Origin of the sequence: Pantoea sp. YU22 (assembly GCF_003970755.1) — a bacterium.
Classification (GTDB): Bacteria; Pseudomonadota; Gammaproteobacteria; order Enterobacterales; family Enterobacteriaceae; genus Pantoea; species Pantoea piersonii.
Genome location: NZ_RYDU01000004.1, coordinates 115,343 through 282,589 on the forward strand (window position 1 = coordinate 115,343; position 167,247 = coordinate 282,589).

138 protein-coding genes and 1 pseudogene (1 of these 139 running past the window's edge) are annotated in these 167,247 nt (G+C 54.3%); 74 read left to right on the forward strand and 65 right to left on the reverse strand.

Going from position 1 to position 167,247, the window contains the following annotated elements; translation table 11 throughout:
• The 4 genes from EKL29_RS08635 to EKL29_RS08650 all read left to right on the forward strand — a co-directional run.
• A protein-coding gene (locus tag EKL29_RS08635) for an FAD-binding oxidoreductase (RefSeq protein ID WP_120456946.1) crosses the window boundary here: on the forward strand, nt 1–1,263 show its 3' portion. The gene continues 39 nt to the left of window position 1, outside the view; 1,263 of the gene's 1,302 nt are visible here — the last part of the coding sequence; its start codon lies off the left edge, out of view; the stop codon is at nt 1,261–1,263.
• Nucleotides 1,264–1,279: 16 nt separating this feature from the next.
• Nucleotides 1,280–1,648, forward strand: a complete 369-nt coding sequence (locus EKL29_RS08640; protein ID WP_126689388.1) for a cupin domain-containing protein — start codon at nt 1,280–1,282, stop codon at nt 1,646–1,648.
• 250 nt (nt 1,649–1,898) lie between these two features.
• Nucleotides 1,899–3,392, forward strand: coding sequence for an APC family permease (locus tag EKL29_RS08645; protein ID WP_120456942.1), 1,494 nt, complete (start codon nt 1,899–1,901; stop codon nt 3,390–3,392).
• 5 nt (nt 3,393–3,397) lie between these two features.
• On the forward strand, nt 3,398–3,910 hold the full coding sequence (locus tag EKL29_RS08650; RefSeq protein ID WP_120456940.1) for a DUF3156 family protein: 513 nt from the start codon (nt 3,398–3,400) through the stop codon (nt 3,908–3,910).
• Between the two features lie 127 nt (nt 3,911–4,037).
• On the opposite strand, the gene EKL29_RS08655 is transcribed toward EKL29_RS08650, so the two are convergent.
• Together EKL29_RS08655 and EKL29_RS08660 are read right to left on the reverse strand one after the other, a co-directional pair.
• A complete protein-coding gene (locus EKL29_RS08655) occupies nt 4,038–4,208 on the reverse strand; it encodes a DUF2256 domain-containing protein (protein WP_120456938.1) in 171 nt (56 codons plus the stop codon).
• Nucleotides 4,205–5,416 carry an MFS transporter gene (locus EKL29_RS08660; protein WP_120456936.1) on the reverse strand — a complete coding sequence of 404 codons (1,212 nt, stop codon included), beginning with the start codon at nt 5,414–5,416 and terminating at the stop codon, nt 4,205–4,207. Before EKL29_RS08660 ends, EKL29_RS08655 begins: the two co-directional genes overlap by 4 nt.
• A 67-nt stretch (nt 5,417–5,483) precedes the next feature.
• Here EKL29_RS08660 and EKL29_RS23000 point away from each other — a divergent pair, with 67 nt between their 5' ends.
• Together EKL29_RS23000 and EKL29_RS08665 are read left to right on the forward strand one after the other, a co-directional pair.
• Nucleotides 5,484–5,726 (forward strand): hypothetical protein, encoded by a 243-nt coding sequence (locus EKL29_RS23000; protein ID WP_148104574.1) that lies wholly within the window; start codon nt 5,484–5,486, stop codon nt 5,724–5,726.
• 982 nt (nt 5,727–6,708) lie between these two features.
• Nucleotides 6,709–7,740 (forward strand): tyrosine-type recombinase/integrase, encoded by a 1,032-nt coding sequence (locus tag EKL29_RS08665; protein WP_126689389.1) that lies wholly within the window; start codon nt 6,709–6,711, stop codon nt 7,738–7,740.
• Between the two features lie 270 nt (nt 7,741–8,010).
• Here the strand turns inward: EKL29_RS08665 and EKL29_RS08670 are convergent, their stop codons facing one another.
• A complete protein-coding gene (locus EKL29_RS08670) occupies nt 8,011–8,907 on the reverse strand; it encodes a LysR family transcriptional regulator (protein ID WP_126689390.1) in 897 nt (298 codons plus the stop codon).
• A 216-nt stretch (nt 8,908–9,123) separates the two neighbouring features.
• Here EKL29_RS08670 and EKL29_RS08675 point away from each other — a divergent pair, with 216 nt between their 5' ends.
• Both EKL29_RS08675 and EKL29_RS08680 read left to right on the forward strand, forming a co-directional pair.
• Nucleotides 9,124–9,522, forward strand: coding sequence for a cupin domain-containing protein (locus EKL29_RS08675; RefSeq protein ID WP_240629497.1), 399 nt, complete (start codon nt 9,124–9,126; stop codon nt 9,520–9,522).
• A 115-nt stretch (nt 9,523–9,637) separates the two neighbouring features.
• Nucleotides 9,638–10,282: a carboxymuconolactone decarboxylase family protein gene (locus EKL29_RS08680; RefSeq protein WP_269950731.1), complete on the forward strand. Its 645-nt coding sequence runs from the start codon at nt 9,638–9,640 to the stop codon at nt 10,280–10,282.
• A 42-nt stretch (nt 10,283–10,324) separates the two neighbouring features.
• On the opposite strand, the gene EKL29_RS08685 is transcribed toward EKL29_RS08680, so the two are convergent.
• The 4 genes from EKL29_RS08685 to EKL29_RS08700 form a co-directional block, all read right to left on the reverse strand.
• On the reverse strand, nt 10,325–11,035 hold the full coding sequence (locus EKL29_RS08685) for a helix-turn-helix transcriptional regulator (protein ID WP_120456928.1): 711 nt from the start codon (nt 11,033–11,035) through the stop codon (nt 10,325–10,327).
• Nucleotides 11,016–11,423, reverse strand: a complete 408-nt coding sequence (locus EKL29_RS08690) for an amino acid-binding protein (protein ID WP_120456926.1) — start codon at nt 11,421–11,423, stop codon at nt 11,016–11,018. The genes EKL29_RS08685 and EKL29_RS08690 overlap by 20 nt, the downstream gene beginning before the upstream one ends.
• Nucleotides 11,416–11,739, reverse strand: coding sequence for an antibiotic biosynthesis monooxygenase (locus tag EKL29_RS08695; protein ID WP_120456924.1), 324 nt, complete (start codon nt 11,737–11,739; stop codon nt 11,416–11,418). Before EKL29_RS08695 ends, EKL29_RS08690 begins: the two co-directional genes overlap by 8 nt.
• Before the next feature lie 140 nt (nt 11,740–11,879).
• A complete protein-coding gene (locus EKL29_RS08700) occupies nt 11,880–12,803 on the reverse strand; it encodes a LysR family transcriptional regulator (RefSeq protein WP_126689392.1) in 924 nt (307 codons plus the stop codon).
• 104 nt (nt 12,804–12,907) lie between these two features.
• Here EKL29_RS08700 and budA point away from each other — a divergent pair, with 104 nt between their 5' ends.
• Genes budA through EKL29_RS08715 form a run of 3 tightly spaced genes read left to right on the forward strand, consistent with a single transcriptional unit; the run spans nt 12,908 to nt 16,182 of the window.
• The gene (gene budA, locus EKL29_RS08705; protein WP_126689393.1) at nt 12,908–13,690 is read left to right on the forward strand and encodes an acetolactate decarboxylase; all 783 of its coding nucleotides are present in this window, start codon (nt 12,908–12,910) and stop codon (nt 13,688–13,690) included.
• A 14-nt stretch (nt 13,691–13,704) separates the two neighbouring features.
• Entirely contained in the window at nt 13,705–15,384 is a 1,680-nt protein-coding gene (gene alsS, locus EKL29_RS08710) for an acetolactate synthase AlsS (RefSeq protein ID WP_126689394.1), read from the forward strand.
• A 24-nt stretch (nt 15,385–15,408) separates the two neighbouring features.
• Nucleotides 15,409–16,182 carry a (S)-acetoin forming diacetyl reductase gene (locus EKL29_RS08715; RefSeq protein ID WP_126689395.1) on the forward strand — a complete coding sequence of 258 codons (774 nt, stop codon included), beginning with the start codon at nt 15,409–15,411 and terminating at the stop codon, nt 16,180–16,182.
• Between the two features lie 77 nt (nt 16,183–16,259).
• Here the strand turns inward: EKL29_RS08715 and EKL29_RS08720 are convergent, their stop codons facing one another.
• Entirely contained in the window at nt 16,260–17,261 is a 1,002-nt protein-coding gene (locus EKL29_RS08720) for a Kdo(2)-lipid IV(A) acyltransferase (RefSeq protein ID WP_126689396.1), read from the reverse strand.
• Between the two features lie 861 nt (nt 17,262–18,122).
• A complete protein-coding gene (locus tag EKL29_RS08725) occupies nt 18,123–18,998 on the reverse strand; it encodes a LysR family transcriptional regulator (protein ID WP_126689397.1) in 876 nt (291 codons plus the stop codon).
• Between the two features lie 109 nt (nt 18,999–19,107).
• On the opposite strand from EKL29_RS08725, the gene EKL29_RS08730 reads away from it, so the two are divergent.
• Nucleotides 19,108–19,971 carry an SDR family oxidoreductase gene (locus tag EKL29_RS08730; RefSeq protein WP_126689398.1) on the forward strand — a complete coding sequence of 288 codons (864 nt, stop codon included), beginning with the start codon at nt 19,108–19,110 and terminating at the stop codon, nt 19,969–19,971.
• 158 nt (nt 19,972–20,129) lie between these two features.
• Here the strand turns inward: EKL29_RS08730 and EKL29_RS08735 are convergent, their stop codons facing one another.
• Nucleotides 20,130–21,089, reverse strand: coding sequence for a sensor domain-containing diguanylate cyclase (locus tag EKL29_RS08735; RefSeq protein ID WP_120456909.1), 960 nt, complete (start codon nt 21,087–21,089; stop codon nt 20,130–20,132).
• 307 nt (nt 21,090–21,396) lie between these two features.
• Nucleotides 21,397–22,284 (reverse strand): LysR family transcriptional regulator, encoded by an 888-nt coding sequence (locus EKL29_RS08740; protein ID WP_120456907.1) that lies wholly within the window; start codon nt 22,282–22,284, stop codon nt 21,397–21,399.
• Nucleotides 22,285–22,381: 97 nt separating this feature from the next.
• Here EKL29_RS08740 and EKL29_RS08745 point away from each other — a divergent pair, with 97 nt between their 5' ends.
• The 3 genes from EKL29_RS08745 (at nt 22,382) to EKL29_RS08755 (ending at nt 26,481) form a co-directional block, all read left to right on the forward strand.
• On the forward strand, nt 22,382–23,440 hold the full coding sequence (locus tag EKL29_RS08745; RefSeq protein WP_126689399.1) for an SDR family oxidoreductase: 1,059 nt from the start codon (nt 22,382–22,384) through the stop codon (nt 23,438–23,440).
• 852 nt (nt 23,441–24,292) lie between these two features.
• Nucleotides 24,293–25,504, forward strand: a complete 1,212-nt coding sequence (locus EKL29_RS08750; protein WP_120456903.1) for an AAA family ATPase — start codon at nt 24,293–24,295, stop codon at nt 25,502–25,504.
• Nucleotides 25,501–26,481 (forward strand): ParB/RepB/Spo0J family partition protein, encoded by a 981-nt coding sequence (locus tag EKL29_RS08755; RefSeq protein ID WP_120456902.1) that lies wholly within the window; start codon nt 25,501–25,503, stop codon nt 26,479–26,481. Before EKL29_RS08750 ends, EKL29_RS08755 begins: the two co-directional genes overlap by 4 nt.
• 1,207 nt (nt 26,482–27,688) lie before the next feature.
• On the opposite strand, the gene EKL29_RS08760 is transcribed toward EKL29_RS08755, so the two are convergent.
• A complete protein-coding gene (locus tag EKL29_RS08760; protein WP_126689470.1) occupies nt 27,689–28,669 on the reverse strand; it encodes a RepB family plasmid replication initiator protein in 981 nt (326 codons plus the stop codon).
• A 973-nt stretch (nt 28,670–29,642) separates the two neighbouring features.
• Nucleotides 29,643–30,299: a response regulator transcription factor gene (locus EKL29_RS08765; RefSeq protein WP_126689400.1), complete on the reverse strand. Its 657-nt coding sequence runs from the start codon at nt 30,297–30,299 to the stop codon at nt 29,643–29,645.
• A gap of 1,845 nt (nt 30,300–32,144) precedes the next feature.
• Between EKL29_RS08765 and EKL29_RS08770 the strand changes: the two genes are divergently transcribed.
• The 4 genes from EKL29_RS08770 (at nt 32,145) to EKL29_RS08785 (ending at nt 35,460) form a co-directional block, all read left to right on the forward strand.
• The gene (locus tag EKL29_RS08770; protein WP_126689401.1) at nt 32,145–32,735 is read left to right on the forward strand and encodes a transcriptional regulator; all 591 of its coding nucleotides are present in this window, start codon (nt 32,145–32,147) and stop codon (nt 32,733–32,735) included.
• A 54-nt stretch (nt 32,736–32,789) separates the two neighbouring features.
• Entirely contained in the window at nt 32,790–33,479 is a 690-nt protein-coding gene (locus tag EKL29_RS08775) for a helix-turn-helix transcriptional regulator (RefSeq protein WP_126689402.1), read from the forward strand.
• Nucleotides 33,480–33,954: 475 nt separating this feature from the next.
• Nucleotides 33,955–34,209 (forward strand): DUF333 domain-containing protein, encoded by a 255-nt coding sequence (locus EKL29_RS08780; protein WP_311778991.1) that lies wholly within the window; start codon nt 33,955–33,957, stop codon nt 34,207–34,209.
• A gap of 234 nt (nt 34,210–34,443) precedes the next feature.
• Nucleotides 34,444–35,460: an NAD(P)-dependent alcohol dehydrogenase gene (locus EKL29_RS08785; RefSeq protein ID WP_126689403.1), complete on the forward strand. Its 1,017-nt coding sequence runs from the start codon at nt 34,444–34,446 to the stop codon at nt 35,458–35,460.
• Between the two features lie 157 nt (nt 35,461–35,617).
• Here the strand turns inward: EKL29_RS08785 and EKL29_RS08790 are convergent, their stop codons facing one another.
• Nucleotides 35,618–35,821: an Hha/YmoA family nucleoid-associated regulatory protein gene (locus EKL29_RS08790; RefSeq protein ID WP_120456893.1), complete on the reverse strand. Its 204-nt coding sequence runs from the start codon at nt 35,819–35,821 to the stop codon at nt 35,618–35,620.
• 967 nt (nt 35,822–36,788) lie between these two features.
• Complete coding sequence (locus tag EKL29_RS08795) at nt 36,789–38,063, reverse strand: Glu/Leu/Phe/Val dehydrogenase (protein WP_126689404.1); 1,275 nt, start codon at nt 38,061–38,063, stop codon at nt 36,789–36,791.
• A gap of 521 nt (nt 38,064–38,584) precedes the next feature.
• Between EKL29_RS08795 and EKL29_RS08800 the strand changes: the two genes are divergently transcribed.
• The 4 genes from EKL29_RS08800 to EKL29_RS08815 all read left to right on the forward strand — a co-directional run bounded on the left by EKL29_RS08800 (nt 38,585) and on the right by EKL29_RS08815 (nt 43,840).
• Nucleotides 38,585–39,790: a bifunctional succinylornithine transaminase/acetylornithine transaminase gene (locus tag EKL29_RS08800; protein ID WP_126689405.1), complete on the forward strand. Its 1,206-nt coding sequence runs from the start codon at nt 38,585–38,587 to the stop codon at nt 39,788–39,790.
• Nucleotides 39,791–39,805: 15 nt separating this feature from the next.
• The gene (gene astA / locus EKL29_RS08805; protein ID WP_120456888.1) at nt 39,806–40,840 is read left to right on the forward strand and encodes an arginine N-succinyltransferase; all 1,035 of its coding nucleotides are present in this window, start codon (nt 39,806–39,808) and stop codon (nt 40,838–40,840) included.
• A gap of 141 nt (nt 40,841–40,981) precedes the next feature.
• Nucleotides 40,982–42,325 (forward strand): N-succinylarginine dihydrolase, encoded by a 1,344-nt coding sequence (astB, locus tag EKL29_RS08810; RefSeq protein WP_126689406.1) that lies wholly within the window; start codon nt 40,982–40,984, stop codon nt 42,323–42,325.
• Between the two features lie 90 nt (nt 42,326–42,415).
• A complete protein-coding gene (locus tag EKL29_RS08815) occupies nt 42,416–43,840 on the forward strand; it encodes an amino acid permease (RefSeq protein ID WP_120456884.1) in 1,425 nt (474 codons plus the stop codon).
• 1,021 nt (nt 43,841–44,861) lie between these two features.
• Here EKL29_RS08815 and yddG read toward each other — a convergent pair.
• From yddG to EKL29_RS08840, 5 genes are all read right to left on the reverse strand, one after another.
• Nucleotides 44,862–45,773 (reverse strand): aromatic amino acid DMT transporter YddG, encoded by a 912-nt coding sequence (gene yddG / locus EKL29_RS08820; protein WP_126689472.1) that lies wholly within the window; start codon nt 45,771–45,773, stop codon nt 44,862–44,864.
• Between the two features lie 214 nt (nt 45,774–45,987).
• A complete protein-coding gene (locus EKL29_RS08825) occupies nt 45,988–47,073 on the reverse strand; it encodes a fimbrial protein (RefSeq protein ID WP_126689407.1) in 1,086 nt (361 codons plus the stop codon).
• Nucleotides 47,058–49,493 carry a fimbria/pilus outer membrane usher protein gene (locus tag EKL29_RS08830; protein ID WP_126689408.1) on the reverse strand — a complete coding sequence of 812 codons (2,436 nt, stop codon included), beginning with the start codon at nt 49,491–49,493 and terminating at the stop codon, nt 47,058–47,060. Before EKL29_RS08830 ends, EKL29_RS08825 begins: the two co-directional genes overlap by 16 nt.
• On the reverse strand, nt 49,490–50,200 hold the full coding sequence (locus tag EKL29_RS08835; protein WP_120456878.1) for a molecular chaperone: 711 nt from the start codon (nt 50,198–50,200) through the stop codon (nt 49,490–49,492). The genes EKL29_RS08830 and EKL29_RS08835 overlap by 4 nt, the downstream gene beginning before the upstream one ends.
• Before the next feature lie 57 nt (nt 50,201–50,257).
• Nucleotides 50,258–50,860 (reverse strand): fimbrial protein, encoded by a 603-nt coding sequence (locus EKL29_RS08840; RefSeq protein WP_311778992.1) that lies wholly within the window; start codon nt 50,858–50,860, stop codon nt 50,258–50,260.
• Between the two features lie 653 nt (nt 50,861–51,513).
• Between EKL29_RS08840 and EKL29_RS08845 the strand changes: the two genes are divergently transcribed.
• The 7 genes from EKL29_RS08845 to EKL29_RS08875 all read left to right on the forward strand — a co-directional run bounded on the left by EKL29_RS08845 (nt 51,514) and on the right by EKL29_RS08875 (nt 58,121).
• The gene (locus tag EKL29_RS08845) at nt 51,514–51,810 is read left to right on the forward strand and encodes a hypothetical protein (protein WP_120456876.1); all 297 of its coding nucleotides are present in this window, start codon (nt 51,514–51,516) and stop codon (nt 51,808–51,810) included.
• Between the two features lie 138 nt (nt 51,811–51,948).
• Nucleotides 51,949–52,482, forward strand: coding sequence for an SRPBCC family protein (locus tag EKL29_RS08850; protein WP_240629485.1), 534 nt, complete (start codon nt 51,949–51,951; stop codon nt 52,480–52,482).
• Nucleotides 52,483–53,649 (forward strand): zinc-dependent alcohol dehydrogenase, encoded by a 1,167-nt coding sequence (locus EKL29_RS08855; RefSeq protein WP_120456874.1) that lies wholly within the window; start codon nt 52,483–52,485, stop codon nt 53,647–53,649. It begins immediately after the preceding gene.
• 91 nt (nt 53,650–53,740) lie between these two features.
• Complete coding sequence (locus EKL29_RS08860) at nt 53,741–54,016, forward strand: antibiotic biosynthesis monooxygenase (RefSeq protein WP_311778993.1); 276 nt, start codon at nt 53,741–53,743, stop codon at nt 54,014–54,016.
• Nucleotides 54,017–54,351: 335 nt separating this feature from the next.
• The gene (locus EKL29_RS08865) at nt 54,352–54,840 is read left to right on the forward strand and encodes a (2Fe-2S)-binding protein (RefSeq protein ID WP_120456871.1); all 489 of its coding nucleotides are present in this window, start codon (nt 54,352–54,354) and stop codon (nt 54,838–54,840) included.
• Nucleotides 54,837–55,829: a xanthine dehydrogenase family protein subunit M gene (locus EKL29_RS08870; RefSeq protein WP_126689410.1), complete on the forward strand. Its 993-nt coding sequence runs from the start codon at nt 54,837–54,839 to the stop codon at nt 55,827–55,829. The genes EKL29_RS08865 and EKL29_RS08870 overlap by 4 nt, the downstream gene beginning before the upstream one ends.
• A gap of 24 nt (nt 55,830–55,853) precedes the next feature.
• The gene (locus EKL29_RS08875; protein WP_126689411.1) at nt 55,854–58,121 is read left to right on the forward strand and encodes a xanthine dehydrogenase family protein molybdopterin-binding subunit; all 2,268 of its coding nucleotides are present in this window, start codon (nt 55,854–55,856) and stop codon (nt 58,119–58,121) included.
• Nucleotides 58,122–58,164: 43 nt separating this feature from the next.
• Here the strand turns inward: EKL29_RS08875 and EKL29_RS08880 are convergent, their stop codons facing one another.
• From EKL29_RS08880 to EKL29_RS08920, 9 genes are all read right to left on the reverse strand, one after another.
• The gene (locus EKL29_RS08880) at nt 58,165–59,211 is read right to left on the reverse strand and encodes an SDR family oxidoreductase (RefSeq protein ID WP_126689412.1); all 1,047 of its coding nucleotides are present in this window, start codon (nt 59,209–59,211) and stop codon (nt 58,165–58,167) included.
• A gap of 113 nt (nt 59,212–59,324) precedes the next feature.
• Nucleotides 59,325–60,536: an MFS transporter gene (locus EKL29_RS08885; protein ID WP_126689413.1), complete on the reverse strand. Its 1,212-nt coding sequence runs from the start codon at nt 60,534–60,536 to the stop codon at nt 59,325–59,327.
• 44 nt (nt 60,537–60,580) lie between these two features.
• On the reverse strand, nt 60,581–61,342 hold the full coding sequence (locus tag EKL29_RS08890) for an SDR family oxidoreductase (protein ID WP_126689414.1): 762 nt from the start codon (nt 61,340–61,342) through the stop codon (nt 60,581–60,583).
• Nucleotides 61,343–61,394: 52 nt separating this feature from the next.
• On the reverse strand, nt 61,395–62,210 hold the full coding sequence (locus EKL29_RS08895) for an SDR family oxidoreductase (protein ID WP_126689415.1): 816 nt from the start codon (nt 62,208–62,210) through the stop codon (nt 61,395–61,397).
• A 159-nt stretch (nt 62,211–62,369) separates the two neighbouring features.
• Entirely contained in the window at nt 62,370–63,308 is a 939-nt protein-coding gene (locus EKL29_RS08900) for a GlxA family transcriptional regulator (protein WP_120456857.1), read from the reverse strand.
• 11 nt (nt 63,309–63,319) lie between these two features.
• Nucleotides 63,320–64,285 (reverse strand): LysR family transcriptional regulator, encoded by a 966-nt coding sequence (locus EKL29_RS08905; RefSeq protein ID WP_126689416.1) that lies wholly within the window; start codon nt 64,283–64,285, stop codon nt 63,320–63,322.
• Between the two features lie 258 nt (nt 64,286–64,543).
• On the reverse strand, nt 64,544–64,978 hold the full coding sequence (locus EKL29_RS08910) for a cupin domain-containing protein (protein WP_120456854.1): 435 nt from the start codon (nt 64,976–64,978) through the stop codon (nt 64,544–64,546).
• Between the two features lie 68 nt (nt 64,979–65,046).
• On the reverse strand, nt 65,047–65,583 hold the full coding sequence (locus EKL29_RS08915) for a carboxymuconolactone decarboxylase family protein (protein ID WP_126689417.1): 537 nt from the start codon (nt 65,581–65,583) through the stop codon (nt 65,047–65,049).
• 193 nt (nt 65,584–65,776) lie between these two features.
• Nucleotides 65,777–66,694, reverse strand: coding sequence for a LysR family transcriptional regulator (locus tag EKL29_RS08920; protein WP_126689418.1), 918 nt, complete (start codon nt 66,692–66,694; stop codon nt 65,777–65,779).
• 94 nt (nt 66,695–66,788) lie between these two features.
• Here EKL29_RS08920 and EKL29_RS08925 point away from each other — a divergent pair, with 94 nt between their 5' ends.
• The 3 genes from EKL29_RS08925 to EKL29_RS08935 all read left to right on the forward strand — a co-directional run bounded on the left by EKL29_RS08925 (nt 66,789) and on the right by EKL29_RS08935 (nt 68,336).
• The gene (locus EKL29_RS08925) at nt 66,789–67,277 is read left to right on the forward strand and encodes a GNAT family N-acetyltransferase (RefSeq protein ID WP_126689419.1); all 489 of its coding nucleotides are present in this window, start codon (nt 66,789–66,791) and stop codon (nt 67,275–67,277) included.
• Between the two features lie 185 nt (nt 67,278–67,462).
• Nucleotides 67,463–67,957 carry an Hsp20 family protein gene (locus EKL29_RS08930; RefSeq protein ID WP_126689420.1) on the forward strand — a complete coding sequence of 165 codons (495 nt, stop codon included), beginning with the start codon at nt 67,463–67,465 and terminating at the stop codon, nt 67,955–67,957.
• Nucleotides 67,958–68,039: 82 nt separating this feature from the next.
• Nucleotides 68,040–68,336: a hypothetical protein gene (locus EKL29_RS08935; RefSeq protein WP_120456845.1), complete on the forward strand. Its 297-nt coding sequence runs from the start codon at nt 68,040–68,042 to the stop codon at nt 68,334–68,336.
• A 224-nt stretch (nt 68,337–68,560) separates the two neighbouring features.
• Here the strand turns inward: EKL29_RS08935 and EKL29_RS08940 are convergent, their stop codons facing one another.
• From EKL29_RS08940 to EKL29_RS08955, 4 genes are read right to left on the reverse strand one after another with little or no spacing between them, the layout of a single operon-like run.
• Nucleotides 68,561–69,385 (reverse strand): alpha/beta fold hydrolase, encoded by an 825-nt coding sequence (locus EKL29_RS08940; RefSeq protein WP_120456843.1) that lies wholly within the window; start codon nt 69,383–69,385, stop codon nt 68,561–68,563.
• A gap of 36 nt (nt 69,386–69,421) precedes the next feature.
• Complete coding sequence (locus EKL29_RS08945; protein ID WP_120456841.1) at nt 69,422–71,050, reverse strand: MFS transporter; 1,629 nt, start codon at nt 71,048–71,050, stop codon at nt 69,422–69,424.
• Nucleotides 71,037–71,459, reverse strand: coding sequence for a DoxX family protein (locus tag EKL29_RS08950; protein ID WP_120456840.1), 423 nt, complete (start codon nt 71,457–71,459; stop codon nt 71,037–71,039). Before EKL29_RS08950 ends, EKL29_RS08945 begins: the two co-directional genes overlap by 14 nt.
• A 5-nt stretch (nt 71,460–71,464) precedes the next feature.
• Nucleotides 71,465–73,342, reverse strand: coding sequence for an amidohydrolase (locus tag EKL29_RS08955; RefSeq protein WP_120456838.1), 1,878 nt, complete (start codon nt 73,340–73,342; stop codon nt 71,465–71,467).
• A 322-nt stretch (nt 73,343–73,664) separates the two neighbouring features.
• On the opposite strand from EKL29_RS08955, the gene EKL29_RS08960 reads away from it, so the two are divergent.
• The 5 genes from EKL29_RS08960 to EKL29_RS08980 are packed head-to-tail and all read left to right on the forward strand — an operon-like array spanning nt 73,665 to nt 80,922.
• Entirely contained in the window at nt 73,665–74,357 is a 693-nt protein-coding gene (locus tag EKL29_RS08960; protein WP_120456998.1) for a hydrolase, read from the forward strand.
• 58 nt (nt 74,358–74,415) lie between these two features.
• Nucleotides 74,416–74,667 carry a DUF1427 family protein gene (locus tag EKL29_RS08965; RefSeq protein ID WP_120456837.1) on the forward strand — a complete coding sequence of 84 codons (252 nt, stop codon included), beginning with the start codon at nt 74,416–74,418 and terminating at the stop codon, nt 74,665–74,667.
• Between the two features lie 2 nt (nt 74,668–74,669).
• Nucleotides 74,670–74,924: a DUF1427 family protein gene (locus tag EKL29_RS08970; protein ID WP_120456996.1), complete on the forward strand. Its 255-nt coding sequence runs from the start codon at nt 74,670–74,672 to the stop codon at nt 74,922–74,924.
• Nucleotides 74,925–74,968: 44 nt separating this feature from the next.
• Complete coding sequence (locus EKL29_RS08975) at nt 74,969–75,358, forward strand: response regulator transcription factor (protein WP_120456835.1); 390 nt, start codon at nt 74,969–74,971, stop codon at nt 75,356–75,358.
• The gene (locus EKL29_RS08980) at nt 75,355–80,922 is read left to right on the forward strand and encodes an ATP-binding protein (protein ID WP_126689421.1); all 5,568 of its coding nucleotides are present in this window, start codon (nt 75,355–75,357) and stop codon (nt 80,920–80,922) included. The genes EKL29_RS08975 and EKL29_RS08980 overlap by 4 nt, the downstream gene beginning before the upstream one ends.
• Nucleotides 80,923–80,954: 32 nt before the next feature.
• On the opposite strand, the gene EKL29_RS08985 is transcribed toward EKL29_RS08980, so the two are convergent.
• The 4 genes from EKL29_RS08985 to EKL29_RS09000 form a co-directional block, all read right to left on the reverse strand.
• Complete coding sequence (locus EKL29_RS08985) at nt 80,955–81,569, reverse strand: response regulator transcription factor (RefSeq protein WP_120456832.1); 615 nt, start codon at nt 81,567–81,569, stop codon at nt 80,955–80,957.
• Nucleotides 81,570–82,098: 529 nt separating this feature from the next.
• Nucleotides 82,099–82,908, reverse strand: a complete 810-nt coding sequence (locus tag EKL29_RS08990; protein ID WP_126689422.1) for a cytochrome c oxidase assembly protein — start codon at nt 82,906–82,908, stop codon at nt 82,099–82,101.
• Nucleotides 82,908–83,468 carry a DUF2243 domain-containing protein gene (locus EKL29_RS08995; protein ID WP_311778994.1) on the reverse strand — a complete coding sequence of 187 codons (561 nt, stop codon included), beginning with the start codon at nt 83,466–83,468 and terminating at the stop codon, nt 82,908–82,910. The genes EKL29_RS08990 and EKL29_RS08995 overlap by 1 nt, the downstream gene beginning before the upstream one ends.
• Before the next feature lie 21 nt (nt 83,469–83,489).
• A complete protein-coding gene (locus tag EKL29_RS09000; RefSeq protein WP_311778995.1) occupies nt 83,490–84,392 on the reverse strand; it encodes a LysR substrate-binding domain-containing protein in 903 nt (300 codons plus the stop codon).
• Between the two features lie 101 nt (nt 84,393–84,493).
• Here EKL29_RS09000 and EKL29_RS09005 point away from each other — a divergent pair, with 101 nt between their 5' ends.
• Nucleotides 84,494–85,090 (forward strand): short chain dehydrogenase, encoded by a 597-nt coding sequence (locus EKL29_RS09005; RefSeq protein ID WP_120456825.1) that lies wholly within the window; start codon nt 84,494–84,496, stop codon nt 85,088–85,090.
• A gap of 21 nt (nt 85,091–85,111) precedes the next feature.
• On the opposite strand, the gene EKL29_RS09010 is transcribed toward EKL29_RS09005, so the two are convergent.
• From EKL29_RS09010 to EKL29_RS09030, 5 genes are read right to left on the reverse strand one after another with little or no spacing between them, the layout of a single operon-like run.
• Entirely contained in the window at nt 85,112–85,390 is a 279-nt protein-coding gene (locus tag EKL29_RS09010) for a hypothetical protein (protein ID WP_126689423.1), read from the reverse strand.
• A 12-nt stretch (nt 85,391–85,402) separates the two neighbouring features.
• A complete protein-coding gene (gene dadX, locus EKL29_RS09015; protein WP_126689424.1) occupies nt 85,403–86,473 on the reverse strand; it encodes a catabolic alanine racemase DadX in 1,071 nt (356 codons plus the stop codon).
• A gap of 21 nt (nt 86,474–86,494) precedes the next feature.
• Nucleotides 86,495–87,826 (reverse strand): D-amino acid dehydrogenase, encoded by a 1,332-nt coding sequence (locus EKL29_RS09020; protein ID WP_311778998.1) that lies wholly within the window; start codon nt 87,824–87,826, stop codon nt 86,495–86,497.
• A gap of 11 nt (nt 87,827–87,837) precedes the next feature.
• Nucleotides 87,838–89,334: a CoA-acylating methylmalonate-semialdehyde dehydrogenase gene (locus EKL29_RS09025; protein WP_126689426.1), complete on the reverse strand. Its 1,497-nt coding sequence runs from the start codon at nt 89,332–89,334 to the stop codon at nt 87,838–87,840.
• 14 nt (nt 89,335–89,348) lie between these two features.
• Nucleotides 89,349–90,680, reverse strand: a complete 1,332-nt coding sequence (locus EKL29_RS09030; RefSeq protein WP_120456817.1) for an aspartate aminotransferase family protein — start codon at nt 90,678–90,680, stop codon at nt 89,349–89,351.
• A gap of 98 nt (nt 90,681–90,778) precedes the next feature.
• On the opposite strand from EKL29_RS09030, the gene EKL29_RS09035 reads away from it, so the two are divergent.
• The 13 genes from EKL29_RS09035 to EKL29_RS09095 all read left to right on the forward strand — a co-directional run bounded on the left by EKL29_RS09035 (nt 90,779) and on the right by EKL29_RS09095 (nt 105,017).
• Nucleotides 90,779–91,681 carry a LysR family transcriptional regulator gene (locus tag EKL29_RS09035; protein ID WP_126689427.1) on the forward strand — a complete coding sequence of 301 codons (903 nt, stop codon included), beginning with the start codon at nt 90,779–90,781 and terminating at the stop codon, nt 91,679–91,681.
• A 210-nt stretch (nt 91,682–91,891) separates the two neighbouring features.
• The gene (locus EKL29_RS09040; protein WP_126689428.1) at nt 91,892–92,725 is read left to right on the forward strand and encodes a transporter substrate-binding domain-containing protein; all 834 of its coding nucleotides are present in this window, start codon (nt 91,892–91,894) and stop codon (nt 92,723–92,725) included.
• A 191-nt stretch (nt 92,726–92,916) separates the two neighbouring features.
• Nucleotides 92,917–93,618, forward strand: coding sequence for an amino acid ABC transporter ATP-binding protein (locus EKL29_RS09045; protein ID WP_240629495.1), 702 nt, complete (start codon nt 92,917–92,919; stop codon nt 93,616–93,618).
• A gap of 9 nt (nt 93,619–93,627) precedes the next feature.
• A complete protein-coding gene (locus tag EKL29_RS09050) occupies nt 93,628–94,299 on the forward strand; it encodes an amino acid ABC transporter permease (RefSeq protein WP_120456810.1) in 672 nt (223 codons plus the stop codon).
• A 10-nt stretch (nt 94,300–94,309) separates the two neighbouring features.
• Nucleotides 94,310–94,975: an amino acid ABC transporter permease gene (locus EKL29_RS09055; protein ID WP_120456808.1), complete on the forward strand. Its 666-nt coding sequence runs from the start codon at nt 94,310–94,312 to the stop codon at nt 94,973–94,975.
• Between the two features lie 25 nt (nt 94,976–95,000).
• The gene (locus tag EKL29_RS09060; RefSeq protein WP_120456807.1) at nt 95,001–95,879 is read left to right on the forward strand and encodes a dihydrodipicolinate synthase family protein; all 879 of its coding nucleotides are present in this window, start codon (nt 95,001–95,003) and stop codon (nt 95,877–95,879) included.
• Between the two features lie 62 nt (nt 95,880–95,941).
• Nucleotides 95,942–97,207 (forward strand): FAD-binding oxidoreductase, encoded by a 1,266-nt coding sequence (locus EKL29_RS09065; RefSeq protein ID WP_126689429.1) that lies wholly within the window; start codon nt 95,942–95,944, stop codon nt 97,205–97,207.
• Entirely contained in the window at nt 97,204–98,685 is a 1,482-nt protein-coding gene (locus EKL29_RS09070) for an aldehyde dehydrogenase family protein (protein ID WP_126689430.1), read from the forward strand. Before EKL29_RS09065 ends, EKL29_RS09070 begins: the two co-directional genes overlap by 4 nt.
• A gap of 11 nt (nt 98,686–98,696) precedes the next feature.
• A complete protein-coding gene (locus tag EKL29_RS09075) occupies nt 98,697–99,722 on the forward strand; it encodes a proline racemase family protein (protein WP_120456802.1) in 1,026 nt (341 codons plus the stop codon).
• A 52-nt stretch (nt 99,723–99,774) separates the two neighbouring features.
• Nucleotides 99,775–100,485, forward strand: coding sequence for a GntR family transcriptional regulator (locus EKL29_RS09080; protein ID WP_126689431.1), 711 nt, complete (start codon nt 99,775–99,777; stop codon nt 100,483–100,485).
• A gap of 113 nt (nt 100,486–100,598) precedes the next feature.
• A complete protein-coding gene (locus EKL29_RS09085; protein WP_126689432.1) occupies nt 100,599–101,354 on the forward strand; it encodes an SDR family NAD(P)-dependent oxidoreductase in 756 nt (251 codons plus the stop codon).
• A 14-nt stretch (nt 101,355–101,368) separates the two neighbouring features.
• Complete coding sequence (locus tag EKL29_RS09090) at nt 101,369–102,121, forward strand: SDR family NAD(P)-dependent oxidoreductase (protein ID WP_126689433.1); 753 nt, start codon at nt 101,369–101,371, stop codon at nt 102,119–102,121.
• A 517-nt stretch (nt 102,122–102,638) separates the two neighbouring features.
• Nucleotides 102,639–105,017 (forward strand): membrane-bound PQQ-dependent dehydrogenase, glucose/quinate/shikimate family, encoded by a 2,379-nt coding sequence (locus tag EKL29_RS09095; RefSeq protein ID WP_126689434.1) that lies wholly within the window; start codon nt 102,639–102,641, stop codon nt 105,015–105,017.
• Between the two features lie 73 nt (nt 105,018–105,090).
• Here the strand turns inward: EKL29_RS09095 and EKL29_RS09100 are convergent, their stop codons facing one another.
• From EKL29_RS09100 to EKL29_RS09155, 12 genes are all read right to left on the reverse strand, one after another.
• Nucleotides 105,091–106,002 (reverse strand): ABC transporter substrate-binding protein, encoded by a 912-nt coding sequence (locus tag EKL29_RS09100; protein ID WP_126689435.1) that lies wholly within the window; start codon nt 106,000–106,002, stop codon nt 105,091–105,093.
• Between the two features lie 201 nt (nt 106,003–106,203).
• Nucleotides 106,204–106,992 (reverse strand): amino acid ABC transporter ATP-binding protein, encoded by a 789-nt coding sequence (locus tag EKL29_RS09105; protein WP_120456791.1) that lies wholly within the window; start codon nt 106,990–106,992, stop codon nt 106,204–106,206.
• Nucleotides 106,993–107,898: an amino acid ABC transporter permease gene (locus EKL29_RS09110; RefSeq protein WP_126689436.1), complete on the reverse strand. Its 906-nt coding sequence runs from the start codon at nt 107,896–107,898 to the stop codon at nt 106,993–106,995.
• The gene (locus EKL29_RS09115) at nt 107,898–108,413 is read right to left on the reverse strand and encodes a GNAT family N-acetyltransferase (RefSeq protein ID WP_120456789.1); all 516 of its coding nucleotides are present in this window, start codon (nt 108,411–108,413) and stop codon (nt 107,898–107,900) included. The genes EKL29_RS09110 and EKL29_RS09115 overlap by 1 nt, the downstream gene beginning before the upstream one ends.
• 1 nt (nt 108,414) lies before the next feature.
• Nucleotides 108,415–109,350, reverse strand: a complete 936-nt coding sequence (locus EKL29_RS09120) for an ABC transporter substrate-binding protein (protein WP_311778999.1) — start codon at nt 109,348–109,350, stop codon at nt 108,415–108,417.
• Nucleotides 109,351–109,352: 2 nt separating this feature from the next.
• Complete coding sequence (locus EKL29_RS09125) at nt 109,353–110,669, reverse strand: LLM class flavin-dependent oxidoreductase (protein WP_126689438.1); 1,317 nt, start codon at nt 110,667–110,669, stop codon at nt 109,353–109,355.
• Nucleotides 110,670–110,754: 85 nt separating this feature from the next.
• Nucleotides 110,755–111,744, reverse strand: coding sequence for an MsnO8 family LLM class oxidoreductase (locus EKL29_RS09130; protein WP_126689439.1), 990 nt, complete (start codon nt 111,742–111,744; stop codon nt 110,755–110,757).
• Nucleotides 111,745–112,945: 1,201 nt separating this feature from the next.
• Entirely contained in the window at nt 112,946–115,135 is a 2,190-nt protein-coding gene (locus EKL29_RS09135) for a TonB-dependent siderophore receptor (protein ID WP_126689440.1), read from the reverse strand.
• A 22-nt stretch (nt 115,136–115,157) separates the two neighbouring features.
• Nucleotides 115,158–116,483, reverse strand: coding sequence for a lysine N(6)-hydroxylase/L-ornithine N(5)-oxygenase family protein (locus EKL29_RS09140; RefSeq protein ID WP_120456780.1), 1,326 nt, complete (start codon nt 116,481–116,483; stop codon nt 115,158–115,160).
• Nucleotides 116,480–118,207 carry an IucA/IucC family siderophore biosynthesis protein gene (gene iucC, locus EKL29_RS09145; protein WP_120456778.1) on the reverse strand — a complete coding sequence of 576 codons (1,728 nt, stop codon included), beginning with the start codon at nt 118,205–118,207 and terminating at the stop codon, nt 116,480–116,482. The genes EKL29_RS09140 and iucC overlap by 4 nt, the downstream gene beginning before the upstream one ends.
• Nucleotides 118,204–119,151: a GNAT family N-acetyltransferase gene (locus EKL29_RS09150; protein WP_126689441.1), complete on the reverse strand. Its 948-nt coding sequence runs from the start codon at nt 119,149–119,151 to the stop codon at nt 118,204–118,206. Before EKL29_RS09150 ends, iucC begins: the two co-directional genes overlap by 4 nt.
• On the reverse strand, nt 119,151–120,893 hold the full coding sequence (locus EKL29_RS09155; RefSeq protein WP_126689442.1) for an IucA/IucC family siderophore biosynthesis protein: 1,743 nt from the start codon (nt 120,891–120,893) through the stop codon (nt 119,151–119,153). Before EKL29_RS09155 ends, EKL29_RS09150 begins: the two co-directional genes overlap by 1 nt.
• Nucleotides 120,894–121,057: 164 nt before the next feature.
• Here EKL29_RS09155 and EKL29_RS09160 point away from each other — a divergent pair, with 164 nt between their 5' ends.
• The 5 genes from EKL29_RS09160 to EKL29_RS09175 all read left to right on the forward strand — a co-directional run bounded on the left by EKL29_RS09160 (nt 121,058) and on the right by EKL29_RS09175 (nt 126,446).
• Nucleotides 121,058–122,236 carry an MFS transporter gene (locus EKL29_RS09160; RefSeq protein ID WP_126689443.1) on the forward strand — a complete coding sequence of 393 codons (1,179 nt, stop codon included), beginning with the start codon at nt 121,058–121,060 and terminating at the stop codon, nt 122,234–122,236.
• A gap of 15 nt (nt 122,237–122,251) precedes the next feature.
• Nucleotides 122,252–123,139, forward strand: a complete 888-nt coding sequence (locus tag EKL29_RS09165; protein ID WP_126689444.1) for a siderophore-interacting protein — start codon at nt 122,252–122,254, stop codon at nt 123,137–123,139.
• 100 nt (nt 123,140–123,239) lie between these two features.
• Nucleotides 123,240–123,368 (forward strand): Rpn family recombination-promoting nuclease/putative transposase, encoded by a 129-nt coding sequence (locus EKL29_RS23260; RefSeq protein ID WP_148104575.1) that lies wholly within the window; start codon nt 123,240–123,242, stop codon nt 123,366–123,368.
• 490 nt (nt 123,369–123,858) lie between these two features.
• On the forward strand, nt 123,859–125,358 hold the full coding sequence (locus EKL29_RS09170) for a PTS transporter subunit EIIC (RefSeq protein ID WP_126689445.1): 1,500 nt from the start codon (nt 123,859–123,861) through the stop codon (nt 125,356–125,358).
• A 71-nt stretch (nt 125,359–125,429) separates the two neighbouring features.
• Nucleotides 125,430–126,446, forward strand: coding sequence for a LacI family DNA-binding transcriptional regulator (locus EKL29_RS09175; protein ID WP_126689446.1), 1,017 nt, complete (start codon nt 125,430–125,432; stop codon nt 126,444–126,446).
• Nucleotides 126,447–126,579: 133 nt separating this feature from the next.
• On the opposite strand, the gene EKL29_RS09180 is transcribed toward EKL29_RS09175, so the two are convergent.
• Together EKL29_RS09180 and EKL29_RS09185 are read right to left on the reverse strand one after the other, a co-directional pair.
• A complete protein-coding gene (locus tag EKL29_RS09180; protein WP_126689476.1) occupies nt 126,580–127,782 on the reverse strand; it encodes an amino acid permease in 1,203 nt (400 codons plus the stop codon).
• A gap of 750 nt (nt 127,783–128,532) precedes the next feature.
• Nucleotides 128,533–129,888 (reverse strand): hypothetical protein, encoded by a 1,356-nt coding sequence (locus EKL29_RS09185; protein ID WP_311778996.1) that lies wholly within the window; start codon nt 129,886–129,888, stop codon nt 128,533–128,535.
• 842 nt (nt 129,889–130,730) lie between these two features.
• On the opposite strand from EKL29_RS09185, the gene EKL29_RS09190 reads away from it, so the two are divergent.
• Nucleotides 130,731–131,813 carry a glycosyltransferase family 9 protein gene (locus EKL29_RS09190; protein ID WP_126689447.1) on the forward strand — a complete coding sequence of 361 codons (1,083 nt, stop codon included), beginning with the start codon at nt 130,731–130,733 and terminating at the stop codon, nt 131,811–131,813.
• Nucleotides 131,814–132,078: 265 nt separating this feature from the next.
• Here the strand turns inward: EKL29_RS09190 and EKL29_RS09195 are convergent, their stop codons facing one another.
• Both EKL29_RS09195 and EKL29_RS09200 read right to left on the reverse strand, forming a co-directional pair.
• The gene (locus EKL29_RS09195) at nt 132,079–133,440 is read right to left on the reverse strand and encodes an MFS transporter (RefSeq protein ID WP_158618929.1); all 1,362 of its coding nucleotides are present in this window, start codon (nt 133,438–133,440) and stop codon (nt 132,079–132,081) included.
• Between the two features lie 260 nt (nt 133,441–133,700).
• Nucleotides 133,701–134,450, reverse strand: a complete 750-nt coding sequence (locus EKL29_RS09200) for an IclR family transcriptional regulator (protein WP_120456757.1) — start codon at nt 134,448–134,450, stop codon at nt 133,701–133,703.
• Nucleotides 134,451–134,682: 232 nt separating this feature from the next.
• Between EKL29_RS09200 and EKL29_RS09205 the strand changes: the two genes are divergently transcribed.
• From EKL29_RS09205 to EKL29_RS09245, 10 genes and pseudogenes are all read left to right on the forward strand, one after another.
• The gene (locus EKL29_RS09205; protein ID WP_126689449.1) at nt 134,683–136,026 is read left to right on the forward strand and encodes an FAD-binding oxidoreductase; all 1,344 of its coding nucleotides are present in this window, start codon (nt 134,683–134,685) and stop codon (nt 136,024–136,026) included.
• A 9-nt stretch (nt 136,027–136,035) separates the two neighbouring features.
• Nucleotides 136,036–138,090, forward strand: coding sequence for a hydantoinase/oxoprolinase family protein (locus EKL29_RS09210; protein WP_126689450.1), 2,055 nt, complete (start codon nt 136,036–136,038; stop codon nt 138,088–138,090).
• 12 nt (nt 138,091–138,102) lie between these two features.
• Complete coding sequence (locus EKL29_RS09215; protein ID WP_126689451.1) at nt 138,103–140,094, forward strand: hydantoinase B/oxoprolinase family protein; 1,992 nt, start codon at nt 138,103–138,105, stop codon at nt 140,092–140,094.
• 136 nt (nt 140,095–140,230) lie between these two features.
• Nucleotides 140,231–140,383 (forward strand): annotated as a pseudogene (locus tag EKL29_RS23265) (IS3 family transposase); the annotation flags it as partial.
• A gap of 751 nt (nt 140,384–141,134) precedes the next feature.
• Nucleotides 141,135–142,178: a LacI family DNA-binding transcriptional regulator gene (locus EKL29_RS09220; RefSeq protein ID WP_126689452.1), complete on the forward strand. Its 1,044-nt coding sequence runs from the start codon at nt 141,135–141,137 to the stop codon at nt 142,176–142,178.
• Between the two features lie 351 nt (nt 142,179–142,529).
• The gene (locus EKL29_RS09225) at nt 142,530–143,258 is read left to right on the forward strand and encodes a gluconate 2-dehydrogenase subunit 3 family protein (protein ID WP_120456750.1); all 729 of its coding nucleotides are present in this window, start codon (nt 142,530–142,532) and stop codon (nt 143,256–143,258) included.
• 18 nt (nt 143,259–143,276) lie between these two features.
• On the forward strand, nt 143,277–145,046 hold the full coding sequence (locus EKL29_RS09230; protein WP_120456748.1) for a GMC family oxidoreductase: 1,770 nt from the start codon (nt 143,277–143,279) through the stop codon (nt 145,044–145,046).
• Between the two features lie 2 nt (nt 145,047–145,048).
• Nucleotides 145,049–146,362, forward strand: coding sequence for a cytochrome c (locus EKL29_RS09235; protein WP_126689453.1), 1,314 nt, complete (start codon nt 145,049–145,051; stop codon nt 146,360–146,362).
• Between the two features lie 733 nt (nt 146,363–147,095).
• Nucleotides 147,096–148,562, forward strand: coding sequence for a sugar porter family MFS transporter (locus EKL29_RS09240; RefSeq protein WP_126689477.1), 1,467 nt, complete (start codon nt 147,096–147,098; stop codon nt 148,560–148,562).
• Nucleotides 148,559–149,383 (forward strand): sugar phosphate isomerase/epimerase, encoded by an 825-nt coding sequence (locus EKL29_RS09245; protein ID WP_126689454.1) that lies wholly within the window; start codon nt 148,559–148,561, stop codon nt 149,381–149,383. Before EKL29_RS09240 ends, EKL29_RS09245 begins: the two co-directional genes overlap by 4 nt.
• A gap of 128 nt (nt 149,384–149,511) precedes the next feature.
• On the opposite strand, the gene EKL29_RS09250 is transcribed toward EKL29_RS09245, so the two are convergent.
• Nucleotides 149,512–150,606, reverse strand: a complete 1,095-nt coding sequence (locus EKL29_RS09250) for an SMP-30/gluconolactonase/LRE family protein (protein WP_126689455.1) — start codon at nt 150,604–150,606, stop codon at nt 149,512–149,514.
• 264 nt (nt 150,607–150,870) lie between these two features.
• Here EKL29_RS09250 and EKL29_RS09255 point away from each other — a divergent pair, with 264 nt between their 5' ends.
• Nucleotides 150,871–151,635, forward strand: a complete 765-nt coding sequence (locus EKL29_RS09255) for a ZIP family metal transporter (protein WP_126689456.1) — start codon at nt 150,871–150,873, stop codon at nt 151,633–151,635.
• 438 nt (nt 151,636–152,073) lie between these two features.
• Here EKL29_RS09255 and EKL29_RS09260 read toward each other — a convergent pair whose 3' ends face one another.
• The 3 genes from EKL29_RS09260 to EKL29_RS09270 are packed head-to-tail and all read right to left on the reverse strand — an operon-like array spanning nt 152,074 to nt 155,921.
• A complete protein-coding gene (locus EKL29_RS09260) occupies nt 152,074–153,390 on the reverse strand; it encodes a cytochrome c (protein ID WP_371315513.1) in 1,317 nt (438 codons plus the stop codon).
• A gap of 21 nt (nt 153,391–153,411) precedes the next feature.
• Nucleotides 153,412–155,187 (reverse strand): GMC family oxidoreductase, encoded by a 1,776-nt coding sequence (locus EKL29_RS09265; RefSeq protein WP_126689457.1) that lies wholly within the window; start codon nt 155,185–155,187, stop codon nt 153,412–153,414.
• 2 nt (nt 155,188–155,189) lie between these two features.
• Entirely contained in the window at nt 155,190–155,921 is a 732-nt protein-coding gene (locus EKL29_RS09270) for a gluconate 2-dehydrogenase subunit 3 family protein (RefSeq protein ID WP_126689458.1), read from the reverse strand.
• A 768-nt stretch (nt 155,922–156,689) separates the two neighbouring features.
• Between EKL29_RS09270 and EKL29_RS09275 the strand changes: the two genes are divergently transcribed.
• From EKL29_RS09275 to EKL29_RS09295, 5 genes are all read left to right on the forward strand, one after another.
• Nucleotides 156,690–158,309 (forward strand): inorganic phosphate transporter, encoded by a 1,620-nt coding sequence (locus tag EKL29_RS09275; protein ID WP_126689459.1) that lies wholly within the window; start codon nt 156,690–156,692, stop codon nt 158,307–158,309.
• A gap of 26 nt (nt 158,310–158,335) precedes the next feature.
• Nucleotides 158,336–159,244 carry a polyphosphate kinase 2 gene (ppk2, locus tag EKL29_RS09280; protein ID WP_126689460.1) on the forward strand — a complete coding sequence of 303 codons (909 nt, stop codon included), beginning with the start codon at nt 158,336–158,338 and terminating at the stop codon, nt 159,242–159,244.
• 1,482 nt (nt 159,245–160,726) lie between these two features.
• Nucleotides 160,727–161,089 (forward strand): hypothetical protein, encoded by a 363-nt coding sequence (locus EKL29_RS09285; RefSeq protein ID WP_126689461.1) that lies wholly within the window; start codon nt 160,727–160,729, stop codon nt 161,087–161,089.
• Nucleotides 161,086–162,297, forward strand: coding sequence for a PcfJ domain-containing protein (locus tag EKL29_RS09290; protein ID WP_126689462.1), 1,212 nt, complete (start codon nt 161,086–161,088; stop codon nt 162,295–162,297). The genes EKL29_RS09285 and EKL29_RS09290 overlap by 4 nt, the downstream gene beginning before the upstream one ends.
• Nucleotides 162,298–162,425: 128 nt before the next feature.
• Nucleotides 162,426–163,430 (forward strand): hypothetical protein, encoded by a 1,005-nt coding sequence (locus EKL29_RS09295; protein WP_126689463.1) that lies wholly within the window; start codon nt 162,426–162,428, stop codon nt 163,428–163,430.
• Nucleotides 163,431–163,606: 176 nt separating this feature from the next.
• Here the strand turns inward: EKL29_RS09295 and EKL29_RS09300 are convergent, their stop codons facing one another.
• From EKL29_RS09300 to EKL29_RS09310, 3 genes are all read right to left on the reverse strand, one after another.
• The gene (locus EKL29_RS09300; protein WP_269950756.1) at nt 163,607–164,308 is read right to left on the reverse strand and encodes a nucleotidyl transferase AbiEii/AbiGii toxin family protein; all 702 of its coding nucleotides are present in this window, start codon (nt 164,306–164,308) and stop codon (nt 163,607–163,609) included.
• Nucleotides 164,309–164,472: 164 nt separating this feature from the next.
• Nucleotides 164,473–165,558 carry a type IV toxin-antitoxin system AbiEi family antitoxin gene (locus tag EKL29_RS09305; RefSeq protein WP_126689464.1) on the reverse strand — a complete coding sequence of 362 codons (1,086 nt, stop codon included), beginning with the start codon at nt 165,556–165,558 and terminating at the stop codon, nt 164,473–164,475.
• A gap of 350 nt (nt 165,559–165,908) precedes the next feature.
• Complete coding sequence (locus EKL29_RS09310) at nt 165,909–166,868, reverse strand: hypothetical protein (RefSeq protein ID WP_126689465.1); 960 nt, start codon at nt 166,866–166,868, stop codon at nt 165,909–165,911.
• Between the last annotated feature and the right edge of the window lie 379 nt (nt 166,869–167,247).

Sequence of the window (167,247 nt, forward strand, 5' to 3'; positions counted from 1 at the left end):
ACGAAAAAATATCATCTGCATTTTCCGGCATTGACTGAAGATATCGACGCGGATGTGGTGATCATTGGCGGCGGCTTCTCTGGCGTTAATACCGCGCTGGAACTGGCGGAACAGGGCATTACCCGCGTGGTCATCCTGGAAGCGCGCCACCTCGGCTACGGCGGCACAGGCCGCAATGGCGGCCAGGTGATGGCGGGTATCGGCCACGATATCGAGGCGGTGAAAAAGCACGTCGGCAAAGAGGGGATGGCATCGCTGTTTGCCATGGCGAATATGGGCGCGGGCATCATTCGCGAGCGTATTAAAAAGTACCAGATCGATGCGGATTTTGTACCCGGCTACGGCTATCTCGCCTATAACAAGCGACAGGAAAAGACCCTGCGCCAGTGGGAAAAGGAGTTTAAATCCGCCGAGCCCGATCAGGATATTGCGCTTTACACCGGCAGCGACGTCCACAAGGTAATTGGTTCGGACGTCTACTGCGCGGCGCTTAAGCATATGGGAGGAGGACAGATCCACTCCCTCAATATGCTGCTCGGTTCGGCGCAGGCCGCAACCTCGCTGGGGGTGAAGATTTATGAGTCCTCGCCCGTCGTCGAGGTGGAATATGGCAAACAGGTACGCGTCCGCACCGCGATGGGCAGCGTACGCGCCGCTAAGCTGCTGTGGGCGTGCGATAGCTTCCTCAACAACCTTGAGCCGGAGATCCATAACAAAACTCTGGTGACCTACTCCTATCAGATCGCCACCGAGCCGCTGTCCGACGCGCTGGTGGAGCGCATTAGCCCCATTCGCGGCGCCTTCAGCGATATCCGGCCCGTGATCAACTATTACCGCCTCACCCGTGAAAACCGTCTGCTGTTTGGCAGCGCCACGCGCTTTGTTGAATATACGCCGCGCGATTTCGCTGCCTGGAACCGCACGCTGATGTTGCAGGTTTTCCCTTATCTGCACGATGTGAAGATCGACTTCGCCTGGGGCGGTCCGATGGCGTGCAGCGCCAACCTGTTCCCGCAAATTGGCACCTTAAGCCAGCATAACAATGTGTTTTACGTACAGGGCTATTCCGGCTTTGGCGTCACGCCGTCGCACATTATTTGTAAAGTCCTTGCGGAAGGGATTAACGGCGGCTCTGCGCGCTATGACCTGCTAAGCAAAATTCCCCACGCCCGTATTCATGGCCGCGACAGCATGCGTCTGATGCTGGTCACGGCGGGCAAGTTATTACATCAAACCGCTGGCTACTGGAATGGCCGTAGCTAAGTGACTGGAGAAAAAGATGAAAGTGATAAAGTTAAACGATCCTATTCCCGAACTGCATCCGATTGGTAGCGTCAGCCTGCTCGGCGCCACGCCAATTGAGGGCGATCCACAGGTGGCAGGCCTAATGATTTATGGCGAGCCGCAGGACGCTTTTTCCTGCGGGCTGTTTTCATCAACGCAAGGCAGTTTCAGCATGACCTATCCCTTTACTGAACAGGCTACGGTGCTGGAAGGCGAAGTCGAGCTGACGGTCGAAACCACCGGTGAAACCACGCGCTATCAGAAAGGTGACACCTGGTTTGCCGAACAGGGCACGACGGTGCTGTGGAAAGTATTAACGCCTCGCTTTGTGAAGTGTTACCTCGCTAATGTCGAATCCCGCTAATCCTCCAGGCGGCCTGCTGGCCGCCGTTTCCCCGCCCTTTTGCCGCTGCGCGCCGCGTTAAAACGCGCGAACGATCACGTTCATATGAAAAAGAGATGACAGCGAAGAAATTAAGCAACAGGCTGATAATAAATAAATAACTGTAAGTTGAACGCCTGGCTCTCATCCCTTCGGACGATTTCCCACCGTCCCCAGGCTTGTTTTTAATGAGCATGAGCGTATCACCGTTAATTACATTGCCGGGGTAAATATGAACAATAACAAACTTGGGTCGCTGCTTGAGCGCGGCGTAGTGGGTTTTCCAACGACCTTAGCCAGTTCAGTCGGGTTGATTATGGCAAGTCCTGTCATCCTGACCGTCACCAGCGGCTTCGGCATGGGCGGCGATACCTTCGCGCTAGCGGTGCTGATCGCATTTATCATGATGCAGGCGCAAATCACCACTTTTTCTGAAGCGGCTACGCTGATGCCCACCACCGGATCGGTTTACGACTATATTTCATGCGGCATGGGGCGTTTCTTCGCTATCGTCGGCGCGCTGTGCGCCTATCTTATCGTGCATATCTTTGCCGGCACGGCGGAAACCATCCTTTCAGGAATTATGGCGCTGGTGAACTTTGAGACGCTTAACGCTCATCTTGATGCGCATCACAGCACCTGGCTGGTCGGCGTCGGCCTGGTCATTATTTTTGGCTTTCTTAATGCGCTCGGCGTCGAAATATTTGGCAAGGTTGAAGTGGTGCTGACATTCATTATGTGGTCAACACTCGCTATTTTCGGCCTGTGCGGAATACTTATGGCGCCAGCAACGCACCTGCCTGGCTGGTTCGGCAGCACGCTGGATTTGCACGATCTTTCAGGGCTGTTCGGTTATATCGGTATGGCGATGTTTATGTTCGTTGGCTGCGAGCTGGTGACGCCGATGGCGCCGGAAATTAAGCAGGCGCATCGCACCATTCCCCGCGCGATGGCGCTTGGTCTGTGCGGCGTCGCATCCTGCATGTTTCTCTACGGCGCGGCGATTAATCGTCAGGTGGAAAATGTGGTGGTCGATGCGGCTAACGGCGTGCATCTGCTTGATACGCCGATGGCTATCCCCGCCTTCGCCCATCGCGTTATGGGCGATTTTGGACAGTACTGGCTCGGTTTCGGACTGCTGCTGGCAGGCGCAGCCACCATTAATACGCTGATGGCCGCCGTGCCGCGTATTCTTTATGGCATGGCGCTGGACGGGGCGTTGCCGCGTTTCCTCACCTGGCTACATCCGCGTTTCAAAACGCCGCTGGCGGCCATAGCGGTTGCGGTCGCTATTCCCTGTCTGCATGCATGGTATTTACAGGGCAGCCTCGACCGTATTGTGCCGCTGATCCTCGCGGCCGTATGTGCCTGGGGTGTAGCCTACCTTCTGGTGACCTTATCGGTGGTGCTGCTGCGCCTGCGTCGTCCGGATCTGCCGCGCGCTTACCGCTCGCCGCTTTTCCCGCTGCCGCAAATCATTTCCAGCGTGGGTATCATTATCGCTATTCTGAATATCACCCCGCCGGGCATGCACAAAAGCGATATTCTGATACCTTTCGGTATTATGCTGGCGGTGACAGCAGCCTATGCGCTGGTGTGGACGGTGCTGGTGCAGCGGGTGAATCCTTTCCGGCCGGTCGCCGTTGAAGAGGTGCTGGACCGCGCATTTGCACGCCACGGCGAACCCGCCGCTGGCGTCCCCGATGTGCTGCGCTCGCTGGTGTAGCCATCATGCTGACCGCCCTCGCGCGCGATCTTGCCGGCTGGCCGCTGAGCCAGGACAGCGATGGATTCCAGTTGCAGCTGGACAAACAACAGCAGGTCGCGATCAGGTTGCATACCCGGCGGCTGTTTATGGCCTCAATTATCAGTAGCCGGTTTAGCTGCCGCGGCGCGGCGGCGCAGACCGCATCCTTTCGTATCGATGTGCATCAGCCCGGCAGGCTGCGGCGGCGTCCTGTTCAGTTCCGCTCGCGTCAGCCTGCCGGGCAGGCGACAGCAGCCTGGCTGAACGGGTTTCCTCGTCTGTGTGAAACGCTGGGCGAGCTGGATTATCGCAGCATAAAACTGGAGGTGGATCCGCATGGCTGGTACTGCGTTATTGAACCCTGGGGAGCCAGCGAAGTGGTTTGCCGTATGCCTCCGCTGCGGCGTTATTTACGTCTGGAGCAGGCGCAGCGCGTGCTGTTGCTGAGCAGCCTGAAGATGATCGGCGACGCCTTCGCTATGCTGATGACCGCCTGAAGCCCTTGCCTGGCGCTTATCGGCCCAGCAGCCCGGCGGCAAAACACCGCTGCAGAGGTTTGTGTCGCCTGAAGAACAGATCGCGATGCCCGCGATCTGTTCTCAGCCGCTAAATGACGGTGCTGTATCACGTCTTTATATCACTCGCGCACCGTTTAGCCTCACGCCGACAGCGTTCGGAGCAATACTGCACTTCATCCCAGCATTTTTCCCATTTCTTTCGCCAGGTCATCGGCTTTCTGCAGTGCTTACAGTATCGTACCGGCAACGATTGTTTATTCCCTTTAAAGGTATTCATGATCGATGGGACTCAGGCTGCTCCCGGTGGAAGCGGCTGGCAGCCCACCAGATCATTAGCGCCGTCAGGGCAATAATGCCCAGCACTGCGAAAGCCGTGCTATAGGAATAACGGGCTGCAACGCTGCCCGCCAGCGCCGGACTCATCGCGGCCCCGACCCCCTGCATAAGCATAATGATGCCCTGGCCTGCATTGGTATGTCCGCTTCCCTCCAGCACCTTAACGATATACCCTGGTACCGCCACGCCCAGCAGTCCGGCCGCCAGGCCATCAAGCACCTGAACCGGGATCATCGCGTAAGGACCAGTGTATGCAGAGGCGAGCGCGGCACGCACCGGCAACACCAGTAGCGCTGCCGTAATCAGTAATGAATATCCTGATTTTTGCGCGTGGCTGGCGGCAAACAGCGCGACCGGGATCATCACGCACTGCGAAATTACCACCGTCGCGGCAGTGTAAACGCCAACAGGCATCGCGCCGTGATGTGAAACTGCCGCATGCATACTCAGCATGGGCAACAGAGCGGCATTGCTGAGGTGAAACAGCAGCAGCGTTAACCCGATAAAGATAACGGCTGGATTGCGAATAAGGACCGAGAGCTCAGGCACGACAAGCCTGGTTTCATCACCGCTTAAGCCACGGGCGAGTCGATTGTCGATATCCTGATGCCTGATAGCTAAGACAGAAAGCGCCGCGCACAATGCCATAGCGGTCATTAACGCAAAGACGGCGCCTGTGCCCCACCAGGCGACGGAAATCCCGGCGGCGATCGCCGCTGACATATTGCCGCCGTGGTTAAAGGCTTCGTTTCTGCCCATCTGATGGCTGAATTTATCCGGCCCGGTTAAGCCAAGCGTGATGCCGGTGAGTACAGGCGCGATAAAGGCTGCCGAGAGGCCGGTCAGGATTTGCGAGAGAAGCGTGACCCACGGCTCGGGAAAATACCAGAGCAGCAGCGTTGAAAAGGTGATGACAAGCGAACCGATAATAAGCAGCAGTCGTTTATACTGGGTCGCATCCGTTATCAGCCCCGCAGGGATAGTGGCGACCAGCCCAGCCAGACCGCCTGCCGTCATCACCCAACCAATATCGTCCGCTCTCCAGTGGTGTTCAGTCAGAAAGATGCCTAAAAAAGGGCCTAACCCATCCCTTACGTCCGCCATAAAAAAATTCACAAGGCAAAGTGCCTGAAGCGATCGCAGCGTCATAAAATCCTCGTTAATAAGTGAAGGCCCATCTGCGTGTATCCCGCTGCGTTTAATCCTGGCACGTTAAATGCCGCTGTGTGAAAAACTGCTTTCTTCCTGGCGGCTGAGCGGCCCGCTGGTTGCTTCAGTGACGTTAGCTCTCCCGCGTGGAGCCGCTTATAAAAGGTTTTTTATCTTTTATTTGCTGGTATTCGGTATGGCTTATTTATATTTGGCTTTATTAGCGCTCTTTTATGGCATTGGAAACAGGCCTTTTGATTATTCGGTTTTTTTGGGAAAGCAGAGTGTTAGCGCATCTGGGCTAAGTTAATTTCTCAGAAAAGACGCTTGCGATACTAATGATTAATAAGGGGCGGCATCCGCTGACTTTACTGATGGTTAAAAATAAATGAGGCGTTCAACTTCGAGGGAAACCTGATGGTGGCATATTTACCACGAATTAGAGTTATTAACTCTGGCCCGGCTTGTCTTTAAGCTTCAGGAATGGAAGGGGTAAATATTTATTTTAATTTTCAATGTATTATGTTAATAATTATTTGGCGATATTTATGGTTTCCTGCTTAATTTTATATAGCAGTGTATTGAAAATACTGCTTCTTGACTGGACCTTTCCCTTAATTCTTTATAAACAATGACGGATTTGTTTTCTAATTAATCTAGAAGTATTCCGACTTATAATGGCAATGTTTTTTAAATATTGGTAGCTACAGGTGCTCTTATGGTTTTTTACGTAGTTATATAGAGGGGGTGTAATCAGGTTATTTTAGTGGATCGTCTCTGGGTTTGATTTTTATATTTCTATCGCCTTCCATCCCTTTTTGTCGTAATCAACGATCTGAAGCCAGTGATTAATAAAACCTTACCATCTGAGCATGCTGGTATCGTCGCCCGTTCCTGCTCTTTCCCTTAGCCGCAGCAGGATACCTGCTTTTTTACCGCCACGCTGGCCCTCCTCCTCCGTCCAGAGCCAGGGACTCAACAAGGGCAGCACAAATGCGCTAACGGCGGATCTTTCCTTCCTTACATCCTGACTTTATATAATTAGACTTATACAAATCCAGCGACACGCCTTGTTAAACCCGGTATCATGCGGATCCGGGCCAGATCCTGCGCTGATGGCGCTGTTTACTCTTATGCTTTGGCCTGGAAATCGATGACCGGGCATCCTGAACGGCGCGTGCGCCCCTTTAAAATGACAACGCTACGTAAAATCTGCAGGAGTCTACCCCTGCTTTTTTCTCAGAATTCACGTAGCGCGATCAAAGATTAAATTGCGGATAAATTAAACAAATATGGATGGAATCATCGCCACAAATGCCCTGCTGCCCCTTTCTCCGTCGGATGACGACCTTACGCAGCGCCTGCGTGAGTTTGTTCAGGATAAAGACGCCTTTGCGCCCAACACCTGGCGGCAGCTGATGAGTGTCATGCGCGTTTGTCATCGCTGGGCAACGGCCAATAATCGTACTCTGCTGCCCATGTCGCCAGAAGATCTGCGTGACTATCTCAGCTACTTGCAATCGATCGGGCGTGCCTCTTCGACCATTGGCACGCATCAGTCGCTGATAGCGATGTTACACCGTAACGCGGGGCTGGTTCCTCCTTCCACTTCACCGCTGGTATCGCGAGCGGTAAAAAAGATCAATCGCGTTGCGGTAGTCTCCGGCGAGCGCACCGGTCAGGCACTGCCGTTCCGGCTGAGTGATTTGCAGAAGGTGGAAGCCGCGTGGGCGGATAACCAGAGTTTGCAGAATATGCGCGATCTCGCTTTCCTTCATGTGGCTTACAGTACGCTGATGCGTATCAGCGAAGTGGCACGTTTTCGGGTTGGGGATGTCATGCGCGCTGAAGATGGTCGCATCATTCTCGAAGGGTCGTGGACCAAAACTATCCTGGATACCGGCAGCCTGGTAAAAGCGCTGGGTTCGAAGTCATCCGCGGTGCTGACGAAATGGATTGTCGCATCGGGCTTAATCCATGAACCCGATGCGTTTCTCTTTGCCCCGGTTCACCGGTCAGGCAAAGTGATGGTCGTGACCGACGAACCGATGAGCACGCCTGCGCTTAAAAGCATTTTCACCCGCGCCTGGGAGGCAGCCGGCCATACCACCACTGCGAAGCCAAACAAAAACCGCTATCGACGCTGGAGCGGTCACAGCGCACGCGTCGGCGCGGCACAGGATCTGGCACGTAAAGGTTATTCGGTACCGCAGATTATGCAGGAAGGAACCTGGAAAAAACCTGAAACGCTGATGCGCTACATTCGCTATGTGGAAGCTCACAAGGGAGCAATGGTCGATCTGATGGAAAATAATGAAGAATAAGCCGCTTAGTTATCCACAGAAAAAGTGGACAGCCTGTGTGAAACTCCGGGAAAAGATGCGACGAACTGCGCATTGATACAGGAAATCAGTCTATTTTGGGAATGAATTAATACGCAAATACATCGGTTTACCCGCTCCGGATTGAGCTATGCGTTTAAGTCATATCTCCAGGCGCACGAACTCACAAATTTGACCCCATTTTTTCATAATGGTTCAGATGAATTCGCCTGAAGATGCATGTTTACCTTCTGTCCTGTCGAAAGACTATGCTTACGCTTCCCGGAAGCGCAGCGCGTTGATGACCTCTACAAGCGCAGGCATCATCTGGCGGCGGTTTGCATAGTAAAGATGGTATCCCGGAAAATGCGGCCACCACTCTTTTAGAACGGGGAGTAACTGCCCGGCTTCAATGTGCTTCTGCGCAAGATCCAGCGGAACATAAGCAAGCCCCGTTCCATCCAGCGCCGCCTGTAGCATAAGGAAGGTGTTGTTAAAAACGGTCTGGCCCTGCACCCGCACCGATAATGTCTTGCCCTCTTTTTCAAAGTCCCATGCATAGAGCCCGCCACGTGTAGGAAGCCGCAGATTGATACACTGATGCTCGGTCAAATCAGCGGGTGTTTCAGGCGTCTTTTTATCCTGCAGATAGTCTGGCGAACCAACCACCGCCATATGAAAGTCAGGTCCGATCCTGACGGCTATCATATCCTTATCAACCACATTGCCGACCCGGACGCCAGCGTCGAACTGCTGCGCCACAATATCCGTCAGGGCATAGTCCACGCTTAACTCGATATGAATGTCCGGGTATCGCTTCAGTAAGGGCTGCAGTCGTGGCCAGAGCACAGAGGCGATCGCGTGATCGTGTGCGGTAATGCGAACGGCGCCCGCCGGTTTCTCGCCCATCGCGCGCAGAGACGCCAGTTCGCTGTCCAGCTCGCTTAGCATTGGCATTAACCGGTTATACAGACGCATTCCGGCTTCCGTAAGTGAAACGCTGCGCGTTGTGCGCGTCAGTAATCTGACGCCGAGCCGCGCCTCCAGCGCCGTAATCGCATGGCTTAATCCCGAACGCGATATGCCAAGCTGAGCTGCTGCGCGGGTAAAGTTTTTCTCGCGCGCCACAATTTGAAAGGCGCGCAGGTCATTAAGATTTTCATGCGCCATTGGTGAATTTCCTGCACATAGGTGTTCATATTTGCCCATCTTATCAAACAATACGCCTGAGCCTAAACTGAACTCACTATTCATCGGCAGGCCAGCGCCTGAACCATTTAACTTACTGGTAAAGGGGATCGTATGAAGAGACTTGCTGCTGCGCTGTCCCTCGCGCTTGCCTGTTCCGCCTTTCACTCAAAGGAGTACACACCTGTGATCACCGTAATGCAAAGTGGAGAAAAACCTTCAGTAAAAGGTTCGCCTGACTATTTCACCGGAACGGTACGAATTGACTCTCCGTTTCAGGGAAGTGAGCCAGCCCGTATAGGCGGCGCGACCGTGACGTTTGAACCTTCTGCCCGCACAGCCTGGCATACGCATCCCCTTGGCCAGACGCTGATTGTCACCGCAGGCCTTGGGCTCGTTCAGGAATGGGGAGAGCCGGTACGCGAAATCCGGCCTGGAGATATTGTATGGATACCGGCTGGCGTGAAGCACTGGCATGGCGCCGCGCCAGAAGTGAGCATGTCGCATATCGCTATTGCTGAAGCGCAGGAAGGCAAAGTAGTTGACTGGATGGAGCAGGTCAGCGACGAGCAGTATGCCGGCGTTGAAAAATCGTAAGGGCATAATGATGAAGCGGAGCATAGCTGCCGGTCTGGTGTTATGCGCCGCTCTGGTTTATTCCGGCAGCGCTGCCGGAGAGCGCGACACCCACGCTTCGATAAAGAGTAACGCCATGCTAATTCAACAGAAACATCCTCTTACCGCGCAGCAAAAGCAGACGGCGGTTATCGCCGCGTATGCCGCGACGGGTGATATCCCTGCGCTACATGATGCTCTGCAGCAGGCGCTGGACGCCGGTCTGACCATCAGCGACTGCCGTGAGATCCTGGTTCAGCTTTATGCCTATGCTGGTTTTCCCCGTAGCCTGAATGCGCTGGCTGAGTTGATGAAAGTCATTGATGCGCGTCGGGAACAGGGCATAAAAGATGCAGAAGGCAGAGCGCCTGGCCCGCTGCCGAAACCCGAAGAGATGCTGGCGGCCGGAACGCAGAACCAGACAACCCTCGCAGGCAGCCCGGTCAAAGGCGCCCTGTTCGATTTCGCGCCTGCGATAGATCACTATCTGAAGGTCCATCTGTTCGGCGATATTTTCAGCCGCGACAACCTCGACTGGAAAAGCCGCGAGCTTGCTACCGTTGCTGCGCTGGCGGCCATGACCGGCGTGGAATCGCAGCTGAAAGCGCACCTGGGCATAAGCAAAAACGTCGGGCTGACGGATGCGCAGCTCGCAGAGCTTATTCCTCTGTTTGAAAGCAGAGGCGAGAACAGCACTGCGCAACGGCTCCAGGGTGCGCTGGACGCGGTGCGCGATCGCTAACAGGAGCATGCTGCGCCGCTGTCTGCGGCGCAGCAGCTTTACTCAGGGCTGACTGATTCCGAACAGGCGATGCATCGCCTTTGCACCTTCTTTCGTTACCGTGACTTCACGATATCCGGGCACGCGAAGCAGCCACGCATGCTGAAGAAAGCATGTCAGCAGCGCATGACCTGCGTCTCCTCCCAGATGAAAGCGCCTTTCACTCCAGTCAAGACATGAACAACAGGCTTTGCGCCTTGCTTCAGGATGCAGTACCGCCCCCAAATCATGAAACTGCGTTTTACCAACAGACGTAAGAGATGATCCGTCAGGCTCCAGCCACTTTTCCTGCAGCATAAATGCGTAAATATTCACAGCAAGTTCGCCGGCAAGGTGGTCGTAGCAGGTGCGCGCGTAGCGTAAATGCTCAGGAGTGCGCGGCGGTGGCAAAGCGCGGCTGTGGGTGGATACGCCCATCAGGTTTTCCAGCAGTCCGGCAATGTGATGCCCGGCCAGGCTGTAATAGCGGTGACGTCCCTGAGAGAGGCAGATGATCAGCCCGCTGCTGAGCAGCCGCGCAAGATGGCCGCTGGTGGTCGAAGCGGCAACAGAGGCTGCCGCGCTGAGCTCGGTGGCGGTCCAGGCCCGTCCATCCATAAGCGCGCAGAGAATAGTGACCCGGGACGGATCAGACAGGGCGGCAGCCACGAGCGACATCGATTTTTCCAGACCGCTCTCTGGGAGCGAGTCATGTTCACTCTGCAACAGGCTCATTCGACACTGTCTCCCATTTTCTGGTGACTTCAGCAGCCCGAACATCATCATCCGTAAGAAGAATGAGCCGGTTGCTGTGATCGCTATACTGTACTCGAATATTAATGCCGCTCCGGCCCAGAGCATCAGCGAGTTCGCCCAGCTCTCCGGGACGTTCCTGAGCTAGTTTTCGGATCAGCGGGCGACACAGCGCTTTAACGTCAAATCCCGCTTCCGTCAGCACCAGCCGGGCCTTTTCTCCATCCTCAACAAGGTAATGGGCGTGTCCACCGTCGGAGGTGGTAAAAACGCCGCCGCCTTCAAGTCCGATGCCGTTTTTCCCCAGCGTACCGCCCAGTAAGGCAAGCGCGCCTGGCCTGTTGCTCAGAACGATGTGGATATCATACATGCTGATGCGCTTCCTTATCTGAAGAGTAATCGCGGAACACGCGGGCGACCCGTATTCTGTAGCTGGCGAAAATAGATTCCCTGCCCTCTTTTTGCGCGGCCTGATGCATAACGTTTTGCTTCCAGTGCGCCACGGCATCTTCGTCTTCCCACCAGGAAAGAGACAATATTTTTCCTGCTGTACTCAGGCTTTGAAAGCGCTCAACTGAAATAAATCCTGGCGCATCAGCTAATAAAGGCTTCAGCTCCGCGGCAAGCTGCAGGTAGCGCTCCTGCGCGTCAGGAAGGGCATTCGCTTCAAATATTACGGCAATCATTTGCTGTCTCCGGTATGAAATACGCCGTTCAGCTTATGGTGTGCCACAGCCCGATGCTTCGGTGTGCGCCGAAGTATGCGTTTGTCTGACTGAGGAAGGTTAGCGCTGCATAAAGCTGCTTTTCTTAAGCCGTTAACAAACTAAACAGGCGGCTGTTTTTGTGCCTCGCCCGATGGCACTGGCTCCGTTTCATGGATCAGTTTGAGTAAGTGCGTTACCGTTCTGGCCGTATTGCTGCGTCGCCAGGCAAAGGCGATATCTGTAAAGAGCGTATTGTTCTCTATCTCGCGAAAGACAATGTGCGGGTTGTTCACACAGCACATGGATGCAGGCACCAGCGCGATTCCGCAGTTAGCCCCCACCATGCCGAGGGAAGAGGTAATCTGGGGCGCCTGCTGAAATCGCGCCGTATTGAATCCCGCGCGCAGACAGGTACTCACGATCAGTTCATAGAGGCTGGGGGAAACATCACGCGGAAAGATGATCAGCGCTTCCTCCGACAGCTCTGACAGCGCAATGGTGTGCTGATGGCTGAGGGCATGATCCGCTGGCAAGGCGATTAACATTCTCTCGGTGGCGATCACCTTCAGGTTAAATGCTCTGCTGCTTTCGCAGGGCAGCCGGATAAAGGCCGCATCGAGCATTCCCTCTCGCAAGTCCTGCATCAGCAACGCCATATTCTCTTCCCGCGTGATGAGCTCCATCGCAGGATAACGCGCCTTAAAACGGCGAATAAGATCGAATACCGGCTCGCTAAACGCCACCGAACTGGCAAAACCCAGCGACATCTGTCCACTTATGCCCCGCGCCACGCCGCGGGCTTTTTCCAGCGCGAGATCGGCCTGCTGCACAATCTGTATCGCATCAGGCAGAAAAGCGCTACCCGCCTCGGTGAGCTCCACGCCACGCGTCAGTCGCTTCAGCAAAGGCGTGCCGATCTCATGCTCCAGACGCTGAATTTGCTGACTCAGGGGAGGTTGAGAAATGCCAAGCATCTCCGCTGCGCGGGTGAAGTGCAGCGTCTCGGCCACAGCAACGAAATAACGTAGATGGCGAAGTTCCATATCAAAAACGTCTCAAAGTTAACTGGTTTAGCTATTGGATTCTGTGAGCTATCTGGCCCACCATGATATTAACACGGCTTAACTATTGGTTTGTGAGGCAGCATATGTGTAATTTTGTATCTGACTGTTCATGTGAGGATCAGCTAAAGGAGACCCTCAGTAAACTTGCAGATGAATCACCAGAAAAAGTTATCTATCAGACATCGCTGATGAGCGCGCTTCTTAATGGCGTTTACGACGGCTCTACCACGGTTTCTGACCTGTTGCGGAAAGGCGATTTTGGCCTGGGTACGTTCAACCAGCTTGATGGCGAGCTGATCGCTTTTGACAGCAACGTTTATCAGTTACGTTCCGATGGCAGCGCGCGCCCTGCCCGTCCTGAACAAAAGACGCCGTTTGCCGTCATGACCTTCTTTAAACCTGAGTATCAGCATCAGTTTGTCGAAACCGCAACGCGTGACGATGTGCACCGCGTTATTGACAGCAAAATCACCTCAGATAACCAGTTCTGCGCGCTGCGCATCAGCGGCCGCTTCCGCACTGTCGAGACGCGAACCGTGCCTTGTCAGTGCCGTCCTTATCGCACCATGCCTGAAGTGCTGGGCAATCAGCCTACGTTTAGTTTTAGTGAGAGTGAGGGTGAGCTGATTGGTTTTCGCACACCGCAGTATATGCAGGGAATCAACGTAGCAGGCTACCACGAACATTTTATTACCGAGGACCGCCAGGGCGGCGGACACATTCTCGATTACGTACTGGAGCAAGGCACGCTGACTTTCGGCGCCATCAGCCAGCTGGTGATTGATCTGCCACAGGACAAGGATTTTTTGCAGGCCGATCTCAATCCCCACGATCTTGATGAAGCCATTCGGGCTGTCGAAAGCTAACAAGAGAGGTAAAGATGAACACGCGAAAAAACAACGCGCAATGGAACAGCGGTGCCGATCTCGTGGTGGCGCAGCTTGAGGCGCAGGGCGTCAATCATGTATTTGGCATTCCTGGCGCCAAAATCGACAAGGTGTTTGATTCTCTTCTGGACTCTCCCATTCAGCTTATCCCCGTCAGGCATGAAGCCAATGCGGCCTTTATGGCTGCGGCCGTCGGCCGACTGACTGGCAACGCCGGCGTGGCGCTGGTCACTTCCGGGCCGGGCTGTTCGAATCTGGTTACCGGCATGGCTACGGCCACCAGCGAAGGCGATCCCGTCGTGGCAATTGGCGGCGCGGTAAAACGGTCGGACAGCGCCAAACAGGTGCATCAGAGCATGGATACCGTGTCGATGTTTCGTCCGGTCACTAAATTTGCTGTCGAGGTCACTGAGTCCTCTGCGCTGGCCGAATGTATCTCGAATGCGTTTCGACATGCTGAAAACGGACGTGGGGGCGGCTCTTTTATCAGCCTGCCGCAGGATATTGTCGATCAGCCGGTAACCGGCACGCCGCTGCAAAACAAAGGGCGCGTAACGCTGGGTGCTGCGCCCGACGCTCTGATTGAGTCTGTGAGCCGTGAAATCGCGCGGGCAAAAAATCCGGTGATCCTGCTGGGCCTGATGGCGAGCCAGCCGGAGAACAGCGCGGCGATACATGAGCTGCTGACGAAAAGCCGCATACCCGTGACCAGCACCTATCAGGCCGCTGGCGCAGTCAGGCAGGAACACTTCTCGCGTTTCGCCGGACGTATCGGCCTGTTTAATAACCAGGCAGGAGACCGGCTGCTCCAGCAGGCTGACCTGATTATCACGATTGGCTACAGCCCGGTTGAGTATGAACCGGCAATGTGGAACAGCGGAAAAGCGCGCCTGGTGCATATTGATGTTCTGCCGGCAGACACAGATAACCGCTACCAGCCAGACGCTGAGCTGGTCGGCGATATTGCGCAGACCGTACGTAAAATCGCTGCGCGCATCACTTCGCCGCTGCAGCTCAGCGACGCTGCCGCCTCAATTCTGGAGGATCGTCAACAGCAACGGCAGCTACTGGCGATGCAGGGCGCCAGCCTGAATCAGTTTGCGCTGCATCCGCTGCGCATCGTTCGTGCGATGCAGGACATTATCAATAATGACGTCAGCCTGACGGTGGATATGGGCAGCTTTCATATCTGGATTGCCCGTTATCTTTACAGCTTCCGGGCGCGGCAAATCATGATTTCTAACGGGCAACAGACGATGGGTGTGGCGTTGCCATGGGCGATCGGTGCCTGGCTGGTCGACTCTTCGCGCAAAGTCGTTTCTGTTTCTGGCGACGGGGGATTCCTGCAGTCCAGTATGGAGCTGGAAACTGCCGTCAGGTTGAAAGCCAATATTCTGCACATTATCTGGGTCGATAATGCTTACAACATGGTCGCTATTCAGGAAGAGAAAAAATATCAGCGCCTTTCTGGCGTCAAGTTTGGCCCGGTTGACTTTAAAACCTATGCCGAGGCGTTTGGCGCGGCCGGTTTTGCAGTAAACAGCGCGGCAGAGCTCGAGCCGACGTTACGTCAGGCGATGGAAGTGAACGGGCCGGCAGTGGTCGCAGTTCCGGTCGATTACAGCGACAACCCGTTGCTGATGGGACAGTTGCATCTCAGTCAACTGCTTTGATTTAACATCAAAAAGGATATCGTTATGAAAAACAAAGTGGCATTTGTTACCGGCGCTGGACAAGGCATTGGCGCCGCGATCGCTTTACGCCTGGCTAAAGATGGCTTTGCCGTTGCAGTCGCTGATTATAACGCTGAGACCGCTCAGCAGATAACCGACAAAATTATTAGCGCCGGGGGAAAGGCCGTTGCGTTGCAGGTTGATGTCGCCCAGCGCGATCGGGTTTTCCAGGCGGTGGAAGAAGCCAGGCAAAGGCTGGGCGGCTTCGATGTTATTGTTAATAACGCAGGCGTTGCCCCTTCTACGCCGATTACCGAGATTACCGAAGAGGTGGTGGATAAGGTCTATAACGTAAACGTTAAGGGCGTTATCTGGGGTATGCAGGCTGCCATCAAGGCCTTCGCCGCGGAAAACCATGGCGGGAAGATCATTAACGCCTGCTCGCAGGCTGGTCATGTTGGCAATCCAGAGCTGGCGGTTTACAGCTCCAGTAAGTTCGCTGTACGCGGGCTTACGCAAACTGCGGCTAAGGATCTGGCTGCGGCTGGTATTACCGTAAATGCCTTTTGCCCCGGCATTGTGAAAACGCCAATGTGGGAAGCCATCGATAAGCAAATTTCCGACGCGGCAGGGAAACCCGCCGGGTATGGCACGCAGGAGTTTGCAAAACGCATTACGCTGGGACGGCTTTCTGAACCAGAAGATGTGGCGGCCTGCGTCTCTTTCCTGGCGGGACCTGACTCCGATTATATGACCGGGCAGTCATTATTAATCGACGGTGGCATGGTGTTTAATTAACGCCAGCGGCGTTACGTTAAGTTAATCTCCTTCTGAGCCGGTCTGCCTGTTTCAAGGCAGACCGTTATCTTAAGTCACTAAAGCTGTGTGCCTGAGTGCCTGGAGAAGGTCTGCTCGGGAAGGGGGTCACCCAGCGATACGCGTGGTTTTTTCCGCGAATAGAGCTCTGGTTGCCCCTCTGGACGCGTTTTAAAGCGTCGATGCAGCCACATATATTGCTCTGGTGCCAGCAGCACCGCCTCTTCAATCGCCTGGTTCATCAGTCGCGCAACCGTCTCTTTGTCCGCGCCTTTCAGCGTGTCGCCGATATCTGGCAGAATAATCAGCTCATAACCTGTGCCATCAGCTTTACGTCGCGGGACAAAAGGGATTACGGCCGGACTGGCGCTTTTCACCAGCATGTAACTGCCCGCCGTGGTTGCGGCATCCGGTACGGCAAAAAAGGGGACAAACACGCTGTTGTTTTTGCCGTAGTCGTGATCGGGCGCGTACCACAAGATTTCGTTCTGTTTTAACGCGCGGATCATGCCCTTCAAATCATAACGGTCCAGCATCGTCTTGTTCGAGCGTAACCTGCCTCGCGTCTGCAACCAGTCGAGCAGCGGGTTGTTATTGGGGCGATAGACGCCCACGCCGGGGTTAAGCATACCGAAGATGCGGGCACCCAGTTCCAGCGTGAGAAAATGCATACCGATCAGCACCACGCCCTGGCCGCGTGCACGCGCCCTTTCCATATGCTCATACCCGCTGACGGTAAAACATTTACGCACACGCCATTCAGGCCAGAACCATGCCATACCGGTTTCGATAACGCCCATTCCTACGGATTCAAAATTACGCAGCAGCAACGATTCGCGTTCTTGCTCACTCATCTGCGGAAAGCAAAGCGCAAGGTTACGACGAGCTATCTCTGCCCGACGCGGCAGCATACGCAAAGCCAAACGTCCAAGAAGGTGGCCTGTTTTAAACAGCAGAGGATATGGCAGCTGTACCAGGCTCCAGAGGGCGGCAATTCCCAGCCAGCTAAGCCAGTAACGCGGATGCAAGAAAGCGGCTGAAAACTGAGGCAATTTGGTCATGACTCGCTTGTTCCTTAACTATTCTGCTTTCAATCATGGTTAAACCATGCTGTTGCCGTTGATTTATAAGATTTAGTTCAGAAGCGCGAAGTGTAAAGGCATAAGCACCTCTTACTTTTATCCTTTATTGCGAATTCGCATGTTCTTTGTCAGCCGTTTCGGCTGCTAACGTAAAACGCCAACATAATTTATAAGGCGGTTGGGTAATGCACCGCAGATGAAAGACAACGCCAGGGATCATGCATCCTGTCAGGCCTCTTTAAATAGCGGGCTTTCAGGCGCACTGAACCCACATGGTCGAAGACAGGAATACTTTCAGCGGCACGACTTATAGCAGCTCCTCAGGTTAGTTACAGCATTCAATAGTCAGTAATAACAACACCGGCCCTCCGGGCCGGGCGGCGACGGCTGTTCAGTGGGGGCAACCGGCCTTCAGGTACAGCTCCGGTTTTTAGGTTTTTGTCAGAAAGGGGCATAATGTCTAAATAAGTGCTCGGAGAGGAAGCAAAAGAGTTAAAAGGATGATGTAACTAAGAACAGCAACGGATGGCCTGCACGGTTCGAGTGCCGGAGGAAAACATGCCCTCTGAGAGGTGATATTCCTTATCGCCCTGGGTTGAATTTAAGCCTGCCCTCTTCCTCGCTGACCACAGCCGCTTTAACTTTCCCTCATCGGATTCAAGCGCAGATGCCGTTTTTACTTTTTCGCCAGTTGCTTTGCCGTACCGCGATTAATACCGCTTGATAACGCTACCGCAATGACGCATAAGCGACTCCCCTGCCCCGGATCGCCATCGCCATCTCCTCTCCGGGTTCAATTTAAAAAGGTCTGCTGAACCTGTGGTACATCCAGGTGTGATATCAGGTAATAAACCATCCTCCAGGAAATTGTTTGCAGATGAAATCGACAAAGGCCTTTACCTTAGGGCTCTGCAGACGGCGAGAGGTATGCAGAATCCAGAGTTCCGTGGGGTTGCCGACTTCTCCCCATGACACAAGCTCCCCGCTCTCCAGCTGACTACTGATAATGGATTGCGGCAATATCGCCGCGCCAGCGCCCGCTGTAACGGCGTCGCGAACGGTCAGCAGCGAAGAAAGCTGCATTACCGGCTGCGGCGAAAAGCAAATCTGGCCATTATGCAGAGTCCAGGTCTCTCCATCCTGATAAGACGGCATAACGACCGCCGGAACAGGAACGGGCGCCCCGCTGTCGGCCTTCGGCATATCGAACGTGGGCGAAGCCGCCAGAATCAATCTGTCTCTGGCGAAACACCTGCCAACCAGCGTGCTCTCCTTGTTCGGGTTAACGCGCACGGCAATGTCAAAATGCTCATCAACCAGATCGCTGAGTCTGTCTTCGGAGACCACTTCGATCCGCACTTCTGGATAGATCGCACAAAATCTGGCCGCAAGCCGCCCCAGGGCAACCTGTGAAAACAGTACGGGGGCCGCAATACGAAGATGTCCCCTGGGCCTAGCGGAACCTTCCTGTACCAGCGTAACCGCTTCGTCAATTTCACTGACCGGACCGATGGTGCGGGACAGTAGCAGCTGCCCCGCTTCGGTGATTTCAAGCCTGCGACTGCCTCGTTCAATCAGGCGTACACCTAATGCCTCTTCCAGCTCAGCCAGCCGACGCGACAGCGTCGCCTTCGGCCTTCCACTGGCGCGGCTGGCTGCGCCAATTCCCCCCGATGTCGCAATCAAGTGAAAATCTTTTAAAGCGTTGAGGTCCATAGCCTGTCTCATTTGTGGAACGATCTGTCACGATAATAGCGGCTATTCGAACAAAATGGGACGGAGTAAGGTTTGTTTACACCAACCCACTCACCATGGAGTAAACATCATGACCATCCTTGTTACCGGAGCCACCGGCCGCGTCGGCCGCCATGTCGTCGATCAGCTTACCAGCCGCGATGCCGATTTCCGCGTTCTGACCCGCGATCCTGCCCATGCTGGCTTTCCAGCGGGCGTAAACGTTATTCAGGGAGATTTGCTCGATATCGGTTCGCTGCGCGCCGCGTTCTCTGGCATCAGCACCCTCTTTCTGCTGAACGCCGTGTCAGCCGATGAATTCACGCAGGCGATCATCACCCTGAACGTCGCCCGGGAGTGCGGCATTGAACGGGTCGTCTACCTCTCGGTTTTTGACGCTGAAAGTGCTGTGAATGTCCCTCACTTCGCTGTTAAATCCGGGGCGGAACGGATGCTTAAGGCGATGGACTTTAGCGCCACCATTTTGCGCCCTACCTATTTTATCGATAATGAAATCATGATCAGGGAGGTCATAGTGGATCATGGCATTTACCCTATGCCCATCGGTAATGTGGGGCTCGCTATGGTAGACGGGCGCGATATCGCTGAAGTCGCCGCTATCGAGCTGATACGGCGTGAGCAGGCCGCTGGAAAATTACCGCTTGAGACGATTAACCTTGTCGGACCCGACACGCTGACCGGCACCCAGGCTGCCGCAGTATGGGCTAACGTGCTGGGTCGGTCAGTCGTCTACGGCGGCGACAATCCTGACGCGTTTGAAGCGAATATGGCGGGCTTCATGCCGACATGGATGGCGTATGAGATGCGATTGATGGCCGAGCGTTTTGTCAGCGAAGGCATGATTCCCCAGGAGGGTGACCGCGAGCGTCTGGTTACTTTACTCGGACGTCCGCTGCGCTCATACCGGGAGTTCGCCGTCATGCTTGCTGGCTGATAGGGTACGGCAATCGATAGCGGGATAGCCACATCCCCTTTTTCTGGTGACAGGACAGGGATCGCTTATCTGGAGCAGAGCGATTCCTGTCTGTTAGTTAAGACGGCAGACAAGGATGTCGCTGGCCTCTTTGTCTGCAAACCGGCAACCTTAAAAAGCTAGCCCAGTTTTTTTCTGCGCTTTTCGGAATACATTACGCTGTCGCTCTCTTTGATCATCTCATTCAGCGAGGCATATTTGCCGGGGCTGGCGCTGATAACCCCGTAGGAGTAGTTAATATTGTAAGGCTTGCTGGTATGCTGATTAAAAGCATTAAGGCTTTCGCGCAGCCTGTTCAGGAACGTCGCAGGCTCGTTGCCGCTGGCAAGTAATACGGCAAATTCATCGCCCCCAAGCCGTCCAACAATATCTTTTGGCCCCAGCAGTTTTCGCAGCTGAGCAGAAAAAACTTTCAGCACCTCATCGCCCTCAGCATGTCCCCACATATCGTTGATAGGTTTGAACTTATCAAGGTCAAAATAGAGAATGCTTAGTGCCTTGTCGCTTTGCTGAAACTCGCTGAATCGCTTTTCACCGCTGTGGTAGAAACCGCGTCGGTTAGGAATATCAGTCAGGCTGTCGGTCATGGCCATATTAATGATCTGAAACTCATCTTCCACGATGAAGGCTAAATCTTTCAGCGAAGCGATATCCTGTTCGGTGAAAACGCGAGGCTCGCTGTTAACCAGGCACAATGTCCCTGCTACCGAACCGTCTGGCAAGTGAACCGGATAACCGGCATAGAACCGAATAAACGGCTCGCCCGTTACCAGCGGGTTGTCGTGGAAGCGTTCATCAAGGCGCGCATCGCTTATGATAAGCGGTTCTTTTTGCAAAATCGCATGGCCACAAAAAGAGATGTCACGTTTCATTTCACGCCCGCTGAGTCCCTGGCAGGCCAGCGTCCACTGACGATCGCGGTCAAGAAGGTTAATCGCCGCTATCGGTACCTGAAACAGTTTTTGTCCGATGCGCGTTAGCCTTTCAAAGCGTTCATCATCCCTGGTATCGAGCAGGTCGATCATATAGACCGACTTCAGTCGCTCTTCTTCATTTTCCGGAATACCAGGGAATTTCATGTTTACCTCAACATCATCAGTGATACGCACATTGTTTTGTCGAACAGCGCTATTTTGACAAACAAAACTTCTTTTCAAACCCAGGAGTACAGAAAGCAAAAGCGCCCTTTTCGTTTTTGCACGCCAGTCCAGCTCGCCCTGAACCTCTCATGCTTTATAAGCGCTAAACCTCTTCTCCCGGCGTTGATCAAATCATCTGCCAGAAAGATTATTACATCCTTAACAGGTAAAACGTGGACGACCGGAAGCATAAAAGCGTGAGGCGCGACAAAGCTTAAAGAGGTTTTACAACGCAACGCTGCAGCGCTTAGCTCATCCCAGGCAGCGTTTTCAAAAGAGACTCAATCATTTCTACGATGCGCCTTACTCTCAGGGGAATAAAACGCGCGTCAGGAAATACCGCATACAAAAAACGATCGGGCAGACGCCAGGCTGGAAGCACCTGAACCAGCGTACCGGTGTGCAGTGCCTGAGTGACAAGCGGCAATTGCATACCGCCGATGCCGATACCAGCCTGTATCGCCTGTAGTAGCCCTTCGCTACTGTTCGCCCGGAAAACGGTATTGGCCGTCAGCTCAACCGTTTCATTTTCTGATATCAGCCGAAGCGGTGCAGCGTGCGCGATGCCGCTGAACCGGATGTACGGCAGCACGGCCAGATCTTCTGGCGAATTAACCGGCGCAAAACCGGGTGCAGCAAAGAGGGGAGTTTTAATGCGCGCCAGCATACGCGCCGCTAGCAAATCCGGCGGCTCGCCGCTGAGCCGTAGCGCAACATCAATACCTTCGCTTACCAGGTCTGACACACGGTCATCAAGCGACAGCGTCATATGCAGCCCGGCATTGTCCTTTTGTAGCGCCAGCAGATGCGGCAGGAAAATCTGTCCCAGCCCGCTCGGCAGCTGTATATGCACGCGGCCCTGCCATTGCTGTTGAGTGGGGCGCAGCTGGCTTTCCATCTCCTGCATCGCATCCAGCAGCGGCTGTATCTGGCGGCGGTAGCGTTCGCCCTGTTCAGTAAGTGCCATAGCGCGCGTGGTACGGTGCAATAACACCACGCCGAGTTCCTCCTCAAGCGCTGCAATCTGCTGGCTGACGGCAGACTGCTTCATGCCGGTCTGACGCGCCGCTTCGGAAAACGAACCCGCTTCTGCAACCCGCAGAAAGGTAGAAATCGCGTTGAGCTTGTTTTTCATTTCGTGGTTTTTCTTATAAGTGACATCAGCCCAGGGGGATATATGGCGAAAATTATATATATCACACTGAGCCTGTTCCTTTCTCTGGAGAATAAGCATGAAACAGACAGGTAAACTCAACGTAGCGCTGGTGGCAGGCGCCAGCGGCATTGTCGGAAGTCAATTGATTAACACTCTATTGCATCACGAATGGCAGGTTGTCGGGCTGTCACGCCAGGGTTCAGCCTCTACAGATAATGTCACGACAGTGAATGTCGATCTGCTCAATGCAAAGCAGAGCGCACAGGCGCTGAAACCACTCAGTCAGGTGACACATATCTTCTACAGCGCCTGGCTTAACGCAGCGAACTGGACAGAAATGGTTGAGCCGAATCTCACCATGCTGCGCAATCTGGTAAGCAATATGGAACGTATCGCGCCATTAAAGACCGTTAGTCTGATGCAGGGCTATAAAGTGTATGGCGCGCATCTCGGGCCGTTTAAAACGCCAGCGCGGGAGAACGACCCCGGCGTACCGGGAGCGGAATTTAACGCCGCGCAGCTTCGCTGGCTAAACGACGCACAGCAGGGTAAAGCCTGGCACTGGAATGCGCTGCGGCCTGGCGTCGTGGGCAGTGCAGTCCCAGGCAATGTAATGAACCTGGCGCTGAGCCTTGCGCTGTATGCCTCGCTATGCAAGACCGAGGGATTACCCTTTCGTTTTCCTGGGTCGCAACAAAACTGGCACAGCATCGTTGATCATACGGATGCGGCTTTACTGGCTGAAGCGACGCTATGGGCGGCAACGGCACCCGAAGCAAGAAATCAGGCCTACAACGTCAATAACGGTGATATCTGGCGCTGGAGTGAACTCTGGCCAGTTATTGCCCACTGGTTTGGACTGGAGTGCGCGCCGCCGGTCAGGCTTTCATTCCAGCAGTTATTCATAGACTACCGTACAACGTGGCGCGATCTGGCAGAACGCCATCAGTTACAGGAAAGGGATATTTTGCAGCTTAACAATGGTCAGTTTGCAGATTTCGTTTTTGGCTGGGATTACGACATGTTTGGCGATGGAAGCAAATTACGCCGGGCAGGCTTTACGCACTATCGCGCGACGGACGAGATGTTTCTCAGTTTATTTGCCCGGTTCAGGGAAGCCCGCATTATCCCCTGACAGTCTCGCCGTGATCGTTTCTTTATACCAGCGTTGTCAGAGGCTGGCTGATGCTGGTGCCGACGCTCCTCAGACGGTGCGCTTGTTGGCCCGCCAGGCGCGCAACAAAGCAGGGCCTTTACTGTATACCGGTTTGCAACTGCCGGTATGCAGCCGCTGCCCGGTCCGCTGCCTAATGAGGTGATATTTAGCCAGCGCGCACGAAGGTGATATAGAACGGCACGATCCTATTGATGGCTATGCGGGCAGGGTAGTCCGCACTTTGTTTCTGATAAAACGCAAATCAACCATCAGCATCAGCAACAGGTGCACCACAGCGTAATTCTGCATTCTGGCTTTTCAGGCGAGCCGGCCTTCGCTTTAAAGAGCGATACCCAACAGGGAAAGCCTGCCGCTGTTAGCAATATGCGCATCCCGGTTAAGCCCATCTACTTCTTCTCTTTTCACTACAGCAGAACGCTAACTGCTGATATCGATTACAGCCATTCACATGTACGAGGGATAAAACCATATCTCTTTCAGCTGCCTGTTAAAGATAGTCAGGCCCATGAAGCCCGTGGGAATTTCAATCTGAAATAAAATTAAAATTACCATATATATCAAAAAGTTAAATATGAAAAAGGTGTGGGTACTCTGTACCTTTTCAACAGCAAAATAGCGGGGAGGAAGAGGGCTTAAAGTGATAAATAGCTAAAAGGAAGACGCCTTCGCCAGAGTATAAAAGAGTGCGCGCAACGTGCTGAATGAACAAAATATTTTGCTTTGTACAATTTTTTGCTGAAATCACAAAAATGTTGCACATAGCAGGATGATCTGTACACTGTCCTGAAATATTGCCAACGGAGCGGAGTGATGAAAAGTAATTACGGTGGGGTAGACGAAACGGCGCGCAGGGCAAACGCCATGTTACGCAGCATGAGTGATGACATTATCGACAAGCGTCACGAATTTGGCCTCGATCAGTATTACCAGACCTTCACCCGCAATTCAGTTGCCAATCTGCCCAGACTAAGCCGCCGAGCGGTAGAACAGGCGATTGAAGAAATGGAATCAAAAGGGCACGTGTTCGGCAAAAAGGATGCGGGCAATACCAAACATTACGCGCTGACCGTTCAGGATGTCGTCGATATCTATGCCCATCGTAAAGTACCCAAGTATCGCGATATACATAAAGGTGAGGGGCCATTTGTTATTTTTGTGGTCAATCTCAAGGGCGGCGTATCCAAAACGGTCAGCACCGTTACTCTGGCGCACGGCCTGCGCGTCCATCCCGATCTGCTGCAGTACGATCTGCGCAACCTGGTTATCGACCTTGATCCCCAGGCCTCAAGCACCATGTTTCTGAACCATGCAAACAGCATCGGCTCGATTATGGAAACCGCCGCGCAGGCGATGCTTAACGATCTGGATGCAGAACAACTTCATAAAGATATTATTCAGCCCACGATTATCCCAGGCGTGGATATCATTCCGGCATCCATTGACGACGGCTTTGTTGCCAGCCAGTGGAACGATTTGGTTCGCGAACATCTGCCAGGCGTACTGCCTTCGGAAGTGTTACGTCGTAACATCATTGACCGCGTCGGTGATGACTATGATTTCATCTTTATTGATACAGGGCCGCATCTTGATGCGTTCATGCTCAACGCCATCGCCGCAAGCGATCTGCTGCTCACGCCGACGCCGCCCGCTCAGGTTGATTTTCATTCCACGCTCAAATATCTGACCCGCCTGCCAGAAATGCTCGAACAGCTGGAAGAAGAGGGCATCAATCCGCGTATCAAAGGCAATATCGGGTTTATGTCGAAAATGACGTCCAAACGCGATCACGAGATGACGCACGGCTTAGCACGTGACGTATTTACCTCTTACATTCTTGATGCTGCCTTACCACGGCTCGATGGCTTCGAGCGCTGCGGGGAGACATTCGACACTATCGTCAGCGCTGATCCTCAGTCTTATCCAGGCAGCGCAGAAGCGCTCAAAAATGCCAAGCGCGAGGCGGAGCGTTTTACCCAGGCGGTTTTTAAACGGATTGAATTTGTCAGGAGTTCACAGTCATGAAAGAAATGAAAAAAATGGGCCGTACGCTGGGTAACTCGAGTTTTTCCCGCATGCTGAGCGAAACGGAAAGCACGCGCGTTTTCATCCTTAAGTCCGGTGCTGAAGCGCGCTTTGCCCTTACTAAAATTCTGCATGATGATATTGAAGCGCAGACCTATGTCGATGCCGCGGTGAATGGCCGCGACCAGGCTTTCCTTACGCCAGAGTCGGTCAGCGATATTTCCCGGACGATTAAACTGCAGCAGTTCTTTCCAGCTATTGGTCGCGAAGTGGATGGACGTATCGAAGTGCTGGATGGCTCTCGCCGACGCGCTGCCTGTCTTTACAACGGCACGCCGTTCGAAGTGCTTGTCACTAAAGATGACCTCTCGCTGGCTGATGCGCGCCAGCTGGCTATCGACATTCAGACCGCAAAAGAGCACACCCTACGCGAACTTGGCAAACGTCTTATGCTGATGTACCCGGAGAACATGAATCAGTCTGAGATCGCCAGGGCAGAAGGGCTTTCCGCGGCGAAAATCAGTCGTGCATTTCAGGCGGCCTCTGTACCTGACGAGATGATTGCACTCTTCCCATCCGTGGGCGATCTCTCTATTAATGATTACCAGACGCTGCTTGATATCGCGGAAAAAGTTGAAGCCCGACATGGCAGTCTGAGCGACCTGGTTGAAGCGGTACGTGAGCGCATCGAAGGGGATGCAACGCTGGATCCGCATGACCCGTCATCTAAAAACAAAATTATTGGCTTTATCCGCTCGGTAAACAGTAGTGCAAAAAGCACTAAGGCTGATAAAAGAGTCGTGACGGAGAAGATGGCTGAGTTCGCGGATAAAAAACAGTTTGCCCGCAAGAAAACAGATGCGGACAAGCGTCTGGTCACCTATGAGTTTTCGCGCATTCCTGCGCACTATCAGGCTGAGCTGGATGCGGCAGTAAAAGCTATCCTGGAAAAAATGCAGGCCGACAGTAAAAATTAAATCATAAAAGATAAAGGCCTGAAGCCGTGAGCACTGCTCCGCACAGGCCTTGATTTTATGCTTCCTGAGCCGCAAAAACCCTGCCAAATACCCACCAAAATAGCCTTATAACTTACTGTTTAATAAAAATATAGGCTAAAAATTTCAACCTGAAATTCCCGTCGTTTAAGGTGCAAAAAGATGCAGTAATGCGCCTGGGGCTCTGCGACGACATTAAGACACCAACGTGACGTTGTATCTTATTGCTCTTTCCTGCTTTCTGCTTCTTCTTGAAACTGTTTGCGTAAAAGAGGGAAATGCAATTAATGCTGTTATCTCAGTCAGTTAACATAGAATGCATTTCCGGCACACGGGAACAGTTAACCGTTCACAATGCGTATCTTCACTATATCTCGTTTGTATTGTCCTGAATGTCTTTAACGTCAGGCGTGCATATGCAGGGCAACAGGTCCTGTGCGCCGCGCATCGACTGAACCTGCACTGTAGTAAGTAAATTGTCTCGGCTAGCTTCTCAGGATGTGTTTAACGACACATGCCTGCGCGACTCCGAAGCTGTTCTTTGAGAGGTGAAGACGATTGTTAACCTGTGCGCTCAGGCAAAAGCTGCAGTCTGTTTTTTACGAGAGAGAAAGCAGGGGAGCAATATAAGCTGTAATGAGTAACTCACTCACTACAGCTTATATTACTCACTACAGCTTATGATATAAGCTGTAGTGAGTTCGAACTGCTTTTCTGGATCTGTATAAGCTGTAGTGAGTAAAAGGAGCAGGTAACTCGCAGTGTAGACAGGGTGCAAGCTCGCGAGGCGATGATTCAGGTTCGTCCGGAGATAATGGCAGGCCATGAAAGAGGTGTTGTAGCAGGCGCTGGCAGTCGACAACAGAGTAAACAGGCTGTCTACCCTGATGCTGGCAGAGGATGCGTGTAAGAAAGGATATAAGCTGTAGTGAGTAACTTACTCACTACAGCTTATATACAGAAGATTCGTGCCAGAAGAACGCTCTTGTTGAGACGAATCATCTTTTTGATTTAGCGGTATATTTCGCATTTTAAGGTAACACAGAAAGAAACGGCAGGCTCTGAAGGGCGCCAGTAGTAGAGCGGTCGAGGACGCTTTTACTCACCAGAAGCTATATAAGCTGTAGTGAGTAAAATGCCTTGTAAAATGGGCATGACGGCGCCTGCCTGCTTTTACCAGGCGATGCAACTATTTGGTTTTAAATAGTTTTTCCAGATCGTCCATCGTAATGCCCAGTTTCTCCAGAACCTCGAGCTTTTTGGCCAGTTCAGGATCGGGCGTTGCCGGGGCAGGGGATATTGTCGGGATAGTTTCTTCACTCTCGTTTTTAGGCGCTTTAAGCTTAGGACGCCGGTAATGCACATTAAAGAAGACCGCACGGCCTCTCTGGACTTCGGTGTAGTCCAGATAGCCAATCTCCTTTAACTGCTCCATAGCGCGCCGTACGGTCTGATTTTGAGAGAATACAGGGGATTTCAGGTTGAGCCGTGCGCGCAACCGCGCCAGCGATATGGGAGCAGGGTTTTTGGGCAGGCTTTCGATAAAGGTATAAATTGCCTGCGCTGACTCGCGCCGTTTCAGTACGTTAATGGCTTTGAGCTGTAAAAGGACTTTACGATCAAACTGATACAACTCAAACAGACGAGGATCGGCCTGCAAAATCACGATATCTTTCGCAGTGTCGTAGTAAGCAGACTGCACAAGGTGGGTTACGTACTCTTTAGAGTGCTCTTTAGTGTTTGCCGTGAACGAGATGACCGTACCCGCAATACGCTTCAGAGAAGGGCTTATACGCTCTCTGAGCTTCTTAGAGGAGCGATTTGAAGGTATCCCACAGAGCTTGGCAAACTCAACAAACGGAAGCTGTACCTTATCGCCGATAACTTTATGCTTCGCGAACGAATGGATAATGCCTACCCAGGTTTTGAAATCGTTATCCATGTCCAGCCGGGGGCCGACAATTTCGACTTTATCAAAGCCTTCCGCTTTGGCCAGCGAAAGCCGGGACAGCTCTTCAGTCGCATCCGTCACTGACATGGTATTTTTTTTGCTATTTTTTAGCGACTTAAGGGTAGGAACAAAAACACCGAGCCTCATAAGCGCAACCGGCTGCACCGTATTATTGGCATTGGGCGTCAGCGTAACCAGCTCGCCAGTGGATTTGTCCAGCTCCTGAAAAAGAGCGTCAAGATCTATGCTTTCGTTATCCAAAACAGGCTCCGGATCCTAATCGTTAACGATATAACTCGATAATTTTTATACTAAAAAGTAGTAAAATCACAAAAAGCGAGCAGCTCTGTATAGCTTCTTCAGATCCGCTGAGCCTGTGGATCAAAAATGGATGATCCGAACATAACAAACAGGGCTGCGTTTAGCATCATGAAATCAAAGGTAAAAATTATCCACAGTTGAACAGAGAAAACCGTGACTGAACTCACTATAGCTTATCTTGTTTGCAGATTACAGCTTATGCTTTACGCCTTATAGCTTATGCTTTGCTTGTTACAGCTTATATTCTGCTTATTACAGCTTATGCGATCACCCTTTCAGGCCAGAGCTGACAAGGCCTGCGACGATCGGGGATCTCTTTAGGATCTAATAGGGATCATATAAGGATCGTATTGTTGGGATCTATTCAGTGGATAAGTTGATTCATCAGAGCGCGCTCCGGAGGCGCGATGACGACCACGATCCTTTTGACGCCCTCCTGAAGAGCGTTTTTTACAACACGCCTGACAACCTGGAGGATCGCTCGCTCTGCTGCCCGTCTGGGCACTGAACAGATACGCCACGGTATCCACACAACGCTAAAACAATCAGCAGGCTTCGATCTCTCTTTACGCAATGATGCCACAACCCAGGGGAGTTCTGAGTCGTACACTAGCCGCCCTGGCGTTTTCCATTTGTTGTCTGGAAGTATGAGTCTGACCGTCTGCTAAGCGTGAACAGCTAAGCAAGCCTGAGCAGCAGAAATCAGCTAATTAAGGTTCAGGTTGTAACTGCGCGGTAGCAGAGACAGGTAGCTCTTACGCCAGCCCACCTGTTCACGGATATCGAAGGGATAGCCTGACGCAGGAGTTATGCCAGGAAGCAACTGTCAGGCCTGATGGCTTTTTCGGTTTACACAGCTAAAAAGCGCCGATTATATTAATTCCTGAGCAAAGACATACTTTATTAACTCGGTATTGGAATGCAGCTGAAGTTTACGCATCGCATTATATTTCTGTGTTGCCACAGTGCTTACGCTACGCTGACGGACCTTAGCAATGTCCATCAGGCTATAACCGATGGCAAAAAGTCGAATAACTTCCAGCTCTGATGGTGACAGCAGAGTTTTAACAGAACCAGTAAGATGATCGCTCATCAGATGCTTCATCTGCTCAGAATAATAGGTGCCGTCTTTTCTGGACAAGATCCAGTGAAGGGCCTGAACCAGCTCATGACAATCATCTCGTTTGCTGACAATAGCATTTACTGGCACTTGTAATGCTTTTTGTAAAATAGCCGGGTTTGTCTGGGCAGTGAACACAATAATCTTCAGTTCGGGTAACTGATTATGGATCTTTTCAATTTTCCTTATGCCATTAAAATCATTGCGCTCAAAACTGATGCGGAAATCGATAATTAATATATCTGGCGTGTGCTCCTTAAGGCGCATCAGCAAAGTCTCTGCATCCACCGGATAAGTGCACATTTCCTGACACAAAAATTCGACTGCCAGTATCGACTGGATTGAAGAGATAATAAACGGGCTTTCATCAGATACACCAATCTGAACTGCTCTTTTTTTCTGAGGCATACCGTCTTAAAAATCCTTTAGTCAGTGAATAGATGGGCTCCTTAAGGCCCTGCTAATGCTGTCAGCTGACTACCGCATTGGTTGTTCCTGAACAGATCGCGGGAGCAGTCTGAACCTGCAGCGCCTTTAGCAACGCATAAAGCTGAAGCATTCTCATAACCCTGTATAATGCTTTTGTCTGAGAAAGCCGCCAGGACCATTCTCTGCTGAAGTGACTCCAGCTCAACATTCAGGCGAAGCACCTTTTAGATCTATTGCCAGTTCGTTTATCCAGCAAAGGGTAATATGTTGAATAAAAATAGCTGTTCACTGCTATTACATTCGATAAGGCTGCAATAACATGCCATTTGTATTTTATGCGTTAACTATAGGTTCATGAACACTGGTCAGGGTAAAAATAAGGGCTCATAACAGTAACAACAGTGCTGTCTGCTGTAAAATAAAAATGGTTACCTTTGCCAGGGCGTTCTGTCAACGTAACGTAAGGAAACCGGTGTTTTCTGATAAACGAGAAAATTTCGAATTTGACCTTATTAAAGGCGCGTTAAACGGAAGCTAAGTAAAACAGGTAATGGCGTACTGCTCGCTGTTAACGCATGACAAATTTTTACTTTTTCTCGTAATTGCGCTCAAGCATAGCTATTCCACCTGTCTGAAGAAAGGACAAAGGAATAACGGTTGCTTAATGGACCCACCCCTTTAGTATAATAATCAGTTTGCGCGGAATGTATAGAATAGTTGCCTGTGAGTATATTTTCGGGCTTGGTAAAATTGTGGCCCCTCTGGGTAGCAACTTACTCTTTTTAAAGAAAACCAGACGGATAAACATTCCCAAATGAGACTAAAAATTTTTAATGTCAGCCCCGGCAGAGCTTTGTCAGCGTGGTATTTGCTTTTCCAGCTCTTTTTTTACCATTATCAGGTAAAGTAAATTCAGCCTTCACTTTTTGTAAGCACCTGGCCATTTACAATCCATTAACTTGCATTGTAATACAGGGTGACTTGTTAAATTATTCCAGGTGCGATTGCTGGTTATTATTCGAACATTTAACATGACAGTTCTGCTAAAAAGCAAAATGCTTTTTAGCAAAGGCTATTTTGGCGTCAGGAATAAGAACAGATTCTAAGTGCTATCACTAAAAGGGGGGATAGCAGCCTGTTTAAAGAGTTGGTAATATTTTGTTGACTTACGGTGTCAAACTGGTTTTAGATTTATCACCTGAATCTTTTCGTTTGGTGTCTGGCTAACGCGTGAATAATCGCAGGGATAAAAAGTGTGTCTGCTTTTTTTTAGTTTTTGCTTGGTTATTTTTAATGAGGCGTTTTCCTCTCCCGGACATGTATCTCATTCAGAACGCCTGTTTCGCTGTCAGTAATTAACATTCGTTCCATAATGATTAGAGACATTGCAAGTGTGCTTGTTTCTTTGCCGAAATGTTTAGTTGGTTATTGGATAGTGCATATACATAACATCGACTCATCAAATGATAACGGATAGTCAATTTTTTCAGAAAAAAGTTATAGCACAAGCAGCTGTCTCTTTTTACAGGCACTATGGCCTATAAAAAATCCATACATCTGGTTTAATGTATGGCTGTTTTGTCTTAGTAAGGTTTTTAATGCTTTCTTTCGGCTGGTTTTGGGGATTGAATTTTATGACCGGGCTCTTATTATACCAAAACAGCTAAATGAATACATTTGAGACGAAAAAACAGGAGATGACGCAAAACAGGCACAATACTTCGGGGAAAATGCACAAGTTATAACAAAGTTTTTTTCTATTTTATGTTAATCACTGCGCACGAAGCATGGCTACGTGGCGTCAGATAGATTGAGTTAATCGATATGCACAGAGTGACTGAAAATCATGAGCGAATCATCGACGCGTTAGCAGGCTATACGCAAACCGCAGAACCAGATGAGATTTCGCGAGGCAAACGCCGTTATCATTTAACTAAGGATAATGTACGTCGGGTTCTGTTCATTCTTGACGGCGATTTTTTGTTAAAACTGAAAAGTGAAAACAAAGTACTTAATATTCTTTCTGCGCCTTTTGTGGTCGGCGTCACGCCTGCACTGGATGAACCACCCGTTTATCTGGAGAGGATTGATTATGGAAAAGTAAGCTTCGTCGACTACGAAACCTTCTGGCGACTGGTCTTTGAAAAGAACCTTTTCAACGACGCCATGTCAATTTTATCAGGTCAATACTCTGACTTAATGGACTATCTACAGTTACCAAAAAGTAATTCCCACGATGAGGTGGTTTCTCTGATTGAACGCTGGGGGAAACTGCCACCGCATTTGAAAAAACGATTTTCTGCGCTCTATCTGCTTGAAAACAGCTCGCATCTTTCCAAAAGTTCGATTTGCCGGGTGTTAAAGGATCTGAAAGACAAGGGAGAGCTGGTGCTGGTTAACGGTAAGTTTGTCTAGTTTTGCATTTGTGTCCGAAAATTTTGGGATGCCTGATGCTAAAAGGAACAGAGTATGGATATTAAGGTCATTTGCACGGACGAAAATTATTATTTCAGACTCGGCATCTCCAAAATTATTGAAGAAGCGCTCTTATTAGGTGGAAGTGTAGCGTTCTTACCAGGATTCGATAGCGAAAATTTGCGCAAGGCTGACATTATATTAGTCAGTGTCTCACAGTGGCGTCTGTTTATGTGCCAGCCAGCTTATCGTTTTCGCAAGCCTGGCAGCATACTTCTGGTGTTCGTTAATCATATTGAAAACATTATTTCAGATCAGCTCCCGGTATGTTATCAATCCTTAACCCTCATATCCAGAAGCGATGCGGTCAGGAGTATCAGAGATAAGATAACTAAAGCCTGGCTGATCGCCAGAGATCAGAAAACGAACGCATTTGCACCAACGGACTGCATGAGATGTAATTATGCCCGAATATCACTGATACAGCTGCAGGTAATGAGCTTTTTGAAAAGTGGATGCTCGGTTAATCAGACCGCTAAATCTCTGGGGCTGTCTGTTAAGACAATCTATGCGCACAAGTACAATGTAATGCGTAAGTTTGATCTTAAAGGTGACTGTGATTTTTATTCTTTTCTTAGTGATTTGTCTCTGCTTGACTTATATAAAGGCGTGATTGGCGAGAAAGAAAACTTCAGGAGGGAGAAGTATATTATCCCTTGTCATCAACAGTCATGCCAGGAATAAACGGTCATTAATTAAATTGAACGCAAAGGTCTGTTTTATTCTTTTTGTTTAAGAGGCGCTTATGAAAAATGAAATGCAACGTAATAACACCCTTCTTACTATCCCACTTAAAGTTGTCACAGGAATGATTATTGGCCTTTTAATTGTCCTGTTTTTGTATATATATAGCAATTACACTATCGGCGTGTTTTTATAAACTTCTCTTAAAATTTCCTGCGCTGTGTATGATGTATAGTGCCTTATGCCAGTTAAAGAGGCTGTATTGCTGTTGCGATTTTTCTCTGCTGACGCGGAAAATATGGCTATATCTTAATTTGCTGTTTGTTGATAAATCGTTTTGTTCTCTATGGTAATCTGTTTAAGAGTTAACCTTGTAACACATAACTTTGGCAGGGTGCCTGCCTGACTTAATGTCACGCGCGAGAAAATTAAATGGCTGTGGTAAACAGGCTGTTTTCGTTAAGAAGGACTGAAAATGAAAAATCGTACTCTTATAATGCTGGCTACTTTGGTTTTGTCAGGCGTACAGCTCACCGCATGTGCTTCCCATTCTCCTGAAAAAACACAGTTAACTATGCGCAATCCCGCTGCCAGCTGGTGTGTCCATTCAGGCGGAAGGCTGTCACAGATTCGGACAGATGCCGGAACTACTGAATATTGCACCCTTCCTTCAGGTGAGCGCATAGAAGAATGGGCGCTCTTTCACCGCGATCATCCAGAACAAAAATGAGTGACCTGCCTCCTGTTGAGACGCGAGCGCCCATAAACCTATATAGCTATCGCTGTCTGTGACAGGTAATGCCCCTCCTATCCTGATACACGAGTTCCCCCGTCACTATGCGCCAGTGAAGCTCCTTTTAGGTTATACGCCGGTAAACCCCGTTCTAATCCACTATGCTGCTTAATAAGGTGCAGCAAAAACTATGCTGTGAATCTTCCAGACAGCGTTTTCAAGAGGTGAATTATGCAGGCTATGACCTTAACCGCTCCAGGCGGACTGGCTAATCTTAAGCTGATGACGCTGGCCGACCCTGGCAAACCCGGTTATGGCGAAATCCGCGTGGCGATACATGCAACATCGCTCAACTATCACGACCTGCTGGTCGCGGAAGGTGCAATACCGACCGCGCCGCAGCGCATTATGATGGCGGACGGCGCAGGCGTCGTGGAGGAAGTGGGTGAGGGTGTAACCGGCTTCAAAGTGGGCGATGCTGTCGTTTCATGTTTTTTTCCTCAGTGGGCGGATGGGCTTCCTTTTAATCAGGTCGCGGATTTCATGCAAACGCCAGGCGATGGCGCTGACGGATTTGCGGCCGAATATGTTGTGCGCCCCGCCAGCAGTTTCACCCTGGCCCCGGCTGGCTGGAGCCATGCAGAAGCGGCGACCATCACCACCTCTGGACTGACGGCCTGGCGCGCGCTGGCAGGCGATGCCCGCCTCAAGGCAGGCGATACGGTGCTGGCGCTCGGTACTGGCGGCGTGTCGATCACCGCGTTGCAGATTGCTAAAGCTATGGGTGCGCGCGTCATTATCACCTCTTCTTCCGATGAGAAGTTGGCGCAGGCGCGCGCGCTGGGCGCAGATGAGACCATCAACTACCGCACCCATCCCGACTGGGGTAAAGCAGTGCAGGAGCTCACCGGTGGAGAGGGGGCTGATGTGGTTATTGAGGTTGGCGGGCCCGGGACGCTGGCGCAGTCCATTCACGCCGTCAGGGTTGGCGGGCATATCGCTCTGATCGGCGTGCTGACCGGGCGAGAAGGGAACATCCCGACATCGCTGTTAATGGCCAAACAGGCAAAGATCCAGGGGCTGATCGTTGGCAACCATCGACAGCAAGAGGATTTTATCCGCGCTTTAAACCAGACAGGGCTACGCCCGGTCATTAGCAACAAGTTCACTGGACTCACTTCTCTCGCCGATGCGTTTACTCTGCCGCGCGATGGCGGGCACTTCGGCAAAATTACCGTTGAATGGTAGTAGTTTTGGCGGCGTGTTCAAAACAGACGACAGCGGTGTAGCTGGCGGGTCTTAACCCTTCTGGCAGCAAAGAGCATCACGCAGGGCGAAGTGATGCTCTTTTATCATTGAGGTAAACGCTGAAATGGACGCTAATGTTCCTGGCCAGCTTTCCTGACTAATTCACCAGCCTCCATATTTCGCTCGGAACATCATTAAAAATCTCATTCATTATAAGCTCTGCCTTACGGTGATCGTAGGCACCTTCAAAAGAGCTGATATCCTGAGCAGGAACATTTTTACGCATATAGCTGGTAACGATATCAAGTATATCTTTTGAGGGGCAGCGTCTTAACTCACTCAGGTAATAATTTTTATTCATTATTCGTCTCTAAATTTATCCGTAAAATGCTCTGTTAGTAGAGTTAATTCAGAAAATCTCATGGGGTTCGATATTTTCTGTTTATGTTCCGCTGCTCTGGAGCGCATCGCAAAATCCGATATTAAGCCTCAACTGAAGCGAAGGTGACGAAAAAACTTAGCGTGCAAAGCATCTTGTTGATCGTTGTATAAATATTTTTGCTGAGACTGTAGCTTCACGCCAGATATTTTACCAATGACCTTGAATACTATTCCTTTTCCGGGAAGGATACGCGCAAAGCCTTTGTTTGTCAGGCCTTTATAATTATCATTCTTCCTGACATGGTTGCTGAAAAAGCAGAGCATTAACGCGTTTTCAAACAGTAATGTTCTGTGAAATTAACATTTTTGCAAATTTGTTTTTTCAAATAAAGCCTTTAGGCTTGAGATTTAACAGGTTATTAAGGCTGAGTAAAAATAAAACCAGATCGTCTTAATCGTGAAATGTGAACAATACATTAGCAACTGCTTAACCTGCATCGCCAGGGTTATAGAATAATTTAAGGCTGGTTTATTTATAGTTGATATAAACAGTGACGGGAACGGCAATAAATGTATAGCCGGTCGCAGGCAGAACGACTGAGTGGGCCATCCTGTTTCATAAATATTTTATTAAAAGACGATATCGAGCGATAAAAAGCGCTTCACAGGCAGCATTAACATTGACAGACAGAAAACTGAGGGACAGCTCTGACGCGCCGGCATAATTAAATATTTTGATACGTGCGACCTGACGTTCCGCCAGTAAAAACCGGTAAGGTATTCCGGCAGAGCGGTCCAGGCGGCTGCCCTTACTCTCAACCTGCGTTGGCTGTCAGGTATTCTGAAGCTACGCGAGCGGACCAGGCAGGCAGAGGACCGCCTGCCGGAAGCAGATGCGCTTTGGCGCCATAGCGCAAAAGGGCTATCACCTCAGCAGGCGACAGGTTCTAACCCGGATAAATGCCGCGATCCTGGCGCGCCATCAGAATGCGCTCGCAGGCGACAATATAAGCCGCGGTGCGTAAAGAGCAGCTTTTCTCTTTAGCTTTATCCCAGACGCTGACCATCGCCTCAGTCATAATCTTGTCCATGCGCTGGTTGATCTCCTCTTCGCTCCAGAAGAAGCTGGCCCTATCCTGCACCCATTCAAAATAACTCACCGTCACGCCGCCGGCGTTACACACCACGTCGGGCACAACGAGAATGCCTCTCTCTGCTAGCATATCGTCCGCTTCAGGAAAGGTCGGGCCGTTAGCGCCTTCGAGCACCAGCCGGCAGTTAAGCGACTTCGCGCGCTGTAGGGTAATCTGCCCTTCGAGCGCGGCAGGGATCAGAATATCCATCTGCACCTCCCAGAACGCCTCGCTGTCGATCTCCTGTGCGCCGGTAAAGCCCGCAATTTTGCGGTGCTGCGCCTGCCAGTCGCTGAGCGCCGTCAGGTCGATGCCGCGCTCGTTATAGAGCGTCGCGCTGTGATCCTGAATAGCCACGACGCGCGCGCCCGCTTCAGCAAAGAGTCGAGCGGCTTCGCTGCCGACGTTGCCGAAGCCCTGAACGGCGACGCGGCTGCCTTCAATCGTAATACCTGCGCGCTGTGCCACCTCTCTGCCGGTGATAAAGACGCCGCGGCCTGTCGCTTTTTCGCGGCCAAGCGAGCCGCCAAGATGGACCGGCTTACCCGTAACGACGCCAGTGACCGTGGTGCCCTGGTTCATGGAGTAGGTATCCATAATCCAGGCCATAACCTTGCCGTTAGTGCCGACATCCGGCGCGGGAATATCTTTTTGCGGTCCGATAACGATGCCGATTTCGCTGGTATAACGACGCGTCAAACGCTCCAGCTCGCCTTCTGAAAGCGAGAAAGGATCTACGCGGATGCCGCCTTTAGCGCCGCCATAGGGCAGGTTGACCGCAGCGCACTTGATAGTCATCCACGCAGAAAGCGCCATAACTTCATTGAGGTCCACGTCGGGATGGTAACGAATGCCGCCTTTGCCGGGGCCACGCGAAAGGTTGTGCTGAACGCGATAACCTTCGAAATGACGAATCGTCCCGTCATCCATTTGCAACGGAATATCGACAATCAGCGCGCGTTTAGGGTGACGCAATGTATCCGTCCAGCGCGCCAGTTCGCCTAAATAGGGCGCCACGCGATCTATTTGGCGTAAATAGGTGGTCCAGGCAGAGGTGCTACTTTCTGACGCGTAAGATAACTTTTCCATAAAAAACCTTATCGACGTAGGGTCGCTAAATGTGCAGGGAAATAAAACAGGATCAGATGTTCTTAACGGCAGTAAACCTAACATTTATTTGCAGCATGTCTATCGGCGAGAGAGCCAAAGCTAAAAAGACGGACCGTTTCCCGGTCACGATATATGAATAATTAATCATCTTTTTTGACCTGCATGTAGTGAATGTTTATGCATTTTATATGCACCTGATCTGCATAATGACAGTTTTTATCAATTTTTTCAGATTTTTGAGAGGGTTCAAAAAGTGAATAGAATGAATCCAGGATGTGTTGACTTTGTTACAGGCCACGACCAGTATGAAACTCACTTAAACAGAAGGAATGGATATATTTAATCATTATCGACCCGAAGCGCTAGCCTGATTTATATTTCACGCGATAAACATAACGCGATAATTTATTTAATTCGCGGCTTGCCCGCGCCGTTAAATTACAGGCGAAAGCGCGGCTGGATCGTCACGCTATTCTTCTTTTCATTTCAGGAGAAATGACATGTCAGCACGTCTTAATCGTGAAGATTTCGATAAATATATGGTGCCTTGTTTTTCGCCCGCGCCTTTTATTCCGGTAAAAGCGAGTGGTTCCCGCGTCTGGGATCAGCAGGACAAGGAATATATCGATCTGGCCGGTGGTATTGCGGTCAACGCGCTGGGACATGCCAATCCTCACCTTGCCGAGGCGCTCAAAGCGCAGATCGACAGGCTCTGGCACATCGGCAATGGCTACACCAACGAACCGGTACTGCAGCTGGCGAAAACGCTGGTTGAGTCCACCTTCGCCGATAAAGTCTTTTTCTGTAACTCCGGTGCGGAAGCCAACGAGGCGGCGCTTAAGCTGGCGCGTAAATATGCTCTCGAACGCCACGGAAAGGAAAAAAGCGAGATTATCGCCTTCAAAAATGCCTTTCATGGCCGCACCCTGTTTACCGTCACGGTTGGCGGACAGCCAAAATATTCGGCGGACTATGCGCCGCTGCCCGGCGACATTACCCATCTGCCTTATAACGATCTCCAGGCCGTCAGCGATCATATTTCTGAACGCACCTGCGCCATTATCGTCGAGCCGATTATCGGCGAGGGCGGCGTGCGCCCGGCGGATGCGGCCTTTTTGCAGGGGTTGCGTCAGCTCTGCGATCGCTACCACGCCACGCTGATCTTTGATGAGGTGCAGACCGGCGCCGGACGAACCGGTTCGCTTTACGCCTGTCAGCAGTATGGCGTTGAACCCGATATCTTAACCAGCGCGAAAGGGCTGGGTGGCGGCTTCCCTGTCGGCGCGATGCTGACGCGCGATGCCTGGGCGCAGGTATTTCAGCCCGGCACGCACGGCACGACCTTCGGCGGCAACCCGCTGGCCGCGACGGTCGCCAACAGCGTGCTGGCGCAGCTGGACAGCGCGCTGTTGCAGGGCGTAAAAGCGCGCCACGGCTGGATCGTGGAGCGACTCGCGGCGCTGAACACGCAGTATGGCGTCTTTAGCGATATTCGCGGCGCAGGCTTGCTGATCGGTGCTGAACTGGCGACGCCTTACAGCGGTAAAGCCAAAACGCTGACCAACCTGGCGGCGGAAGAGGGCGTCATCGCCCTGATCGCCGGACCGGATGTGTTGCGCCTCACCCCGGCCTTAAATATTCCCTTCAGCGACCTGGAAACGGCGTTTGTGCGGCTTGAACGCGCTATTGCCCGTTTCGTCGGTTAACAGAGGAGAACGCCTGTGCTGTTTCGACCGGTAAAAGAATCTGATTTGCCTGATATCCTGCGGCTCGCGGCGCGCGCCGGGGTCGGCATGACATCCTTGCCGCACGACGAGCCGCGACTCAGAGCGCGTATCCATAACAGTATCGAAACCTTTGCGGGACGCCTGCCGCGCGCTCAACAGGGGTTTCTGTTTGTACTGGAGGATCCGCTGGCGGGCCGCGTGGTCGGCGTTAGTGCGATTGAAGTCGCCGTAGGGCTGAATGAGCCTTTTTATAACTTTCGCATTCAGCGTAGCGTACGCGCCTCACGCGAAATTGGCGTCTATAAAAACCAGGAGTTGCTGCACCTCAGCTATGACCATACCGGCCACAGTGAGCTCTGTACGCTGTTTCTCGATCCTGATTATCAGGTTAACCGTAACGGTCTGCTGCTCTCTAAAGCGCGTTTGCTGTTTATCGCCGCGCACCGCCACCTCTTCTCATCCCACCTTTTTGCGGAGATGCGCGGCGTAGTGGATGAGGAGGGGAGATCGCCCTTCTGGGACGCGCTGGGTCATCACTTTTTTGAAATTCCTTTTGCGGAAGCGGATCGCCTGACCGGCACCGGCATGAAAACCTTTATCGCCGAGCTGATGCCCTCCTGGCCGGTTTACATTTCGCTGCTGCCCGCCGCCGCACAGCGGGTTATCGGTGAGGTGCATCCGCGCACCGCGCCCGCCAGAGCGATCCTGGAAAAAGAGGGATTCAGCTGGCGCGGCTCGGTCGACATTTTTGACGCCGGCCCGGTAATGGAGGCCGAAACCGATGCTATTCGCGCCATCCGCGACAGCCGCGTCGTGACTGCCGGCCGTGCTGGCGAAACGCTGGCTGAAGGCAATGCGCCCTGTATTGTCGCCCGAGATGATTTAGCGCACTTCTGTGCGGTACTGGTGCAGCCCGCCGCCGACGGCCGCTCTCTTTGCCTGAACGAGGCCCAGCGCCGCGCGATGCAGATCGACGACGCTGACAGGCTGCGCCTGGTTTCCCTTAATCCCGAAGAGAATGCGTTATGAGCCATGCAGCACACTTTATTGCCAGAGAGTGGCGCCAGGACAACGGCCTGCGACTGAGCACCTGTTCGCCTGAAGATAGCGAATCCCTGACCTTGCCCGCCACGTCTTCTCCGGGCCTTCCTTTCTGATACAGAGGTTTCTATGTCTGGTTTTGAAGCAAATTTTGACGGGCTGGTTGGCCCGACGCACCACTATGCAGGCCTGTCGGTCGGGAACGAGGCGTCGCTGCACAACCGCGACGGCCTGTCGAATCCGCGTAAGGCCGCGCTGCAGGGGCTGGCGAAAATGAAAGCGCTGGCGGATCGCGGCTTCGTGCAGGGCATTCTGCCGCCGCAGCCGCGTCCTGACGTCGGCGCGCTGCGCGCGCTGGGGTTTACCGGCAGCGATACGCAGCTGCTGGCGCGTGTGGCGGCGGCCTCACCGCATCTTCTCTCTGCGCTGAGCTCCGCGTCGTCAATGTGGACCGCCAATGCGGCCACGGTGTCCCCTTCAGCGGACAGCGCCGATGGTCGGGTGCATTTCACCGTGGCGAATCTCAACAATAAGCTGCATCGCTCTCTCGAGGCGCCGGTGACCTCGGCGATCCTGCGCGCCACCTTTAATAATGAGGCTCACTTCTGTCATCACGACGCGCTGCCGCAGCAGAGCGATTTCGGCGACGAAGGCGCGGCCAATCATAATCGCTTCTGCGGCGATTACGGTAGTCAGGGTATTCAGCTGTTTGTTTACGGACGTCGCGCATTCGGCGGCGGTGTGGCGCCGCAGCGTTACCCGGCGCGTCAGACGCTGGAAGCGAGCGAAGCGGTCGCGCGCCTGCATCAGCTTAATCCTGACTATACCCTTTTCGCTCAGCAGAACCCTGCGGCGATAGACAGCGGCGTGTTTCACAACGACGTCATCGCGGTAAGCAACCGGCATGTACTGTTTCACCATCAGCGCGCTTTTCTCGATCAGGATCGTCTCCTCAGCCAGCTACGGGAGAAGAGCGCCGCGCTGGGTTTACCTTTTGAGAGTGTCGAAGTGCCGGAGGAACAGGTTTCGCTGGAGGATGCGGTCGCCTCTTACCTGTTTAACAGTCAGCTGCTGAGCAAGCCTGACGGGAAAATGTTGATTGTCGTGCCAGAAGAGTGCCGCCAGCGCGAGAATGTCTGGCGCTATCTTAACCTTCTGACGGAGCGTCCCGGCTCGCCGATTGACGAGGTGCAGCTGTTCGACCTGCGTGAAAGTATGCGCAACGGCGGCGGGCCCGCCTGCCTTCGCCTGCGCGTGGTGTTGAACGAGGCTGAACGCGCCGCCGTCAACAGCGGCAGCCTGATGAATGACGCACGCTATCAACAGCTGACTCGCTGGGTAGAAAAACATTATCGCGATCGGCTGCACAGCAGCGATCTGGCCGATCCGCAGCTGCTGCGCGAAGTCCGCCAGGCGCTGGATGAGCTGACGCAGATCCTGTCGCTGGGGAGCATCTATGACTTTCAGCGCTGAGAAAAGAGGGGCGACAGCCGCGGATTCGCTGAGCCGTTGCCTCGCAAAAGGTTGCCGCCGTGACCTCTCCTTAACACAGAAGGAATTGCTATGACCGTAAAAGAACCGCACGCGCCGTCAGCAAAATCTTCCTCTTCGTCGCAGCTGGAGCGCGGGCTGAGCGAGCGCCATATTCAGATGATCGCGCTGGGCGGCGCTATCGGCACCGGGCTGTTTATGGGTGCCGGAAAAAATATCGCCGTCGCGGGCACCTCGATCCTCATCATCTATGCGCTGGTGGGGTTTTTTATGTATATGGTGATGCGCGCGATGGGGGAGGTACTGTTATCCAGACTCGACTATCGCTCCTTCGCCGATTTCGTCGCGGATTACCTGGGGCCCAAAGCCAGTTTTTATCTGGGGTGGTCTTACTGGCTGAGCTGGGTCGTAACCTGTATCGCCGACGTAGTGGTTTGCGGCGGTTATATGCAGTACTGGTTTCCTGAAATGTCCGCCTGGATACCGGCGCTTGTCACCCTGGGTATTCTCTGCATGTTCAACCTGCTGTCGGTAAAGATGTTCGGCGAGGCGGAGTTCTGGTTTGCGCTAATTAAGGTGATCACTATTGTCGCGCTGATCTTTACCGGCATCTGGATGGTCGCTACCGGCTGGACCTCGCCGGACGGCGTTCAGGCTTCGCTGCAGCATTTGACGGACTCAGCGGTGTTTTTGCCCCACGGCGTGACAGGCTTCCTGGCTGGCTTTCAGATAGCTATCTTTTCCTATACCGGTATTGAGCTGCTCGGCACCATGACCGCCGAAACGCGCGACCCGGAGAAAATTCTGCCGAAAGCGATTAACGCCATTCCGCTGCGTATTATCATTTTTTATATGCTGTCGATGGTCGTTATTATCGCCGTCACCTCCTGGGCAGCGATTTCTCCAGACGTTAGCCCTTTTGTCACCCTGTTCGATAAAGCCGGCTTGCCAGCTGCCGCCGCGATTATCAACTTTGTGGCGCTCACCTCCGCGATGTCGTCCGCTAACAGCGGCGTCTACTCCAGTACCCGTATGCTCTACGGTCTGTCGGTAGAAAAACATGCGCACTGGCAATTTCGCATACTCTCCAGAAGCACGCGTATTCCCGTGCGCAGCCTGCTTTTTTCCTGCTTCTGCATGCTGAGCGGAACGCTGCTGCTGTTCCTGGTGCCCAATGTCATGACGCTGTTTACCATTGTATCCACGCTTGCAGCGATTCTGGTGATATACAGCTGGGGCATGATTCTGGTGGCTTACCTGGCGTATCGTAAGCACCGCCCGGAACTGCATGAACAGTCACAGTTTAAAATGCCGGCAGGCGTGGTGATGAGCTGGATTAGCCTGTTGTTTTTCGCCTTCTCGGTGGTGATTATGGTATTCGACCCGGACACGCTGGCCGCGCTTTGCGCCATGCCGTTATGGTTTGGGTTGTTATGGATCGTCTGGAGAATGAAGGCGCGTAAAGCGCAGGCGCTTAAGATGGTCAGCAGTTCCTGATATCTACCACGCGATAAAGAGTACTGAAATAAAAAAGCGCCCAGGCAATGGGCGCAAGCAAGGAAGGTTACATATAATCGTATGTTTCATGCTTTATGATGTGCATACATCACAGACTCCAGTTTATTCCCCGGAGAGTAAACCTGGATTAAACAGTAGGGCGGTGTGAGAAAGAATAACAGAGCGTAAGCGAGAACAGGATAGAATTGACATGGATCATAATAAAACGTGCGGACAGTAATAAAAGGCTGAATCACATAGCGTGTTGAAGCGGTATTTATGCTTCCTGCCTGATAATAAAAATTACTCACAGCATGTTATGTCAAATGAGGCACCGGCTAATCTGCCATTTTGTGAAAGTCTTATGATGAAGTTAGAAAGGATGCTAATGCGATTCTCTAATAAACGTACAGGCATTATTCTGTTTGTGGTTCTCTATTCTTCTGCCGGGTTCCTGGTATGGTTATTTTTGATTAAATGGCATTCATTGTTTCGCTTTATTTTTCATTAAATCCTTTCTGTATCAGTGGCGTTGCGCGGAACTATGCTCACATTTCTCGAATAGTATCCTGTAAACGAGTTTGGGCAAATGCGTTAACCATTCGAGATAGTGCCCAGAGGTTTTGTGACAGAAACAGGCAGCCGTCTGCAGGATAATTTTGGCGTGAATTTTACAGGTGAGAAAAACGATAAAAAACAACCCTGCCAGACCCCAGGCAAAGATAATTGCGATTGATTTTTTGGATGAAAAATACATGCTGGCAACACTTCATTATTAACCGTGAGTAACATAAAAAAGAGTATCATTTCATCCTGAAACTAACCAAGCTTATTGGGACCATCCTCTACACAACCAATCCATTATGGGAACGGGTGTAAATTAATACGCGTATTTCTTATTTAAATATTCGGACCTGTTTTCTTATTGTTGTAACTTTGTGCGCCAGAGATATGGCGGGTTGACTCCGCCACACCGCTTTACACGTTATTCGCTGCTGCATGGCTTTATTAACACGAAGCGTTATGACATCTCTCGCGCGGCTTTTTTACTGCCAGCGGTTCGGGTTGACCACCAGCAGATCAGTGAACCCAGGCTGACCATTGCCGTACCCTGCCAGAACGATAACGTCAGGTGCGAGTTAAGGATAACCGCGGCCAGCAAAGAGGAAATAACCGGAATAAAGTAGGAAGCAGCGGCCAGCAGATTGACGTTTCCGTGCAGAATGCCGGTGTTCCAGGCGGCGTAGCCGAAGCTCATCGCAATGGCGGCCAGCGCAAGTGCGCTCAACGACAGCGGCGAGAAAATAAAAGCGGGCTGTGGCGACAGCAGAAATTTCACCCACAGCGCCAGCGCGGTTAATATAAAAAACAGCGTGATGCCGTTACTGCCGTTGGCGATTTTTTTCGTCGCCACGCAGTAGATCGCCCAGATCACCGCGCCGCTAAATGCCAGCCCGTAGCTGAGCGGATTCTCCATAACATTATTGCCAATCTCGCTCAGCGAAAAGGCGTTCTCGCCGCCGAGGACGCGACCTATGCCAGCGACAGCAAGAAGAACGCCGGGAACGATAAACAGGCTGGTTTTTTGCCGGTTGACGATAACCGTCAGCACGATAGTCATGCTCGGCCAGAGATAATTCACCATGCCGACTTCAATCGCCTGACGACCGCTGTGGGTAAAGCCGAGCGACAGCGACAGGCAAAGTTCGTAACAGACAAATAAAATGCTGCCAGCGATCAGATAACGCCGCGGAAAGGTGCGTAGATCGGGAAAGCCAAGGGTAAAGAGCAGCAACAACGCGCTACAGCTATAGATTAGCGCCGCGCCACCGACCGGGCCGAACCCTTCGCTAACGCTTTTTATCAGTCCGACAATCGCGCTCCACAGCACAATGGCCATCAGACCGATAAGCGTTGCTTTCTTCTGGGACATCATCCGTTACCTCTGTTTCCGTTAGGTTCGTTGCCTGATGTCATCGTACAGGCAGCCGCATCGCGTGAGTCGTATAAAAACGGCAGGGCGCGCACATTATCGCGCTGAAAGCGAGCCATTTAGGGGGAATGATAAGTGCCGGACGAAGAGATAAGAAACCTGAATTATAAAAATCTTTTTGCCGTCTCGCCTGGGAGAGCCTTAACCAGGCGAGTTAGTCATACTCCATATAAATCGTTATGGTGCCTACAACCGTTCCGGGCGTTGCGGAAGAACTATCGTAAATTTTATAGCGCGCACCGATATTCAATGAGGTAAGCGAGGTGATCAAATCTGAACCTTGTGTCATTGAAGCAAGCGACGTTGAGCTTGAGTCATAACTGGAACTGAATACCAGCGGATCGGCCGTATCATTAAACAGCTGAAAGCCGATCCCCGAAGAGGTTGATGACGCGTTCCTGATAATATAGCGCGTGGTGTCAACGATATCGCCACTGTAGGCTCTCAGATTGAAGGTCTTTGTCGCCAGACTGTTTAGGCTGCCGCTACAGGTAACAGGAATAGTAAATTGTGTATCGGAAGTCTCGCCGGACTGAATAGCAAACAGCGTGGTTGAAGGCAGTGTAAATTCCTGGTTTTCAATAACGCAGGTGGTGCTGACCGGTGAGAACGAGACATTAACCGAGGCGAATCCTTTTAGATCGTAATATGATGATGCCGCTGCGGCAGCCCGGGTAGAGACCTGGCTCCGCAGCGCGCTGGCGGTAGAATACGTTTTGCTATAGCTTGAACTTGTAAGATACAGCAGTGGGATCTCAACGCTGCCGCTGGTACTGGCGACATCATAATCAGAGCCTGTTACGAGTTCCGCCGTTAAGGTTATCTCAGTATCAAAATCCGAAGCAGAATAGCTAGTACTGATAAGACCACTGTCGAAATACTTATTGTTAACGGAGAGAGAGGCAGTAAATTTGATATAAGTATCCACATCGCCGCTGGTAAACTTAACGGTATAGCCCCCCTCAATACCGTTTCGATATTGAAGCGTCTCACCGCTCAGGATACAGACTAACTTATAACCGCTAAAGTTAGAGCTGGTTGTCAGCGAATAGCTATTAGTCAGCGACAACATCGTTGCAAGGTCGATATCGCTAATCGTTGAAAGCGCCACGGAGTTGTTACCCGATGAGATATTATTGGGATCGCAGCTCCCGATAGCTAAAGCTGGCGTCACCGACACTGCGCTGATACCTGCTGCAAAAAGCAGGATCCACAGCAAACGATTTATAAATTTTTGCATATATTATCCCCAGTCAGCACAACCTCCTCTATGAGGCAGGCGTGCGTCTTATCTGTCTGAACGCGTATTGAATCGGGCAAGGTATCCGCTTTGATATGAATAAGGCCGCCCTGAGCGACATAGCCCAGTTCATTACCCTGTTTGTCATAAAGAGAGGCGCCGAACGTCAGCGGTACGCCATTACTATTAGTGGCGCGTAAAGAGAAGGTTTTTCGCGTGTCGGTAATGTACTTAACGTAAGAAATACTGCCTTTCCACGGGGCAACTTTTTTAATATTCCCCTCAATATCGCTGGCAGAATCCGCATTCAGATAGAGCGTGTTTTTGCGCCACGGCGTAGCGTAGGGCAACAGCGCCTTACCCGCGCTATTCGTTACGATACTGGCATTGCCATTCACTTTCGCATCCGCGATCCCCGGCGCGTCAATAATGACGAAATGGTTGCCCGTTTGCGGAGAGGCCAGCAGACCATGCTGTGATAACAGAAGGCTGCCTGAGGCGCTGAAACCATACTGCGTTGAGTTTCTGCTCTGAGCCAGGTTGCCAGTCAGGGTCGACCAGGGGGAGGTATAGGAAACGTAGCCACTGGACGACGCGCGATCGCTGCTCTTGCTACTGGCCAGCAGGTTATATCGCAATCGTTCAGAAACCGTCTCATTCCAGCCGACAGAGGACGAATGCTGGCTTCCCTGAATGTTTGACGCCGCGGTTATCGTCCCGTTGTGGTTAAAAATGCTCCAGGGAATGCTGACGCTAATGCTGCCGTAGCTCTCATCGTGATAAACGGCGGTTCGTTTCTCCTGCTCCAGAAGCGAAGAGTCGGTATAAATACGTCTACCCGCATTGACTGTCCAGGATATCTGGTTATAGCTGTTGCTCCAGCCCAGGCTAAACTGGCGAGATGTTTTACTGGTATTCCAGTAGCCTGTGGCGTAAATACTCGCATTAAGCGAACCATACCCCTCAGGAAGGCGTTGGTCGATCGCCGCGCTGAAGCTGTTTTGTTCTTGCACACGGTAGCCAGTTTGCGCAGAGACATACTGCGCTGCGGAATCTGACTGGCTTAGCGTGAGGTAATTTTTTTCATTATGGGTCGCTGAGACAGTGATTGAGGTTCTTGTCGGGAAATATTTGTTCAGCGAAATTCTGGCCTTGCCTCCACGCGCGTGTGCGCCAGAAGCCTTAGCACGGGCGTATTGGTAGCTTGTGGTTAACGTTCCTAGATAGGGAATCAACAGCCCTGCGCCTGCCAGGCCAGACTGATAATTTTCGCCTGTGATGGAGCCTGCGACTATCGTCAGAGAGTTGTTTAACCCCCGTGAATATTCCGCCTGAACAAAATTGCTGTTTTTAAAATAGTAATCGCTTTTGAATTTGCCTGCGTATAAGGCCCAGTCGGAGCTGCCGCTTCTCAACAGATTGCCTGACGCGGAATAGGGGATTATCGCTGTTGTCTTTTTGCCATTAGCGTATTCAATCACCAGGCTCAGATCCGAGCGCGAGCCAGTCGGCATCAGGTCGGCGAACTCGAAGGGGCCGGCAGGAACGCTCTGTTGAAAAACGATCTTGTCGTTCTGGATCACCTTAACTACTGCATTGCTTTCCGCAACGCCTCTGACGACAGGCATATAGAGACGATAGCTGTCGGGCAGCATAGAGAGATCTTTTATAAGAGCCACGCCCCGGAACTTGAAGCTGTCAAACCAGTCCGAGCTGGTATAGTCCTCGCCTGCTTTTGCCGTAGAATTTATCGCGGGAAACGATTTTTCCAGATAGCGGGCGCGCGTGATCCAGCTGGAATTGCTTTTGTTGTGATAATAATAGGATTTATCACGTAAGTGCCAGTCTGCAATATTAAAACCGCTGTTCAACGTCACATAAAGCGAGGACTGATCGCTGCTGTTTTTATAGTTCCCGTCAGTGTAAATAAGGTTATAGTTGGTGAACAAACCTGTAATGCCCTTATCCCACTGTTCAGGGGGCATCCAGTTTTTGTCGTGCACGATAATCCTTGCCTGAGGCACGGTAATATCAAGCTGGAATGTGTTTTGACGGAACTTGAACTCACTCTCCTTAAGAAAGATAGTTAATAAAACCCAACCCTGCGCATTAGTTGAGGGCGAGGTTTCTGACGTTGTCTCGGTTTTGATGTCAAATTTAAAGAAGTCCGCTTTTTGAATAAAGAGATCATTGCCCTCTGCGACCTTTAGCTGATAGTTACCTTTCCACTCTTTATTCACATAGACATCAACCTTATAGACGCCTGGGGAAATCGTATTCTTCGCTTCTGATATACGAGTATTAACAGCGCTGCCAACCAGAAATCCAGGGTTAAACTCGTCGTCCGCATAAACGATTGCTGAATACAGCGTACCAAGAAATAGTAAGGTAACTTTATAACAATCCGTTCTTCTTTTCATATTACAGGAATGCTGACAGTTCTGAGTGTCCCGAAGTCATCTAAGTAAGTCAACCAGGTCTGTCTCTTACTAACGTAAGCAATGGAATTATCCAGTGGTGCGCAGCTGAATGGTTTAATGAGCAGTGTTTTTTTAAGTAAGTTGTCTTTTTGGCTTCCTTTTTGAACGTTACTTAATCCAGCCGCAGTAATAAAATAAGGCGAGCGGTTATTAACGCAGGCGTTATTGCCTTCTCGCTTTATTTGAAGGTGGGTTTGCACGTCGATTTGACGGACGTTAAGAGCCGCCGGGCGGTAAAAAACCTTTACCCGATTCCTGACAGCGAACTGGATAAAGTTTCCGCGTTTATCTTTTGGCTGCGGAGGGATATCAATAAAGTTAAGCCAGAACAGGGTCTCACGGTCGGCGGGCAGCGCGGCCGCAAGGTTACTTTTAACAACCGTCAGAATTTGACCATCGCCAGCCCCAATTTTAACAACAGCGGGAACCACAGCCAGGGGTAATCTGAGATTTTCAGGTTTTTCGTTGGGATTTCCATTATCCACCCATGACTGAACAAGATGGCCTTCCGCTGACTTATTAATAAGCTGGACATTAACGCTTTCTTTGTCGCTCGGAAAAATTACGCGTGTATTATTCATCACCACGCTGGCGCTTGCATGAGCGGAGAGAGTAAGCAGTAATAATCCACAGGAAAGGGTCTTCATTTTCTGTCCTTAAAATATGACATCCTTGCCATCGCTAATCGTCCTGATCCTTCTTAATTACTCATAGGTAAAGGTGTAGGTCGCTGTGGTGACGACAGACCCCGCAGCGACGGATGAGCCGCCGTAGTTATAGTAATTGGCGTAGTAACTCAGCGTGCCTGACGCAGGCGCTGTATCATAAGTGGTGCCGTCAGAAGAGGTCGTCGCCATACCGGTATCTAACGCCGTGTTCAACGCTACCAGCGTGCTGCCATCTTTGGTAATGCCAATCCCCACGCCGGTGGCCGTGCCCGAGCCGTTTTTCAGGTAGGTGTTATCGTCAGAGACATTTCCGCCTGAGAAGGTAATCATAAGCGTTTGCGCAGCCGTGCTGGTGCTGTCAAAGCCAGAACAGCCGTCGATGTTCAACGTAAACTGTTTGGCATTGGTGCTGATAACTCCAGCGGTTGTTCCCAGATCGCTTGTCGTAACGGGATTCAGATCAACGGAAAAGTCGCTTCCGCTATTCGTCGTAACATTACAGGTTGCATCGGTTACTGAACCGTAAAAGGTGATAGTGCCGCCACCGACATCGGCTGTTGTGGTGCTGGCGAAAGCCGCATTGCATGCTGTTAATAAAAACAGACCGGCAGCAGTTTTATTCAACATGACAATTTTCATATTCAGACATCCTTTACTGAGATAAATTTTATAATGCACAGTAACCTGTTCCGATAAGATTCATATCGCAATCGTTCAGGTAAATGCGTTGGTTTATGTTGGTTCCATCACCGGGAGGAAAGCTTTTGCGTTTCCCTTCCGTTTGGGGGTCTTCCTTTAGCTTATAAGCATCCCAAATCGTTCTAACTGTCAGAACTGGCGAGAGATATTTCAAGGTAAGTGATAATTAGCTGTTTCCTTAAAAACTCCTGTTACGTGTTAATGTTAAAATAAAAATTTACTGTTACTTATTAATTTAACAAAGTGGTCGAAAAGATCATATATGTGACCATTATATTGTTATTCCAGAATAATGATCAATGTTAAATGAGATAAATTTTTAGTAAGGTTTTCGTATTGTCATTTTTATTATTTGTCCCCGTTACGCATTCGCTTATAAATATTCGTTAACATCCGTTGTAAAAATACCATGTTCATTTCTTTTAAACGCATCCCTGAGATAAATGCCAGCGCTTCCGGGATTGCTCTATTTAACTGAGGCAGAGACCCGACAAGGATGCTGCGCCAGCCAAAACGCTGGCCCTCTTTCTGCCAGGGCGTATCTGCTCCGGGCAATAGGCTATGCTTATTTTCTGGTGACCGAGGAGAAAAACATGGCCGATTCCGTATTGATTGACACTCTGCAGTTTGGTTCTGAAGGTGAAGGGGCACAGAAATATGAGATTTACGGCGACGATGAAAAGACGCCTGTCTATGCGCTGATCTACCGGCAAGAGGATGGGGAGTGGCGCAAGCTGGACGAGAAGCTCAGTTTCGCCGCGCGTGATGAGCAAAAAGAGGTCGCAGTGGCGATGGACTACGGTTCTGGCGACAGCCTGCCGGAACTGCGCGATCTGCCCGCCGAAGCGCGCGAACACTGCGAACGACACTGGCAGGACAGCCAGCAATAAACCCGGCCGGGAGCATTCCCGGCTTTTTTCTGCGCGCCAGAATTCCCCCTCCCGCCTGCGGTTTCGCTCGCAATATCCGATCCTCTGGACTTAACTCAAACTATGTTAATGGCTGTTTGCGCCTTACAGGAGGATCCTTTGGCCAAAAAATCAAAACCTGATGCTGTTGCCGACGTGCTTACGCTACGCCGCTGGATAACCGTCGGGCGTCCCGCTACTGACCTTTTTGCCCTCTGGCTGGAGCCTGACACCTTGCCCCGCATTATGAGCCATTTTGCGACCGTTACGCCCGTTAACAAAAGCGATGCGTTGTGGCAGGTCGATGGCCCGCTCGGCAAACATTACTCCTGGGAGAGCCGCATTGTTGAGGCGCAACCGGGAGAGATCATCGCCTGGCAGTCTCTGGAAGGGGCAGATATCCCTAACGAAGGCGAACTGCTGCTGCGCCCGGCGCCGGGTGAGTGGGGAACCGAGCTGTCGCTGACGCTGCGTTTTACGCCGCCGGGCGGCGCGCTGGGTAAAAAGGTCACGACCTTCTTTGACCTGCTGCCCAAAGAGATCGCCAGCAAGGCGCTGCACCGATTTAAAAGTCTGGCCGAAACCGGCGAGATCCCCACGCTTGATGGTCAGCCCGCTGGCCGACATGCCGAACGTCAGGATAAGGAGAAATAGATGCGCGCACTCTGCTGGAACGGCGTAAACGATCTCAGCGTTGAAACGGTGGCCGATCCGGGCCTGCTTAATCCTCACGATGCGATTATTCGCGTTATTTTAACCACCACCTGCGGCTCTGATTTGCACGTAATCGACGGGCTGATCCCGAGCATGCGCGAAGGGGATATTCTCGGCCATGAATTTATGGGCGAAGTGGTGGAGGTCGGCAGCGCGGTAAAACAGATCCGTCGTGGCGATCGCGTCGTGGTTCCCTCGTTTATCTCGTGCGGCTCCTGCTGGTACTGCCAGCACCAGCTGCCATCCTGCTGCGACAACACCAATCCGCAGTGGGAGAAAGGCGAAACGGTGCTGGGACACCCTACCGGCGGCATTTACGCTTACAGTCACGCGTTTGGCGGCTATGCAGGCTCGCACGCTGAATATGTTCGCGTGCCTTTTGCCGATAACGACTGTTTTGTGGTGCCGGAAGGCGTAACCGACGAACAGGCGCTCTTTCTCTCCGATGCGGCTCCGACCGGCTATATGGGCGCCGATTTTTGCAATATTCACCCCGGCGATACGGTGGTGGTGTGGGGCTGTGGCGGTGTCGGCTTAATGGCGCAGCAAAGCGCGTGGCTGATGGGCGCGCATCAGGTCATCGGTATCGACCGCTATCCGGAACGCCTGGCGATGGCGCGCGACTATGCAGGCAGCATTACGCTCGATTACACCCAGGTCGATATCAACGAGGCGCTGCTGGAGCTCACCGGCGGCCGCGGCCCGGACAGCTGTATCGACGCCGTCGGCATGGAGGCGCGCGGCGAAGGCCTTACTCAGGTTTACGATAAAACCAAACAGCTGCTGCATCTGGAAACCGACGTCGGCGCCGCGCTGCGTCAGGCGCTCTACGCCTGCCGGAAGGGCGGCAATATCGCTATCCTTGGCGTTTACGGCGTGATGGATAAGTTTCCGCTGGGGCTGATGATTAACAAAAGCCTCACTATCCGTACCGCGCAACAACACGGACAGCGCTATATGCATCGGCTGCTGGAGCACGTCGCGAAGAATGAGCTTAACCCCGCCTTTATGGCGACGCACCGCTTCTCGCTGGAGGATGCGCCGCGCGGCTATGAGATGTTTAAGCATAAAGAAGATGGCTGCGTACGCGCGATTTTCGCACCCTGAACCGGGCTGTGAAATGTAGCGCCGTCAGGCTTTTATAAGGCTTCAGACTGGTGTAAAACGGCTAAAACGTAACGCAATGAAAGGGATAACAGTGATAAAGCTTACTGGCCGTTTAATCTGCAAAAACCGGGAAGAGACGGCGCTGGTGCGCCGTTATCTTCCTGAGCACATCAGGCTGACGAAGGAAGAGGCGGGATGCCTCGCTTTTGAGGTCAGGGAAACCGACGATCCCTTAATCTGGTCAGTTGAGGAGTTGTTCACCAGTCAGGAAACCTTCGACACTCATCAGGTCAGAACCAAAGCATCGACGTGGGGTAAAGAAACCCGCGCCATCGCCCGCGAGTACGCTATCGCCGAGGTTGTCTGAGGCTCGCCTGCTACGCCCAGCCAGGGAACCCGCCAGCGCGGCCGGTTCCCTTTTTACCGGGAGAGGACTTCCGCCTCTGCCGCCCGAAACGGGATAAAGGCAACGACAGGCTGTATCTGAATGACGCACAAAGCTGTCAGTAACGGACGCGTCAGCAGCGCTCTGTTGAACCCGCTATGCTCGCCCGCCGCGAGAAACAGGCAACAGATTTCCAGAAACAGGCAACCCCGCCCTCGCTTAGCCGTCTAGACTTAACGGATTGCACACCACACTACATCTCCTCATAACGTGCATAACATCCCTTTTAAAAACCCGTTAAATACTGGAAACGAGCTATGTCTGAAAATCTACATTTACAGCTGGAGATCAACGGGCAACCGCATACGCTGCTGGTCGATCCGCGCGTTACCTTGCTTGACGCGCTGCGCGAGCACATCAATCTTACCGGCACCAAGAAAGGGTGCGATCAGGGTCAGTGCGGCGCCTGTACGGTGCATATTAACGGCAAACGCGTGCTGAGCTGCCTGACGCTGGCGGCACAGGCTAATGGCCAGTCGGTCACCACTATCGAAGGGCTGGCCCAGGCCGACGGCACGCTGCATCCGGTACAGGCGCGCTTTCTGGAGTACGACGCCTTTCAGTGCGGCTACTGTACGCCAGGCCAGATCATGTCCGCCGTGGCCTGCATCGACGAAGGTCACGCCGGTTCGCCAGAGGAAATTCGGGAATATATGAGCGGCAACCTCTGCCGCTGCGGCGCCTATCCCAATATTGTCGAGGCGATCCAGCAGGCGGCCGCCGATCTCAGCAAGGAGGCAACATGAATCCATTTGATTACGTTGCCACCGGCAGCGTGGATGAGGCGCTGCGCCAGAAACAGCGCGAAAACAGCCGCTTTCTGGCGGGCGGTACGAACCAAATCGACCTGATGAAGTGCGATGTCGAACAGCCTGCCGCGCTGATCGATATCAACCAGCTGGCGGAGATGCGTGAAATTACCTTTACGGCGGATACGTTGCGCATCGGCGCGCTGGCGCGCATGAGCGAGGTGGAGAACCATCCTGAATGTCAGCTATCCGCGCCCGCGATTTATGACAGTCTCTGGCAGGCGGCGTCGCCACAGCTGCGCAATATGGCCTCGATAGGCGGCAATCTGCTGCAGCGTACCCGCTGCGTCTACTTCCGCGACCCGCATACCTTTTCCGCCTGCAATAAGCGCCAGCCCGGCTCTGGCTGCGCCGCGCGCGACGGCGTAAATGGCAACCATGCCATTCTGGGCACCAGCGAAAGCTGTATTGCAGTCTATCCCGGCGATCTGGCAGTCGCGCTGACCGCCTTTGATGCGGTGGTGATCGTGCGCAACGCCGCACAGCGCGAACGACGTATTCCCGTAGATGAATTCTTCCTGTTGCCGGGTAACACGCCGCACCAGGAGCACGATCTGGCGGCGGATGAGATGATCGTGGCGGTGGAGCTGCCGTTAACCGCTGCGCTGCGCCATTCCCATTATCTGAAGGTGCGCGATCGCAGCTCTTACGAGTTTGCCGCCGCCAGCGCGGCCGTCGGCATTGAGCTGGATGGCGAGCGCATCCGCGACCTGCGCATCGCCGTCGGCGGCGTGGCCACCAAACCCTGGCGCGCCCGACACGTTGAAGGCGCGCTGCGCGGTCAGCCATTCAGCGAGCAGACCCTGCGTCGCGCCGCCGAGCTGGTGGTGCAGGACGCCGAAGCGCTGCCGCAAAACCAGCATAAAAAGCTGCTGGCGCCGCGCGCCATCGCCCGCGCGCTGATGAAAGCGGGCGGCATGGCTTAACTGGCCGAACAGAGAGGATAAATAATGGATACGGCAGAAAAAAACTTTCAGGCGCTGGGCGAAAAGCGCGAGCGCGGCGACGGCGTGGTCAAGGTGACCGGTCAGGCTAAGTATGCAGTGGAATACCAGCCGGAAAATGTCGCCTACGGCGTGGTGATCCAGTCTACCGTGGCCAGCGGGCGCATTATCCGCATGGAGACGGAAAAAGCGCGCCAGGCACCGGGCGTGCTGGCGGTCTATACCCACCTTAACAGCCTGAAGATCAACAAACCTACCGGCATCGCCGACGGCGGCGCGGCGCAGTCCACCTATACGCCCATCCAGGACGATAAGATCATTCATAACGGCCAGAATATCGGCCTGGTGGTAGCGGAGACTTTTGAGCAGGCGACCTGGGCCGCCAGCCTGGTAGAAACGGAATATGAGACTGAACCAGCCTTGATTTATCCGGACGATCCGCGCGCCGAACGCAAAGAAAACAGCTCGACCAATATCGATCTCGGCGATGCCCATCAGGCGATGGCGCAGGCGGAAGTGAGGATCAACGCGCGATACGCGACGCCGCGCGAATATAATACGCCGATGGAGCCGCACGCCTGCATCGCTTCCTGGCAGGATGACCGGATGACGGTCTGGGAGCCGAGCCAGTGGGTGATGGGCGCCCAGAAGGAGATTGCCGAGTGGCTGGGCATCGCGGTCAGCCAGGTGCGCATTATCTCTCCCTATGTGGGAGGCGGCTTCGGCTCCAAACCGGTGCCCTATACCCACGTCGCGCTCGCCTGCGTCGCCTCGCGCGCGCTGGGGCGGCCGATCAAAGTCTCTTTAACCCGCCCGCAAACCTTTACCGGTCTGGGTGGTCGTCCGGCAACCATTCAGAATCTGGAGATGGGCGCCTCGCGCGACGGCAAAATTCTGGCGATTATCCATGACGGCCTGAGCGATACCTCGATGATCGATACCTTCGCGGAGGGCACCAACAAAGCGACAGGCCGTCTTTACGCGGTGCCGAATGTCTATTCGCGTCACTACGTCGCGGCGATCAACACCGTCACGCCAGGCTGGATGCGTGCGCCAGGAGAGAACCCGAGCACCTATGGCCTGGAAGTCGCCATGGATGAGATGGCTTATGAGCTGGGGATCGATCCGCTGGCGTTTCGCCTGCGCAACTGGGCCGATCACGACTATCAGCTCAATGCCCCCTGGAGCACGCGCCGTTTGAAAGAGGCCTACGCCGCCGCCGCCGAGGCGTTTGGCTGGGATAAACGCAGCATGGCGCCGCGCTCGATGCGCGAAGGGCGGGAGCTGATTGGCTGGGGAATGGCGACCGCCACTTATCCGGTCAGTCGCTCGCCCGCCGAAGCAAAACTGATTTTCCACAGCGACGGCAGCCTGGTGGTGCAGAGCGCCGGGGCGGACATCGGCACCGGCACCTATACCATTCTGGCGCAGACCGCCGCCGAGGTGCTGCAAATCCCCTCCAGGCAGATCCGCGTCGAGCTGGGCGACACCGATCTGCCGCGCGCTGGCGTGGCGGGCGGTTCGCAGCTGGCGGGCAATCTCACCGCGGCGGTGCACAAAACCGCGGAAGCGATGCGCGAAAAACTCTTTACGCTGGCGACCGAATCGCCCGGTTCGCCGCTGTTCCAGGTTGAGCGCGAGCAGCTGGTGCTACGCGATGGCGCAGTGCGCGTGAAAAGCCAGCCTGAGCGCGCGGTCAGCTATGACAAACTGGTGAAGCTGAATGATTCGCTTACGCTCTCTGTGCTCTCCGGCACCTTCTCGCCGGATGAGAGCGAAGAAGATCGCGATCAGGCGGTGCACTCCATGTCGAAAATGACGCGGCCGGAGGCGTTCTCCGCGCACAGCTGGGGCGCGCAGTTCGTCGAGGTGCGGGTAGACGAAGATTTTGGCACCGTGCGGGTTAAACGGCTGGTCTCCGCGTTTGACAGCGGCCGTCTCTATAATCCCCAGCTGGCGCGCAGCCAGTGGATCGGCGGCATGGTGATGGGGCTGGGCCAGGCGCTGCTGGAAGGGGGCGTGATTGATCCGCGCAACGCGCGCGTGATTAATAACAACCTGGCGGACTACCTTATTGCCGTGAATGCAGACGTGCCGGAGATCGTCGCCATTGACGTCGGCGAGCCGGACTACCACGCTACCCTGATGGGCGGCAAAGCGGTCGGTGAACTGGGCATCGTGGGCATGGCGGCTGCCATCAGCAATGCGGTTTATCATGCTACCGGCAAGCGCGTGCGCGATTTGCCGCTTTCCCTTGATAAGCTGATCGACTAACGCACAACGGCGATGCCGAAAGGCATCGCCGTGTTACTCAGGCTTAAGGGATCAGCCTGCTGCTGCGCATCGCGTCCAGATGTTCAATCAGCACCTCATCAGAGCGTTTGATCATCGCATCGAAGCCCTCCTGACGCGCTTTGGTCACATCGAATATGGCATCTTTCTCTACGTGAAAAATAAAATCGCCGAAGCCCCCCAGCGCCAGCCGGTCAATATCCCGCTCCTTTAGCTGCGCTTTATCGGCAATCGAAGCCCAGAGCGGTTTAAGCGCGCTGAGTCGCTCGCTCAGCGAAATCGGCTGCGCCTCGCCGACGGGCACGCCGAACCAGTCGGCCAGTTTCGGCCAGACGTGACTCCAGCGAAAGACATCGCCGTTAGTAATATTAAACGCGCCATATTTCCCGTTTTCGGCGGCCCAGATGGCGCTCTGACCGAGAATGCGGCTGTCGGTGATGTTGACCAGCGTATTGCGCCAGGCGTCATCAGGGCCGGGGAAGTGCAGGGCGGTGCCGGTTTCACGGCACAGCGTGCCATAGACGCCGATCAGATTGCCCAGGTTCATCGGCGAGCCAAAGGAGTGGCCGATAACGATATCCGGACGCAGCGCCGTCCAGCCGATCCCCGCTTCATCGCCCACTTTCCTGGCGTAGTCTTCGTGGCGGAAATAGAGGTTAGGCGGAAAATGACGGCTGTCCTCTTCCCGCGCCGGCGTGCGGTAAACGCCCAGATGCGCGCCGTAAACCTTTCCGCCCTGAACGAAAATAATGTGCTGCAACGCCGACCCGGCGGAGCGAACCGCCTCAATCAGATTTTCAAACATCAGCGCGTTGATATCTGCTTCCACGCCGGGATTAGGGTCCTGGCGCAGGGCGGCATAAAAGATATGGGTAACCGATTCGAACGCCTGGCGGTGTTTGCTGAGATCCTCTGCGGAGCTCAGATCTGCGCTCAGGTGGGGGGAAGCGTGAGGGCTCTGCGGCGATCTTCCCAGCGTGGTGATGCGCCAGCCAGCGTGATGAAAGGCATCGTGAGCGGCAAAGCCGACTACGCCGCTCGCGCCCACTAAAAGTACATGCCTGTTATGCATAGATCTCTCCGTCTGGTTTTAATGAAAGGAAGCTTGTCGCCTTTTGCATGTGTAAGCGTAGAAGCTGACAGCGCCCCGATCGAAAAAGGGGCGACAGAAGAGCACTAAAACGGTTAATCGCTTTCGCAGAGAGAGGCGGCTCTGGCTGGCGTAAAGGCGCGCTTTCGCAGCCGCTCTGAAATTCTCAGGCTGAGAAGCGCAAGCAGGATAAAGCCGACGGAAAGCACCACCAGCCCATAAAAACCAGCCGAGGGATAGATCCAGGAGGCGACCGCCGAGCCGAAACCAATACCGCCGAACATAAAGGCGCTGGTGAGCGCCAGCGCGATACCGCGATGGCGGGCCGACGACAGCTCCACGATCCGACGCTGCTGGCTGGGCCAGAGCAGATCGGTGGCGAACGCCCAGAAAACCAGCGCCAGCAGCAGCAGGCCCGGCAGCTTAGGCAGAAGGGCGATAAGCAGGGTGTCGAGGATAAGCAGGGCCATGCCCCTTATCAGCAGCTGTTCGGCGCGCAGCCGGGACGCCACGCGCGTGACGTAAAGGTTTCCCAGCACGCCCGCTACGCCCAGCACCGCCAGCGCGGCGGAAACGGTATGGGGGCCACCGGCATAGGTGTCGCGGATCAGCGGCGCGATAAACGCATAAAAGCTGTAGACGCCAGAGGTAATAAAAAACACCACCAGAAAGGCAGAGAGCAACTTACCCTCGGCCAGCACGCCAGCCACCTCTGCAAGACGTATACGCACGCCCACGCTCTCATTCGGCACGCTCAGCAAGATGTTCAGTCCGCTCAGCAGGCTGGCCAGCCCGACCAGGGCAAACAGCGCTTTCGCGCCCCACAGAGCGGCCACCCAGGCCGCGAGCGGGATACCGGCAAGGCTCGCCATCGAGACGCCCAGCAGCACCATGCCGATAGCCCGACCGCGCTGCTGCTCATGCACCAGTTCCGAACCGAGCGCCACCAGCACCGGGCCGATAAAACCCGCCCCGATCCCCATCAGCGCCCGTGACGCCACCAGCGCGGAGTAGCCGGGCGAGAACGCAAAGGCGAACGCGCCCAGGCCAAACAGCAACATCCCCGACAACACCAGCTGGCGGCGGCGAAAATGACCAAAAAACACCTGCGCCAGCGGTGCGGCCAGCGCAAAGGTCAGGCCGAAAATACTCAGCAGACGCGCGCTCTGCGGATCCGTTAAGTGCCAGGCGGCAGAAATCGCGGGCAGGCTGCCAGCGACCGAGAGCGCGCCGGTTGCCTGCACGAAGTAGGCGATGCTCAGCGCGCGCAAGGCGCGGCGCTGGGAAGACGAAACAGCAGCGTTCATGATTCAGCTCCGGCTAAAGCAGGGGCTTATCGCCCCTGAGGGTGTTACTGGACGGGAATCGGGTTATCAGCGACGGACTGGTTAAACTGATTCACCAGCGCGTGCTCGTTCGCGCCTGGGTTATCCCGCACCGGCAGCACGCGGTCAACGATAGCTTCAATGGTGTCGGTGCCCAGCTTGTCGAACGTTTCACGGATAAAGTCTTCCAGCGGCATGGCGCGCGGATCGCCGCTCTTGTAAATCAGGTCGGTATCGACCCACGGCGGGGAGATTTCAATCACCTGAACGCCGCTATCGCGCAGCAGGAAGCGCTGCGACAGGGTGTACGAGTGAATGGCCGCTTTGGTGGCGGAGTAGAGCGCGTTGGTCGCCAGCGGCAGGAAGGCGAGCACCGAACTGTTGTTGATCAGCACCGCGTCCGGCTGCTGTTTCAGATGTTCAATAAAGGCGGCGCTGACGCGTACCGGGCCGAGAATATTGGTATTGAGCAGGGTCACCGCCTGTTCGTCATCCAGCTCGCCTGCGGCATTATCAAAGGGCATGATGCCGGCGTTGTTAATCACCACGTTCAGCGCCGGGTAGCGCGTCAGGACGCTCTGCGCGGCGGCTTTGATGCTGTCGGCGTTCGTCACGTCCAGCACCACGTAATCCATGCCCGGGCTGGCGGCGGTGACCTCTTTCAGCAGCGCTTCGCGGCGGCCGGAAATAATCACCTGGTTGCCCAGCTGATGAAACTTCTCGGCCATCGCGCGGCCAATGCCAGAAGTGCCGCCGGTGATGAAAACAGTGTTGTTAGTCAGTTTCATGGTCATATTCCTTCAGATAAACGTGGTGGAGTCGTGAAGTTGTCAGGGTCAGTCAGTGCAAAGAAACGGGCTGATAGCGTTCAGCGGGCGCGTCGCTGCCAAGATGCGGGATCATCGCCTGACGCGCCTGTTCGTAGTCCCTCCACAGCTTTTCGTTTTGCAGAGAGGGGATAGTGATCAGCTCGCCGCGGGCAAATCCTGTGAGTGCGGCGTCAACCATCTCCTGCGCGCTCATAACGATTTTTGGGTCAAGCTGGCTAACCGGCAGGCCGCCGTTGTCCCAGAACGGCGTAGCGGTGGCACCGGGCAGGACCGCTTGCACCTGAACGCCTTTATCTGCCAGTTCGTGATGCAGCGACTGGGAAAACGCCAGCACGTAGGCCTTGCTGCCGCCGTAGACGCCGTTCAGCAGCTCCGGCGCGATACTGACGATGGAGGCGATATTGATGATGGCGCCACGGCCTCTGGCGACGAATCCCGGCACCACGGCGTAGGTCAGGCGGGTCAGCGCCGTGACGTTAAGGTTGATCATCGCGGTCATCTGTTCGGCATTGCTCTGCAGCAGCGGGATATGCGTGCCGATGCCAGCGTTATTCACCAGCAGGGTGATACTGGCGTCCTGCCGCAGCTTCTCTTCCAGCGCGGCGAGCTGCGCGGCATCGCCTAAATCAGCCGCCACGACCTCGACGCTGCGGCCGCTGTCGGTGGTGATATGCTCCGCCAGCTGGTTCAGGCGGTTATGGTTGCGCGCCACTATAATCAGGTCGTAACCCATGCGCGCCAGGCGGCCCGCGTAGAGCGCGCCCATGCCGGTTGAGGCACCTGTTACGACGGCCGTGCCGCGGTGGATCTCTTTTTGCTGCGTCATACTGTTCACCTTGTCAGTTATCGGGCGGGTGAATTCAGAATACGCATTCAGGCGATGTCGCGACTGACGCAGAGGGTAGTGATTTCGGACATCATGATGACCGGAAAACCGGCCATCATGCGGAAGAAAGAGAAGCGGAAAACGGAGGGGGAGAAGCGATCAGGCTTTGCCGGTACGCAGCGCCTGCGGAGGAATACCATAGCCGCGGATAAACACTTCCCGCATATGACGGCGGTCGCGGAAGCCCGATTCACGCGCGATAACCTCCATCGACAGCCGACTCTGTTCAATCAACAGCCTGGCGTTTTCGAGCCGCAGGCCTTCAATCGCTTTAGCAGGCGACTTACCGGTTTCGGAGCGAAAAAGGCGGCTGAGCTGACGGGCGCTGACGTGCACCGCATCGGCCAGCTCTTCAATACTGAGGGATTTGCTGAGGTTTTTACGGGCATATTCCAGCGCAGACTGCAGGCGATCGCTGCGCGGCGACAGCATCAGCATTTCCGAGTGCTGCGTCTGGCCGCCTGAGCGGCGGTGGTGCATCACCAGCAGGTGCGCCACGCTGCGCGCCACCTCCGCGCCCAGATCTTTCTCCACCATGCCGAGCGCCATATCCAGCCCGGCCGTAAGCCCGGCGGAGGTCCAGACATGCTCGTCGATAATGAATATGCGATCCTCCTCCACCCGCGTGGTGGGATGCAAAGCCTTCAGGCTCTGCGCATGCACCCAGTGGGTCGTGGCGCGGCGTTCCGACAGCAGCCCGGCCTGGCCCAGCACGAACGCGCCGGTGCAGATGCCCGCCACGCGTCGCGCTTTCAGGGCGTGCGTCTGTAAAAAGTCGACCACGCCTGCCGTTGCGGGCAGCTCCAGCGGCGTCAGCACCCCGGCAACCAGCCAGGTGTCGATCTGCGCGTCGGCATCCAGCCGCTGGCTGTCGACCCCAAAGCCGTATGAGGATTTAACCGGGCCGCCCCGTTCTGAATAGACCGTACAGGCATAAAACGGCTCGCCAGCTACCTGGTTGGCGAACTCAAAAATACTCAGCGTGGAGAGCCCTAAAACCTGAAAGTAATCAGAAATCAGTAAGCCTACCCGATGCATCCTTTTATCCTCTATATGCGTTGATTCGCCGACAGCAGGGCCGCTTCGCCATGTCCGAAAGCGGGGTGAGTATGCATCAGCGCCGTAATCGACTTGAGCTGTTCGCGCAGCAGCCGGTGCAGTTCGCGGATCGCCGGGGAAAACTGCTTGCGATGCGGGCAGATAAGGTTGAGCGGTACCGCCTCGCCGGGCCGTTCCGGCAGCACTATCTCAAGCCTGCCTGCCAGCACGTCCGCGCTGACGTCGATCCAGGATTTATAGGTAATTCCCATGCCCGCGACCGCCCAGCGGCGCGCCACGTCGGCGTCATCGCACAGCATGCGGCTGCTTACCGTCAGCTGCCGCCTGACGCCATTTTCCGGAAAGGACCATTTGTCATACACGTGTCCATTCAGTGTATAGAGCAGGCAGTGATGGCGCAGCAAATCTTCAAGCTGCTGCGGCCGACCATGTTTTTGGAGATAGGCGGGCGACGCGGCCAGCACGCGACGGTTATCTTCCGCCAGCGGCAGGGCGACATAGCTGCTGTTTTCCAGCACGCCGTAGCGAATGGCCACGTCCACCGGATCGCGAAAGACGTCGCTGACGTGATCGGAGAGGGAAATGCGCAGCGATATTTTGGGATGCTTTTCGCAAAAGGCGGTGATAACCGGCAGAACGACGTTGCGCCCGATATCAGAGGGAACGGCTATTTTCAGCTCGCCCTGCATTTCATCTTCGCTGCCCTGCAGCTGTTCGGTGCCAGCCTGCAGAATCGCCAGCATCTCCTGAGCGTAGGGGAGCCAGGCTTCACCGTCGGCGGTGAGGCGCAGGCTGCGGGTGGATCGCGCAAACAGGCGTTTGTTCAGGTCGCGCTCCAGACGGTTGACCGCGGCGCTGACCTGGCCGGGAAGGATATCGGCCTCGCGGGCCGCGCTGGAAAAGCTGCCAAGTGCGGCAGAACGGACGAACAACGTGACATCTTCAAGACGTATCATGCAGGCTTCCCTGGAGAAGATTTACCTGAATCGCCGCTCAGGCTTCGCGGTCATTGATTGATGCGCCTTGAGGCAGCCTGCAATAAGCCCGGCGCGTCGGCGGGTGGGGCGACCTCGCGCTGAAGAGATCAGAAAGCGGCGGGTGAATGCGGGATGCGCAAAAGGCGCGACAGACAGCGTTCTGCCTGTCATCTGGCTGTTTTTGTAACAGAAAGCGCGCAGGCGCGCTACTGACATCATGCGGCAGCGCGCCCAGGCTCAGCGGTGGTGCGCTGCGGAGCGCGCCATAAAGGTCGCGGCGCTGTCGGAACTCGAATCGATAAACACCACGTCGTCGGGCGAGCGGCGCGGCGTGTCCAGCGTAAGAAAGATCACGGGCTCTTCCAGCAGCACGGGCAGAGCGTGCACGACGTTGCGCTCAAAAAAGAGCATATCGCCGGGGCCGAACTCAGCTTCGGTCGCCGCATCTTCCATCCAGAATGTGCCTCTGCCTGAGAGCACATACAGATATTCATCACACTCACGATGATAGTGGGGAGGAACGCCCCGGTAGGCGCGAAATACGCGGCTGCTGGCCTCAGGACGATCGGTCAGATAGATATCCGCCAGCAGGGTAGTCGCCGTCGCGGGCAGTTGTGCGGCGATCTCGGCGGGTCTGAAGCGTGCGGATTTTTGTGATGACAACTCGGCCATGGCGGCTCTCCTTAAAAAGAGTGGGTCAGCTCAGGCGGCCTGCGGATCGCGTCGGCCGCCTGGCGCGATCAGTTCACGTTGGGAAAATCGACTACCGTATCGTTTACCCGGTTAACCATATTGGTAAACAGGATGGCGCTGACGGCGCCGAGGGTTTCCACCACCTGCCGATCGGTGAAGCCCGCCTGGCGAAAAGCCTCAACGCGCTCGGCCGGAACGGTGCCGCGCGAAGAGACAACATACTGAACAAACTGCACCAGCGCGTTGATACGCGCGTCTTCGCTAAAGCGAGCCTCACGCAGTTCCTTCGCCTGCTCATCGCTGTAACCCGCTTTCTTCGCCATCAGCGTGTGCGCGGCCAGACAGTAATCGCAGCCTGACTCTTCGCTTATCGCCAGGTTAATCGCTTCCAGTTCCCGCGCGCTCAGGCTGCCCTTGTGCAGCGTGGCGTTGAGCTGCAGCATCTGGCCGAGAACCTCCGGCGAATTGCCGCCGATGGTCAGATAAGCGTTCGGCACTTTGCCCATGCTGCCTTTGATGGCGCTGAACAACTGGGCGGCTTTACCCGCGGCTTCGTTTTCAGTAATGCTCGCTAAACGGCTCATAAAAGTCTCCTGTATTCATTGAGAAAAAGGGCAGGCGTCAGAGAGGAGATGACCGCTCCGGCGCGCTGAATTCAGGAGCACAGTACTGCGGCGGCAAAAAGAGAAAAAGCGACCCTGGAGAACAGCACTTTCTCTCGTCGAGGTAAAATCAGCGGCGAATCAGAGTAGCGGCGCGCGGGTAGGCCTTCTGCCGCTACTGGCCGTTTTTTTGCTGAATACTCTGGCAGATGGTGGTTTTAAGCCATTGCGTAGAGGATTTTTTTCCGCTTCGCTTGTGAGAGTAGATTTTTACGGTGAAGCGGGGCACGGCGAAAGGCAGGCGGAAGATCTTCACGCTGGCGAGCGGTTGCAGACGGTTCGCAACGGAAGAGGGGATCGCCATAAGCAGTTCGCTCTCCGCCACGATAAACGGCGAGCTCAGCATCGAAGGCGTTTTTAGCGTGATACGGCGCGCCAGTCCGAGGCGCGCAAGGTGGGTATCCAGCAATCCCTTCTTTTCGTTCCAGGGGGTCACCACCAGATGCCCGGCGGCGAGATACTCCTCCAGCGTCAGGCTCGATCGTGCGCTATGGCTGAGCACGACAAATTCGTCACTGAAGAGATCGATCTCCTCCAGATCCGGGTGTATGACCTCATCCGGTTCGCTGAAACTCAGCGCCAAATCCACTTCTCCCGCCAGTAATTCATTCAGCGCCGGTTTATGAGGCAAATAGCAAAGCTCAAAATCAATGCCCGGCGCCGTTCTCTGCACGCTGTTCATCAACCCAGGAAAGACGCTGAAAGCGGTGTAGTCGGTTACGGCAAGACGAAACGCCTCTTTGCTCTTCAGGGGATCGAATGGCTGCACCGGATTAAGGTGCTGGTTCAGGGCGGATAAGCACTCAGCGATATAGGGTGCCAGCTGGCTGGCGTAAACGCTGGGACACATCTTATGCCCTTCGCGATAGAAGAGCGGATCTTTAAGAAATTCACGCAGCCGGGTTAAGGCATGGCTCAGCGCAGAGGTGCTCATAGAGAGTTCCGCTGCTGCCAGCCGGACGGAACGATGCCGGTAGACCGCATCGAAAACAGGGAGCAGGTTCAGATCGAGCCGCCGCAGCACATGATGCATGAAATTCACCTGTAATTGATTTTATTGCACTTAATTCATTGAAAGATACCGATTATCCTTACCGGCATCAAACTGTTTGGTTAAGGGAAAGTTTATGAGTGTTACGATCCGACCGGCCCGCCTGGAAGATGCTGACGCTATTTATAATATGATCAACGGTTTAGCCGTTTACCGGGACGCGCCGCTGGAGTCTGTTCCCGATATCGAAGAGGTGCGAAAGTCGCTGTTTTCACCAGAAACCACAGCTGAAGCCTGTATTTGTGAAATTGACGGGATAATCGCTGGCTATTCAGTTATTTCGATGAGCCATGCGGCATGGTTAGGCCGCCGCAGCCTGAATATGGAAGATTTATATTTTACCCCCGACTATCGCGGGCGAGGCGCGGGCAAGGCGATGCTGCAATATATCGCGCAACTGGCGGTCAGTCGGCAGTGCAGCCGTATTGAATGGAACGTCCTCGAGTGGGATAACTGCGCCAAAGAGTTTTACCACAGCATCGATGCGCTGCCCCTGAGCGAGTGGGTTCGCTACCGGCTGGACGGCCCCGCACTGCAGAAGTTCGCCGCCCGCGACGCCTCCTGAACAGCCTGTTTGCGCACGGCCTGATGCTTGCGGCCGTGAAGCGCGCGTTGTTTTTACCGCATAAAAAAAATCGCCACGGCGAGGCTTGAAAACTCTCCGGATGCATCTATAACTGTCACTGGACAGGGGAGACGCCTGTTCCCGATGAGCTTTTGAATGAACGACTAATTCAGGAGGTTATCACTATGTCTTTACGTAATTTCCCGGTGTTTCCTTTAATCAGCGATTCGCTTTTTTCCGATCGCTTCAGCCGCATTGACCGCCTTTTTAGCCAGCTGACCGGCGATACGCCTGTTGCCGTCGCGCCCCCTTATAACCTCAAACAGCTCGACGACGAGCGCTATACGCTCACCCTCAGCGTACCCGGCTGGAAAGAGAGCGAGCTGGAGATCGAAGTGGCGGGCGGTCGCCTGACGGTGACCGGTCGAAAAGAGGAGCGTACCGAAAACGAGGCGTCATCTGACAGCGATCGCAGCGATGGAAACTGGCTGCACCGCGGCATCAGCCGCACCGATTTCCGTCTGAGCTACAGCGTGCCGGAGCATATGAAGGTGACAGAGGCGAGACTGCAGGACGGGCTGCTCAGCGTTGGCCTGCATCTGGAGATCCCGGAAAGCGAGAAACCGCGCCGCATACCCATTGCGCACCATGCGTCGGATGTAATTGAACATCAGGCTTAAGCCATCAGCCTGACCATCGGTGGAGGGTGCCGCTATCGGCATCCTCCCGCTATACATGCATCTGGAAATCAGGAGGACTGTCATGAACAGCATTATCGTACCGGCAGACCGGCGGCTTTACCCGTCAGTAGCGGATGAGAGCGTGATGGCGGTCAGGATGAAACTGGGTAATTCACGGCTCCAGGTCAATTACCGCCGAGTGCCGGGCGGCATTATGCCGGTTATCGCCGTCGATTTTTTCAACGAGAAAGGGAAACTCTATAGCCTGCAATATCATCTGCCGCCGGATACCCCTGAACGGACCGATCGCCGGATCTCGCTTCTGATGCGGCTGATAGAGAAAGAAGCTGGTCAGGCGTCTTTTGCGGCAGCGCTTTAAAATTTACTACGCGCTTTTAACTCAACAGTGGAAAGAGGGGAAAAAAGATGCTGACCGCCTTACTGGTAAACGCTTCATTTACGTCAACGCTGCTGGTGATGACGGCGTTTGCCCTGAAAGATATCAATAAATGAGATGTTTTTAGCAGTGACGCATTCAGCGACATTTTAAAACAGCCATACGGCGACGTATGGCTGTTGTTGTCGGCGTGGAAATGGAACGCGTTATGAAAGGGTCTTGAGGAACGCCAGCAGATCGGTGTTCAGCTGCTCGGTATGCGTTACCGCAAAGCCGTGCGGCGCATTGTCGTACACCTTCAGCTGCGCGCCTTCAATCATCTCTGCGGCCAGCTTGCCGGTGGTTTCGAACGGCACCACCTGGTCGTTGCTGCCGTGAATAACCAGCGTAGGCACGTCGATTTTCGCCATATCGGGACGGAAATCGGTGGTGGAAAACGCCTTAACGCACTCCAGCGTACCCTTGAGCGACGCCAGCAGCGCGATATTCAGGGTCTGCGTCAGCACGCCTTCAGAGACGGTCTGTCCGGCATTGGTGCCATAAAAAGGAACGGCGAAGTCGCTGATAAACTGCGCGCGATCGTTGCGCAGCCCGGCCAGAATGCCGTCGAATACCGACTGATCCACGCCCTGCGGGAAATCTTCCCTTTTGCCGAAAGCTGGCGTGACCGCGCCCAGCAGCACCAGGCCATCTACGCGCGCCGAGCCGTAGTTGTTGATGTAGCGCGTCACGTCGCCGCCGCCCATGGAGAAACCCACCAGCGTGACGTTCTGCAGGTCGAGATGGGTAATCAGATCGTTGATATCGGATGCGAACGTATCGTAGTCATAGCCGGTCCACGGCTGATCGGAGCGGCCGAAACCACGACGATCGAACGCGATGACGCGGTAGCCGTTTTCCGCCAGCAGGTTCAGCTGGTTGTCCCACATATCAGCGTCCAGCGGCCAGCCGTGGCTGAACAGAACGGGCTTCCCGTTGCCCCAGTCTTTAAAATAGATTTGCGTACCGTCAGCAGTGTTAATCGTGCTCATTGTCTTTTCCTTGTGATGTTGAATGAAAAGCAGCTGTTATTCAGGCGCAACCAGATAACGCGCAACCGGCATCTGTTCGGCCTGATGGAATGCATAAACGCGGTTCTGAATTTTCTGGTCGTTCATGGTGTAGCGCTCAAGCTGGCGCAGATGCTCCATCCAGGAACCCACCACAAAGGTCTCAACGAAAAGGCCCGGCTGAAGGATATCTTCATAGACCGCCCAGTTGATGGCGCCGCCGCGCCGACGGACACGTCTCATATCCTGCATGCAGAGGGTAAAGGCGTGCGCGTCGGCCTGGCGGATCTGATACTCGTAGCTCACCCGCACCGGTCCGCGATCGTGATGAATATCGAGCGCCGGAACCGGCTCGCTGATTTCGCTGACATCAAGGTTGAGATCGGGATCTTTATCAAGACGCCAGCGCAGCACGGTAAGGCTGGCTAGCGCCATACCCAGCGTGGCGACGCAGAGCGAGACCGGGATACCGTAGCGGGACGCGAGCTGCCCCCAGACGGCGCTGCCCAGCGTCATCGAGCCGAAGAAAACGGTGAGATAGACCGCCAGCGCGCGCGCTTTAACCCAGCGGGCAGCGCTGCGCTGTGCACCCAGGTTCAGCGTCGAGAGCACGGCGATCCACGCGAAGCCGGTAAAAAACTCAAAGGCGTTCAGCAGCCAGAAGTGCCTGATAAAGGCGAGCGCCAGCATGGTCGCGGCAAACATCAGGCTCGCCAGCACCATCAGCCGATCGGGATTGAACCGTTTACGCAGCCGCGGCAGCAGCACCGCGCCGCTGATAGCGCCCACGCCGATACAGGCGAGCATAATGCCGTAACCGCCCGGGCCCAGCCCCAGCTCGCGACGCGCCACCAGCGGCAGCAGGGCCCAGCCGGCGCTACCAAAGACAAAGAAGGCAACGGTACGCACCAGCACGTTGCGCAGCACCGGCGCGGCGTGCACATAGCGCAGGCCCGCGCGCACCGCCGAAAAGAAGTGCTCCGGCGGCAGCCGTTGCACGCTGGGCGCTTCTTTCCAGCGGTAGAGCACCCAGGCCACGCCGAGCACGGAGAGGGCGTTTAGCATGAAGACCATCCACGGCCCCGCGAACGACAGAATCAGACCGCCGAGCGCCGGGCCGATGGCGCGGCTGATGTTGATGCCGAGCGAGTTCAGCGCGATAGCGGGACCCAGCTCCTCTTTGCTGACCAGATCCGGCACGATGGCCTGAAAGGGCGGCGAACTCATTGCTGCGCCAGCGCTCATCAGGAAGGCGGCAATCAGCAACACCAGCGGCGTAACGTGCCCGGTGAAAGAGAGTAAAGTCAGACCGGTTGCGGCAATAAACACCCACAGCTGCGAAAAGAGCAGGTATTTGCGGCGATCGATAATATCCGCCAGCACGCCGGAGGGCAGCGCGAACAGGAACATCGGCAGGCTGCTGGCCGCCTGCACCAGCGCCACGTTCAGCGGATCGGCGCTGAGCGTCAGCATGGTCCAGTTGACGCCGACGTCATTCATCCAGGAGCCAATATTGGAGACGACCGTCGCTATCCACAGCATGCGGAACAGAGGCTGGCGCAGCGGCTGCCAGGGCGATGCGGCCGTCGGGACGGGCGCGATCGCCTCGTCCGGGGTGACGGCATTGATATCGTTAACCTGCGCCATAGCGTACCTCTCTGCGCGCGTCGGAGCCGATGCGCCACTGACCCGGACCGGTAATGGCCAGCGTGGTAAAGATAATCAGTAGCAGCCAGCCAAACTGGCCTTCGGCAATGCTCCAGCCGGGGTGGACAACGGTCATGGCGACCAGCAGCACGCCGATAATCGGCAGGCAGGCGAGCCGGGTAAACAGGCCGAACAGGATAAAAATCGGGCAGATAACTTCGGCAAATATAGCCGGGATCAGGCTCATATAAGGACCGAGGCCAAAGGGATCCTCGATCCGCGTCAGTTCTTCACTGAAGTGAAACACCTTCGGCAGGCCATGCACGTAGAGCAACAGCAGGCAGCCGGTCAGGCGCAGGAAGAACAGCCCCGCATTAATGCGGGGCGGCTGAGAAAATCGCGTCGTCATGGCGATTAAAACGCGAAGCAGCTGCAGCCGAGCGCGCCCCAGAAGGCGTTCTCCTCGGACACCGGCAGGCTGGCGCCGCGCGCGATATCATGCGAGTGGCTGTGCACGCCGCACGGACCGCTGCACTGATGAGGCATTTGCTGCATCCCTACGCGGGTTGCTGCGGTCGGCGGCGCGCTGCGGTAGTGACCCGGCACCTTGACGACCGGCGACCACTCCGGCAGAACCGGAATAGAGGGCGGCGCTTCACTGTTAAACGCGCCGGCGGCGTAGACGATATTGCCGTCCACCAGGGTCAGCACCGACTCGATGCCTTTGATCTCCTCTTCCGGGACGCTGAAGTAGTCTTTGCTCAGCACCACCATATCAGCCAGCTGGCCCGCTTTGATTTGACCTTTTTTACCCTGCTCGCTGGAGAACCAGGCGCTGCCCTGCGTCCACAACATCAGCGCGGTATCGCGATCGAGACGCGCGTTGACGTCATACATCTGCATGCCGCCGACGGTGCGGCCGGAGACCAGCCAGTAGAGCGCGGTCCAGGGGTTATAGCTGGCGACGCGCGTGGCGTCGGTACCCAGGCCAACCGGTACGCCGGTCTCCAGCATACGCGCCACCGGCGGTGTATGGCGGGTCGCTTCAATACCGTAACGCTCGGCGAAATATTCGCCCTGGAACGCCATGCGGTGCTGCACCGCAATGCCGCCGCCCAGCTCTTTGATACGGTCGATATTGCGCTGGGTGACGGTCTCCGCATGGTCGAAAAACCAGTGCAGGCCGTTGAACGGGATCTCGCGGTTAACCTTTTCAAATACGTTGAGCATGCGGTCGATCGATTCGTCATAGGTAGCGTGCAGGCGGAACGGCCAGCGATGCTCCACCAGATGGCGCACCACGCGCTCCAGCTCATCCTCCATGCCCGGCGCCAGATCGGGACGCGGCTCGAGGAAATCTTCAAAGTCGGCAGCGGAGAAGACCAGCATCTCTCCCGCGCCGTTGTGGCGGAAGTAGTCGCTGCCCTGGCCCGGCGTCAGCATATCGGTCCACTTTTCAAAATCTTCAAGCTCGTGTCCCGGCCGCTGAGTAAAGAGGTTATAGGCGATGCGGATCGTCATCTGCTTCTTCTCATGCAGTTCGGCGATGACCTCATAGTCTTCCGGGTAGTTTTGAAAGCCGCCGCCCGCGTCGATGGCGCTGGTGAGGCCGAGACGGTTCAGCTCGCGCATAAACTGGCGGGTGGAGTTGACCTGCTGCTCCAGCGGCAGCTTCGGCCCTTTCGCCAGCGTGGCGTAAAGGATCATGGCGTTAGGACGCGCGATCAGCATGCCGGTCGGGTTGCCGTTGCTGTCGCGCTGAATTTCGCCGCCCGGCGGGTTCGGCGTATCTCGGGTGTAACCCACCACTTTCAGCGCGGCGCGGTTGAGCAGGGCGCGGTCATAGAGGTGGAGGACGAACACCGGGGTATCCGGCGCGGCTTCGTTGATCTCGTCCAGCGTCGGCATGCGGCGCTCGGCGAACTGAAACTCGGTCCAGCCGCCCACCACGCGCACCCACTGCGGCGACGGGGTGCGTAGCGCCTGCTCTTTCAGCATGCGCAGCGCATCGGCGACCGAGGGCACGCCTTCCCAGCGCAGCTCCAGATTGTAGTTCAGGCCGCCGCGGATCAGGTGCAGGTGCGAGTCGTTAAGGCCCGGCACAGCAGTATGGCCCTTCAGGTCGATGACTTTGGTGCCTTCGCAGTGGTGCTGCATGACGTCAGCCAGGCTGCCCACTTCCAGAAATTTGCCGTCGCGGATGGCAACGGCATCGGCGATGGGGTTGCCGCGATCGACCGTATGAAACCGGCCATTAGTGAGAATGACGTCTGCTTTACCAAGGGTAACCATAGAAACTCCTGAATGAAGGCGTCCGAAGCGGCAAGATCGGCCGTGGACAGCGCATTGTCCTGCCGTAAGTGCAGGTGACTGGGATGGCGGGATTATGATCGGGAGGTCTGGAAAGCGTCTAGTTATACAAAAGGATAGGTATACGTTCGTATAGGTATACCTAAGGATAATAGTTTGAAAAAGAAAAGGTTCCTACACTGCGCTCAGACAGTGACCCACCGGTAGCGCGACATCACGCCACTGGGTTAACAGGAAAACTGTTATTTACTGCCGTTAAATTTTTCCACGGTATGTAGCCATACTAACCTCAATGGGCAAAGACATGACCAATCGCAAACTTGAAGTACTGACGCCGCAAAACTGCCAGATCATCTTTATCGACCAGCAGCCGCAGATGGCTTTTGGCGTTCAGTCAATGGATCGCCAGGTGCTGAAAAACAACGTCGTGGCGCTGGCGAAAGCGGCGAAAGTCTTCAACATTCCGACCGTACTGACTACCGTTGAGACAGAGAGCTTCTCTGGCAACACTTTCCCGGAGCTGCTGGACGTGTTCCCGGGCCAGGACATTCTTGAGCGCACCTCAATGAACTCCTGGGACGATCAGAAAGTGCGCGACGCTCTGGCGGCAAACGGCAAGAAAAAGGTGGTGGTTTCAGGCCTCTGGACCGAGGTGTGCAACAACTCCTTCGCGCTGTGCGCCATGCTGGAAGGCGATTATGAAATCTATATGGTGGCTGACGCATCAGGCGGCACCACTAAAGAGGCGCACGACTACGCGATGCAGCGCATGGTTCAGGCTGGCGTGATCCCGGTGACCTGGCAGCAGGTGATGCTGGAATGGCAGCGCGACTGGGCCCATAAAGAGACCTATAACGCCGTTATGGACATTGCGAAAGAGCACTCAGGCGCTTACGGCATCGGCGTCGATTACGCCTACACCATGGTTCACAAAGCACCTTCTCGCCAGAAGAGCGAACACCGTACGCTGGCGCCGGTTCCTGCGAACGTTCGTTAATCTCGCCAGCTGGCCGGTGGTTCCTGTGGCCGGCCAGCCATGCTGGAAAGGAAAACCTGTGACTCCTTTATTGATCTCTCTGGGCGCGGGCGTGTTAATCGGCCTGGTTTACGCGCTGCTCAAGGTCCAGTCGCCCGCTCCGCCAGCGGTCGCGCTGGTGGGACTGCTGGGTATGATCGTCGGCAGCTCCCTGGGCGGCGGGCTGTTTCACCGCGAGGCATCCGCTGTCGTTCCGGTAAAGGAGCAGACGCAGGGTGCCGCGGATAAACGCGCGGTATCCCCTCCACTGACCGCGAAACAGGCGAACTGATGATGCTGAAAACCTATTCTGTTTCGCTGGCGGCTGGCATGCTGGCCGGTCTGATTTACGCCGCGCTGGGCGTGCATTCACCGGCGCCGCCAATCGTTGCGCTGCTGGGGCTGTTTGGCATGCAAGTGGGCGAACACCTTATTCCGCTGGTTAAAAGCGTGCGCAGGCGTCAGCCGGTTAACCTTCGCTGGTTTCGCCATGAATATCAACATAAAATCGGCGACACACCCCCGCCCTCAGGTGACAAAGCCTCCTAAGGAAGCGCCTCACGCAGGCCTGAGTTTCACGTAAGGAAAACAGCATGCAGCTGTCGCAGCGCATCGTCGTCGTCGTCGATGATGAACGTTCTGTCCGCAATGGGCTTACCAACTTGCTTCAGTCTGAAGGTTATCTCACCCAGGCTTTTGAATCGGCAGAATCGCTTCTCTGTGATGAAGGCGCGATGGCGAATGCCGCGCTGTTTATCATTGATGTGCAACTGAAAGGCATGAATGGTTTCGAGCTTTTCATCAATCTTACCCGGCGGCTCTCCAGTCCGCCGGGTATTCTCGTTTCCGGCAACGGAGATGACAGCATGCTGCGGTACGCCATCGATCTTGGCGCAGTCGCTTTTTTGCCAAAACCTATCGAGATTGATACGTTGTTTGAACATATCCGTCAGGCGTTCTCCTCGAGGGCCGCTCGCCAATGAGCATCAATCCGCAAACGTCAGATTTAGCAGAAAACGATGCAATCGCGCTGTCAGACGATATCTCCTTTAGCCCGCTGGCGCAGGAGGGCAATGTTGAGTGGTTTCTGTGTCGACACGCGGTTACCGGCGAAACCTTTGTGCTGGCTACCGCAGGCAATGAAGAGTCGGTTTTTCAGGTTACGCAACTGCTGAAAAATGAGTATGCGCTGCGTGCCAGACTCTCTGAGCGCTGGGCGTTAAAACCCCTGAGCCACACGCTCTTTCAGGGCCGTTACGCCCTGATTTACAGCGCCTTTAACTACCGTACGCTGGCGGATATCCTCAGTATGCCCCCTGGCGGCATCGCTGAATTTCTTGCCAGCGCAACGCTGCTCTGCAATACGCTGAGCCTGATGCATCAGCAGGGTCTGGTGCACGGCGATATCAAACCGGCGAACTTTTTTTACAGCGATGAAGGCACCGTTCACCTTGGCGGCTTCGGACTGGCATCGGTAGACAGCGACCTGCTTCAGCAGCCGCGCCTGCCGGTCGCGGGCGGCACGCTCGCCTATATGTCGCCTGAGCATACTTCCCGCTCAGCGCACCCTGTGAGCCGCGTGAGCGATTTGTACAGTCTGGGTATTGTGCTGTATGAGTTACTGACCGGCAGGCTCCCTTATGGCAATGCCGATGGCGGCCATGCAGAGTGGGTACACCACCATATTGCGTCAGAAGCGCTGCCGCCTCATCTGATACGACAGGAGATCCCGGCTGTTCTCTCCGCCATCATCTTACGGCTGCTGGCGAAATCGCCGGAGTACCGTTACCAGACGGCGGAAGGGGTACTGGCCGATCTGCGGCGTTGCGCATCGACGCTGAGGACGGATGGAAAGATAGAGACTTTTGCTCTCGGCATGCAGGATTCTCAGGCTGCGAATTTATCATCCGACGCGCTCTGTTCGGATCATCCTCAGGCGACCGAAATTCTGGCAGCTTTCGACGAGGTCAGCAGAAGCGGCAAACACAGTCTGGTGGTGATAAGCGGCGCGCCGGGCGCGGGCAAATCTTCGCTGATCGCCTCGTCGTTTAAGCTGCTGCGGAACAAGAACGCCCTGATGACCGTCGTTAAGGCGGACCGCCACTCTCCCGTTTTACCCTACGCTGTTTTTACCGCCGCCTTCAGAACGCTGACGCTGCATGTGCTGGGTCTTCCCACCGAAGAGATGACGCGCTGGAAGGCGCACATCGCCTGCCTGCTGGGCGACTATGCCGGGCTGGCGGTTAACCTGGTGCCTGAGCTGGGCGTATTGCTCAATCAGAAAGCGGCTGTTCATACGCATACGCACTCTCTTGACGCCAGAAATCGCTTTAACCTGGTGGCATGCAGCCTGGTTAAAGCCTTTACGGCGCCGGGCCGTCCGCTGGTTATTCTTATCGACGATGTTCACTGGGCCGACCGCGCCACGCTGCTGCTGCTGCAAAACCTGCTGACCCAGAGCGAGGAGATCCCTCTGCTGCTGGCGATTGCACATCGTGACAGCGTTTCGTTACCCTGCGCCGCGATAGCCGAGAATCTGAAAGCTGTCCGGGCCTGCGCGGCCCGCATTACGGATATCACGCCCGAGCCCTTTTCAGTAAAAAAGATAACAAACTGGCTGGCCGGGCTTTTTCATACCCGCAGCGGCGAGACGGCAGAGCTGGCGCAGCTTATTCACGAAAAAACCGCAGGCAACCCGCTTGCAACGCATGATTTTTTTCGCCAGGCGCTGCGCGACGGCTTTATATCCCATAACGCGCCATTTCGCTGGGCCTACGACGCGCAGGCGATCAAAAATTGCCACTATGCGGCAAACGTCGCGGCCAGCGTGTTGCAGCATCTGACCACGCTGCCGCTGCCGACCCGCCATCTGCTGGGGAAGTTTGCCTCTCTGGGCAGCGCAGGTGAGCTGGATACCATGAGCAGCATCCTCGATCTCGCCGTGGCGGAGATTGAACGGACGCTTCTGCCAGCGGTAGTGGCAAAGCTGATTTCGCTGAACGGCAGGGAGTACGCTTTTATGCATGACAGCATGCATGAGGCGGCGCTTAATCTGCTGGAACCCGCCGAACAGGATGCCTTCCATTATCTGGCCGCGCTGCACTATATGCATAAGTCGAACGTCGACATTACCAGTGCCGTTCTTTTCAGGGCCGCGCACCACCTGCTGACGATTAAAAATAGCGGGCTGCTGGCGCATGATGCGCATACCTTCGGTCAGCTGCTGCTGAAAGCGAGCAGGCGAGCAAAAGATAGCGGCGATTATTTCTCGGCGCTGCGATACCTGCGAACCGCGCGCTTGCTTCATGACAGCACGGGCAGCGCCGATCAGGGGGAGTTTTTACTTGAGGAGGCCGAGTGCGAATTCCTTAACGGCAACCTCGCTGTCGCGCTGGCGTTGTGCTCGGAAATCGCGGCCTCGCCCGGCGAGATAACGGAGAAAGCTGAAGCGGCCTGTCTGATCGCCGAAATTCATATGCGCCAGTCAGACAGCAAACTCGCGCTGGAGACTGCGCTTGCCTGGCTGGCGGTGTTCGGCATTCAGCTCAATCGCTACCCGGACAGCAAAGAGTGCGATGCGGCGCGGATCCTCCTCAAAGAGGCGGTCGGTAAAAACCCCTATTCCCGGTTCCGCGCGCTGCCGCTCCTCAACTGTAAAAAAACAGAAGCGGTCATGAACCTGATGGCCAGCGCCAGCACCTTTGCCGCCTTCAGCAATCCGCGGCTGCACTTTATGATCCTGTGCCAGCTCCTGCATCTGACGATGGCGCGCGGCCTGAGCGGCGCATCGACTCTCGCCTTATCCTGGTATGGCGTGGTGTGCGGCGATCAATATGCTGAATACAGCCGGGGATTCGCCAGTACGCTTCTGGCGCGCGAGCTGGTGTATAAACATGATTTCGTGAGTTTTAAAGCGCGTACGCTTCTTCCGCTTGATCAGGTCAGCGTCTGGACGATGCCGCTGACCTATGCCATTGAACGCGCAAAAGCCGCCTTTGACGTCGGGGTTGAGACCGGCGACAGGACGTCAGCCTGCCTGGCGCTGCGCCATATGGTGATGAACTATCTTGCCCGCGGCGACCATCTGGAGGCTGTCCATACCTCTGTCACGCGCGGCATGCTGTTTGTCCGTAAGGCGCAGTATCGGGACGTAGAGGTCGTTCTGAGCATGCAGCTGGATTATATTCAGTTCCTGCGTAAGCCGCGCGGAAGCGAATTTTCAGGCCGCGATTTCCTGCCTCCGACGCTGGAGGCGGTGAAAGTTGAAAATGCCGTTGAGCCTATGTATCTGATCCAGTTCTGGACGCGGCTCTATAAAGGCATGGCGCACTTTTTCGCCGCTGAATATGCCTGCGCCGCGCAGTACTTCGCCGATGCAGCGCCCTTTACCGACCATATTCCCGGCCATGTGCACATGCTGGATTTCCATCTCTACAGCGCGCTGGCACTGACGATACCGCTGAAGCCTGGACCCCTCAGCGGCCCGTTACGCCAGCAGCTGCAGCTGCATCTCGACAAACTCGTCACCTGGGCGAACGAAAACGCAAAAACCTTTTCAGACAAAGAGGCGCTGCTGCGCGCTGAGCTGCTGCGCCTTGACGGAGAGGCTGCGCTGGCGTCCGAACAGTTTGAAAAAGCCATTGCCTTGTCGCGCGAAGGGCAGTTCCATCATATCAACGGGCTGGCGTGCGAGCTGGCAGCGCGTATGGCGTATGCGAGAAATATGGCGTTCTCGGGCGATGCCTATATCAAAGGGGCGATATCCGCCTGGGATCGCTGGGGCGCGGGCGCGAAGGTGCGCCAGCTGGAGATGCAGTATCCCTCTGTTACCGGACATCACACGCAGACCGCGCTGAGCACCGTCTCCTTTGAGCAAAGCGCGGTGAGCAGCGATCTGCAGAGCATGGTGACGGTGATGCGCGCGCTCACTGAGGAGATCAATCTGGATCGCCTTATTCATATTCTGATGATGATGCTGGTCGAGCGGGCAGGGGCGCAGCACTGCATGCTGATACGGCTGACCGAGGGCAATATACCGGAAATTCAGGCGAGGGCGTCCACTACCGTCGAAGGGGTGAAGGTCAAAATTGTGCGTGAACTCCCCACCGCGACCGATCTCCCGCTTTCGGTTTTATCTGCGGTGATCCGCACCGGGCAGGAGATTCGCACCGGTAAGCCGGAGGTGTTCAGCCCCTTCAGCCAGGATAATTATCTGGTGGCGTCTGGCGCGGCGGTCATGTGCGTGCCGATGTTCCGGCAGGCGCAGATGGTCGGCGTGCTCTATCTGGAAAACCGGCTGATGCCTGACGTCTTCACCGCCGATCATTCCAGGATCGTATCCATGCTCGGGGCGCAGGCCGCCGTCTCTCTTGAGACCGCTCGCCTCTATGCCGAACTGGTCGATGAGAACAACCAGCGCCGCAAAATCGAAAAGCAGCTGCGCGCCAGTCAGACGTCGCTGATGCTGGGGGAGAAAATAAGCCATACCGGCACCTGGCACTGGCACGTTGAGCCCGACATCCAGTACATCTCCGACGAATATAAACGCATCATGGGGCTGCCGGACACGCAGATCACCACCTCAATGGCGGAGTTTCAGCGTCGCGTTCACCCGGACGATATCCTCTCTCTGCGGGAGCTGATTGAGACCAGCGTTGAGAAAGGCGTCGTTATGCAGGCGGAGTTTCGCATTATCCGCGATGACGGCGAGTGTCGGTACATTAAAGGCATTGGCGAACCAAACGATAACTGGCCTGAAGTGGCGGAGTATTTCGGCACCCTGACGGATATCACCGCGCAACGCCAGTCTGAGGATGCGGTCAGGATCGCGCAGGCGGATCTGGCTCGCGTCGCCCGCGCGACCACGGTGGGCCAGCTTACCTCTTCCATCGCTCATGAGATCAACCAGCCGCTGATGTCGATTGTAGCGAACGCTGGCGCGGGTCTGAGATGGCTGAAGCGCGAACCGCCGCAGCTGGAAAATGTCAGCCAGAGCATGGAGGAGATTATCCGGGAAGGTCGCCGCGCGGGCGATATTATTCGCGGGCTTCAGGCGCTGACCCGTAACCAGGCGGCGGAGTTCGCTCCGGCAAGGCTGCACCCTATCGCGCGGGATATATTAAACCTGTCGCGGCTTGAGCTGGAGCGCCGGTTCGTCTCCCTTGAGCTGAACCTGGCCGCTGAGAGTGATGAAATTTTTTGTGAGAGCGTACAGATTCAGCAGGTGCTGCTTAACCTTGTTATCAACGCCATCGAAGCCATGACCGACAACGCGGGTATGAGCATCCTGCGCATTTCCTCCTCCCAGCCGGCCGACAACCTTATCCGTATGGAGGTCGCTGATAACGGTACGGGCCTTTCCGATGAGATGATCGGAAAAGTGTTCGATTCGTTCTACACCACCAAAGCGGAGGGAATGGGCATGGGGCTGACGATCAGCAATGAAATCATCAAACGTCATGGTGGAGAATTACGGGCGGAAAACCGCCCGGAAGGCGGGTGCGTTTTCTGGTTTACGCTGCCTTTGGCACCCGCTTCTCAAGTCTGAAGCAGGGCGATCCAGGCAGCAACGGGGCGCGGTTAGCTTTGCTCAGGCAGACCCAGCTTTTCCGCCGCCCTGACGAGGTCCGAGACTGACCGGACCGCCATTTTTTCCATTACCCTGCGCTTATGCACCTTAGCCGTTATTTCGCTGATCCCCATTTCAGCCGCAACCTGCTTGTTCAGCAGGCCGCGAATAACATACTGCATAAGCTCTTTCTCGCGCGGCGTCAGCGAACTAAAGCGCGCGGTCATTGCTCGCTTCTCCTGCGACGCCAGCGCGCATTTTTCCGACAGCGCCAGTGCTTCTGAAACCACCCTCAGCAATGCGTCCGGCATAACGGGCTTGGTGAGGAACTCAAATGCACCCGCCTTCATCGCCCTGACGGTAAGCGGGATGGTGCCATACCCGGTCAGAAAGATGGTCGGAATCGAATAGCCCCGCTCCGTCAGATGAAGCGAGACATCAAAACCATCAAGCCCCGGCATGTTCAGATCCACTATCAGGCAGCAGGGCGTACTGTAATCGGCCTGGTCAAGAAAGGCAGACGGAGAGAGAAAAGTCGAAACCTGGTAACCTTCGGAACTGAGAAGGTTCTGCAGCGAGGCGATGACCGATTCTTCATCATCAACGATATAAATTGTTTTATCCATAAGGATGCATTCTGGCTTTTATTCTTTCTGTGTTTGCAGGCGAGTCAATATATCCTGAACGCAGTATGAATGGAATCATCCATTGTTATGGCTAACAGCGTCATGCGTCGCTTACCCGGCTGATATTGTGCAGGTTTTAACAGCACAGAGGAAAATCATATTGATATTTTATCAGGCAACACATCATTTTCTGTTTATGCCTCGTCCTTATCACCAGGCAAGTTTTAGCATGTTAGTCTATATATTAAGGCAGTTAATCCAGCGTCTGTAATAATTCTGTCGCAGAACTTACAGACTATTCCGCTTGCAGGGTTTATTTCGCGTTTCTGGTTGGTTATTTATAGCCGCAGCTTTTTTAAGAGTCTTTTTTCACCGTTAATACTGGTTTAAAAAATGTCGCTGACGCTGGCGTTTTATTTATAAGAGATCCCGCAGGCAGAGGGCGCAGACGGCTTTTAAAATCGCCGCGTGCGGTTGAGTAATTAGCGGATAGTCGCCCGGCCCCCGCTTCTGCTGTTATCCAGCAGCCCTAACGCAAAGGCAGACAGGAGTCGGGAAGGGCGCTGCGGTGTTTATAGCACAAGGAGAAGAAGGCAAAAATCAGCACCAGTTCTGCGGCATCCCCGCCGTAATACATCCACTCCGCCGCCGCCTGTATTTCACTTAACGGGCTCATGGTCGCGCGTGGATAACCGTAGCCATACATGATCTTCGCAAGAATGCCATGGGCCGCCGTCGCCAGAAACAGAACGGCGAGGCGCATCGCCCTGCCGGGACGACGCGGCGCAGGATCGGGGCCCGCAATCGACCAGGTGAACAGATAGCCGGAGAGGACAAAATGGAGGTGCAGGAAAACAAACGCCGCGGGATGGGTCATGCTAAACAGATAAAACGGCGTCAGGTAGAGCAGGTACATGCCGCCGATGTCGAGCACCGCCGCAGTGACAGGATGAATAAGCACACGAACAGGTCGAGCGTTAAGGAACGCCATCAGCCTGCGTGACATTTCGCGCGATGCGTTACGCAGCAAAAGTATCCCCGGCGCGCCAAATACCAGGCCGAGCGGGCCAAACATGCCCAGCAGCAGATGCTGAACCATATGACCGCGCATATCCCGGTGGGCCCAGTCTGCTATCGGCGGCAGCATCGCCGCCATAATCATCAGGATCCCGGCGGAAAAGCTCGCCGTTCGCCAGCCGCTCCAGCGCGAGCGGGGCGAGCGCCGCAGTCGATAAGCGTAAAAGAGATAAACGCAGAGTATCAGCGCGGGCAGCACAACCAGCAGCAAAAGCAGCAGCGCCGTGGCGCTCGACGAGCCATGATGCATGGCGTGATCCATCAGCGTTTCCCTGCCGACCGGCGCAGCAACATCCAGCCGATAAGCAGCAGTAGCAACCCTGCTGCATTCCAGGTCAGATCGTACAGCAGCAGGTTATCTACGTATCGGACCTGATGCAGACGGAGAAGTTTATGATCGACGATGCCATCAAACAGCTGGAATCCACCGAGGCCAAAAAAGAACCCCGCCCAGGCGGGCAGGCGATCTATCGCCTGACGACGGCGTAAATCGGCGAATAAATAGAATCCCGCGACAAAAAAGATCAGCTCGCCGGAGTGCAGTATCCCGTCGGACAGCAGGCTGAACGCTGGCGTGCCCCAGTCAAAAAAATGGTGCCAGGCAAGGAGCTGGTGAAACACAACTTCATCCAGCGCAGCCATCATCCCCACCCCAAGCGGGATCGTTGCCATCAGTGACCGCCGGGGATCTTTCCGCTCCGGTAAGCTCATTGTCCTCTCCTGAGGTTGTCTGGTTTTCTTTGCCGTAAAATCCTGGTAAAAAAATGCGAGAAGTCCAGTTTTTAACTGAAGGTTCTTCACCATGACCGTTTCGCTTTTCAACTAGCAGCCAGGCGCGCGCCGTTATTTTTTCTCATAGCGCGCAATCTCGTGCGGCGCACGTAAACTTATCCATTCGACAAAGCTGCGATGTTTGGCCACGTAATGCACATCCTGCCGCCAGAGCAGATGAATGGGGCGCGGCGCAGGCAGTGCATCCTCCAGCAGCGGAACCAGCCGCCCGGCCGCGATATCATCAGCTAACAAAAACCGCGGCTGTAAAATCAGCCCCGCGCCTGCCAGCGCGGCGCGGCGTAAAGCCTGTCCGTCGTTACAGCTAAAGGTTGCGTTTTCCGGCCACAGCAGGCTGTCGCCGCTACGCCAGCCGTTAAGGCTGTTCCAGTTGCTGTAGCGCAGACAGCGGTGCGTTTTCAGCGCGTCCGTACTCTGCGGCGCGCCATAGCGGGCCAGATAGGCAGGGGCACCCGCGATGACCATACGGTAGTCGCCCAGACGCTGAGCGACCAGCGGCGTATCTGCGGGCAGCTCGCCGATGCGGAAAACAAAATCAAACCCTTCGGCAACGACGTCGACAAAACGATCGCTGAGATCAAGCTCAATATGCACGTCGGGAAACTGCTGCTGAAATTCACTGCATAAGGGCGCAACAAGCGTGCTGCCCAGCGTTGTCGCGGCGCTGATGCGAAGGCTGCCGGCAGGAAAACGACGCAGGCTTTCTATACGGTTCTCGGCTGAGTGGAGCGCATCAAGCACGTGAAGGCACTCTTCATACCAGGCCTTACCCGCTTCCGTCAGGGTCTGGCGACGGGTATTACGCTGCAGCAGCCTCGCCTGTAGCTGCGTCTCCATCTGCGCGACGGTTTTTCCCACCATCACTGAAGAGATATCGAGCCGCTTTGCCGCTTCGCTAAAGCTGCCGCTCTCGACCACCGCAACGAAAACCTCCATGCCGCGTAGTTTATTCATAATTACTAACTTTTAGTTTGGGATGTTTTAATTTTTGGCCTGTTTTTCTGCTGATTGCAATCTATCAATATGGAATCAGGTTTTATTAATGAGGAATTACAATGAAAGTCATGGTAATTGGCGCCAGCGGCACCATTGGCCGGGCGGTAGTGGATAATCTTGCCCCGGATCACGACATTATTCGGGTGGGTAAAACCCAGGGCGATCTGCAGGTTGACCTGACGGATGAGTCCAGCGTTAAGCGGCTGTTTGAGCAAAGCGGCGAGCTGGACGCTATTATCGCGGCGACCGGCAGCGTTCACTTCGGCCCCCTAAATGAGATGAGCAGCGAGCAGTTCAATAAAGGGCTGCAGGATAAGCTGATGGGGCAGGTCAGGCTTGTGCTGATCGGACAGCACTATCTGAAGCCCGGCGGCGTCTTTACGCTCACCACCGGAATTCTGACCCAGCACCCTATCCGCACCGGCGTTAACGCGACGGCGGTCAACGGCGCGCTGGAAGGGTTCGTGCTTGCCGCAGCCAATGAGCTGCAGGGGCAGCGTATTAATGCGGTCAGCCCAACGGTTCTTACTGAAGCGCTGGAGAAATATGGCCCCTTTTTCCCCGGTTTCGAAAGCGCCGCAGCCAGCCGCGTCGCGCTGGCCTATCGCCGGAGCCTGGAGGGCATTGATAACGGCAAAGTTTACCGCGTCTGGTAAGAGTGATACGCGCTGGCGAAATCACTTCGCCAGCGCGTGCGCCTGTTTATAAACAGTCAGCAGGAGCTGTTCAATATTCATAAACGGGCCTCCGGCGCTGATTGTCTGGCGCAGCCAGACAATCTCAGGCTCCACGCCTCGGCAGAACAGACGCCTGTCGCTGGCGCGTCTGAGCCAGCGGCTCAGGAAAATAATGTGTGCCGTGGGGGATCGCGCGGCCTGATATTTAGCGGCGAACTTAAGGGCGACCAGCGCGCAATAATAAAAGTGCGCTTTATCTTCCACGTCGAGCCGGTTCATCTTTAAGCCTCCTTAACCTGTAACGACGGGCACTCTGGGGGCCAGCGCGCTGAGTAACTCATAACCCAGGGTGCCGGCCGCGTGCGCAACGTCATCCACCGGCAGTGCGGGGCCCCACAGCTCCACCGGGCTGCCCACCTGCGCATCAGGGCAGGGGGTCAGGTCAACGGCGATCATGTCCATAGAGACGGTGCCGACGATGCCTGTTTTCACGCCATTCACCAGCACCGGCGTCCCGCTGGGAGCCTGCCTGGGATAGCCGTCCGCATAGCCGCAGGCCACAATCCCGATACGCTGCGGCCCCGCTGCGCTAAACCTGCCACCGTAGCCAACGCGGGCGCCTGTCTGCAAATGCTGCACGGCGATAATCTGGCTGGTTAAGCGCATCACCGGCATAAGGCCGGTATCGGCAATATCCTGCCAGCGACCGCTGGGCGATGCGCCATAAAGCACGATCCCGGGACGCACCCAGTCCGCATGGGTTTGCGGATGCCATAAGGTTGCCGCAGAGTTAGCCAGGCAATGCGGCAGCCGCAACGCTGCCGTCAGCGACCCGATCAGCGCCATCGGCTCCGCGACGCCCGCTTCGTCGTCGGCGCTGGCGAAGTGGGACATAAGGGTGATTTCCCCGATCTGAGGCGTGGCGCTGGCCTCACGCCAGGCGGCATGGAGGCGCTCCGGCGCAAAGCCGAGACGGTTCATACCGGAATTCATCTTCAGGTAAACAGGAATGGGGCGCTGTACGCGAGCGGCGGCTATAGCGGCCAGCTGCCAGAAGCTGTGCACGGCGGTTGTCAGCTGATAGCGGTCGATAAGCAGCAGATCGTCAGGCTCGAAAAACCCCTCCAGCAGCAGGATCGGACCCGTCCAGCCCAGCTCCCGCAGCCGGATCGCTTCATTAAGATCGAGCAGGGCAAAACCATCGCTGCTTTGCAAAGCCCGCCAGACATGATCGATACCGTGTCCGTACGCGTTCGCTTTTACCACGGACCAGATTTTTGCCTGGCCCGCTTTCTGACGAATAAGAGCAAGATTATGCCGCAGGGCGGCAGGCGAGATTTCAGCCCGAACAGGACGTGGCACAGGCGCTCCTCCAGCTATCGGTTAATGGGCTTCTACAGCCGTATCGTTGAAACGTTCTCCGGTCAGGCCGTGATAGCGCGCAACGGACAGATCGCTGAAAGGGATAGCGGGCGTGGTGCCAGAAATCAGGTCGGCTATCAGCTGCCCCGAACCGCAGGCCATTGTCCATCCCAGCGTGCCGTGACCGGTATTGAGATAGAGGTTTTTAAAGCGGGTAGCGCCAACGATCGGGGTGCCATCCGGGGTCATGGGCCGCAGCCCGGTCCAGAACGTCGCGCTGGCGAGATCGCCGCCGCCGGGATAAAGATCCTCTACTACCATTTTCAGCGTTTCTCGCCGCGCATTTTTCAGGCGGGTATTAAAGCCGACGATTTCCGCCATGCCGCCGACGCGAATGCGATCGTCAAAGCGCGTCACCGCGACCTTATAGGTTTCATCAAGGATGGTGGAGGCGGGTGCCTTAGCGGCGTCGGCAATGGGAATCGTCAGCGAGTAGCCTTTCAGCGGGTACACAGGAAGGGAGACCAGCCCCTTTAACAGCCGGGTCGAAAAGGAGCCAAGCGCCACGATATAGCGATCGGCGGTCATCAGACGCTCTCCGCACTTCACGCCGATAATACGGTCGCCCTCTGCGATCAAACGCTCGACATCAAGGTCATAGACAAAGGTCACGCCAGCCGCCGCGGCCCGCTGCGCCAGCTTTTTAGTAAACATCTGGCAGTCGCCCGTTTCATCGTTAGGCAGGCGCAATCCTCCCGTCAGCTTGTGCGCCGAGGCGGCAAGCGCTGGCTCCGAGAGCCGCAGCTGATGCGGCTCCAGCAGCTCATAGGGCACGCCAGCCTCCTCTAATACGGCAATATCCTGTGCCGCATGAGCGAACTGCGCGTCGGTGCGAAACAGCTGTAAGGTGCCGCCCTGACGCTCGTGGTAATGCATCCCGGTGTCGCGGCGCAGTTCACGCAGACAGTCGCGGCTGTACTCGGCGATGCGCACCATACGCGCTTTGTTAACGGCATACTGCTCCGCGTTGCAGTTTTTCAGCATCTGCCACATCCACTGCAGCTGAAACAGCGAGCCATCCGGGCGAAGCGCCAGCGGGGCGTGCTTCTGGAACATCCATTTGATGGCTTTTAACGGGATGCCCGGCGCAGCCCAGGGCGTCGCGTAGCCGGGCGAGATCTGTCCCGCGTTGCCCGCGCTGGTCTCCTCCGCGGCGGCTGGCTGACGATCCACCACAGTCACTTCGTGTCCGGCTTTGGCGAGATACCACGCGCTGGTCACGCCGACCACGCCGCTACCCAAAATTAATACTTTCATCTGGCGAACTCCTTGAGCGTAGCGGCTGCCAGGCAGCCGTTTCAGGGTTAGCTGTTGCTGGGGAAGGCAAACTGCGCCGCTTCCTGCGATTTCTGCCGGGGCCAGCGCTGAGTGATGGTTTTACGACGCGTATAGAAGCGCACGCCGTCAGGACCGTAAGCATGCAGATCGCCGAACAGTGAGCGTTTCCAGCCGCCAAAGCTGTGAAAGGCGACCGGCACCGGCAGCGGCACGTTAACTCCGACCATGCCCGCTTCGATTTCGTTGCCGAAGGTGCGCGCCGCTTCGCCGTCACGCGTAAAAATACAGGTGCCGTTGCCATATTCATGACGGTTGATCAGCGCGATGGCTTCGCCAAGCGAGCTGACGCGCACCACGCAGAGCACGGGTCCGAATATCTCCTCTTTATAGATACGCATCTCCGGCGTGACGCGATCGAACAGGCATCCCCCGAGGAAGTAGCCGTTCTCGTGACCTGCTACGCGCAGCGTGCGGCCGTCAATGACCAGCTCAGCGCCTGCGGCGACCCCGTCATCGATGTAGCCGGTTACCTTTTCCTTGTGCGCGGCGGTCACCAGCGGGCCCATATCCAGACCGCAGGCGGTGCCCGCCCCGACCTTCAGCGCAGTGATTTTGGGCGAGAGCCGGGCGATGAGCGCATCAGCCACCGCATCGCCGACACATACCGCGACAGAGATCGCCATGCAGCGCTCGCCGCAGGAGCCGTAGGCAGCCCCCATCAGCGCGCTGACCGCGTTATCAAGATCGGCGTCCGGCATGACGACCGCATGATTTTTCGCTCCGCCCAGCGCCTGCACGCGTTTGCCGCGCCGGGTGCCTTCGCGGTAGATATACTCGGCAACCGGCGTAGAGCCGACAAAGCTGATCGCCTTCACCTCGTCGCTTTCGATCAGCGCATCGACCGCCTCTTTATCGCCGTTCACCACGTTCAGCACGCCTGCGGGTAAGCCAGCCTGCTGGAACAGCGAGGCGATAAGCAGCGTGGAGCTGGGATCGCGCTCAGACGGCTTGAGCACAAAGGTGTTGCCGCAGGCGATCGCCAGCGGATACATCCACAGCGGCACCATGGCTGGAAAGTTAAAGGGCGTAATGCCAGCCACCACGCCTACCGCATGAAAGTCACTCCATGAGTCGATATCCGGTCCCGCATTGCGGCTGTATTCGCCTTTAAGCAATTCAGGCGCCGCGCTGGCGTATTCCACGTTCTCTATTCCGCGTTTCAGTTCGCCCGCCGCGTCCTCCAGAGTCTTGCCATGCTCTTCGCTGATAAGCTGAACGATCGCTTTTTCATTGGCCTCCAGCAGCTGTTTAAAGCGAAACAGCACCTGCGCCCGCTTCGCCGGGGGCATGCTGCGCCAGGCGGGCAGCGCGGCGCTGGCGGCAGCAATCGCCTCCTGTACCGTGGTGGCGCTCGCCAGCTCAACCTGACGAATCGCTTCGCCGGTAGCGGGGTTGAACACGCTGGCTGTACGGCCGTCGGGCTTGCGCATTTCGCCGTTTATCAGATGGGTAATAATGGTCATGTTGCTTGCCTCGCTTAACTGATGTGATGCAGGGCTTCGCCCACCGCGTCGAACAGGCGATCCAGTTCCGCGGGCTGCGTGTTGAACATCGGGCCGAACTGCAGCGTGTCGCCGCCAAAACGCACGTAAAAACCCGCTTTCCATAGCGCCATCCCGGCATCGAAAGGCCGAACGGTGGCATCGCCGTCCCGCGGCGCCAGCTGAATAGCGCCCACCAGACCGCAGTTACGGATATCGACGACGTTTGGACAGCGGGCAAGGGCGTGAAGGGTACGCTCAAAGCAGGGCGCCAGTTCGGCAGACTGGGCAATCAGCGACTCGCTCTCCAGCAGGTCGAGGGTCGCAAGCCCCGCCGCGCAGGCGACCGGGTGCGCTGAGTAGGTGTAGCCGTGGGCAAACTCAACGGCGTGCTCGGGCAGCGACTGCGACATAAAGGTGTTATAAATTTCGCTGCTGGCGACCACGCCGCCGAGCGGAATAGCGCCGTTAGTGACCTGTTTGGCGAAATTGAGCATATCTGGCGTGACGCCAAAATACTCCGCGCCGCTCCAGCGCCCCATGCGGCCGAAGCCGGTAATGACCTCATCGAATATCAGCAAGATATTGTGCTGGGTACAGATTTCGCGCAGGCGCTGCAGATAGCCGCGCGGCGGGATAATGGCACCGGCGGATCCCGAGAGCGGCTCGACGATCAGCGCGGCAATGTTTGAGGCGTCATGCAGCTCAATCAGCCTGAGCATCTCATTCGCCAGCGCTTCGCCGCCGGTTTCGGCCTGTCCTCGGGTAAAGGGGAGATCGGCCTGTAGCGTGTGCGGGAGATGATCGACATCCATAAACTGGCCGAACATCTTGCGGTTGCCGCCGATGCCGCCCAGGCTGGTCCCGGCGATATTCACGCCGTGGTAGCCGCGCGCCCGGCCAATCAGTTTGGTTTTCGCCGGCTGGCCTTTGGCGCGCCAGTAGGCACGCGCCATCTTCACTGCCGTATCGGCTGACTCGGAGCCCGAACCGGTAAAAAAGACGTGATTTAATTCGCCTGGCATGCGGCGCGCGATCTTGTCGGCCAGCTGAAACGAGAGCGGATGACCGTACTGGAAGCCGGGCGAGTAATCGAGCGTGCTGAGCTGCTTCGCCACGGCCTGCTGGATCGCGCTGCGGGTATGGCCAGCGCCGCAGGTCCAGAGCCCGGAGAGGCTGTCGAATATCTGCCGCCCCTTATCATCCGTTAGCCAGCGTCCCTCAGCGGCAACGATAAAGCGCGGATCGCGCTGGAAATTACGGTTGGCGCTGAATGGCATCCAGTGCGCCTGTAAATTGAGCGAGGCGGTATTAACGGATTCGGACATGATTTTTCCTCCAGACGGGTGTCAGGAGAGTTTGCAATCAAGTCTCAGGTAAGTTAAATGCATATAAACTCACCTTCACTTATGGAAATTCTCACCTTATGAAAAGCAAGTCTCTGGCCCAGGTCACCGATTTTGACCTGAAGCTGCTGCGCATATTTAAAACGGTGAGCGAGTGCGGAAGTTTCTCAGTCGCCGAAAGCCTGCTGGGCATTACGCGCTCCGCCATCAGCCTTAACATGAGCGACCTGGAAAAGCGGCTGGGTATGCGTCTGTGCCAGCGCGGACGATCGGGCTTTGCGCTGACGGATGAGGGGCGCGAGATTCTCAGGCACAGCGACAGCATGATGGCGGCGATTGAGAACTTCCGGCAGCAGGTTAACCAGATGCACAAGCAGCTGCGCGGCGAGTTCAATATCGGGATTATTAATAATCTGGTGACGCAGCCGCGTATGAAAATCACCCATGCGCTGGATTCGCTGCGCGCCAGCGGCCCGGATATTCGGCTGAATATCAGCATGATGACCGCTTCTGATATCGAACGCGGGCTGATGGACGGCCGGCTGCATGTCGGCGCGCTGCCGCTGACGTCGCCGATTTCGGGACTGGACTACATGCAGCTTTATGATGAGAAATCAAACCTTTACTGTAGCAGCAAGCACCCGCTTTTCTCTCAGGAAACGCCGCCTGACGATGCACAGCTGATGCAGTTTGACGCCGTTGCGCCGGGCTTTCGCATGACGGCCGAGGCGATTGGCATGCATCAGAAGCTGCACTGCACGGCGACCGCCTCTGATCGTGAAGGCATCGCGTTTCTGATCCTGACCGGACGCTTTATCGGCTTCCTGCCCGATCACTATGCCGCGCAGTGGGTGGAAAAAGCGCAGATGCGCGCCGTTGCGCCAGCGCGCCTGCACTTCAGCAGTAAAATCGGTATCGCCACCCGCACCGGCCGCCGTGCAAATGCCATTCTGGAAAAATTCATCCAGTCACTCGATCTCTAAAACCCGCCTCTCTTCTGCTTTATGACGCCGGTCACACCCATCTGGCGATCGGCGTCAAAGTTTGACCATAAGTAAACCATATTGGTTGACTTTGTTAATTTTGTGCTTCTATTCTCCGAGTGGTAATGCATACAAGGATGCACACAAATTAAGGAAGTAACACACCCAACTGTTCCTGTTCGCAACATCTAACGTTTGGACGAGGTCGTTATGGTCAGTGTTCGTTTATCCGCTTTTAAAAAGCTCGCCTGCTGTCTGGCTCTGGGCAGCGCGCTGTGCGCCCCGGCATATTCCGCCCTGGCTGCCGACAACTTCTGGCAGACAATTCAGCAAAAAGGCGTGCTGCGCTGCGGCGCGGCACCAGCGGCGCCTTACGTCATGCGCGATCCAAAAACGCAGCAGTACAGCGGCTACTTTGCCGAACTGTGCCGCGACTTTGCGCAGAACGTGCTGAAGGTGAAGGTACAGTTCGTTGACGCCAGCTGGGACACGCTGGTCGCGGGCCTGCAGAGCGACAAATGGGATTTGGCGATGGCGCTGAATCAGACGCCGGAGCGCGCGCTGGCGGTGGGCTTCTCAGTACCGGCGCAGGATTATCAAATCTCTTTCCTGGTCAATAAGCAGAACCCGAAGGTAAACGGCCTGGGCAATAAACTGGCGGATTACGATAAGGAAGAGGTGACCTTCGCGGTAATGTCGGGCACGGCGCAGGACAAAGCGATCAGCGCCGCGATCAAAAAAGCCAAAATTATGCGCCTGCCGGGTAACGACGAGAGCCGCATGGCCCTGATGGCGCGGCGCGCGGACGTACTGGTTGACGCCAGCGACACCAACCACCTGTTCGCCGTGGCGAACCCGGACTGGGCGAAAGAGATCCTGCCCACCCCGGCACTGGCGAAGCAGGGCGTCTCCTTCGGCCTGCCGCGCGCTGTCTCCGCGGCCGATCTGGATGTACTTAACATTTACCTGAGCCAGCGTCGCGCCACGGGCGATATCGACAGGCTGGTTAACCAGGCGTCCCTTCAGGCAAACGCCGCCAAATAACAGCTGATTGAATTTCACAGAGTCGCGTGCATTCCGCACGCAGCGGAGAAATAACTATGAATGGCTCAACCAATCTGGCGGCGGCTCCCGCTCGCCCGCAGGACGTACGCCCGTTATTTATCAATGAATTTAATAAAGGCGAATTTATTCAGCTGGAAAACGTCAGCAAGGCATATGGTGATTTGGTCGTTATGGATAACTTCCAGCTCAGCATGAAAAACGACGACCGGCTGGTGATTATTGGGCCTAGCGGCAGCGGTAAAAGTTCTTTGCTGCGCGTATTAATGGGGCTGGAAGGGATTCAGCGCGGAACCATTAATTTTCAGAAGCAACACTATATTGTCGGCGACAAAGAGAAGCAGGCAAAAATCGTCGATAATAATATTCAGAAAAAAATAGGAATGGTATTTCAGCACTACACGCTCTTCCCGCATCTCTCTGTTTTACAGAACCTGATCCTGGCGCCGGTTAAGGTGCACAAGGTGGCGAAAAAAACCGCCACCGATAAGGCGCGCGCTTTGCTGGCGCGCTTCGGGCTGGAAAGCAAGCTTAACGCCTATCCGAGCCAGCTGTCGGGCGGACAGAAGCAGCGTGTGGCGATTGCGCGCGCGCTGATGCTGGAGCCGGAGCTGATGCTGTTTGACGAAGTCACCTCCGCGCTCGACCCGGAAATGGTCACCGAAGTGCAGAACGTGATGATGCAGCTTGCCGAGCAAAAAATGGCGATGATTATCGTGACCCACGATATGCACTTTGCGCGCAATATCGCCTCGCGCGTTATTTTCTGCGCTAACGGTAGGATCGTCGAGCAGGGTCATCCTGAAATGTTATTTACCTGCCCGAAAGAGACCCGCACCCGTGAGTTTCTGGAAAAAGTCTTACACCTTAATTAAGGGGGCGCGATGGATTATCAATTTAACTTCCACTTTCTCAGCGGACATTTCGACGCGCTGTGGGATGGCTTAAAAATAACCCTTGAGCTTTCACTGATGGCGAACGTGCTTGGCCTGACGCTGGGATTTATTTTATGCCTGATGGCGATGAGCCGCTTTTCTGTTATTCGCTGGCCAACGAAATTATTTATTGAGTTTTTTCGCTGTACGCCGGTATTGCTGCAAATCGTCTGGTTTTACTACTGCGTTCCAATGATGTTCAACCTGTTTATCGACCCGATATATATGGGTTTTCTGGCGCTAGGGCTGAACCTGGCCGCGTTTAACGCCGAGGCCTACCGCGCGGGCGTGCAGGCCGTACCGCGAGAACATCACGACGCTGGCGTGGCGCTGGGGCTGAACGGCCTGCAGCAGACGCTTTATGTGGTGCTGCCGCAGGCGTTTCGCAGCGCGCTGCCGGTGCTGATGACCAACGGCATTTCCATCCTGCAGCAGACGGCGCTGGTCGCGATTGTCGCCATCTCCGACCTGATGTACGTGGGGAAGAACATTGCCACCGAGAGCTATCGTCCGCTGGAAACCTACTCGCTGATCGCGCTGATCTACTTCGCGCTATCGCTGCCGATTTCCCAGCTGGTTTCCTGGATCGAGCGTCGTCAGGACGCGGCGACGGCGCGCTAAGGAGCGGATTATGACGCTTGATTTCACGCAGGTTTTTTCCTACTGGCACGTGCTGCTGCAGGGGCTGGGTATCACGCTGATTTTTACGCTGAGCTGCGCCGTGCTGGGAAGCCTGGCGGGCTTTGTTATCAGCCTGCTGCGCCTCTCCTCTTTTGCGCCGCTGCGCTGGCTGCTCACGCTCTACGTGGAGTTCTTTCGCGGAACGCCGCTGCTGATCCAGCTGTTCTGGGTGTTCTTTTGCTTTCCGGTGGTCTTCCGGCTCGATATTTCGCCCTGGGTCTGCGTCACGCTTTCACTGGTGATGTATATGGCGGCGATCACCAGCGAAACCTTTCGCGGCTCGCTGAAGTCGATCGCTGGCGAGCAGCATGACGCCTGCGTGGCGCTCAGCCTGACGCCGGCCGCCAGGGTGCTTTACGTTATTTTCCCGCAGGCGCTGCTGCGCGCCGTGCCAACGTTGCTGTCGAACGTGGTCAGCCTGTTTAAAGAGAGCGCGCTGATCTCGTCCGTCGGCGTCGCCGACCTGATGTTCGTCGGCCAGAACATATCCAACAGTACGGCGCGTCCGGTTGAGTTTCTCACCGCCGTCGCTGTGATCTATTTCGTCGTGGCATTCCCCTTAACGCGTCTGGTGGGCGTCGTCGAGTCGCGTTTGCTGCGTCGCTACGCCCTTTGATAACCGATCCACAGGAGCTGTAACCATGAAGATGAAAGGCATTTTACCTGCGCTGGTCACCCCGTTTAACGATGCGGGCGACGTTGATCACGATCAACTGGCCGCGATTCTGGAGTATCAGCTTAAGGCGGGCGTAAGTGGTTTTGTACCGCTCGGCTCGACCGGCGAATACTATGCGCTCACCAACGAAGAGCGCCGTCAGGTACTGAAAACGGTGAAAACCGTGGTGGGGGATCGCGGCACGCTGATCGCAGGTGCCAACGGCTCCTGTACCCGCGAGGTGCTGGAACAGGTCAGACAGACGGTTGAGGCGGGCTACCACAATCTGCTGATCGCGCCGCCCTATTACGCGCTGCCGTCACAAGAGGAGCTGATAGCGCATTACCAGGCGATTTTAAATGAATTTAGTGACATTAACCTGGTTCTCTATAACTATCCCGTGCGCACCAATGTAGAGGTAGGCTTTGGCGTGCTGGACGCGTTTAAAGATCATCCTCGGGTCGTCGGCATTAAGGAGAGCAGCGGCAGCGTGCTGCGCGCCGTTGAGATTGGCAACGCTTATAAAGCGCATTATCAGCTCTCCTGCGGCTCCGACGACGTCGCCTTTGACTTCTTTATGTGGGGCGCCAGCAGCTGGATCTGCGGACCGGCCAACTGCTTCCCGGATCAGATCTGCGACTTCTACCGTAAGTTCAGCAGCGGCGATCTGGCTGGCGCGCAGAACGTGATGCGCGCGCTGTTCCCGGTGATGGCGAGCATGGAAGAGGGCAAATTTATTCAGAAGGTAAAATATGGCTGCGAGCTGGCGGGCTTCAGGCCGGGCAATGCGCGTATGCCGCTGCTGCCGCTGACCGCCGAAGAGAAGGCCGATTTCCGCAAAATTTTTGAAGCGTCGCAGGGCTAAACCGACTGGCGCGCAGGCTGGCGAATAGCCCGTTTGTCAGCCGCTTAACTGAGTGAAACAACATGTCGAAACAGCAGCAGTCAGTAGTGATTGGTGGCGGTATTGTTGGCGTCTGTTGCGCCCTCTACCTGCAAAAGGAGGGGCATCAGGTGTGGCTGATCGATCCGGCCGCGCCGGGCGACAGCACGGCCAAATGGAGCTGCGGGCAGATGGCGGTGAGCGAAATTATCCCGCTCTCTAAGCCAGGCATACTCAAGCGTATTCCCGGCTGGCTGCTGGATCAGACCGGGCCTTTGGCGCTGCGTCCGGCGGCGGTGCCGTCGATTTTACCCTGGTTTTTACGCTTCGTCGGCAACGCGCGTCCCAGCCGCATTAACGCGATTTCGCAGGCGATGGCGACGCTTACGCGTGAAGTCTACAACGATTTTGCCGCGCTGCTGGCGCTCTGCCCGGATAAAACGCTGCTTGGTCAGCGTCCGGTAATTGAAGTGTTTGATACGCCGCACGGCCTGGCGGCCGAGCGCGAGCACCTGGAGCTGCGCGAGCGGCTGGGCTTCAAGGCTGAGATGCTCGACGCGGGCGCCATTGGCGAACTGGAGCCGGTGCTGGCGGGCAAGTTTTCCCACGGCGTGCTCTTTCCCGACTGGTGCGCGGTCAGCGATACCAAAGGCTTTATCGCCGCGCTCACCGAGGCGTTTGTGCGTCAGGGCGGCATACGCATCGACACCGAAGCGGCCGCTATTCTCGAGGCGCAGGGCGTAGCCACCGGCGTCATGCTGCAAGACGGCCGTACGCTCTCTGCCGATCACGTTGTGGTGGCGGCGGGAACCGGTTCGCGCCGCTTTTTCTCGCAGCTTGGGGTGCGCGTGCCGCTGACCGGCATTTCCGGCTATCAGGCGCTCCTGCCGCAGCCAGAGGTGGAGTTTCGTCACTCGGTCATCTATGCGGATGGCGGTTTTTGCTTTACGCCCATGACGCGGGGTTTGCAAATTGGCGGCACCATCGAGTTTGCAGGCGCCGACGCCAGACCTGACTTCAGGCGCGCGGAAATTATCCTGCAAAAGGCGCGCAGACTGCTGCCGCAGCTTAACGACACGGCGAAGGAGTTTGGCGTAGGGCATCGTCCTTTTTTACCCGATACCAAGCCGATCATCGATCGCTCGCGCCGCCTGCAAAATGTCCTGATGGCTTTTGGTCACGGGCAGCTCGGCCTGACGCTGGGTGCCACTACGGGTCGCCTGATCGCCGATCTTGCCGCGAAGCGTTCGACTGCGCAGGACCTGACGCCCTTTAGCGCCTATCGATTTATGGAAGGAGAACGCACATGAGCTTTAGCAACACGCTGTTTATCAACGGAGAGTGGAAGCCACCGGTCAGGGGCGGCAGCTTCGATACCATCGATCCCGCAACTGAGGTCGCTATCGCGCAGGTGGCGGCGGCCACCAGAGAGGATGTTGATCTGGCGGTTCAGGCGGCGCGGCGCGCCTTTGACGACGGCGGCTGGCCTCTGCTGAGTGGAAAGCAGCGCGCTGACTATCTGCGCCGCATCGCCAGCCTGATCCGCGATAAGCAGCAGACGCTGGCGGAACTGGAGGTGCGCGACAACGGTAAGCCGCTGCCGGAGGCGCTGTGGGATATTGGCGATACCGCCTACTGCTTCGACTTTTACGCCGACCTGGCGGAGAAGCTGGATGGCGAGCGAGAGCAGACGGTCGCGCTCACCGACGAACGCTTCAGCTCGGTCGCGCGCAAAGAGCCGGTAGGCGTCTGCGGCGCGATCGTGCCGTGGAATTTCCCGATGCTGATGGCGGCCTGGAAAGTGGCGCCTGCGCTGGCGGCGGGCTGTACCGTCGTGCTGAAACCCTCGGAGGTCACGCCGCTTACCGCCCTGCAGCTGGCGGAGATTGCCCACGAGGCAGAGCTGCCGCCGGGCGTGCTCAACGTTATCACCGGCTTTGGCCCGGAGGCTGGCGCGCCGCTGAGCGAGCACCCGGACGTCGACAATCTCGCCTTCACCGGCAGCGTGCCGACCGGCCGTAAAATCATGCAGACCGCGGCCGCTGACATTAAAAACGTCAGCCTTGAGCTGGGCGGGAAGTCCGCTTTTATTGTGTTTGACGACAGCGACATTGAAAAAGCGGTGGAGTGGATCCTCTTCGGTATTTTCTGGAACAAAGGCGAAGTCTGTTCCGCGACGTCACGCGTGCTGGTACAGCGCGGACTCTATGAGCCTCTGCTGGCGCGTCTGGTGGAGGAAGCGGAGAAGATCCGCATCGGCAACGGCATGCAGGCGGACGTGCTGCTGGGGCCGCTGGTTAATGCGGCGCAGTATGATAAGGTCCGGCGCGCTATCGCGCAGGGCGTGGAGCAGGGCGCGACGCTGCTGAGCGGGGGGGCGCGTCCGGCGGGACATGAGAAGGGCTTTTTCCTGCAGCCGACTATTTTTACCGATATGACGGAAGAGAGCGATATCTGGCGCGAAGAGATCTTCGGCCCGGTGGTCTGCGTACGGGCGTTCGACGACGAAGCGGAAGCCATCGCCTCCGCCAACCGTTCGCGCTTTGGCCTGGCGGCCGCTGTTATGTCAGCCGATCTCGAACGCGCGGAGCGGGTAGCGCGCAGGCTACGGGCAGGCATCATCTGGATCAACTGTTCGCAGCCTACCTTCACCGAGGCGCCGTGGGGCGGCTATAAGCAGAGCGGTATCGGCCGCGAGCTGGGCGAATGGGGATTAAACAACTACCTGGAAATCAAACAAATTACCCGCTACGACAGCGAAGAGCCCTGGGGCTGGTACCTGAAATAAGAGATAACGCGATGCGCTGGAAAAAAACGCTACAGCTGATTGATGTGCACTGTGAAGGTGAGATAGGCAAAGTCATTACGTCGGGCGTCATTGATATTCCGGGCGCCACGATGCTCGACAAGATGAATTACATCAACGAGGTCGATGACAGTCTGCGCCGTTTAGTCACGCTGGAGCCGCGCGGCTGCCTGCAGATGTCGGTAAACCTGCTGCTGCCGCCGACGGTGCCGGGGGCCCATGCCGGTTTTATCGTGCTCCAGGCGGACAAGGCGCATCCAATGTCCGGCAGCAACTGCATCTGCGTGGTGACCGCGCTGCTTGAGACCGGCATGGTCGCCATGCAGGAGCCGGAAACCCGGGTCGTCCTCGACACGCCAGCCGGCATCGTGACGGCCATTGCACGCTGCTCCGACGGCCGCTGTCTCAGCGTTTCGCTCGATATGGTGCCCGCCTTTGTTGAGCATCTGGATCGCGAGTTCGAGATCCCCGGCGTGGGCAAGCTGAAGGCGGATATCGCCTTTGGCGGCGTCTACTATGCGCTGGTGGACGTGGAGCAGATCGGTCTGACCATCGGGCCTGATAACGCGCGCGCCCTGGCGAGCTACGGCGTCGATTTTCGCCACTACATCAACCAGCAGATCAAGGTAGCGCATCCTCTGCTGCCGCAAATCAATGAGGTCGCCTACGTTATGTTTCGCCAGCGCGAAGAGAGCCGAATCTGGCGTACCTGCACTACGCTGCCGCCGGGGCGGGTCGATCGCTCACCCTGCGGCACCGGCAGCTCGGCAAACCTGGCGACGCTTGACGCGCGGGGCGAGGTTGAAATCGGCGATGAGCTGACCTCGCGCTCTACCATTAACGGCGAGTTCAGGGTGCAGCTGCTCGGCCGTACGCAGGTTGGCGAGAAGTCGGCCGTGTTGCCGCGCGTAACGGGACGGGCCTGGGTTTACGGCTTTCAGCAACTGGGGGTGGATCCGGACGATCCTCTCTCCGCCGGCTTTATGCTGAGCGACACCTGGGGACCGGCATTGTCCTGACTGATGCTGACCGCTAACATGCCTTTAAATTCTTCAGCCAGAGAGTCGGATAATGCGCAAAAAAAGTGAGAAAGAAGAGGGAGCAGGACGTCGCCACGGCGGACGTTATATCTATGAAGAGCTGCGCCGCCAGATCCTCACGCTTCAGCTAAAGCATGGCGAGCAGCTGGATGAGATTTCGCTGGCGACCACCTTTGGCCTGTCGCGGTCGCCGGTGCGCGATGCGATGGCGCGGCTGGTCAGTGAAGGGCTGGTGACTATTCTGCCCAACCGGACGGCGATCGTGACGCCGTTTGAGATTGAGGAGTTTCCTAACTACATCACGGCGCTGGACTTAGTGCAGCGCGCGGTGACCCGTCTGGCGGCGCTGCATCGCAACGATGAGGATATCGCCCGTATCGAGGCGGCCAACGAAGCCTATATGGAGACGGTTTATAAAGGTGACTTTAGCGCCATGACCGAGCGCAACAAGGAGTTTCATCTTGCGATAGCCGCTGCGGCGCGCAACGGCTATCTGGCGAAATACTATGACAAATTACTGTCGGAAGGGCAGCGCATACAGCATTTACAGTTCGATTTTATGACGCGTCAGGACGCGCCCTCAAAGCTGGGACGGGATCACGATGAGCTGATCGCGGCGATTAAATCGGGCGACGCGGATCTGGCGGACACCAGAGCGCACGAACATACAATGCTGTTTCAAAATCGCTTTCTGACCTTTATGCAGCGCAATTTATTAAAGGATATGGAGCTGAACTATTAATTAACGGCTCCGATTCTGCCCGCTGATTTTGTCGCACCCGCAGATTCGTTCCGGCAGACTGCTGCCGCCTTTTTAAGCTTTTTCATATTTAACCATCGTTAAAAGGACTAAAAATGAATCGCTTTCAGAACAAGAACGTCATTATTACCGGCGGCGCGGGAGGAATAGGCGAGGCCGTCTGCCGCCGCTTTGCGCGCGAGGGCGCGCAGGTGTGGATTCTGGACAGCAACGCCCGGGCAGCGGCGGCGCTGGCAGAAGATATCAACGCTTCGGGCGGCAGGGCGCGCTGGCAGGCGGTGGATCTCTCCAGCCGAGAGGCGATCGCGGCCTTTGTCTCTGAGCTGAAAGCGCAGGAAAGCCGCATTGATGTGCTGATCAACAATGCGGGTATTAACCGGCGCGGCGCGCTGCTTGATCTGAGCGAAACGGACTGGGAAGAGACCTTTACCCTGAACCTTGATGCGCTGTTTCATATGTGTCGCGCCGTACTGCCGCATATGATCGCGCAGGGCGGCGGCGCCATCGTCAATACCGCCTCGCAGTGGGGCCTGCACCCGGCGCCGGGTCATATCGCCTACAATACCTCTAAAGCCGCCGTGGCGGCATTTACCCTTAACCTCGCCCGCGACTACGCGCCGGCAAAGGTGCGAGTTAACGCCGTCTGCCCCGGCGAGGTCCGCACGCCCATGCTGGAGAGCAATCTTGCCCGCAGCGGCCGCTCGCTGGACGATCTTAATGCGCTGGTGCCGTTCGGGCGTATTGGCGAGCCGGAAGAGATTGCCGCGGCGATCGCTTTTCTCGCTTCTGATGAAGCGCCCTATCTGTGCGGCTCTTTGCTGGAAATCACTGGCGCACAAGCCGTCGCTTAACCAAAGGAGTGAAGATGAGTTCTCTGTCAGGAAAAACGGTGCTGGTAACCGGTGCGACCAAGGGCATCGGCAGCGAAATAGTAAAAGCGCTGCTCGCGGAAGGCGCGAGGGTTATCGGTCACTACGGCCGCGACAGGCAGAGCGCCGGGCAGATGCTGGCACGCTATCCCGAACGTCTGCAGTTAATTCAGTCAGATTTAGCGCAGGCGGACGGCGCACAGCGGCTGTGGCAGCAGGCGCTGAGCCTCACCGAGACCATTGACGTGCTGGTGAACAACGCCGGGATTTACGTCGCGACGCCGCTGAACGACGCGGCGGCCTGGGACGACGGCTGGCAGCTTAATTTACAGGTGAATCTGAAAGCGCCGGCAGACCTGTGCCGACTGGCTATCGAACGCTTCGCCGCGCACGGCGGCGGCATCATTATCAATATGGCCAGCCGCTCCTCACATCGCGGCGATGGGCCGGATCATCTTGCCTACGGCGCGGCTAAAGGCGGTCTGCTGGCGCTGACCAAAGGTATCGCGCGCGGTTATGGCCATCAGAACGTGCTGGCCTACGCGCTGGCGCCCGGCTGGGTGCGCACCGCCATGGCGGAAGAGCATATCGCCAGCGTTGGCGAAGAGAAGGTCACGGCCGATCTGCCGCTGCGGGAAGTGACGCCCCCCTCCGATGTCGCGGCGATGATCGCCTTTCTCGCCAGCGGTAAATGTCGCCATGCCACCGGCTCGACAATCGACATTACAGGCGCAGACTACGTTCGTTAACGTTTTCTCTCGTTGCGGGCATGCTTAAAACCTCTGTTCGGCGTCTGCCCGCCTTTTCTGAGCTGTTCCTGATCCATTAAGCCAGGCTTAACCCTTTGTAAGTACGCGGATATATCGCCTGGCTTCTCTCTGCCTCTCTGTGCAAGATGTGATCTTGGTCACATCGTCCCGATCTATTAATCATAATTTAAAGTTATGTAAACACGCTGCATTGACTTTGTTAAACGCCGGGATCTATCCTTCACGCCGCTATGTGTACATGTTTGTATGCATTTATCTGCTGGAGCAGATTACGCAATGCTTAAAGCACAAGGCTGATAAAGATGCGCGGACGCTAAGTCCAGGTTGCAACATCAAATAACCCCGCAAAATTTATGACGTTCCTGTTCGTAACTGAAACGGGCGGGCAGCCTTTTGCCTGATAACTGTCGGCGGGAAAGGATGTCTCTTTTCACCGGGATATTTGTCAGTTGAGAGCGGAGTGGATGCCTTTATTAATTAACAAGGGAAATAATTTATGAATGTGAATAAACCGGGGAAGCTCGGGCGAATCTGGCTAAGGCTGGTCGGCATTGTCACCGCCCTGGCCGGTCTCTATTTTATCGGCGGCGGGGGCTGGCTGGTCTGGCTGGGCGGCAGCGGATACTTTTTGATTGCTGGCGTGCTGCTGCTCGTCAGCGGTATTTTACTGTTCCGCCGTCATATGGCGGGCGCACTGCTGTTCGGCGTTACGCTGATTTTCAGCATTATCTGGTCGTTAATGGATGTTGGGCTGCAGTTCTGGCCGCTCTTTTCCCGACTCTTCGCACCCGCTGCGGGCGCGGTGCTGATTGCGTTTTCCGTTCCTCTGCTCTCCCGCCATCGTCAAACGCGTCGCTGGTCGCTGGCCTTCGGCGGCGTGGTTGCGGTTGGCGTAATTGCCGCCTTTATCAGCACCTTCCAGCCAAAGGGAATTATCCGCAACGGAGATGTGGCAGCAAACAACGCGTCCGCTCACGATATCGCACCAGACTCCGGCCCTCAGGACTGGCAAACCTGGTCGGGAGATAGCAGGGGCTCACGCTTTTCAACGCTGAGCGATATCACCCCTGAAAACGTAAACGATCTTAAGGTCGCCTGGACGGCGCATACCGGCGAAGCCGTGGTGCCGGATAAAGGTGATGCGGAAGATCAGAACACGCCGCTGCAGATCGGCGACAGCCTGTTTGTCTGCACCGCCTACACCTCGCTGATCTCCTACGATATCGACAGTGGTCAGGAAAAATGGCGTTACACCGCGGGCCGGGGCAACTCTACCTATCAGCGCTGCCGGGGCATTGGCTACTTTGATGCGACCCGCGCTAAAAACGTGGTATCGCCAGGCAGCGCGCTTGACGCCTCCGTCAGCCCGCAGCGGCTGTTCTTCCCGACCGGTGACGGGCGCCTGGTCGCCATTGATGCGCACACGGGCAAGCCCGCCGCGAACTTTGGCGATAACGGCGTTGTCGACCTGAAGACCGGCATGGGCGAAGTGAAGCCTGGCTACTATCAGCAGTCTTCCGCGCCGCTGGTGGCTGGCAACCTGGTTATCGTCGGCGGCCGCGTTATCGATAACTTCGAAACCGGTGAGCCGCCGGGTGTGGTTCGCGCCTTCGATGCCGTGACCGGAAAGCTGGTATGGGCGTGGGATCCAGGTAATCCTGCGGTGACGCGCGAGCCGCTCTCCCCGGCAGGTTATACCCGCGGCACGCCAAACGTCTGGGTCGGTATGTCTTATGACGCCGATCTCGGCCAGGTTTACCTGCCAACAGGCAACGCCACGCCGGACTTCTTCGGCGGCGAACGTACCCCGGAAGATGACAAGTACAGTTCCTCTATCGTGGCGGTCAATGTGGCAACCGGTCGTCCGGTCTGGCACTTCCAGACCGTTCATCACGACCTGTGGGACTTTGATGTCACGGGCACGCCGCTGCTGTATGACATTAAAAACGATGACGGCACCGTCACGCCTGCGCTGGCTGAAACCTCTAAAACCGGCATGATTTACCTGCTCGATCGCCGTAACGGTAAACCGATCGCGCCGATTGAGGAGCGTCCTGTACCACAGGGCAATCTGCCGGGCGAACGCTATTCGCCTACGCAGCCTTACTCCTCAATGCCGGGTATCGGCAATGAGACGCTGAAAGAGTCCGATATGTGGGGCGCCACGCCGTTCGATCAGCTGCTGTGCCGCATTCGCTTTAAGTCCAGTCGCTATGAAGGCATTTTTACTCCTCCTGGGCTGGATATGACGCTGCAATATCCAGGATCGCTTGGTGGAATTAACTGGGGAGGCGTCTCAGTTGACCCCACGACGAATCTGATGTTTGTTAATGATTTACGTCTGGGTCTGTACTACAAAATGGTCGCTGCCAAAGACATTCCACCGGGACAGGGCACCAGCGAAGGGATGGGGTGGATTGTCCAGAAAGGGCTTCCGTTTGGTACTTTGCGTGAGCGTCTGATGTCGCCGCTGGGTGTGCCTTGCCAGGCGCCGCCTTTCGGCACGCTCTCGGCGATTAACCTGAAAACGCATCAGCTGGTATGGCAGATTCCAGTAGGCACCGTCCAGGATACCGGGCCGTTAGGAATACCGGTTGGCCTGCAGATGCCGCTGGGTATGCCAACCCTGGGGCCATCGCTGGCCACGCGTTCTGGCCTGCTGTTCTTTGCGGGTACGCAGGATTTCTATCTGCGCGCATATAACAGCCACACGGGCGAGGAGCTGTGGAAATCACGTCTGCCAGTGGGCAGCCAGAGCGGTCCCATCACCTACCGCTCGGCGAAGACAGGCAAGCAATACGTGGTTATTTTTGCCGGCGGCTCACCACATTCTGGCAAGCGCGGCGATGACGTTATCGCCTACAGCTTGCCCTGATGGCAGACGCCTGTAGCAGGTGAACAGCGCTCAGGAGAGCCGTGAGTGACGCTCGCGGCTCGCCTGTTACTGGCTACTGATAGATGATTCCCGGCGGGTTCACCTCTGACGCGCTGACCGCTTCGCTCGACTGTCCCCACCGCTTTAACGCCTCACGATACTTCCCGTTCTGAATCAGCCCGTTTATCGCCTCCTGCAGCGCGATGTCCAGGCCGTTTCCCTTTTTGCTTGTGACGGCGACCGGCGTACGATAAGGGCCATAGCCGATGATTTTGGTTTTCCCGTTCAGCGCGACTTTCCAGGAGGCGGAAGAATCTGGACCAAACATTGCGTCGGCGCGTCCTGAAAGCAGGTAGAGCATGGAGGAGGCTTCGTCCGACAGATAGATGAAGTCGACAGGCTTCAACCCCTTTGCCCGGTTTTTTTCATCCCAGCTGAGCAGTATTCTCTCCTGATTAGTGCCTGACTGAACGATGATGCGCTTGCCTGCCGCTTCCTCAGGGGAGTTGATGCTGGTCAGGCTGCTGTCAGCCCTGGCGGAAAAGCTCTGTCGGCTGGAGCGGTAGGTGGCGAAATCAAACTTCTTTTTTCTCTCCTCGGTGACCGCGATATTAAACATGGCCGCATCATACCGCCCGGAGGTAATGCCCAGCGGCCAGTCCTCCCAGGCGGTCGGAATAATTCTCAGCTTCAGCCCCAGGCTCTGCGCAATCAGCGACGCGATGTCCGGATCGCTGCCGATAAGCGATTTATTGTCAGAGCCGAGAAAGTAGAGAGGCGGCGAATGGGTGGTTGAAATGGCGATGGTCAGATAGCCCGGCGTAATAAAGTGAAAATCTGCAGGTATTTTTGCGACAGCTTTGGGGTTAATCGGGGTGGTCAGCGGTTGTTCATTTTTGACAATATCCACGCGCTTAAAATCATCTGCATAGAGCGTGAGAGGAAGAAAGAGGGTAAAACAAAGCAGTTTTGCTAATAAGTTCATCGGGCGGTCCTTATCTGGCCGAGGCGTGGCCTTAATTAATAATGACGGGAGTGCATATCTTTTTATTCGCGTATCAGCGGGAAATAACGATATCCTGTTTTAACGCGTTTGCTTAATAACCATTCCGGCTATCAAAGCCGTTATATTAAATAACGGCTTTTCTTTGGGGCGGGAGGAAAGCAAGAAGACGCTCAATAACTTTTATAGCACCCGTGACAGGAACTGTCGGGTGCGCTCATTTTTGGCATCCGCCAGAATTTCCGCACCGCCGGTTTCAATAATTTTCCCGTGATCCATAAAGACAATATTGTCGGCAACTTCGCGTGCAAACCCAATTTCGTGCGTCACCACGACCATCGTGGTACCTGAGCGGGCCAGGTTTTTGATAACCTCCAGCACTTCGCCCACCAGCTCGGGATCGAGCGCTGAGGTTGGCTCATCAAAAAGCATCACGCGCGGCCTGAGCATCAGCGCGCGGGCAATCGCTATACGCTGCTGCTGACCGCCCGACAGATGTCGCGGCCAGGCGTCGGCCTTATGGGCAAGTCCCACGGTGGTCAGCAGCCTGCTGGCGAGCGCGATAGCCTCATCTTTCTTCAGCTGCTTATGCGCGACCGGCGCCTCAATTAAGTTCTGCAGAACGGTCATATGGGGGAAAAGGTTAAAGTTCTGAAAGACGTAACCCACGTTAATGCGTTGCTTAAGGATCTCCTTCTCCTTAAGCTCGTGGAGCCGATCGTTTTTCTTCCTGTACCCGATATATTCCCCGTCTATTTGAATAAAGCCCTGATCGACGCGCTCAAGGTGGTTGATGGTTCTTAACAGCGTTGATTTTCCCGAGCCGGAAGGCCCCAGAATAACGGTAACGGTACCCGGTTTAATATTGAGCGAAATATCATCCAGCGCCTTATGGCGTCCAAAGTATTTTGTGATGGATGAAATCACGATCTCACCGCGCAGAGGCTTATCGAAATCGACGGCTTTAAGCATTTAATTTTCCTCTACGGCCTGGATGGATTTTACGCGTGAGAATAAAGGTTTCAGCGATCCTTGCGGGCTGCGCTGCGCGCTTTTCGCCAGATGCCGTTCGACAAAATACTGAATGGCGGAGAGTGCCGTAGTGATAATCAAATACCAGGCTGCGCCCACCATCAGCAGCGGAATGACCTCCTGGTTGCGGTTGTAGATCATCTGAATGGTGTAAAACAGCTCCGGCATGGCCAGCACATAAACCATCGCGGTTCCCTTCGCCAGGCTGATGATTTCATTAAAAGCAGTAGGAATAATGGCTCTAAGCGCCTGCGGCAGGATAATGCGTAGGGTTCTGCGCCGCGCGGAAAGCCCCAGCGCTGCGGCTGCCTCAAACTGGCCATGATCGACGCCCATAAAGCCGCCGCGAATGATCTCCGCGCTGTAGGCAGACTGTACTAATGTCAGGCCGATCACCGCGGCGGGAAACTGTCCGAGCACGTTGATCGTCGGGAAACTGCCCCAGCTCAGCGTGGTAAAGGGGATGCCTATTGAGAGCCGGTCATAGAGATAGGAGAAGTTATAAAGCACGATCAGCACCACGATCAGCGGCAGCGAGCGAAACAGCCAGATATAGCCCCAGGAGAGCGCCCGCAGCAGCCATGAGGATGACATACGCGCCATCGCGAGCAGGCCGCCAAACAGCAGGCTAAGTACGGTGCCCCACAGCGTCAGCAGCAGCGTCTGCCCTAAACCGTGGATAATGACCGGATCAAAAAACCATCGCGCAAATACGCCCCATTCCCAGCGTGGGTTCAGCGCGACTGACTGAATAATCCCGGCGAAAATCGCCAGCGCGAAGATACTGCCTGCGATCCTTCCGGGATAGCGCGCCGGAACGACTTTTAATGTGTGGTGTTTATTCATCAGGAATTCACTTCAAGAGGGTCAATGGCCTTGCGGAAACCCAGTCGGCCGTCGTAAGGAGGCAGCGAGTAGCGCTCCAGATCGCCGCTCAGATCGTGCAGGGCGTGAAAACCGTGGCGCAGATAGAGCCGGGTGGCGCCGCGCTGCCGGAAGCCGGTTGTCAGGTAGATCTGGCTATAGCCCGCTTTCGCCGCCAGTCTCTCCAGCTCCGATAATATTTCTCCCGCCAGGCCCTGCTGGCGAAGATCGGATCGCACCCAGATGCGCTTGAATTCGGCGGTCTGCGCGTCATAGCGTTTAAAGCCGCCCATGGCGAGGATCTGGCCCGCCTTCTCCAGCACGATAAAGCCACCCTGAGGCGGCAGATACCATTCGGTTTGTTCAGGCACGGCGTGACGAGAAAAGTAGTCGCCGTAGAGGCTGGCGTACTCTTCCATTAGCCCCTTCATAATCTCTGCGAGCGCCTCGTCAGCCGGCGAGACGAGGCGAAAAGCGTAGCTGCTCTCCAGCGGCATACTAATCTCCCAGTCCTGGCGGATTAATTTCAGAGCGATCGATTTTTTCGATCCCCTCGCCCCAGCGATACAGCACCTTGAAGTAGTCGCCGTTTTCAATAACGCCGTTAAGCGCGACGTTAACGGCGTTTACCAGCCCTGAATCTTTTTTAACGGCCGCGCCGATATGTGCCGTTTTCGGCCAGCCGCCCGCCACGCTGCCGACCCGATGCGTAGTGCCCGTCAGTGCGGCTTTCCAGGCGCCGATCACATTAGGGCCAAAGTAGGCGTCTGCGCGTCCCGATTGCAGCGTCAGATTGAGCATCGCTTCATCGCGGGAATAAACCGGAGTGAAGGGTTTAAGCCCTTTCGCCTGATTCTGCTTGTCCCAGGCCAGCAGCACCGCTTCCTGATTGGTGCCGGAGGTCACGATAATGCGCAGCCCGGCAATATCCTCTGGCTTAGAGATTGAGGTAATGGGGCTATCCTTTTTCACGTAGAAGCCCAGCGTATCGCGGCGATAGGTGGCGAAGTCAAACTTTGCCTTGCGCGCGTTCGTTACCGTTACGTTGGTGATAGCGGCATCATATTTCCCTGCGATAACGCCCAGCGGCCAGTCTTCCCACGAGGTCGGGACGATATTCAGTTTCAGGCCCAGGCTATCCGCGATCAGCCTTGCCATATCGACCTCGCTGCCGAGCAGGGTTTTATTGTCGTCGGCATAAACAAAAAGCGGGGGAGAGTTATGTGCCAGTACTGCCACGGTAAAGTAGCCGGGCTTTACAAAATGAAAGTCCTTTGGCAGCGCGGCAAGCGCCGCGGGATTTTCAGGCGTATCGACAGGTTGTTTATTCGCTTCGAGGCTGATGGGCTGACCGTTCAGCGAGACAGCGTTCTCATCCGCCAGCACCGGACAGGTGGCGAATAACAGCAGAGCGACTGAAAGCGTTTTTTTGATATTCATTGACCCGCCTGCCGTTGCGTTATTTTTTTGTTCAGCAAATTCTCCCGCAGGGTATTTGCGCGATAGCTTTTGGGCGTAAGCCCTCTTTCCTGAAGAAGCGGCACGACCCGATCGACGAAGCGGGGAAACGTATCGGGCGTTCCGCCCATGATGATAAAACCGTCTGCTGCTCTGTTCTCAAACCAGTGCTGCAGTCCGTCGGCTACCTCTTCTGCCGTGCCGATAAACACCGGACGCGGCGTCGCGGACTCCAGCGCCGCCTGGCGTAGCGTAAAGCCTTGCTCTTTCGCCTTGCGTTTGATTTCGTCGGTATAGCCGCGAAAGCTGTTCTGCCCGAGCGTGCCCAGCTCCGGGAAAGGTTCGTCGAGCGGATATTGTGAAAAATCATGGTGATCAAAATAGCGACCCAGGAAGTTCAGTGCCTCCTCGACGGAAACCAGCCCGGCGACGGACTGATACTGCTTTTCCGCATCCTCGGCGGACTCGCCGACAATCACCGTCACGCCCTGCAAAATCGCTAAGTCAGCTTCGCTGCGCCCATAGTTGTTCAGCTCTCCTTTCAGGGATTCATAATAGGCCTGCGCTTTTTCGACGCTGTCCTGACGGGTAAAAACCGCCTCTGCCTGGGCGGCGGCGAGCGCGATCCCCGCATCGGAGGTGCCCGCCTGGAAAATAACCGGCTGCCCCTGCGCCGAGCGTCCTATATTTAGCGGACCCTGAACCTGAAAATATTTACCTTCGTGATTGAGGGTGTGCATTTTCTCCGGGTCAAAGAACTGCCCCGTCTCTTTATTACGCACAAACGCATCTTCATCCCAGGAGTTCCATAAGCCTTTCACGACTTCGATATACTCTTGCGCTATCTGGTAGCGCTCTCCATGGTCGGGATGCTTCTCGCGGGAAAAGTTTTTCGCCGAGCCCTCAAGCGGCGTCGTGACCACGTTCCAGCCCGCCCGCCCATCACTGAGATGATCGAGGCTCATAAATTGCCGGGCAACGGTAAACGGTTCGCTGTAGGAGGTCGAGACGGTGCCGACCAGTCCGATTTTGCGGGTTACCAGCGCCAGCGCGGAGAGCAGCGTCATCGGCTCAAAGCGGTTGAGAAAGTGGGGCGCGGATTTTGCGTTAATAAAGAGGCCATCGGCGACAAAGACAAAATCGAAAATTCCCTCTTCCGCCTTGGTCGCAATGCTGCGTGCGAAGTCAAAGCTGATGCTGGCGTCTGCCTGCGCGGTTTGATGACGCCATGCGGACATATTTCCCATCGCGCCATGGATCATGGTGCCAAGATGCATTTTCCTGTTTTTCATCATATTCCAGATTAATCAATGCCGGTAAATAAGACGTATGAATAGCCGCCGCTTTTACCTGGGGCGGCTATTTATCCCTGACGTCACGTTAATTAAGCGATCTATTCGCTAGCAGTTCGATCGATCTCACCCGGGCGCGCGCTTCCGCGACAGGCGTATCAATGATGAATTCATCAATATGATATTTCTCATGCAGTCGCGTCAGCTTTTGGTGGATATCGCCAGCGGTGCCGTGCAGCAGCGACGGCATCCGCTTTTCAATGGTGTAATGCTGATACCCCGCCTGCCTGACGTAGAGTTCAGCCAGCTCGTAAGTCGAGACGTTAACGCCCGGCTGGCCTTCGGCCATGACGTGATAAACACACAGGCCCTCAGCGAGCGCGGCGGCCTCAGCCTGGGTGGTGGCGGCGATGACCTGAAGCGCCACCAGCGCTTTTTTGCCGCTGCTGTGCTCCGTGTAGGCCAGCAAAGCGTCCTGCATCAGCTGTTCGTCGCCGTTGATGTGTGCCGCATAGACAAAATCCCACCCCAGCTCGGCGGCGAGCCGGGCGCTTTCCCGGCTGGCGCCGAGTAAAAATCGCGAGGCGGGCTGAGCAGGGGCGGGCGTCGCCTTGAGTTCCTTCTGCTTTTCCTCCCGCGCTGGCCGTAGCCAGCCGTCCAGCAGGCGAATCTGAGCGGCAAAGTCGCCTTTTTCTGCGGGATTCACGCCCTGTTGCAGCGCCCTGGTGGCAAGCGGCAGGCCGCCGGGCGCTTTACCCACACCTAAATCGATACGGTCAGGCGCAAGCGCAGAAAGCAGGTTAAAATTCTCCGCTACTTTATAAGGGCTGTAGTGCTGGAGCATGACCCCGCCTGAGCCGAGCCGAATGCTTTTCGTCTCGCCGATCGCTCTGGCGATCAGCAACTCCGGCGAAGGGCTGGCCAGGGCCGTGGAGTTATGGTGCTCCGCAAACCAGTAGCGGTGATAGCCTAATCGCTCCGCTATCTGAACGAGCTGCAATGAGCGAGACAGTGCGCTCGCTGCGTCTTCAGATTTATCGAGCGGGCATTTATCCAAAATGCTTAGCTGGTAGGTCATTTGTCCTCCTTGTATACATGTTTGCATTTTTTTATTTATTGCCTGTGATTGCAAAGAACAAAAAAGCAAAAACAAATTATCTATCTGGCAATGCAGCAAGCTTTTTTCTGGGCTCGGTTGTCACTTTTCTGCTTTTTCACTCTTTTTCGCTAAGCGATCAACTTTAAATTAAGGGCGTTTGCCGGGCGGTGGGGAGCCAGAAAATCAACGGCTTTAACCGCTTATTAGCGGGAAAGGATTGCCTGACAGGATGAATGATATGAAACCATCAAGATAAAGCGTGACAAATACCTTTTTTAACTAACAGTTATTTCTAAGCGTGAGATCGCTAAGACAAGAAGAAAGAGAGTGGCAATTACTGATTTTCAGCCAACGGGATTGTTATTATTTCAAACAGGCGAACCTGGGTAGTAATCGATCCCACCCTAAACGAGACGCTAAAGCGTAACGCGGCGGATGAGGATAGTGATCATTTTGTAACTTTTTGATGTTTAGATATTGGCTGTTTCGCCCGAAGGAAATTTACGCGCGGGCATCAACTTTTAGCCGTTAACAAGGCGTTTCAGCAAGAGGGTGGGAAAGAGAGGCATTTTGCGGTAAAGAACTGACGGCACAGGTTTGCGTCGGGAAAATAACCGAACGCCATCTTATGGGATTAATAGTAGATTAAAATAACACACTCCAGCTCTTCCTGAAGACGGTATACTTCTTTGAAGTAACTTTGGCATTCGGCGTTGTTATAGTTAGCCGCATCATTATTTTTCAGGCGCTCACATATCTTGCCATAAAGAAAGCGGTAAGCGTGCTTGTCTGAATTTTCGCCATGGCAAACAAAATGAAGGAAATTCAGGGTATGTCCACACTCTATAAAGCCGCAGGGCCGCAGCCGGGATAAAATATGCCTTTTTGATAATCTACCAGTCGATATTTTCTGAACAGGGCTTTGTTTCCCTTTGGGCGGGGCGCTACCTTCTTACGCGGCGGCGCCTGATACCATAAGCGTTGCTGGCGGCAAAATTAACTTTAACGCTTCAGTTATAGCGGCCCCTGTGCGGCAGATAATTCATCTGATGGCCAGCATGCCACGCTGGGTCAGATTGCCAGAGACAACGCGTAATCCCCTTACCCGTTACACCAGGCGAAGGATTACGCGCAGAAATGCCCTCACAAAAGCGCTGGCAGAACAGATGCCAGCCTGAAATCAGAACACCACAGAATAATTGAGACCAAAGGTTCGGCCACGGCCCTTATAGGTATAAAGGCCTGCATCGCCATAGGTCGGGCTGTAAAGCCCCGGCGCTCGCTGACCCCATACCGTGGTGTAATCCTTATCCAGCAGGTTCTCTACGCTGAAGCTGAGTTTTCCGACCGGCAGAGCGTAGCTTCCCAGGAAATCAACGGTGTTATAGCCATCGATTTTTTTCCCATCAGCGTCGGTGAGATCAAAGGTTTGCGTGCTCTGGACGCGCAGATTCCAGTCGCCCGGCGCCCAGTTCAGCCAGGCGCTGACTTTAGATGGGCTGGCGCTGTCTATTGTCAGCTTCTCCCATTTACCCTCTACGCGCGTTTCCGATTTGATGATATTGAAGTTAGAGCCGGTGCTCCATTCGCTGTCGTCAAAGAAATAATCAACCTGTCCCTCAACGCCATAAATGCGACGCTTGTCGTCATCCAGATTAATGGTCATGTCGGTTTTATTGATACTGATGGTTTTATCTGAGAGCGAATAATAGGCCGCGAGCTGGGTGCGCAGGTTATCCCCGGTAAAGCGCCAGCCTAGCTCATAAGAATCAACTTTAATCCCATCCAGTCTGGAATCGTTCACGTTAACGCTGTTGGTGAGGTTGTAATGGCCGTTAGCCAACCGGTAGGTGCCTGAGCCGTAATATTTTGCCAGATCCGGGATTTCAAAGCCCTGCGAGAAGTTAAACCATACCTGCTGGCGCTCGGTCAGGCGTCCCAGAATGCCGGCATTGAACAGCAGATTATTGTAGTCAGTTGAACCGCCCGGAACCGCATCCGCCGATCTCGCCTGGCCGGTGGCGATCGCCTGCTGCTGCGCATAGCCAACAAAGTCGTCTACCTTGTTTTTCGTATACTGATAGCGAACGCCGCCGCTTAGCGTGATGGCATCGATGTCGTAGCTGGACTGCAGGAATGGCGCGAGGTTGGTAATGCTGTAGCCCGGATAGCGCCCGACATTATAGGCATTTTTCAGCGTCATCCCGCCGCTTTGCGCAGCCGTGTTCAGGTCAAAGAATTGCTGGTTAGCGTCAAAGGTTTCATGATCGACGTCGACACCGTAAGTCAGCGACAGAGAGTCGACCGGTTTACTGTTAATGGTCAGTTTGCCGCCGTAAAAATCGGTTTTTTGCTGCGAGGCGCCGATACTGGTGACGCGATTGCGGCTAAGGGTAGGGAAGGGGTAGAAGCTCAGGTTTTCGTCACGATAGTAAACCTGTGCCACCAGATCCTGACCCATAAAATCGGTATTGGAATACTGCAGGTTAATCAGATGGCGCTCGGTTCCAGGCAGACGGTCAGAGTCGAGACTGCCAGAGTTGCGGGCGTTGCCGGAGCCGGTTACGGCCGAGAAGTTCTCGCCCAGATAAAGCCCGTGTTTGCCGTCTGATTCGCTCTTGAAGTACTGCGTGGTCAGCTGCAGCTGCTGGTTCTCATCAATATTGAGCGTGCCGGTGCCCATAATATCCAGGCGATCGGAGTACTGCAGCCCGGTCTGGGTATTATCGATGATCGCCTCATTGCCTTTGCCATCATACCAGCCGCCATAGCGCTGATAGGCAACCGACAGGCGGCCCGCAGCCTTGTCGTCGCCGCCGCTCACGGCAGCGGCAATATTTTCATCACGATCGTTATGGCTGTTGAACCCGCTCTTAAACCCGGTTTGCAGCTCCGCTTCCGTTCCCGCCTGGCCTTTTTTAGTGACGATATTAATCAAGCCGCCGGTACTGCCGCCGCCGTAGAGCGAGGTTGCGCCTGAGATCACCTCAATACGTTCGATATTAAAGGGATCGATCGCGTCCAGCTGGCGGCTGTCGCTGCGCGATGAGTTGAGGCGAACGCCGTCCACCATCACCATCATCGAGCGACCGCGCATGTTCATGCCGTAGTTCGTTCGCCCCTGACTGCTGACGTCCATGCCCGGAATAAGCTGCGCCAGCACCTCCTTCAACTCTTTACCGCCCTGAACCTGCTGCTCAATCTCAGCCTGCTCAATGATCCAGGTGGTTTGCGCCATCTCCGCCACGCTGCGATGCGTGCGGCTGGCGGAGACGACCATCTGTTCTTCTTTTGGCTCTTCAGCCCAGGCGCTGGAAGAGAGCATTGCGAGTAAACAAGGATTTAAAACCCACAGATACGGCTGTTTCATTTGTTATTTTTTTCCGATGAATTTAATACTGAAATGAATTAACGGATTGTTGATGATCCTGTTCGTGCTGCTCCGGCTGCTGTGTACGCCAGTGGATCACGCCAGGGGTGGTGGTCAGCTCGAAGGGCGCTTCCGGGTGCGCGCGATTGAGAATGCGTGCGGCACGCCAGGCCATCAGGCTGAGCTGGGGTTCAGCAATGCCAAGGCGCTGCATCCCGGCATTGACGGCAAAAAGGCAATTACTTTCCGGCCCGTCCCAGTTAAGGGTGAAATCAGTGTTGATCTGGAAATTTTCGTCGCGGTCCAGCGGCAGGCGGTGCGCGACTGGCGCCAGGAAGGCTGGGCGCACAGCGCGGTAGCCGGTAGCAAAAATCACCACATCCGTTATCAGCTCCTCTTCTCCGCTGTCGAGGTGATGACGCAGCCCCAGCCGCTGCGCATCCTGTTCCTGCTGAAGAGAGATGACCGAACGTGACGGCATCAGACGTGCCCACGGCTGCTCGCGCAGCACTTCAAACCGGTGATACATCGCCCGATAGATGGCGAGAAGCGACTCGCTGGTAATGCCGTCTGACGTCATCTTCTGTTCGTTCAACATCTGCTGACGTGCGCTTTCGTCCAGAGTCGAGAAGCTTTCCAGATATTCCGGCGTGAAATACTCATTGGCAAAGGCGGCTTCATCCAGCGCGTTGTAGTTGTTGCGGCGCGACACCCAGTTCAGTGAGGCGGGCTGGCCCCACTCGCCGCGGAAGATATTGAGGAAAAGATCGGCTCCGCTCTGTCCTCCGCCGACAAGAGTGACGCGCTTATTTCTCAGGTCTGGCTTGCGCAGCATCATCTCGCTGGCGTGGAAGCAGCGATCGCTCTGTTCAGTGACGCACGCTGGCAGACTGGCCTGTTTGCCAATGCCAAGGCAAATGTGCCGCGCCTGAAAACGGTCGTGGGCGGTTTCGACCGTGAACAGCCGGGTTTCGTCGTTAAAGCTTACTTGCGTTACCGGCTGGTTAAATGCCAGATTGCTGAGACGCTTCGCCACCCAGGCAAGGTAATCCGCAAACTCCTCTCTGGACACCGTACGCTGTTCAGTGGTCAAGAAGCGGTAGAATTTTTTCCGCTGTACCAGATAGTTAACAAAGCTATAGCGGTTCGTCGGCTCAACTGCGCTCACCAGATCTTTGAGAAAGCTGGTTTGCATCGCGCAGTCTGGCACCATCATGCCCGGATGCCAGGCGAAGTGGGGCTTACGCTCAAGAAACAGCGAGCTAAAACCTTCCAGTCCTTCAGCCAGAGCGGCAACGCTGAGGTTGAACGGTCCGATGCCGATGCCAATGAAATCATATACCTTCATTTTGCAGACTCCTGGGTGACCAGATAGAGAGGGTTATCAAGATCGGTGAGATAGTCAGGCAGCATTCGGCTGCCGCCGTCATGCTCTGAGAAAGTCAGCTTTACCGGATTGAGGATGACGCGGATGATCTGCGGCCTGAACAGGTCAAACATAGCGAAGCGCTCGGCCATCTCCGGGTGTTGCGCCATGTACTGCTGAACCGTGCTGGCGAGCAGGCGGTAGAAATGGGGTTCGTCGATGCCCGACTGCAGCGTAAGACGAGAGATAAAGCGCAGCACGGTGACAAAATGTCCGGTCTGCAGGTCGTGAATAAGATAGTCGGCGCTGAGGCGCGCGGTGACATCCTTAACGGCGGCGGGCAGCGACGCCGCTTCCGGAAAATCTTTATCAACGAGGCGCATATCGCCCTGAAAATCCTTGAGCAGAATGCGCTGCGGTATAGCGTCCTTCATCACCAGCGTGACGTTCTGACCATGCGCAATAAGCGCCACGCCGTAGCGACACATCAGGTGATAGAAGGGGATCACGACCGCTTCAAACATCCGGCTAAGCCAGCTTGCCGCATCCAGACCCGAGCGTTTGATCCAGGCGTCAATCAGCGGACGGCCGGCGTTATCCGTTTCCATCAGCGCCGCCATCAGCACGGCCTGCTCGCCCGGCTGCAGATAGCAGCAAGGGTTTTCGCGCCAGATAACGCCGAGCATCTCCTGGTAGCGATACGGCGCTTCAGGTAGCGCGGCATAGCCTTCGTGGGATAAATAGCCTGCGGCAGGCTCCGCCAGAATCTGGGCGCCCGTCGCGCGTAGCGTTTTATCCTGAGCGAACTGCGTCTTTAACCAGCCGGATGCCAGCGGCCCAGCGGCGATATACTTTCCAGGGATGCCGCGATAGCAGGAGGTGTTGTAGATTGTCAGCGGCAGTTTGATATCGAACCGCGCCGGTCGGCTAACGTTGGTCAGCGTGCGCAGCGACTGCTGGGCCAGATAGTGGTCACCGAAGGCACCCAGCTCAACCATCTCTCCGCGTGCCAGATAAGGCAGAAAATGAATCGCGATTTTTTGCTGCCACTGCCAGGGGTGGACGGGCACTGCGATCCAGTTTTCGTCGAGTCCGGCTGACTGCCAGCGCTGATGAAAACGCGTTAACTCCGCGTCATTCATGGCACTGGCGATCAAGGCAGGGATGTCGCACGCCTCATCGTGGCGCCAGATAAATTTATCCCGTCGAACCGCTATCCAGTGCAGGCGAAACCGGTTCCCATACTCCGGCGCATAGGCGCGCAGGGCATCCAGTCCCCAGCCGCGGCGGCCTTTGTTGAAGATAAACTTTGGATGCCCGCTGAGCAGGCACTGCAGCTCATCCGGATCACGATCAATCAGATCGTCCGCGCTCAGGGAGTGGCGCGCTTCCAGCAGCTGTAAATCGCCGCGCAGCGTGGCGTAGAGATCTTCCAGATGCTCTGCCGTCTGGGCATCGCTCATCTCCAGCACGACGGCCAGCAGACGCAGCAGCGCGTCAGCGTCCATCTGCCCGCCGCGTAGAGAACCGGCATCGATGTGTAGCCAGCCCCAGATGCTGCGGCTGGCCGTAAATTCCCAGCGTGCCGCGCCAACGGCGATTTCCCAGCGTCCTGCTTTTTTTTCCACCGCGCGCAACGCCTGCTCGTACTCAAGCTCGGCGAGCATTTTGGCAATCATGTCGCGATTAACGCGTTCCCACATCATAAGCCCACCTCCGTGAAGAACCGGCTACGCTCGCTCATCACCAGGCGGGAGCGCTTGTGTGGGAAATCGAACTCTTTAAGGGTGTGGTAACCAGCAACGGGCAGATGGCGAAACAGACGCTGATTGTCGTAACGCGGTTCAGCGACGATGCGCTGCGTACGGGGTTCGTCGAGGAATAAACAGTGCGTCAGCCCGCGAAGCCAGCTGCGGATAAAGTGCGCGCCACGCCACGCCTCTTCGCCAACCAGCATATGCAGGCCGCGATCGTAAGGGTGCCAGCGGTAGTGGCGGCCGATGCGATCTTCCGCCGCCCAGTAAATTTCAAAATAGCCAAACGGCTCATCGTCGAAACAGCCAATCACGGGGTAGCAGTAAGAGGCGTCGAGCTGTTTGCGCAGGTAATTTTCCAGCTCCGGCTGCGGCGCCGCCATTTCCCAGAAGGCGTTGACGCGCGGCGTGTTCATCCAGCGGGTAAAGCGCGCGGCGTCCTCCGCCACGTCAGCGACGCGAAAGCTGAGCGTCCGTTTAATCTGCGGATCGTAACGTCGATATATTTCACCGTCTGGTCTTGCCGGACGCACCGGATAACAGAGCTGACGATCGTCATCGAACTGCATTTTCCCGCTGGCAACCGGCTGCTCGCCGCAGCGCCAGAGCGGCAGCTGCCAGAAGGACTCGCGTGAAAAGTAATCGCTGTTGACGGCATCGAAAAGCCTCTGCGCCTGAGGCTCATGCTGCCACTGCGCCCAGGGGAGATGAATGCCGCTCAGGTGCGGCGCGGCGACCAGCAGCTGATCGATCGCCTCTGCAAGCCAGCCGTCCGGGAGGGCCGTTATGAACTGCAGCGAGGCGCTATTATCCAGTCCAAGCAGTAGCGGCAAGGTCTGTCCGGTAAGCGCGCACCGGAAACCCTGATCGCCATGAACGATACTCGCCTTTGGCATCACGCCTTCTCCCTGTAAAACGGATTCTGGAAATCGAAGTAGATCACTGCCGGATCGGCAAGGGTGTTTTCATTGCGATCGTGGAGATAACAAAAGAAGTTGCCTTTGCAGTTCCAGTGCCTGTTATCGAGCACGTAATCGAGGCTGCGGGTATCGCTGACGCGGCTGCGCAACTCCGCCAGCCTGTCGCGCACCAGCGACATAAGACGCGCCTCTGTTTCAAAGCCCGCCGCGCCCAGCGCAGCGGTGACGGCCAGCGTCGAGTTAACCAGCAGGTAATAGGGGAAGTAGCGCAGAACCTGCTCGCGGCTGAAGCGATTTTCTGCATCGGCTTCGTCAATTTGAGTGAGCCAGTCGCCAGCGTTTTCAGTGAAGCCGCTTCCCTGACAGTCGCGATAGAGCAGCCCAACCGGCAAATCCTGCTGCATTTCCACCAGGATGTTTTGCTGATGCGCCAGCAGGACCAGACCGTAATCCGCTTCTGTGCCGAACAGCGGCAGCAGTACACGATCGCAGTAGGCGGTCAGCCAGCATTGCGCCGCCTGGCTTAACGTCAGCCCAAGCCGGACGCTGAGCCTTCTGACCGCCGCCGCCAGCAGGCTCTCTCCGCCGTCAGGCGCAGCCTGCGTCAGGCTGACCAGCACGTTAGTCTGCGTTTCCGGGGTATCGAAGAGGAGATTCACGCGAAACGCCATCAGGCTCTCCTCCTGAATCGCGCCATCGACCGAGCGCAGCCCGGCCCAGCCATCCTCCTGCATAACGCGCATCGCTGGATATTGCATCTGCAGCGCCTGCCAGCGTGGCGTCTGGGCCAGACGGGCAAGACGCATTCCGCGTTTCACCTCTTTCACCGACAGGGTGCGCACGGAATTGGTCAGGCGCACGCTAAGCGAGAATTTGATCATGTCGTTGCTGGAGGGGGAATAAAGTGAACGCGATGAGCTGGTGGGCAGCCAGGCGTTCCCGGCTTCCCCTAAATCGATCACCGCGCCGTTAGTCACCAGCTGCTGACACCAGCCCTGCGATAACAGATGTCGGGCCTGCCAGGGATGCATGGGGATCAGCCAGCGCGTGTCCGTAAACTGGCTCAGCAGCGCGGGCGCGCTCTGTGCGGCAAAGCGCAATAAGCGGGCGCGCAGCGATAAGCCGAGGCTTTCGCCAGCAACATACTGGCAGTCGACGGAGAGCCAGTGCAGCGGGAAGTCTGAACCGAAATCAGGCAGATAGCGGCGGGCTTCCGACGCATCGAAGGGCTCGTGCGATTTCGGGGCAGGGTGGAAGGCGTGGCCCACCAGAAGCGCCTGTTCCGCTTCAGCAAATGAGAGCGGCCTTTGTCGTAACGCAGGCCAGCGATGTCGCAGAGCGATCGCCTGCCAGGTGTTCGCATGGCTTTGCGAGACGCGCTGTTGAAACCGTTCGATGACCTCGCTGTCCAGCTCGGCCCGAATAGCTGGCTTTGCCAGGATCAGGGAGAGCAGGGTTTCAAAGCTGACGGCTTTGCCCTCCGGCGACGCCGGGCTGATGAACAGGGCGGGAAACTGATAGTGATGGTGCTGAGTGGGTGAAAAATAGCGCAGAGGCAGGCACAGGGCGTGCGACGCCGAAAGCGGCAGGTAAATATGCTGTTTCTGCGCTGGCGGCGCGTCTGGAACATACTTCCAGTCACCCGTTTCCCGGAAAAGCGCATTAAGAAAACACTGCGCCGCCACGTCAACGCCAGCCATCTGAGAAAGAGAATCCATTAGTCAGTCTCACCGAATAAATGATAATGATTATCGTTATAATAATTATTTCATTTACAATGGCAACTAATTTTGCAATATTTGCATACATATCATGTCAGGTATACCCCTGTTTTTAACGGTGTCTTTACATTTATGCGTCAGTTACCTCAAAACTGCTTAATATGAAAGCGTCAGGAAAATCGAGCTGGCCTCTGGCTTTCTGTGCCGGTTTACTGGGGATTGGTCAGAATGGCTTACTGGTCGTGCTGCCCCAGCTGGTTGATATGACGGGCCTGACGCTCTCGACCTGGGCAGGCCTGTTGATGTTTGGTTCGATGTTGTTTTTGCCCGCCTCTCCGTGGTGGGGGCGCGTCTCTGAAGTGAAGGGCTGTAAGTTTGTCGTGGTGGTTTCGCTGGCGGGCTATTTGCTGAGCTTTGGCGTGATGGCATTGATGGTATGGCTGATGGCCGAAAGAGAAGCGGGAATCTATGCAGGGCTTGCGGGCCTGATCCTTTCGCGCGTGATTTATGGCCTGACCGTCTCGGGTATGGTCCCCGCCGCGCAAACCTGGGCAATGCAGCGCGCGGGAACGGATAAGCGTATGGCTGCGCTGGCGGTTATCAGCTCCGGCCTGAGCTGTGGAAGATTGCTGGGGCCGCCTCTGGCCGCGCTTGCTCTTGGCGTTTACCCCATGGCCCCCCTTTGGCTGATGGCCGTCGCGCCACTCTTCGCCTTGATACTTATTAGCGGCCAGTATCGCGATCCACCCCTGGCGGCTGTTCCGCATCACTCCGCGCGTTTGCATTCAGGTTTGCTGCCATGTCTGCTGCTGGCCGCGCTGCTCGCCATCTGCATCAGCCTGATGCAGATCGGACTGACGCCTATCCTGCGGGGCATTATTGACGCGCCGGCGGCGGTCAGTCGTCACATTGCCTGGCTACTGAGCCTGGCTGCAGCCAGTACGCTGCTGGCGCAGTTTCTGATCGTAAGGCCGCAGCGGCTAGGCTTACAGCCGCTTCTTTTCACTGCGGCGCTATTGATGAGCACAGGGCTGGGCATGATGGTTATCGGCAATTTAATGTCGCTTTATGCGGGGATTGCCGTCACCTCCTTCGGCGCCGCTATGGCTACGCCTGCTTATCAGCTCCTGCTTAACCAGAAACTTTCCCTCGGCAAAGGGGCCGGCCTGATAGCCACCAGCCACACGCTTGGCTATGGCCTGAGCGCCTTGTTGATCCCCTTTATCACATGGCTATCGGGGCAGAACCACCTGCTGGCGGGCGCATGGATAGCGTCAATGCTGTTCTTTATGATGACCTGCTGGCTGGGATTAACGGCACGCGCTGAAAGCACGCGCTAAGCGTCAGGAAAAAATATGTCCATCATTTCAGGTTACCGGTTATTCAACGTCACCCTGCAGCAAAAGAAATGGCTTTCGCCTTCCCTTGTGCGCTGCGTATTTACGGGAGAAGAGGTGAGGATGATGAAGATGGACGGACCCGACCAACGTATCAAAATTCTCTTTCCGTCGCAGAAGGGGGACGCTCCCTCGTTAACGGCACAGTCGCCCTGGCGGGAACAGCTTAAACGCCTTCCGCCAGAGCAAAGGCCCGTTCCGCGCACTTATACGCTTCGCCGCGTCAACGCAGACCCATGCCAGGCAGAGGTCGAGTTTGTTATTCACGGTACCGACGGGCCTGCTTCGGCCTGGGTCATTCGCGCCATGCCAGGCGATGCTTTGCAGATGATCGCCCCCAACCAGCAGCACAGCGGTGACAGCGGCGGATATGAATGGAAACCGCATTCCGCAGTCGAGCGCGCGCTGGTGGTTGCCGATGAGACAGCGCTGCCAGCGGTGAAGGGGATCCTCAGACAGGTGGCGAAAATGGCATCGCCGCCTGCGCTTCAGATTTTTCAGGAGGTGCCACGCTCAGAGGATCGCGTCGACTGGCGTGAATATGCGTTTGCGGAGGTATTCTGGCTGCCGCGCGACAGAACCGGGGCGCCTCACGGCGCGGCGCTGCTGGCGGCGGTTAAGGCGTACGTATCTCTTCCTGACTACGCGCTCACGACTTACCCGAACAAGACGTATGAGGACGAACAGACGATCTTATGGCATGGCGCGGCGAGCGAAAATAATCGTTTTTATGGCTGGGTGGCTGCGGAGTCATCAGCCGTAAAACATATCCGGCGCTATCTGGTGGGTGAGCGCAAGGTTGCCAGTGAGAACGTCAGCTTTATGGCCTACTGGAGTAAAAGCTAATGTCAGGCTGATAAAGCAAGGTGCCTGAGTTTTATCGCGTTTGTTGCGGCTGAGGCCCCTGTAATATCACAGGGCCCAGGGAAAATGCTCAGGTGCCGCAATGCAGAACAATAGCACGTCAACGCCGCATGAGGCGGTTTTCAAGCCGTTCCTCTCGCACCCGCAGGCCGCGCGCGATTTATGGCTCTGCATCTGCCGCTCGCGCTTCTGGCGACAGGCGACCTGCTGACGCGGAGGCTGGCGTCCGGCAGCTTCGTAGAGGATCACTTGCACTCTATGCTTCAGGCAGGGGAAACCTCTGCCGCAGGGGCCTGACGCAGCGGGTGAGTCAAACAGTCGGTTTATTGCAGGCCTCCCTCACCGTATCAGCCTGACGTTTGCGCTGTAGCGACGCTGGCACCGCCCCGGCGGCCCGAACAGTTATCAGCCCGCTCCCGTTATTCCCGCTATTGAAGCAACGGTGCGACGTAAATCATGCGGCGCGCACTTATCGATCCTGCACCTGTTCCGACGCTGGCAGAACATCTGACAGACGTATACAGGCCCGCTTTTACGATCCACTTCAAACTATCAGTAAATCATCTGAGCAATGGCAAAAATTAAGTTGCCTGTTTCATCGGCTCATCGAATGATGAGTAGAACGTTTTAGTAGAACGTTCTACCTACTCCAACAGCACTTAAAAAGTGTCTTCCAGGGCCTTGAATCGGGGAAAAACAGCATGAGTCTGTTCTCAGGATTAATTAAATCGTTATCAAAATTGTCGATGATAGGGCGCGCCTTGATGTTGCCTATCTCGCTGCTGCCTGCGGCTGGCCTGTTACTGGCTTTCGGCGACAAATTTCATTTGCCGCTGATGATGAATGCCGGGGGCGTCATCTTCGATAATTTACCGATGCTGTTCGCTATCGGTTCCGCGGTCGGGCTGGCTTCGGAGTCGGGAATCGCGGCGCTGTCGGCTGCGGTGTCGGTCTTTGTGACCAATATTACGATCGGCACGGTGATGGGCATTACCCCGGAGATGGCGTCGCAGGGGGGCAAATATGCGATGGTGGTGGGGATCCCCACGCTGCAAATGGGGGTGTTCGGCGGCCTGATTTGCGGCGTGCTCGCCGCCTGGTGTTATAACCGCTTCCATACTTTGCAGCTGCCTGAGTTCCTCGGTTTCTTCTCCGGCAAACGCTTTGTCGCCATCGCGACGGCCTGTTTATCCTTTTTAATGGGGCTGCTGCTGCCTTATGTCTGGCAGCATATCCAGTCGGGCATTGATGCGCTCTCTGTGATGGTAAACGGCAACAACCAGGCGGCATCCACCTTTATTTTCGGTCTGGTAGAGCGCGCGCTTATTCCGCTCGGACTGCATCATATCTGGTATCCCTCTTTCTGGTACTCGTTTGGCGACTACACCACCCATGCCGGGCTGGTGATCCATGGCGATCAGACCATCTGGTTTAAGATGCTGGAAGAGGGCGTGAAATCCTTTAGCAGCGACTCGTACCAGAACGCCGGTAAGTTTATGCAGGGCGAATTCCCGTTGATGCTGTTTGCTCTGCCTGCCGCCTGCCTTGCCATGTATCACGAAGCGCATACCGCCAATAAGAAGATCGCGGCCGGGATCCTGTTTTCCGCCGCGCTGACCTGCTTTTTGACCGGGATCACGGAGCCCGTTGAGTTTACCTTTATCTTTGTGGCGCCGGTGCTCTACGTCTTTAACGCCATCATGGCGGGCCTAGCCTACATGATGATGTATCTGATGCATGCGCATATCGCTAAATCCTTCTCCGCCGGCTTTATTGATTATCTGTCGTTTGGCATCCTGCCGTCCTTTAACGGATATCAGACTAACTACCTGAACGCCGTGATCATCGGCGTGCCGATGGGACTGATTTACTACTTTACCTTCCGCTATGTCATCCGCCGTCTGGATATTAAAACCCCAGGCCGCACGCTGGTCACGGCCAGTGTGAACGATAAATCGGATAACGAGGTCGCAACCGAAATCATTGGCTTGCTTGGCGGGGCACAAAATATCAATACTGTGGGATCCTGCATCACCCGGTTGCGTCTTGACGTAGTGAAAAGCGAGCTGGTGGATAAAGATGGCCTTAACGGCGTTGGCGCACGCGGCGTGGTCTTTATCGGCGATACGGGAATACAGGTGATTTTTGGCGCCCGCGCGCAGTTTATCGCGCAAACCATGCAGACCATGCTGGCAAAATAACAGGTGACTCATGTCTCCGGCTCCGGCTGGAGACGCTATTTCAAGGCAGGATGATTCCTTCAGGAGCAGGTTTGAAAAAAGTCAGCATCATTGATGTTGCCAAAGAGGCTGGCGTATCCGTCTCTACCGTCTCACTGGTGTTGCGGCAGAAAGGCAAGATCTCCGACGCGACCATTGCAAAGGTGCAGGCAGCTATTGAGCAGCTGGGCTATGTGCATAACGTAGCGGCGGCTAATCTGCGCGCCAGCACTTCAAACCTGATAGGTCTGATCCTCTGCGATTTTAGCGACAGCTATGCCATCAAAGTGATGGCAAGCGTGGTAAAGGAATTAGAAAAACACGGATTTATGGTGTTTCTTGGCCAGCCCCAGGATAACGGGGCCAGCCTCGAGCGTTGTCTTCTCTCATTCAAACAGCAGGGCGTGGCGGGCATTATTTATCTGACCTCTGACACTAAGCACGCCACGCTGCCGGAACAGCTTCGCCAGTGCCCGTTGCCATTGGTTGTCGTCTCTCAGATATTGATTAATGAGGCCTGTAATCTGGTCATGCGCGACAACCGACAGGCCGCCGCGCTGGCGACACGCTATCTGCTGGAACGCGGACACCGTAATATCGGTTACATCGGTGGGCAGGCCGACTGTCTGCTTCGCATGCAGCGACTGCAGGGATTTCGCGCCAGCCTGCAGCAAAACGGCATTGTGCAAAAAGAGGACTCGGCGCCCGCGTGCAGCGAAGATACCTGGGCGGCAAGCCAGGTCACTCGCCATCTGCTGGAAAAAAACCACACCCTGACCGCGCTGCTTTGTCATTCGCCGACGGCGCTGATTGGCGCCATTAACGGGATTCATCAGGTCGGGCGCACGCTGGGTAAGGATCTGTTTCTGACGCAGCAAGTGGCGCTGATCGGCTTTGAAGATATGCTGCACGTCAACCTTACCTCGCCGTCCTTGACCTGCGTGTCATCCGCCAGCGAGGAAACCGGGCGGCAGGCAGCAGAGCTGATGATGAGTCAGATCAGGGAGCCCGCGTTGCCGACGCAGCGCATTATGCTGAGCGGGGAGCTTGTCGTCAGGGAGTCGGCGTAGTGGTTGTGTACGCCGGAAAGATGACATAAACGTTGCTGGCCGTTCATGCCAGGAGGATTGCGGAACAGAAGAAAAGAGGTGGGCTCAGCGGCCCTCGTCAGAGCTTTACCCCAGATTCCCTGGGGTATTTTATTTACAGCATGCTGTAGAGCAGCGCGGACATGGTGAGCAGGCCACCGATAATAACGGTGATTGCCATCCCGCCTCTCAGCGCATGCAGCTCCTTTCTGGTATAGACAATGTAAGAAGGGATAGCGAACACAAAGATAGCAATCAGAGGCCCGCATACCGTTTCAATCAGCGCCATTACATCAGGGTTCCAGTATGCGACCGCAAACGACACCGCAAACAAGATTGCGAACGCCATGGCTTTTGCCCGCTTACGGCCCGCGTCATCTTTTACGCCAACAGCATCGCCGATGAGCGTTGAGAAGGTTTCCGCAACCGGCAGGCAGACCCCAAGAAAGGATTTTGTCATCGCCACCATGGCGATAAAGGGCGCAATCAAAAATAACAGGCCAGCCCCCCCGCTCCCTTCCATAACGGAAAGTACATTCAGGTTTTGTGCTCGGGCATTCACAAACACGTCATGCGGCATGCTCAGCACGCAGCTCAGGACGAAAAAGATAACGCTGGAAAAAATGGCGCAATAAGCCAGACGAATCACGCTGACGGCTTTCTCCTCGCCGCCGTTTCCTTTTTCCAGATAATAAGAGGATAAAGGCGACATCATCGGCGCAGAACAAAAGGAGAAGGTGATCAACGGCAGCGTCAACCAGAGCGCTTTAAGTGAGATACCGGAAGACGCACCCGTGATTTCCTGTATTGACGACGTCAGGTTTGAAAGATGCCAGGAAGGGATCTGCATCACAGCAATCAGCAAGAGAGAGAGCGCAAAGGGTATAGCCAGCGTGCTCATCGTGCTTACAACACGGTCACGCCCTTTGCTTAACACAATAAACAAGCACGCGACGACGATGAATGACAACAGCGCGCGGCTGACTTCGGCGAAGTGCAGATGGACGGTAAAATAGTTGTCCAGCGCGTTAACCAGTGAAACAGCGTAAACAAGCGTGACGGGGAAGTGGGCTACGCAGAAAAAGAGCTTAATGCCCTGACGGCCTTTCGGACCGAAAAACTTACCGAAGAGAGGAAGGGAGGCATTGTCTGCCTGCTTATCACGCATAAAGATGCGACAGATCAGTAGATGCGGTACCAGAGACAGCGGTAAAGCCAGTAAAAACATCATTAACAACACGACAGCTCCCCGCGTGCCCACTTCTACTGGCAGAAAAAGCGTACCCGCACCTACTGTCGTACCGTATACCCCCATCATCCAAATCGTATCTTTAATCGACCATGCTGTTCTGCTCGCGGCTACGTTTTTATTTTTTACTTGAGTATTCATTTCTGCACTATATCTATTGAATGTTAAAACAATTACGCTACGTTATTGCTTCTTCTTTAACTAAATCGACGCACTAGCGCATAAAAACACCTGAAATGGGGCGGGCCAGACGCTTATCAGAAGGCGTCGAATTGTCCGTTAAAATACCGCACAGGCCAAATCATTTCGTAGAAGTGTGACCAGACTGGCTGAAGGATGCTGCATTGTTATGCTCATCTTGCCAGCGTCAAACACTGGTCAGGGCGGCTGGGCGCTGGATGCCTGCCGGGACAGATGCTGCAAAATGTTCTTACCATGCTGATATTTTCACGAAGCAAAAAAATATTTCGCTTACGGCAGTTGTTTTTGCTGTTTCATATCATTAATTATCTGGGTCTGGGTAACGAATTAAATACGTCGCCACACCAAAAAAATATTGCTACGTCGGGGATGTTACTATTGCTGGTGCTTACAGAGATATTTTAAGTGCGCTTTTATATTAAGGGTCAGGCAAAAGCATGGCCATGTAATTTTAAATTTAAAAGGTAATGCTTATCCGCACCCTACAGCATAAAAAAAGCCCCATCAAAAAATGCTGGGGCTTTTTTATATAACTGCCGGACGATTCAACCGATCATTTATTTAACCGTTCGGTTCCGGCATGTTTTTTAAGGCGAAAATGGCTATCAGCTTTACGCTTTATGAGTCCCAGATAGCACCGTACGCCCCGCGGCCACGAGCCTCACACCCTTCCACCACGTAATCAGTAAGCCCACGGTTTGCAATGCACACTACCGCTTCCGCCTCTATGCGTTCTGCTTCCTGCCAGGCAAGCTCCAGCAGATCCGGTTTACCCTTCGCATCGGTGTCCCAGATAATGATATCCGGCACCACGGTCAGCACCTCGTCAACAAAAGCATCGCCGTAGGTAAGACGGGGATTACGCGTTGACCAGATCAGACTGCGGCGCGGCCGGTTAGCCACCAGGTGGGGTAGCAGAGGGCCAATACCGCTGCCCGTAGCGACAAACACCACTGAGTGAAAGAGCTGATGCACACTGCCAACGCCAGGCGTGGGAATGCCGCGAAACCAGACATGGCCTGGCGGATTATCAATAAACTCGCTGGTCCAGTCACCCGCCCGTGAAACCAGCATCCGGCAGCCGCGCCCCTGCAGCACCGGGATGTTAGCAAACGCATGCCATTCACTCAGCGGATGACGACTAATGGTAAACGACGAGCCGGTAAAGGGATCGCGTGGCAAGTTGAAATGCAGCAGCACCGCATGCTCCGACGGGCGGGTGAAGGTCACCGGTACCCGGCGCAGATGAAGCCAGGGCACCAGCACACTGACAGTAATGGTCAGCAGCCCCCAGAAGGCGGGTAGCATGTACACTGAATGGTGCGTGTCACGGGCAAAACAGCTTACCTGAGCCCATGAGAGAAACAGTGCCAGCCAGCCAACGTAGCGATGAACGTGTTCAAACTGATTATGATAACGCGCGCGCACCGCCGGCAGGGCCATCAGGCAGATCAAGGCCAGCAGCAGCCCCAGCATAAGATTAAGCATCACCAGTTGCAGTGAAACGCCCGGCAAATGATGCATATAGTTCCAGCAAACGCCGGCCGTAAATCCCAGCGTCCATAAAGTGGCAAATAATGCACAACCTGAATGTATCCCGCCAAAGTGATAGACCTTGGCCAGATGTCGACGCACCTTTAATGGCCAGTTTCGCGGGGTTTTCCAGACAAGGCGGAACAGCAGATTAATCAGATATTGCTGACGAATAAGCACGGTAATTAATAAATTACCCAGCGCCATATTCGCCATTGCGGCCAAATTTAACTGTTGAGGCTGCCACCAGCGTCCGGTCATCAGAGCATAATCAAGCCACAAAAGATTGATAAATGTCACCAGAATAAACAGCCGCTGATAATGGCTTAATGGGTATAACTTACTCCGCTTTAACCAGGAAATAGTCCGCCTGTTGCCTTGCCAGACATCAATCATTCGTGACTCTTTCAAAAAATTTACCCCATGAAAATGGAAGGACATGACTACCTGATGGTTAGATAACGGCTAGAATAAAGCAGGTAATATATAGGGTAAACAGATAAACAAAATTTGAGAATAATCCAAGGCGTACTGCTGGCGGATAACTTATGGCTACCGTCAGTTATAACCCATGCACCGGAGGCGCTATCGCAACTTCATGCGCAGCAGCATGTGGCGCTTTATTGATAAATCGAATAAATCTGAATCAACAGGAAGTTTAAACGAAGGAAGGAATAATAAAGCTAAAAATATCAGGGAAGCAGATGGAATAAAAACGGAAATGGAATTATAGACGTAAGCCTCCCTTTTGCGCTCGGTAAAAAAGTTTCAGACGCAATTTATCTGCTGGAACCTGGTAGTAATAAACTGTGCGGCAGGGTGTTCTTCTCAGGCTCAGCATGTCAGCAGGCTTTAAAACCTGGACTGGGATCATTATGGCGTTCTCTACTTACACTTACTCTGGCGTTAATGAATTAGCTAATCCAGTCTTTGCCTGATAAAGAGCTTTCATTTTTTTCAGGAGGGTAAACTGCATTTAGAGGGGAGAGAAAAACTGCAACACTATGGGCGCGCCTTGCTTTTGTTGCTATCCAGACATGACTATTAAGCTGTCTTCCTGCATAACTTAATGGTTAATTAATGATGTTTATAAACCGTTTATGGTCTTTCTGTTATAATAGATGTGGTATTTTTAACCTTTGAACATCATAAGGTAACTTTATAAAAATAAAGAGTTCTGTATAACCTTTTTCCTCTTTGGGTTCTCTTTGATTTGCTATGCAAAAACTTGAGAAGTATGGCAAAATTCACAAAATAACTTTATAAATTCGACAGGTGTCTAAATGAAACCTTTTAAGAGAAAACTTGTTGGTTTATTTTTGAAAGGGTATGTGTACCTTACTAACAGGCCAAAGCCTGAGACAGAGGGTCTGGATAGTATCATGCCTCGTTCTGTAGTTGTGTTTTCCACTACTGCACTTGGTGATTTTCTTATGAACACGCCTGCAATATATTCCCTCAAAAAAAGATTCCCTGATGCATCATTTACGCTAGTGAGTAGCGGAAAAAACATGTCTCTTGTTAATAAGTATGACTGGTTCGATAATATTATCGAATGGGATAACAAGATAAAGCATGTTCTTCCTTTAATCAGGGGAATGCGCCGTTTAAAACCTGATTTGTGCGTCATTCTTCATTCACATTATCCTTATGATGTACTGGCTGCGTTAGTCTCAGGCTGTAAAATTATTTTGCGGGATAATTACAGATATGATCCTGTGGATCTTAATCACTATCTACACGCATGCTCTGGAGAATTTACCGGACATACTATTGCCAGGAAGCTTGAGCTTATCCGTGTTCTGGGTGCCGATTCAACTTTAAGCACTATGCATTTGCCAAAGACGTATACAAAGCCAGCAGCAAAGCCCAGACCATTAAGAGTGGGTTTTCAGTTAGGGGCTTCGAGGGATGAACGCCGATGGCCGGTGGCTTGCTTTAACCAGCTGGCTGTAGCCTTGTTTGAATACTATCCAGATATAGAAGTTGTCATAACCGGCGCAAAGTCTGAACAAAATCTTGAAGAAGAATTTTACAACGCTGTGCCTCCTGAAAGACGTAGTTGTATCAGAAGGTATGCAGGTAAAACGCAGCTTGATGACCTGACAACCCTGATTATGAGCCTTGATGTTTTGGTCACCGGCGACACTGGCCCTATGCATATCGCTGTTGCCGCCCGGGTTAAAACCGTCAGCTTATTTGGCACAGCAAATCCACTGTATTCGGGTCCTTTTCAAGATGCTGAGCTTCATCGGATTATCCACCAGCCGCCAGAAAGCAATGACGAACATCCGATGCAGCGTATTCGTCCTGAAATGGTATTTGAGGCCGTCAGAGCGAGCCTGGAAACGCATAATATAAGGTGAAGATCTTATGTTCAGCATCTGTGCGCTCTGCATTTGAAGCGCGCAGGTGCTGTAGTAGGTATTCCCATAAAATTTTCCCGGCTGAAATCCAAACCGGCGCAGCCGGCTTCGCTGTCACGCAGCGGCATTAAGCAGGTATGTTATTTATTATTTTATGGTGCCCACATGCGGGTACCGCCAGCGATCCTTATCTCAGGGAAGTGACAAAGAAAAACGGGCGGCGATGAACTGCCCGTTTTTTATCCCTGTACAGGATGCGCTTTGGTTATCTTCTGACGCGATTTGCTGCTGGCGTCACGGCTGCTGCCGTCGCGGAGTAGGGATCACAGACTCGCTGGCGTGGATAGTGGAAAAATAATCCTATTGATATAAACGAGGCAATCGCTACCGCAGCAATATAATAGACCAGCGTAAATGCGCTGCCTGACCAGCTAATCAGCGCTGCGCCGATAAGCGGCGCTGTGCCGCCAAAAAGCGCTGTCCCCATGTTGTAAGCCATAGCCCCAGCAGAGGCTCGCATCTCAGCCGGAAACATATCGACCAGGCTGATGGTCATACCGCTCGTCACCATAGGAAAAATCATGACCGGCACCACCGCCGCGATAATCGCGCTACTCAGCGTGCCGTGCTCAGCCCAGGTAAAGGCAAAGAACATTGCCGGAATGAGCAGCGCGCAGCCCAACATTAGCCAGAGTTTACGTCCAATGACATCGCTCAGATAACCATGCAGAAGGGTACTGAAAATCAGAACAAACTGGGAAACCAGCACGGCCCTGGCAGCGTCAGGCCTGGTCAGACCGACAAACGTTGTAAGATAGGTTGAGAAGAACCCCAAAATCAGATAGTTCGGCAGTGTATGACTCATCAGGATAGACATGAAGACCAGCATGTTTTTCCACTGCGAGCGGATAACCTGCGTCACCGTCGGGGGCGTAATTTGTTTCTCCTGGCGTGCGCGCTCAACGGCACGGAATTCCGGGCTTTCGTCAAGCTTGCGGCGAATGATCAGACCCACCAGCCCCAGCGGGAACCCGACAGCAAACAGTACGCGCCAGCCCCATTCCTCCATTTGAGCCGCAGTAATCCACGAAGACAGCAGTGTGTAGAGCCCTATGGCGATGGCTGTACCGATATAGGCGCCAATCGGAGAAAACGAGGCGCGGAATGCACGACGTTTCTGATTACTGTTTTCAACAATATAGTCTGTTGCCGTCGCGTATTCTCCGCCGGCAAAAAAGCCCTGAATCAGACGGCAAATCACTAACAGCACCGTCGCCGTTGTACCCGCTTGCGACCATGTGGGAAGGAGAGCCGTCAGCCCGGTCACGACGCTCATACCGGTGATGGTCACCATCAGGACAAAACGTCTGCCCCAGCGGTCGCCTGCCAGCCCCAGCACAATGCCTCCAATCGGCCTGACTAAAAAGCTTGAGGCGTAAAGCAGCAGCACAGAAAGCAGCGCAGACAGCGGCGCATCCTGCGGGAAAAAAATCCGGGAAATGACTGGGGCGAGCAGGCCATAAACGGCAAAGTCGAGAAACTCGACCAGATTGCCAGCGACAGCACCAATCAACGTTTTGCGTTGCATTTCGGTTGTCACCTCAGGAAGCGTGGCGGACGTGCTCATGGTTAACTCCATCTTCACCGTCAAACTGCACGGTCAATTGAACGTGAGTCAGAATGATTGCTCATTCCACATTGCGGTATGCCATTCCGTTATTCACGTTAGATGAGCGAGAAATAGCCGTCAATGCAATAGCGAGAGGATTTCAATATGGATCACAAGGCGACACGCAAGCGCGAGGATGAGGGCAGATCGAAGGAGAAGGGGGTCAATGACAGCTGTTGGACTTGTTCTGGCAATGTAATTGCCAGAACATCATCGTGTTAGCTTCTGGCGTTTTTTTGCAGGCCAATTGATTGGGCAGCCTGCATCGTCAGCGCCCCCCATTCAGCGATTTTGTCTTCGCGATAGCGGGAATCCGGCATGGAAATACAAATGCTGGCGACCGGCTGATGCATAGCGTCGAAAACAGGGGCCCCTACTGCAAATATGCCAGCGCGATAGTAACCCCGGTTAATGGAATATCCTCGTTCGCGCACCCGGTTTAGCTCATCACGTAACTGTTCAGGCTGGGTAATGGTCGACGGATTAAAAGAGTTAAGTTCGCCATTGATGATCTTTTCAATCTGCAACTCGGGCAGAAAGGCCAGGATCGCCATGCCATTGGCAGTTGAATGAATAGGGGCGATATCGCCGACAGGGCTGACCGCGCGCACCGGATGGGGGCTTTCCAGCCGGTCAATAACTACTACCGCGCTGCTGCCATCATAGACCGACACATAAACGGTTTCCTGAGTGGCATTGCGCAGTTCAGCCATTGGCTCTTGTATAGCAGACGCCAGGCCACCGCCAGTCAGTTCATCAGGCCGCACGCTGAGCACGCGCGGGCTAATCGCCCAGCGTGGCATATCGCCTTCAATCAGACGTAGCCAGCCTGCCTCATGAAAGGTCCAGAGAATGCGTTGCACCGTCGTTTTCGGCATTGACATCATCTTTGCCAGTTCTCCAACGCTGACGGGTTGCTTCTCCGCTACCATCTCCAGCACTTTCAAACTCTTAATCAGACTTTGCATAAATAAACCGTCCGTTTTTTATTTTTAATGTCATCGATAGCAGTGCCGTAATATGGCACAGCCTGCTTTACCCTGCCTCGCCTTTCCCCTGGATGCCATGACAACGTGCCCCTTTTGCTTAAATTTTGCCCTTGCAGCCAGGTTTAAATCGTGCCAGGTTATAAAAATGGAATGCCATTCCTTATTGTGGAACGATAGCGAGTGTGTTTAACGACCTGTGCGAGGCAAAGCGATGCGGGGAACCGAGTCAATTTTTAGCGAAGATTTTCAGGAGCAACCCTACTGGTGGTCACAATGGAAACCGCATGACGATGCGCCGCTTCCCGTTCCGCGCGAAGTGGAATATGCGATCGTGGGCGCGGGTTATGCAGGCCTGTGTTGCGCCCTTGAGCTGGCGCAACATGGCAAACAGGTTGTCGTGCTCGAGGCCGGGCTGCCCGGCAGCGGCGCCAGCACGTTGAGCGGCGGTCAGGTGACCGGTGGGATCAATGTCGGGAAGACCATGGCGTCGAAAAAAGGCATCCGGCAGCGCAGCGACCAGCACCAGCGTGACATGCTGCGGGAGGCTGCGGAAGGTTACCGCTTTCTTGAGCAGCTGATTGAGCAACATCATATCGTCTGTGATTATCGTCAGACCGGACGCCTCGCTGCTGCCTGGATCCCTGAACATCTGGAAAGCTGGAAAAAGCGGCTGCCGCTGCTCAATGAGGTCAGCCAGGTTAACGCGCGTCTGCTGTCACGCGAAGAGCTTCGCGCCGAACTCGACAGTCCGGCCTATCATGGCGGTATCCTGATCCAGCGCGCCGGCCTGCTTAATCCCGCACGCTATTATGCCGGCTTGCTTGCTGCGGTCCGTAACGCGGGTGTAACGGTGTGCAGCGGTTCAGCGGTAAGTCAGATTGAAAAGCAGGATGCACATTACCGTGTAATTTCCGGCCGTGGCAGCGTCAGAGCCCGCCACGTCATCATCGCCACCAATGGCTATACCGGACCAGAGATGGCGCATCTGCACGCGCGCGTTGTGCCAGTCACCAGCCATCAAATTGCCACCGAACCGTTACCCGACGCGTTGCGTAAGAGCCTGATCCCCGAGCAGCGCGGGGTCGCTGAAACGCAGCGGGTCACGCACTATTTCCGGTATTCGCCCGATGGCACGCGACTACTGTTTGGCGGCCGCGCGCGCTTTTACCCCCTCAACCGGCGGCAGTCGGCTCGCGTACTCTATCAGCATCTGACGCAGCGCTTTCCTCAGCTGCGCGACATCAAAATCAGCCACAGCTGGGGCGGCAAAGTGGCGGTGACGCTCGACTATCTGCCGCATATCGGACAAACACCGCAGGGCTGCTTTTATGCCACAGGCTGCAACGGCAGCGGCGTCACCATGATGAGCTGGCTCGGCCACAGGCTGGCGCGTCACCTTATCGAGCAAACGCCGTTGCACAGCAGCCCATATGGCGTCTCGCCTTTGCCTGGCCATCCGCTTTACACCGGTAACACCTGGTTTATGCCGTTGCTGGGCAGCTATTACCAGCTACGTGACCGGATAGACAAGTCTGCACACTCACAAAAGAACTGAGGGGGAGTAATGGGATTGCGCATTGGGGTAGATATTGGCGGCTCGTTTACCGACTTCGCCGTATTCAATGAAGCATCAGGCGTGCTTCACAGCCTGAAGGTTTTTTCACGGCCGGATGAGCCTGGCCAGGAAGTGTTGCACGGCATCAGGGAGCTGGTGAAGCGCTACGGTATCAATCCGGCAGACATTCACTACTTTACTCACGGGACGACAGTGGGTGTGAACGCTGTGGTACAGAAAAAAGGGGCTCGGCTGGGGCTGATCACTAACCGCTACTTTGAGGATGTGCTGGCGCTTGGCAGACTGAAAACGCCCGATATGTACAGCCTGCATTCTTTACGACCGACGCCGCTGGTCGCGCGCGAACATGTTTTCGGCATTGAAGGGCGTCTGGATGCCAGCGGCAATGAGCTGAACCCGGTTGATGAAAAGAGCGTGGCGGCTGCTATTGAAGGATTGCAGCGCGCTGGGTGTGAAGGCGTCGTCATTGCTCTGCTGCACGCCTACCGCAATCCGGTGCATGAAAAGCAGGTACAGGCGCTGATTGAGCGCGAGATGCCGGGCTTTTTCACCTGTTGCTCCAGCGATGTCTGGCCAGCTATCCGCGAGTTTGAACGCACGCAAACGGCGGTAATCGGGGCCTATGTACAGCCGCGCGTGTCGCACTATCTCGGTGCGCTGCAACAGGCGCTGGCTCAGGCGGGCGTCACGGCTGAGCTTAAGGTCACCAAATCTAATGGGGGCGTCATGAGTGCCGAAAGCGGCAAAGCAGAGTGCGTGCAGATGATCCTCTCTGGTACCGCCTCCGGCGTTATGGGTGCTGCATGGGTGGCGCGTCAGTGCGGGCGTGAAAATGTCATGAGCCTGGATATTGGTGGCACCACCGCCGATGTGGCGCTGATTGTCGACGGCGCGGCGCAGTACGATACCGGTGAATATATTGGTGACTACCAGATCCACATTCCCTCTGTCTCCGTTACCTCAATTGGCGACGGCGGCGGCTCGATCGCGCGTGTCGATGAGTTTGGCGTACTGAAGGTTGGCCCGGAGAGCGCGGGATCGACGCCAGGACCGGTTTGTTACGGGCGCGGCGGCGTACAGCCGACGATTACCGATGCCTTCGTCACGCTGGGGATCCTGGGGCAGGCAAAGCTCGGCTATAACGCCGTCAATATTGATGTGGCCGCGGCTAAAAAGGCCGTGGATACGTTAGCGTCTCACCTCGGACAATCCATTGAAGCCACCGCTGAGGCGATTATACAGGTGTCGGTTTCCGGGATGTATGCCGGTATCAGTCGCCTGGTTTCTCGCTTTGGTATCGATCCGCGCGTTTTTTCTCTGATGCCTTTTGGCGGCGCCGGTCCCATGTTGGCCTGTTATCTGGCGCGTGCGATGCACATGCGCGAAGTTCTGGTGCCGTTAACGCCAGGCGTGCTTAGCGCGCTGGGGGGCCTCGTAGCCGATGTGAAAAACGATTTTGTGCGCATTATTTACAGCGATCTTACCGCAGAAAGTCTGCCGCAGCTGGAGACGGAGTATCAGTGGCTTGAGGACAGGGCGCGCGCCTGGCTGGCGCATGAGGTGAGCGATGTCAGCCGCGGTCAGTTCAGCCTGTCCGCCGAAATGCGCTACAAAGGACAATCGTTCGAGATCGAAACGCCGCTGCCACGTCAGCAACTGGCGGAAGGCAACCTTGAACCGTTGCGCGACGCTTTCCATGCGCGTCACGCGCATCTGTATGGCTACAGCGACCGTGATGCACAGATTCAGGTCGTTTCGCTGAGGCTGGTGGTGAGCATGCCTACGCCAAAACCGCAGCTGCAGCCGCTGCCGTACAGCGAGGTCGCGCCCACGCCCGCTGGACAGATTGATGTATGGATGTCTGGTCGCTATCACAACGTACCGCTTTACCAGCGTGAACAGCTGGCGGGCGGCCAGCAATTTACCGGTCCGGCGGTTATCGCGCAGTCTGATACTACGGTGACAGTGCTACCCGAATTCCATGTTCGGGTTGATGCGCTGGGCAATCTCATCCTTACCGATCTTACCCACACAGCGAAATAAAGGAGCAGTCATATGGCTTTTGATCAATCTGGTTTGCAAATTCTGGCGAACTACTGTGTGGCGGCGGCGGAGAGCATGGCGCATACGCTGGTACGCACTGCGCACTCTACCTTTGTAAAAGAGACGGAAGATTTCTCCTGTGCGCTGCTGACACCCGAAGGCCTTGCTTTTGCCTCGCCGAAAACGCTGGGCGCCACCTGGTATATCGGTCTGGATTACGGCCCGGTCCTCGGCATGATTGATGACTACCGACCGGGCGATGTGGCGATGACTAATGATGCCTACAGCGGCAATGTGGCGACCCACAGCCCGGATATGGTGATGTGGAAACCTGTATTTTGGCAGGAAAAGCTGGTGTGCTTTGTCGGCGGCCATATTCACAATACCGATGTCGGCGGCGCCGTGCCGGCCTCACTCTCGCGCACCCTGACGGAAATCCATCAAGAGGGGATCCGTCTTCCCCCTACGAAAATTGTGCGAGAGGGTGTCCTTGACGAATCGCTGCTCACATTAATAAAAACCAACGTACGCGCGCCAGAGCAGAACATGGGCGATCTGCATGCCCAGATGGCCATGCTGGCTAACGGCGAGAAGCGCGTACATGAAATGATTGCGCACTTTGGCGTAGAGGATTTTCAGCAGGGCATGGTTGCGCTGCTCGATTATGCGGCGCAACAGGCGGAGCGCATTCTGGAAAGCGTGCCGGATGGCGAATATTTTTTCGCGGAGTATGCCGACGAAGACAGTGTGAACGGTAAACCGATGCGGGTAGCGATGACGCTGAAGATTCGCGGCGGTAGAGCCATCCTGGATTACACCGGCAGCGATCCGCAGCTACTTTCGTCACTGAATATGCCGACCGGTGGCATGACGCGTCACGCGCTGGCGCTGGTGGGATACCACTACGTCCTCTATACGCTTAATCCTGATATTTTGCTGAATGCCGGGCTGGACCGCGTCGTGGAGTGCGTGTTACCCCAAGGTAGCGTGATGAATGCGGTTTACCCCGCTGCGGTGGGTATGCGCAGCCTTACCTGTAAACTGACGCACGTGCTGACCTTCGGCGCCTTTTCGCAGGCGGTACCCGATCGACTGCCCGCCTGTGCCGCTTGTGGGCTGGCGATTCTTAACGTCAAGACCACAAGCGCTGCTGGTCGCGCCGTTATCGCTTCGATCGGCCCGGTAGGCGGCGGGGCTGGCGGGATGCCCTTTGGCGACGGGGAGGAGGGGTCTGGTGCCAACGTGGCCTTTTTGCGTAACACGCCTGTGGAAATTAATGAGGCTGAAGTGCCCATCCGTATCACCCGTTATTGTCTGGTGCCAGATTCGGGTGGGGCAGGCACGTATCGCGGCGGCTCGGGCCTGATGATGGAGTTTCAGGTCTTTGCGCCGGACACTACCGTTACCGCGCGCAACCGAGACCGCACGCATTTCGCGTCCTGGGGCGTGCTGGGCGGCAAAGCGGGCAGCACCGCGATCTTTATCAAAAATCCCGACACGCCGTCGCCGGAGCTTCTTGGCAACAGCGATGTGATCCGCTGTCAGGCGGGAGATGTTATTCGTCTGACCGGCGCTGGAGGCGGCGGCTATGGCTCGCCGCTGGCACGCGCTCCCGAAGCGGTGTTAAGCGATGTCAGAAGCGGCTACGTTTCAGCCGCGCGCGCCGAACAGGATTATGGCGTTGTGATACGCAACGGCGAGCTGGACTACGGTGCCACGCAAACAATGCGCGAGCGGTTAGCCGTTAATGCGGCACCGGCTGCTCACTTTGATTATGGTTCATGGCGCACTCGCTTCGAGCAGAGCTGGACGCGGGAGCGTTATCAAGCCCTGACGGACATTCTGTCGCACGTGCCGGTCATCTGGCGCTTCCATATCAAACATCGCCTGTTTGACGCGCTTGCTGCGGCCGAGTCCGAAAGCAACCTTTCCGAGCAGGGCGGAGAGCTGATTTATCGTTTGTACGAAAGCATAAGAAGTGAATATCAGGCCTTCCTGCAGTAAAGCGACCGACCGGTAAAGGTGCTGGAGGAGCGCTACCGCCGATACCCCGGTATGGATGCCTTGAATAAGCCGCATAGAAAGAAAAGGGTACGCGGAACAGATCGCTGAGATTAACAAGGGGCCGTCTGAATGGCCCCTTAACAGATGGGGTGTAAAACGCAGACGGCGCCGTAAAGGGCTGGAGTCTGAGCGGCTTCCGCCTCTGCACCCGAATACGCCGAGCCTGATCCAGCCGATGGATATTGTCATGGACGCACTCGCCCGTGGCCGCTGGATCACGTGTCTGACCGGCCAGTATTAAACATAAATATTCGGACTGTTAATAACCCTGCGCTACCTGCGACAAGCAGACCTCGCCTTCACTTAACGCTTTGAAGAAAAATCCCTTTCAATAAGGATGGCTTCATGGAAAACATGAGTAAATAGCTTACCTTTATTTATGGATGGGAAGCGATGGTGGCTTTTCTGATGCTCGCTAAATCTGCCCATAATTTTATGCGCCGCCATCAAACGCCTTCTCAGCAAAATGCAGAGCCGCCGCATCCGACTTTATTACAGCCAATAAACTGGCCATAAGAGAATCTTTCTTTATAGATGAAGATCAGGCACCTGATGCCTGTGGTGGCACGTTGATAAAAAAGGTAGATGGTTTAAATCTGTAACTATTAAAATTAATTTTTATGAAGAAAAGACTTCCTTAAACTATTTACACGATTCATTAACACTGAATAGTGATTTAATTTTCCCGCGCTGCATGCTTTATCTGACCTCAGGATTCATACCTGCACGCAACATATAAATAATATTTACGTGATGCATATTTCTGCCCTGTGGTTTGTCGAAGTGAACAAAAAAACGCCGATCGTGCACCCGATTGCAAAAATCGTTGCAATCGGGTGCATGTATCAAACATAATTGCAACATCATAAAAACAGGGTTATTCATTATCATCTACGTTGTTCATCTTTGCTTAGGAATTTATTTTCAGTTAGCTTTCACGTTCGTTGCTGGGATTTTCGTTTTTTTCGTACGCAGGTGTTATGAGTAAACCACACACAAAATTACATAAAGTCACGGCAAGTGACGTTGCACGCCTTGCTGGGGTATCGAAGTGGACCGTATCTCGTGCTTTTACGCCAGGTGCATCGATCTCAGAACAAGCCCGTGAAAAAGTGTTAAAGATTGCGGAGAAGCTGGGCTATCGCCCTAATTTGCTGGCCCGTAGTCTTTCTCAGAAAAAAACACAGATTATTGGTGTGGTAATCGACGAGCTGAAAAATCCGCACTCAATGTTAATGCTGGATACCGTCACCCATCAGCTGCAACAGCGTGGATATATGGCATTACTGCTCAACATTGGTAGTGGTGATAACTATAGCTCGGTGATGTTACTGGCCGATCAGTTGCAAATCGATGGTTTGCTATTCCTTGGCACAGTGTTAACCGATGATCTTGTCAGGGTGGCAAAAGAAACGCATAAGGTTCCCTTAGTGCAGGTGTGTCGTAACAATGATGAGCCTGACATCGATGTGGTGAATATTGATGGTTTGCGGGCGGGTAAAAAACTCGGTGAACTTTTGCTGGCGCAGGGATGTACTCGCATTGGTTACATGATGGGTCCGGAAACCAGCTCTCATCATACTCAGCGGCTGGACGGCTTAAAGCTGGCGCTCAATGAGGCGGGACTGGATTTGGATGTGTTACTCTGTACCGGCGTTTATTCGCGGGAGCGTAGTTATGAGGTGATGAGTGAGTATCTCAACACCCAGGCGCCCCATCTGCTCATGGATGCGTTGTTTTGCGAAAACGATATTCTGGCGCTTGGCGCACTGGCAGCCCTACGCGATCGTGCGAGCGATCACGTTATATCTGTGGTGGGCTTCGATGATATTGAGGAAGCCAGTTTACCAACCTGGCAGCTGACAACCTTTAGTCAGCGTATTGATTTGATAATTACTGAAGCCCTGAATCGACTGATTGATGGAAAGGCCACCCCTGATGGCGTCTGGTCTCAGGGAGAATTGCGTATCAGGCGTTCTCACCTGAGGCTTTTTGATAAAAAACAGGGGACGCATAAGAAATGATTAATCCTGCGTCATTGATTGGGTGAGTAGTCAGCAGCCGTTTTTATTTAAATCATAAAAGAAAAATAATTATTAGTTAAATAATACAGAGCGTGTCGGTAAGGAGCGCGTTCATGATCGGATTTTAATGGCTGAAAACTTCAGCCAAAGGAATCGTGCGCCAATAAAAGGCGCACGTGCACTTTATTCAATACCTTCTGAAAAATAAATAATAACGAACGCGGATTCGTCATACATACCTGCGTGCTATTTAGCACAGGGTTTGTAACGTCTGAATACCCGGAACGTCATGCTCTGTGAATATTAACACGCCACATCCATCAGATGATGGAATGATTTAGGGAAAGAAGTATGAACCGAAGAGAAGCGCTCTTTTCACTCAGCGGTATTGTCGCGTCACTTGCCGTGGCACCACAACTGCGTGCCAGAGAGCTGCACAATGTGCCGCCTGAAACCAAACTCAGTGCCGACCATCTGCCACAACCCGCGTGGCAAAACGGTTACCAGGTACTCACCAGTCCGCTGGATCGTCAGAATCTGCAAGCCATTTTTGATCGTTTGATCCCTGCCGATAAATTGGGCCCGTCAGCAAGTGAAGCGGGCTGTATTGAGTTCCTCGATAACCAGCTAGCCGGTGATTACGGTTCAGGTGCAGCGCTCTATTTGCAAGCGCCGCTACATCCGGAAAATGAAGAGAAAATTATGGGAAGCCCGCAATTTCTCTCTGCGCCTAAGGAACGCTATTTAACCGGTTTACAGGCGCTTGAAAGCTGGTCGCAAAGAACTCATCGGTCCTCATTTCACGCGTTAACTGCTGAGCAGATCGATGATTTCCTCACGAAAATGGAAGACGGCAAAATTGATTTGGGCGCAGGGGTTAATAGCCAGGCCTTTTTTGAATTAATGCTGCAAAACGTGCGTGAAGGATATCTGGCTGATCCGATTTATGGGGGTAATAAAAACATGGCGGGATGGAAAATGATCGGTTTTCCTGGCGCGCGCTATGACTATCGCCCTTATATCGAACGCCGTAATGAAAACCTGGCGCTTATACCTGTCAGTCTGATCCCCAACGATTAATAAGACGGAGCTGAGTCAATGTCATTAGTAAGAAACAAGGCTGACGTCGTTATCGTTGGTATGGGTTGGGCTGGTTCGGTCATGGCGGAAGAGTTAACACGCGCCGGGCTGAATGTCGTTGGTATTGAGCGTGGCGCGTGGCGTGACACCTCCACCGATTTCCCGGTGGCGATTGATCCCGATGAACTACGTTTCCATACGCGCCGCAAAATTCTGCAGCCGATGAGTGTGGAAACGACCACTTTCCGCAACCGCAGCGACCAACTTGCCGCACCTGTGCGCAACTGGTCCGCCTATCAATTTGGCTGGAACGTGGGGGGCGCAGGTACACACTGGGCAGGAATGTCATGGCGTTTCACGCCGTGGGATTTTGAAGTCGCGACGCAGACGCGTGAACGTTACGGCGCGAAGCGCATGGCCGGCTTGCAGTTGCAAGACTGGGGCGTGACCTACGACGAAATGGAACCGTTCTACGATCGCTTCGAGCGCATTGCTGGAACCTCGGGTTACGCCGGTAACCTTAACGGTGAAAAACGCGCGGGAGGCAACGTCTTTGAAGGCGCACGTCGACGTGACTACCCCACGCCGCCGCTGAAAGATACGCACTGGATGAGCAAGTACCGCAAAACCACCGAGAATATGGGTTATCACCCTTTCACCGTGCCCGCCGGTAATCTGTCTCAGGCGTATGTCAATCCGCTGGGCGTCAGCATGGGGCCTTGTACTTATTGCGGTTTCTGTGATTTTCATGGCTGCGGTAACTTCTCCAAATCGTCTCCGCAGGCATGTATTCTGCCGGTGCTGATGCGCCGTCCAAACTTCACGCTGCTGACCGAGACAGAAGTCCTGCATGCAGTGAAACATGCAGATGGCAAAACGGTAAAAGGCGTGAAGTTTATTACGCAGGATGGCGTAGAAGGCTTCCAGCCTGCCGACATCGTCTGTATCACCGCCTACCAGATGGATAACGTGCGCTTAATGCTGCTTTCAGGTGTGGGTGAGAAATACGATCCGCTCACCGGTCGTGGCACAGTCGGTCGCAACTACAGCTACCAGACCTGTTCGAGCGTGACGGGTTTCTTCGATAACGAATACATGAATCCGTTTATTGGTGGTGGGGCATTAGCCGTGCAGATCGATGATTTTAACGGTGATAATTTCGATCACAGCGACCTCGATTTCATTGGCGGAGCGGGCATTATGGGCTTCTCGACCAATGGTCGTCCGATTCAGAACATGAACAGTCTGCGTCCCGGTACTAAACGCTGGGGAAGCGAATGGAAAGCGGGTTATGCGCGTGATTACCAGACGGCGGGTACTATCTTCTGCCAGGGCACTTCAATGCCGATGCGCGAAGCCTATCTCGATCTCGATCCTAACTACAAAGACCGCCACGGCCAGCCGCTGCTGCGCCTGACATTTGACTGGAATCAAAATGACAAGCGCATGGCGAAATATGTGACCGATCGCGCCATCACTATCATGAAAGAAGTAGGCGGACAGCATCTGGTGGTCGACAACCAGGCAGAAAAGAGCTGGAACCCCTACATGCAGCACAGTTCACACACCATAGGCGGCGCGGTGATGGGGGCGGATCCCAGTACCTCTGCGCTCAATCCCTATCTGCAAAGCTGGGATGCGCACAACCTGTTTGTGGTCGGCGCTTCAGCCTTCCCTAACAATGGTGGCTATAACCCAACGGTAACCGTGGGAGCGCTGGCGGTGCGTGCCGCGCAAGCTATCCACCAGAAGTACATCCATAATCCGGCACCGCTGGTGGGAGCATAATCATGGCGAAGGCAAAGAAACTGACCTATACCCTCGCCGCGTTAGCCGTAGTCGCGGCCATTGGCGTAACCGGCAGAATGTGGATGGTGATGGACAGCGCACGCTCGCATGTGGCGGATGATAAGGTCAGACTGGCCGATTTCCACAGCAATGATGCAGATGCCATCAAGCGTGGCGAATATGTTATGCGCCTGGCGGACTGTGCTGCGTGCCACAATCCCGATTTCTCGGGCGGCTACAAGATCGATACGCCGTTTGGTGCGTTGCAAACCTCTAACATTTCGCCTGATCCTGAAACCGGCATCGGTAACATGACCGAGCGCGACTTCTTCAATGCGGTCCGCCAGGGACGTGGCCAACACGGTTTCCTCTACCCGGCGATGCCTTACACCGCTTATACGCAGATGAGCGATGCAGACATGCACGATCTCTGGGCCTATTTCTCCACGCAGAAGCCGGTGAAAAAGGCCGTCGACGAAAATGCGGGCATGAACTTTCCCTATAATATTCGTCTGGCGATGGCAGGCTGGAATCTGTTGTTCTTTGATAACAAAGCCTTCAAACCGCAGAGCGGGCAGAACGACGTCTGGAATCGCGGCAAATATATCGTTGACGGACCGGCGCACTGTAGCGTTTGTCACACCGCGCGTAATGCGCTGGGTGGAGAGATCAGCAGCCACTATCTGCAGGGCGGCAAGCTGGGCACGTGGTACGCACCGGATATCTCGCCAAATCCCCATGCGGGCATTGGTCAGTGGAGCGATGAACAGATTACGGATTATCTGAAAACTGGTTCCAACGGTGAAAGCGTCGCTGCAGGACCGATGGCAGAAGCCGTTGAACACTCGACGCAGTATTTCAACGATCAGGATCTCAAAGCCATCGCCACCTATCTGCGTAGCCTGCCTGCCTCCGCCACGGCTAAACCCGTTGCGTTCGTGATGGATAAAGCACGTCACGATCAGGCGGCACTGCGCTATGAAGTGGACTGCTCTGCCTGTCACGGCTTGTCAGGAGAAGGTATCACCGGCATGGTGCCAGCCTTTGCCGGTAATACCGCGATGCAGAACGATCCTACCAATATGATCCATGCTTTGCTGCAAGGTGCTCGCGCGCCGTATACCGAAGGGCGTCCAACGTCTGCCGGTATGCCTGCATTCTCCTGGAAGCTGAACGATCAGGAGATGGCTGATGTACTCAACTACGTCCGCAATTCATGGGGTAATAAAGCCGCTGAGGTCAAAGCAAGCGACGTCACTATGCTACGAAAAGCTACCGAAGCAGGTGATAAGCTGAAAGCGCCTGCGATTAAGTAATCAGTCTCTTGCGATTAAGTAATCAGTCTCTATGGGCAGCCATGCGGCTGCCCAGTTAATGCCCGGCACACTGTGTCATTCCCCTTACCGAAGCGGATGCTATTTGCATCGCTTTCTCCGCATCAGTGCTCTTCAATTTTCCTCCCGCTTCACAATGCGGCTTTCTGCCAACAGGGTTGCCATATTTTCTGACTGCGCGGAATACACCAGGAACGCTGAATCATCAGGTGGGTGGGATTCATTTAAGTTAAGCCTGCTAAATTCGGTATGACTCCCGTTGTAAAATAACGCATCGAAACGTAACTGCGTTGTCGTTAATTGATACCGCGTTAAGCTGCATAGCAGATATTGCTGTTTTTCAATTTTTAAGATTAAAACGCAGGTAATGGCAAAAAACTGCTTAATTAAACCACGAGGAAGGGTTGAATTTTAGACAAATCCAAAAGTGTGACAAGGATCAAATTTAAAATTTTGACGTTTTACAAAAAACAATATTCTTCACATGTCAACGTCAATGAAATGAATTTGTGGTTATTAATCAAGAGGTTATTATTTATTATAAAGCAATAATGATGACTACGTGTTTAAAATCACGTGTAAGAATAGCGGCATAGTTATTTAAGCCACCCGACCACCGGTCTCTGTTCAGGCTTGTCGCGATAAGCCTGCAGAATAACGTTTTCCTCAATCAAGGAACCCACTATGATGTTGGTGACTTTATCTGGAGGCGATGATGCAAAATAATCGCCGCTGTAATGCCCGCTATGTTTATTCGCTGTGCTGTATCGCCACGCTAGGTGGCGTAATGTTCGGCTATTCCACCGGCGTAATCTCGGGCACCGTAGATTCCATTCAGGCTCATTTCCAGCTCGATCCGTCACAAACCGGCTGGGTAGTATCCAGCATTTTCGTTGGCTGCATCATTGGATCTTTAGCGGCGGGAAAACTGGCGGAAAAGCTAGGGCGAAAGCCCGTGCTGATGCTGGCGACGATTGCTTTTGCTCTTTCTGCTGTCGGTTCAACCTTTGCGGACTCTTTTACGCTTTTCTCTGCGGCGCGCATTGTCGCGGGTTTAGGCATCGGTCTCGCCGGAACCGTGGCCCCCATGTATATGGGTGAAATTGCTCCGGCCAGCATTCGCGGTAAAGCCTCGGGAATATTCAACCTTTCACTGGTAGGGTCACAAACGCTGGTATTCCTGGTGAATTACCTGATTGGCCGTGGCATGTCTGAGGCCTGGCTAATTGATGAGGGCTGGCGCTGGATGATGGGGGCGCAGTTTGTGCCGGTAGCAATGATGCTGTTCTGTACCCTTATCCTGCCGGAATCGCCGCAGTGGTGTATCAACCATCAGCAGGGTGAACGAGCGCTACGTGTGCTTGAAAAAATCTACCCCGATCTCAACAAAGAAGAAGCCCGGCAGATCATCTCCGTGCGCAGCGAATCGAAAAACGCCGGGAAAGGCAGCGGCTCGCTGCGGTATATCTGGCAAATGCCGGTACTGCGCTACGCACTTATTGTGGGCTGTACTATTGCCGTCCTGCAGCAACTCACGGGGGCCAGCATTGTGATGTATTATGCCCCTCTGATCCTCAACACGGGCGAGATGGCCAAAGATACGCTGCTGTTCCAGACTATTTTTATCGGTCTGCTCAACGCGATGGGGGCGTTTATCGCCATGAATCTTTATGACCGCTTTGGGCGTTTACCGGTCATGAAGCTGGGCACCGTCGGCGCAATCATCGCCCTGCTGCTGCTCTCATGGAGTATGTACACGCAGCAGAGCGGATACCTTGCCATTATATCGGCCCTGCTGTTTATGATGATGTTCGCCATCAGCTGGGGGGCAGGATGCTGGGTACTGATTTCAGAAATCTTCCCACCACGGATCAAAAGCTATGCGATGGGGCTGGCGGTGAGTTTAATGTGGATCTTCAACTTCCTGGTCACGCAGTTTTTCCCGGTTCTGAATGAAATCCCGGCGTTACAACAGGCCTTTCACGGTGCATTCTCTTTCTGGATTTTCGCCGCCATCAATCTGTTCTGCCTGATATTCCTGCTGCGCTTCGTACCGGAAACGCGAGGTGTCGCGCTGGATGATATAGAGCAGCTGCTGGCCAGCCGTATGAACCCTGTCAGCGCTTCCTCAACTGTCCCGATGGCATCGACAGCTACCAACAATATGGAAGGTAAATCATGATTAAGGCCCTGCACGGCATCTCTACGCATTATTGCAACGTGGTCACGGAAACCCGCATTGCGGCTGAAACTGGCTATGATGGACTGGAGTTTTTGCACTATAAGCTGTTGCGCTATCTTGATAATGGCGGCACTACTGCGGCGCTTAATAAGCTGGTCAAGGGTTATGGTTTGCAAACATCTTGCCTGAATGCGCTGATTGATATTGAGCGACATCAGGAGGGTGAAAAGCAGCAGTTACTGGCTGAAGCAACGCGCTTAACGCAGATTGCCGCCGATCTGGAGTGTCCTACCATCCAGATCCTCGCCCAGCACGGCATTGATCATCTCCCGGAATCGCAGATCCTCGATATCATGACCGAAAACATTTCAGAGATCGCCACTATCGGTCAGCGCTATGGCGTGCGCTATCAGATAGAGGTAATTGCTCATACAAAATTCAATACGCTGAACCAGGCGCTGGAAGTGATCCGCCGCATTGATAAGCCTAACGTGGGCATCGTCATTGATTTCTGGCATCTCTTTGCCACCGGGCAAACTACGCCGGATGATATTCGTCAGCTCGATCCTTCTCTGATATTTGGCGTGCACTTCTGCGACGGCCGCAAGCCTAATCCCGGTGAAGCGTGGGAGGAAACAGTGCTACGGGCGTATATGCCAGGCGAAGGAGATATTGATGTTCAGGCATGGACTGATGCCGTTAAAGCTACCGGTTTTGATGGCGTTTGGTCCGCTGAGCTATTTAGTCCGGCTCGCTGGGAAATGGATCATGCAGAACTGGCAAAACAGGTTATTGAAAACATGAATCATTATATTAAGTGATTAGCATTAATTTGAGTTGTCCTGCATCCCTATTCCGCTAACCTTTTAGCCAGCCTTATTTATGGCTGGCTAAAATTTTATATCGGTGAAGCTTTAGCTATTAAGCCTGCTCTGTTTGCGTCCTGTGATTACACATGCAAACGGAACCGGTAAATCATCCATGGCGCTTTGGTGGCGTCTTTGCCGCCGTTATTACTGCTGGTTAATTCCATCTGCGGAGCAGGGACATAGACCCAGCCTTTCTCAATGACCAGAGCGTCAGGAGAGAGTAAACGATCGTCCTGAATCAATACTTCTTTTTTGCCGTCAGGCCTCAGAACATCAACCGATCGGTTTTCAACGTTAGAAAGATAAATATTGCCCAGCGCATCTATTGCTGAGCCACCTGTTGAGGGAATATCTGCCACTTTTTGGATCTGGCGCTCCAGCGTAGCGTCGTCCAGAGATGCATCCCGCAGCGCCGCAGTGCTTACGCGATAAAGGGGCCCGGTAGGGGTGGCAAAATAGAGCCACATGCCGTCTGCTGAAACCTCGATAACATCGCTGTGAACGGCTGGACGGGTTCCGCTTTTATCCTGCAATACTCTCCCCCTGAATCCTTTCTGATCCAGATCGTCGGGCTTGCGCAGTAGCGTCGATTTCGACAGCCTGCGCAGCGTGCGGCCATTCTGCAAATCATGAATAATGATACCGCCGAGGCCGGAATCGGTGACGTAAATAAAATGCTGGTGTATACGCAAATCGTTTGGCGCGCCGCCTTGCGGCAGGGCCTGTTCATCAAAACGTATTAGCTGTTGCTGTTCGCCACTGTGAATATCAAAAGCGACCAGCTTTGCTGCGCCTTTGGCCGCTTTTTCTCCCTGTGGCGCACCCTGGTCAACCACCCACAAGAGATTGTCTGCAAATATATGGCAGGCATTGACGTTAACCAGACTATTAAGCCCATCCTCACCAGGCTGCCATTTATTCCACTGATTACCTGGAAACGGAACTGGACCCGATTTTGTCACGCGCGCCAGGGCAGGAGATGCAATATGTCCCTGTAAGCGGGGGAAATTAAGGAAATAATCGTCGTTTGATGAAACAGCTATTCCATTCGCCAGCCAGGGAGAGGTTGCTACCACTTCTAAACCGGGTTTCAGCAGAGCATCGGCAGCGGCAATCGCGGACTTTGCCATACACATTGCCGCCACTCCGCCGACAATAAATTCACGTCTTTGCACAGGCTCTCCTTATTTAATTTGCGAGCTTCAGCCTTTTAACTCAATGTGTTGCGTCCTTTGTCTGGTTTTTTAAAACAGAACTGAACCTCTCTTAATCACGTTTAAGTCTGGCATAAATGTGATATTTGTCACATGCATAGCCACTTCTTATGGCTGTGCCACACTCATTATGTGCGTGCGGCAGGCGCATAAATAAAGGCGCTTAATACCACTGAATAAGCAAAGGCCTTCACTGAGCGGATCTTATGATTTAAGGAGAGAGGCATGCAGTCTATACCATTATGGGTTCAGGCCGGGTTCTGGGGGTTTGTTTCAGGTTTTGCACTGGTTATCGGGGCGGCAGTGGCTTATTTTATTGCAGTTCCGCAACGTATGATTGCCAGCATCATGGCTTTTGGCAGTGGGGTACTGATTTCCGCTCTGTCATTTGAATTAATGGATGAAGCATATAAAACCGGCGGGTTTGACTCTACCGCAGCTGGCTTCATAGGGGGCGCGGCAGTATACACGCTGGCCAGCTATATAGTGGCAAAGCGGGGAGGGCGACACCGCAAACGTTCAGGCGGTAAGCAGCCCTCTGAGCAGGAGCAGGATGGCAGCGGAATGGCGATCGCGGTCGGGGCTTTGCTGGACGGCATCCCGGAATCAATAGTGATTGGTCTCTCTATGCTTCATGGCGGAGCCGTGAGCGTGGTTGCAGTGATTGCCATTTTTCTTTCAAACATACCCGAAGGGCTCTCCAGCGCGGCTGGCATGAAGAAAGCGGGGCGCTCAGCGCGTTATATTTTTGGCGTATGGGCAGGAATTGCCGTTATATCGGGCTTCGCCGCGCTGGCAGGTTATACCGTTTTCCAGGGGTTTTCAGCCGACGTGGTGGCTGCTACCACAGCCGTCGCAGCCGGAGCTATTCTTGCCATGCTGGTAGATACGATGATCCCTGAAGCCTTTGAAGTGACCCATGACTATGCCGGGCTCATTACCGTCTGCGGTTTCCTTGTCGCCTTCATTCTCAGTAAGCTGGGCGGCTGAACAGACCACAGACAGAAGAGACCGCAGGGGCTGAAGTCATAGCCGTATCGACGGCTGGTGAATAAATCAGTTTTATCGGTATGGCTCCAGCCTGTCACTCAGAAAATGTCATATCTGTATGAACTCCATACAGAGGCATCAGCTCTTACGAGGGGCGTTTTTTTACGAGCCTACAGCCGCTTTCTGCTTTGCCTTTCGAAGCCCGTAGCCTTCCTGCATGCTTCTTGCTTAAAAGGCATGACGCTTGCCACAGGCTTTTGATCTTACAGGTGCTCAAAGTTCGTTTAATCATTGTTATGTTAAATTTCGCATGATGGATGAAGAAAACCGGCCGATTAAAGCAAAAGTAACGGGCGTAACGTCGATGACAAATCAGGAAAGAAACGCCGGTCATTGCCGGCGTTAACATAAAAATCATTGGGACCGAAACGTAAGCCCCTACTGATGCGGCTGGCCGGTATTTGGCTCGTTCTCCTTGTTCGGATCTTTTCTCTCAACGGTAGAGATATTCTTACGTAGCTTTTGAACCTGTTCTGCCGTCACCGCTGGCGCCTGGTTGCCCCAGCTTTCACGCACAAAGGTCAGCAGATCAGCCACCTGCTGATCATCCAGACGCCAGGCGAAATCCGGCATAGTCAGACCGGTCACGGCCTCTTTTGTCACCGCCATTTTGCCGCCACGCAGCACAATACTGATTAGCGAAGCAGGATCGTCGCTCAGCACCGCGCTATTATGCGCCAGCGCCGGGAACGTCTTCGCATAGCCTTTGCCATCGATGCGGTGGCAGGCTGAGCAATTATCCATATACTCCTGCGCGCCGCGATGGCTCATATCGCCTTTTATCAGCGCTGCCGTGGTGTTATCGTCCGCAGCTGGCGTGGCTGAATCCGCTCTGGCCGCTTTCAGCGACTTCAGATAGGTAGCCATCGCTTTCAGATCGGCATCGCTAAGATGCTGAGTGCTGTGTTCAATCACATCCGTCATTGAGCCGAAAGCGGCAGTGGTATCGGTACGCCCGGTTCGCAGGAAGGTGACGATCTCTGCCGGCTGCCAGTTGCCGAGGCCACTTTTCAGGCTGCCGGTAAGGTCCGGCGCGTGCCATCCTTCCAGCGTGCCGCCAGTAAGATAAGCGGCCTCTTTTTGATCCAGCGCCTTCTCCTGGAAAGCGATACCGCGCGGAGTATGGCAGGTGCCGCAGTGCTCAAGCCCCTGCACCAGATAAGCGCCACGGTTCCATTCAGCGCTCTGCCCGCTGTCTGGCTGAAATACCTTATCGTCATGAAAAACGATATTCCAGGCTGCCAGCGGCCAGCGCATGTTGAGCGGCCAGGGAATATCGCTGTCGCGGTTGGCCTGCCTGACGGGCTTAACTTCCCGCATAAAGTAGTCATACAGCGCGTGCATGTCTGCGTCATTGATTTTGGCGAAAGCGGTATAGGGCATTGCCGGATAAAGATGATGACCATCTTTCGCTATCCCCTCACGCAGTGCTTTAGCAAAGTCAGCATAACTGTATTCGCCGATTCCGGTGGCTTTATCGGGCGTAATATTGGTGCTGTAAATCGCCCCCACCGGTGTCGACATCTTCAGCCCGCCGCTGAAAGGTTCTGCTCCTGCTGCCGTATGACAGGCTACACAGTCCCCAGCCGTTGCCAGATATTCTCCTTTGCTGACGTTACCGTTGCTGTCTGCTGCATGGCTGACAAGAGGTAACAGGGTCAGGGATAACAAAGGGATCAATTTTTTTAAACGCATGTTCATTATCTTCCCTCCTTGTTATGCCTGAACCAAAGGTCCGGGGTTGGCCAGATACTGGGTACGAATCGCGTGCGCGGCGAAAAGTGCCGTCGCGCCTACGATGCCGGTCGGGTTGTACGCCAGGTTCTGCGGGAAACAGCAGGCGCCTAACACGAACAGATTAGGTACATCCCAGCTCTGCAGGTACTTGTTCACCACGCTGTTTTTGGGGTTGTCGCCCATCACGGCGCCGCCAGTCGTGTGGGTGGACTGATAGGGACGCACATCGTAATGCGCTTTCATGCTTTTGAAGCCCATTTCGTAAGACTTCGGCCCAATCTGCTTTGTAATTTCTTCTGCCTTCGTGCCGACAAAATGCGTCATCTTCAGCTCATTTTCCTGCCAGTCGAATGTCATGCGCAGCAGGGGCTGGCCGTGAAGATCTTTATAGGTTGGATCGAGATCGAGATAACACTGTTTGTAAGGCATCACAGAGCCTGAGGAACCGACGTTCATGGTGTGCAGATAAGCGTCTTTGATGGCCTGTTTCCAGCCGGAACCCCACTTAGGCGCATGAGCAGAAATGCCCAGCTGCTGAATCGGACGCCCGCCGGTAATGGTGGCAGAGATCGTCGCGCCGCCAACGAAACCCAGCGCAGAGTGGTCGAAGTTTTCGGCGTTAAAATTGTCGATAAACATCCCGGTGGCGCCCGTCGCGGCAAAGGGGTTAAACCGCGTCTCGTTGTCAAAGAAGAGTTTCACCCCGCCGTTCATCTGATAAGCATAATTACGGCCCACGACGCCTTCGCCTGTGACAGGGTTGTAAGGCTTGCCGATTTGCGAAAGCAGCAACAGCCGCACGTTATGTAACTGGAAGGCGCTTAGTACGACCAGGCTGGCGGGCTGCTCGACCTCCTGGCCGTTAGCATCAATATAAGTCACACCTGTGGCTTGCTTTCCGGTTGAGTCGGTATTGACCCGTAAGACATGCGCCTGTGTGCGTAGCTTAAAGTTTTTGTACTGATAGAGCGCCGGCAGTACGCAGGACTGCGGGGAGGCTTTGGAGTAGTTGTAACAGCCGAAGCGTTCGCAAAAACCGCAGTAGTTACAAACGCCTAACTGCACGCCGTAGGGGTTGGTATAAGGTTCGGAACAGTTGGCTGCTGGCACCGGAAAGGGATCATATCCCAGCTCTTTAGCCGCTTTGCTGAACAGAATGCCTGAATATTGCTGCTTGAGCGCTCTGGTGGGATAAGGGTTGTTTCGCGGTGCCTCGAATGGATTCCCCCCTTCGACTTTTTCGCCGTTGAGATTTCCGGCCTGACCCGCGGTGCCGCATATTTTTTCGAACTTATCGAAATAAGGCTCCATCTCTTCATAAGTAAAGGGGTAATCCTGCACGGTCATATCGGCAGGAATGAAATCCGCGCCGTACTTTTCAATCACAGTGCTGCGCATTTTGAGGTCCGCTTCCAGCGGCCGCCATAACATGCCGTTCCAGTGTACGCCCGCTCCGCCTACCCCATCTCCGGGTAGAAAAGAACCAAAGCGGCGATATGGCAAAGCCGTTTCGCTGGAGGTATGGCGTACGGTAACGGTTTCTTTAGAGGCGTTCTGAAACAGCTTGAGGCGTACGCCATAGGTCAGTTCATCAACGATGCGCGGATAGGCAAAATCAGGATAGGTATCGCGCTGTTCACCGCGCTCCAGCGCAAGAATTTTTAGTCCCGTATCGGCAAGCTCCATCGCCATCAGCGAGCCTGTCCAGCCAAAGCCGACAATAACCACATCAACCGGATCTTTTTTGATCGCCATGATTAAACGCTCCTTTTCCCTGAGATGCTTACCGGACCCAATGGATAAGGCTTGTTCGGGTTATCCATCACCTGCTGGTAGTCGGCACGGGCACCGGGAAAACCGATCAGTTTCCATGAGGCGAGCGTCTGGTTACCACCATGCATCGGATCGGCGAGATAACCCTCCTGGGTATTCTCCAGCAACTGTTGGAAAAACAACTTCCCGGGAACGGCTTCAAAAATGAGTTTGCCCGCTTCGAGCTGATGCAGAATATCTTCCTGCTGTTCGTGGCTGAGGTCGGCGAAGACTTTTTGAAACTTCTGCTGGCAGTGTTCGTTAACGGCTTTAATACCGCGGCGATAGGTTTCGCGTGGCACAAGATTTGACTGATAGCCCAGTTCCGGCGCGGCGCTCGCGAAGGGAGCCTGCATATACCACAGCTGGCCATGCCCGTAAGGGAGCTCCATCTGTTTATCAATAAAAACCGGTACGCCTTCGCTGACAGCACCGGGACCATTACTGTCGCCGGGAATCAATCGATCGGTGGCCGCCAGAATGAAACGCCATTCTTCATTATTGAAAAAAGTCGGCACGTAGTGATCTGAAACGCCAGCCGATTTTGTGTCGATGTCTGCTGCGAGAACGCTAACAGGCGCAATACTGCCGCCGACAACTGACAGAGGTATAAGTGACAGGGTTTTTTGCAGAAAGCTTCGCCGCGAGGCGCTATCCCCGTTAAGTTTTTTGCTCATTTTGCCTTCCAGTTGGTGTTTGCCAAATTGCGTGCTCAACAGGTGCCAGTGGCACTATGTTAAGCACGCTAATAGTTCTTCTAGGAATTAATATGCTGCTAAAGTAATCTATTTTATTGAATGCAGAGATTAATAATTTGTTAAATTTTGTAAAGATAACGTAAATTCACGGTTAAGCTTTAAAATCAGGTCCTTTGTTATCCTTATGATCGCTGGTGCCTGTCTGAACAATATTGATCCAGTTCATAAGGATCAGTACGTACTGATGGTTAATGCCGATGAGTTGGTCTGGAGAGGCAGCGAACACGTCCGTCTGATGCATGCAGGCTGTGTCAGGGGTGGGTAGTGGCCAGCGGTGAGCGCAAAGTCGTGGCCGCTCTCCGGCGAAAATTTGCAGAGCGTTATCAAGGGTGCGTGGATATCACCCAATATAAGTGGCGCCGGTAAGACAGCACGCTCTGGCAAATGGGTAAACAAAATTAATTATTACGCCCGTAGCTGTAAGGTAACGCAGCGTGACATTCTGAAAGGGCTTTGATGCCTGTGGCAGTTTTAGGATAAAGGCCATGGTCTGGCTTAAAAGTACCTATACGACTGAATTTCGTACGCTTCCCTGGCCTCTTCTTTTATCCCCGATAGCAAAAGATTTCATTCATGTGACGCTTTTTTGACAGCGCTGTCATAAATCTTTCATAAAGTCTTTATATGTTAGTCACACTAATCGTTGTGCTTTAAGCTGCTTTCGCGATCTACAGGATATCTTTTCTGATGAGTGATTACGTAACACCCCAGCCATTGAATGGCGCCGCAACGCCCTTTTCGCCAGATGAACCCCACACAAAAAAACAGAGTAACAAACCGCGGTTGCTGTTTATCGTGTCGCTCATTTTCGGCGTGCTCTTTACGGGTACCCATCTCGCTGGCGATATTCAGCAGTCCGGTCTGAGCTTTAGCGGTTCGCTGCCGCTGATCCTGTTAGCAATTGCTTTGCTGGCGGCGCTTGGTTTTGAATTTGTAAACGGTTTTCACGATACGGCGAATGCCGTGGCAACGGTCATCTATACCCGCTCGCTGTCGCCCACAACGGCCGTAGTCTTGTCCGGGGTGTTCAACTTTCTTGGCGTGCTCTTCTCTTCAGGCGCAGTCGCCTTTGGCATTATTTCCCTGCTGCCGGTAGAGCTTATTCTGCAGGCAGGAAGCAGCGAAAGCTTTGCCATGATCTACGCCCTGCTCTTCGCCGCCATTATCTGGAACCTGGCGACCTGGTGGCTGGGGCTGCCCGCCTCCTCTTCGCATACGCTTATCGGGGCTATTATCGGCGTCGGCGTGGCCAATGCGATGATGCATGGCCGTAGCGCGCTGAGCGGCGTGAACTGGGGACAGGCGATGAATATCGGTAAGGCGCTGCTCCTCTCGCCGGTAGTGGGCTTCGCCTGCGCCGCGCTGCTGCTGGTGATCATGAAGCAGTTGATCAAAAAACCGGCACTTTACCAGGCGCCGAAAAACCACGGCGCGCCGCCGTTATGGATCCGCAGCCTGATGGTGCTCTCCTGTACCGGCGTCTCTTTCGCGCATGGCTCTAACGATGGACAGAAAGGCATGGGTCTGATTATGCTGATTCTGGTCGCCGCGCTGCCGGTAACTTATTCCCTGAATCGCGCCGAACCGCAGTCGAGCGTGCCGCATATCATTACCCTGGCGCAGAGCAGCCAGCAGCAACTACAGCAGCTGTCGCCGCTGGCACCAGCCGGTCAGCCGCACGCTGTGCTGACTGCTTATCTGCGCACCGGCGAGCGCAACGTTAACGTCCTGCCGGCGCTGGCGCAGGTAGCAGGCAATATCGGCGCGACGCTTAATCATTCTGGATCGATGGCGAACCTGCCTGCCGGGCAGGTTCCCGCGCTGCGTAATGAGATGTATCTGGCGGCAGAAACCATTAAACATCTGCAGGCCGACGCTACCCTGGCCTTGCCCGCTGCGACCCGGCAAAACCTGCAGTCGCTGCGCAGCGCGCTGGATGCCGCGACACAATTTATTCCCGCATGGGTCAAGATTGCCGTCGCTCTGGCGCTGGGTCTGGGCACCATGGTCGGCTGGCGTCGCATCGTCGCCACGCTGGGGGAAAAGATCGGCAAGCATCCGCTTAATTATGCGCAGGGCGTCAGCGCGCAGCTGGTGGCGATGGGCACCATTGGCGCGGCAGATGCGTTCGGCATGCCGGTTTCAACCACCCATGTGCTCTCATCGGGCATTGCCGGGACCATGGCGGCCAACCGCAGCGGCTTACAGCTGAGCACCCTGCGCAATATGGCGCTGGCCTGGGTGCTGACGCTGCCTGCGGCTGCCCTGCTCTCCGCCGTCCTCTACTGGCTTTTGATTTCACTGTAATTTTTGCGCGACAGGGATAATAAACGATGGCTACTCATCAAATTGATTACAACGACATGTTTGACGCGCGTCTTTTGCAGGAATTTTATGACAGCTATGACGAGTCATTTGAGCTGGAACTGGAAGATATCGCGGCGGCTAACAGCGATGATGCGGAACAGAAAGCCTGGCGGCGTCGCTACTTTTCCGAACTGCTGCATTTGCAGGGCGAGCTGGTTAAGCTGCAAAACTGGGTAGTGCGCACCGGCCACCGCTTAGTGGTGATTTTCGAGGGGCGCGACGCCGCTGGCAAAGGCGGTGTAATCAAACGCATCATGCATCGACTCAACCCACGCTATTGCCGGGTGGCCGCGCTGCCTGCGCCAAACGAGCGCGAACGCACGCAGTGGTATTTCCAGCGCTACGTTGCGCATCTGCCTGCGGCCGGAGAGATCGTCTTGTTCGACCGTAGCTGGTACAACCGTGCCGGCGTGGAAAAGGTAATGGGCTTCTGCAGCGATGAGGAGTACCAGGAATTCTTCCGCAGCGCGCCGGAGTTTGAGCGCCAGCTGGTGCGCAGCGGCATTCAAATTGTTAAATACTGGATTTCCATTACCGATGAAGAGCAGGAGACCCGCTTCCTCAGCCGTATTCACGATCCGCTGAAGCAGTGGAAACTCAGTCCGATGGATCTTGAGAGCCGTCGCCGCTGGGAGGATTACACTGTCGCGAAGGAGGTTATGCTGGAGCGCACCAACATTGAGGAAGCGCGCTGGTGGGTGGTGCAAGGGGTAGACAAGCGCAAAGCGCGACTTAACTGTATTGCGCATTTGCTGAAGCAGGTGCCGTATGAAGCGGAAGAGAGTGACAGGATCACGCTGCCCTCCCGTATTCATCGTGCAGATTATGCCCGCCATCCGGTACCGGAAAATATGATTGTCCCGGATCGTTACTGATAGTCATCGTTCCGCCTGCTGCGGTCAGCGCAAACTGGCCGCGGCAGGGCTTCTTTCTAATCCGCTTTTAAAAGTTGCGCGCTAAGCTGTTATCGTGTGCTTACGAATTTCAGCTTTTCAAGGTGTCTTTTGCTTTAGGTAAGCATTTATTCTGCACTGCGTAATGTTAACAGTGGCGTGTCCTATTGCTTCCCGGACTGATATCAGGTTTTCCCCGTTATCCAGCATCATTGAAGCAAAAGCGCGATGTATATCATGGCTTCGGTGTCAGCCCTGCGCTGTTCGTGGATGTTATATACCGCCTGTGGGGCATATGTTGAGAAGTCATATCGTCACCGGGGCGCTTACTTTTGAAGTACAGCCACCCTCTCGCTCTGAATGTTATCCGTCCAAATATCAATATATCGCCAGATGTTTTCTGGCATAAATACCATGAGTTCCTTGTTGCCCTCATCCTCCCGAATAATATATGCTCCTGAGAAAAGATGCCGTCTAGTCCAGCCCAACCTTCTGAACGGTGTAGACAGCCGGCGAGCATGACTGCCAGCATAGCGGCATCGCAAGGTCTTTTTAGCTAGCGTCCCATTCACAGCTACGGAAAAGAGCTCGGTGCTAGCGCGTGGCCGCGGAGCAGTTGACTAACCTACATCGCATGCATTGCCAGAGCCTGCTGATAACTTCTCATATCCATTTGCTTTATCATCCGCGTCTCGCAGGTAGTGCCTTTAAGAACATACAGATAGATTTTGACAGTGACTGGTGCCCTACCGCTGTCTGAAAGCAGCTTCAACATGCCCCGGATATAGTGTCGCCGTAGTCAACCTCTGGCGCTGCTCTTCAGAAAAAAACCGGGCATATACGGCACGATATTAAGAAAGGATTCATCGTTTGACGGCTTGCGGTGCAGGACAGCCCTTCTAAGTCAGGATTCATCAATGGGCTGCTGTTTATAATCTTAAGGGCAGACACGTTTTGTGCTTATGCTGGTGACAGTGTTAGCTTGAACGAAAGGAATCTAGTCGGTCGTTTTTCCCCAAAGAGATTATGGCGTGGGGCCTGTGTGATAAGCAGAATCTGACAGGATACCTCCTGCCAGGCCGCATCTGGTAAAGGTACTTTTTCAAAGAGACATTTTAATAAGTAGGAGTAATCTAGGCTAAGCCTGCTAACAGTTGCACAGAATGTCGTCCAAGAAATCTGGCTGACATATAGTCAGTGACGTTGATGAGCAAAAAATGTAAAATTTTTCAGAGCAATTTCATGCTTCAAAGCTTTATAAATGGCATGATAAATGCTTGCAGCAAGTCGTATATTAGATAAGCTGGATAATTTCCTTTGTCCATACCTAACTAAACATCGATTTGGCCAGAATGATATATATCCCGCATATAAAGATAGTAAGGCAATTTTGTGAAAATCAGTGTTGACACAAATTATATGATAAGAGATTATTTAAATGGTGATTTATAGGGCGCCTTCTTTATGAGTGAAACTATTCAGATATTACAGATATTTCTTAGTTGGCCTGCTGTATTTATAATATGTATGATTATAATGTTTAATCCGATCCGTTTGCTTTTGAAGCGTTTGGCTGAAAGCAATACAGCTAAAGCCAAACTCGGGTTTGTTGAAATTGAAATAGGTGAATTGGCCAAGAAAGGTAAGGCAGCAGTAGATAGCATCAACGAGCTTAATTTGATTATGGCAAAAACACGTTTGCTTGAACTGGAAGTTACAAAAGCAAATTTTTCCATGAGTTTTACGGGCGAAGAACAACTGAAATTAAATGGTTTAATCCTTGATCTCAAGAAAAATATTGATCATTTAGAAAGGGAAATAATATGAAGGTTTACCTTCTCAAGAATAAAATTATAATATCTTTTACGCCTTTTTTAGATGTTGCGATAAAAATATATGTTGAAGAAGGTATGGTTTTTTCAGATATTTATCATGGTAGAGTTGTTCACTCTCGCGAGACAGATTGTGGGATACCTCTCTTTAATGTAGATGTGATGGGAAGAAATGCTGTAAACCATTTGATATACCTTCTTGGACGTCAGCCTGACGATGAGCTGATATATCAACTGCGATACGTTGACGCACAGGTTGAACTTTTTAATTCTTTGGCAGCGAGCCGGGCATTGACAGAGTTATATAGTGATTGCCCTAATTTGGCCTGGATAATAGTAATGAAAAATTACTATTCTGTAGGGTCCCATGTATATGAGTACCTTTCTAGAATGAAGAGGCGAAACTTATTATTCTTCTTGAATGATATCGAGCCTTCAGAGCGCCGTGTCAGGGTTCTTAAAAAGACCACTTTACTTTCCGGACGCAGAGAAGAACTCAGATGGTTGATTCACTGTATGCGTAATGATGACATCCTTGATGCATATAAGCATCATCACTCAATGACATTACAAGAGCTTTATCTTTCTTTACGATATAGGATTCTTGCGGGATCAACGCTTTTAAAATCAATTTCTAGCCAAAGAAAGCCATTCCTAAGGGATTATAAAGCTGGAATGTGCTCGCTTCAGCATATTGTGAAGGACAGTATTAGAGTTGGAGAAAATATAGGCATAAAAAAAGCGTCTAATATAGTATTGGAATGCAGGAGCAAAGAAGACGTTAGATCTTTACATGATGAATGGTCTAAGAGGCTACTGGAAACTACTCGGTTTTTGAAACAGGATATTTATTTTGAAGAGCCTAGCCTTACTCCTGAAGAAGGCATAACCTTCATAAATTCTGTTAATGCTTTGATAGCTGAAGGTAGAGATATGAAACATTGCGTGGCCTCTTACAAGGCGAGAGTAATGGCTGGAGAATCCTATATATATTCTGTCATAACCCCTTGGGGAGTAAGAGCCACTGTAGAGCTTGGATTATTAAAAGGGGTATATGTTCCTCTTCAGATAAAGGGAAAAGAAAATCGTAATTTAGATAATTTTTCTTTAAACTATATTCGGACTTGGCTCGATAATGAAAATAAAAAGTTGAAAGCTTCTCTTATTTATTATTCACAATTCCATACGGAGAAAAGCGCATAGACGCGTGGCAGCTGCTGCTCAGCGCGGGGCGCAACGACTGGCTTATTTCGGCCGTGACCTCAGAGTTGACTGACTCCGCCAATGGTTTACTCTGCGTACCTTCATACGGATAGGCAGAGGAGAGGATCATGGACGAGCTGAAGAAAAAGTTTGAGGTGGCGGAGAAGGGGATCTCCGTTCTGACAAAAGCCTCCTTAGGATTAGGGAGCGCGATTTTCCTGATTTACTGCATGATGAACGGCGGTTTTCCCGACGGGCTCTCACTGTCGGACAGCCTTCGCATACTTTATATTTTCACAGTGTTTTCTGCAGGTACGCTCGTCTTTTATTTCTTTCTGATGTGTCTAGGTCTGTCCATCTGCCACCTGGTTTTTCGGCTGACAGGTTACTCTTTGATAGAACAGATCCTACTCAGGATGTCAGACACAGGCTACACTTCAGGGCAGCGCATGAGGGCGTTGCGCAAAGGTCCCTCTGAGTTTTACCGGACCCAGAAAAGAGAACGTCAATTTATTCATCACGTGGTTTTCCCGCCCATTGCCACTATTTTTCACAGTATTTCGGTATTTACCGTTATTTTAATTATTACTCAGGTTCATCATGACCAGCTGCTGTGGTACTTCCGCCTTGTCATATCGGCTGTAGGGCTGGCAGTGTGGTTTGTCATACTGGACTTCAACCGGCAGCGTCGGGGGCAGCTTAAGTTTGTTCTGCCCGGAGAACATGCAGTGGAGAGGGCAGAGAAGGATATCAGAACAGGTAATATGATCCTTTCAATTGCTATACCGCTTGTCGTGACAATGCTTCTTGGACTCTTTGGTGATTCCGCTGAACGAACCATGAAAGTTCTTGGATTTCGTCACGACAGCGCGATCGTGTACGTCAAAAAGGAATGGAGTTCTGTGCTCACACGTCACGGAGTCAAAGGCAGCGAGGCTGAACTGCCACCTTATGCGTCCAGGTATGATAACGTCACGGTAGCCCTGTCCTCGTTTGGTACCTCAGTCACGCTGCAGTTTCATAGCGATAAAGCTCCGCACACCCAGACGCTTCGCGTGCCCGCCTCTGAGGTGCTGATCGATCCTCTCCACGGTTCTCCCGATGGTTCTGTAACGGCGTCTTCTGTCGACTGAACGAGGAACCACATCGGCGGCTATGCCTGCTGGCTGCGATGATAGAGTTCAGCAATCTAGTGAGAATGTTTTCATTACATTGGATTCAGCAAGGGACAGTCACGAAAGATTAATAACAGATCTGGCTGACGCCGCCCTTGCTGTCTCTTGCCAAACATTAAGCTGGGGGGATAGACTTAAGCCCTTAGCTTTAGTGCGCGTAGCCAGAGGTCTACCTGGCCATATGCATCCTGTTGCCACTGTTCGGGCGTGCGTTCTCCAAGAAGGTCAGTCTCTTCAATGAATCTTCTGACACAGGTAGGCCCATAACCGTCCACATCATCGAATTTTTGTGCAATATAGCTGTACCCAATGGCCCCGCTTTTTTCAGCAAGCACCGGGATACATGCTTCAGCGAGTGCTTCTGGCCCATCTACATAATTACGGACACAATAATAAATATCGTAAGAATCTTTCTGCTTATGACGACCATTAATAGCATAACCTTTCATGGCCAGGAGCGCAGGAATCGAACATACTGCTATTTCTACGGTATTTCTTCCACCCTGCGGCATGTTTCCGCTTAGTGCCACCATCTCATAAAATTTGAGCGCAAGATCAGCGCCATCTGCGCGTTGCACCGCAAAATTGCTGAGCAGTGGAGGAGAGTTTTTAACAAGTTCTGCATCCCTTGGGCGAAGGAAATCTATGATAATGTCAATAGCCGGGCCTTGCGCAGTTTCTGCTATGGTGCGTACAAGCTGAAATGCTCTGGTAAATCCCTCGCGTTGCTCATATCCGCATCCCTGAAGGCTTTCCACCAGAGTCGCGTATTCACCATCACCCAGCGCTGTTGAATCTAGATCTAAATCGATATCGAGAGTCCCAACATGTGGCATGTCGTCATTGTTAAGAAGTAACCAAGGTACCGCACCCCCAATAACTGTGTATTTCCCTTTATAGCTACCCAGAATCTGCCCAATCTCAATCAAAACAGATTTAACGGCAGCTGTCGTTCTGTCTTCATAGTCAGCCGCCGACTGCGGCTCTCTTATTGTCATTTTTACCAATTCATCCATTCATTGCGGAGGTGCTCAGCAGCTTCCTGTCCACGCTCACCCTGTACTGAAAGATCGAGGTAGGTCTGCACGACGCCTGTTGTGAAAATGTCATCTGCCGGTTCGATAGTATCAAGGAATATTCCCGGATCATTAGGCATTGTAATCGTTACATTGGCACCCTTTGAAGTGGTGCTTAGCTTTAGACCGGTAAATAGCTTCTCCATGCCTTTTTCATCGGCATAGAAATAATGCATTCCTGTGCGGCCATAGGGGGATAGCCACTGGGCGGCAGAAAATGAAGCCAGAACCGCATAACCCTGCACTTCATCACAACTTAATAATTTGCGCAACTGGGACTCCAGAGCACTCCCGTGCAGGGGGGTATAGAAGGTTTTTTTTGTTCCCGGTAATCGGCTATAGTTGTCACGCCACTCATTTACTAGCGCCGCTGGATTTTCCAACACAAGCCCTTCATCGCTGCTGATGGCCCATTCTCTTTCCAGCAAATTTTTACGCACGTTGCTTGCATGCCCCAGACTCACCATTCCTTCCTCTGACAGTTCGGAAACCTTCCAGGCGCGTAAGGGAGCGTTTAGCATCATTCGCAGTACCTGCGCTGACTTCGGGCTGAACATAGTGCGAAGACCACGTTTTTCAGGGGCTGGTTTCCCTGACATCTGATGATCGATATAAACTCCCCCAAACTGGATTCGCGCATTTCCCTCCATATCCATAAAAGAAATCTTATTATCCCGACAAATCTTGCGGGCATCAGGAGAGAGGTAAGGTGCGAGGAGTACAGGTGTCATGATGTCCTCTCTGCCGTACATATATGATCGAAGGCCGTTTACTGCGGAGCGAACGAATCGGGGTTGGCCACTATTCTTCGTTTCACAGGCAAGGGTATGGTCTTCTTTGCCTATCCGGACATTTATCAAGTAGTCAATACTTGCGTCTGTGCTAGGCCCATCACTCACCATTTTGACCCTCTCAATGATAGGTACTTGTTCCAGAAGAGACTGCAGTTTCTGGATGTAGGCAAAGGATGGCTCATGTTTAAATTTCATTCTACTCTCATGTTTCATCATTCGTTGAAGTACTAGATTTCACTGAAAGTGCATTGATTTCGCCCTCAAACCATACCGAGCAAAAAAAGATTTTCACTGAAAAGCAACTTTCACCATTCGTTGAAACTACCATTTTCAGTGAAATTTGGCAATGATATGTGCGATGGTTAAAGAAGATGACCGTTGATAATAATGTCACCAGCTGGTTTCGCTTACATAGCGAAAGTTGGGCAGTCAATGTCCGCTATGAACGAAAAGCGGACACTAGGAATATGATTGTAAGCACTAGATGAAAGCGTCGCCTGACATTATGGCGTATTAGTTAACCGTGCGCAGGTCATCCCGGCCTGCGGACTAAGGTCCTATGAAAGCTACTGCTTGGCTATGTGAACCTCTGATGCTGTTACGCCCTCAGCAGTAGGAATAAGAGACCACAGGCGCGCATCAATGCCATCATTTTGCAGCTTGCGCATGAAATAGCGAGCCTGAAGGGCATCGTGCGTTGCTATTACTACCTGAAAACCATGATCAACAATGTAATCCCGAAGTAAATCGAATACGGACGCTGCATGAACTAGGTCATGGTGTTGAGTCGGATCGTCCAGGAGCAGGCAGCGCCAAGAGGACCACTGATGTTCAAGTGCCATTGAAAGCAGGAATGTCAGCTGCAAATCAGTCAGCTGCGCCTCGCTCGCGATAGCTGGTACCGGTACGGACTCGCCATGTAGTGACACAGAGACTTCAGCATGCTCCTTCCTGTATAAACTACGAAAATCAAGCTTAGTGCCAGTAAAGCGTTGCTCCCGGACGACGCGTTTTAATAATGACTGCCATCTGGGGATTACAGAGAGAACGTGTTTCTGCACGTTAGCTATTTCGGCAGACAGGCTGCGATTGAGCGTCTCCATCGCTCCGGATAACTTCTCCAACTGTGCCTGGCTCAACTTTTCGTTCTCAATGCGCTGCTGAAGGGTCGTAGCAAACTCTTCCTCCGACAAGTCGCCTCGACGACGATCCATGAGTCCCTGCGCTAATCGTGTCTGTTCGAGCTTATTCCACGTACCAATTTCAATTTTGAGACTTTGTAGCTGTTCAGACCGGCGAGTAAGGTCAGCAGCAGAAGACTGCAACTGGAGCTCTTTACTGTTAGCCACTTCGGGGGCAGGATCGCCGGCGAAATACAGTTGTCTCCAGGAGGCGCGTATTGTTGCCAGTTGAGCTTGAGCATCCGTAATCTGCCTCTGGAGTGCTGTTACCATGTTATCCGACTCGCTTAAGGTGGCCTGCTGGCGGTCCAGTGCGGATTGACCTGCAGCAATATTAGCGGCCAATTCACTGAGTTTGTTAGAGTTCCTGTTCTGAGCAATAGCTAATTCTGCCAGCGTTTTTGAAGGGGGTGTCTCTGCGATAATAGCCGCTAATGCAGCTGTTGACTGCTCAAGACTGGCCAGGGCCTGAGTCCGGCTCTGCCGGGATGTGTTCAGAGCACGCTCTGCAGTTTCGAAAGCTGCTTTGGATGCCTCTAGGGCATCAGGTGCCGGTGGTCGGGCGAGGTTATTCTGTTTCTTGTCGAGCTGAAGCTTTGCTGCGGCATTTGACTCTACACGATGCTGGATAGATGCTTTAGCCTGTTTGAATCGCCACGGATAATCTAGACACTTCCGAGCCGTTGATAATACTGGTTTTCATATTCTGTCGGTGACATCTGTT

What these genes read in the sequence shown, in the direction of transcription:
- EKL29_RS08640 (WP_126689388.1), top strand. Translation starts at nt 1,280, where the DNA reads ATGAAAGTGATAAAGTTAAACGATCCTATTCCCGAACTGCATCCGATT.
- EKL29_RS08645 (WP_120456942.1), top strand. Translation starts at nt 1,899, where the DNA reads ATGAACAATAACAAACTTGGGTCGCTGCTTGAGCGCGGCGTAGTGGGT.
- EKL29_RS08650 (WP_120456940.1), top strand. Translation starts at nt 3,398, where the DNA reads ATGCTGACCGCCCTCGCGCGCGATCTTGCCGGCTGGCCGCTGAGCCAG.
- EKL29_RS08655 (WP_120456938.1), bottom strand. Translation starts at nt 4,208, where the DNA reads ATGAATACCTTTAAAGGGAATAAACAATCGTTGCCGGTACGATACTGT.
- EKL29_RS08660 (WP_120456936.1), bottom strand. Translation starts at nt 5,416, where the DNA reads ATGACGCTGCGATCGCTTCAGGCACTTTGCCTTGTGAATTTTTTTATG.
- EKL29_RS23000 (WP_148104574.1), top strand. Translation starts at nt 5,484, where the DNA reads ATGCCGCTGTGTGAAAAACTGCTTTCTTCCTGGCGGCTGAGCGGCCCG.
- EKL29_RS08665 (WP_126689389.1), top strand. Translation starts at nt 6,709, where the DNA reads ATGGATGGAATCATCGCCACAAATGCCCTGCTGCCCCTTTCTCCGTCG.
- EKL29_RS08670 (WP_126689390.1), bottom strand. Translation starts at nt 8,907, where the DNA reads ATGGCGCATGAAAATCTTAATGACCTGCGCGCCTTTCAAATTGTGGCG.
- EKL29_RS08675 (WP_240629497.1), top strand. Translation starts at nt 9,124, where the DNA reads ATGCAAAGTGGAGAAAAACCTTCAGTAAAAGGTTCGCCTGACTATTTC.
- EKL29_RS08680 (WP_269950731.1), top strand. Translation starts at nt 9,638, where the DNA reads ATGCTAATTCAACAGAAACATCCTCTTACCGCGCAGCAAAAGCAGACG.
- EKL29_RS08685 (WP_120456928.1), bottom strand. Translation starts at nt 11,035, where the DNA reads ATGAGCCTGTTGCAGAGTGAACATGACTCGCTCCCAGAGAGCGGTCTG.
- EKL29_RS08690 (WP_120456926.1), bottom strand. Translation starts at nt 11,423, where the DNA reads ATGTATGATATCCACATCGTTCTGAGCAACAGGCCAGGCGCGCTTGCC.
- EKL29_RS08695 (WP_120456924.1), bottom strand. Translation starts at nt 11,739, where the DNA reads ATGATTGCCGTAATATTTGAAGCGAATGCCCTTCCTGACGCGCAGGAG.
- EKL29_RS08700 (WP_126689392.1), bottom strand. Translation starts at nt 12,803, where the DNA reads ATGGAACTTCGCCATCTACGTTATTTCGTTGCTGTGGCCGAGACGCTG.
- budA (WP_126689393.1), top strand. Translation starts at nt 12,908, where the DNA reads ATGTGTAATTTTGTATCTGACTGTTCATGTGAGGATCAGCTAAAGGAG.
- alsS (WP_126689394.1), top strand. Translation starts at nt 13,705, where the DNA reads ATGAACACGCGAAAAAACAACGCGCAATGGAACAGCGGTGCCGATCTC.
- EKL29_RS08715 (WP_126689395.1), top strand. Translation starts at nt 15,409, where the DNA reads ATGAAAAACAAAGTGGCATTTGTTACCGGCGCTGGACAAGGCATTGGC.
- EKL29_RS08720 (WP_126689396.1), bottom strand. Translation starts at nt 17,261, where the DNA reads ATGACCAAATTGCCTCAGTTTTCAGCCGCTTTCTTGCATCCGCGTTAC.
- EKL29_RS08725 (WP_126689397.1), bottom strand. Translation starts at nt 18,998, where the DNA reads ATGGACCTCAACGCTTTAAAAGATTTTCACTTGATTGCGACATCGGGG.
- EKL29_RS08730 (WP_126689398.1), top strand. Translation starts at nt 19,108, where the DNA reads ATGACCATCCTTGTTACCGGAGCCACCGGCCGCGTCGGCCGCCATGTC.
- EKL29_RS08735 (WP_120456909.1), bottom strand. Translation starts at nt 21,089, where the DNA reads ATGAAATTCCCTGGTATTCCGGAAAATGAAGAAGAGCGACTGAAGTCG.
- EKL29_RS08740 (WP_120456907.1), bottom strand. Translation starts at nt 22,284, where the DNA reads ATGAAAAACAAGCTCAACGCGATTTCTACCTTTCTGCGGGTTGCAGAA.
- EKL29_RS08745 (WP_126689399.1), top strand. Translation starts at nt 22,382, where the DNA reads ATGAAACAGACAGGTAAACTCAACGTAGCGCTGGTGGCAGGCGCCAGC.
- EKL29_RS08750 (WP_120456903.1), top strand. Translation starts at nt 24,293, where the DNA reads ATGAAAAGTAATTACGGTGGGGTAGACGAAACGGCGCGCAGGGCAAAC.
- EKL29_RS08755 (WP_120456902.1), top strand. Translation starts at nt 25,501, where the DNA reads ATGAAAGAAATGAAAAAAATGGGCCGTACGCTGGGTAACTCGAGTTTT.
- EKL29_RS08765 (WP_126689400.1), bottom strand. Translation starts at nt 30,299, where the DNA reads ATGCCTCAGAAAAAAAGAGCAGTTCAGATTGGTGTATCTGATGAAAGC.
- EKL29_RS08770 (WP_126689401.1), top strand. Translation starts at nt 32,145, where the DNA reads ATGCACAGAGTGACTGAAAATCATGAGCGAATCATCGACGCGTTAGCA.
- EKL29_RS08775 (WP_126689402.1), top strand. Translation starts at nt 32,790, where the DNA reads ATGGATATTAAGGTCATTTGCACGGACGAAAATTATTATTTCAGACTC.
- EKL29_RS08780 (WP_311778991.1), top strand. Translation starts at nt 33,955, where the DNA reads ATGAAAAATCGTACTCTTATAATGCTGGCTACTTTGGTTTTGTCAGGC.
- EKL29_RS08785 (WP_126689403.1), top strand. Translation starts at nt 34,444, where the DNA reads ATGCAGGCTATGACCTTAACCGCTCCAGGCGGACTGGCTAATCTTAAG.
- EKL29_RS08790 (WP_120456893.1), bottom strand. Translation starts at nt 35,821, where the DNA reads ATGAATAAAAATTATTACCTGAGTGAGTTAAGACGCTGCCCCTCAAAA.
- EKL29_RS08795 (WP_126689404.1), bottom strand. Translation starts at nt 38,063, where the DNA reads ATGGAAAAGTTATCTTACGCGTCAGAAAGTAGCACCTCTGCCTGGACC.
- EKL29_RS08800 (WP_126689405.1), top strand. Translation starts at nt 38,585, where the DNA reads ATGTCAGCACGTCTTAATCGTGAAGATTTCGATAAATATATGGTGCCT.
- astB (WP_126689406.1), top strand. Translation starts at nt 40,982, where the DNA reads ATGTCTGGTTTTGAAGCAAATTTTGACGGGCTGGTTGGCCCGACGCAC.
- EKL29_RS08815 (WP_120456884.1), top strand. Translation starts at nt 42,416, where the DNA reads ATGACCGTAAAAGAACCGCACGCGCCGTCAGCAAAATCTTCCTCTTCG.
- yddG (WP_126689472.1), bottom strand. Translation starts at nt 45,773, where the DNA reads ATGTCCCAGAAGAAAGCAACGCTTATCGGTCTGATGGCCATTGTGCTG.
- EKL29_RS08825 (WP_126689407.1), bottom strand. Translation starts at nt 47,073, where the DNA reads ATGCAAAAATTTATAAATCGTTTGCTGTGGATCCTGCTTTTTGCAGCA.
- EKL29_RS08830 (WP_126689408.1), bottom strand. Translation starts at nt 49,493, where the DNA reads ATGAAAAGAAGAACGGATTGTTATAAAGTTACCTTACTATTTCTTGGT.
- EKL29_RS08835 (WP_120456878.1), bottom strand. Translation starts at nt 50,200, where the DNA reads ATGAAGACCCTTTCCTGTGGATTATTACTGCTTACTCTCTCCGCTCAT.
- EKL29_RS08840 (WP_311778992.1), bottom strand. Translation starts at nt 50,860, where the DNA reads ATGAAAATTGTCATGTTGAATAAAACTGCTGCCGGTCTGTTTTTATTA.
- EKL29_RS08845 (WP_120456876.1), top strand. Translation starts at nt 51,514, where the DNA reads ATGGCCGATTCCGTATTGATTGACACTCTGCAGTTTGGTTCTGAAGGT.
- EKL29_RS08855 (WP_120456874.1), top strand. Translation starts at nt 52,483, where the DNA reads ATGCGCGCACTCTGCTGGAACGGCGTAAACGATCTCAGCGTTGAAACG.
- EKL29_RS08865 (WP_120456871.1), top strand. Translation starts at nt 54,352, where the DNA reads ATGTCTGAAAATCTACATTTACAGCTGGAGATCAACGGGCAACCGCAT.
- EKL29_RS08870 (WP_126689410.1), top strand. Translation starts at nt 54,837, where the DNA reads ATGAATCCATTTGATTACGTTGCCACCGGCAGCGTGGATGAGGCGCTG.
- EKL29_RS08875 (WP_126689411.1), top strand. Translation starts at nt 55,854, where the DNA reads ATGGATACGGCAGAAAAAAACTTTCAGGCGCTGGGCGAAAAGCGCGAG.
- EKL29_RS08880 (WP_126689412.1), bottom strand. Translation starts at nt 59,211, where the DNA reads ATGCATAACAGGCATGTACTTTTAGTGGGCGCGAGCGGCGTAGTCGGC.
- EKL29_RS08885 (WP_126689413.1), bottom strand. Translation starts at nt 60,536, where the DNA reads ATGAACGCTGCTGTTTCGTCTTCCCAGCGCCGCGCCTTGCGCGCGCTG.
- EKL29_RS08890 (WP_126689414.1), bottom strand. Translation starts at nt 61,342, where the DNA reads ATGAAACTGACTAACAACACTGTTTTCATCACCGGCGGCACTTCTGGC.
- EKL29_RS08895 (WP_126689415.1), bottom strand. Translation starts at nt 62,210, where the DNA reads ATGACGCAGCAAAAAGAGATCCACCGCGGCACGGCCGTCGTAACAGGT.
- EKL29_RS08900 (WP_120456857.1), bottom strand. Translation starts at nt 63,308, where the DNA reads ATGCATCGGGTAGGCTTACTGATTTCTGATTACTTTCAGGTTTTAGGG.
- EKL29_RS08905 (WP_126689416.1), bottom strand. Translation starts at nt 64,285, where the DNA reads ATGATACGTCTTGAAGATGTCACGTTGTTCGTCCGTTCTGCCGCACTT.
- EKL29_RS08910 (WP_120456854.1), bottom strand. Translation starts at nt 64,978, where the DNA reads ATGGCCGAGTTGTCATCACAAAAATCCGCACGCTTCAGACCCGCCGAG.
- EKL29_RS08915 (WP_126689417.1), bottom strand. Translation starts at nt 65,583, where the DNA reads ATGAGCCGTTTAGCGAGCATTACTGAAAACGAAGCCGCGGGTAAAGCC.
- EKL29_RS08920 (WP_126689418.1), bottom strand. Translation starts at nt 66,694, where the DNA reads ATGCATCATGTGCTGCGGCGGCTCGATCTGAACCTGCTCCCTGTTTTC.
- EKL29_RS08925 (WP_126689419.1), top strand. Translation starts at nt 66,789, where the DNA reads ATGAGTGTTACGATCCGACCGGCCCGCCTGGAAGATGCTGACGCTATT.
- EKL29_RS08930 (WP_126689420.1), top strand. Translation starts at nt 67,463, where the DNA reads ATGTCTTTACGTAATTTCCCGGTGTTTCCTTTAATCAGCGATTCGCTT.
- EKL29_RS08935 (WP_120456845.1), top strand. Translation starts at nt 68,040, where the DNA reads ATGAACAGCATTATCGTACCGGCAGACCGGCGGCTTTACCCGTCAGTA.
- EKL29_RS08940 (WP_120456843.1), bottom strand. Translation starts at nt 69,385, where the DNA reads ATGAGCACGATTAACACTGCTGACGGTACGCAAATCTATTTTAAAGAC.
- EKL29_RS08945 (WP_120456841.1), bottom strand. Translation starts at nt 71,050, where the DNA reads ATGGCGCAGGTTAACGATATCAATGCCGTCACCCCGGACGAGGCGATC.
- EKL29_RS08950 (WP_120456840.1), bottom strand. Translation starts at nt 71,459, where the DNA reads ATGACGACGCGATTTTCTCAGCCGCCCCGCATTAATGCGGGGCTGTTC.
- EKL29_RS08955 (WP_120456838.1), bottom strand. Translation starts at nt 73,342, where the DNA reads ATGGTTACCCTTGGTAAAGCAGACGTCATTCTCACTAATGGCCGGTTT.
- EKL29_RS08960 (WP_120456998.1), top strand. Translation starts at nt 73,665, where the DNA reads ATGACCAATCGCAAACTTGAAGTACTGACGCCGCAAAACTGCCAGATC.
- EKL29_RS08970 (WP_120456996.1), top strand. Translation starts at nt 74,670, where the DNA reads ATGCTGAAAACCTATTCTGTTTCGCTGGCGGCTGGCATGCTGGCCGGT.
- EKL29_RS08975 (WP_120456835.1), top strand. Translation starts at nt 74,969, where the DNA reads ATGCAGCTGTCGCAGCGCATCGTCGTCGTCGTCGATGATGAACGTTCT.
- EKL29_RS08980 (WP_126689421.1), top strand. Translation starts at nt 75,355, where the DNA reads ATGAGCATCAATCCGCAAACGTCAGATTTAGCAGAAAACGATGCAATC.
- EKL29_RS08985 (WP_120456832.1), bottom strand. Translation starts at nt 81,569, where the DNA reads ATGGATAAAACAATTTATATCGTTGATGATGAAGAATCGGTCATCGCC.
- EKL29_RS08990 (WP_126689422.1), bottom strand. Translation starts at nt 82,908, where the DNA reads ATGGATCACGCCATGCATCATGGCTCGTCGAGCGCCACGGCGCTGCTG.
- EKL29_RS09000 (WP_311778995.1), bottom strand. Translation starts at nt 84,392, where the DNA reads ATGAATAAACTACGCGGCATGGAGGTTTTCGTTGCGGTGGTCGAGAGC.
- EKL29_RS09005 (WP_120456825.1), top strand. Translation starts at nt 84,494, where the DNA reads ATGAAAGTCATGGTAATTGGCGCCAGCGGCACCATTGGCCGGGCGGTA.
- EKL29_RS09010 (WP_126689423.1), bottom strand. Translation starts at nt 85,390, where the DNA reads ATGAACCGGCTCGACGTGGAAGATAAAGCGCACTTTTATTATTGCGCG.
- EKL29_RS09025 (WP_126689426.1), bottom strand. Translation starts at nt 89,334, where the DNA reads ATGACCATTATTACCCATCTGATAAACGGCGAAATGCGCAAGCCCGAC.
- EKL29_RS09030 (WP_120456817.1), bottom strand. Translation starts at nt 90,680, where the DNA reads ATGTCCGAATCCGTTAATACCGCCTCGCTCAATTTACAGGCGCACTGG.
- EKL29_RS09035 (WP_126689427.1), top strand. Translation starts at nt 90,779, where the DNA reads ATGAAAAGCAAGTCTCTGGCCCAGGTCACCGATTTTGACCTGAAGCTG.
- EKL29_RS09040 (WP_126689428.1), top strand. Translation starts at nt 91,892, where the DNA reads ATGGTCAGTGTTCGTTTATCCGCTTTTAAAAAGCTCGCCTGCTGTCTG.
- EKL29_RS09045 (WP_240629495.1), top strand. Translation starts at nt 92,917, where the DNA reads ATGGATAACTTCCAGCTCAGCATGAAAAACGACGACCGGCTGGTGATT.
- EKL29_RS09050 (WP_120456810.1), top strand. Translation starts at nt 93,628, where the DNA reads ATGGATTATCAATTTAACTTCCACTTTCTCAGCGGACATTTCGACGCG.
- EKL29_RS09055 (WP_120456808.1), top strand. Translation starts at nt 94,310, where the DNA reads ATGACGCTTGATTTCACGCAGGTTTTTTCCTACTGGCACGTGCTGCTG.
- EKL29_RS09060 (WP_120456807.1), top strand. Translation starts at nt 95,001, where the DNA reads ATGAAGATGAAAGGCATTTTACCTGCGCTGGTCACCCCGTTTAACGAT.
- EKL29_RS09065 (WP_126689429.1), top strand. Translation starts at nt 95,942, where the DNA reads ATGTCGAAACAGCAGCAGTCAGTAGTGATTGGTGGCGGTATTGTTGGC.
- EKL29_RS09070 (WP_126689430.1), top strand. Translation starts at nt 97,204, where the DNA reads ATGAGCTTTAGCAACACGCTGTTTATCAACGGAGAGTGGAAGCCACCG.
- EKL29_RS09075 (WP_120456802.1), top strand. Translation starts at nt 98,697, where the DNA reads ATGCGCTGGAAAAAAACGCTACAGCTGATTGATGTGCACTGTGAAGGT.
- EKL29_RS09080 (WP_126689431.1), top strand. Translation starts at nt 99,775, where the DNA reads ATGCGCAAAAAAAGTGAGAAAGAAGAGGGAGCAGGACGTCGCCACGGC.
- EKL29_RS09085 (WP_126689432.1), top strand. Translation starts at nt 100,599, where the DNA reads ATGAATCGCTTTCAGAACAAGAACGTCATTATTACCGGCGGCGCGGGA.
- EKL29_RS09090 (WP_126689433.1), top strand. Translation starts at nt 101,369, where the DNA reads ATGAGTTCTCTGTCAGGAAAAACGGTGCTGGTAACCGGTGCGACCAAG.
- EKL29_RS09095 (WP_126689434.1), top strand. Translation starts at nt 102,639, where the DNA reads ATGAATGTGAATAAACCGGGGAAGCTCGGGCGAATCTGGCTAAGGCTG.
- EKL29_RS09100 (WP_126689435.1), bottom strand. Translation starts at nt 106,002, where the DNA reads ATGAACTTATTAGCAAAACTGCTTTGTTTTACCCTCTTTCTTCCTCTC.
- EKL29_RS09105 (WP_120456791.1), bottom strand. Translation starts at nt 106,992, where the DNA reads ATGCTTAAAGCCGTCGATTTCGATAAGCCTCTGCGCGGTGAGATCGTG.
- EKL29_RS09110 (WP_126689436.1), bottom strand. Translation starts at nt 107,898, where the DNA reads ATGAATAAACACCACACATTAAAAGTCGTTCCGGCGCGCTATCCCGGA.
- EKL29_RS09115 (WP_120456789.1), bottom strand. Translation starts at nt 108,413, where the DNA reads ATGCCGCTGGAGAGCAGCTACGCTTTTCGCCTCGTCTCGCCGGCTGAC.
- EKL29_RS09125 (WP_126689438.1), bottom strand. Translation starts at nt 110,669, where the DNA reads ATGATGAAAAACAGGAAAATGCATCTTGGCACCATGATCCATGGCGCG.
- EKL29_RS09130 (WP_126689439.1), bottom strand. Translation starts at nt 111,744, where the DNA reads ATGACCTACCAGCTAAGCATTTTGGATAAATGCCCGCTCGATAAATCT.
- EKL29_RS09135 (WP_126689440.1), bottom strand. Translation starts at nt 115,135, where the DNA reads ATGAAACAGCCGTATCTGTGGGTTTTAAATCCTTGTTTACTCGCAATG.
- EKL29_RS09140 (WP_120456780.1), bottom strand. Translation starts at nt 116,483, where the DNA reads ATGAAGGTATATGATTTCATTGGCATCGGCATCGGACCGTTCAACCTC.
- iucC (WP_120456778.1), bottom strand. Translation starts at nt 118,207, where the DNA reads ATGATGTGGGAACGCGTTAATCGCGACATGATTGCCAAAATGCTCGCC.
- EKL29_RS09150 (WP_126689441.1), bottom strand. Translation starts at nt 119,151, where the DNA reads ATGCCAAAGGCGAGTATCGTTCATGGCGATCAGGGTTTCCGGTGCGCG.
- EKL29_RS09155 (WP_126689442.1), bottom strand. Translation starts at nt 120,893, where the DNA reads ATGGATTCTCTTTCTCAGATGGCTGGCGTTGACGTGGCGGCGCAGTGT.
- EKL29_RS09160 (WP_126689443.1), top strand. Translation starts at nt 121,058, where the DNA reads ATGAAAGCGTCAGGAAAATCGAGCTGGCCTCTGGCTTTCTGTGCCGGT.
- EKL29_RS09165 (WP_126689444.1), top strand. Translation starts at nt 122,252, where the DNA reads ATGTCCATCATTTCAGGTTACCGGTTATTCAACGTCACCCTGCAGCAA.
- EKL29_RS23260 (WP_148104575.1), top strand. Translation starts at nt 123,240, where the DNA reads ATGCAGAACAATAGCACGTCAACGCCGCATGAGGCGGTTTTCAAGCCG.
- EKL29_RS09170 (WP_126689445.1), top strand. Translation starts at nt 123,859, where the DNA reads ATGAGTCTGTTCTCAGGATTAATTAAATCGTTATCAAAATTGTCGATG.
- EKL29_RS09180 (WP_126689476.1), bottom strand. Translation starts at nt 127,782, where the DNA reads ATGATGGGGGTATACGGTACGACAGTAGGTGCGGGTACGCTTTTTCTG.
- EKL29_RS09185 (WP_311778996.1), bottom strand. Translation starts at nt 129,888, where the DNA reads ATGTCCTTCCATTTTCATGGGGTAAATTTTTTGAAAGAGTCACGAATG.
- EKL29_RS09190 (WP_126689447.1), top strand. Translation starts at nt 130,731, where the DNA reads ATGAAACCTTTTAAGAGAAAACTTGTTGGTTTATTTTTGAAAGGGTAT.
- EKL29_RS09195 (WP_158618929.1), bottom strand. Translation starts at nt 133,440, where the DNA reads ATGAGCACGTCCGCCACGCTTCCTGAGGTGACAACCGAAATGCAACGC.
- EKL29_RS09200 (WP_120456757.1), bottom strand. Translation starts at nt 134,450, where the DNA reads ATGCAAAGTCTGATTAAGAGTTTGAAAGTGCTGGAGATGGTAGCGGAG.
- EKL29_RS09205 (WP_126689449.1), top strand. Translation starts at nt 134,683, where the DNA reads ATGCGGGGAACCGAGTCAATTTTTAGCGAAGATTTTCAGGAGCAACCC.
- EKL29_RS09210 (WP_126689450.1), top strand. Translation starts at nt 136,036, where the DNA reads ATGGGATTGCGCATTGGGGTAGATATTGGCGGCTCGTTTACCGACTTC.
- EKL29_RS09215 (WP_126689451.1), top strand. Translation starts at nt 138,103, where the DNA reads ATGGCTTTTGATCAATCTGGTTTGCAAATTCTGGCGAACTACTGTGTG.
- EKL29_RS09220 (WP_126689452.1), top strand. Translation starts at nt 141,135, where the DNA reads ATGAGTAAACCACACACAAAATTACATAAAGTCACGGCAAGTGACGTT.
- EKL29_RS09225 (WP_120456750.1), top strand. Translation starts at nt 142,530, where the DNA reads ATGAACCGAAGAGAAGCGCTCTTTTCACTCAGCGGTATTGTCGCGTCA.
- EKL29_RS09230 (WP_120456748.1), top strand. Translation starts at nt 143,277, where the DNA reads ATGTCATTAGTAAGAAACAAGGCTGACGTCGTTATCGTTGGTATGGGT.
- EKL29_RS09235 (WP_126689453.1), top strand. Translation starts at nt 145,049, where the DNA reads ATGGCGAAGGCAAAGAAACTGACCTATACCCTCGCCGCGTTAGCCGTA.
- EKL29_RS09240 (WP_126689477.1), top strand. Translation starts at nt 147,096, where the DNA reads ATGCAAAATAATCGCCGCTGTAATGCCCGCTATGTTTATTCGCTGTGC.
- EKL29_RS09245 (WP_126689454.1), top strand. Translation starts at nt 148,559, where the DNA reads ATGATTAAGGCCCTGCACGGCATCTCTACGCATTATTGCAACGTGGTC.
- EKL29_RS09255 (WP_126689456.1), top strand. Translation starts at nt 150,871, where the DNA reads ATGCAGTCTATACCATTATGGGTTCAGGCCGGGTTCTGGGGGTTTGTT.
- EKL29_RS09260 (WP_371315513.1), bottom strand. Translation starts at nt 153,390, where the DNA reads ATGCGTTTAAAAAAATTGATCCCTTTGTTATCCCTGACCCTGTTACCT.
- EKL29_RS09265 (WP_126689457.1), bottom strand. Translation starts at nt 155,187, where the DNA reads ATGGCGATCAAAAAAGATCCGGTTGATGTGGTTATTGTCGGCTTTGGC.
- EKL29_RS09270 (WP_126689458.1), bottom strand. Translation starts at nt 155,921, where the DNA reads ATGAGCAAAAAACTTAACGGGGATAGCGCCTCGCGGCGAAGCTTTCTG.
- EKL29_RS09275 (WP_126689459.1), top strand. Translation starts at nt 156,690, where the DNA reads ATGAGTGATTACGTAACACCCCAGCCATTGAATGGCGCCGCAACGCCC.
- ppk2 (WP_126689460.1), top strand. Translation starts at nt 158,336, where the DNA reads ATGGCTACTCATCAAATTGATTACAACGACATGTTTGACGCGCGTCTT.
- EKL29_RS09285 (WP_126689461.1), top strand. Translation starts at nt 160,727, where the DNA reads ATGAGTGAAACTATTCAGATATTACAGATATTTCTTAGTTGGCCTGCT.
- EKL29_RS09290 (WP_126689462.1), top strand. Translation starts at nt 161,086, where the DNA reads ATGAAGGTTTACCTTCTCAAGAATAAAATTATAATATCTTTTACGCCT.
- EKL29_RS09295 (WP_126689463.1), top strand. Translation starts at nt 162,426, where the DNA reads ATGGACGAGCTGAAGAAAAAGTTTGAGGTGGCGGAGAAGGGGATCTCC.
- EKL29_RS09300 (WP_269950756.1), bottom strand. Translation starts at nt 164,308, where the DNA reads ATGCCACATGTTGGGACTCTCGATATCGATTTAGATCTAGATTCAACA.
- EKL29_RS09305 (WP_126689464.1), bottom strand. Translation starts at nt 165,558, where the DNA reads ATGATGAAACATGAGAGTAGAATGAAATTTAAACATGAGCCATCCTTT.